Origin of the sequence: Pseudomonas fluorescens Q2-87, from assembly GCF_000281895.1 — a bacterium.
Classification (GTDB): Bacteria; Pseudomonadota; Gammaproteobacteria; order Pseudomonadales; family Pseudomonadaceae; genus Aquipseudomonas; species Aquipseudomonas fluorescens_S.
On record NZ_CM001558.1, the window covers coordinates 4625184 to 4851848 of the forward strand.

The 226665-nt window shown below is 60.9% G+C and carries 220 protein-coding genes and 2 tRNA genes (2 of these 222 running past the window's edge); 99 read left to right on the forward strand and 123 right to left on the reverse strand.

What is annotated here, in order from left to right; all coding sequences use genetic code 11:
- From PFLQ2_RS07540 to PFLQ2_RS07525, 4 genes are all read right to left on the reverse strand, one after another.
- Positions 1-1179, reverse strand: partial view of a class I SAM-dependent methyltransferase gene (locus PFLQ2_RS07540; RefSeq protein WP_003184435.1) — the 5' portion only. The gene continues 36 nt to the left of window position 1, outside the view; the window shows 1179 of its 1215 coding nt (coding positions 1-1179); the start codon lies at positions 1177-1179; its stop codon lies off the left edge, out of view.
- Positions 1180-1270: 91 nt separating this feature from the next.
- Entirely contained in the window at positions 1271-1888 is a 618-nt protein-coding gene (locus PFLQ2_RS07535; RefSeq protein WP_003184437.1) for a TPM domain-containing protein, read from the reverse strand.
- Positions 1889-1916: 28 nt separating this feature from the next.
- Positions 1917-2669: a TPM domain-containing protein gene (locus tag PFLQ2_RS07530; protein WP_003184440.1), complete on the reverse strand. Its 753-nt coding sequence runs from the start codon at positions 2667-2669 to the stop codon at positions 1917-1919.
- Positions 2670-2806: 137 nt separating this feature from the next.
- Complete coding sequence (locus tag PFLQ2_RS07525; RefSeq protein ID WP_050551606.1) at positions 2807-3367, reverse strand: LemA family protein; 561 nt, start codon at positions 3365-3367, stop codon at positions 2807-2809.
- 298 nt (positions 3368-3665) lie between these two features.
- Between PFLQ2_RS07525 and bglX the strand changes: the two genes are divergently transcribed.
- Positions 3666-5957 (forward strand): beta-glucosidase BglX, encoded by a 2292-nt coding sequence (gene bglX / locus PFLQ2_RS07520; protein ID WP_003184444.1) that lies wholly within the window; start codon positions 3666-3668, stop codon positions 5955-5957.
- Positions 5958-6099: 142 nt separating this feature from the next.
- Here bglX and PFLQ2_RS07515 read toward each other — a convergent pair whose 3' ends face one another.
- The 5 genes from PFLQ2_RS07515 to PFLQ2_RS07495 form a co-directional block, all read right to left on the reverse strand.
- Positions 6100-7257, reverse strand: a complete 1158-nt coding sequence (locus PFLQ2_RS07515; RefSeq protein ID WP_003184446.1) for a phospholipase D-like domain-containing protein — start codon at positions 7255-7257, stop codon at positions 6100-6102.
- 1 nt (position 7258) lies between these two features.
- Entirely contained in the window at positions 7259-7849 is a 591-nt protein-coding gene (locus PFLQ2_RS07510; protein ID WP_003184448.1) for a YceI family protein, read from the reverse strand.
- A 226-nt stretch (positions 7850-8075) separates the two neighbouring features.
- Positions 8076-8384, reverse strand: a complete 309-nt coding sequence (locus PFLQ2_RS07505) for a hypothetical protein (protein WP_003184450.1) — start codon at positions 8382-8384, stop codon at positions 8076-8078.
- On the reverse strand, positions 8381-9475 hold the full coding sequence (locus PFLQ2_RS07500; protein WP_003184454.1) for a serine hydrolase domain-containing protein: 1095 nt from the start codon (positions 9473-9475) through the stop codon (positions 8381-8383). The genes PFLQ2_RS07505 and PFLQ2_RS07500 overlap by 4 nt, the downstream gene beginning before the upstream one ends.
- Before the next feature lie 188 nt (positions 9476-9663).
- Entirely contained in the window at positions 9664-10536 is an 873-nt protein-coding gene (locus PFLQ2_RS07495) for a hypothetical protein (protein WP_003184456.1), read from the reverse strand.
- Positions 10537-10681: 145 nt separating this feature from the next.
- Between PFLQ2_RS07495 and olsB the strand changes: the two genes are divergently transcribed.
- Positions 10682-11437, forward strand: coding sequence for an L-ornithine N(alpha)-acyltransferase (gene olsB / locus PFLQ2_RS07490; protein WP_003184459.1), 756 nt, complete (start codon positions 10682-10684; stop codon positions 11435-11437).
- Positions 11437-12231 (forward strand): lysophospholipid acyltransferase family protein, encoded by a 795-nt coding sequence (locus PFLQ2_RS07485; protein WP_003184461.1) that lies wholly within the window; start codon positions 11437-11439, stop codon positions 12229-12231. Before olsB ends, PFLQ2_RS07485 begins: the two co-directional genes overlap by 1 nt.
- A gap of 115 nt (positions 12232-12346) precedes the next feature.
- Here PFLQ2_RS07485 and PFLQ2_RS07480 read toward each other — a convergent pair whose 3' ends face one another.
- On the reverse strand, positions 12347-12931 hold the full coding sequence (locus PFLQ2_RS07480; RefSeq protein WP_003184463.1) for an ACP phosphodiesterase: 585 nt from the start codon (positions 12929-12931) through the stop codon (positions 12347-12349).
- Between the two features lie 155 nt (positions 12932-13086).
- Between PFLQ2_RS07480 and PFLQ2_RS07475 the strand changes: the two genes are divergently transcribed.
- From PFLQ2_RS07475 to PFLQ2_RS07460, 4 genes are all read left to right on the forward strand, one after another.
- The gene (locus tag PFLQ2_RS07475) at positions 13087-13389 is read left to right on the forward strand and encodes an ArsR/SmtB family transcription factor (RefSeq protein WP_003184465.1); all 303 of its coding nucleotides are present in this window, start codon (positions 13087-13089) and stop codon (positions 13387-13389) included.
- A 17-nt stretch (positions 13390-13406) separates the two neighbouring features.
- Entirely contained in the window at positions 13407-14573 is a 1167-nt protein-coding gene (locus tag PFLQ2_RS07470) for an MFS transporter (protein ID WP_003184467.1), read from the forward strand.
- A gap of 34 nt (positions 14574-14607) precedes the next feature.
- Positions 14608-15657: an alkene reductase gene (locus tag PFLQ2_RS07465; RefSeq protein ID WP_003184469.1), complete on the forward strand. Its 1050-nt coding sequence runs from the start codon at positions 14608-14610 to the stop codon at positions 15655-15657.
- A gap of 305 nt (positions 15658-15962) precedes the next feature.
- Positions 15963-16475 carry a hypothetical protein gene (locus PFLQ2_RS07460; RefSeq protein WP_003184472.1) on the forward strand — a complete coding sequence of 171 codons (513 nt, stop codon included), beginning with the start codon at positions 15963-15965 and terminating at the stop codon, positions 16473-16475.
- A 195-nt stretch (positions 16476-16670) separates the two neighbouring features.
- Here the strand turns inward: PFLQ2_RS07460 and PFLQ2_RS07455 are convergent, their stop codons facing one another.
- Positions 16671-17303, reverse strand: coding sequence for a TetR family transcriptional regulator (locus PFLQ2_RS07455; protein WP_003184474.1), 633 nt, complete (start codon positions 17301-17303; stop codon positions 16671-16673).
- 264 nt (positions 17304-17567) lie between these two features.
- On the opposite strand from PFLQ2_RS07455, the gene PFLQ2_RS07450 reads away from it, so the two are divergent.
- Genes PFLQ2_RS07450 through adeC form a run of 3 tightly spaced genes read left to right on the forward strand, consistent with a single transcriptional unit; the run spans position 17568 to position 23347 of the window.
- Complete coding sequence (locus PFLQ2_RS07450; protein ID WP_003184476.1) at positions 17568-18725, forward strand: efflux RND transporter periplasmic adaptor subunit; 1158 nt, start codon at positions 17568-17570, stop codon at positions 18723-18725.
- A 3-nt stretch (positions 18726-18728) separates the two neighbouring features.
- On the forward strand, positions 18729-21893 hold the full coding sequence (gene emhB / locus PFLQ2_RS07445) for an efflux RND transporter permease subunit EmhB (protein WP_003184477.1): 3165 nt from the start codon (positions 18729-18731) through the stop codon (positions 21891-21893).
- Positions 21890-23347, forward strand: coding sequence for an AdeC/AdeK/OprM family multidrug efflux complex outer membrane factor (gene adeC / locus PFLQ2_RS07440; RefSeq protein ID WP_003184479.1), 1458 nt, complete (start codon positions 21890-21892; stop codon positions 23345-23347). The genes emhB and adeC overlap by 4 nt, the downstream gene beginning before the upstream one ends.
- Positions 23348-23411: 64 nt before the next feature.
- Here the strand turns inward: adeC and PFLQ2_RS07435 are convergent, their stop codons facing one another.
- On the reverse strand, positions 23412-23777 hold the full coding sequence (locus PFLQ2_RS07435; protein ID WP_003184482.1) for a DUF6124 family protein: 366 nt from the start codon (positions 23775-23777) through the stop codon (positions 23412-23414).
- Between the two features lie 1388 nt (positions 23778-25165).
- Here PFLQ2_RS07435 and PFLQ2_RS07430 point away from each other — a divergent pair.
- Positions 25166-26419 (forward strand): OprD family porin, encoded by a 1254-nt coding sequence (locus tag PFLQ2_RS07430; protein ID WP_003184485.1) that lies wholly within the window; start codon positions 25166-25168, stop codon positions 26417-26419.
- A gap of 137 nt (positions 26420-26556) precedes the next feature.
- Here PFLQ2_RS07430 and pcaC read toward each other — a convergent pair whose 3' ends face one another.
- From pcaC to pcaR, 11 genes are all read right to left on the reverse strand, one after another.
- Positions 26557-26949, reverse strand: coding sequence for a 4-carboxymuconolactone decarboxylase (pcaC, locus tag PFLQ2_RS07425; RefSeq protein WP_003184487.1), 393 nt, complete (start codon positions 26947-26949; stop codon positions 26557-26559).
- Between the two features lie 10 nt (positions 26950-26959).
- Positions 26960-27760: a 3-oxoadipate enol-lactonase gene (gene pcaD, locus PFLQ2_RS07420; protein ID WP_003184489.1), complete on the reverse strand. Its 801-nt coding sequence runs from the start codon at positions 27758-27760 to the stop codon at positions 26960-26962.
- 12 nt (positions 27761-27772) lie between these two features.
- Positions 27773-29137, reverse strand: coding sequence for a 3-carboxy-cis,cis-muconate cycloisomerase (locus PFLQ2_RS07415; RefSeq protein ID WP_003184491.1), 1365 nt, complete (start codon positions 29135-29137; stop codon positions 27773-27775).
- Positions 29138-29224: 87 nt separating this feature from the next.
- Entirely contained in the window at positions 29225-30520 is a 1296-nt protein-coding gene (locus tag PFLQ2_RS07410; protein ID WP_003184493.1) for an MFS family transporter, read from the reverse strand.
- 286 nt (positions 30521-30806) lie between these two features.
- Positions 30807-31373 (reverse strand): protocatechuate 3,4-dioxygenase subunit alpha, encoded by a 567-nt coding sequence (gene pcaG / locus PFLQ2_RS07405; protein WP_003184495.1) that lies wholly within the window; start codon positions 31371-31373, stop codon positions 30807-30809.
- 1 nt (position 31374) lies between these two features.
- The gene (gene pcaH / locus PFLQ2_RS07400) at positions 31375-32079 is read right to left on the reverse strand and encodes a protocatechuate 3,4-dioxygenase subunit beta (RefSeq protein ID WP_003184497.1); all 705 of its coding nucleotides are present in this window, start codon (positions 32077-32079) and stop codon (positions 31375-31377) included.
- A gap of 37 nt (positions 32080-32116) precedes the next feature.
- Positions 32117-33322: a 3-oxoadipyl-CoA thiolase gene (gene pcaF, locus PFLQ2_RS07395; protein WP_172680622.1), complete on the reverse strand. Its 1206-nt coding sequence runs from the start codon at positions 33320-33322 to the stop codon at positions 32117-32119.
- Entirely contained in the window at positions 33319-34098 is a 780-nt protein-coding gene (locus PFLQ2_RS07390; protein WP_003184501.1) for a CoA-transferase subunit beta, read from the reverse strand. Before PFLQ2_RS07390 ends, pcaF begins: the two co-directional genes overlap by 4 nt.
- On the reverse strand, positions 34095-34955 hold the full coding sequence (locus PFLQ2_RS07385; RefSeq protein WP_003184503.1) for a CoA transferase subunit A: 861 nt from the start codon (positions 34953-34955) through the stop codon (positions 34095-34097). The genes PFLQ2_RS07390 and PFLQ2_RS07385 overlap by 4 nt, the downstream gene beginning before the upstream one ends.
- A gap of 283 nt (positions 34956-35238) precedes the next feature.
- Positions 35239-36585, reverse strand: coding sequence for an MFS transporter (locus PFLQ2_RS07380; protein ID WP_003184505.1), 1347 nt, complete (start codon positions 36583-36585; stop codon positions 35239-35241).
- A gap of 139 nt (positions 36586-36724) precedes the next feature.
- Positions 36725-37567: a pca regulon transcriptional regulator PcaR gene (pcaR, locus tag PFLQ2_RS07375; RefSeq protein ID WP_003184507.1), complete on the reverse strand. Its 843-nt coding sequence runs from the start codon at positions 37565-37567 to the stop codon at positions 36725-36727.
- Between the two features lie 569 nt (positions 37568-38136).
- On the opposite strand from pcaR, the gene PFLQ2_RS07370 reads away from it, so the two are divergent.
- Both PFLQ2_RS07370 and PFLQ2_RS07365 read left to right on the forward strand, forming a co-directional pair.
- Positions 38137-38337 carry a hypothetical protein gene (locus PFLQ2_RS07370; RefSeq protein ID WP_003184509.1) on the forward strand — a complete coding sequence of 67 codons (201 nt, stop codon included), beginning with the start codon at positions 38137-38139 and terminating at the stop codon, positions 38335-38337.
- Between the two features lie 367 nt (positions 38338-38704).
- Positions 38705-40180 (forward strand): inorganic phosphate transporter, encoded by a 1476-nt coding sequence (locus PFLQ2_RS07365; RefSeq protein ID WP_003184511.1) that lies wholly within the window; start codon positions 38705-38707, stop codon positions 40178-40180.
- Positions 40181-40434: 254 nt separating this feature from the next.
- On the opposite strand, the gene ccoM is transcribed toward PFLQ2_RS07365, so the two are convergent.
- From ccoM to PFLQ2_RS07360, 3 genes are all read right to left on the reverse strand, one after another.
- Entirely contained in the window at positions 40435-40551 is a 117-nt protein-coding gene (gene ccoM / locus PFLQ2_RS30910; protein ID WP_025212288.1) for a cytochrome c oxidase subunit CcoM, read from the reverse strand.
- 144 nt (positions 40552-40695) lie between these two features.
- Complete coding sequence (locus tag PFLQ2_RS30495) at positions 40696-40857, reverse strand: hypothetical protein (protein WP_003184513.1); 162 nt, start codon at positions 40855-40857, stop codon at positions 40696-40698.
- Positions 40858-40951: 94 nt separating this feature from the next.
- Positions 40952-41293, reverse strand: a complete 342-nt coding sequence (locus tag PFLQ2_RS07360) for a hypothetical protein (protein ID WP_003184515.1) — start codon at positions 41291-41293, stop codon at positions 40952-40954.
- A 249-nt stretch (positions 41294-41542) separates the two neighbouring features.
- Here PFLQ2_RS07360 and rapA point away from each other — a divergent pair, with 249 nt between their 5' ends.
- Complete coding sequence (gene rapA / locus PFLQ2_RS07355; RefSeq protein WP_003184517.1) at positions 41543-44389, forward strand: RNA polymerase-associated protein RapA; 2847 nt, start codon at positions 41543-41545, stop codon at positions 44387-44389.
- A gap of 62 nt (positions 44390-44451) precedes the next feature.
- Here the strand turns inward: rapA and PFLQ2_RS07350 are convergent, their stop codons facing one another.
- The 4 genes from PFLQ2_RS07350 to PFLQ2_RS07335 form a co-directional block, all read right to left on the reverse strand.
- Positions 44452-45294, reverse strand: coding sequence for a cache domain-containing protein (locus tag PFLQ2_RS07350; protein ID WP_003184519.1), 843 nt, complete (start codon positions 45292-45294; stop codon positions 44452-44454).
- Positions 45295-45528: 234 nt separating this feature from the next.
- Positions 45529-46407, reverse strand: a complete 879-nt coding sequence (locus PFLQ2_RS07345) for an ATPase (RefSeq protein ID WP_033046222.1) — start codon at positions 46405-46407, stop codon at positions 45529-45531.
- A 107-nt stretch (positions 46408-46514) separates the two neighbouring features.
- A complete protein-coding gene (locus tag PFLQ2_RS07340) occupies positions 46515-47507 on the reverse strand; it encodes an NAD-dependent epimerase/dehydratase family protein (RefSeq protein WP_003184523.1) in 993 nt (330 codons plus the stop codon).
- Between the two features lie 57 nt (positions 47508-47564).
- The gene (locus PFLQ2_RS07335) at positions 47565-48458 is read right to left on the reverse strand and encodes a LysR family transcriptional regulator ArgP (protein WP_003184525.1); all 894 of its coding nucleotides are present in this window, start codon (positions 48456-48458) and stop codon (positions 47565-47567) included.
- Positions 48459-48553: 95 nt separating this feature from the next.
- Between PFLQ2_RS07335 and PFLQ2_RS07330 the strand changes: the two genes are divergently transcribed.
- The 5 genes from PFLQ2_RS07330 (at position 48554) to PFLQ2_RS07310 (ending at position 54230) form a co-directional block, all read left to right on the forward strand.
- Entirely contained in the window at positions 48554-48955 is a 402-nt protein-coding gene (locus PFLQ2_RS07330) for an ACT domain-containing protein (RefSeq protein ID WP_003184526.1), read from the forward strand.
- A 4-nt stretch (positions 48956-48959) separates the two neighbouring features.
- Positions 48960-49562 (forward strand): LysE/ArgO family amino acid transporter, encoded by a 603-nt coding sequence (locus tag PFLQ2_RS07325; RefSeq protein ID WP_003184528.1) that lies wholly within the window; start codon positions 48960-48962, stop codon positions 49560-49562.
- Between the two features lie 175 nt (positions 49563-49737).
- Positions 49738-50334, forward strand: coding sequence for a superoxide dismutase (locus PFLQ2_RS07320; protein ID WP_003184529.1), 597 nt, complete (start codon positions 49738-49740; stop codon positions 50332-50334).
- Positions 50335-50636: 302 nt separating this feature from the next.
- A complete protein-coding gene (locus PFLQ2_RS07315) occupies positions 50637-52688 on the forward strand; it encodes a putative bifunctional diguanylate cyclase/phosphodiesterase (protein WP_003184531.1) in 2052 nt (683 codons plus the stop codon).
- 198 nt (positions 52689-52886) lie between these two features.
- The gene (locus PFLQ2_RS07310; RefSeq protein ID WP_003184533.1) at positions 52887-54230 is read left to right on the forward strand and encodes an imelysin family protein; all 1344 of its coding nucleotides are present in this window, start codon (positions 52887-52889) and stop codon (positions 54228-54230) included.
- 212 nt (positions 54231-54442) lie between these two features.
- On the opposite strand, the gene PFLQ2_RS07305 is transcribed toward PFLQ2_RS07310, so the two are convergent.
- From PFLQ2_RS07305 to PFLQ2_RS07290, 4 genes are all read right to left on the reverse strand, one after another.
- Positions 54443-55675, reverse strand: a complete 1233-nt coding sequence (locus PFLQ2_RS07305; RefSeq protein WP_003184535.1) for an RNA polymerase sigma factor — start codon at positions 55673-55675, stop codon at positions 54443-54445.
- A complete protein-coding gene (locus PFLQ2_RS07300; RefSeq protein WP_003184537.1) occupies positions 55675-56151 on the reverse strand; it encodes an SRPBCC family protein in 477 nt (158 codons plus the stop codon). The genes PFLQ2_RS07305 and PFLQ2_RS07300 overlap by 1 nt, the downstream gene beginning before the upstream one ends.
- Before the next feature lie 27 nt (positions 56152-56178).
- Positions 56179-56523 carry a YciI family protein gene (locus PFLQ2_RS07295; RefSeq protein WP_003184539.1) on the reverse strand — a complete coding sequence of 115 codons (345 nt, stop codon included), beginning with the start codon at positions 56521-56523 and terminating at the stop codon, positions 56179-56181.
- A gap of 67 nt (positions 56524-56590) precedes the next feature.
- Complete coding sequence (locus tag PFLQ2_RS07290; protein ID WP_003184541.1) at positions 56591-57025, reverse strand: YybH family protein; 435 nt, start codon at positions 57023-57025, stop codon at positions 56591-56593.
- 143 nt (positions 57026-57168) lie between these two features.
- Between PFLQ2_RS07290 and PFLQ2_RS07285 the strand changes: the two genes are divergently transcribed.
- Positions 57169-57654 carry a GNAT family N-acetyltransferase gene (locus PFLQ2_RS07285; protein WP_003184543.1) on the forward strand — a complete coding sequence of 162 codons (486 nt, stop codon included), beginning with the start codon at positions 57169-57171 and terminating at the stop codon, positions 57652-57654.
- Between the two features lie 127 nt (positions 57655-57781).
- Here PFLQ2_RS07285 and PFLQ2_RS07280 read toward each other — a convergent pair whose 3' ends face one another.
- Both PFLQ2_RS07280 and PFLQ2_RS07275 read right to left on the reverse strand, forming a co-directional pair.
- Complete coding sequence (locus PFLQ2_RS07280) at positions 57782-58270, reverse strand: GyrI-like domain-containing protein (protein ID WP_003184545.1); 489 nt, start codon at positions 58268-58270, stop codon at positions 57782-57784.
- Between the two features lie 78 nt (positions 58271-58348).
- A complete protein-coding gene (locus PFLQ2_RS07275) occupies positions 58349-59011 on the reverse strand; it encodes a LysE family translocator (protein WP_003184548.1) in 663 nt (220 codons plus the stop codon).
- A gap of 210 nt (positions 59012-59221) precedes the next feature.
- Between PFLQ2_RS07275 and alaC the strand changes: the two genes are divergently transcribed.
- On the forward strand, positions 59222-60439 hold the full coding sequence (gene alaC / locus PFLQ2_RS07270) for an alanine transaminase (protein ID WP_003184550.1): 1218 nt from the start codon (positions 59222-59224) through the stop codon (positions 60437-60439).
- 160 nt (positions 60440-60599) lie between these two features.
- On the opposite strand, the gene PFLQ2_RS07265 is transcribed toward alaC, so the two are convergent.
- Positions 60600-61952, reverse strand: coding sequence for a GntP family permease (locus PFLQ2_RS07265; RefSeq protein WP_003184553.1), 1353 nt, complete (start codon positions 61950-61952; stop codon positions 60600-60602).
- 92 nt (positions 61953-62044) lie between these two features.
- Positions 62045-62578, reverse strand: coding sequence for a gluconokinase (locus PFLQ2_RS07260; protein WP_003184555.1), 534 nt, complete (start codon positions 62576-62578; stop codon positions 62045-62047).
- Positions 62579-62794: 216 nt separating this feature from the next.
- Between PFLQ2_RS07260 and PFLQ2_RS07255 the strand changes: the two genes are divergently transcribed.
- From PFLQ2_RS07255 to PFLQ2_RS07245, 3 genes are all read left to right on the forward strand, one after another.
- Positions 62795-63826 carry a LacI family DNA-binding transcriptional regulator gene (locus tag PFLQ2_RS07255; RefSeq protein ID WP_003184557.1) on the forward strand — a complete coding sequence of 344 codons (1032 nt, stop codon included), beginning with the start codon at positions 62795-62797 and terminating at the stop codon, positions 63824-63826.
- Positions 63827-63986: 160 nt separating this feature from the next.
- Complete coding sequence (locus tag PFLQ2_RS07250) at positions 63987-64538, forward strand: hypothetical protein (protein ID WP_003184559.1); 552 nt, start codon at positions 63987-63989, stop codon at positions 64536-64538.
- Positions 64539-64827: 289 nt separating this feature from the next.
- The gene (locus tag PFLQ2_RS07245) at positions 64828-65250 is read left to right on the forward strand and encodes a GNAT family N-acetyltransferase (protein WP_003184564.1); all 423 of its coding nucleotides are present in this window, start codon (positions 64828-64830) and stop codon (positions 65248-65250) included.
- A gap of 125 nt (positions 65251-65375) precedes the next feature.
- On the opposite strand, the gene def is transcribed toward PFLQ2_RS07245, so the two are convergent.
- The gene (gene def / locus PFLQ2_RS07240) at positions 65376-65915 is read right to left on the reverse strand and encodes a peptide deformylase (protein WP_003184566.1); all 540 of its coding nucleotides are present in this window, start codon (positions 65913-65915) and stop codon (positions 65376-65378) included.
- Positions 65912-66862 carry a YihY/virulence factor BrkB family protein gene (locus PFLQ2_RS07235; RefSeq protein WP_003184567.1) on the reverse strand — a complete coding sequence of 317 codons (951 nt, stop codon included), beginning with the start codon at positions 66860-66862 and terminating at the stop codon, positions 65912-65914. The genes def and PFLQ2_RS07235 overlap by 4 nt, the downstream gene beginning before the upstream one ends.
- Before the next feature lie 246 nt (positions 66863-67108).
- On the opposite strand from PFLQ2_RS07235, the gene PFLQ2_RS07230 reads away from it, so the two are divergent.
- Positions 67109-67486 (forward strand): hypothetical protein, encoded by a 378-nt coding sequence (locus tag PFLQ2_RS07230; RefSeq protein WP_003184570.1) that lies wholly within the window; start codon positions 67109-67111, stop codon positions 67484-67486.
- Positions 67487-67593: 107 nt separating this feature from the next.
- Here the strand turns inward: PFLQ2_RS07230 and fadD1 are convergent, their stop codons facing one another.
- Both fadD1 and fadD2 read right to left on the reverse strand, forming a co-directional pair.
- On the reverse strand, positions 67594-69285 hold the full coding sequence (gene fadD1, locus PFLQ2_RS07225) for a long-chain-fatty-acid--CoA ligase FadD1 (protein WP_003184572.1): 1692 nt from the start codon (positions 69283-69285) through the stop codon (positions 67594-67596).
- A 381-nt stretch (positions 69286-69666) separates the two neighbouring features.
- Positions 69667-71355, reverse strand: a complete 1689-nt coding sequence (fadD2, locus tag PFLQ2_RS07220; protein ID WP_003184574.1) for a long-chain-fatty-acid--CoA ligase FadD2 — start codon at positions 71353-71355, stop codon at positions 69667-69669.
- A 212-nt stretch (positions 71356-71567) separates the two neighbouring features.
- On the opposite strand from fadD2, the gene PFLQ2_RS07215 reads away from it, so the two are divergent.
- Both PFLQ2_RS07215 and PFLQ2_RS07210 read left to right on the forward strand, forming a co-directional pair.
- On the forward strand, positions 71568-72512 hold the full coding sequence (locus PFLQ2_RS07215) for an alpha/beta hydrolase (protein WP_003184576.1): 945 nt from the start codon (positions 71568-71570) through the stop codon (positions 72510-72512).
- 42 nt (positions 72513-72554) lie between these two features.
- On the forward strand, positions 72555-73025 hold the full coding sequence (locus PFLQ2_RS07210) for a MaoC family dehydratase (RefSeq protein ID WP_003184579.1): 471 nt from the start codon (positions 72555-72557) through the stop codon (positions 73023-73025).
- 171 nt (positions 73026-73196) lie between these two features.
- Here PFLQ2_RS07210 and PFLQ2_RS07205 read toward each other — a convergent pair whose 3' ends face one another.
- From PFLQ2_RS07205 to PFLQ2_RS07190, 4 genes are all read right to left on the reverse strand, one after another.
- Positions 73197-74060 carry an efflux RND transporter periplasmic adaptor subunit gene (locus PFLQ2_RS07205; RefSeq protein WP_003184581.1) on the reverse strand — a complete coding sequence of 288 codons (864 nt, stop codon included), beginning with the start codon at positions 74058-74060 and terminating at the stop codon, positions 73197-73199.
- Between the two features lie 9 nt (positions 74061-74069).
- The gene (locus PFLQ2_RS07200) at positions 74070-74276 is read right to left on the reverse strand and encodes a DUF1656 domain-containing protein (RefSeq protein ID WP_003184582.1); all 207 of its coding nucleotides are present in this window, start codon (positions 74274-74276) and stop codon (positions 74070-74072) included.
- Positions 74263-76263, reverse strand: a complete 2001-nt coding sequence (locus tag PFLQ2_RS07195; RefSeq protein ID WP_003184585.1) for an FUSC family protein — start codon at positions 76261-76263, stop codon at positions 74263-74265. The genes PFLQ2_RS07200 and PFLQ2_RS07195 overlap by 14 nt, the downstream gene beginning before the upstream one ends.
- A 216-nt stretch (positions 76264-76479) precedes the next feature.
- Entirely contained in the window at positions 76480-76944 is a 465-nt protein-coding gene (locus PFLQ2_RS07190; RefSeq protein WP_003184587.1) for a PA2169 family four-helix-bundle protein, read from the reverse strand.
- A gap of 203 nt (positions 76945-77147) precedes the next feature.
- On the opposite strand from PFLQ2_RS07190, the gene PFLQ2_RS07185 reads away from it, so the two are divergent.
- The gene (locus tag PFLQ2_RS07185; RefSeq protein ID WP_003184589.1) at positions 77148-77384 is read left to right on the forward strand and encodes a DUF3820 family protein; all 237 of its coding nucleotides are present in this window, start codon (positions 77148-77150) and stop codon (positions 77382-77384) included.
- Between the two features lie 16 nt (positions 77385-77400).
- Positions 77401-78588: an aminotransferase class V-fold PLP-dependent enzyme gene (locus PFLQ2_RS07180; RefSeq protein ID WP_003184591.1), complete on the forward strand. Its 1188-nt coding sequence runs from the start codon at positions 77401-77403 to the stop codon at positions 78586-78588.
- Positions 78589-78689: 101 nt separating this feature from the next.
- Here PFLQ2_RS07180 and PFLQ2_RS07175 read toward each other — a convergent pair whose 3' ends face one another.
- From PFLQ2_RS07175 to zwf, 3 genes are read right to left on the reverse strand one after another with little or no spacing between them, the layout of a single operon-like run.
- Complete coding sequence (locus PFLQ2_RS07175) at positions 78690-79355, reverse strand: bifunctional 4-hydroxy-2-oxoglutarate aldolase/2-dehydro-3-deoxy-phosphogluconate aldolase (protein ID WP_033046223.1); 666 nt, start codon at positions 79353-79355, stop codon at positions 78690-78692.
- Positions 79356-79372: 17 nt separating this feature from the next.
- Complete coding sequence (gene pgl, locus PFLQ2_RS07170) at positions 79373-80086, reverse strand: 6-phosphogluconolactonase (RefSeq protein ID WP_033046225.1); 714 nt, start codon at positions 80084-80086, stop codon at positions 79373-79375.
- Positions 80073-81542, reverse strand: a complete 1470-nt coding sequence (gene zwf, locus PFLQ2_RS07165; protein ID WP_003184597.1) for a glucose-6-phosphate dehydrogenase — start codon at positions 81540-81542, stop codon at positions 80073-80075. The genes pgl and zwf overlap by 14 nt, the downstream gene beginning before the upstream one ends.
- A gap of 196 nt (positions 81543-81738) precedes the next feature.
- Between zwf and PFLQ2_RS07160 the strand changes: the two genes are divergently transcribed.
- Positions 81739-82599, forward strand: a complete 861-nt coding sequence (locus PFLQ2_RS07160; RefSeq protein ID WP_172680625.1) for a MurR/RpiR family transcriptional regulator — start codon at positions 81739-81741, stop codon at positions 82597-82599.
- 139 nt (positions 82600-82738) lie between these two features.
- Here PFLQ2_RS07160 and PFLQ2_RS07155 read toward each other — a convergent pair whose 3' ends face one another.
- From PFLQ2_RS07155 to edd, 11 genes are all read right to left on the reverse strand, one after another.
- On the reverse strand, positions 82739-83593 hold the full coding sequence (locus PFLQ2_RS07155; protein ID WP_003184601.1) for a D-hexose-6-phosphate mutarotase: 855 nt from the start codon (positions 83591-83593) through the stop codon (positions 82739-82741).
- A gap of 226 nt (positions 83594-83819) precedes the next feature.
- Positions 83820-85166, reverse strand: a complete 1347-nt coding sequence (locus tag PFLQ2_RS07150; protein WP_003184603.1) for a carbohydrate porin — start codon at positions 85164-85166, stop codon at positions 83820-83822.
- 197 nt (positions 85167-85363) lie between these two features.
- Complete coding sequence (locus PFLQ2_RS07145) at positions 85364-86524, reverse strand: ABC transporter ATP-binding protein (RefSeq protein WP_003184605.1); 1161 nt, start codon at positions 86522-86524, stop codon at positions 85364-85366.
- A 2-nt stretch (positions 86525-86526) separates the two neighbouring features.
- Positions 86527-87372: a carbohydrate ABC transporter permease gene (locus PFLQ2_RS07140; RefSeq protein WP_003184606.1), complete on the reverse strand. Its 846-nt coding sequence runs from the start codon at positions 87370-87372 to the stop codon at positions 86527-86529.
- Positions 87365-88273: a carbohydrate ABC transporter permease gene (locus PFLQ2_RS07135; protein WP_003184608.1), complete on the reverse strand. Its 909-nt coding sequence runs from the start codon at positions 88271-88273 to the stop codon at positions 87365-87367. Before PFLQ2_RS07135 ends, PFLQ2_RS07140 begins: the two co-directional genes overlap by 8 nt.
- A 154-nt stretch (positions 88274-88427) precedes the next feature.
- Positions 88428-89729, reverse strand: a complete 1302-nt coding sequence (locus PFLQ2_RS07130) for an ABC transporter substrate-binding protein (protein ID WP_003184610.1) — start codon at positions 89727-89729, stop codon at positions 88428-88430.
- A 116-nt stretch (positions 89730-89845) separates the two neighbouring features.
- A complete protein-coding gene (locus tag PFLQ2_RS07125; RefSeq protein ID WP_003184612.1) occupies positions 89846-91105 on the reverse strand; it encodes an AGE family epimerase/isomerase in 1260 nt (419 codons plus the stop codon).
- Positions 91106-91343: 238 nt separating this feature from the next.
- Positions 91344-92813, reverse strand: a complete 1470-nt coding sequence (locus PFLQ2_RS07120; protein WP_033046227.1) for an ATP-binding protein — start codon at positions 92811-92813, stop codon at positions 91344-91346.
- Positions 92803-93534, reverse strand: a complete 732-nt coding sequence (locus tag PFLQ2_RS07115) for a response regulator (protein ID WP_003184616.1) — start codon at positions 93532-93534, stop codon at positions 92803-92805. Before PFLQ2_RS07115 ends, PFLQ2_RS07120 begins: the two co-directional genes overlap by 11 nt.
- Positions 93535-93715: 181 nt before the next feature.
- Positions 93716-94675 (reverse strand): glucokinase, encoded by a 960-nt coding sequence (locus PFLQ2_RS07110; RefSeq protein WP_003184619.1) that lies wholly within the window; start codon positions 94673-94675, stop codon positions 93716-93718.
- Complete coding sequence (edd, locus tag PFLQ2_RS07105) at positions 94672-96498, reverse strand: phosphogluconate dehydratase (protein WP_003184621.1); 1827 nt, start codon at positions 96496-96498, stop codon at positions 94672-94674. The genes PFLQ2_RS07110 and edd overlap by 4 nt, the downstream gene beginning before the upstream one ends.
- A 232-nt stretch (positions 96499-96730) precedes the next feature.
- Here edd and gap point away from each other — a divergent pair, with 232 nt between their 5' ends.
- From gap to PFLQ2_RS07075, 6 genes are all read left to right on the forward strand, one after another.
- Positions 96731-97732 carry a type I glyceraldehyde-3-phosphate dehydrogenase gene (gene gap / locus PFLQ2_RS07100; protein ID WP_003184623.1) on the forward strand — a complete coding sequence of 334 codons (1002 nt, stop codon included), beginning with the start codon at positions 96731-96733 and terminating at the stop codon, positions 97730-97732.
- A 200-nt stretch (positions 97733-97932) separates the two neighbouring features.
- Entirely contained in the window at positions 97933-98457 is a 525-nt protein-coding gene (locus PFLQ2_RS07095; RefSeq protein WP_003184625.1) for an RNA polymerase sigma factor, read from the forward strand.
- A gap of 96 nt (positions 98458-98553) precedes the next feature.
- Positions 98554-99459: a FecR family protein gene (locus tag PFLQ2_RS07090; RefSeq protein WP_088021819.1), complete on the forward strand. Its 906-nt coding sequence runs from the start codon at positions 98554-98556 to the stop codon at positions 99457-99459.
- 119 nt (positions 99460-99578) lie between these two features.
- Entirely contained in the window at positions 99579-102173 is a 2595-nt protein-coding gene (locus tag PFLQ2_RS07085) for a TonB-dependent receptor (protein WP_003184629.1), read from the forward strand.
- 46 nt (positions 102174-102219) lie between these two features.
- Entirely contained in the window at positions 102220-102810 is a 591-nt protein-coding gene (locus PFLQ2_RS07080; protein WP_003184631.1) for a biliverdin-producing heme oxygenase, read from the forward strand.
- Between the two features lie 95 nt (positions 102811-102905).
- Positions 102906-104252 (forward strand): CoA transferase, encoded by a 1347-nt coding sequence (locus PFLQ2_RS07075; RefSeq protein WP_003184635.1) that lies wholly within the window; start codon positions 102906-102908, stop codon positions 104250-104252.
- A gap of 32 nt (positions 104253-104284) precedes the next feature.
- Here the strand turns inward: PFLQ2_RS07075 and arcD (PFLQ2_RS07070) are convergent, their stop codons facing one another.
- Positions 104285-105712 (reverse strand): arginine-ornithine antiporter, encoded by a 1428-nt coding sequence (gene arcD, locus PFLQ2_RS07070; RefSeq protein WP_003184636.1) that lies wholly within the window; start codon positions 105710-105712, stop codon positions 104285-104287.
- 398 nt (positions 105713-106110) lie between these two features.
- Between arcD (PFLQ2_RS07070) and arcD (PFLQ2_RS07065) the strand changes: the two genes are divergently transcribed.
- From arcD (PFLQ2_RS07065) to PFLQ2_RS30500, 6 genes are all read left to right on the forward strand, one after another.
- On the forward strand, positions 106111-107538 hold the full coding sequence (gene arcD, locus PFLQ2_RS07065; RefSeq protein ID WP_003184638.1) for an arginine-ornithine antiporter: 1428 nt from the start codon (positions 106111-106113) through the stop codon (positions 107536-107538).
- A gap of 31 nt (positions 107539-107569) precedes the next feature.
- Positions 107570-108826, forward strand: coding sequence for an arginine deiminase (gene arcA, locus PFLQ2_RS07060; protein ID WP_003184640.1), 1257 nt, complete (start codon positions 107570-107572; stop codon positions 108824-108826).
- 68 nt (positions 108827-108894) lie between these two features.
- Positions 108895-109905 carry an ornithine carbamoyltransferase gene (locus PFLQ2_RS07055; RefSeq protein ID WP_003184642.1) on the forward strand — a complete coding sequence of 337 codons (1011 nt, stop codon included), beginning with the start codon at positions 108895-108897 and terminating at the stop codon, positions 109903-109905.
- Between the two features lie 162 nt (positions 109906-110067).
- Entirely contained in the window at positions 110068-110997 is a 930-nt protein-coding gene (gene arcC / locus PFLQ2_RS07050; protein WP_003184643.1) for a carbamate kinase, read from the forward strand.
- Between the two features lie 64 nt (positions 110998-111061).
- A complete protein-coding gene (locus PFLQ2_RS07045; RefSeq protein WP_003184645.1) occupies positions 111062-111421 on the forward strand; it encodes a DUF5064 family protein in 360 nt (119 codons plus the stop codon).
- A gap of 222 nt (positions 111422-111643) precedes the next feature.
- Positions 111644-111820 carry a hypothetical protein gene (locus PFLQ2_RS30500; RefSeq protein WP_003184646.1) on the forward strand — a complete coding sequence of 59 codons (177 nt, stop codon included), beginning with the start codon at positions 111644-111646 and terminating at the stop codon, positions 111818-111820.
- 7 nt (positions 111821-111827) lie between these two features.
- Here the strand turns inward: PFLQ2_RS30500 and PFLQ2_RS07040 are convergent, their stop codons facing one another.
- Positions 111828-112721, reverse strand: coding sequence for a helix-turn-helix domain-containing protein (locus PFLQ2_RS07040; protein ID WP_003184648.1), 894 nt, complete (start codon positions 112719-112721; stop codon positions 111828-111830).
- Between the two features lie 175 nt (positions 112722-112896).
- Between PFLQ2_RS07040 and pobA the strand changes: the two genes are divergently transcribed.
- From pobA to PFLQ2_RS07020, 4 genes are all read left to right on the forward strand, one after another.
- On the forward strand, positions 112897-114090 hold the full coding sequence (pobA, locus tag PFLQ2_RS07035) for a 4-hydroxybenzoate 3-monooxygenase (RefSeq protein WP_003184650.1): 1194 nt from the start codon (positions 112897-112899) through the stop codon (positions 114088-114090).
- Between the two features lie 57 nt (positions 114091-114147).
- A complete protein-coding gene (locus PFLQ2_RS07030) occupies positions 114148-115665 on the forward strand; it encodes an MDR family MFS transporter (protein WP_003184653.1) in 1518 nt (505 codons plus the stop codon).
- A gap of 118 nt (positions 115666-115783) precedes the next feature.
- The gene (locus tag PFLQ2_RS07025; RefSeq protein WP_003184655.1) at positions 115784-116224 is read left to right on the forward strand and encodes a hypothetical protein; all 441 of its coding nucleotides are present in this window, start codon (positions 115784-115786) and stop codon (positions 116222-116224) included.
- Between the two features lie 30 nt (positions 116225-116254).
- A complete protein-coding gene (locus PFLQ2_RS07020; protein ID WP_003184657.1) occupies positions 116255-119185 on the forward strand; it encodes a DUF4132 domain-containing protein in 2931 nt (976 codons plus the stop codon).
- Between the two features lie 13 nt (positions 119186-119198).
- Here PFLQ2_RS07020 and PFLQ2_RS07015 read toward each other — a convergent pair whose 3' ends face one another.
- Positions 119199-120548 (reverse strand): spinster family MFS transporter, encoded by a 1350-nt coding sequence (locus PFLQ2_RS07015; RefSeq protein WP_003184659.1) that lies wholly within the window; start codon positions 120546-120548, stop codon positions 119199-119201.
- A gap of 367 nt (positions 120549-120915) precedes the next feature.
- Here PFLQ2_RS07015 and PFLQ2_RS07010 point away from each other — a divergent pair, with 367 nt between their 5' ends.
- Positions 120916-123093, forward strand: a complete 2178-nt coding sequence (locus PFLQ2_RS07010; protein WP_003184661.1) for a hypothetical protein — start codon at positions 120916-120918, stop codon at positions 123091-123093.
- A gap of 300 nt (positions 123094-123393) precedes the next feature.
- Here PFLQ2_RS07010 and PFLQ2_RS07005 read toward each other — a convergent pair whose 3' ends face one another.
- Positions 123394-123699: a DUF2288 domain-containing protein gene (locus PFLQ2_RS07005; RefSeq protein WP_003184664.1), complete on the reverse strand. Its 306-nt coding sequence runs from the start codon at positions 123697-123699 to the stop codon at positions 123394-123396.
- Positions 123700-124038: 339 nt separating this feature from the next.
- Between PFLQ2_RS07005 and PFLQ2_RS07000 the strand changes: the two genes are divergently transcribed.
- The 9 genes from PFLQ2_RS07000 to PFLQ2_RS06960 all read left to right on the forward strand — a co-directional run bounded on the left by PFLQ2_RS07000 (position 124039) and on the right by PFLQ2_RS06960 (position 131758).
- On the forward strand, positions 124039-125166 hold the full coding sequence (locus PFLQ2_RS07000) for a branched-chain amino acid ABC transporter substrate-binding protein (protein ID WP_003184667.1): 1128 nt from the start codon (positions 124039-124041) through the stop codon (positions 125164-125166).
- Positions 125167-125396: 230 nt separating this feature from the next.
- Positions 125397-126320, forward strand: a complete 924-nt coding sequence (livH, locus tag PFLQ2_RS06995; RefSeq protein WP_003184668.1) for a high-affinity branched-chain amino acid ABC transporter permease LivH — start codon at positions 125397-125399, stop codon at positions 126318-126320.
- Entirely contained in the window at positions 126317-127573 is a 1257-nt protein-coding gene (locus tag PFLQ2_RS06990; RefSeq protein ID WP_003184670.1) for a high-affinity branched-chain amino acid ABC transporter permease LivM, read from the forward strand. Before livH ends, PFLQ2_RS06990 begins: the two co-directional genes overlap by 4 nt.
- Positions 127570-128337: a high-affinity branched-chain amino acid ABC transporter ATP-binding protein LivG gene (livG, locus tag PFLQ2_RS06985; protein WP_003184673.1), complete on the forward strand. Its 768-nt coding sequence runs from the start codon at positions 127570-127572 to the stop codon at positions 128335-128337. The genes PFLQ2_RS06990 and livG overlap by 4 nt, the downstream gene beginning before the upstream one ends.
- Positions 128338-129039, forward strand: coding sequence for an ABC transporter ATP-binding protein (locus PFLQ2_RS06980; RefSeq protein ID WP_003184675.1), 702 nt, complete (start codon positions 128338-128340; stop codon positions 129037-129039). It begins immediately after the preceding gene.
- Positions 129040-129314: 275 nt separating this feature from the next.
- Positions 129315-129620 carry a BufA1 family periplasmic bufferin-type metallophore gene (locus PFLQ2_RS06975; RefSeq protein ID WP_003184677.1) on the forward strand — a complete coding sequence of 102 codons (306 nt, stop codon included), beginning with the start codon at positions 129315-129317 and terminating at the stop codon, positions 129618-129620.
- A 25-nt stretch (positions 129621-129645) separates the two neighbouring features.
- Positions 129646-130515: an MNIO family bufferin maturase gene (bufB, locus tag PFLQ2_RS06970; protein ID WP_003184680.1), complete on the forward strand. Its 870-nt coding sequence runs from the start codon at positions 129646-129648 to the stop codon at positions 130513-130515.
- Positions 130512-131282, forward strand: coding sequence for a DNA-binding domain-containing protein (locus PFLQ2_RS06965; protein WP_003184682.1), 771 nt, complete (start codon positions 130512-130514; stop codon positions 131280-131282). Before bufB ends, PFLQ2_RS06965 begins: the two co-directional genes overlap by 4 nt.
- Entirely contained in the window at positions 131279-131758 is a 480-nt protein-coding gene (locus PFLQ2_RS06960; RefSeq protein WP_003184684.1) for a DoxX family protein, read from the forward strand. Before PFLQ2_RS06965 ends, PFLQ2_RS06960 begins: the two co-directional genes overlap by 4 nt.
- Positions 131759-131880: 122 nt before the next feature.
- On the opposite strand, the gene PFLQ2_RS06955 is transcribed toward PFLQ2_RS06960, so the two are convergent.
- Positions 131881-132795, reverse strand: a complete 915-nt coding sequence (locus PFLQ2_RS06955) for a LysR family transcriptional regulator (RefSeq protein WP_003184685.1) — start codon at positions 132793-132795, stop codon at positions 131881-131883.
- Positions 132796-132901: 106 nt separating this feature from the next.
- On the opposite strand from PFLQ2_RS06955, the gene PFLQ2_RS06950 reads away from it, so the two are divergent.
- The 3 genes from PFLQ2_RS06950 (at position 132902) to PFLQ2_RS06940 (ending at position 135973) form a co-directional block, all read left to right on the forward strand.
- Positions 132902-133501 carry a short chain dehydrogenase gene (locus PFLQ2_RS06950; protein WP_003184688.1) on the forward strand — a complete coding sequence of 200 codons (600 nt, stop codon included), beginning with the start codon at positions 132902-132904 and terminating at the stop codon, positions 133499-133501.
- A gap of 61 nt (positions 133502-133562) precedes the next feature.
- Positions 133563-134237, forward strand: coding sequence for a COG3650 family protein (locus PFLQ2_RS06945; protein ID WP_003184689.1), 675 nt, complete (start codon positions 133563-133565; stop codon positions 134235-134237).
- A 122-nt stretch (positions 134238-134359) separates the two neighbouring features.
- On the forward strand, positions 134360-135973 hold the full coding sequence (locus PFLQ2_RS06940; protein WP_003184691.1) for an NAD(P)/FAD-dependent oxidoreductase: 1614 nt from the start codon (positions 134360-134362) through the stop codon (positions 135971-135973).
- Positions 135974-136121: 148 nt separating this feature from the next.
- Here the strand turns inward: PFLQ2_RS06940 and PFLQ2_RS06935 are convergent, their stop codons facing one another.
- Positions 136122-137216: a PLP-dependent cysteine synthase family protein gene (locus tag PFLQ2_RS06935; RefSeq protein WP_003184693.1), complete on the reverse strand. Its 1095-nt coding sequence runs from the start codon at positions 137214-137216 to the stop codon at positions 136122-136124.
- A 268-nt stretch (positions 137217-137484) separates the two neighbouring features.
- On the opposite strand from PFLQ2_RS06935, the gene nhaA reads away from it, so the two are divergent.
- On the forward strand, positions 137485-138672 hold the full coding sequence (gene nhaA / locus PFLQ2_RS06930; protein ID WP_003184695.1) for a Na+/H+ antiporter NhaA: 1188 nt from the start codon (positions 137485-137487) through the stop codon (positions 138670-138672).
- Positions 138673-138950: 278 nt separating this feature from the next.
- On the opposite strand, the gene PFLQ2_RS06925 is transcribed toward nhaA, so the two are convergent.
- On the reverse strand, positions 138951-139415 hold the full coding sequence (locus PFLQ2_RS06925) for a glycine zipper 2TM domain-containing protein (RefSeq protein WP_003184697.1): 465 nt from the start codon (positions 139413-139415) through the stop codon (positions 138951-138953).
- A 170-nt stretch (positions 139416-139585) separates the two neighbouring features.
- On the opposite strand from PFLQ2_RS06925, the gene PFLQ2_RS28105 reads away from it, so the two are divergent.
- Positions 139586-139867, forward strand: a complete 282-nt coding sequence (locus tag PFLQ2_RS28105; RefSeq protein WP_050551583.1) for a hypothetical protein — start codon at positions 139586-139588, stop codon at positions 139865-139867.
- Here PFLQ2_RS28105 and pdxH read toward each other — a convergent pair.
- The 4 genes from pdxH to dinG form a co-directional block, all read right to left on the reverse strand.
- Positions 139815-140462: a pyridoxamine 5'-phosphate oxidase gene (gene pdxH / locus PFLQ2_RS06920; protein ID WP_003184699.1), complete on the reverse strand. Its 648-nt coding sequence runs from the start codon at positions 140460-140462 to the stop codon at positions 139815-139817. The two genes, PFLQ2_RS28105 and pdxH, sit on opposite strands and share 53 nt — an antisense overlap.
- 24 nt (positions 140463-140486) lie before the next feature.
- Positions 140487-141608 (reverse strand): OmpA family protein, encoded by a 1122-nt coding sequence (locus tag PFLQ2_RS06915; protein WP_003184700.1) that lies wholly within the window; start codon positions 141606-141608, stop codon positions 140487-140489.
- Between the two features lie 117 nt (positions 141609-141725).
- Positions 141726-142871, reverse strand: a complete 1146-nt coding sequence (locus PFLQ2_RS06910; protein WP_003184702.1) for an EstA family serine hydrolase — start codon at positions 142869-142871, stop codon at positions 141726-141728.
- Positions 142872-143136: 265 nt separating this feature from the next.
- On the reverse strand, positions 143137-145281 hold the full coding sequence (dinG, locus tag PFLQ2_RS06905) for an ATP-dependent DNA helicase DinG (protein WP_003184704.1): 2145 nt from the start codon (positions 145279-145281) through the stop codon (positions 143137-143139).
- 99 nt (positions 145282-145380) lie between these two features.
- Between dinG and PFLQ2_RS06900 the strand changes: the two genes are divergently transcribed.
- A complete protein-coding gene (locus PFLQ2_RS06900; RefSeq protein ID WP_003184706.1) occupies positions 145381-145845 on the forward strand; it encodes a CopD family protein in 465 nt (154 codons plus the stop codon).
- A gap of 123 nt (positions 145846-145968) precedes the next feature.
- On the opposite strand, the gene PFLQ2_RS06895 is transcribed toward PFLQ2_RS06900, so the two are convergent.
- The 4 genes from PFLQ2_RS06895 to PFLQ2_RS06880 form a co-directional block, all read right to left on the reverse strand.
- Positions 145969-146727 (reverse strand): hypothetical protein, encoded by a 759-nt coding sequence (locus tag PFLQ2_RS06895; RefSeq protein ID WP_033046229.1) that lies wholly within the window; start codon positions 146725-146727, stop codon positions 145969-145971.
- The gene (locus PFLQ2_RS06890; protein WP_003184710.1) at positions 146720-146992 is read right to left on the reverse strand and encodes a DUF1145 domain-containing protein; all 273 of its coding nucleotides are present in this window, start codon (positions 146990-146992) and stop codon (positions 146720-146722) included. The genes PFLQ2_RS06895 and PFLQ2_RS06890 overlap by 8 nt, the downstream gene beginning before the upstream one ends.
- Before the next feature lie 146 nt (positions 146993-147138).
- A complete protein-coding gene (locus PFLQ2_RS06885) occupies positions 147139-147864 on the reverse strand; it encodes an OmpA family protein (RefSeq protein ID WP_003184712.1) in 726 nt (241 codons plus the stop codon).
- A gap of 90 nt (positions 147865-147954) precedes the next feature.
- Positions 147955-148650 carry an OmpA family protein gene (locus PFLQ2_RS06880; RefSeq protein ID WP_003184714.1) on the reverse strand — a complete coding sequence of 232 codons (696 nt, stop codon included), beginning with the start codon at positions 148648-148650 and terminating at the stop codon, positions 147955-147957.
- 192 nt (positions 148651-148842) lie between these two features.
- Between PFLQ2_RS06880 and PFLQ2_RS06875 the strand changes: the two genes are divergently transcribed.
- From PFLQ2_RS06875 to PFLQ2_RS28110, 4 genes are all read left to right on the forward strand, one after another.
- Complete coding sequence (locus tag PFLQ2_RS06875; protein WP_003184716.1) at positions 148843-149340, forward strand: DUF6231 family protein; 498 nt, start codon at positions 148843-148845, stop codon at positions 149338-149340.
- A gap of 11 nt (positions 149341-149351) precedes the next feature.
- Positions 149352-149828: a YchJ family protein gene (locus tag PFLQ2_RS06870; RefSeq protein ID WP_033046234.1), complete on the forward strand. Its 477-nt coding sequence runs from the start codon at positions 149352-149354 to the stop codon at positions 149826-149828.
- Between the two features lie 67 nt (positions 149829-149895).
- Positions 149896-150381: an LEA type 2 family protein gene (locus PFLQ2_RS06865; protein WP_003184721.1), complete on the forward strand. Its 486-nt coding sequence runs from the start codon at positions 149896-149898 to the stop codon at positions 150379-150381.
- A gap of 5 nt (positions 150382-150386) precedes the next feature.
- Positions 150387-150590: an SEC-C metal-binding domain-containing protein gene (locus PFLQ2_RS28110; RefSeq protein ID WP_003198420.1), complete on the forward strand. Its 204-nt coding sequence runs from the start codon at positions 150387-150389 to the stop codon at positions 150588-150590.
- 158 nt (positions 150591-150748) lie between these two features.
- Here the strand turns inward: PFLQ2_RS28110 and PFLQ2_RS06860 are convergent, their stop codons facing one another.
- Positions 150749-151306 (reverse strand): cysteine hydrolase family protein, encoded by a 558-nt coding sequence (locus tag PFLQ2_RS06860; RefSeq protein WP_003184723.1) that lies wholly within the window; start codon positions 151304-151306, stop codon positions 150749-150751.
- Between the two features lie 142 nt (positions 151307-151448).
- On the opposite strand from PFLQ2_RS06860, the gene PFLQ2_RS06855 reads away from it, so the two are divergent.
- From PFLQ2_RS06855 to pdeM, 12 genes are all read left to right on the forward strand, one after another.
- The gene (locus tag PFLQ2_RS06855; protein ID WP_003184725.1) at positions 151449-152093 is read left to right on the forward strand and encodes a glutathione binding-like protein; all 645 of its coding nucleotides are present in this window, start codon (positions 151449-151451) and stop codon (positions 152091-152093) included.
- 167 nt (positions 152094-152260) lie between these two features.
- A complete protein-coding gene (locus PFLQ2_RS06850) occupies positions 152261-154711 on the forward strand; it encodes a penicillin acylase family protein (protein WP_003184727.1) in 2451 nt (816 codons plus the stop codon).
- Positions 154712-155016: 305 nt separating this feature from the next.
- Positions 155017-156066: a ligase-associated DNA damage response exonuclease gene (locus PFLQ2_RS06845; protein WP_003184729.1), complete on the forward strand. Its 1050-nt coding sequence runs from the start codon at positions 155017-155019 to the stop codon at positions 156064-156066.
- Positions 156063-157754, forward strand: coding sequence for an ATP-dependent DNA ligase (locus PFLQ2_RS06840; protein ID WP_003184732.1), 1692 nt, complete (start codon positions 156063-156065; stop codon positions 157752-157754). Before PFLQ2_RS06845 ends, PFLQ2_RS06840 begins: the two co-directional genes overlap by 4 nt.
- Positions 157755-158274: 520 nt before the next feature.
- Positions 158275-159423 (forward strand): acyltransferase family protein, encoded by a 1149-nt coding sequence (locus PFLQ2_RS06835; RefSeq protein WP_003184733.1) that lies wholly within the window; start codon positions 158275-158277, stop codon positions 159421-159423.
- A 329-nt stretch (positions 159424-159752) separates the two neighbouring features.
- Positions 159753-160535 carry a transporter substrate-binding domain-containing protein gene (locus PFLQ2_RS06830; protein WP_003184735.1) on the forward strand — a complete coding sequence of 261 codons (783 nt, stop codon included), beginning with the start codon at positions 159753-159755 and terminating at the stop codon, positions 160533-160535.
- Between the two features lie 57 nt (positions 160536-160592).
- Positions 160593-161321 carry an ABC transporter permease gene (locus tag PFLQ2_RS06825; protein ID WP_003184737.1) on the forward strand — a complete coding sequence of 243 codons (729 nt, stop codon included), beginning with the start codon at positions 160593-160595 and terminating at the stop codon, positions 161319-161321.
- Positions 161318-162028 (forward strand): ABC transporter permease, encoded by a 711-nt coding sequence (locus PFLQ2_RS06820; RefSeq protein WP_003184739.1) that lies wholly within the window; start codon positions 161318-161320, stop codon positions 162026-162028. Before PFLQ2_RS06825 ends, PFLQ2_RS06820 begins: the two co-directional genes overlap by 4 nt.
- Positions 162029-162055: 27 nt before the next feature.
- Entirely contained in the window at positions 162056-163174 is a 1119-nt protein-coding gene (locus PFLQ2_RS06815; RefSeq protein ID WP_003184740.1) for a succinylglutamate desuccinylase/aspartoacylase family protein, read from the forward strand.
- A 13-nt stretch (positions 163175-163187) separates the two neighbouring features.
- Positions 163188-163952: an ABC transporter ATP-binding protein gene (locus PFLQ2_RS06810; protein WP_003184742.1), complete on the forward strand. Its 765-nt coding sequence runs from the start codon at positions 163188-163190 to the stop codon at positions 163950-163952.
- A gap of 231 nt (positions 163953-164183) precedes the next feature.
- Positions 164184-166670, forward strand: coding sequence for a ligase-associated DNA damage response DEXH box helicase (locus tag PFLQ2_RS06805; RefSeq protein ID WP_003184744.1), 2487 nt, complete (start codon positions 164184-164186; stop codon positions 166668-166670).
- On the forward strand, positions 166670-167326 hold the full coding sequence (pdeM, locus tag PFLQ2_RS06800) for a ligase-associated DNA damage response endonuclease PdeM (RefSeq protein WP_003184746.1): 657 nt from the start codon (positions 166670-166672) through the stop codon (positions 167324-167326). The genes PFLQ2_RS06805 and pdeM overlap by 1 nt, the downstream gene beginning before the upstream one ends.
- Positions 167327-167361: 35 nt before the next feature.
- Here pdeM and PFLQ2_RS06795 read toward each other — a convergent pair whose 3' ends face one another.
- Both PFLQ2_RS06795 and dcd read right to left on the reverse strand, forming a co-directional pair.
- Complete coding sequence (locus PFLQ2_RS06795) at positions 167362-167568, reverse strand: hypothetical protein (protein ID WP_003184748.1); 207 nt, start codon at positions 167566-167568, stop codon at positions 167362-167364.
- Positions 167569-167669: 101 nt separating this feature from the next.
- Positions 167670-168236, reverse strand: a complete 567-nt coding sequence (gene dcd / locus PFLQ2_RS06790) for a dCTP deaminase (protein WP_003184751.1) — start codon at positions 168234-168236, stop codon at positions 167670-167672.
- Positions 168237-168590: 354 nt separating this feature from the next.
- On the opposite strand from dcd, the gene PFLQ2_RS06785 reads away from it, so the two are divergent.
- The gene (locus PFLQ2_RS06785) at positions 168591-168800 is read left to right on the forward strand and encodes a cold-shock protein (RefSeq protein WP_002554837.1); all 210 of its coding nucleotides are present in this window, start codon (positions 168591-168593) and stop codon (positions 168798-168800) included.
- A 195-nt stretch (positions 168801-168995) separates the two neighbouring features.
- Here PFLQ2_RS06785 and PFLQ2_RS06780 read toward each other — a convergent pair whose 3' ends face one another.
- Positions 168996-170003, reverse strand: coding sequence for a DUF481 domain-containing protein (locus PFLQ2_RS06780; RefSeq protein ID WP_003184754.1), 1008 nt, complete (start codon positions 170001-170003; stop codon positions 168996-168998).
- 154 nt (positions 170004-170157) lie between these two features.
- Between PFLQ2_RS06780 and PFLQ2_RS06775 the strand changes: the two genes are divergently transcribed.
- From PFLQ2_RS06775 to PFLQ2_RS06760, 4 genes are all read left to right on the forward strand, one after another.
- Positions 170158-170511: an MGMT family protein gene (locus PFLQ2_RS06775; RefSeq protein WP_003184755.1), complete on the forward strand. Its 354-nt coding sequence runs from the start codon at positions 170158-170160 to the stop codon at positions 170509-170511.
- A 44-nt stretch (positions 170512-170555) separates the two neighbouring features.
- Positions 170556-172115, forward strand: coding sequence for an AmpG family muropeptide MFS transporter (locus PFLQ2_RS06770; RefSeq protein WP_003184757.1), 1560 nt, complete (start codon positions 170556-170558; stop codon positions 172113-172115).
- Between the two features lie 129 nt (positions 172116-172244).
- A complete protein-coding gene (locus tag PFLQ2_RS06765; protein WP_003184760.1) occupies positions 172245-173960 on the forward strand; it encodes a proline--tRNA ligase in 1716 nt (571 codons plus the stop codon).
- A gap of 17 nt (positions 173961-173977) precedes the next feature.
- On the forward strand, positions 173978-174931 hold the full coding sequence (locus PFLQ2_RS06760) for a hypothetical protein (protein ID WP_003184762.1): 954 nt from the start codon (positions 173978-173980) through the stop codon (positions 174929-174931).
- A 158-nt stretch (positions 174932-175089) separates the two neighbouring features.
- Here PFLQ2_RS06760 and dinB read toward each other — a convergent pair whose 3' ends face one another.
- Positions 175090-176151, reverse strand: a complete 1062-nt coding sequence (gene dinB, locus PFLQ2_RS06755) for a DNA polymerase IV (RefSeq protein ID WP_003184765.1) — start codon at positions 176149-176151, stop codon at positions 175090-175092.
- A gap of 281 nt (positions 176152-176432) precedes the next feature.
- On the opposite strand from dinB, the gene PFLQ2_RS06750 reads away from it, so the two are divergent.
- From PFLQ2_RS06750 to PFLQ2_RS06735, 4 genes are all read left to right on the forward strand, one after another.
- Positions 176433-176509 (forward strand) — tRNA-Met (locus PFLQ2_RS06750).
- A 230-nt stretch (positions 176510-176739) separates the two neighbouring features.
- Positions 176740-176816 (forward strand) — tRNA-Met (locus PFLQ2_RS06745).
- A 150-nt stretch (positions 176817-176966) separates the two neighbouring features.
- Complete coding sequence (mprF, locus tag PFLQ2_RS06740; RefSeq protein ID WP_003184767.1) at positions 176967-179609, forward strand: bifunctional lysylphosphatidylglycerol flippase/synthetase MprF; 2643 nt, start codon at positions 176967-176969, stop codon at positions 179607-179609.
- Positions 179609-180898: a virulence factor family protein gene (locus tag PFLQ2_RS06735; RefSeq protein WP_003184769.1), complete on the forward strand. Its 1290-nt coding sequence runs from the start codon at positions 179609-179611 to the stop codon at positions 180896-180898. Before mprF ends, PFLQ2_RS06735 begins: the two co-directional genes overlap by 1 nt.
- Before the next feature lie 56 nt (positions 180899-180954).
- Here PFLQ2_RS06735 and PFLQ2_RS28115 read toward each other — a convergent pair whose 3' ends face one another.
- The 3 genes from PFLQ2_RS28115 to PFLQ2_RS06730 form a co-directional block, all read right to left on the reverse strand.
- Positions 180955-181242 carry a type II toxin-antitoxin system RelE family toxin gene (locus PFLQ2_RS28115; RefSeq protein ID WP_033046235.1) on the reverse strand — a complete coding sequence of 96 codons (288 nt, stop codon included), beginning with the start codon at positions 181240-181242 and terminating at the stop codon, positions 180955-180957.
- A gap of 11 nt (positions 181243-181253) precedes the next feature.
- Positions 181254-181544, reverse strand: a complete 291-nt coding sequence (locus tag PFLQ2_RS28120) for a Phd-YefM (RefSeq protein WP_033046236.1) — start codon at positions 181542-181544, stop codon at positions 181254-181256.
- A gap of 181 nt (positions 181545-181725) precedes the next feature.
- Positions 181726-183567, reverse strand: a complete 1842-nt coding sequence (locus tag PFLQ2_RS06730; RefSeq protein WP_371261223.1) for a potassium transporter Kup — start codon at positions 183565-183567, stop codon at positions 181726-181728.
- A 335-nt stretch (positions 183568-183902) separates the two neighbouring features.
- Between PFLQ2_RS06730 and rimO the strand changes: the two genes are divergently transcribed.
- From rimO to tsaA, 5 genes are all read left to right on the forward strand, one after another.
- Positions 183903-185243, forward strand: a complete 1341-nt coding sequence (gene rimO, locus PFLQ2_RS06725) for a 30S ribosomal protein S12 methylthiotransferase RimO (RefSeq protein WP_003184774.1) — start codon at positions 183903-183905, stop codon at positions 185241-185243.
- A 258-nt stretch (positions 185244-185501) separates the two neighbouring features.
- Positions 185502-185975, forward strand: coding sequence for an acetyltransferase (locus tag PFLQ2_RS06720; RefSeq protein ID WP_003184776.1), 474 nt, complete (start codon positions 185502-185504; stop codon positions 185973-185975).
- Positions 185976-186057: 82 nt separating this feature from the next.
- Positions 186058-186768: an rRNA pseudouridine synthase gene (locus PFLQ2_RS06715; protein ID WP_003184779.1), complete on the forward strand. Its 711-nt coding sequence runs from the start codon at positions 186058-186060 to the stop codon at positions 186766-186768.
- A gap of 57 nt (positions 186769-186825) precedes the next feature.
- Complete coding sequence (locus tag PFLQ2_RS06710; RefSeq protein WP_003184781.1) at positions 186826-187287, forward strand: DUF1456 family protein; 462 nt, start codon at positions 186826-186828, stop codon at positions 187285-187287.
- A 203-nt stretch (positions 187288-187490) separates the two neighbouring features.
- Positions 187491-188189, forward strand: coding sequence for a tRNA (N6-threonylcarbamoyladenosine(37)-N6)-methyltransferase TrmO (gene tsaA / locus PFLQ2_RS06705; protein WP_003184783.1), 699 nt, complete (start codon positions 187491-187493; stop codon positions 188187-188189).
- A gap of 103 nt (positions 188190-188292) precedes the next feature.
- Here tsaA and fpr read toward each other — a convergent pair whose 3' ends face one another.
- Positions 188293-189072 carry a ferredoxin-NADP reductase gene (fpr, locus tag PFLQ2_RS06700; protein ID WP_003184787.1) on the reverse strand — a complete coding sequence of 260 codons (780 nt, stop codon included), beginning with the start codon at positions 189070-189072 and terminating at the stop codon, positions 188293-188295.
- Positions 189073-189193: 121 nt separating this feature from the next.
- Here fpr and PFLQ2_RS06695 point away from each other — a divergent pair, with 121 nt between their 5' ends.
- Entirely contained in the window at positions 189194-190120 is a 927-nt protein-coding gene (locus PFLQ2_RS06695) for a LysR family transcriptional regulator (RefSeq protein WP_003184790.1), read from the forward strand.
- Positions 190121-190123: 3 nt separating this feature from the next.
- Here the strand turns inward: PFLQ2_RS06695 and PFLQ2_RS06690 are convergent, their stop codons facing one another.
- The 3 genes from PFLQ2_RS06690 to PFLQ2_RS06680 all read right to left on the reverse strand — a co-directional run bounded on the left by PFLQ2_RS06690 (position 190124) and on the right by PFLQ2_RS06680 (position 192172).
- Positions 190124-190486 carry a diacylglycerol kinase gene (locus PFLQ2_RS06690; RefSeq protein ID WP_003184792.1) on the reverse strand — a complete coding sequence of 121 codons (363 nt, stop codon included), beginning with the start codon at positions 190484-190486 and terminating at the stop codon, positions 190124-190126.
- 72 nt (positions 190487-190558) lie between these two features.
- Positions 190559-191212, reverse strand: coding sequence for a response regulator transcription factor ErdR (gene erdR / locus PFLQ2_RS06685; RefSeq protein WP_003184794.1), 654 nt, complete (start codon positions 191210-191212; stop codon positions 190559-190561).
- 213 nt (positions 191213-191425) lie between these two features.
- Entirely contained in the window at positions 191426-192172 is a 747-nt protein-coding gene (locus tag PFLQ2_RS06680) for a tRNA-uridine aminocarboxypropyltransferase (protein WP_003184795.1), read from the reverse strand.
- A gap of 184 nt (positions 192173-192356) precedes the next feature.
- Here PFLQ2_RS06680 and PFLQ2_RS06675 point away from each other — a divergent pair, with 184 nt between their 5' ends.
- On the forward strand, positions 192357-192779 hold the full coding sequence (locus PFLQ2_RS06675) for a quorum-sensing-regulated virulence factor family protein (RefSeq protein ID WP_003184797.1): 423 nt from the start codon (positions 192357-192359) through the stop codon (positions 192777-192779).
- On the opposite strand, the gene PFLQ2_RS06670 is transcribed toward PFLQ2_RS06675, so the two are convergent.
- Together PFLQ2_RS06670 and PFLQ2_RS30860 are read right to left on the reverse strand one after the other, a co-directional pair.
- Positions 192780-192974 (reverse strand): hypothetical protein, encoded by a 195-nt coding sequence (locus PFLQ2_RS06670; protein WP_003184799.1) that lies wholly within the window; start codon positions 192972-192974, stop codon positions 192780-192782.
- A 289-nt stretch (positions 192975-193263) separates the two neighbouring features.
- Entirely contained in the window at positions 193264-193386 is a 123-nt protein-coding gene (locus PFLQ2_RS30860; protein ID WP_256217234.1) for a hypothetical protein, read from the reverse strand.
- Between the two features lie 48 nt (positions 193387-193434).
- Here PFLQ2_RS30860 and PFLQ2_RS06665 point away from each other — a divergent pair, with 48 nt between their 5' ends.
- Entirely contained in the window at positions 193435-194553 is a 1119-nt protein-coding gene (locus PFLQ2_RS06665; protein ID WP_003184803.1) for a TIGR00730 family Rossman fold protein, read from the forward strand.
- 46 nt (positions 194554-194599) lie between these two features.
- On the opposite strand, the gene recX is transcribed toward PFLQ2_RS06665, so the two are convergent.
- The 23 genes from recX to PFLQ2_RS06550 form a co-directional block, all read right to left on the reverse strand.
- A complete protein-coding gene (gene recX / locus PFLQ2_RS06660) occupies positions 194600-195067 on the reverse strand; it encodes a recombination regulator RecX (protein ID WP_003184805.1) in 468 nt (155 codons plus the stop codon).
- A gap of 8 nt (positions 195068-195075) precedes the next feature.
- A complete protein-coding gene (recA, locus tag PFLQ2_RS06655) occupies positions 195076-196128 on the reverse strand; it encodes a recombinase RecA (protein ID WP_003184807.1) in 1053 nt (350 codons plus the stop codon).
- A gap of 83 nt (positions 196129-196211) precedes the next feature.
- On the reverse strand, positions 196212-196712 hold the full coding sequence (locus PFLQ2_RS06650) for a CinA family protein (RefSeq protein WP_003184809.1): 501 nt from the start codon (positions 196710-196712) through the stop codon (positions 196212-196214).
- Between the two features lie 71 nt (positions 196713-196783).
- Positions 196784-197320, reverse strand: a complete 537-nt coding sequence (locus tag PFLQ2_RS06645) for a lysis system i-spanin subunit Rz (RefSeq protein ID WP_003184811.1) — start codon at positions 197318-197320, stop codon at positions 196784-196786.
- A complete protein-coding gene (locus PFLQ2_RS06640) occupies positions 197302-197865 on the reverse strand; it encodes a glycoside hydrolase family 19 protein (protein ID WP_003184813.1) in 564 nt (187 codons plus the stop codon). Before PFLQ2_RS06640 ends, PFLQ2_RS06645 begins: the two co-directional genes overlap by 19 nt.
- Positions 197866-197936: 71 nt before the next feature.
- A complete protein-coding gene (locus PFLQ2_RS06635; RefSeq protein WP_003184815.1) occupies positions 197937-198953 on the reverse strand; it encodes a contractile injection system protein, VgrG/Pvc8 family in 1017 nt (338 codons plus the stop codon).
- Between the two features lie 9 nt (positions 198954-198962).
- Positions 198963-199175, reverse strand: a complete 213-nt coding sequence (locus PFLQ2_RS06630) for a tail protein X (RefSeq protein ID WP_003184817.1) — start codon at positions 199173-199175, stop codon at positions 198963-198965.
- Positions 199168-199551, reverse strand: a complete 384-nt coding sequence (locus PFLQ2_RS06625) for a phage tail protein (protein ID WP_003184818.1) — start codon at positions 199549-199551, stop codon at positions 199168-199170. Before PFLQ2_RS06625 ends, PFLQ2_RS06630 begins: the two co-directional genes overlap by 8 nt.
- Complete coding sequence (locus tag PFLQ2_RS06620) at positions 199551-201728, reverse strand: phage tail tape measure protein (protein ID WP_003184820.1); 2178 nt, start codon at positions 201726-201728, stop codon at positions 199551-199553. The genes PFLQ2_RS06625 and PFLQ2_RS06620 overlap by 1 nt, the downstream gene beginning before the upstream one ends.
- A gap of 128 nt (positions 201729-201856) precedes the next feature.
- The gene (locus tag PFLQ2_RS06610; protein WP_003184825.1) at positions 201857-202423 is read right to left on the reverse strand and encodes a phage tail assembly protein; all 567 of its coding nucleotides are present in this window, start codon (positions 202421-202423) and stop codon (positions 201857-201859) included.
- Between the two features lie 157 nt (positions 202424-202580).
- On the reverse strand, positions 202581-203087 hold the full coding sequence (locus PFLQ2_RS06605) for a phage major tail tube protein (RefSeq protein WP_003184827.1): 507 nt from the start codon (positions 203085-203087) through the stop codon (positions 202581-202583).
- Entirely contained in the window at positions 203087-204253 is a 1167-nt protein-coding gene (locus PFLQ2_RS06600) for a hypothetical protein (RefSeq protein ID WP_003184829.1), read from the reverse strand. The genes PFLQ2_RS06605 and PFLQ2_RS06600 overlap by 1 nt, the downstream gene beginning before the upstream one ends.
- 2 nt (positions 204254-204255) lie before the next feature.
- Entirely contained in the window at positions 204256-204465 is a 210-nt protein-coding gene (locus tag PFLQ2_RS06595; protein WP_003184831.1) for a hypothetical protein, read from the reverse strand.
- A 91-nt stretch (positions 204466-204556) separates the two neighbouring features.
- Positions 204557-204982, reverse strand: coding sequence for a tail fiber assembly protein (locus PFLQ2_RS28125; RefSeq protein ID WP_033046239.1), 426 nt, complete (start codon positions 204980-204982; stop codon positions 204557-204559).
- 10 nt (positions 204983-204992) lie between these two features.
- The gene (locus PFLQ2_RS29060) at positions 204993-206912 is read right to left on the reverse strand and encodes a phage tail protein (protein WP_003184833.1); all 1920 of its coding nucleotides are present in this window, start codon (positions 206910-206912) and stop codon (positions 204993-204995) included.
- Positions 206913-207548 carry a phage tail protein I gene (locus tag PFLQ2_RS06585; protein ID WP_003184835.1) on the reverse strand — a complete coding sequence of 212 codons (636 nt, stop codon included), beginning with the start codon at positions 207546-207548 and terminating at the stop codon, positions 206913-206915. It abuts the gene before it with no gap.
- Entirely contained in the window at positions 207545-208540 is a 996-nt protein-coding gene (locus PFLQ2_RS06580; protein ID WP_003184837.1) for a baseplate J/gp47 family protein, read from the reverse strand. Before PFLQ2_RS06580 ends, PFLQ2_RS06585 begins: the two co-directional genes overlap by 4 nt.
- Positions 208537-208869, reverse strand: coding sequence for a phage baseplate protein (locus PFLQ2_RS06575; RefSeq protein WP_003184839.1), 333 nt, complete (start codon positions 208867-208869; stop codon positions 208537-208539). The genes PFLQ2_RS06580 and PFLQ2_RS06575 overlap by 4 nt, the downstream gene beginning before the upstream one ends.
- A gap of 10 nt (positions 208870-208879) precedes the next feature.
- The gene (locus tag PFLQ2_RS06570) at positions 208880-209491 is read right to left on the reverse strand and encodes a phage baseplate assembly protein V (protein WP_003184841.1); all 612 of its coding nucleotides are present in this window, start codon (positions 209489-209491) and stop codon (positions 208880-208882) included.
- A 3-nt stretch (positions 209492-209494) separates the two neighbouring features.
- Positions 209495-210007 (reverse strand): hypothetical protein, encoded by a 513-nt coding sequence (locus tag PFLQ2_RS06565; RefSeq protein ID WP_003184843.1) that lies wholly within the window; start codon positions 210005-210007, stop codon positions 209495-209497.
- Positions 210008-210052: 45 nt separating this feature from the next.
- Positions 210053-210403, reverse strand: a complete 351-nt coding sequence (locus PFLQ2_RS06560) for a phage holin family protein (protein ID WP_003184845.1) — start codon at positions 210401-210403, stop codon at positions 210053-210055.
- 86 nt (positions 210404-210489) lie between these two features.
- Positions 210490-210936, reverse strand: coding sequence for a tail fiber assembly protein (locus PFLQ2_RS06555; protein WP_225970846.1), 447 nt, complete (start codon positions 210934-210936; stop codon positions 210490-210492).
- A gap of 485 nt (positions 210937-211421) precedes the next feature.
- Positions 211422-212156, reverse strand: coding sequence for a LexA family transcriptional regulator (locus PFLQ2_RS06550; RefSeq protein WP_003184848.1), 735 nt, complete (start codon positions 212154-212156; stop codon positions 211422-211424).
- Positions 212157-212781: 625 nt separating this feature from the next.
- Between PFLQ2_RS06550 and PFLQ2_RS06545 the strand changes: the two genes are divergently transcribed.
- The 3 genes from PFLQ2_RS06545 to fdxA all read left to right on the forward strand — a co-directional run bounded on the left by PFLQ2_RS06545 (position 212782) and on the right by fdxA (position 216737).
- A complete protein-coding gene (locus tag PFLQ2_RS06545) occupies positions 212782-213135 on the forward strand; it encodes a DUF6124 family protein (RefSeq protein ID WP_003184850.1) in 354 nt (117 codons plus the stop codon).
- 568 nt (positions 213136-213703) lie between these two features.
- Positions 213704-216271 carry a DNA mismatch repair protein MutS gene (mutS, locus tag PFLQ2_RS06540; RefSeq protein ID WP_172680623.1) on the forward strand — a complete coding sequence of 856 codons (2568 nt, stop codon included), beginning with the start codon at positions 213704-213706 and terminating at the stop codon, positions 216269-216271.
- Between the two features lie 142 nt (positions 216272-216413).
- On the forward strand, positions 216414-216737 hold the full coding sequence (gene fdxA, locus PFLQ2_RS06535; RefSeq protein ID WP_003184854.1) for a ferredoxin FdxA: 324 nt from the start codon (positions 216414-216416) through the stop codon (positions 216735-216737).
- 490 nt (positions 216738-217227) lie between these two features.
- Here fdxA and rpoS read toward each other — a convergent pair whose 3' ends face one another.
- From rpoS to PFLQ2_RS06495, 8 genes are all read right to left on the reverse strand, one after another.
- Positions 217228-218235: an RNA polymerase sigma factor RpoS gene (rpoS, locus tag PFLQ2_RS06530; protein WP_003184855.1), complete on the reverse strand. Its 1008-nt coding sequence runs from the start codon at positions 218233-218235 to the stop codon at positions 217228-217230.
- 106 nt (positions 218236-218341) lie between these two features.
- Complete coding sequence (locus PFLQ2_RS06525) at positions 218342-219190, reverse strand: peptidoglycan DD-metalloendopeptidase family protein (protein WP_003184857.1); 849 nt, start codon at positions 219188-219190, stop codon at positions 218342-218344.
- 211 nt (positions 219191-219401) lie between these two features.
- Positions 219402-220037 (reverse strand): protein-L-isoaspartate(D-aspartate) O-methyltransferase, encoded by a 636-nt coding sequence (locus tag PFLQ2_RS06520; RefSeq protein ID WP_161796107.1) that lies wholly within the window; start codon positions 220035-220037, stop codon positions 219402-219404.
- Between the two features lie 38 nt (positions 220038-220075).
- Positions 220076-220825 carry a 5'/3'-nucleotidase SurE gene (surE, locus tag PFLQ2_RS06515; RefSeq protein ID WP_003184859.1) on the reverse strand — a complete coding sequence of 250 codons (750 nt, stop codon included), beginning with the start codon at positions 220823-220825 and terminating at the stop codon, positions 220076-220078.
- Positions 220813-221871 carry a tRNA pseudouridine(13) synthase TruD gene (gene truD / locus PFLQ2_RS06510; RefSeq protein WP_003184861.1) on the reverse strand — a complete coding sequence of 353 codons (1059 nt, stop codon included), beginning with the start codon at positions 221869-221871 and terminating at the stop codon, positions 220813-220815. The genes surE and truD overlap by 13 nt, the downstream gene beginning before the upstream one ends.
- On the reverse strand, positions 221868-222341 hold the full coding sequence (gene ispF, locus PFLQ2_RS06505; protein WP_003184863.1) for a 2-C-methyl-D-erythritol 2,4-cyclodiphosphate synthase: 474 nt from the start codon (positions 222339-222341) through the stop codon (positions 221868-221870). Before ispF ends, truD begins: the two co-directional genes overlap by 4 nt.
- A 43-nt stretch (positions 222342-222384) precedes the next feature.
- The gene (gene fghA, locus PFLQ2_RS06500) at positions 222385-223230 is read right to left on the reverse strand and encodes an S-formylglutathione hydrolase (protein WP_003184865.1); all 846 of its coding nucleotides are present in this window, start codon (positions 223228-223230) and stop codon (positions 222385-222387) included.
- An 8-nt stretch (positions 223231-223238) separates the two neighbouring features.
- The gene (locus PFLQ2_RS06495) at positions 223239-224351 is read right to left on the reverse strand and encodes an S-(hydroxymethyl)glutathione dehydrogenase/class III alcohol dehydrogenase (protein ID WP_003184867.1); all 1113 of its coding nucleotides are present in this window, start codon (positions 224349-224351) and stop codon (positions 223239-223241) included.
- 107 nt (positions 224352-224458) lie between these two features.
- Here PFLQ2_RS06495 and PFLQ2_RS06490 point away from each other — a divergent pair, with 107 nt between their 5' ends.
- Positions 224459-225355 (forward strand): LysR substrate-binding domain-containing protein, encoded by an 897-nt coding sequence (locus PFLQ2_RS06490; protein WP_003184869.1) that lies wholly within the window; start codon positions 224459-224461, stop codon positions 225353-225355.
- 96 nt (positions 225356-225451) lie between these two features.
- On the opposite strand, the gene ispD is transcribed toward PFLQ2_RS06490, so the two are convergent.
- The 3 genes from ispD to eno all read right to left on the reverse strand — a co-directional run.
- The gene (gene ispD / locus PFLQ2_RS06485) at positions 225452-226159 is read right to left on the reverse strand and encodes a 2-C-methyl-D-erythritol 4-phosphate cytidylyltransferase (protein WP_003184871.1); all 708 of its coding nucleotides are present in this window, start codon (positions 226157-226159) and stop codon (positions 225452-225454) included.
- Complete coding sequence (gene ftsB / locus PFLQ2_RS06480) at positions 226156-226434, reverse strand: cell division protein FtsB (protein WP_003184873.1); 279 nt, start codon at positions 226432-226434, stop codon at positions 226156-226158. Before ftsB ends, ispD begins: the two co-directional genes overlap by 4 nt.
- A 171-nt stretch (positions 226435-226605) precedes the next feature.
- Positions 226606-226665, reverse strand: the 3' end of a protein-coding gene (gene eno, locus PFLQ2_RS06475; RefSeq protein ID WP_003184875.1) for a phosphopyruvate hydratase. It continues 1230 nt past the right edge of the window; 60 of the gene's 1290 nt are visible here — the last part of the coding sequence; the start codon falls outside the window, past its right edge — the gene reads right to left on this strand; its stop codon occupies positions 226606-226608.

Below are 226665 nucleotides of genomic sequence, written 5' to 3' on the forward strand. Positions count from 1 at the left end.
GCAATGCTCGGTGATGTGGTAGAAAGCCTTGAGCTCTTCGATCTTGGCCAGCAGCTCAGCGGGGTCAGCCGGTTCCGCACGCTTGACCGCCAAGATCATTTTGTTCTTGTTGGTGTGGTCCAGGGAGATGAACTCGAACACCTTGGTTTCGTAGCCACACGCTTCCAGGAACAGCGCCCGCAAGCTGTCAGTGACCATTTCAGCCTGCTGGCCCAGGTGCAAGCCGTATTGCAGCATCGGTTTGAGCAAGGCCGGGCTCTGGATCTGCAGGCGGATCTGCTTGTGACAACATGGCGAGCACATGATGATCGAGGCGCCCGAGCGAATGCCCATGTGGATTGCGTAGTCGGTGGCGATGTCGCAGGCGTGCAAGGCGATCATCACATCCACTGCGCTGGGTGCGACGCTGCGCACGTCACCGTGCTGGAAATTCAGGCCCGGGTGCTCCAGTCGCGCCGCAGCCTCGTTGCACAACTTGACCATGTCTTCACGCAGCTCGACGCCGGTTACCACGCCTTCGGCCTGCAAGGTGTTGCGCAAGTAGTCGTGGATGGCAAAGGTCAGATAGCCCTTGCCCGAACCGAAATCCGAGACCCGCACAGGTTTGTCCAGGGCCAGTGGCGAAGATGTCAGCGCATGGCTGAAGACTTCAATGAATTTGTTGATCTGCTTCCATTTGCGCGACATCGCTGGAATCAGCTCGTGCTTGTGGTTGGTCACGCCCAGGTCGGCGAGGAACGGCCGGCTCAGGTCAAGAAAGCGGTTTTTTTCGCGGTTGTGCTCGGCGGACGGCACTTCACGCAGTTGCTGGGGCTTGCTCTTGAACAGGGAGCTCTTGCCCTTCTTGCTGTATTCCAACTGCGCCTCGTCGGTGACCGCCAGCAGGTGTGCGTTCTTGAACGACGCGGGTAATAGCCCAGCAATGGTTTCCACGCCTTCGACCACCGGCAGGTTCTTGGTGATGTCGCGCGTCTTGTAGCGATAGACGAAGGACAGGCATGGTTGGTCCTTGACCGTCAGCTGCTTGATGATCAGCCGTTGCAGATCCGCTTCGTCACCGACGTACTTGGCCAGCACCAGCTTGATGAAAGCGTTTTGTTCGAGGCTGGCTCGCAGCAGCTCGATGAACTGGGCGTGGTGATCCGGCGCGGGACGGACGGGGGTTGCGGTGGCGGACATGAAAAAGCGGCCTCGGGCGGGGGCGAATCGGGAATGGCGTATTTTAAGCTGCAAGCTGCAAGCTGCAAGCTGCAAGCTTGAAGCTCGTAGCTTACCCCAACACCACCAACCGATTCGGCAGCTCATTGCGCTCGTGGGTCACCGGCACGTGTTCCTTGAGCAGTTCGCCGCAGGCTTCGATGCAAGTCACGAAGCCTTGCAGCGTCTGGCCCTGGCGGACCTGTTGGGTGAAGGCTGCGACGATGGCGTTCCAATGGGTGTTGTCCAGGCGCTTGGAAATGCCTTCGTCCACGAGGATTTCCACATAGCGCTCGGCCTCGCAAACGAAGATCAGCATCCCCGTACTGCCCACCGTGTGGTGCAGGTTCTGTTCGAGAAACTGCCGGCGCGCCAGGTTGGAGGCCCGCCAGTGGCGCACGGAACGGGGAATCAGGTGCGTGGTGATCCGGGGAATGCGCAACACCAGGCACAACACGATGAAACTGACCCACTGCACGATCAACAGGCTGTGCATGGCCAGCCAGCCAGTGAGGTAATGCACCACGCCGGGCACCACCAGGGCCAGCAGGCTGGCCCATAGCAGCGGGATATAGGCGTAGTCGTCGGCGCGGGCGGCCAGCACCGTGACCAGTTCGGCGTCGGTATGCCGCTCGACCCGGGCGATGGCCTCGGCGACCTTGCGTTGTTCGTGTTCAGTCAGTAATGCCATGGTTAAAAGTGCCTGCTCATTATTATTGTCACCAGCCGCCCGACGAACCGCCGCCCCCGAAACTTCCCCCGCCTCCGCTGAAGCCGCCGCCTCCACCGCCTCCGCCAAAGCCTCCACCGGAACTGCCCGAACCACTGGAACCACCGCTTCCGGACGGCAGGATACCGAGCATCTGGCACACCAATAGGGTCAAGATAAACAGTATCACCAGGAAGATGAACAGCCCCGGATGGCGCTCGACGAAATCGGGCGGTTCCTGCTGGCCGTCCGTGCTGTACGCCGGCGCAGGCTCATCCAGCGGGCTGCCGCCCAGCACCACGAGCATCGCCGACACGCCGTCGCTGATGCCTTTGTTGAAATTGCCAGTCTTGAATGCCGGAGTGATCACCTGATGGATGATCACGGAACTCTGGGCATCGGTCAGGCGATCTTCCAGCCCGTAGCCCACTTCGATGCGCAGTTTACGGTCATCCCGGGCGACGATCAGCAGCGCGCCGTTGTTCTTGTCCTTCTGCCCGATGCCCCAGTGCCGACCCAGTTGATAACCGAAGTCTTCGATGCTGGTGCCTTGCAGGTCCGCCAGGGTGACGACGACCACTTGTTCGCCGGTCGCCTGCTCATGAGCCTTGAGCTGCGCCTCCAGCTGCGTGCGCACCGAAGGTTCGAGCATCTGGGCGGTGTCCACGACCCGCCCGGTCAGCTCAGGGAATTTCAATTCGGCCTGGGCCGTGAGTGCAACCGCCCAGAGCAACAGCACCTGGACAACTTTCAACACGCGCATTGGAACCTCTGTGGGAGCGGCGGTTCGTCGCCACGACTTGCTCGCGAAAGCGGTGGGTCAGCTTGCATTGATGTTGGAGCGCCGTCGCCTTCGCGAGCAAGCCCGCTCCCACAACGTTTCAGATCGTCGAGCATTGATCAAAACTTCACTTCAGGCGCTTTTTCGGCGTTGGGGCTGGTGGCCTCGAAGGTCTCGCGGATCGGCAGGTCGCTGTACATCACGCTGTGCCACAAGCGGCCCGGGAAGGTACGGATTTCGGTGTTGTACTTCTGCACCGCCAGGATGAAGTCACGGCGGGCCACGGCGATGCGGTTCTCGGTGCCTTCGAGTTGTGATTGCAGCGCCAGGAAGTTCTGGTTGGCCTTGAGGTCGGGATAACGCTCGGACACCACCATCAACCGGCTCAATGCACCGGACAACTGATCCTGGGCCTGTTGGAACTGCTTGAGTTTTTCCGGGTTGTCCAGGGTGTTGGCATCGACCTGGATCGACGTGGCCTTGGCCCGCGCCTCGATCACCGCGGTCAGGGTGTCCTGCTCATGCTGGGCGTAGCCCTTGACGGTTTCCACCAGGTTGGGAATCAGGTCGGCGCGGCGCTGGTACTGGTTCTGCACCTGGCCCCAGGCGGCCTTGGCCTGCTCATCCAGGGTCGGGATGTTATTGATGCCACAACCGGCCAGCAGCGTCGTCAACAGCATCAACGCCAGCCATTGCAGGCCATGGCGGTGGTTCAGTCGTAGATTCGTCAAATGAAACGCTCCCTTGCGTGATATAGAAAAACACCGCCACCTATCTCACCGGCGTCTGGGGCATAATCTGCCGCCGCGCTGGATTGAATCGGGTCGATGGGCTAAAAGATGCGCGGGGCGAAACTAAGTTCAGCCCCCTGGGTTCGAAAGTGTGCTGTATTTGACCGAACAACAATAGCCGCTCCTCACATTTTGGCTGACCGGCGTGTCCTGATCACCGCCCTTTAGGCTTGCGAGAAAATTATTCATGAAGAAGCTGTGTTTGCTGGGCCTGTTTGTCACCTTGGCCAGTCAATCCGTATTTGCCGACAACCTGCCAGCCCCCATGGAGAACAAGGACGCGTTCATCAGCAACCTGATGAAGCAGATGACCCTCGAGGAAAAGATCGGCCAGTTGCGCCTGATCAGCATCGGCCCGGAAATGCCCCGGGAGCTGATCCGCAAGGAAATCGCCGCCGGTAACATCGGCGGCACCTTCAACTCCATCACTCGCGCGGAAAACCGTCCGATGCAGGACGCGGCGATGCGCAGCCGGTTGAAGATCCCGATGTTCTTCGCCTATGACGTGATCCACGGCCACCGCACGATTTTCCCGATTCCCCTGGCCCTGGCCTCGAGCTGGGACATGGACGCCATCTACCACTCCGGCCGTATCGCCGCCCAGGAAGCCGCGGCCGACAGCCTGGACATCACTTTCGCGCCGATGGTCGACATTTCCCGCGACCCACGCTGGGGGCGGACCTCCGAAGGCTTTGGCGAAGACACCTACCTGGTCTCGCGCATCGCCGGGGTGATGGTCAAGGCATTCCAGGGCAACGGCGCCAACGCGGCCGACAGCATCATGGCCAGCGTCAAGCACTTCGCCCTGTACGGCGCGGTTGAAGGCGGCCGGGACTACAACACCGTGGACATGAGTCCGCTGAAAATGTACCAGGACTACCTGCCGCCCTACCGTGCCGCCATCGACGCCGGAGCCGGCGGGGTGATGGTCGCGCTGAACTCCATCAACGGCGTGCCGGCCACTGCCAACACCTGGCTGATGAACGACCTGTTGCGCAAGGAATGGGGCTTCAAGGGCCTGGCGGTCAGCGATCATGGCGCCATCTTCGAACTGATCAAGCACGGCGTCGCCCGTGACGGTCGCGAAGCGGCGAAGCTGGCGATCAAGGCCGGCATCGACATGAGCATGAACGACTCGCTCTATGGCAAGGAGCTGCCAGGGCTGCTCAAGTCCGGCGAGATCGAGCAGAGCGACATCGACAACGCCGTGCGCGAAGTGCTTGCGGCCAAATATGACATGGGCCTGTTCAAGGATCCGTACCTGCGCATCGGCAAGGCCGAGGAGGACCCGGCCGACACCTACGCCGAAAGCCGCCTGCACCGCGCCGATGCCCGTGACGTGGCGCGCCGCAGCCTGGTCCTGCTGGAAAACCGCAACCAGACCTTGCCCCTGGATAAAAGCGCAAGAATTGCCCTGGTCGGCCCGCTGGCCAAGGCACCGATCGACATGATGGGCAGTTGGGCCGCCGCCGGACGTCCTGCGCAGTCGGTCACTTTGTTCGACGGCATGACCCGCGCCCTGGGCGCCGAATCGAAACTGATCTATGCCCGTGGCGCCAACATCACCGGCGACAAGAAGGTGCTCGACTACCTCAACTTCCTCAACTTCGACGCCCCGGAAGTGGTAGACGATCCACGTCCGGCCCAAGTGCTGATCGACGAAGCGGTGAAAGCGGCCAAGGACGCCGATGTGGTGGTGGCCGCCGTGGGCGAGTCCCGTGGCATGTCCCACGAATCCTCGAGCCGCACCGAGCTGAACATTCCCGCCAGCCAGCGTGAGCTGATCAAGGCCTTGAAGGCCACCGGCAAACCGCTGGTGCTGGTGCTGATGAACGGCCGCCCATTGTCGTTGCTCGACGAGCAGCAGCAAGCCGATGCGATCCTGGAAACCTGGTTCAGCGGCACCGAAGGTGGCAACGCCATCGCGGACGTGCTGTTCGGCGACTACAATCCGTCGGGCAAGCTGCCGATCACTTTCCCACGCTCGGTGGGTCAGATTCCGACCTACTACAACCACCTGAGCATCGGCCGGCCGTTCACGCCGGGCAAGCCGGGCAACTACACCTCGCAGTACTTCGATGACACCACCGGCCCCCTCTATCCGTTCGGCTACGGCCTGAGCTACACCGAGTTCAGCCTGTCGGACATGGCCCTGTCATCCACCACCCTGAACAGGACCGGCAAGCTCGACGCCAGCGTGACGGTGGAAAACACCGGCAAGCGCGACGGCGAAACCGTGGTGCAGTTGTACATCCAGGACGTGACCGGCTCGATCATCCGTCCGCTGAAGGAACTGAAAAACTTCCGCAAGGTGATGCTCAAGGCCGGCGAGAAGAAAGTCGTCCACTTCACCATCACCGAAGACGAGCTGAAGTTCTACAACGCCCAGCTCAAATACGCCGCGGAGCCCGGCAAGTTCAACGTGCAGATCGGCCTGGATTCCCAGGATGTGAAGCAGCAGAGTTTTGAGTTGCTCTGACCCTCGAACGCCACAAAAACCAGTGTGGGAGCGGGCTTGCTCGCGAAAGCGGTTTAACAATCAACAGAGATGTTGACTGCTATGGCCCCTTCGCGAGCAAGCCCGCTCCCACATAGGGTTCCAGTGTTTTCAAGGATTGTGCTTAGCCCCGCCGATCCAGCAGATTCACCACCAACCGATCCACCCACCCCCACAACCGCTGCTTGACCCGCTTCCACAGCGGCCGACGCTGCCAGGCGTCGAGGCTGACTTGTTGGCTCTGGGCGAAGTCCCGTTCAAAACTGGCCGCTACGGCATTGCTGAGCCCTGAATCCAGGGCTTCGAGATTGGCTTCCAGGTTGAAACGCAGGTTCCAGTGGTCGAAATTGCACGAGCCAATGCTGACCCAGTCGTCCACCAGCACCATTTTCAGGTGCAGGAAACATGGCTGGTATTCGAATATTTTCACCCCGGCCTTGAGCAGCCTTGGGTAATAACGGTGCCCGGCGTAGCGCACGGACGGGTGATCGGTGCGCGGGCCGGTCAGCAGCAGGCGCACGTCGATGCCCCGGGCGGCGGCCTTGCGCAAGGAACGACGGACGTTCCAGGTCGGCAGGAAATACGGCGTCGCCATCCAGATGCGTTTCTGCCCGCTGTTCAATGCCCGGGACAATGATTGCAGGATATCGCGATGCTGACGGGCGTCGGCATACGCCACCCGCCCCATGCCCTCGCCCATCGGCGGGACACGAGGCAGGCGTGGCAGGCCGAAGTTGGACGCCGGCTTCCAGGCTCGCCGATGACGGTTGGCCAGCCATTGGCGGTCGAACAGCAACTGCCAGTCGAGCACCAGCGGGCCGACGATTTCCACCATCACTTCGTGCCAATCGCTGCGGTCGTCGAGGGGGTTCCAGAATTCATCGGTCACCCCGGTGCCGCCGACCACGGCCAGGCGCTGGTCCACCAACAACAGCTTGCGGTGATCTCGGTAGAGGTTGCGCACCCAGCGGCGCCAGCTCAAGCGATTGTAGAACCGCAGCTCCACGCCGGCCGTCGTCAGGCGATTGCGCAGGCCAAGGGTAAACGCCAGGCTGCCATAGTCATCGAACAGGCAACGCACGCGCACGCCGCGCTCGGCGGCCTGGACCAGCGCCTGGACCATCGCCTCGGCGCAGGCCCCCGCTTCCACCAGGTACAGCTCCAGCTCCACCTGTTCCTGGGCGCGGGCAATTTCCACCAGCATGCGCGGGAAGAACTGCGGGCCGTCGATCAACAGCTCGAAGCGGTTGCCTTTACGCCACGGAAATACCGGCCCGTTCATGTCAGCGCGCCGTGAAAATCAGCACCGCATTCACCGGCACCGACAGACTGATGGCCGACAAACCGGCCATGTTTTGCAGTTTTTCCAAACCCGGCGCCAAGTCGAAATCCTCCGCGTTGAGTACCACCGGTTCCAGGGTCACCACCTGGAAGCGTCGTTCATCCAGGCGTGTCGCCAACAGTTCGACGTTGTACTCATGTTGCTTGCCGTGCAGGTTCACCGTCAGCGGCAGGCGCAATTCCAACTGCGCACCGTTGGCCAGATCCTGGATCGGCGCCAAGTCGATCTGCGCGGTGACGGTGGCTTCGGCAAATTGCTTGATCTCGAACAGCTCGGCCCGCATGCGCTCGTCCCGCAGGGGAATGCCGCTGTTGATGGAGTCCAGCTCCACTTCCAGGCGCGCCAGGCCATCGGGCTGGACCTGGCCATGCAGCACCAGGAAACGTTGGACTTCGGAGACATTGCCGTTTTTGCTGCTGATGAACGACAACCGCGACGACTCGCCGTCCAGGTACCAATCGGCCTGCGCCGGCAGCGCGGCGCAAGTCAGCAGCAAGGCCGCGACAGCGTGGGAAAACAACCGCTTGAACATACACACTCGGGGGGCAGATAAACCTGTGGCGAACCTTAACCGGGCCGAGGGCGCTTGCAAACTGTCTGTTGTCACAATGGCCCTGCTTACCACATACCCCCGTGGCGAGGGAGCTTGCTCCCGCTGGGCTGCAGCCCCAAGATCGCGGCGGATTAAAGAATCTGCGAGCGCTGCGCACTCGAGCGGGAGCAAGCTCCCTCGCCACAAGAGCTGCGCAGTTTGAAAATCATTCCAACCGACACCCCTGCCGCGCTCCCACCCACCGTGCACTGTGGCTGCGCCCCAACCCACTGACGGTGACGCGTTTGGCTTCAACCGTCTCGAGAAATTCACTGATCGGCACTGCCTGTTTCACGTAGCCACGACAGTAGTCCGCCGGTTGCTCCATTACATAGCGACACGAGCAATATTCCTTGGCGGTGTAGGCACTGATGATGTCGGGAAAGGCCCGTAGCGCCACCCGCTCAAGCCAGACCCACCCCAACAGGGCAACGAGCAGCACCGACACCAGCGCGAGCAGCCACTTGCGCCTCATCGCCGCACCTGCCCGGCGAAAGCCGCCATGACTCGCTTGAGCAGTTCGTTGTGGCGGTAGCGGCCGTCGCGGTCGTCGCCGTAACGCACGATCACCAGTTTGGCGCTGGGGATGATGTACAACGCCTGGCCCCAATGACCCAGCGCGGCGAAGGTATCCTCCGGCGCATCGGGCCATGGGTGGATGGCCGGGTCAGCTGCGCGATTGAGCCACCAATGGCCGCCCGGCACGGCTTCGTCCTGGCCGGCCTGGAAATGCACGAAAGGCTCGCGGTTGAACGCGACCCAGGCCTTGGGGATCAGCTGCCGCTCGCCCCAGCGGCCGTCCCGCTGCATCAACAGCCCTACACGCGCCAGGTCTCGCGCCGTGAGGTAGGCGTAGGAAGAACCGACGAACGTGCCGCGGGCATCGGTTTCCCACGTGGCGTGACGAATGGCCAGGGGTTCGAACAGCGCCGTCCAGGGGTAATCGGGATAGCGCACCGGGCCGACGATGGTCTTCAGAGCTGCCGCCAACAGGTTGCTGTCGCCACTGGAATAACGGAACACCTGTCCCGGCGGGCCGAAGCTTTCATGCTGCGCGGTAAACGCCGCCATGTCGCGCCGTCCCCGGGTATACAGCATCGCCACCACCGAGGAGTTGAGCGGCGCGTATTCGTAGTCTTCCTGCCAATCCAGGCCCGAGGCCCAGTGGAACAGATCGGCCAGGGTCATGTCCGGGTGCTTTTCCAACGCTGGGTAGTAACGCACGACCGGATCTTGCAGGCCGAACAGCTGTTCACCGTAGGCCGCACCGAACACCGTCGCCAGCAGGCTTTTGCTGATGGACCAGGTCAGGTGTGGGGTCTCGGCGCTGGTCGGTCCAGCGTAGCGCTCGTAGACCAGCCGACCGTCCTGGATCACCAGCAGCGCGTCGGTGCGGATGCCTTGGCGGGTGGCGTCGTCCCGGGGGGCGAAGGCGTAACTCTCCAAGGCCTCGATGGCCGCGCCGCTGGGGGTCGGGCCGGTTGGCCATTGCTCACCGGGCCAGTCTTCGGCATGGGTATTGAGGGTGAATATCAGGAGCGGGATCAGGAACCAGCCTTTGAGCATGTTCGCAGGGCTCGGTGGATTGAACCTGCTGAGCCTAGCCAAGCTTGATGACAGTTTTGCGTTGTATGAGGTTTGACTGTGGGAGCGAGCCTGCTCGCGATAGCGGTGTGTCAGTGCGCTGACGTGTGACTGGTCCGGCGCTATCGCGAGCAGGCTCGCTCCCACAAGGGTTTGTCGTCAGTAGGCCGTTATCCCAGCGCCTTGGCCAACCGCTTGGCCCGCGCCCCGGCCGCCATGTCCATCACCGTTCTATCCCGCGCCCACATCTCGCGCCACGACGCAGGCCCTACCGCCAGTGCGGCATTGAGTTCGTCATCAAGCCCTTGGAACTGAGCGAACAAGCCGCCCAACAGCACATGCCCGGCCGCGCTGGAGGGGTTGTGGCGGCTGACTTCTGCGCAACCGGCCAGCAGCGCCAGCAGGCGCAACTGCAAGGCCTGGGGCCAGTCGCATTCCTGCCCCACGCCGTACAACCAGGCGCTCATGGCACTGAGCACGTATAGGTCTTCCAGGGTGCGGAACGGTTTGACGTAGGCGTCCCAACCGTCGCCGGCCAACAACTCGCACAGTGCGCCGTCGAGCAGCACGCGGCCATGGCTGATGTCTGGCATCAGGGCGATGGTGGGAAGTTTTTCCAGGGTCACGCCGGGCTCGCCGGGAAAGACCACCGCCAGGCTCAGCCGTGGCGTTTCACCGGGTGCTTCGCTGCGAGCGGCGATCAGCAGCCATTCGGCGGCGTCGCCGGCAGTGACGAAATCCTTGCGCCCGCTCAGGCGCAAGTCGCTGAGGCGGGTCTGCATGTCTGCCGGGCGCAGGCTGCGCCGTTCGGTGGCACACAAGGCGCCCAGGCTCTGCGGCGCGCTTGGCCAAAGCACCCGCAACGCCGCTTGGTAGCCCACCAGGAAAGCCAGGCCCGGCGTCGCCATCAATCGCGCGCCGGCCACCGCCAGTTCAAACGGCATCACCGGCCCCAGGCGTTGCAACAACGCGGCATAACCTTCGGCCAGGTCCGGATGGGCGGGCAGGCGCTCGCCGCGTTCGATCAGGGTTTGCCAAGGCATGAAGGGGCCTCCTGAGGGCTGTCATATAAGCATCACCAAAGCTTCATGGCGATGACACCGGGGCTACATAGCCTGACTTTGCACAACATGGCTGCATAAAGAAAGTCGATTGGCTGCAACTGAACAGCCCGCACGGAGATTCGCTATGACCCAGATCGCCCGCATCAGCGACACCGGCAATGACCGCCGCCTGCAAGCCGAACGCCTGATCGGCGCCCAAGCCTTGCAAGAAGCCCAGGCCCTGCGCTTCAACGTCTTCAGTGGCGAATTCAACGCCAAGCTCAAGGGCGCGGAAATGGGTCTGGACATGGATGACTACGATGTTCACTGCGCCCACATCGGCGTTCGCGACCTGAACACCGGCCGCCTCGTGGCGACCACCCGCCTGCTCGACCACCAGGCCGCCAGCAGCCTGGGCCGGTTCTACAGCGAAGAAGAATTCAGCCTCAACGGCCTGGTTCACCTCAAAGGGCCCATCCTGGAAATCGGCCGCACCTGCGTCGACCCGGCCTACCGCAATGGCGGCACCATCGCCGTGCTCTGGGGCGAATTGGCCGAAGTGCTGAACGAAGGCGGCTACAGCTACCTGATGGGCTGCGCGAGCATCCCGATGCAGGACGGCGGCATCCAGGCCCAGGCAATCATGCAGCGCCTGCGCGAACGCTACCTGTGCACCGAATACCTGCAAGCCGTACCGAAAAAACCGTTGCCGAGCCTGGACGTGCCGTCCAACGTCATCGCCGAAATGCCACCCCTGCTCAAGGCCTACATGCGCCTGGGCGCGAAGATTTGCGGCGAACCGTGCTGGGATGAGGACTTCCAAGTGGCCGATGTCTTCATCCTGCTCAAGCGCGACGAACTCTGCCCGCGCTACGCCCGCCACTTCAAGGCGGCCGTGTGATGAGCCGGTTGCGGGTGTACGCGCGCATCGCGCGGGTATTGCTGGTGGTGACGCTGGGCCTGAGCATGGCCAGTGTGTTCGGGCTGTTCGAGCGCCTGGGAGTGGCCAATTCCATGGTCCGCCGCCAGCGTTGGTCACGGTTCTTCATGGCACGCTTGAGTCGCGCCCTGCCCTTCTCCGTGACGGTCCACGGCCAGTTGCCGCAACGGCCGATGCTGTGGGTCAGCAATCATGTGTCCTGGACCGATATCCCACTGTTGGGCATGCTCACGCCGTTGTCGTTCCTGTCCAAGGCCGAAGTGCGCACCTGGCCGGTGGCCGGATGGCTGGCGGCCAAGGCAGGCAGCCTGTTCATCCGCCGTGGCTCGGGCGACAGCCAGTTGATCCGCAAACAGATGAGCCGCCATTTGGAACAGGCCCATCCATTGCTGATGTTCCCCGAAGGCACCACCACCGATGGGCGTTCCTTGCGTACGTTTCATGGGCGCTTGTTGTCGGCGGCCATTGACGCCGATGTCGCCTTGCAACCCGTGGCGATCCGTTACCTGCGCAACGGCGAACCTGACTCGCTGGCGCCGTTCATTGGCGATGATGACTTGCTGTCACACCTGATGCGCTTGTTTGCCAATGACCGGGGCGACGTGCACATCCACCTGCTGCAACCCATCGCCTGCCACGGCCAGGAACGCGCGGCCCTGGCGTTCCAGGCACAACAGGCGGTGCACAAGGCGTTGTTCGGCGTGACTCCGGAGAAACAGCAGGCGCCGGTGCGGCCTGCAGCGATTGCAGCTTGATCTGCAAATTTTACGAAGATCCTGTGTGGGAGCGGGCTTGCTCGCGAAAGCGGTTTAGCATTCAACGGAAATGTTGACTGTCCCACCGCTTTCGCGAGCAAGCCCGCTCCCACAGTTAGATCGGTGATGTGGTTTGGTTTTGCGCAAAGTCCTGCAATTGCGGATAGAACAACCGAAAGTCTTCGCTCAACGGTTCATAAAGCCTGACCAGTTCCTCCATCGCCCCAGCCAATTCCTCCGGCCGGGACAGGCGTCGGGAAATGCCGCGCAGTACCTGCCCCAGCACCTCGAATTTCTGATAAGACCCCAGCCAGTCATTCGCCGCCATATAAGGTGCGATTTGCGCCAGCCGCCCGGGCAACTGCGCTTCGGTGCCGAGTACCTGATAGACCCGAGCGGTGAAATCCGCCAGCGGCCCTTCGTCGTATAGCGTCCAGTCCCGAGCCAGGCAATGGTCGAAAAACACGTCGAGCACGATCCCGGCATAACGCCTGCGCACCGTGGAAAAGCGCGACAGGGCGATGTCCACCAAGGGATGGCGGTCGGTGTACATGTCGATGCGTCGGTGCAAGGCAATCGCCGCCTCGATCTGCGGATCGTACAGTCCTTGCAGCGGTCCCTTGACGAAGTCGCCGTAGAGACTGCCGAGCAATTGTTCCCGGCCAGGGCCGCCGAGGTGCAGGTGCGCGAGATAGTTCATGGGGCGCAGCTTAGCATCGACTTGCCCATATCGTTATAACCCGATATAGCGATTCGTTTGGCATTCAGATCAAATCCATATTGGAATATCGCGAAGTAACGATTTAAGGTTCGCCTCATCGCGATATAGCGTTTTACTCATTACGAGCTGCCTTCATGACCCTCGACCTCGACGACATTATCAAAGCCCTGGCGCACCCGGTCAGGCGAGACATTCTCAACTGGCTCAAAGACCCCAAGGTCCAGTTCCCGGAACAGTTGCACAACCACGAATTCGGCATCTGCGCCGGGCAGATCGACCAGCGCTGCGGCCTGTCGCAGTCCACCGTGTCGGCGCACTTGGCGGTATTGCAACGGGCGGGGCTGATCACCAGCCAGAAAGTCGGTCAATGGCATTTCTTCAAGCGCAACGAGGAAGTGATCCAGCAATTTCTCAAGCAAATGAGCCAAGAGCTCTGACCTGACAAGGACTCGACATGCCTCTCTCACTCTTCATCCTGGCCCTGAGCGCCTTCGCCATCGGTACCACCGAGTTCGTCATCATGGGCTTGTTGCCCGATGTGGCGGCCGACCTGGGCGTCTCGATACCCGGCGCCGGCTGGCTGGTGACCGGCTATGCCCTGGGCGTGGCCATTGGCGCACCGTTCATGGCGCTGGCCACCGCACGCTTGCCACGCAAGGCTGCCCTGGTGACCCTGATGGGAATTTTCATCGTCGGCAACCTGCTCTGCGCCATCGCCAGCGATTACAACGTGCTGATGTTCGCCCGGGTCGTCACCGCCCTGTGCCACGGTGCGTTCTTCGGCATCGGCTCGGTGGTGGCCGCCGGCCTGGTCGCCCCCAACAAGCGCGCTTCGGCCGTGGCCCTGATGTTCACCGGCCTGACCCTGGCCAACGTGCTCGGCGTCCCGCTGGGCACCGCGTTGGGCCAACAAGCCGGCTGGCGTTCGACCTTCTGGGCGGTGACGGTCATTGGCGTGGTGGCGCTGATCGGTCTGATCCGCTTCTTGCCGGCCAAGCGCGATGAAGAAAAACTCGACATGCGCTCGGAATTGGTCGCGCTCAAGGGAGCCGGCCTGTGGCTGTCCCTGAGCATGACCGCGCTGTTCTCCGCCTCGGTCTTCACCCTGTTCACCTACGTCGCCCCGCTGCTGGGCGAGGTGACCGGCGTATCGCCCCGTGGCGTGACCTGGACCCTGGTGTTGATCGGCCTGGGCCTGACCTTGGGCAACATCATCGGCGGCAAGCTGGCGGACAAGAGCCTGGCGAACACGCTAATGGGTGTCTTCCTCACCATGGCCGTGGTCTCCACCGTCCTGAGCTGGACCAGCGTGGCGCTGATCCCCACGGAAATCACCCTGTTCCTCTGGGCCACCGCCTGCTTCGCCGCCGTGCCGGCCTTGCAAGTCAACGTGGTGACCTTCGGCAAAGATGCGCCGAACCTGGTTTCGACGCTGAACATCGGCGCCTTCAACATCGGCAATGCCTTGGGCGCCTGGGTCGGCGGCAGCGTCATCGACCACGGCCTCGGCCTCACCTCCGTGCCCCTGGCCGCCGGTGCGCTGGCCGTGCTGGCACTGCTGGTGACGCTGATCACTTTCCGCCAGGGCGGCAATGCCGAACTGGCTACGGCAACTCGTTGACTATTAATCCCTTCCACTTTTGAGGTTGTATTTCATGGCGACTATTTTCGACCCGATCAAACTCGGCGATATCGAGCTGAAAAACCGTATCATCATGGCTCCGCTCACCCGCTGCCGCGCCGATGAAGGCCGTGTGCCCAACGCCCTGATGGCCGAGTACTACGTACAACGTGCCTCCGCCGGCCTGATCCTCAGCGAAGCGACTTCCGTCACGCCGATGGGCGTGGGCTACCCGGATACCCCGGGCATCTGGTCCAACGACCAGGTGCGCGGCTGGAGCAACGTGACCAAGGCGATCCATGGCGCCGGCGGCAAGATATTTCTGCAACTGTGGCACGTCGGCCGGATCTCGCATCCGTCCTACCTGAACGGCGAAGCGCCGGTGGCGCCGAGCGCCATCCAGCCCAAGGGCCATGTCAGCCTGGTGCGCCCACTGGCCGATTACCCAACCCCACGCGCACTGGAAACCGCTGAGATCGCCGATATCGTCGATGCCTACCGTGTGGGCGCCGAGAACGCCAAGGCCGCCGGTTTCGACGGCGTGGAAATCCACGGTGCCAACGGCTACCTGCTCGACCAGTTCCTGCAAAGCAGCACCAACCAGCGCACCGACAACTATGGCGGCTCCCTGGAAAACCGTGCCCGCCTGTTGTTGGAAGTGACCGACGCGGTCATCGAGGTCTGGGGTGCCGGCCGGGTTGGCATGCACCTGGCGCCACGCGCCGACTCCCATGACATGGGCGATGAGAACCGTCTGGAGACGTTCAGCTACGTAGCCCGCGAGCTGGGCAAGCGCGGCATCGCCTTTATCTGCTCCCGCGAGAAGGAAGGCGACGACAGCATCGGCCCGCAACTCAAGCAGGCATTCGGCGGCGTGTACATCGCCAACGAACGTTTCACCAAGGACAGCGCCAACGCCTGGCTGGCCGAGGGCAAGGCCGATGCCGTCGCCTTCGGTGTGCCCTTCATTGCCAACCCGGACCTGCCGGCACGCTTGAAGGCCGATGCACCATTGAACGAGCCGCATCCGGAAACCTTCTACGGTAAAGGGCCGGTAGGTTATATCGATTACCCGGTACTGTAAGTTCGTAAACCGGCCTTGTGAAAAAGCCCCGCCTCGAAAGAGCCGGGGCTTTTTTCATATTCGCAGGCTGCATGTGCATTCGGACTTTTCAGCCATCGAAACACCAGATAACAACATGACACTTATTCAGCATGGATTCATTTGCACAACAGGACTAATAATAAACCCACACAACAACCCACTCACGCAATGGATTCAATCGACACTGACCAAACAATAATTTCACGCCTACAAAAGCGACACCCAAAGTTCTATTAATCAATTATCAGGCAGGCTTCAGCAAGCCTCGCTGTCAAGGAAGACGCATGACAATCAATATGAAAAAAAGCTTCACGCTCGCCCTGCTACTCGGCCCCATGGCAGTTGCCACCAGCCAGGCGAACACGGCCATAACCGTGGAGGTCGTGAACAATACTTCCCACGCTTTGGAAATGACAAACTTTCTAAGTGAGTTACCAACGTCCCCGGACTTCTCCTTGAGCAATTTCGATATCGCTGCCAAAACAAGCGACGAACTTTATTTCCTTCATAACAGGCGATATACCTACCCCGCCGCCGGCTGGCAACCAACGCTTAGAAAGATCAAACCGATCGAACTGGTTCTGTCCTACCAAATGAGCGACTTCAACTTTGGCTGTCAAATGCAAACTCGGTTTGAAGCGCCCATCGGTTTTGGCGTGTTGGAGTCCAGTTACCGACCAAACTGGAAAAGCAGAACCGCGTATACCGGCAATGGCGAATACACCTGCCGATCACTGATTTCGCAAAAGATGCTCGAACCGCCGTTCAATTACACCGTGAGCCTGATCATCGAATAGCCCAGGGCGCAAGCAATCTTCGGTGCCTGCGCAGCCCCGTGCATGAACAGGCCATGATTGCCCTGCACGATGGCGACGCGCGCTGTCAAAGTGCCCACGGTTCATCTATAAGTATTCTGCCGGGTCCAGAGGCCCGGCGGAGTCGTTGCCGAGCAGCTGCTATTGACACAAACCGACGCAATTAAGCATTTTGTTTCATTTGCGCAGGCTAGGGCTCTGACGCAGCATATCCAGCCCGATCTCCACCCAGCGCTCAGCCTCACCGGCCAACGCGAAGCTGTCGGGGGCCAGCAACCACTGGTAGAGGATGCCATCGATGTAGGCATGCACGGCAATCGCCGCCCTTTCGGGATCCAGGTCTTCCGGCAACTGGCCGCGATTCACCGCATTGCGCAACGACAAGGCAATACGCACATTACAGTCGAGGCTGACCTGGCGCCGCTGCTGGCGCAGATCGCACATTTCATCGGTGAATTCGCACTTATGGAACAGAATTTCATTAATGCGCCGGGTCTTCGGGTCCAGGGCCACCTGTTGAAACAACCGCACCAACAGCTTGCGGACACAGCCCAGCGGGTCCAGCTCTTCCTCATTTTCACTGGCACGTGCCAGGTCATCGAGCGGCTCATGCAAGGTATCGAGCATGGCCTGGAGCAAGTCGGCCTTGTTGCTGAAGTGCCAGTAGATGGCTCCTCGCGTCACGCCGGCCAGCGTCGCGATATCTGCCAGGGTCGTGCGCGCCACGCCTCGCTCGAAAAAGGCTTTTTCAGCCGCTTCGAGGATCTGGCTGCGAGTCTCCAGGGCTTCCTCTTTGGTACGACGGACCATGGCAGTAACACCTCAATCAGGATGCATCAGCAATGCGTAAGGATCAGCTGAATAAAAATGAGGCAACGTTTTCCGGAACGCGTCCCCGACCTGCACAGGCCTTTGTCAGGCTTTTGTAAATACGGATGGTACGCAATTTGGCTGTTTACAAACAACCATGTACGTAAGTATATTTCTTAGCATCCTACTAATTGTGTATCTCGCTCTTTTTTCACCTTCCACTTTTCGAGTGCGCCTGTTGCGCGCCTGGACCCGAGGATTTCCATGCAATTCAAGCCAGCTGTTACCGCTCTGGTCACTGCCATCGCCCTGGCATCGCTGCTCAGCGGATGCAAAAAGGAAGAGGCGGCGCCTCCCGCACCCACCCCTCAGGTCGGCGTCGTAACCCTCAAGACCCAGCCTTTCACCCTGACGTCCGAGCTGCCAGGGCGCACCAGTGCGTTCCGCGTCGCCGAAGTTCGCCCGCAGGTCAACGGCATCATCCTCAAGCGCCTGTTCAAGGAAGGTGCTGACGTCAAGGCCGGTCAACAGCTGTACCAGATCGACCCGGCCGTGTACGAAGCGACCCTGAAAAGCGCCGAGGCCAACCTGCGGTCCACCAAGTCAATTGCCGATCGTTACCAGCAACTGGTCAACGAACAAGCAGTGAGCCGCCAGGAATACGACACCGCCGTGGCCAATCGCCTGGAATCGGAAGCCAACCTGCAGACCGCCCAGATCAACGTGCGCTACACCAAGGTCTATGCACCGATCTCCGGTCGCATCGGCCGCTCTTCGGTCACCGAGGGCGCATTGGTCAGCAATGGCCAGGCAGACGCCCTGGCAACCATCCAGCAACTGGACCCGATCTACGTCGATGTCACGCAAAGCTCGGTGGAGCTGCTGCAACTGCGCCGCGAGCTGGAAAGCGGTCGTTTGCAGAAGGCGGGTGACAATGCCGCCATGGTCAAGCTCACCCTGGAAGATGGCAGCCAGTATCCACACGAAGGCAAGCTGGAATTTTCCGAAGTGTCGGTCGACCAGACTACCGGTTCGGTGACCTTGCGCGCCGTGTTCCCCAACCCAGACCACACCCTGCTGCCGGGCATGTTCGTCCACGCGCAGTTGCAGGCCGGTGTGAACAGCGCGGCGATCCTGGCACCGCAGCAAGGCGTGACCCGCGACCTCAAAGGTATGCCGACCGCCCTGGTGGTGGGCCCGGACAACAAGGTGGAACTGCGCCAGCTCAAGGCCAGCCGTACTGTCGGCAGCCAATGGCTGATCGAAGACGGGCTCAAGGCCGGCGATCGCCTGATCACCGAAGGGTTGCAATACGTACGGCCAGGGGTGGAAGTCAAGGCCACCGAGGCCACCAACGTCAATGCCAAGAACCCGGCCCCCGCTCAGGCAGCTGATAAAGCAGCCGGCGGCAAAGGGGAGTAAACCATGTCGAAATTTTTTATCGACCGTCCGATCTTCGCCTGGGTGATCGCCCTGGTGATCATGCTGGTCGGGGCCTTATCGATCCTCAAGTTGCCGATCAACCAGTATCCGAGCATTGCGCCGCCCGCCATTGCGATCCAGGTGACCTACCCGGGTGCGTCCGCGCAAACCGTGCAGGACACCGTGGTGCAGGTCATCGAGCAGCAGCTCAACGGGATCGACAACCTGCGTTATGTATCGTCGGAAAGTAACTCCGACGGCAGCATGACCATCACCGCGACCTTCGAGCAGGGCACCAGCTCCGATACCGCGCAGGTCCAGGTCCAGAACAAGCTGAACCTGGCCACTCCACTGTTGCCGCAGGAAGTGCAGCAACAGGGTATCCGTGTGACCAAGTCAGTGAAGAACTTCCTGATGGTGATCGGCGTGGTATCGCGCGACGGCAGCATGACCAAGGACGACCTGTCCAACTACATTGTGTCCAACATGCAGGACCCGATCTCGCGCACCGCCGGTGTTGGTGACTTCCAGGTCTTCGGCGCCCAGTATGCGATGCGGATCTGGCTCGACCCGGCCAAGCTGAACAATTTCAACCTGACCCCGGTGGACGTTAAAACTGCGATTGCCGCGCAGAACGTCCAGGTATCGTCCGGCCAGCTCGGCGGCCTGCCTGCCCTGCCCGGCCAGCAACTCAACGCCACGATCATCGGCAAGACTCGCCTGCAGACCGCCGAGCAGTTCAAGGCGATCCTGCTCAAGGTCAACCCGGACGGCTCGCAAGTGCGCGTCGGTGATGTCGCCGATGTCGGCCTGGGCGGTGAAAACTACAGCGTCAGCGCCCAGTTCAACGGTGCCCCGGCGTCGGGCCTGGCGGTAAAACTGGCCAACGGCGCCAACGCCCTCGACACGGCCAAGGCGCTGCGCAAGACCATTGACGATCTCAAGCCGTTCTTCCCGCAAGGCATGGAAGTGGTGTTTCCGTATGACACCACGCCGGTGGTGAGCGAATCGATCAAGGGTGTGGTTGAAACCCTGGTCGAAGCAATCGTGCTGGTGTTCCTGGTGATGTTCCTGTTCCTGCAGAACTTCCGCGCCACCATCATCACCACGATGACGGTTCCGGTGGTGCTGCTGGGTACCTTCGGGATCCTTGCGGCATTCGGTTTCAGCATCAACACACTGACGATGTTTGGCATGGTGCTGGCCATCGGCTTGCTGGTGGACGACGCCATCGTCGTGGTGGAAAACGTCGAACGGGTGATGAGCGAAGAAGGCCTGTCGCCCAAGGAAGCCACCAAGAAATCCATGGGTCAGATCCAGGGTGCCCTGGTGGGTATCGCCCTGGTGCTCTCGGCGGTACTGTTGCCGATGGCGTTTTTCAGCGGCTCCACCGGCGTGATCTACAAGCAGTTCTCCATCACCATCGTCTCGGCCATGGCCCTGTCGGTGATGGTGGCGTTGATCTTCACCCCGGCGCTGTGCGCCACTATGCTCAAGCCGATTCCGAAGGGTGAGCACGGCACGCCGAAACGCGGTTTCTTCGGCTGGTTCAACCGTACCTTCGACCGGGGCGTCAGGAGTTACGAGCGCGGCGTGGGCAACATGCTCAAGCACAAGGCGCCGTACCTGCTGGCCTACGTGATCATCGTGGTCGGCATGGTCTGGCTGTTCACCCGCATCCCAACTGCGTTCCTGCCGGAAGAAGACCAGGGCGTACTGTTTGCCCAGGTGCAGACGCCGGCCGGCTCCAGTGCCGAGCGTACCCAAGTGGTGGTGGACAAGATGCGCGAGTTCCTGCTGCGTCCGAGCAAGGACGGCGGTGAAGGCGATGCCGTGGCGTCGGTGTTTACCGTGACCGGTTTCAACTTCGCCGGTCGTGGCCAAAGCTCCGGCATGGCGTTCATCATGCTCCGGCCATGGGACGAGCGTAACGCCGACAACAGCGTGTTCAAGCTCGCAGCGCGTGCCCAGCAGCACTTCTTCACCTTCCGTGACGCGATGGTGTTTGCCTTCGCTCCGCCAGCGGTTCTGGAACTGGGTAACGCCACCGGCTTCGACGTGTTCCTTCAGGACCGCGCTGGCATCGGGCACGACAAATTGATGGAGGCTCGCAATCAGTTCCTGGGCATGGCATCCCAGAGCAAGATCCTCTCCCAGGTGCGTCCGAACGGTCTGAACGACGAGCCGCAATACCAGCTCGAAATCGATGACGAGAAGGCCAGTGCGCTGGGCATCACCTTGTCGGACATCAACAACACCCTGTCGATTGCCCTGGGCAGTAGCTACGTCAACGACTTCATCGACCGCGGTCGGGTGAAGAAGGTGTACGTGCAAGGCCAGCCGGGTGCTCGCATGAGCCCCGAAGACCTGAAGAAATGGTACGTGCGCAACAGCAGCGGGACCATGGTGCCGTTCACCGCGTTCGCCAAGGGCGAGTGGGTCTACGGTTCGCCGAAACTGGCCCGCTATAACGGCGTTGAAGCGATGGAAATCCTCGGTGCCCCGGCTCCGGGTTACTCCACCGGTGAAGCCATGGCCGAAGTCGAAGCCATCGCCAAGAAGCTGCCGGCCGGTGTCGGTATCTCCTGGACGGGCCTGTCCTACGAGGAGCGCTTGTCGGGCTCCCAGGCACCCGCGCTGTACGCTTTGTCGCTGCTGATGGTTTTCCTGTGCCTGGCGGCGCTGTATGAAAGCTGGTCGATTCCGATCGCGGTGATGCTCGTGGTGCCGTTGGGTATCATCGGTGCGCTGATGGCAACCAGCCTGCGCGGCCTGTCCAATGACGTGTACTTCCAGGTGGGCCTGTTGACCACCATCGGCCTGGCGGCGAAAAACGCCATTCTGATCGTGGAATTCGCCAAGGAACTCCATGAAGAGGGCCGGACACTGATGGAAGCTGCCATCGAAGCCTGTAGGATGCGTCTGCGACCGATTATCATGACCTCCCTGGCGTTCGTCCTCGGCGTGGTGCCGCTGGCGATTTCCACCGGCGCCGGCTCGGGCAGCCAGCACGCCATCGGTACCGGCGTGATCGGCGGTATGTTGACCGCTACGATTCTGGCAATCTTCTGGGTGCCCCTGTTCTTTGTGACTGTGTCATCGATCGGTCGCCGCAAAAATGCCGACCAGGACGACACTCCTGAAACTTCTAAAGAGGCTGGCCAATGAGCAAGTCGCTCCTCTCCCTGACTATCGCCGCCATCGTGCTCAGCGGTTGCTCGCTGATTCCCGACTATCAGCGGCCCGAAGCACCGGTCGCGGCGCAGTACCCGCAAGGGCCGGCCTACGAGTCGGCCAAGGCGCCCGGCCAAGCCGCCGCCGAGCAGGGCTGGAAACAGTTTTTCCATGACCCGGCGTTGCAGCAACTGATCCAGGTCGCCCTGGAAAACAACCGCGACCTACGTGTCGCGGCGCTGAACATCGATGCTTATGCGGCGCAGTACCGCATCCAGCGGGCAGACCTGTTCCCGGCGGTCTCGGCCACCGGCTCCGGCAGCCGCCAGCGCGTACCGGCACGGGCTTCGCAGACCGGCGAAGCGGGGATCAGCAGTTCGTATTCGGCGACCTTGGGCATCAGCGCCTATGAACTGGACCTATTCGGCCGGGTTCGCAGCCTGAGCGAGCAAGCGCTGCAAAGCTACTTCGCCACTGAAGAAGCCCGGCGCAGCACCCAGATCAGCCTGGTGGCCAACGTCGCCAATGCCTACCTGACCTGGCAGGCCGACAAGGAACTGCTCAAGCTGACCCAGGAAACCCTCGGGGCCTACGAGCAAAGCTTCAAGCTGACCTCGCGCAGCGCCGAAGTCGGCGTTGCCTCGGCCCTGGACCTGAGCCAGGCCCGCACGGCAGTGGAAAACGCCCGTGTGCAACTGGCCCGCTACACCCGCCAGGTCGCCCAGGACGAGAACAGCCTGACCCTGCTGCTGGGCACCGGCCTACCGGCCAACCTGCACTCGCAACCGCTCAGTGATGACCTGCTGAGCGAAGTGCCGGCCGGCCTGCCATCGGACCTGCTGCAACGTCGCCCGGACATCCTCCAGGCCGAACGCAACCTGCTGGCCGCCAACGCCAACATCGGCGCCGCACGGGCCGCGTTCTTCCCGAGCATCAGCCTGACGGCCAACGCCGGCACCCTGAGCCCGGACCTGTCCGGCCTGTTCAAGGGCGGTTCGGGTACCTGGACCTTCGCCCCGCAAATCAACCTGCCGATCTTCAATGCCGGCAGCCTGCGGGCGAGCCTGGACTACGCGAAGGTCCAGAAAGACATCAACGTCGCCAATTACGAGAAGTCGATTCAGACCGCGTTCCAGGAAGTCTCCGACGGCCTGGCAGCACGCCAGACCTACAACGAACAGTTGCAGGCCCAGACCGACTTCGTCGCCGCCAACCAGGACTACTACCGCCTGGCCGAACGTCGCTATCGCATCGGCGTCGACAGCAACCTGACCTTCCTCGACGCCCAACGCCAGTTGTTCAGTGCGCAACAATCGCTGATCACCGACCGTCTTGCGCAACTGACCAGCGAGGTCAATTTGTACAAGGCACTGGGCGGCGGCTGGAATGCCGAGACGGGCAAGAACGAGCCGGTGAAAGAAGAAGCGCCAGAGACGAAGCTGTTCTGATTGACGCTTGAAATGCTGAAACACGAAGCCCACCGAAAGGTGGGCTTTTTTGTTTGTGTCTGCTTCAACTCCGACTTGGCGAACGCGGGTCGACGATATCCAGCGCACGATTAGCCAACAATTCACTCAGCTCGATCATCTGCGCCACGCCGAGCGCGACATGCCGCCGCGAGCCCTCCAACTCGAACGCCAGGTCACTGACCATGGCATTGGCCGAGGCCAGGGTTTCGCTGAGATTGGCCAGTAGACATTCGGTGTCGATGGTATCGATGACGGTGAAAACTTGGGTTGAGGTTTTGGGTTTAGGATCAGTGGGGGTGCCCAGATGGTAATCGAGTGCTCGGTCTGCGGCCTCTTGGAGCTTTTCCGGATCGGGGGCGTTGTAGGGGAAGGTGCTCTCTGATGGCGAAGAAGAATGATGTTTTTTCATAACGGCGCTCCTGCATCAACTGGAGCCCGAGACGTGGGTCCGGGCGCTGGCGCCTAACGAATTCGGCGGGCTTGCAGTCCCGATCGCTGAATTGGCAGCGACCCAAACAAGCTAGAGATTCCGCTTCCGAGCAGCAACCTTAAAACCTCGTCGGAAAATTCGCCGCGTCTGTCAGACCGGCCACAAACTCTGTGGGAGCAAGGCTTGCCCGCGATGGCGGCCTGACAGCTGGCCTTGCTCTTGTTGACGGGGTACATATCCATTCCTGCGGTAACGGCTGCTTAGGGTTCCGCCCTGAAGGCGGCTCACTTTTGAGAAGCGCAAAAGTAAGCAAAACGCTTTTGCCCCACCACTCGGTGCCTCGCTAGGGCTCGGCATGCCCGCCCTCCGGCATTGCTCCGTGGGCCGCCGCGAAGGGCCATCCATGGCCCAGCGCGGCTACCTCGGCATCCATGCCGAGGTGCCCACTGCGCAATGCCTGCGTGCGGCCATCGTGGTTAACGGGGCGCCCGAGATCAACGTCCACCACGAGGCGGCCTAGTAGCCGACCTGGTTCTTGATGGGGACCGTGTTCCTCCTGTAGGAGCGAGCCTGCTCGCGAAGAGGCCGGCAAATTCAACATCTTCACCGACTGTCATACCGCCTTCGCGAGCAAGCCCGCTCCCACAAATTTGGATCGGAGTACGACCGGGAGAGCCAGGTCGGCTCTAAGGCCGCCTCGTGAGCAAGCTTTGCTCCCACAGATCTGACAGGTGTACGACCAGGAGAGCCAGGTCGGCTACTAGGCCGCCTCGCGGTGGACGTTGATCTCGGCGCCCCGTTAACCACGCTGGCCGAACGCAGGCATTGTGGAGTGGGCATCCCGGCATGGATGCCGGGATAGCCGCGCTGGGCCATGGATGGCCCTTCGCGGCGGGCCCACGGAGCAATGCCGGAGTGAGGGCACACCGAGCCTAAGCGAGGTGCCGAGTGGTGGGGCAAAAGCGTTTTGCTTACTTTTGCGCTTCTCAAAAGTGAGCCGCCGTCAGGGCGGAACCCTAAGCAGCCGTTACCGCAGAAATGGATATGTACCCGATCAAAAAATCTTGATCAGCCGTAAGGCCGCCTTCGCGAGCAAGCTCGCACACAGGCTCTTCATCCAGCCAATCGATCTTTTTGCTGTTCGATAATCGCCCAAAACCCGCAAACCGCAATTGAATCGATCAAGGCCGGCCCGTCACCATCGCTCGCACAAAACCAATAACAACAGGTCCGACGCCATGCCCCCGCGCCCCGCCTCACCAGGCTGATCCCCGGTCGCCCTAACGCCCCTGGCTCCACCCTTACCGCCAGCACCTCAACAGTGCGGCAACGACTCGCTTCGTCCACAAAAAATAGAGACAACACCCATGAAGCCCACACAGCACTTATTCCCCAGCCTCATCGCCGTCGCCCTGACCAGTACCGTCCTGCCCGCCCTGGCCGCGGAATCAGGGTTTGTCGAAGACGCCAAGGCCACGCTGAACCTGCGCAACTTCTACTTCAACCGCAACTTCACCAACCCGAACAACGCCCAAGGCAAAGCCGAGGAGTGGACCCAGAACTTCATCCTCGACGCCAAGTCCGGTTTCACTCAGGGCACCGTCGGTTTCGGTGTGGACGTGCTGGGCCTGTACTCGGTCAAGCTCGACGGCGGTCGTGGCACGGCGGGTACGCAGTTGCTGCCGGTGCACGACGACGGGCGCCCGGCCGATGATTTCGGTCGCCTGGGTGTAGCCCTGAAGGCCAAGGTCTCGAAAACTGAGCTGAAGGTCGGCGAATGGATGCCAGTCCTGCCGATCCTGCGCTCCGACGATGGCCGTTCCCTGCCACAAACCTTCCGTGGCGGCCAGGTGACCTCCACCGAAATCAACGGCCTGAGCCTCTACGGCGGCCAGTTCCGTGGCAACAGCCCGCGCAACGACGCGAGCATGGAAGACATGTCGATGAATGGCCGCGCCGCCATCACCTCCGACCGTTTCAACTTCGGCGGCGGCGAATATGCCTTCAACGAAAAACGCACCCAGGTCGGCGTCTGGTACTCGGAACTGTCCGACATCTACCAGCAGCAGTATTTCAACCTGACCCACAGTCAGCCCATCGGCGACTGGACCCTGGGTGCCAACCTCGGCTACTTCATCGGCAAGGAAAACGGCAGCGCCCTGGCCGGCGACCTGGACAACAAAACCGCGTTCGCCATGCTCTCGGCCAAATACGGCGGCAACACCTTCTACGTCGGCCTGCAAAAAGTCAGTGGCGACAACGCCTGGATGCGCGTCAACGGCACCAGCGGCGGCACGTTGGCGAACGACAGCTACAACTCCAGCTACGACAACGCCAAGGAAAAATCCTGGCAATTGCGCCACGACTTCAACTTCGCCGCCGTCGGCGTACCGGGCCTGACCCTGATGAACCGCTACATCAGCGGTGACAACGTGCACACCGGCGCTATCACCGACGGCAAGGAATGGGGCCGTGAAAGCGAACTGGCTTACACCGTGCAGAGCGGCGCATTGAAAAGCCTGAATGTGAAATGGCGTAACTCGACCATGCGTCGGGACTACAGCACCAATGAGTTCGATGAGAACCGGTTGATCATCAGCTATCCAATCAGCTTGCTGTAAAAACCAACAGCGCGTGGCGCTGCTAATCGCTGTGGGAGCGGGCTTGCTCGCGAAGGCGCAGGTACATTCAACATCATCGCCACCTGACCCACCGCTTTCGCGAGCAAGCCCGCTCCCACAGGGGATTGGTGGCGGTCTTAGGTTCGGGATTCTATCCCGAGCTCATCCCACACCGACTCAGCCAAATGAAACGTAGCATTGGCCGCCGGGATGCCGCAGTAGATGGCGCTCTGCATGATCACTTCCTTGATCTCGCTGCGGCTCACCCCATTATTGGCCGCAGCGCGCAGGTGCAGCTTGAGTTCTTCGTTGCGGTTCATGCCGATCAGCATGGCGATGGTGATCAGGCTGCGGGTGTGCCGCGGCAGGCCCGGGCGGGTCCAGATGTCGCCCCAGGCGTGGCGGGTGATCATTTCCTGGAATTCGCTGTTGAACTCGGTCAGGGCATTGAGGCTGCGATCGACGTGGGCATCGCCCAGCACCGCGCGGCGCACTTGCATGCCTTCGTCGTAACGTTGTTTCTCGTCCACAAAAAACTCCTCAGGCGCGGCTGGAATCGAGCAGGAAATCCAGCACCCGCGTGCTGAACGCAACGCCGGCCTGGACGTTGGACAGGTGCGCGGCACGGAATTCGGCGTACTCGGCCCCGCTGACCCGCGCCTGGATGAAGTGCCCACCCGACGGCGGCGTCACCGCATCTTCAGTGCCGGCCACGACAAGAAGCGGCACGCGGATCGATGACAATTGCTCCTGGAAATCAGCATCACGCACGGCCGCACAGTTGGCCGCGTAGCCTTGGGGCGAGGTGGCAGCAAGCATATCGGTGATCTGCTTCACCTTCGCAGGTTGGGCCTCGGCAAAGTCCGGGGTAAACCAGCGGCCAATCGAAGCATCCCGCAACGCCACCATCGCCGCCGGGCCGTCACGCAGCACCGTTTCGATGCGCGGGTTCCACACTGATGGGTCGCCGATCTTGGCAGCGGTGTTGCACACCACCAATTTATGCAGACGCTCACCTGCGTTGATCCCCAGCCACTGGCCGATCAACCCGCCCATGGACAATCCACAGAAATGCACCTTGTCGATGTTCAACTGATCGAGCATTGCCAGCACGTCGTGGCCCAGTTGCTCGATGCTGTACGGCCCGTCAGTGACCAGCGATTGACCATGCCCGCGGGTGTCGAAGCGCAACACACGAAAGTGTTCGCTGAACGCTGCGACCTGTTCGTCCCACATGTGCAGGTTGGTGCCCAGGGAATTGGAGAGCAGCAGCACCGGGGCATCTTGCGGCCCGTCGAAACAATAATTCAGTTCGCCCTCGGCGAGTTTGACGAATCCCACAACAATCTCCTTTCAGGCAGTGAAGGCAAGGTGTTCGGCCACTGCTCGGGCGACCCAGGTCTGGGCTTGGCCGAGGTAATGGGCAGGGTCGAGCAAATGATCGAGTTCGGCAGCAGACAGTTGTGCGGTGACTTCGGGTTCATCCCCCAGTACCTGCCGCAAATGGCGTTGTTCGGCCACGGCGCGTTTGCAGCATTGCTCCAGCAGATGGTGCGCGGTGTCGCGACCTACACGCTGGGCCAGGACGATGCTCACGGCTTCGGCCAGCACCAACCCTTGAGTCAGTTCCAGATTGCGGGCCATGCGCGCCGCGTCGACTTCCAGCCCCTCGGCCAACAGCCGTGACTGCTGCAAGGCGCCGGACACCAGGCAGCAGATTTCCGGCAGGGTTTCCCATTCGGCGTGCCACAGGCCCAGGCTGCGCTCGTGCTCCTGGGGCATGGCGCTGAACAGCGTCGATAACAGGCCAGGCACCCGCGTCGCCGCGCCGATCAGCACCGCCGCGCCCACGGGATTGCGCTTATGGGGCATGGTCGACGACCCGCCCTTGCCCGGCGCCGACGGCTCGAACGCTTCGCCGGCCTCGGTCTGCATCAACAGGCTGATGTCGCGGCCCAGCTTGCCCAGGCTGCCGGCGATCAACCCCAGCACCGCGCCGAACTCCACCAGGCGGTCGCGCTGGGTGTGCCACGGCTGCTCAGGCAGGTCCAATTGCAGCTCGGCGGCCAAGGCTTCGGCAACGGGCAGCGCCTGTTCGCCCAATGCCGCGAGGGTTCCGGAGGCGCCGCCAAATTGCAGCACCAGCAAGCGCGGCTTGAGTTCTTTCAAACGCTGGCGACTGCGGGTGATTGCCCCCAACCAACCGGCGATCTTCATGCCCAGGGTCACCGGCGTAGCGTGTTGCAGCCAGGTTCGCCCGGCCAGCGGCGTGGCGGCGTAGCGTTCCGCTTGTTGGGCCAGGGTGGCGGCCAACTGCGCCAACTCGCCTTCGATCAAGCCCAGGGCCTGGCGTAATTGCAACACCAGCCCGCTGTCCATCACGTCCTGGCTGGTGGCGCCCAGGTGCATGTAGCGCTCGGCTTCAGCGTCCTCGGCGGCAATGCGTTTGCCCAGCGCCTTGACCAACGGAATCGCCGAATTGCCGGCGCTGGCGATCGCTTCGCTCAATGCCGAAAAGTCGTAGAGCTGGGCACGACAGGCCCCTTCGATCGACGCCACCGCGCTTTGGGGAATCAACCCGACCCGCGCCTCGGCCCGGGCCAATGCCGCCTCGACATCGAGCATGGCCTGGACCCGACCCGCGTCGCAGAACACTTCGCGCATGTCGCGGGCGGTGAAGTAGGCATCGAACAGCTGATTGCCCGGTCGTTCGCTCATAAAACTGTCCTTGGAAAGTAGATGTCCTGTGGCCAGAGATTGCGGTGGCCACAATGACTCAAACGAGCCCTAAGTGATCAAGTGGATTCAAAGGTCATGGTGCAGATACGCCGGTTGCTTGGGCAGGCGCAGGCTGAACAGGAACGCCACCACCATCATCACCGTGACATACCAATAAAAGGCGTTCTCCATGCCCTGGGCCTTCAGGCTCAAGGCAACGTACTCTGCCGAGCCGCCAAAAATCGCATTCGCCACCGCGTAAGCCAACCCTACCCCCAGCGCGCGCACTTCGGGTGGAAACATTTCCGCTTTCACCAGGCCGCTGATGGAGGTGTAGAAACTGACGATCGCCAGCGCCAACGTGATCAGGACAAACGCCAGGAACGGGCTGCTGATGCTTTTCAAGGTCAGCAGGATCGGGACGGTGCACAACGCGCCCAGGCCCCCGAACCAGAGCATGGAGTTACGCCGGCCGATCTTGTCCGCCAGCATGCCGAACAGCGGCTGCATGCACATGTACAGGAACAGCGCGCCAGTCATGACGTAACTGGCGGTCTTGGCGTGCAGGCCGGCAGTGTTCACCAGGTATTTCTGCATGTAAGTGGTGAAGGTGTAGAAAATCAACGAACCGCCGGCGGTGTAGCCCAGCACGGTGATGAACGCCGCCTTATGGTCGCGAAACAGCGCCGCGATGCTGCCGGCGTCCTTGTTCTCACGCATTTCCTTACTGCTGGTTTCCTTCAGGGAACGCCGCAGGAACAGGGAAATCAGCGCCGCCACGGCGCCGACCACGAACGGGATTCGCCAGCCGTAGGCGCGCAGTTCGTCTTCGTTGAGAAACTGCTGCAAGATCACCACCAGCGACACCGCCAACAGCTGCCCGCCGATCAGCGTCACGTACTGGAACGAGGCAAAAAAACCGCGCTGGCCCTTGAGGGCCACTTCGCTCATGTAGGTGGCGGTGGTGCCGTATTCGCCACCGACCGACAAACCTTGCAGCAGGCGCGCGAGCAGCAACAGCACCGGCGCCCAGACGCCGATGTCTTTGTAAGTGGGCAGGCAGGCGATGAGCAACGAGCCGAAGCACATCATCAGCACCGAAATCATCATGGAATTCTTGCGTCCGTGACGGTCCGCCACCCGGCCGAAAATCCAGCCGCCGATGGGTCGCATCAGGAAGCCGGCGGCAAATACACCGGCCGTGTTGACCAGTTGCACGGTGGGGTTGTCCGACGGGAAAAACGCCGGTGCGAAATAGATCGCGCAGAACGCATAGACGTAGAAGTCGAACCATTCGACGAGGTTGCCGGAGGAGGCACCGACGATAGCGAAGATGCGCTTGCTGCGTTCTTCGCCGGTGTAGTGGCTGGTTGGGGTGGTCATGGATTATTCACTCGTTGGGGAATGCACAAAGTCTAGACATACTTTGAAACAGACCCGTTCCACAAACAGGCGTTGCCTGTACTGACGCCATCGCGAGCAAGCTCGCTCCCACAGGGTTCATGCCACTTTCGAGGCCCTGTGGACTCCTGTGGCGAGGGAGCTTGCTCCCGCTCGGCTGCGAAGCAGTCGTAACCCGGCCATGAGGTCATCCTGACACACCGAGTCGCCGGTCTTGGGCTTGCTGCGCAAGCCAGCGGGAGCAGGCTCCCTCGCCACAGGGGGCCAATCAATAGTCGAAGAACACCGTCTCGGCATCCGTGCCCTGCAGGACCACGTTCCACTGGTACACACCCGAAGCATCAGGCTTGGCCACGATGGTGTCGCGGCGCTCCTCGGGCACGCAGGCCAGCAGCGGGTCGGTTTCGTTGGCCTGTTCGCCATCGAAATAGATCCGCGTCAGCAGATGTTTGACCAACCCACGAGCGAACACCAGCACCACCAAATGCGGCGCCTGGGTTGTTCCCCCCAGGCCCGGTACGGTGCCCGGCTTGATGGTGGTGAAGCGAAAGCGCCCTTCGGCGTCCACCGGCACCCGACCGAAGCCTTCGAAATGCGGGTCCAGGGGTTTGTCCTGGTCATCTTCCGGATGGGCATATTTGCCGGCGGCATTGGCCTGCCAGACTTCCAGCATCGCGTCGTTGACAAATTGGCCGTTGCCGTCGATCACTTGCCCGGTGATTGCCACACGCTGGCCGAGGGTTTGCGCGACGGTCAGATCTTCACGGTTCAGCCAGGTCAGGCCGATGTGATAGTAAGGGCCTACGGTGTGGGATGTGGTGGCGGTGAGCGTCATCTTATTTCTCCATCGGCGTGGCGTCGCGGCCGCGCAAGACGATGTCCCAGCGATAACCGAGGGCGTAGTGAGGGACGGTTTTTTCCAGGTCGAAACTGGCGATCAGGCGTTCCTTGGCGCGGGTGTCCGGTACGCAGTTGTAGATCGGGTCGTAGGCCAGCAGCGGATCGCCCGGGAAATACATCTGCGTGACCAGGCGCGTCAGGACGCTCGGCCCGAACAGCGAGAAATGGATATGCGCCGGGCGCCAGGCGTTGTGATGGTTGCCCCAAGGGTAGGCGCCGGGCTTGATGGTCTGGAACTGATACCAGCCGTCAGCATCGGTGACGGTACGACCGGTGCCGGTGAAGTTCGGGTCCAACGGCGCATCATGGTTGTCGCGGTCGTGGTTGTAGCGACCGGCGGCGTTGGCCTGCCAGATTTCCACCAGGATGCCCGGCACCGCCTGGCCGTGCTCATCCAGCACGCGCCCGTGAATGATGATCCGCTCCCCCAGTGGCTCGCTGGCATGCTGGGCGGTGAGGTCGTTGTCCTTTTCCTGCAAGCGATCAGCGCCTACAACCGGACCGGTAATTTCCGACAGCGAATGGGGCAGGAACACCAACGGCTTGGACGGCGAGCGCAGGTTGGTGGACTGATACGGCGGGTGCAAATACTCCGGCTGGGTGCCCGCTTGGGGGCGACGATAACCAGGCTTGTCAGTCATGAAGCATTCCTCGGTTTCTTATTAGTAGAGCGACATGTCAGACGCGCTCGATTGCCAATGCCAGACCCTGGCCAACGCCGACACACATGGTCGCCAGGCCTTTCTTGCCGCCGGTCTTTTCCAAATGATGCAGCGCCGTCAACACCAACCGCGCCCCGCTCATGCCCAGGGGATGGCCCAGGGCGATGGCGCCGCCGTTCGGGTTGACCTGCGGCGCATCGTCCGCAAGCCCCAGCTCGCGCAGCACCGCCAACCCCTGGCTGGCGAAGGCTTCGTTGAGCTCGATTACGTCAAAGTCGGCAACCGCCAGGCCCAGGCGCTCAGTGAGCTTGCGCACCGCCGGCACCGGGCCGATGCCCATCACCCGTGGTGCCACGCCGGCACTGGCCATGCCCAGAACTTTGCCCCGCGGCGTCAGGCCATGTTTCTTCACCGCCTCGGCCGACGCCAGGATCAACGCCGCCGCACCGTCGTTCACGCCCGAGGCGTTGCCGGCGGTGACCGTCTTGTCCGGGCCGTTGACCGGTTTGAGTTTGCCCAAGGTTTCCAGGGTGGTGTCGGCGCGAGGATGCTCGTCCTGATCGACCACTGTCTCGCCTTTTTTGTGGGCAATGCGCACCGCAACAATTTCTTCGGCGAAAAAACCGGCGGCCTGAGCCGCAGCCGTGCGTTGTTGACTGCGCACGGCGAAAGCATCCTGGTCGGCGCGGGACACTGCGTAATCGTCGGCCACGTTATCGGCGGTCTGGGGCATCGCATCCACGCCGTACTGGGCTTTCATCAATGGGTTGATGAAGCGCCAGCCGATGGTGGTGTCTTCCAGTTTCATGTTGCGCGAGAACGCCGCGTCGGCCTTGCCCATCACGAACGGTGCGCGGGACATCGACTCCACGCCGCCGGCGATGGCCAACTCCATTTCGCCGCTGGCGATGGCCCGGAACGCCGTGCCGATGGCGTCCATGCCCGAGGCGCAGAGGCGGTTGAGGGTCACGCCGGGAATGCTTTCCGGCAGCCCGGCCAGCAGCAGCGCCATGCGCGCTACGTTGCGGTTGTCTTCACCGGCCTGGTTGGCGCAGCCAAGGAACACCTCGTCCACCGCGTTCCAGTCCACCGACGGGTTGCGCTCCATCAGTGCCTTGATCGGTATTGCTGCCAAGTCATCAGCGCGCACGGCGGACAAGCCGCCGCCAAAGCGACCGATGGGGGTTCGAATCGCATCACAGATATAAACGTCGCGCATCAAGCTTCTCCCGGTGCCTGGCCGTGGGCGGCCGCGGTGCGAGCTTCAAGATCGCGCAATGCACGCAGCTCTACCTCGGTCGGCGCAGCGGTGGTCTGCACCTGATCGGCGAAACGGATCGCCCACCCGGTGGCGGCAATGACTTGCTCGCGGGTGACGCCGGGATGCAGCGCGGTGACCACGAACTCATGGCTGCCGGCTTCCGGCTCCATGATGCACAGGTCAGTGATGATGCCCACGGGACCGGCGCCCGGCAGGCCGAGGCGCTTGCGCGAATCGCCGCCTTCGCCATGGCCGACCGAGGTGATGAAATCCAGCTTGTCGACAAATGAACGCGCCGACTGCTTGAGGATGATCAGCACGCTCTTGGCCGAACCGGCGATCTCCGGCGCGCCGCCGGCGCCCGGCAGGCGGACTTTCGGCTGATGATAGTCGCCCACCACCGTGGTGTTGATGTTGCCGAAACGGTCAACCTGGGCCGCGCCGAGGAAACCGACGTCGATGCGTCCGCCCTGCAGCCAGTAGCGAAAAATCTCACCAGTCGGTACGACAGTATCGGCAGTTTCCGCCAGCTCCCCGTCACCGATGGACAGCGGCAACACGCTGGGCTTGGCGCCGATCGGACCGGACTCGTAGATCAAAACCACGTCTGGCGACGAGGTCAGCCGCGCCAGGTTGGCCGCTTTCGACGGCAGGCCGATGCCAACGAAGCACACGGCGTTGTTCTTCAGGCGACGCGCTGCGGCGACGGTCATCATTTCGTTGGTGGAGTAGGTCATTTGTTCACCTGCGAAGCGGCAGCCAGTCGGGCCTGGAATTCACTGAAATCCCGGGTGCCGTGAATGTATTCATTGATCCAGGCGGTAAAAGTCTCACGGTCGCGGGCAATGGGGTCCCACGCCTGGTAGAAACGGTTGTCACGCTCGGTGTAGCCGTGGGCGTAGGACGGATGGGCACCGCCCGGTACGTGGCACACCGCGCTCAATGCCCAGGTCGGCAGGACGCAGGCGTTCATCGGCGCATTCAGGTCGTCGACGATTTCTTCCACGGTGACGATGCAGCACTTGGCGGCCAGGGCGGCTTCCTTCTGCACGCCAAGAATGCCCCACAGCAGAACGTTGCCCTTGCGATCGGCTTTCTGGGCGTGGATCACGGTAATGTCCGGGCGCACCGAAGGCACGGCAGCCAGGACTTCACCGGTAAAAGGACAGGTCACGCTCTTGATCAGCGGGTTGACCTTGGGCAGGTCGGAACCGGCGTAAGCCCGCAGCACCGCGAACGGCAGTCCGGAGGCCCCGGCAACGTAGGCATTGGCCAGGTCGGCATGGCTGTGTTCCTCGATCTCCAGCGGGTGCGGCCATTGCTTTTCAACGGCGTCCCGCAGGCGATGCAACGAGCCCACACCCGGGTTACCGCCCCAGGAGAAAATCAATTTGCGCGCACAACCGGCACCGATCAACTGGTCGTAGATCAGGTCTGGGGTCATCCGCACCAGCGTCAGGTCTTTCTTGCCCTGGCGAATGATTTCATGACCCGCGGCTGTCGGAATCAAATGAGTGAAACCTTCGAGCGCGACGGTATCGCCGTCGTTGACGAATTGCTTCACCGCGTCGTGCAGCGAAAGGATTTCAGCCATGGGGCAGGCTCCCGTTTTCCAGTAGACCGACATGAAGAAAAAGGCGCGAGGTTAAGCGCCGGAGTGACTGAAGATTAAGCTGCGGGAAAACGCCAAACAATCCGATAATCGACTGAGTGTTCGTTTATCGAACGGATTGTTGCTTGGCTATCGATTCATCCAAATACACAAAACCCTTGTGGGAGCGGGCTTGCTCGCGAATGCGGTGGGTCAGATAAAGTAATGCTGCCTGACAAACCGCATTCGCGAGCAAGCCCGCTCCCACAGGAATCATGCCCGTGGCTCAGGTCGCATCCGCATGGCTGACCATGCCCTTGATCACGACTGCGGTGGTCGCAAGGGCGGCAGGTATCACCAGCGCGGTCAGGACTTGCTCGAAGTTCCAGCCCAGGCCCAACAGGGTCGCGCCCATCCAGGCGCCGAGGATCGCGCCGAAACGACCGATGCCGAGCATCCATGACACCCCGGTGGCCCGGCCTTGGGTCGGATAGAAGCGCGCGGCGAGCGAGGGCATCGCCGATTGCGCGCCGTTGACGCACATGCCGGCCACCAGCACCAGCGTGGCGAGTAAGGTGATATTGCCTAGGCTCTGGCCTACGGCGTAGGCAAAGATCCCGGCCATCAGGTAGAAAATACCGATCACCTTGTGCGGATTGAACCGATCCATCGCCCAGCCCACGCCGACGGCGCTCAACACACCGCCAAACTGAAACAACGCGCCGATGAACGCCGCCTGCTCCATGCTCGCCCCGCTGTCGCGCATCAACGTCGGCAACCAGCTGGTCAGCAGATAGACGATCACCAGGCCCATGAAATAAGTCAGCCACAGCAGCAGCGTGCCGGCGCTGTAGGTGCCAGAGAAGATCACCGCCAGCACGTTGCGGGCTTTTACGGTCTTCTGCTCCGGCACACTGAAACTCGCCGCTTGGGCAATCGTGGTCGGATCGATCGGCGCCAGGGCCTTGCGTACTTTGTCGGTGCCGCGATTACGCACCACCAGGTAACGCGCCGACTCCGGCAACCAGACCAGCAGCACCACGGCCAAAATCAACGGCAGAATCCCACCGAGCAACAACAGGCTGTGCCAGCCGAACGCCGGTATCAGCTTGGCGGATATGAACCCGCCGCCGGCCATGCCCAGGTTGAAGCCGCAGAACATGCTGGTCACCAACAGGGATTTCTTGCGCTCCGGCGTGTATTCCGACAGCAAGGTCGTGGCGTTCGGCATCCCCGCACCGAGGCCCAGCCCGGTCAGGAAACGCAGCACCAGCAGTTGATCGACATTGGAGCTGTAGGCCGACGCCAGGCTGAACGCGCCGAACAGCAGGACCGCGCCCACCAGTACGACTTTTCGCCCGAAGCGGTCAGCCAATGGGCCGGAACCGAGGGCGCCAAACACCATGCCGATCAGCGCGGCGCTCATCACCGGGCCGAGGCTGGCACGATCAATCCCCCAATCCTGGGACAGCGCCGGCGCAATGAAACCCATGGCTGCCGTGTCGAGGCCATCGAGAAAGACAATCAGAAAGCAGAGGATCACCACTCGCCATTGATAGCGGGAGATGGGCTGGGCATTGATGAAGGACTGCACATCGAGGCAGTTGCCAACGGAGGTCTGGGGCTGATTCATATTATTTTTATTCCACGCAAGAAACGCAGGCGAACGATTGGAGACCGGCAAACACGCCGGATAACGCTGCGCGACATTAATGAGGCCAGCCGAATACCGTCAATTCATCGCAGCCGAGTGTGTGCGTTTATCGAACAGCTTACGTGAACAGCTGCGCGCTCAGATCGCGACTGGCTCCCAGCAGGCCTGGCAGGAAACGCTGTTCCAGTTCATTGCGGCTCACGCGCCCGGCGTGGGTGCTGACGTTCAGCGCCGCCACTACCTGGCCGGAAGCGTCGTACACCGGCACGGCAATCGATCGCAGGCCCTGTTCCAGTTCCTGGTCGACGATGCACCAGCCCTGCTGCCGAACTTGCTGCAGGCATTCCAGCAACGCCTCGGGGGTGTGCAAGGTCCGGCTGGTCTTGGCTTGCAGGTCGGCATGGTCGAGGTAATCACGCAGCGAAGCGTCATCCAGGGCTGCCAGCAGGATTCTGCCCATCGAGGTGCAATAGGCCGGCAGGCGCCCACCCACCGACAGGTCCACCGAAATCAGCCGCTGGGTAGTGGCCGACCGCGCGATGTAGAGGATGTCGTCGCCTTCAAGCGTCGCCATGTTGCAGGCTTCGTGCAGTTGCTCGCTCATGCGGTCCAGGTACGGCTGGGCTGAAACGGCCAGGGGCGTCGACGACAGGTAGGCGTGCCCGAGGGTCAAGACTTTGGGCAGCAATGAATAGGTGCGCCCGTCGGTGGTGGCGTAGCCTAGCTTGATCAACGTATGCAGGCAGCGCCTGACGGCGGCGCGGGGGATTTCCGTGCGGTGGCTGATCTGGGCAATGGTCAAATGCCGCTTGCGCTCTTGAAAAGCCTGGACCACCGCCAGGCCGCGGGCCAGGGACGTCATGAAATCCGGATCGCCGGTCAGCGCCTGGATTCGCTTGGCCGGTGAGGCGACAATCGGTGGCGCGACTGAGGTGAAGGCGTTTCGCAATTGATCGTTCATGTCGGGTCCTTCGCGGGGAATGACGGCTATTACAAGCGGCTGCCAGAGGACAGACAAGACCTGCCCGCCAAGACTGTTCGATTATCGAACCGGCGACCGATAATCGCAATCAAGAAGTTCATGGCGCTCGCCGCCCGCCCCAGGATCCAATGACAGGCCAAGGTGGCAAGCGGTCTGAATTGTCCCCTGCGAGTGATATTGAACTTGTCGCGGTAAATGGCCTCTTGATAACAGTACTCGCCAGACCGGCTGCAACGGAGTTGCCGGACTTGCAAGATACAAATATCGATTCACACAACAACGGGCACCTTTAATATTTCCCCGTAGTGTTATTCGGCTGGACCGCTATAATGCGATTCAGTGACGGTACGGGCATTCGACCGCTCCCGTCCCCAGGCACAGTGGTTCCATACTGCAGTGCCCGGAGCACTTTCAGGGTCGCATCCCTGTATTGGCGATAACACGAAGTCCTGATGCTACGTCAGCTGTCAGCTCTGGTGCCGTGGCCGTCTGCATGCCTGCATGCAGTGCGTATCACCAGATTAAATCTTTATTAATTAGGTACAACTGTGACGAAAGACGAACTGCGCGCGGAACTTGAGCGCCAGGAACAACGTTACAAGGAAGTTTACGGCGGGGAAGTCACCACCTATGCCGCTCAACCTGAACCGGAACGCAAACCCTGGCGCAAACGCGCCACCGTTCAGGACCAGGCCTTCACCCAGGAACTTCAGAAAATGGAAAAAGAACTAAAAGCCGAAGAGCAGTGATGCGCCGGCCGGATGTTCTTGTGAAGCAGTCTGCGGCCGACACCCGGGCCGCAGACCGATAACGGGCGCCTGCCATGAGCGGGCCGTCACCTCCCCAAGCCCAACGCTCGGGAGGAACCCAGGACTCACAGTTCTTTCAGATATTTCAGACAACCGTCTGGCACGCCTTTCAGTGTCGAGACGAGGCATGCCTGCCGCCCTTTCCGCCCCTGAATCAAAGGGTTGCGCACCCCGCTGGACACCTTGTACCAGAGGGTTTCCTACAAATTATTTCGTTGAAGAATGTTACCGATGAGCAGGCAGTGCATCGATTACCCAGGTTTTCTGGCATAATCGCGCCCCCTTATGACCGGGTCAGAAAACCTTCATGATCGATTTATTCAGCGGACTGGATGCTTGGGTGCTTGTGAGCCTCTTGCTCGCCCTGGCTTTTGTCCTCGCCTTCGAGTTCATCAACGGCTTTCATGACACCGCTAACGCGGTTGCCACTGTTATCTACACCAAAGCCATGCCGCCTCACCTGGCGGTGTTCTTTTCCGGTGTGTTCAACTTCCTCGGTGTGCTGTTGGGCGGCGTGGGGGTGGCGTATGCCATCGTCCACCTGTTGCCCGTGGAGCTGCTGATCAATGTGAACACCGGACACGGGCTGGCCATGGTGTTTTCGCTGCTCGCAGCGGCCATCACCTGGAACCTGGGCACCTGGTATTTCGGTATCCCGGCTTCCAGTTCCCACACCTTGATCGGTTCGATCCTCGGCGTGGGCCTGGCCAACGCATTGATCAACGATATCCCGTTGGCCGACGGCGTGAACTGGCAGAAGGCGATCGATATCGGTGCCTCCCTGGTGTTCTCGCCGATGGCGGGTTTCCTGGTCGCCGCCCTGGTATTGATTGGCCTCAAGGCATGGCGCCCGTTGTCGAAGATGCACAAGACACCGGAACAGCGCCGCAAGATCGACGACAAGAAACATCCGCCGTTCTGGAATCGCTTGGTATTGGTGATTTCGGCCATGGCCGTCAGCTTTGTCCATGGCTCAAACGATGGCCAGAAAGGCATCGGCCTGATCATGCTGGTGCTGATCGGCATCGTGCCCTCGCAGTTCGTACTCGACCTGAGCAGCACCACCTATCAGATCGAGCGAACCCGTGACGCGACCCTGCACTTGAGCCAGTTCTACAAGCGCAACAACGAATCACTGGGCGAATTCCTGGCGCTGGGCAAAAGCGTGGAAGGCGATCTGCCGGAGAAATTCCGTTGCAACCCGCAGCAGACCGAGCCGACCATCAATGCCCTGCTCGACACGCTCAAAGGCGTGGCCGACTATCATTCGTTGCCGTCGGAAAGCCGTATCGAAGTGCGTCGCTACCTGCTCTGCCTGGATGACACGGCGAAGAAGGTCGGTAAATTGCCAGGCCTGGCGGCCCGTGAGAAAGACGACCTGAACAAGCTGCGCAAAGACCTGACCGGCACCACCGAATACGCGCCGTTCTGGGTGATCCTGGCGGTTGCACTGGCGCTGGGCCTGGGCACCATGGTCGGCTGGAAGCGCGTGGTACTGACCATTGGCGAGAAGATCGGCAAGCAAGGCATGACTTACGCCCAGGGCATGTCGGCGCAGATCACCACCGCGTGCATGATCGGCTTGGCGAACATCTTCAGCCTGCCGGTTTCCACCACCCATGTATTGTCCTCGGGCGTGGCCGGCACCATGGTCGCCAACAAGAGCGGCCTGCAAGGCGGCACCGTGCGCAATATCCTGCTGGCCTGGGTATTGACCCTGCCGGCGACGGTGGCGCTGTCGGCCGGGCTGTTCTGGCTGGCGTCCATCGCCCTCGGCAGCTGATTCCAGCGGCCCATAAAAAAGGTGCGACCCTCATAGGTCGCACCTTTTTTTACGCTAAAATATTGATCAGAACACTGTGGGAGCGGGCTTGCTCGCGAAAGCGGTGTGCCAGTCACTCTATAAATAACCGACACGACGTCTTCGCGAGCAAGCCCGCTCCCACAGGGTTCCGTGTGGAACAGAAAATTTGGCAAAAAAAAAGGGCGACCGAAGTCGCCCAAAATGCCTTGCGTGCTCGTTGTAGCCGGAAAGACCTACGGTTTTTTGCGTTTGTGTGCATCTTTCCAGATGAATAATCCAAAGCCTGCGAAAAACACGAACATGAGGCCGACCGTCAACACCCCGGCAAACACCACATTATCGAAAAACATGACTGGCCTCCTGGTCTTGCCCCTGTTGCGATGGGTTCAAGTTAACCAATCAGGCCTGGATAAGAATTGACCGGGGTCAATAACGCCCGCAACGGGGCGCAAAGGTGGGGGAATAACTGATCTGCATCAATGGATCGAGGGGGTTCAGCGCTTTTTCGGTTTGTTTTTCGGTTTTTTCTTCGGCTTGCCCAGCGGCATGGCCTGCTCGAAAGCCTGGCGAACTTCATTGAGGCGCTTTTCGTTGAGGTCGTGAACGCGCTTGGCGCGCTCAGCACTGAGGTCAATCAGTTTGTCGTCTTGGCTCATGGTGTGTCGGCATCGTGCAGTAAATGGCGGATACGCCCATGATGCGGGCTGTTGGCGGCGTTGACCAGCCTGCTCGCCTTGACCAATACCTGAATCAGATCTGGATATCGACCCACAGGCCTTGGCGCGACTCATCATCGATCAACGGCACCACGGGCACGGTATTATCGGCGTTCAGTTCGGTGCCCGGCACGGCCAAATGTTCTCCGGGGTCTTCATCGGCTTCACGGCGTCGCTTGTCGCGTTCCTGTTGACGACGTTGTTCCTCACGCAGCAGCAGCGCGCCCTCTTCCGGATCACGGTTTTGCAGGTCGATAGTGCTTTCGTTGGAGCTTTGCTGTACCGGCACCACGGGCGGTATATCCGGTCGTTGGCGAACCGGATCCTGCTGAGCGGTGATGGGTACGACGCTCAATGGGAGCATGGGTGGCAACATAAAGGTCTCCTTGTCTTCAGGTTGTCGGCTATGAATGGGGCAGCTTGAACCGCCGGTCTGAAACTTGTGACCCGGTTGGCATTGCAGCAATCCCCGGGGCCGAGCTAGTTGGATCGCTCCGCTCGCTTAAGTTCCATGCCGCCGAGCGAAGAATCCGCACCACAGCAGCGTGGCGCGTACGTAATTTCTTTGGTCTGAAGGATCATTCCGTTAAGATAACCGGCTTTTTCAGGGCGGGAGTCAGGCAGCATGGCGCAGCAGTATCAACCGGGGCAACGCTGGATCAGTGACAGCGAAGCCGAGCTGGGTTTAGGCACCGTTCTGGCACAGGACGGCCGCTTGTTGACCGTGCTCTATCCGGCCACTGGCGACACTCGCCAGTACGCGCTACGGAATGCGCCCCTCACCCGTGTACGGTTTTCCCCGGGCGATGTGATCACTCACTTCGAAGGTTGGAAAATGACCGTGCGCGAAGTCGACGATGTCGATGGACTGCTGGTCTATCACGGCCTCAACGGGCAGAACGAAGTCGTTACGCTGCCGGAAACCCAGCTGTCGAACTTCATCCAGTTCCGCCTGGCCAGCGACCGTCTGTTCGCCGGCCAGATCGACCCGCTGGCCTGGTTCTCCCTGCGCTACCACACCCTGGAACACACCAGTCGCCAACTGCAGTCTTCGCTTTGGGGCCTGGGCGGCGTGCGCGCCCAACCCATCGCCCACCAACTGCATATTGCCCGTGAAGTGGCCGACCGCATCGCACCGCGGGTATTGCTGGCGGACGAAGTGGGCCTGGGCAAGACCATCGAGGCCGGCCTGGTCATCCACCGTCAACTGCTCTCCGGCCGCGCCAACCGCGTGTTGATCCTGGTGCCGGAAAACCTCCAGCACCAGTGGCTGGTGGAAATGCGTCGACGCTTCAACCTGCAGGTTGCGCTGTTCGACGAAGAACGCTTCATCGAAAGCGATGCCAGCAACCCGTTCGAAGACACTCAGTTGGCCCTGGTGGCGCTGGAGTGGCTGGTGGACGACGAGAAGGCCCAGGACGCGCTGTTCGCCGCCGGCTGGGACCTGATGGTGGTCGACGAAGCCCACCACCTGGTGTGGCACGAAGATCAGGCCAGCCCGCAATACGCGCTGGTCGAGCAACTGGCCGAAACCATCCCCGGCGTGCTGCTGTTGACCGCCACCCCGGAACAACTGGGCCAGGACAGCCACTTCGCCCGCCTGCGCCTGCTGGACCCGAACCGCTTTCATGACCTCAAGGCCTTCCGCGCCGAGAGCGAGAACTATCGCCCGGTGGCCGAAGCCGTGCAGGAGCTACTGGACAAGGGTCGCCTTTCGCCTGCGGCCCACAAGACTATCCAGGGTTTCCTGGGCAACGAAGGCGAGGCCTTGCTGACCGCTGTCAATGATGGCGATGTCGAAGCCAGCGCCCGCCTGGTGCGCGAACTGCTGGACCGCCACGGCACCGGCCGCGTGCTGTTTCGCAACACCCGCGCCGCCGTGCAGGGCTTCCCTGAGCGCAAGCTGCACGCTTATCCGTTGCCGTGCCCGGATGAATACCTCGAGCTGCCCCTGGGCGATCATCCCGAGCTGTATCCGGAAGTCAGCTTCCAGGCACAGCCGGACGCCAGCGAAGAAGAACGCTGGTGGCGCTTCGACCCGCGCGTCGAATGGCTCATCGACACCCTGAAGATGCTCAAGCGAACCAAAGTGCTGGTGATCTGTGCCCACGCGGAAACCGCCATGGACCTGGAAGACGCCCTGCGCGTGCGTTCCGGCATCCCGGCCACGGTTTTCCATGAAGGCATGAATATCCTTGAGCGTGACCGCGCGGCGGCCTATTTCGCTGATGAAGAGTTTGGCGCCCAGGTGTTGATCTGCTCGGAAATCGGCAGTGAGGGTCGTAACTTCCAATTCGCCCATCACCTGGTGCTGTTCGATCTGCCGTCGCACCCGGACCTGCTGGAACAACGAATCGGTCGCCTGGACCGGATCGGCCAGAAGCACACCATCGAGCTGCATGTGCCGTATCTGGAAACCAGCCCGCAAGCGCGCCTGTTCCAGTGGTATCACGAAGCCCTGAACGCTTTCCTCAACACGTGCCCGACCGGCAACGCCTTGCAGCATCAGTTCGGCCCGCGCCTGCTGCCATTGCTGGAAGAAGCCGACGACGGCCAATGGCAAGCCCTGATCGACGAGGCCCGCACCGAACGCGAGCGCCTGGAAGCCGAGCTGCATACCGGTCGCGACCGTTTGCTGGAGCTCAACTCCGGCGGCGCGGGTGAAGGCGATGCGCTGGTGGAAGCCATTCTTGAGCAGGACGACCAGTTTGCCCTGCCGATCTACATGGAAACCCTGTTCGACGCGTTCGGCATCGACAGCGAGGACCATTCGGAAAACGCGCTGATTCTCAAGCCGAGCGAAAAAATGCTCGACGCCAGCTTCCCGCTGGGCGACGACGAAGGCGTGACCATTACTTACGACCGCAACCAGGCGCTGTCTCGCGAAGACATGCAGTTCATCACGTGGGAGCACCCGATGGTGCAAGGTGGCATGGACCTGGTGCTGTCCGGCTCCATGGGCAACACCGCCGTGGCGCTGATCAAGAACAAGGCCCTCAAGCCTGGCACCGTGTTGCTGGAGCTGCTCTACGTCAGCGAAGTGGTTGCCCCGCGCTCACTGCAACTGGGGCGCTACCTGCCACCGGCCGCCCTGCGCTGCCTGCTGGACACCAACGGCAACGACCTGGCCGCCCGGGTCACGTTCGAAACCCTCAATGACCAGCTCGAAAGCGTGCCCCGCGCCAGCGCCAACAAGTTCATCCAGGCCCAACGCGACCAGCTCACGCCACGGATCAACGCCGGCGAAGAGAAGATCGCCCCGCGCCACGCCGAACGCGTAGCCGAGGCCCAGCGGCGCCTGGCCGCCGATACCGATGAGGAACTGGCGCGCCTGACCGCCCTGCAAGCAGTCAACCCGACCGTGCGCGACAGCGAGCTGGTGGCCCTGCGCCAACAGCGCGAACAAGGCCTGGCGATGCTTGAGAAGGCGGCTTTGCGCCTGGAGGCGATTCGGGTGTTGGTGGCGGGTTGATTAACCCGATTCACCTGTAACACAGAGCTTACGTGGTGAGGGAGCTTGCTCCCTCACCACGTTCAGGGGCTGTAATACCCCACCGCCACGAGGAAATGCCCGACCTTCTTCAGGTACGCGTGCTTGTCCTCGACCTTGCCGGTCACTGGGTTTTTCCAGCGATACTCATACTCCCCCGCGTCCTGCTTGCCGATCATGGCCAGGATCGGCTCGCCCACCGGCTTGCCATCCGGGTCCTTGATCTTCGAGAAGTCGGTATTGATCAAACGCAGATTGGTGCCGTGGCCCACGTACCGCCGAGTGTCGAGGTCAACGACAAAGACATACAGGTCATCCTGCAAGTAACCGCCCTTGAGGGAATTGATCGCCGTCAACGTCGCTTTCTCATTCTTCAGCAAATCGCTCGAAGCCTTGTCCAGCAGCGCCTTGGCCTGTTCGGCAGAAGCCCGTGGCAGATAGTAGCCGACGGCCAGGATTCGCTCACCGACCCGTTGGAAGTACACATGCTTGCGCTCGACCTTGCCGTCCGCCCAGTTCTGCCAGCGGTATTCGGCCTGCTGGATGCCGCTGGCCTCGGGGGTTTTAAGGGCGTCCTTGAACGCTTTGCGCAGGTCCGGTCCGAGGATCTCGGACACGTCGCGCCCAATCAGCGCCGACGACGGCCCACCGCTGGCGAGCATCACGCCTTGGGTATCCACCACGAAGACGTAGCGGTCCTTGTCGACGAACTCCCCTTGGCGACTGAAGGCGGCAAACGCCTTGTCGCCATTGTCGTGGTAATAGGCCAAGGCCTTTTCCAGCAGCGCCCGGGCTGCCTGGCCGTCGTCGGGTGTCGCGGCATGAACCGCTGGCAGCCCCAGCACCAGCATTACGCCCAACCAGGCCATCCTACGAAAAAACCCCATACGCGCGCCCCTCGTTCTTGTTGGTGTCTCAAGAGCGTAGACGGCGCGGGGTGATGTGGGAGTATTCAGGAAACTGTGTTGGGGCAATGCAGTTTTGACCGGGACAAAGCCATCGCGAGCAAGCTCGCTTTCACTAGGGGCTAGCCGGCCTCTGCATAACCTGGGGGAGCGAGCTTGCTCGCGATGGGGTACTGACTGCCCCCATCAACTCTCGGGCAAGTTCTCACAGGTTTGTCATTGAGCCCGGGCACTGAGCTGCTGCTGCAGATGCTGGATCTGCGCTTGCAGGGTATTGATATTGCGGGTGACCTGGCCGCGGAAGGCGTCGAACTCGGCCGTGTTGCCGTTATCCTGCTGACTCTTGAGCACGACTATCTCCTGCTCGAGACGCTCGATAGCTGAGTTGGAGGTGGCTCTTTTCAGCGCAGTGATGTCAGCGCCGATGCTCTTGAGCTGGGCATCCAGGGCACCGCCCTCGCCTTGGTTCTTCAGGGCGGTGACTTCAGCCGACAACGCCTTGACCTGTGCCTGGAGCTCCTTGTTGGAAGCTTGCAGCTGAGTGTTGGCGTTCTGCTGTTCATTGGCTTGGGCAATGATCTGGGCCAGTTCCTTGTCCAGGTCGGCGGACGGACCGAACGTGGCTTGCTGTGCTTTGTATTGTTCCTGCAGCTTGCTGTCGAACTGCCGGCTCTGCTCTTGCAGCTTGGTGTCCAACTGCTTGATCTGCAATTTCAAGGCTTCACTGTCGCTCATGACGTTGGACTGCCCAGCGACCACTTTGCCGGAAATGTCCTGCAAACGCCCCGCTGCATCCTCACTGATCCGGGCGAAGCTTTCCTGGGTGGCCACCAGTTGCTGTTCCATCAGGGAAATCTGCTGGAAGCTCCACCAGGCGAGAAAGCCAAAGGCACACAGCAACGCGCCGACCAATGCCCACAGCGGCCCGGTGCTGGGCCCCTTGACCTTGGCCTTGGCCGCAGCAGCGGGCGCCGGGCGCGCCTGCACGTGAGGCGGGCGGTTGGGCAGGAAATCATCGTCATCGGGAATGTCGGCCCGCATCCGCAGGCTCGGTACATCATCGAAGTCGTCGTTGGCATCGTTACGCATGGGCATGAGCTGAACCTTTGGGAAACCGGCAATGGCTTGATGCGGCGAGTATAACCCCCTCGCCCGCCGCACCGATTGACCCCGAACCTGGCACTCGGTTCACGGCGGGCCGATCAATGGGCGTGTTGGACCCTCCACCAGGCGCAAAATTCATCCAGGGCGGTCCACAGGCTGACCTGCGGATCGTAATCGAGATGATGCCGCGCCCGGCCGATGTCCAGGGTGAAATTTTTGTTCATGACCTGCATACCCAGGCGCGACAGCGTCGGCTCGGGCCGCCCCGGCCACAACTTGCACACGCCTTCGTTCAGGGCTGCGACACTGTAGGCCAAGCCGTAGGAGCGATAACGCCGGACCTGTGGGACGTCCATCTGTCGCATCACATAATTGACCACATCCCACAACGGAACCGGTGCCCCGTTGCTGATGTTGTAGGCCTTGCCCAACGCTGAATCGGCCGCCAGCAGGCTGCTGAGCAAGGCTTCGTTGAGGTTCTGCATGCTGGTGAAGTCGACTTTGTTCAGCCCGTTGCCGACAATCGCCAGGCGCCCCTTGCGCTGCATTTTCAACAGGCGCGGGAAAATGCTCATGTCGCCAGCGCCGGTCACGAAACGCGGGCGCAGGGCCAGGACTTCGAGGCCGAACTCCTGGGCACCGAAGACTTTTTGCTCGGCCAGGTATTTGGTGGCGGCGTAAGGGTGCTTGAAGCGCTTGGGCACTTGTTCTTCGGTCAAGCCGAGGTGGTCGCGACCGTCAAAATAAATCGACGGTGACGACAGGTGGACCAGGCGGCGGACCTTCTGCTTCAGGCACGCCTCGACGATGTTTTCCGTGACCTGGACATTGCCCTGGTGAAAATCCTGATAGCGTCCCCAGAGTCCCACCGATCCGGCGCAATGCACCACGGCCTCGACATCCAGGCACAGATCGCGGGCCAGCAACGGGTCGTTCAGGTCCCCCTGCACAAACTGCGCACCGCGACGCACCAGGTGCTCCACGCTCTCGGCCCGGCGGCCATTGACCCGAACATCCAGGCCCTGCTCCAGGGCGAAACGCGCAAAGCGCCCGCCGATGAAGCCGCTCGCGCCGGTGACCAGAATTTTCATGCATGCTCCTAAAAATCAGATTCGAGCGGCAAGCCGCACGCTTCAAGCCAAGGACTTTCAACTTACTGCTTGCAGCGTACTGCTTGCCGCTGCGATCAGTTGCTCGGTCAGTAAACCGAGCAACTGCCCGCCATTGCGCCAATGATGCCAGTACAGCGGCACATCGATCGGTTTATCTGCCAACAATTCCACCAACACACCCCGCTCCAACTGATCCCGTACTTGCAGTTCCGGCACGAGGCCCCAGCCCAGTCCGGCCTCGGTGAAGCGAATGAAGCCTTCGGAAGATGGGCACAAATGGTGTTCGAATCCGCCCTCGACGCCCACGGAGGCCAGGTAGCGGTGTTGCAGGAAGTCATCGGGGCCGAACACCAATGCCGGTGTGCGGGCCAAAAGATCGGCCCGCACACCCTCGGGGAAATGCCGGGCAATGAACGCGGGGCTGGCCAGCGCTCGATAACGCATGGCCCCCAGCAACACACTGCGGGCGCCGGCCACCGGGCGCTCACTGGCGCAGACACAGGCTGCCACTTCGCCAGCGCGCATGCGCTTGAGGCCAACGTTCTGGTCTTCCACCACCAGGTCGAGCAACAAGTGGTGCGCTGCGCAGAAATCGCTTACCGCCGCCGCCCACCAGGTTGCCAGGCTGTCGGCGTTCAGGGCGATGCGCAGGCGCTCCGGCAGGCCCTCCTCATCCAGCGCCGGCACCAGGCTTTGCAAGTCGCGCTCCAGCAGGCGCACCTGTTGCACATGGTTGAGTAGCCGGCGACCGATCTCCGTGGGCACCGGCGGCGCGGCGCGCACCAGCACTGGCTGGCCGATGCGCGCTTCCAGCAGCTTGATTCGCTGGGAAATAGCCGATTGCGACAAGCCCAGCACTTGGGCCGCACGCTCGAACCCGGCTTGTTCGACCACCGCAGCCAGGGCAGAAAGCAATTTGTAGTCGAACATCAGTTTTCCTAATGAGCGATGAGCAATATTGGTTTTTCTTATACAGAGTCTCGCAGGAGAATGGCCAGCATTCGAACCCGCAAGGAACAAACATCATGGCTGGCGAAACCTCACTGTCCGTCCTGCTGCGCAGCATGAGCCCGCAGCTCAACCATGGCCAATATGTGTTCTGCAGCCTGCCCAACGGTCCATTGCCCACAGGCCTGGAACCGCTCGGCAGCTTCAAGGAACAGGAAGGACTGACGGTGATTCTGGAAAAAACCCAGGCCGAAGACGCCGGGTTGAGCTTCGACTATGTCGCCGCCTGGATCACCCTGAACGTGCATTCGGCCCTGCAAGCCGTTGGCCTGACCGCCGCGTTCGCTACCGCACTGGGCACCGCCGGTATCAGTTGCAACGTCGTTGCCGGCTACTACCACGACCATTTGTTCGTCGGCCAGGACGATGCCGAGCGGGCCATGGACGTTCTCAAGCAACTGGCCATCAGCGGAGCATGAACCTATGTGGCAAAGTTATGTGAATGGGCTGCTGGTGGCCCTCGGGCTGATCATGGCCATTGGTGCCCAGAACGCGTTTGTCCTGGCCCAGAGCCTGCGCCGCGAACATCACCTGCCTGTGGCGGCGCTGTGCGTCACTTTCGACGCGTTGCTGGTGGCCGCCGGCGTTTTCGGCCTGGCGACGTTGTTGGCCCAGAGTCCCTTGCTGCTGTCGATTGCCCGCTGGGGCGGCGCGGCGTTCCTGCTCTGGTACGGCTGCCTGGCGTTGCGTCGGGCCTGTTCGAAGCAGAGCCTGCAACAGGGCCAGAACCAGGCCGTGCGCTCACTGCGAGCAGTGCTGCTCAGTGCGTTGGCGGTGACGCTGCTCAATCCCCACGTTTATCTCGACACCGTGCTGCTGATCGGTTCCCTCGGTGCACAGCAGAGCGTGCCCGGCGCCTATGTCATGGGCGCAGCCAGTGCCTCGCTGCTGTGGTTCTTCACCCTGGCCTTCGGCGCCGCATGGCTGGCCCCTTGGCTGGCCCGCCCAAGCACCTGGCGGATCATGGACCTGCTGGTGGCCGGGATGATGTTGACCGTGGCTGCGCAATTGATCGTCAACGGCTGATTATTCCAAACCGCTCTGGAACCTCTATCCCACACAGTTGTTGCGTGGTTATGCCGCACCCCCGGTGCTATGATCCGACTCCTGCGCCGCAAAGAGTACAAACTCCCCGGCGCTAGTCTGGCCGCCCGTGATCGGCCTTGCGCTCACCGCAACTGACCTGATTAGGAGAATCACCATGGCTTTCGAATTGCCGCCGCTGCCCTATCCACACGACGCCCTGCAGCCGCACATCTCCAAAGAGACTCTGGAATACCACCACGACAAGCACCACAACACCTATGTCGTGAACCTGAACAACCTGGTACCTGGCACCGAGTTCGAAGGCAAGACCCTGGAAGAAATCGTCAAGACTTCCTCCGGCGGCATCTTCAACAACGCCGCTCAGGTCTGGAACCACACCTTCTACTGGAACTGCCTGGCGCCAAACGCTGGCGGTGAACCTACCGGCGCGCTGGCCGAAGCTATCAACAAAGCCTTCGGTTCGTTCGACAAGTTCAAGGAAGAGTTCAGCAAAACCTCCATCGGCACCTTCGGTTCCGGTTGGGGCTGGCTGGTGAAAAAGGCTGACGGTTCCCTGGCCCTGGCCAGCACCATCGGTGCCGGCAACCCGCTGACCAGCGGTGACACCCCGCTGCTGACCTGCGATGTATGGGAACACGCCTACTACATCGACTACCGCAACGTTCGCCCGAAATATGTCGAAGCGTTCTGGAACCTGGTCAACTGGAAGTTCGTGGCCGAGCAGTTCGAAGGCAAGGCCTTCACCGCTTAACCACTGCTGCCGTTAAAAACCCGGCGTCTGGCCGGGTTTTTTTTGCCTGGCGCAATCACCGGGACGTTCGCCGCCCATGAATGACCTCACGTCAGCAAACCAATAAAAAATCCCTCCAGGCCTCAAGTTGCAGCCCCTTCCAACCGACACATTAGTCGTAGAGCAATCACTCTGAAAAAACCGTATATCTGCCATGTTTCAGGCGAAAACCCTTGTGTTTGATTGTCCCTTTGACTGACATCACAGGATTGCCAATACTCATGGCAACTTGACGCTACCCGCACGGAACAAGGAACCCCTCTTTGAAGCTGGAACTCAAGAACAGCTTGTCGGTGAAGTTGCTCCGGGTGGTGCTCCTCTCGGCATTGTTCGTTGGCATGATCTTGAGCTGCGCCCAGATCGTGTTCGACGCGTACAAGACCAACCGCGCCGTCGCCAGCGACGCCCAGCGGATTCTCGATATGTTCCGGGATCCTTCGACTCAGGCCGTCTACAGCCTGGACCGGGAAATGGGCATGCAAGTGATCGAAGGGCTGTTCCAGGACGAAGCCGTGCGCATGGCTTCCATCGGCCACCCCCGCGAAACCATGCTCGCCGAAAAAAGCCGCCCCTTGCAGCGCTCCGAAAGCCGTTGGCTGACCGACCTGATCCTGGGCAAGGAACGCACATTCACCACGCAACTGGTCGGGCGCGGGCCCTACAGCGAGTATTACGGCGACCTGAGCATCACCCTCGACACCGCTACTTACGGCCAGGGTTTCATTGTCAGCTCCGTCATCATTTTCATTTCCGGCATGCTGCGAGCCCTGGCCATGGGCCTGGTGTTGTACCTGGTCTATCACTGGCTGCTGACCAAGCCGTTGTCGCGGATTATCCAGCACCTGACCGAAATCAACCCCGATCGTCCCAGCGAGCACAAAATCCCGCAACTCAAGGGCCACGAGAGGAACGAGCTGGGCTTGTGGATCAATACCGCCAACCAGTTGCTTGAATCCATCGAGCGCAACACGCATCTGCGCCACGAGGCGGAAAACAGCCTGTTGCGCATGGCCCAGTACGATTTTCTCACCGGCCTGCCCAATCGCCAGCAGCTTCAACAACAACTGGACAAGATCCTGGTGGATGCCGGGCGCCTGCAACGCCGGGTAGCCGTGCTGTGCGTGGGACTGGATGATTTCAAGGGGATCAACGAGCAGTTCAGCTATCAGACGGGTGACCAATTGCTGCTGGCCCTGGCCGACCGGCTGCGGGCCCACAGCGGCCGCCTCGGCGCCCTGGCGCGGCTGGGGGGCGATCAGTTCGCCCTGGTCCAAGCCGACATCGAACAGCCTTACGAAGCCGCCGAGCTGGCCCAGAGCATCCTCGATGACCTGGAAGCGCCGTTCGCCATCGAAGACCAACAAATCCGCCTGCGGGCCACCATCGGCATCACCCTTTTTCCAGAGGATGGCGACAGCACCGAGAAGCTGTTGCAGAAAGCCGAGCAGACCATGACCTTGGCCAAGAGTCGCTCACGCAATCGCTACCAGTTCTACATCGCCAGCGTCGACAGCGAAATGCGCCGCCGTCGCGAACTGGAGAAAGACCTGCGCGAGGCGCTGGCCCGCGAGCAGTTCAGCCTGGTGTACCAACCGCAGATCAGCTATCGCGACCTGCGTGTAGTGGGGACCGAAGCCCTGATCCGCTGGCATCACCCTGAACACGGCCTTGTGCCGCCGGACCTGTTCATTCCCCTGGCCGAGCAGAATGGCACCATCATCGCCATCGGCGAATGGGTACTCGACCAAGCCTGCAAACAGCTGCGTGAATGGCATGACCAGGGCTTCATCGACCTGCGCATGGCGGTCAATCTGTCGACGGTGCAACTGCACCATGCCGAGCTGCCGCGGGTGGTGAATAATTTCCTGCAAATGTACCGGCTGCCACCGCGCAGCCTGGAGCTGGAAGTCACCGAAACCGGGCTGATGGAAGACATCACCACCGCAGCCCAGCATCTGCTGAGCCTGCGCCGCTCCGGAGCGCTGATCGCCATCGATGACTTCGGGACCGGCTATTCGTCCCTGAGTTATCTCAAGAGCCTGCCGCTGGACAAGATCAAGATCGACAAGAGCTTCGTCCAGGACCTGCTCGACGATGAAGACGATGCCACCATCGTCCGGGCCATTATCCAGCTGGGTAAAAGCCTGGGTATGCAGGTCATCGCCGAGGGTGTCGAGACCCTCGAGCAAGAAGCCTACATCATTGCCGAGGGCTGCCACGAAGGTCAGGGGTATTACTACAGCAAACCCCTGCCGGCACGGGAACTGGGCATTTACCTGAAGCAGGCACAGCGCAGCCAGGTTTCCATCATCTGACTCTTCCCCCTGGGTCGCCCTGTCGTTGAGGCGCCTGCGATTTTTTGCGGCTGCGCCGGATGGCGGCGGCCCGCATTATTAAATAAGAAATATTTACAGCTGCAACCCTTTACACATAATGCAAATCTTTCGCATTATGTCGCAGCTTTTGCGCACCCTCGCGCCTGTCCCATCCATCACCGAAGCAGGATGTTCGCCATGATTCGTATGCCTCTGGCTACCGCCAGTCTGTTGGCCATCGCTATTTCCCTCGCCGGCTGCGGCGAAGGCAAAGACAAGGCCGCGGCGCCCCAAGCGCCAACGCCTGCCGCCAGCACTGCGGCACCGGTCGCCCCTGCTGCCGCCGGCAAGATCGACGAAGCCGCCGCCAAGGCCGTTGTCGCGCACTATGCCGACATCGTCTATGCGGTCTACAGCGATGCCGAATCCACCGCGAAAACCCTGCAGACCGCCGTCGACGCGTTCCTCGCCAAACCGAACGCCGAAACCCTGAAAGCCGCCAGGGCCGCCTGGGTCGCCGCACGCGTGCCTTACCTGCAGAGCGAAGTATTCCGCTTCGGCAACACCATCATCGACGACTGGGAAGGCCAGGTGAACGCCTGGCCCCTGGACGAGGGCCTGATCGACTACGTCGACAAATCCTACGAGCACGCCTTGGGCAACCCCGGCGCCACCGCCAATATCATCGCCAATACCGAAGTCCAGGTGGGCGAAGACAAGGTCGACGTCAAGGACATCACCCCGGAAAAACTCGCCAGCCTGAACGAGCTGGGCGGTTCCGAGGCCAACGTCGCCACCGGCTACCACGCCATCGAATTCCTGCTGTGGGGCCAAGACCTCAACGGCACCGGCCCAGGTGCCGGCAACCGCCCAGCGTCCGACTACCTGCAAGGCGCCGGCGCCACGGGCGGCCACAATGATCGCCGTCGTGCCTACCTCAAGTCCGTGACCCAACTGCTGGTCAGCGACCTGGAAGAAATGGTCGGCAACTGGAAGCCGGACGTGGCCGACAACTACCGTGCCACCCTGGAAGCCGAGCCGGCCGAAAGCGGCCTGCGCAAGATGCTGTTCGGCATGGGCAGCCTGTCCCTGGGCGAACTGGCCGGGGAGCGCATGAAGGTTTCCCTGGAAGCCAACTCGCCAGAAGACGAGCAGGATTGCTTCAGCGACAACACCCACAACTCGCATTTCTACGATGCCAAAGGCGTGCGTAACGTCTACCTGGGCGAATACACCCGTGCCGACGGCACCAAGATGACCGGTGCCAGCCTGTCGTCCCTGGTGGCCAAGGCCGACCCGGCTGCGGATACCGCGCTCAAGAACGACCTGGCCGACACCGAGGCCAAGATCCAGGTCATGGTCGATCACGCCAACAAGGGTGAGCACTACGACCAACTGATTGCCGCCGGCAACACGGCGGGCAACCAGATCGTACGTGATGCCATCGCCGCACTGGTCAAGCAGACCGGTTCGATCGAACAGGCAGCAGGCAAACTGGGTATCAGCGACCTGAACCCGGACAACGCCGATCACGAGTTCTGATCGACATTGGCTGGCTGAAAAAGCGACCTTCGGGTCGCTTTTTTTTGCCTGATGCAGGTCAGTTGAAAGAAATAAACTTCAAACAACAACCCCCTGGCGAGGGAGCTTGCTCCCGTTGGGTCGCAAAGCGGCCCTGTTTTTGGGGCTGCTGCGCAGCCCAGCGGGAGCAAGCTCCCTCGCCACAGGGTTCGGCGTTCGTCGGACTCATGTCACTACAACCCCGCAAGCCGTCCCTCGATAAACCGCCGTTCCGGCAGTTGCTGGGTCAACTCCAGCGCTCGTCGATACGCCGTCCTCGCCTCTTCCACTCGCCCCAACTGCCGGCAGAACTCCGCCCGCGCCGAGTGCGCGAGATAGTAGTCCAGCAGCTCACCGCGCTCCAGGATCCCGTCGACCAGGCGCAACCCTTCCAGTGGTCCGTCGCGTTTTGCCAACGCCGCAGCGCGATTAAGCTCGATCACCGGTGACGGCACGGCACGCAGCAATACGTCATAAAGCCCGACGATCTGCGGCCAGTCGGTTTCCTGCGCCGTTGGGGCTTCGGCATGCACCGCGGCAATGGCCGCTTGCAGGCAATAGGGCCCGAAGCGCCGGGTGTTCAACGCCGCTTCCACCAAAGCGCAGCCCTCGGCGATCAGCTCGGTGTCCCACAAGGAGCGGTCCTGCTCGTCCAGCAAGATCAGCTCACCCAGCGATGACGTTCGCGCCCGTCGCCGGGAGTCGTGCAGCAGCATCAGCGCGAGCAATCCCATGACCTCGGCTTCGGGCAGCAACTCCATCAGCAGTCGGCCCAGGCGGATGGCTTCGCGGGTGAGTTCCTCGCGAGTCAACTCAGCGCCCATCGAGGCCGAGTAACCTTCGTTGAACACCAGGTAGATCACCCGCAGCACGCTGTCCAGGCGCTCCGGCAGTTCCGCGCGCGAGGGCACTTGATAAGGAATCTTCGCGTCGCGGATCTTTGCCTTGGCCCGCACGATGCGCTGGGCAATGGCTGCCGGAGCGGCCAGGAACGCGCGGGCGATCTGCTCAGTGGTCAGGTCGCAGACCTCCCGCAGCGTCAGCGGCACCTGGGCATCAGCGGCCAGGGCCGGGTGACAACAGGTGAAGATCAGCCGCAAACGATCGTCTTCCACGTCTTCGTCACTCCAATCGACCTGCTCCAACGCTTCGAGCTGGGCGATCAACATCGGCTTTGACGCGGCGAAACGCGCGCGCCTGCGCAGACCGTCGATCGCCTTGAAGCGCCCGGCCGACACCAGCCAGGTTCGCGGGTTATCCGGCACGCCATCGCGCTGCCAGCGCTCGACTGCGATGAAAAAGGCCTCGTGCAAGGCTTCTTCGGCGAGGTCGAAATCCCCCAGCAGGCGAATCAGTGTCGCCAGGATGCGTCGTGAGTCTTGCCAATAAACCTGCTCGACCCGCGCCTTGACCGTTTCGGCCGGCATCAGTCGGGCATGCCCTGGGTGACCAATGCTTCAAGCCGGTCCAGGCTTTGGCCCCAACCTTCATGAAAGCCCATGGCTTCGTGGGCCTGGCGGTCCTCCTCGCTCCAGTGCAGCGCACGGGCGGTGTAGCGGGTCTTGCCCTCCACCTCTTCAAGCAACACCTCGGCGGTCATGAAGGCTTTACCCGAAGGAATCCAGCCAGGCACGAACGCATCGGTGAAGACCAGGCGCTGCGGGGCCATGATTTCCAGGAACACGCCCATGGTCGGGTATTCACTGCCGTCAGGCGCACGCATCAGGGTGCGAAACTGGCCACCCACCCACAAATCCATTTCACATTCCGGCGTGGTCATGCCATGGGGTCCCCACCATTGGACCAGCAAGGCCGGCTCAGTCCAGGCGCGGAAGATTTTCTGGCGCGGCGCATCGATCAATCGGCTGATGGACAGCGCAAAAGGGGCAGGTTTGAGGTTCATCGATGAAATCCTGTTTGTGATTGTTGTTCAGGGGTTCAGTTGGCGCACCGGCCGTACTTCGACGCAGCCGACCCGGGCCGCCGGGATATGGCCGGCGACCTGGATGGCTTCGTTCAGGTCCTTGGCATCGATCAGGTAGAAGCCTGCCAGTTGCTCCTTGGTTTCGGCGAACGGACCGTCGGTGATCGACAGCTTGCCAGCGCGCATGCGCACCGTTGTGGCGGTCTGCACCGACTCCAGGGCCTCGGCAGCGAGCATCCGCCCGCTGCCCTGGATCGACTCGGCATAGGCCATGCACTCTGCGTCCTCCGGACTGTCGGGCGAGTTATGCAGCGTTTGTTCGTTGCTATACACCAGGCATAAGTACTTCATGGAAAGCTCCGTGATCGAACTGATCAACTATGGACGGCAGACGGGCATTTGGCGAAAAACCCGACGATCAGGGCTGCAGGTCGAACAGCGTCGTGCCCGCCATCGGGTCGAACGGAGCGGACCAGTGTTCATGGACAATCCGCCACTGCCCACCGGTACGCTGGTAACAGGCGGTCACGCGCATCCAGCAGGCCTGTTCCTCACCCTTGTCGTTGGTGCCGCCACAGTAGGCCAGCCAATGGGCGAAGGCGATGGTGTCGGCCGGGGTGATGCGCACTTCATGGAAGTCGAACTTGTGCGGGCCGGGGCACATCTCCATGCAGGCCTGCCAATGGGCCCGGTAGGCGGCCTTACCCTTGAATTGCAAGGCCTGGATGGCATCGAACGAGACGATGTCGTCGTCATAGAGGGCCATGACTTTTTCGACGTCCTTGGCCATGACGGCCTGGCGATAAGTGTCGATCAGGTCCTTGATTTCGGTTTCAGTGGCTTGGGTATTCATGGTGAATTCTCCGCAGGTTTTTGTTGAGGACACCCTTAGTCGTTTGGAGAAACGGCGAATCGACAGCCCAAACAAAAATAATCCAAGGACAAAAACTCGCTAGAATCGGCCGCTCATTCTGTCGACAAACAACGGACGTTTTTGTGACCGCCCAACTCGTACCTTACGAAGATCTCACCGCGCTTCAACGCGATCAGGTCGAAGCCATCGAAATCCATGCCGAACAGATCAAGTTCGCAGGCGATATCCATGGTGCCTTGCATACACTACTGTCCAGGCCAAGCCCCGGGGTCAAGGGTTTCGCGCTGCTGGCGGACGGCGTGCCGGTGGCCTTCCTGCTGCTCAAGCGCCCACCGGTCCTGCCCGCCTGGGCCAGCGAGCACAGCGCCACCCTCCATGCGTTGCAAGTGGATCATCGGGCCCAGGGCAAGGGTTATGGCAAGGCCTGCCTGCAAGCGCTGCCCGCCGTCGCGCGAGCGACCTGGCCGGAAATCAGAGGACTTGAGCTATCGGTCGACGCCGACAACGATCCGGCCATCGGCCTGTATACCCGGCTGGGCTGGGTCGACAGCGGCGAGGCGTACAAGGGCCGTATCGGTTATGAGCGGCGGATGGGGTTGGTGTTTTAAGAATCCCTGAGGCGCCCACCGTCCCTGTAGGAGCGGGCTTACCCGCGAAGGCGTCAGCACATCCGACATTTATGCAAGCTGACCCGCAGCTTTCGCGAGCAAGCTCGCTCCCACAGGGCCTTGTTGATCAGCGCGGTTTGAGCGGTATCCAGATCTCCAGGGTGCCTTCGCCGGTCCTGGGGTTGAAGTCATCGCTGTAGCGCTCGAACTCCGGTTCATCCGCGGGTTCGTGGCCGGACTGTGGCAGCCATTCTTTCCAGATGTACTGGAACGTTTGCGGCAGCGTCTTCAAGGGGCCCTTATGTTCGAACACCGCGTACTGATTGGGCTGGAGTTCGATCCAGCGGTACTGCTCCGGCAAATCGTCCAACCGGCTGATTTCCACGCCGGCGATGTATTCGAAACCACCCTTCCCGTCCGGATTGCAACACACGCCATAGGTCACGTCGCTTTTCTGCCCGGGTACGTTACCCAGCCAGGGCAGGAACTTCTCCCAGAGCAAAGGAATATCCTGGGCGGTGTCCTGGGTAAAACGCGCACCAAAGCCGGCGATGAGCTGAAAACGTCCCTGTTCGAAGCGTGGTTCGGCGGTGTAATCGCGTTCGTGCTTTTCCATGCGTCAACACTCCGGGAAACGTGAAGTCGGGCTTTGCAGTATAGAAGCCAAACGGTATTTGCCAGTTTGGTTCGCTCGTCACAACCCGGGCAGGATCGTGGCCGAGGCGCTGGCTACAAACTCGTTGTAACCGGAAACGATCACGTAAACAGCGAAATAACAGAAGATCGCGGCGGATGCCCAATAGGAATACCGCAACAATTTATCCCCCAATAGTTTGCCGCCCTGGGTCGCCGCCAGGCACAGGCCTGCGCTCCACAACAGCCCGGCACAGAGAAAACCACTGAGAAACAGCGCCGAGCTGAGCAGGGTTCCGCCTCCCGAGCGAGCGATCAAGGTACCGCCCACAGCGGCGAACCAGAGAATGGCGCTGGGCGATGACATCGCCAGGAAAATTCCCCGAAAGAACTCCTGGCGCGAAGAGTTGCCCTGCACCTCGCCCGCCTCGGCCAGCACGGCGCTGTGATAGATCGCCGAATGAATCATTTTCGCCGCGAAGTACAGCAGCAGCCCGGAGCCACCGATCCACAGTACCCAGCGCACCGCTTCGTATTGCAGCAGCACGGTCATGCCGGCCAGGGCCAGGATCGCGTAGATCAGATCACCCACGCAGGTGCCCAGGCCCAGGGCGAACCCTTGGAAATACCCGCGCTGCATCGCCAAGGTGATCATGGCGATATTGGCCACGCCAATGTCCAGGCACAGGGAGAGGCTCAGCAGGAAACCGCTGGAAAATTCCATCATTCATTCCGTTCGATTGGGGGTGCGGCGAATTCAACTGTCCGCAGCGATCATTGATACGGCCGCGCGGCAGGTCGACAGTGTCGTCGAAAATAGTTCTGCGCCGCTACTGGACAATGAGCCATCCGCCCCCTTATCTTGCGCCGCAGGCCACCGCAGTGGCCGACGTCGCTCGGACGGTTCCGGGCGCTCACGTATCTCGAGGCAACAATGGCCGAACAAGGTTCGCCGCGCCGCTTTGCGCGCATCGATCGACTCCCCCCTTATGTATTCAATATCACTGCCGAGCTGAAGATGGCTGCGCGTCGGCGCGGCGAAGACATCATCGACTTGAGCATGGGTAACCCCGACGGCGCCACGCCCCCGCACATCGTCGAGAAACTGGTCACCGTCGCCCAGCGCGAAGACACCCACGGCTACTCCACCTCCAAGGGCATCCCGCGTCTGCGCCGCGCGATTTCGCGCTGGTACAAGGACCGCTACGAGGTGGACATCGACCCGGAAACCGAGGCCATCGTCACCATCGGCTCCAAGGAAGGCCTGGCGCATCTGATGCTGGCGACCCTGGACCAGGGCGACACGGTGCTGGTGCCCAACCCCAGTTATCCGATTCACATCTACGGCGCGGTGATCGCCGGCGCCCAGGTGCGCTCGGTACCGCTGGTGCCAGGGGTGGATTTCTTCGACGAGCTGGAGCGGGCCATTCGCGGCTCGATTCCCAAGCCGAAGATGATGATCCTGGGCTTCCCGTCCAACCCGACCGCGCAATGCGTGGAGCTGGACTTCTTCGAACGGGTCATCGCCCTGGCCAAGCAGTACGACGTGCTGGTGATTCATGACCTGGCCTACGCCGACATCGTCTACGACGGTTGGAAAGCCCCGTCGATCATGCAGGTGCCCGGCGCGAAAGACATCGCGGTGGAGTTTTTCACCCTGTCCAAGAGCTACAACATGGCCGGCTGGCGCATCGGCTTCATGGTCGGCAACCCGGAACTGGTCAGTGCCCTGGCGCGGATCAAGAGCTACCACGACTACGGCACCTTCACCCCGTTGCAGGTAGCGGCCATCGCGGCATTGGAAGGCGACCAGCAATGCGTGCGCGACATCGCCGAGCAGTACCGCCAGCGCCGCAACGTGCTGGTCAAGGGCCTGCATGAACTGGGCTGGATGGTGGAAAACCCCAAGGCGTCGATGTACGTCTGGGCCAAGATTCCCGAGGCCTATGCGCACCTGGGTTCACTGGAATTTGCCAAGAAGCTGCTGGCCGAAGCCAAGGTCTGCGTCTCGCCGGGGGTGGGCTTCGGTGAATATGGGGACGATCACGTGCGCTTTGCGCTGATCGAGAACCAGGACCGGATTCGCCAGGCTGTGCGTGGGATTCGCGCGATGTTCCGGGCCGATGGGTTGGTACACAAACCTGGCGCCTGATGCAAAACCCAGTGTGGGTAATTGGATTTATTGATCACCAGAAACCACTGTGGGAGCGGGTTTGCTCGCGAAAGCGATATGACAGTCAACCCATTTGTTGACTGTCAGTCTGCCTTCGCGAGCAAGCCCGCTCCCACCACATTGGCGACGATGTGATGGGTCAGACCACCAGCGACAACAGCAGGATGAAGATCAGCCCTACCACGGACAGGATGGTTTCCATTGCTGTCCAGGTCTTGAAGGTTTCGGCCACGGTCATGTTGAAGTACTGCTTGACCAGCCAGAAGCCTGCATCGTTAACGTGGGACAGGATCAACGAACCGGCACCGGTCGCCAGGACCAGCAGCTCACGGTTCACGCCCGGGATCATCCCGACCACTGGCACCACGATCCCGGCACCGGTGATGGTTGCCACGGTCGCCGAACCTGTGGCAATGCGGATCACCGCCGCCACCAGCCAGGCCAACAGGATCGGGGAGATCTGCGCACTCACCGCCATATGGCCGATCACGTCGCCGACGCCACTGGTCACCAGCATCTGCTTGAAGCCACCACCGGCACCGATGATCAGGATGATCGCGGCGGTTGGCGCCAGGCTCGCGTCCAGCCATTTGAGCATCTGGCTGGAGCCAATGCCCTGCTTGTAGCCGAAGGTGTACAGCGACAGCAGCAACGCCAGCAGCAGTGCGGAAATCGGGTGACCGATCAGGTCCATGAACGTGCGGAAGAAGTTGCCGTCCGGCAGCGCTACGTCAGCGAAGGTCTTGAGTAGCATCAAGAACACGGGCGAGAGCACGGTGACCAGGGTGATGCCGAAGCTCGGCAGGTCGGCGGCATTCGTTTCGCGGGCCAGTTGATCCACCAGTTCCTGATTCGGATGGCCGGGGATGTGCTTGGCGATGAACGTACCGTAGATCGGCCCGGCAATGATGGCCGTGGGCAGCGCCACGATCAGGCCGTAGAGAATGGTTTTACCGATATCGGCGCCAAACACGCCAATCGCCAGCAGCGGACCCGGGTGCGGCGGCACCAGGCCGTGCACCGCCGACAGGCCAGCCAGCAGCGGGATACCGATCTTGATGATCGAGACGCCGGTGCGGCGCGCCACGATGAACACCAGAGGGATCAGCAACACAAAGCCAATCTCAAAGAACAGCGGGATGCCCACCAGGAATGCGGCGAACATCATCGCCCACTGCACTTTGTCTTTGCCGAAGGCGCGGATCAGGGTCTGGGCGATCTGATCGGCCCCGCCCGACTCGGCCATCATTTTGCCGAGCATCGTGCCCAGCGCCAGGATGATGCCGACAAAGCCCAGCACGCCACCGAAGCCGTCCTGGAACGCCTTGATGATAGTGCCGATCGGCATGCCCGACGTCAGGCCGAGAAAAGCCGCGGCGATGATCAGGGCGAGGAACGGATGAAGCTTGAACTTGGTGATGAGGACGATGAGTCCGATCACCGTGACCACTGCATCCAGCAGTAGAAACGACTCGTGGGACATGCCAAACATGGGGGTGTCTCCTGATTTGTTGTTGTTATTGAAGCAGTTATTTTTAAGTCACCGGGACAGCGCTATCTTTCTAACGCAAATTTTTCCAGCGTTCAGCTGGCAAGCTTCAGCCCATGAGCCAGCCACCAGACATACGCCTGCTGGGCCAATTCCTCGATGCTGTGGTTGGATGCGTCCAGAGCCAGGGTCAGGGGCTCGCCGACAGGGGATTCGAGGGTGGCAAACTGGCTGTCGATCAGTGTGGATGGCATGAAATGGCCGGGCCGATGGGAAACCCGGTCAGCGGCCACTTCGGGGGTGAGTTCGAGGAAGACAAAGCCCAGGCCGGGCAAGGCGCTGCGCAGACGTTCGCGATAACTGTGCTTGAGGGCCGAGCAGGTCAGCACCGGGCGCTCGCCCGTGGCGTCGACACGGCGCAACTCGTCGCACAGGCTGTCGAGCCAGCCGGCGCGGTCGTCGTCGTTCAGGGGAATACCGGCGCTCATCTTCTGGATGTTGGCCGCAGGGTGGAACGTGTCGCCTTCGATGGCAGTGGCGCCGCTCAAATGGCACAGGGCCTGGCTGACGCAAGTTTTGCCGCAACCGGCAACGCCCATGATGACCAGGGCGGTGATGGGATTGTTCATGTAACACCTCAGCGCGCAGACAGCGCTACCTTTGCCAGTTATGACACCGCAACAAAAGCAGAAGTTGCCGACGCCTTCTTGTCATTATTTGTGGTTGCAGCATGTTCGTACACGACACTCACGGATGGGGCTCAGGCAAACCCCGCTCACGCATTTGCAGCCGCGTCGAGACAGCGCTACCTTAGTGCCTTGATTTTTGTTTGGCAAGCCACCCTGATGACCGTCCCTAAAAACGATAAGAATACTCGCACCACCGGTCGCCCCACGCTCAACGAAGTCGCACGCCTGGCCGGTGTCAGCCCCATCACCGCCTCCCGCGCCCTGCGCGGCGTCAGTACTGTCGCCGCAGAGCTGGTAGAAAAAGTCCGCCAGGCGGCCCGGGAACTCAACTACGTCGTCAACCCCGCCGCCCGCGCACTGGCTTCGGCCCAGAGCCATTCGGTGGTGGTGCTGGTGCCGTCGTTGTCCAACCTGTTGTTCATCGACACCCTGGAAGCCATCCATCGGGTGCTGCGGCCCAAGGGTTTTGAAGTGGTGATCGGCAACTATCACTACTCCCGGGACGAGGAAGAAGACCTGCTGCGCCATTACATGGCCTATCAACCCCGGGGTTTGCTGCTGACCGGCTTCGACCGCACTGAAAGCGCCCGGCGCATGATCGAGGCCAGCAACATTCCCTGCGTGTATATGATGGAACTGGACCCTGGCGCCGGGCTCAATTGCGTGGGTTTCTCCCAACTCAAGGCCGGCGAGACGGCGGCCGAGCACCTGATTTCCAAGGGCCGCAAGCGCTTGGCCTACATCGGCGCGCAACTGGACCAGCGCACCCTGCTGCGCGGCGAAGGTTTCCGTCGCGCGTTGCAAAAAGCCGGGTTGTATGACCCTGACCTCGAATTGCTGACGCCTCGCCCATCATCGGTGGGCCTGGGCGGCGAGTTGTTCCTGCAACTGCTCGACAGCCACCCGGATGTCGATGCGATCTTCTTCGGCAACGATGACTTGGCCCACGGCGCCCTGTTCGAAGCACTGCGCTGCGGCATCAAGATTCCCGAGCAAGTCTCGGTCCTCGGCTTCAACGACCTGCCCGCCTCGGCGCACATGGTGCCGCGCCTGAGCAGTATCAGCACGCCCCGTGAAGCCATCGGCCGCCGCGCCGCCGAGCAGATGTTGACGCTGATGGCGGGCAATCGCATTGCCCAACCGGTGGTGGACATGGGCTTTGAACTCAAGGTTCGCGAAAGCACCTGAGCCTCCAGTGCGAAAGCGGTCGATCCATGCCGTCCCGCGGCAACGGTTGGCCGCCCCGTCCTCGTCTCTCGTAGCCGCAACCGCTCAAACCCGTGGCCCGCAGCGACGGCACGGGAATTGCTCCTGTTCATCGCTCAGTCATTACCTACAGGTAGTCATCATGTTGGTCAGTGCAAAACAGCAAGCCATGATCTTGCCCCTCAAACGCCCGGGCGAAGATCCCACCGCCGAAGCCGCCAGCGGCCTGCAAAGCGCCGCATTGCAGGCGTTGCGCGATAATGTCCAGGCCCAAGCCAGCCAGGCCAGCACCCAGGTACAGGATTCTTTCACCCAACGGGCCACGCAACAGGTCAACGCGGCAACGGCCATCAGCGATAACGTGGACGAGGCGTTCGCCAAGACTCGCGTGCAATTGCAGGCCGGTGCTTCGCCAGCGTCCGAAACCGTGGCGTCTGCGGGTTCTGCAACAGCAGAGTTCAAGGAATACATGAGCAAGACGCCTGAACAGCGCCTGCGCGACAGCATTCTTGAAGAGATGGGCATTTCGCAGGAAGAATTCGAGGCGATGCCGCCAGAGAAGCAGATGGCGGTCAGTCAGGAAATTGCCCAGCGCATGCAGGACAAATCGGCGGTGGCCCAGGTCGAGAAAACCCAGGCCAGTCACGCCAATGACAAAGAACCCGCCGTGGACATGTTCCTGGCGTCACTCTGAGCCTTGGCGCCAAGGCGACCGGCGTGAACTGAGTTGGGGCCGCAGCCCCAGCTCAGGCCTGTGGAGGCGATGCGGCTCAATGACCGAACAGGTTCACCTTCTTGGCCTTTTTGTCAGCGCGTTTTTCGTCGGCGCTTTTCGCTGGCTTTTTCTTAGCCGCTTTTTTCGAATCCATGCCTTTGGCCATGATCAGTGCTCCACTCATACGGGGTGTGTAAATCAGGTATACACCTATCGCCGCTCGCACGTTCTTTTATAATCGCCCTCCCCTTATCGTCCCGACCCAGCCATGTCCGAAATCCAGTACACACAACTTCAGGAATCATTGTGGCCGCTGATGAACAAGTTCTATCGCGCGCACCAGTCTTCGATGAAAGCGGTGCGTGACGCCCAGCTGTGGGCGGCGCGGCGCGATGAAATCGTCGCCGCCCTGTGCCTGCGGCCGGTGGCGGGCGGACATTGGTTGACGGGACTGTTTGTCGATCCGGCGTACCGTGCGCAGGGCATCGCCGCGCAATTGATGGCCGAAGCGGTGAAAGGTGTGAATGAGCCGGTGTGGCTCTTTTGCCACCCCGACTTGCGCGGGTTTTATGAGCGGCGTGGTTTCAGCTTCGACCCCGAACTGCCCTATGCGATGGCCGAACGCCTGAGCCGGTATGCGCGCAGCAAGCCGATGATTGCAATGGGGCTTGCGCCACATACACAATCCTAAAGTTCAATACAGATCCAATGTGGGAGCGGGCTTGCTCGCGAAAACGGCGGCACATTCAACATCCATGCAAGCTGACCTACCGCTTTCGCGAGCAAGCCCGCTCCCACAAGTTCTGTGGTGGATGATCAATCGTCTACAGCGGGGTCCAGGTCCGGGAACATCACCTCGGTGAACCCGAACTTGCTGAAGTCGCTGATACGCGACGGGTACAAGCGCCCGATCAGGTGGTCGCATTCATGCTGCACCACCCGAGCATGAAACCCTGAGGCCGTGCGCACGATCGGTTCGCCCTTGGGGTCGAACCCTTCGTAGCGGATGTGCTGGTAGCGTTCCACCGCACCGCGCAGGCCCGGCACCGACAGGCACCCTTCGAAGCCCTCCTCCATCAAGGGGCTTAGCGGTGTAATCAGTGGGTTGATCAGGATCGTCTGGGGCACCGCCTCCGCGTCGGGGTAGCGCTCGCTGTGCTCGAAGCCGAAGATCACCAGTTGCAGGTCCACGCCGATCTGCGGCGCCGCCAGACCGACGCCGCCAACGCTTTCCATGGTCTGGAACATGTCATCGATCAGTTGCCACAACTGCGGGCTGTCGAACATTTCGACGGGCACCGGCGGGGCAATGCGCAGCAGGCGTTCATCGCCCATCTTCAGGATTTCACGAATCATGGTCGGGCTTCGTCAGGGTGAGTGTGAGGGATGGAATGGTCGCGCCCCAGGCCCGAAACATGTTGTTTTTCATGCTCGCCGGGGTGTTTTTCGCCAGGGTCCTTGCCCTCGGCGGACATGTGCTCGATGACCGCGTTCATCTCCGCGCCGAGCAACAGCACCGCCGAGGAAATGTAGAAGTACAGCAGCAGCACGATGATCGCGCCGATGCTGCCATACATGGCGTTGTAGTTGGCGAATGTCTTGACGTAGAACGCAAAGCCCAGGGAGGCGATGATCCAGACGACCACCGCCAGCACCGACCCCGGCGTGATGAAGCGAAACTCCTGTTTTACGTCGGGCATCACGTAATAGATCAGCGCCACGGCGACCATCAGCAAGAACACGATCACCGGCCAGCGCACGATCGTCCAGAGCGTGACGATGAATTCCTCCAGACCGACCTGGGCCGCAATCCAACCCATCACCTGCGGTCCGAGGACCATCAAGGCAGCGGCGGCCAGGAGCATCCCGGCGATACCGACCGTATAAAAAATCGACAACGGAAAGCGTTTCCAGGCCGGACGACCCTCTACCACATCGTAGGCGGCATTCATCGCGCTCATCATCAACCGCACGCCCGCCGAGGCGGTCCACAGCGCGATGACGATACCCACCGACAACAAGCCGCCCTTGGATTGCTGGAGTTGGTCGATTACCGGATTGACCTGCTCCAAGGCCTGGGGCGGCAGTACCAGTTCCGATTGCAGGCGCAGCCAGGAGAAGAAGTCCGGTAAGTGCAGGAAGCCGATCAAGGCGATCAGGAAGAGAATAAAGGGGAACAGTGAAAACAACATCTGGTAGGCCAATGCCGAGGCGTACGTCGACATCTCGTCATCGAGAAACTCGGTCACGGTGCGCATCATCACACGATGCAGGGGTAAGCCTTTCAAGGCCGAAAACATCATGTGCGTCTCCTTTCGCCGCAAAAAGGGTGGTCGCAAGGCGACTCAAGGGCCGTTATTTACAACAAAGTAGCCTGTTTGGCGACTTTGGAGCAATTTCGTCGTTTTGCCGCAGACGCTGAATTGACCGACGATTGACGGGGCAAGTTTCATTGTTAGTAAGGGCGGGGCTTTATGTTTGGCTGGTAACCGTCGAGAATGCCCCACGTGTCAGGCTCTGGCCTGAAGCTCCAATCCCGTAGGAACGTTATGAAACTCGATAAAAAGCAGGCCATTGCCCGCAGAAACCAGGAACTGGGCGGCGCCGTACTGGGCGTCAACAATTGCCATTTCAGCGAATTGAACCGCAACCGCAACATTTTCTGGTTCGATATCCCGGTGGCCCGCCTGGCCATCGGTCAGTACGAATGGATCCACCTGCTGCTGCATACGCCAGCGACCGATGAATTGCTGCATTTGAAAGTGCCAACAGTGTTCCTGCGGGAAAAAATGGAAGGCCTGGAAGTGCGCAACCAGGGCAAGCGCAAGGCGGCCCTGAGCCTGGAATTGAGTGCCGATAAGGATTCCTATCTGCAGGATATGCGTCCGGGTGGTACTAACGTGGATTTCGCGCAGTTTCGGTTGTAACCAGGTCCGAGAGGCACCGATTCCCTCGCCACACAAGCATCCTTGTCCCAGGAAATCGAAGCCAACGAAAAGCCCCGCATTCGCGGGGCTTTTGCTTCATATCGGGCTTACTTCTTCAGACCCAACTTCCTGAGCTCTTCATCGCGCAACTCACGCCGCAGGATCTTGCCCACGTTGGTGGTTGGCAGCGCATCACGGAACTCCACCGACTTCGGCACCTTGTAGCCGGTGAGGTTGGCACGCATGTGCTCCATGACCTGCTCCTTGGTCAACGTGACGCCCGGCCGCGCAACGATGAAAATCTTGATCGCCTCACCAGACTTCTCGTCCGGCACGCCGATAGCCGCACATTGCAGCACGCCCGGCAAGGTCGCCAACACGTCTTCCAGCTCGTTGGGGTACACGTTGAAGCCAGAGATCAGGATCATGTCCTTCTTGCGGTCGACGATGCGCATGTAGCCGTCCGGCTGGATTACGGCGATGTCGCCGGTCTTGAGCCAGCCTTCGCTGTCGAGGATCTCGTCGGTGGCGTCCTGGCGCTGCCAGTACCCCTTCATGACCTGCGGACCTTTTACGCACAATTCGCCGACTTCGCCCAATGGCTGCTCGACACCCGCATCGTTGATGATTTTGCACAGCGTCGACGGCACCGGGATACCGATGGTGCCGACCTGGATGTTCTGGATCGGGTTGACGGTGGCCACCGGGCTGGTTTCGGTCATGCCGTAGCCTTCGCAGATCGGGCAACCGGTGACCGCTTTCCAGCGCTCGGCCGCCGCCAGTTGCAGGGCCATGCCGCCGGACAAGGTGACTTTCAGCGCCGAGAAATCCAGTTTGCGGAAGGCTTCGTTGTTGCACAGGGCCACGAACAGCGTGTTGAGGCCGACGAAACCGCTGAATTTCCACTTCGACAGTTCCTTGACCATCGCCGAGAGGTCCCGCGGGTTGCTGATCAGGATGTTGTGGTTGCCGATCAACATCATCGCCATGCAATGGAAGGTGAACGCGTAGATGTGATACAGCGGCAGCGGCGTGATCAGTACCTCACAACCTTCGTTGAGGTTGGAGCCCATCAATGCCTTGCACTGCAGCATGTTCGCCACCAGGTTGCGGTGGGAGAGCATCGCGCCCTTGGCCACGCCGGTGGTGCCACCGGTGTATTGCAATACGGCCACGTCGTCGCTGGTGGGGTTGGCTTCGCTCACCGGTTGGCCGTGGCCTTTGCGCAGCACGTCGTTGAACTTGATGGCCTTGGGCAGGTGATAGGCCGGCACCATCTTCTTCACGTACTTGATCACGCTGTTGATCAGCAGGCGCTTGAGCGGTGGCAGCAGATCGGCGACTTCCGTGACGATGACGTGCTTGACGCTCGTCTTGGGCACCACGGCCTCGGCCAGGTGCGCCATGTTTGCCAGGCAGACCAACGCCTTGGCGCCAGAGTCGTTGAACTGGTGTTCCATTTCCCGCGCGGTATACAGCGGGTTGGTATTGACCACGATAAGCCCGGCGCGGATCGCACCGAACACAGCCACCGGGTACTGGAGAACGTTAGGCAGTTGCACGGCGATTCGATCGCCCGGCTGCAAATCGGTATGCTGTTGCAGATAGGCAGCAAAAGCACCGGACAACTCGTAGAGCTCACCGTAGGTGATCGTCTTGCCGAGGTTGCTGAATGCCGGCTTGTTGGCAAAGCGTTGGCAGGACTGCTTCAACACCGCCTGAATATTCGGATACTCGTCTGGATTGATGTCGGCAGCAATCCCAGCTGGGTACTTATCCTTCCAAAAGTCTTCGATCATGGAAGCCCACTCCTCAGCAACGCGAATTCTCACCGCATTTGATGCGATTATTATTGGTGTGTGTTTATTGGTGATCTGGCTTGAATCAAGGCCGAGAAGTCCCAAAAGCGCGCCGAGAGTAGCAGCTTTGCCAAGGGTCGCCTAGAGCCAAAAACGGCCCCTACAGTCATGAACATGACTTAAGACTATCTTATGGTCACTTTTAGAGTAAAAAATCTAGAGCTTCTAGAAGCGCTCTAAATGACCTCAGTTGAAATACAAAAATGTGAGAGCGAGCTTGCTCGCGATAACGGTCTGTCAGCCCATCTCATTCAGGCTGACCACCGCTATCGCGAGCAAGCTCGCTCCCACAGATTTTCAGTGAAACGAACACCTTCTACATCAGGCGATGTCCCGCAGTTCCCGTCGCAGGATCTTGCCCACCGGCGTCATCGGCAACGACTCCCGCAGCACGATGTGCTTGGGAATCTTGTAGCCCGTGAAGTTCTCCTTGCAGTAGGCCTTGAGCTCCTCAAGGCTGACTCCCGTCTCGCGCGCCACCACGAACAGTTTCACCGCTTCGCCCGAGCGCTCGTCCGGCACACCGATCACCGCGCAACTGGCGACTTTCGGGTGGGCCATGACCACGTCTTCAATTTCGTTGGGGTACACGTTGAAACCGGACACGATGATCATGTCCTTCTTGCGGTCGACAATACGCACAAACCCGTCCGGGTCGATGACCGCGATGTCGCCGGACTTGAACCAGCCCTCGCTGTCCAGCACTTCGGCCGTGGCTTCGGGCTTGTTCCAGTAGCCCTTCATGATCTGCGGCCCCTTGATGCACAGCTCGCCACGCTCGCCCAGTGGCTGCTCGACACCGTCGTCGTTGATCACTTTCATAAGTGTGCCCGGCACCGGCAGCCCCACCGTGCCCAACCGGGACTTACCGCCATAGGGGTTGGCACAGGCCACCGGCGAGGTTTCGGTCAAGCCATAGCCTTCGGTGATACCGCAACCGGTTATCTGCTCCCAGCGCTCGGCGGTGGCCTTGACCAGGGCGGTCCCACCGGAATTGGTGACCTTGAGGTGGGAAAAATCCAGGGTCTTGAAATCTGGATGGTCCATCAGCGCCACGAACAGCGTGTTGAGCCCCAGCAGCAACGAAAAACGCCAGTTCTTCAGTTCCTTGATGAAGCCGCCGATGTCCCGCGGGTTGGTGATCAGCACGTTGTGGTTGCCGGTGACCATCATGCACATGCAATTGGCTGTGAAAGCATAGATATGGTACAGCGGCAGCGGCGCGATCATGACTTCCTGGCCCTCGCGCAGCAGTGCTTGGCCGTCGTCGCCGATCTGCCCGAGGCACGCCCGGGCCTGCTGCATGTTGGCCACCAGGTTACCGTGGGTCAGCATCGCCCCCTTTGCCAGCCCGGTGGTGCCGCCGGTGTATTGCAGCACCGCGATATCTTCGAGGCTGACCTTCAGCGGCTTGATGCCCTGGCCACGCCCCAGGCGCAAGGCACTCTTGAAGGAAATGGCCTGGGGCAGCGAATAGTCCGGGACCATCTTCTTGACCTTGCTCACCATCGTGTTCACCAGCCAACCCTTGGCGGTGGGCATCAGGTCGCCCATTTTCGCTTCGATCAGGTATTGCAGGTCGGTGTCGGGCAGGACCTCTTGGACTTTCTGCCCGAACAGGTTCAGGTACACCAGCGCCCGGGCCCCGGAATCCTTGAATTGGTGGCGCATTTCCCGCGGGGTATACAGCGGGTTGGTGTTGACTACGATCAGCCCCGCACGCAAGGCACCGAATACCGCGATCGGGTATTGCAGCACGTTGGGCATCTGCACCGCGATACGGTCACCCGGGGCCAAGTCGGTGTGAGCCTGCAGATAGCCGGCGAAAGCCGCGCTGTAGCGTTCGAGCTCGGCATACGTGAGGGTCACCCCCATGTTGCTGAACGCTGGACGATCGGCGAATCTCTTGCAGGAACGCTCGAACACCTCGACAACCGACTTGTAGGCCCCATGGTCGATATCCAGGGGCACGCCGGCCGGGCGTTTGTCATTCCAGAAATCAGGCTGCATTGTTTTTATCCTCTTACCTGAGCGAATCCGGGCCGCGTCTGTATCGCTTGCAGAGGCGGAACTCCCTGGGACACTAGCAGTTATGGCGTATCAGGCAAATATGGCGGCCTGCGTCATAGATTGTGTGAATCTTCCTGCCTTGGCGTGGGCTGATCAGGCGAGACGCAGCGGATGAGCTATACAATGCAGCGACACTGCGCAAAGGAACCGCCATGATCCACCAAACGTTCTGGCTGACCGCGACCGACCACAGCCGCCTGTTCGTCAACCAATGGCTGCCTGACACCGCGCCCGAGGCGCTGGTCATGCTGGCACACGGGATGGCCGAACACAGCGGCCGCTACGCACGCCTGGCCCAGGCCCTGTGCGACGAAGGCTACGGCGTCTACGCTGCGGACTTGCGCGGCCATGGCAAGACCGGCCAGGCAATGATTCTCGGCCATTTTGCAGATGCGGGCGGTTGGGCCAAGGTGGTGGGTGACCTGGCCAGCCTCAATCATCACATCGGCCAGCAACATCCCGATACGCCCGTGGTGCTGCTGGGTCACAGCATGGGCAGCTACATCGCCCAGGGCTACTTGCTGCATCACAGCGCCAGCCTGCACGGGGCGATTCTCAGTGGTTCCAATTTCCAGCCTGTGGCGCTTTATCGGGCGGCTCGGCTGATCGCCCGCTTCGAACGTCGACGCCAGGGTGCCACGGGGCGCAGCGCCTTGATCGAGTGGCTGTCGTTCGGCAGCTTCAACAAGAAATTCAAACCGGCGCGCACCCCCTTCGACTGGCTCAGCCGCGACCCGACCGAAGTCGACAAATACGTCCACGACCCGCTGTGCGGCTTTCGCTGCACCAATCAACTGTGGGTCGATCTGCTCGGCGGGTTGCAGCAAATCAGCAAAGCGTCCAATCTCGCCCAGATCGATCCGGGCCTGCCCGTGTTGGTGATCGGCGGTGAATGTGATCCGGTGAGCGAAGGCAAGCGTCTGAAGGATCTGGCCGACGCCCTGCGCGACGCCGGCAGCCGGAACCTGCAACTGACGATTTACCCACAGGCCCGACACGAATTGTTCAACGAAACCAACCGCGACGAAGTGACGGCCGACGTGCTGGCCTGGATTGCCCAGGCACTGAGCCACAAGCGTCCGCCACGAAGCGAGTAGGTTTTGCAGCGTTTTCCTTTACCGTCACAGGATTTGAGACAGATGACCCAGGTTACCAATATCCCTTACGAAGCCCTCGAAGTCGGCCAGACCGCGAGCTACAGCAAGACCGTCGAAGAGCGCGACATTCAGTTGTTCGCCGCGATGTCCGGCGATCACAACCCGGTGCACCTGGACGCCGAATTCGCGGCGGCAAGCATGTTCAAGGAGCGCATCGCCCATGGCATGTTCAGCGGGGCGCTGATCAGCGCGGCGGTGGCTTGCGAGTTGCCTGGCCCGGGCACCATCTACATCGGCCAGCAGATGAGCTTCCAGAAACCGGTCAAGATCGGTGACACCCTGACTGTGCGCCTGGAAATCCTGGAGAAACTGCCAAAATTCCGTGTGCGCATCGCCACGCGTGTATTCAATCAGCGCGATGAGCTGGTAGTGGATGGCGAAGCCGAAATCCTCGCGCCACGCAAGCAACAGACCGTGACGCTGCCGACGTTGCCGGCGATCACTGTCGGTTGAATCGATGAAGCGAAGCGTTTTTCCGTGGCGAGGGAGCTTGCTCCCGCTCGGCGGCGAAGCCGTCGTAAAAAATCGACCGCGTTTGATCAGATCAAATAAGGTCGATTTTTTGGGGGGCTTCGCCCCCAGCGGGAGCAAGCTCCCTCGCCACGGGTGATCGCGGCGCGACAACTATTGATGGCCCTCCTGCACCTGCACGCTCGCCGTCATCCCGGCACTCAGGCTTACCCCTTCGGGCACCTTGTCCAGTTTGATCCGCACCGGTATGCGTTGGGCCAGGCGTACCCAACTGAAGGTCGGCTCGACCTCGGCCAGTAGCTGCGCATCGGGGTTGGTGTTGCGGTCGGTAATCCCCCGGCTGATGCTTTCGACATGACCTTCCAGCGCATGGTCGGCGCTCATCAGCCAGACCTTGACCGCATCACCCACGCGGATCCTTGGCAGTTTGGTTTCTTCAAAATAAGCCTGCACGTAGAACGTCGAGTCATCGATCAGCGCCATGACCGGTTGCCCGGCGTTTACATAGTTGCCTTCGGCCAGGCGCAGGTTGGTGATGTGGCCGCTGCGTGGAGCCAGTACCTGGCTGCGGGCCAGATTGAGTTCGGCCACCTTGGCCTCGGCCTGGGCTTCGCGCAGTTCGCCCCGGGCAATGCCGGCGTTGATCTGGGCGTTCTCGCGCAGTTCAGCACTGATGGCCTGGGGCCCCAGGGCGGCGCGACGGCTGGCTTCGTGCTCGCGCAGGCTCAGTTGCTGCTGGCGTGTCTGAACCACCGCCCGAGCCTTCTCCACCGCCGCCTCGAAGCGCTCGCGATCGATGTCCAGCAACAGGTCGCCAGCCTTCACCTGCTGGTTATCCACAGCCTTGAGCTCACGCACCCAACCCGACACGTCCGGCGCAATCACCACCACATCGGCACGAATTCGCGCATCGCGCGTCCAGGGCGTCAGCATGTAGTACTGCCACAGGTGAAACCCGGCGAAGATCGCCACAGCCACCACGCACAGCGTGACGGCAACACGTACGGAGGTACGCATGTTCAACTCCTAGAGTGGCCCGAGGACCACGGTAATGACAGTCAGGACACAAACATACAGGGCGCAGTCGAACAAGGCTTCGTGCCAGATCCAGCGCCCGGCCGGCACAAGGCTGAGCAACAGGCGCAGCGCACCGGTCACCAGCAACGCCAGCACCACATAAACCAGGAAGGGGCTGAGCAGCACCCCGCCGATCGACCACTCACGCAAGCCCATGGTTGTGCTCCCGTCCTTCAGGTTCATGCTGGCGGCACCAGGCGCGCCAGCTGCTTTGCAATTGCACCACGGCGCCCTGGGCCAACTTCAGCGCATCATTGGGTGGCTGGGCCGCCAGGACTTCCAGGAACTCGGTGCTCGCCGGTGCCAGGGCATCGGCCTGGTCACCGGCCGGACCGTGTTCGAGCGCTTCTTCCAGCGCTTCGAAATAACGGCGCTGCGCCACGCTATCGGGTATCTGGGCCACGGCCAGACTCAGCCGCAAGTGCAACAGTTCGTCGCCGATGTCCAGGCCCAGCAAGCCATCATCCCAACGGCTGCGTGCCTGCACCGGCAGCTCGGGATAATGCCGCGCCAGCTGTAGCAAGCGGTCGGCCATGCGTCCGCCGAACCAGCTCTCGGCGCCGCGCAGGCTGCGATGGGTCAGGCGCACCAGATCGTCGAGGGTCGCAGCCAACAAACGCCGACTGTGCCAGGCCGGGTTACGCAAAATCAGCAGGTTGAACGCCAGTACGGCCGCGCCTACACCGATCACCATCGCCTGGGCGTTGTTGAAGAACGCCGCCACGTCATATTTCATGGCGTTGAGCGGCGACACCAGCACCACGAAATGCAGGCAGAACGAGGTCGCGGTGGCGAAAATCTGCGGCTTGGCCATGCCCAGTGCGCCAAAAAACAATGGCACGCCCATGGCCATGCACAGCATCGCGAAACTGCTCCATTGCGGCAGGACGATCTCACCGATGACAAACGCCGTCGGCACCGCCAACAGAATGCCGCGCAAGAAACTCAGGCCGATCTGCGCACCGTTTTCACGACTGGCAAACAGGCTGCACACCACGCAAGTGAGCACCAGGGCACCCGAAGCGGCAGGCCATGCCGTTGCCAGCCAGAAACTGGCCACCGCCAGGAATGCCAGGGCGCTGCGGGCACCAAAGACCATGGCCAGGGACAGGTCACGGTGCGGAGCCAGGGTCCGTGGAGGATCCGCCGCCGCCCTGCCCTCCTGTACCGCTGCCAGCGCGGCGCAGGCCGCCAGGGCGGTGTCGAGCAACAGGGCGAGCCGGGCCAGGCAATAACTCTGCGCCGAGCTGAAACCGGCGTCGTGAGATGCGTCCAGCAACTGCGGCCGCAAGGCTTGCAGGGTCGCGCTGTCGGCGTCGAGGGCTTGCTGCACCTCGCTCATCCACGGCTGCAAGGCCTCGGCCTCTTCGGGCTCGAGTTGCTTCCACTGGCGCCGCACGGAGCGGGCGATACGCAGCAGCATCAATAATTTCTGGCTCAGACCACTGATGGCCCGGGCCCGTTGCCGGCCAAGGCTGCCTTCAAACCAGGCGTGTTCGCGCTGGGCGTCCACCGCGACAATCTTGCCAAGGATTTCCAGCAAGCCTTTACGGGCCTGCGCGTCGCCGGCCAGGGTGGCCCGTGCCGCTTGCATGCCGCTCTGCCAGGCCGCACGGGCCTGACCCGCCAATTGCCGCTCGACCCGCAACGGCCAGAGCAAGGCACTGGCCGCCGTGGCGCAAACGATGCCCAGGCTGATTTCAGTGCAACGCGCCACCGCCTGATCGAACACACTCAACGGATGGGAAATGGCCGGCAAGGCAATGATCGCCACCGTGTAGCCGGCCAGCACGAATGAATAGGACCAGGCGCTGCGCAACAGCGTGGAACACGCCGTGCACAGGCCCAGCCACAGCGCCAGGGCGAGGAGGAACAACCACGGCGCCTGGGCGAACAGCCCCATGAACACCACCGACATGACGGTGCCCACCAACGTGCCGAGCAATCGCGCCAAACCCTTTTGCACCACCATCCCGGAGAGCGGCTGGGCCACGATGAACGCGGTCATCAAGGCCCAGGATGGCTGTTCCAAGCCCCAGCGCAAGGCCAGCCACAGCGCCAACCCGCCACCCAATACGGTTTTGATGGCGAACTGCACGGCGAGGCGGTCGGGGGCGAACAAGGCCTGGAAGGTAATGGGCACGCGAAAAACTCTGATGGGGACGCAATAACGATAGATGCAATATGGGGTGATTGGCCGGTGCAATTATTAGCTAGCTAACTATGTAGCGTCCATAGGTGATTACCAACGGATTTAACAACACACTTTTCTGGCGGACGCTTCATTTGCCCTAAGCTGGAATAACGACCCACAAAAAAACGCCAGGCTGGCTGGCGTTTTTTTCACATCAAGGCGCGTTTAGCTGGCGCGTGCCTGGTTACGCAGTGCCTTGACCTGGTCATGGTTGCGTTGCACGCCGTGGTACTGGCGCTCGACCAGATCACGAATACCCACCAGGTTGTGCTTGGTGATTTTTTCCAGCGCTTCCTTATAGGCCTTGAGCGCATGGTCTTCGCCGCGCTCGGCTTCGTTGAGCACTGCTTCTTCGTCCTTGCCGGTGAACATGGATTTCACGTCTACCCAGCGACGGTGCAAGTCACCGCTGACACTGGTGGAAGTTTCCGGATCACCGCCCAGCGAACGCACGGCCGCTTGCAGTTCGGCCGCGGCAGTCGCGCAATCGGCAGAACGCTTGACGAACAGAGCCTTGAGTTCTGGGTGCTTGATGTCTTCAGCGCAGGTCTTGAACCCTTCCTGACCATCCTTGCTGGTCTCGATCAGGTCGTTCAGGACGGAGATGGATTCTTTATTGATGTCGGTCATTTTTCAGTTCCTTTGCTGGTGAATAAAACCTGCAAGGGATATTGCATCGGCCGTGCCAGCCGCGTAACGAATTAAAAGCCTTTAAAGTCAATAAGATAACAACACACCAAAAAACTGTATCCGCGCTATTTGCATGATCTGTCATTTGGCCTGCATGCAGAATGCCTGTATTTTCTAGGCAGTTTCGAATCAAGACGATTGCCATGAACCCGCAGAAGCTCGAATTGCTCATCACACGCCAAATGCCCTTCGGCAAATACAAGGGCCGAATCCTCGCGGACCTGCCCGGCCAGTACCTGAACTGGTTTGCCCGCGAAGGTTTTCCCCATGGAGAACTCGGCGGCTTGCTGGCATTGATGCAGGAAATCGATCACAACGGATTGTCGGACTTGCTCGATCCCTTGCGCGTCAAACACGGCAAGCCCAAGCCCCGCCCCTGAACAGTTGAGCCCCGACATGCCCGAGAACACACTGCGCGCCCACGATGAAGCTTTCTGGCAAACCTTCGTGGGTCGCTACGATGTCGATCCCAATGGACCGCTCAATCTGGAAAACGGGTACTTCGGGCGCATGTCCCAGACCGTGGTCGAGGAGTACCAGCGCAATATCGAGTTCATCAACCGCGGCAATTCGTTGTACGTCCGCCAGCAGTTCGACCAGGAACAGGGCGAAGCCATTCGCCGCCAGGTGGCGAACCTGATCCATGCCTCCCCCAAGAGCGTGGCGCTGGCCAGCAGCGCGGTGGATGCCCTGCAGACGCTGATCCGCAACTACAACAAGCTCAAGCCCGGCGACCAGGTACTGGTCTGTGACCTGGAATACACTTCGGTCAAGAGCGCAATGCACTGGTTGGCCCGCCAGCGCGGGGCGCAGGTGATCGAAATCGTCCACCAGCACCCCGCCAGTTTCGAAAGCCTGGTGGGCACCTATCGCGAAGCGTTCATTCGTTATCCGCGCCTCAAGCTGATGGCGCTGACCTATGTCAACCACCTCACCGGATTGGTAATGCCGGTCCGGGCGATTGCCGAGAGCGCCAAGGAGTTCGGCGTCGATATCATCCTCGACGGTGCCCATGCCCTGGGCCAGATCGATTTCGACTTGAAGAAACTCGGGATCGAATTTGCCGGGTTCAACCTGCAGAAGTGGATCGGCGGTCCCCTTTCCCAGGGTTTCCTGTATATCGCCCCCCACCGGTTGGTGGATATCGACCCGGACATGGACGAAGGCAGCTATCCCGCTACCGACATCCGCTCGCGCACACCCCATAGCACGCCCAACATCCCCGCCTTGTTGACCCTGCCCCTGGTGTTCGAAGAGCACCGCGCCCTCGGTGGCGCTTCGGCCAAAGGCGCGCGCCTGAGCTACCTGCGCGATTTGTGGGTAAAGGCCGTGCGCGATCTTCCCGGCATCGAAGTCATGACGCCGGACGACCCCGGCCTTTATTGCGGCATTACCGCGATGCGCTTCACTGCCCAGGCCGATCAACAAGCGATGGCCGATCGATTGCTCAACGACTATGGGATCTTCACCGTGGTGCGCAACACCAGCGTCGGGCCGTGCATACGCATTACGCCAGGCTTGATTACCTTGGCGCGTGATATCGACCGTTTGATCAAGGCATTGACCGAACTGAGCCGCCTGTGACGGCCACGGGACAGAGCACTAAATCCCAGGCATAAAAAAACGGCGCGCCGACCAAGCGCACCGTAAAACCGTAGAACACCCAACGAGGTTCGGTAAATCAATCAGTCCAGCAGCGCCAGTGCCTCGGCGGTGCACTCCTGAATGCGGGCCCAGTCGCCGTTCTTGATCCACTCCGGATCAAGCATCCAGCTACCGCCCACGCACATCACGTTTTTCAACGCCATGTAGCTCTTGATGTTGGCCGGGCTCACGCCGCCGGTCGGGCAGAACTTCACTTCGCCGAACGGGCCGCCCAAGGCCTTGATGGCTACGACGCCACCGCTGACTTCGGCCGGGAACAGTTTGAAGCGGCGATAACCCAGGCCATAGCCTTCCATGATGCCGGAGGCGTTGCTGATGCCCGGCAGCAAAGGAATCGAGCTGTAGACGCTGGCTTCGAGCAGATCACGGGTGATACCCGGCGTCACAATGAACTGCGAACCCGCAGCCTCGGCGGCGGCCAGCATGTGACGATCGAGCACGGTACCGGCGCCGGTTACCAGCTCCGGACGCTGTTCACGCAACACCTGGATGGCCTTGAGGCCGTACTGGGAACGCAAGGTCACTTCCAACGCCGTCAGGCCGCCGGCAGCCAGGGCATCGGCCAACGGCAGGATGTCCTGTTCACGGGCAATGGTGATCACCGGCAGGATCCGCGCCTTGGCGCAGAGGCTGTCGATCAGGGTAACTTTGTCCGCCATGGAAACGGTCGGGGATGGGTTTGTCATAGCGGTTGATCCTTGGTTCATGGGCACCAGTAAATCTCTAGCGTGGGTTGCAGAAACGCGCGGATCGGCATTTCGGCGACGTCGTCACCGGCCACGGCGGCGTTCAGGGTGGTCAATTTCGACTGACCGGAAATCGACAGCACTTTGTATTTCGCCGAAGCCAGCAGTGCGCGACTCATGGTCAGGCGCTGGTGTGGCACGGTTGGCGCAAGCATCGGCCAGCAACGACGGGCGCCGCTGGCATCCAGGGCCTGGGCCAGGTTCGGGCTGCCGGGAAACAGCGAGGCGGTGTGCCCGTCATCGCCCATGCCCAGGACCAGCACGTCGATCGGCGGCAGCTCGGCCAGCAGGCGATCCGCCTGTTCGGCAGCGGCTTCCAGGTTCGCGCTCGCACTGTAGAGGCTGAGAAATTGGGCCTTGGCCGCCGCCCCTTGCAGCAGATAACGCTTGAGCAGGCCGGCATTGCTGTCGGCGTGTTCAACCGGCACCCAGCGCTCATCGGCCAGGCTCACCACCACCTTGGACCAGTCCAGCGCCTGCTTGCCCAGGCTTTGGAAAAACGCCACCGGGCTGCGTCCACCGGACACCACCAGGGTCGCCGCGCCGCGCGCGTCGATCGCTTCGCGCAATTGCCCGGCCACCTTCAATGCCAAACCTTCGGCCAACAGTACCGGGGTCTTGAATGCCTGGGCGCTGACGCCCTGGGGCAGTTTCAGTTCAGATATCGCCATACCACGACCTCCCATCCCGCGTGATCAGTGCGATGGAGCTCATCGGCCCCCAGGACCCCGCCGCATACGGCTTGGGCGCATCACCGGACTTCTTCCATCCGGCGATCAACTGGTCACACCACGTCCACGCGGCTTCAATTTCATCTTTACGGACAAACAGGTTCTGATTGCCGTTCATGACTTCCAGCAACAACCGCTCGTAGGCATCGGGTATCCGTGCGCTGCGATAGGTGTCGGAGAAGTTGAGTTGCAGCGGACCGCTGCGCAATTGCATGCCCTTGTCCAGGCCTTGCTCCTTGGTCATCACCCGCAAGGAGATCCCTTCGTCCGGTTGCAGGCGGATGATCAGTTTGTTGCTGATCTGCAGGCGCTGCTCGGGGGCGAAGATGTAGTGGGACGGTTCCTTGAAGTGGATGACGATCTGCGACAGCTTCTGCGGCATGCGCTTGCCGGTACGCAGGTAGAACGGCACGCCGGCCCAACGCCAGTTACGGATGTCGGCACGCAGGGCGACGAAGGTCTCGGTGTCGCTCTGGGTGTTGGAGTTGGGTTCTTCCAGGTAGCCTGGAACGGCCTTGCCTTCGCTGTGACCGGCAATGTACTGGCCGCGCACAACCTGGGTGGTCAGGCCCTCGGGGCTGATCGGCGCCAGGGCCTTGAGTACCTTGACCTTCTCGTCGCGGATGCTGTCGGCGGACAGGTCGGCCGGCGGGTCCATGGCGATCAGGCACAGCAGCTGCAGCAGGTGGTTCTGGATCATGTCCCGCAGTTGACCGGCCTTGTCGAAATAGCCCCAGCGACCTTCGATACCGACCTTCTCGGCCACGGTGATTTCCACGTGGGAAATATAGTTCTGGTTCCACTGGGTTTCGAACAGGCTGTTGGCAAAGCGCAGCGCGATCAGGTTCTGGACGGTCTCTTTGCCCAGGTAATGGTCGATGCGATAGGTACGGTTTTCCGGAAAGAACTGCGCCACGGCGTCATTGACCTTGCGCGACGATTCCAGGTCCGAGCCGATGGGTTTTTCCAGCACGACACGGGTGTTCTCGCTCAAGCCGACCTTCGCCAGGTTCTCGCAGATCGCCCCGTACACCGCCGCTGGGGTGGCGAAATAGGCGATCATTTGCTGAGCCGTGCCCACCTGCTCGGCCAGGGCGACGTAATCGTCGGTCTTGAGAAAATCCACATGCAGGTAGGTCAGTCGCGCCAGAAAGCGCTCGACCACGGCTTCGTCCAGGTCCTTGTCGCCCACGTAGCGGCGCAGCTCCGCGGCGATGAATGCCAGGTGCTGCTGCTCGCTGCCGGGTTCACGGGCCAGCGCGATGATGCGCGTGTCCTCGTGCAGCAACTGGGCGCCATCGAGTTGATAAAGGGCAGGAAACAGCTTGCGCAAGGCCAGATCGCCCAACGCGCCGAACAAGGCAAAGGTGCACGGTTCAACCGTAATCGAAGGCATGATGTTTGTTCTTTTATCAAGTTAAGCTACAAATACCTTTTTTCAAGGCATCACTCAAGGAAAAATGTAGTAATAACTACAACATTTCTCGAAAAATCTGATTCCGAGTGGTGGTCTGTCGGAGCCATCAGTAGGATAGGCCACCGCAAAGGGTCGTATCAAAGGCCCGTCTTTCTAGGAATCTTGTATGGACCGCGTGCGAAATTTACTCGAACAGATCCAGAGTCGCCTTGAAGACCTGAACAAGGCAGAACGCAAGGTGGCCGAAATCATCCTGCACAACCCACAGCAGGCCACCCGCTTCAGCATCGCCGCCCTCGCCCAGGCCGCCTCGGTCAGCGAGCCTACGGTCAACCGTTTCTGCCGTTCATTCGGCGTCAGCGGTTACCCGGAGCTCAAGCTGCAACTGGCCCAGAGCCTGGCCAGCGGCGCCGCTTACGTCAGCCGCGCAGTGGAGGCCGACGACAACCCCGAAGCCTATACCCGTAAAATCTTTGGCAGTGCCATCGCCTCATTGGACAGCGCCTGTCAGGCCCTTGATCCAAATTTGATCAGTCGCGCCGTGGATTTGTTGATCCAGGCCCGGCAGATCCACTTCTTCGGCCTCGGCGCCTCCGCCCCGGTGGCGCTGGATGCCCAACACAAGTTTTTCCGCTTCAACCTGGCGGTGACCGCCCACGCCGATGTGCTGATGCAGCGCATGATCGCGTCGGTGGCACACACCGGTGAGCTGTTCGTGATCATTTCCTACACCGGACGGACCCGCGAGTTGGTGGAAGTGGCGCGCATCGCCCGGGAAAACGGCGCCTCGGTGCTGGGCTTGACCGCCGAAGGCTCGCCGCTCGCCAAGGCCAGCACCCTGAGCCTGAACATTCCGCTGCCCGAAGACACTGACATCTATATGCCGATGACCTCGCGGATCATCCAGCTCACCGTGCTCGATGTGCTCGCCACTGGCATGACGTTGCGCCGGGGCGTGGACTTCCAGCCGCATCTGCGCAAGATCAAGGAAAGCCTGAATGCCAGCCGATATCCGGTGGGAGATGAGTTCAACTGATCGGGCCTGAGTGCTTTGTTGCCTGACAGGCCGTCATCGCGAGCAAGCTCGCTCCCACATTGGATCTTCGGCGTTCACAAAAACCCCGTGGGAGCGAGCCTGCTCGCGATGAGGCCAATAGCCTCACCCAAACCCCGGATCAAGCCCCCGCCCGCGCCTGCAAGCTCAAATGCGCCCGCTCCCCCGGCGCCAGGCACAGGCTGTCGGTGCCGCCACTGGCCGCTTCGACGCAGACGAACTCCGACACCTCATCCCAACTCACTCCCAACAATGGCCGGGCACCGGGATGCCACACCACGGTGTCGGCGCTGTCGCCGGTGTCGATGCACAATTCGCGCTGCCAGGCATGATCCTTGAGCTGCAATTCTCCCTCATGTTGAAACACCCGCTGGCAACCACCCTCGACCCGCAACTCGCCTTCCTGCTGGCAAACCGCACGGCTCAATTGATCGTAACCTCGCGCACCTTCGAGCCCAGACAGCGCTATCTCACCAACATCACCGATACGCCAGTAGGCATGCAAAGCCTGGCTCAACTGGCAAGGCAAGCGGTCTTGATGCTCGGTGCTCAAGCGTAATTCCATGCGCTCGCCCAGGTCTGCATGCAGGTCCACCTGCCAGTCACACAGTTGCAAGCGCCAGTGCAAATGCACGCCGTCATCATCGCTTTGGCTGTCGAGCAGTTTCCAGTCGATCAAGCGCGCCCATCCGTGGGATGGCCAGGCATTTTCACTGGGGTGACGGCCATACCACGGCCAGCACACCGGCACACCGCCGCGTATTGCGCCGACTTGCGGCCATTTGGCCGCGCACCACAACCAGGGTTTCTGGTCGCGCGGTTGGAAGTGCAGCAATTGCGCCCCCTGGCGACTGAACACCGCCTGGCACAGGGGATGATCGATCACCAACACGTCACGCTGCTGATAGCGCTCCCAGGCAAACACCGGGCGCTCGCGCAAGGATCTGAAGAAGCGTTGCAGTGGGTGCTCATGCATGGGCCGCGGTCCTGGAAATCATTGAATTGCGCTGTCGTAAACGGGGCAAATACAGTCTGGCTGACGCACCGCAGTGAATGGCTTTGGGGTCGCTTCGCAACCCAGCGGGAGCAAGCTCCCTCGCCACGAGTCCAGCATCCAACCAAACCTGCTCCCCAAAAAAAAGCGGACAGCCTTGGCCGTCCGCAAATATGCGCACATAGAGAGGAGCTTATCGCAACAACGTTTAGAACACCGACTGAATTTTCAGGCCGGCCACCAGTGCGTTGTCGACTTCATCCACACCGCCTGGGTGAGTGATGTACTGCAGGTTCGGACGCACGGTCAGCCAGTTGGTGACGTGGATCCCATAGTTGAGTTCGTAGTTGTACTCAGTGCTACGCAGCGGCGCGAACAGTGGATCGTTGTAGTCGGTGACGCCATTGGCCAAATTGGTCAGCTCGGCGTTTTTCTTGACGTCGTCGTTGACATGGATGCGGGAGGCGCCGATGCCGATGTCATCTTTTGGACGCGCATCGAATGGGCCTTTGTACACCAGCATCAGCGACTGGTAGTTGTCGACAATGTTGGTGTCCTTGTCGTGGAAGGTCGCGTTGGCTGCGATGTTCAGGCCGCGCGAAGCATCGCCGTTGTGCGTGGTGAGTTGTTGTTGCGCAACGAACCAGTAGCCGTGCTTGCTGTTGTGGCTGCGGTAGGCGTTTTGGGTGGTTGCCGCATCGTCACCGTTGTCATCTTCACGCACGTCATTGGCATCGGCCGTGCTTTTGTAGTAACCGACACGGTATTCGCCCGGCAGGTTGTTGACCTTCGGCGACCAGACCAGTTCGACTGGAATGACGGTGCCCTTGGTGCCGCTGCCGCTGAGCTTGAAGCCGTTGCCGTGCTCCAGCTGCGATGGGTTCTGGTTGTACGCACCGATCTGCGCGTAAAACTCAGGCGTGATGTTGTACTTCACGCGGATCGCGGCCTGCATGACTGGCCAGTTGTACCAGATACCGGTGGCCCAGTTACCCACTTGGGAGCCGCAGAACGCCAGGTTCTGGAACTCGCAAGGGAAGGTGTTGAAGTCTTCGCCTTCGCCGAAGTAACCGGCCTTGACGTCCAGCTTGCCGTCGAGGAACTGGTGCTTGATCCACAACTGGGTCAGACGGACCATGTGGCCACGGCCATAGACTTCCTGGGAAGAACTCAAGGTACCTGCACGCGGATCGCCGACCCGGTCGTTGGAGATGTTTTCACCGTTACGATTGGTGAGCTGGATCTTGGCCTGGGTGTTATCCCAACCCCACAATTTTTGCAGGTCCAGCGCCACGCCCAGACCAAATTGGTCGGAGTAACGTGCCGTCTTGTCGTTGTTGTAGCCACCGTGCAGGTTGCCGCCGACTTCACCGACGTAGTCGGCCTTGATGTCGATACCCTGCTCGATCAGCTTGGTCCGCTCGCCACCCCAGTCACCCGTCATCCACTGCGAATCGGCGCTGAAAGCGTCGGCAGCGTGTGCGCTACCGGCCAGCATCATCGCCGCAACGGCTGATAACTGGCAGATTAGCTGGGCGTTGTTTTTCTTCTTCATCCCTACATCCTCGTCTTTAATTTATTGTTATTAACTGTTTTTATCTAACGCGGTTTACAACGATTGCGGCGGGTGGTCCCCCACCCACCGCATACTCCCTGTGGGAGCGGGCTTGCTCGCGAAAGCGGTGTGTCAGTCGCCGCAAACGTTAAATGACACACCGTCTTCGCGAGCAAGCTCGCTCCCACATTTGTTCCTCACCGACCTTTGAACTGCGCGACATTCGCCGCCCGGCCTTCGGCTTGCGGCTGACCCGCCACGCCCAGGCGCTCGCCGGACTGGGCGTCGAACAGCAGCACTTTCGATGGATCGAATTGCAGCGTCAGGGTTTCGCCGGCTTGCGGCGCGACGTCCGGCGCCAAGCGACAGCAGACCTTGGTGTCGTTGAGGTTGACGAACACCAGGGTGTCCGGCCCGGTAGGCTCGGTGACCTGGACTTCGGCGCGAATGGTCGGCAGGCCATTGGGCTCGCTGCCCGCCAGCACGATCTGCTCGGGGCGCATGCCAAGGATCACTTCGCGGTCCTCAAGGCCGGCGTCCTGCATGCCCAGCGGCAACTCGCAACGGGCCTGACCGCTGTCGAGCAACGCCAATAGGCGACCGTCCTTGCGTTGCAGGCGCAGCGGGATGAAGTTCATCGGTGGAGAGCCGATGAAACTCGCCACGAACAGGTTGGCCGGGTTGGTGTAGATGTCCTTTGGCGTGCCGAACTGCTGGATGATCCCATCCTTCATCACCGCCACTTTATCGCCCAGGGTCATCGCTTCAATCTGGTCGTGGGTCACGTAGACCGTGGTGGTCTTCAGGCGCTGGTGCATCAGTTTCATTTCGGTGCGCATCTCGACCCGCAGCTTGGCGTCGAGGTTGGACAGCGGTTCGTCGAACAGGTAGATCTTCGGCCGCCGCGCCAGCGCCCGGCCCATGGCCACGCGCTGTTGCTGGCCACCAGAAAGCTGGCCAGGCTTGCGGTTGAGCAGGTGCTCGATCTGCAACAGCTTGGCCACGCGAGTGACTTCTTCGTCGATGGCGGCCTGGCTCATCTTGCGGATCTTCAGGCCGAACTCGATGTTCTCGCGCACGCTCATGGTCGGGTACAGCGCGTAGGACTGGAACACCATGGCGATGTCGCGATCCTTGGGGCTCATGCCGCTGACATCCTGGTCACCGATCATGATCGCGCCGCCGGTGATGGTCTCTAGCCCGGCGATGCAGTTCATCAGCGTCGACTTGCCGCAGCCCGAAGGTCCGACGAGGATCAGGAACTCACCGTCCTTGATCGATAACTCGATGTTCTTCAGGGTGTCCGGCAGGCCGGCACCGTAGGTCTTGTTTACATTGCGAAGTTCGAGCGTTGCCATGATTACCCCTTGACTGCGCCGGCCGTCAGGCCGCGCACGAAATACTTGCCTGCTACCACATAGACCAGCAGGGTCGGCAGCCCGGCGATCATCGCCGCCGCCATATCAACGTTGTATTCCTTGGCCCCGGTACTGGTATTGACCAAGTTGTTCAGCGCCACCGTGATGGGCTGCGAATCACCGCTGGAAAACACCACGCCGAACAGGAAGTCGTTCCAGATCTGCGTGAACTGCCAGATCAGGCAAACCATGATGATCGGCGTCGACATCGGCAGGATGATCCGCCGGAAAATGGTGAAGAAACCCGCGCCATCCAGCCGCGCCGCCTTCACCAGCGCATCGGGAATGCTGACGTAGTAGTTACGGAAGAACAGCGTGGTGAACGCCAGGCCGTAGACCACGTGCACGAACACCAGGCCGGTGGTGGTACTGGCCAGGCCCATCTTGCCGAGGGTGAACGAGGCCGGCAGCAGCACGGTCTGGAACGGCAGGAAGCAACCGAACAGCAACAGACCGAAGAACAGCTGCGAACCGCGAAAACGCCACATCGACAACACGTAGCCGTTCAATGCGCCAATGGCGGTGGAGATGAGCACCGCCGGGACGGTGATCTTGATCGAGTTCCAGAAGTAGCCGTCGACCGTGGCCCAGGCCTTGACCCAGCCGATGCCGGTGACCACGGTCGGCCAGCTCAGCAGGTTACCGGTGTTGATGTCTTCCGGGGTCTTGAAGCTGGTCAACAGCATGACCACCAGCGGCACCAGGTAAAGCAATACGGCGAGGATCAGCACCGCGTAGATCGCGATGCGACTCAGGCTGATGGGAGGTTTGGCAGCGAGACTAGTCATTACGCTTGGTCCTCAGCTCGGAGTACAGGTAAGGCACGATGATTGCGAGAATCGCACCGAGCATCAGGATTGCGCTGGCCGAGCCCATGCCCATCTGGCCGCGACTGAAGGTGAAGGAATACATGAACATGGCGGGCAGGTCGGAGGAGTAACCCGGGCCGCCGGCTGTCATCGCCGCCACCAGGTCGAAACTCTTGATGGCGATGTGCGCCAGGATCATCACTGCGCTGAAGAACACTGGACGCAGGCTTGGCAGCACCACTTTCCAGTAGATACGCGGCATGCTTGCGCCATCAATCTGCGCGGCACGAATGATCGATTGATCGACACCCCGCAGGCCAGCGAGAAACATCGCCATGATGAAACCCGAGGCTTGCCATACCGCCGCAATCACCAAGCAATAAACCACACGGTCCGGGTCGATCAGCCAATCCAGGCGGAAGCCTTCCCAGCCCCAGTCACGCAACAATTTGTCCAGGCCCATGCCTGGGTTGAGCAGCCATTTCCAGGCGGTACCGGTGACGATCATCGAGAGCGCCATCGGATACAGGTAAATGGTGCGGATGAAACCTTCGCGACGAATACGCTGGTCAAGAAACACCGCCAGCAGTACGCCGATCACCAGGGTGATGCCGATGAACATGCCGCCGAACAGCGCCAGGTTCTTGCTCGCCACCCACCAGCGGTCGTTGTCCATCAGCCGTGCGTATTGCGCCAGCCCCGCCCATTTGTAGGTCGGCAAGAACGTCGAAGTGGTGAACGACAGAACGAACGTCCACAAGATATAGCCGTAGAAGCCCACCAGGACGATGAACATGCTCGGCGCCAGCACCAGTTTTGGCAGCCAGCGTTGCAGTGCATCGAACGGCGAGGCCTTGCTGAACACAGCAACAGAACTCATGGGGAAATCCAGTACAAAGGGTAATGATTACAAGGGCATTCCCTGTGGGAGCGGGCTTGCTCGCGAAAGCGATGTGTCAGGCAATAGATGTATCAACTGACACGACGCCTTCGCGAGCAAGCCCGCTCCCCCAGGGGGCCTGCGTTGCTAACGATTATTTGGCCGACTGCACCGCAGCGCCGAGTTTCTTGGCGGCATCAGCCGGGTCGGCTTTCGGGTCGTTGATGTAGTTGGTCACTACGTCGAAGAACGCACCCTGGACCGCCAGCGTGGTTGCCATGTTGTGCGCCATGCTCGGCTGCAGGCCGCCGGACTTGGCGTCCGTCAGGAAGTCCTTGGCCGCGGTCTGGGCACAGGAATCGAAACCGTACTTGCCCATGTCGGCCAGCATGTCGTTGCGAACCGGGATCGAGCCTTTGTTGATGCTGAAGACTTTCTGGAAGTTCTCACCCAGCACGACCTTGGCGATGTCCTGCTGGCCGGCCGCAGTACCTTTATCCTTCTGCTTGAACACCGCCAGGGAGTCGATGTTGTAGGTGAAGGCCTTGTCGGTGCCCGGGAAGGCTACGCATTCGTAGTCCTTGCCAGCGACTTTCTTGGCGGCGGTCCATTCGCTCTTGGCCCAGTCACCCATGATCTGCATGCCGGCCTTGCCGTTGATAACCTTGGCCGCTTCCAGGTTCCAGTCCTGGCCCTTGCCGTCGGCGTCCATGTAGGTCGCGACTTTTTTCAGCTCGGTCAGCGCCTTGACCATTTCCGGACCGGTCAGCGCCTTGCTGTCCAGGTCGACCAGGGCTTTCTTGTAGCCATCAGCCCCCATGACCGAGAGCACCACGGCTTCGAACACGGTGCTGTCCTGCCAAGGCTGGCCACCGTGGGCGAGCGGAATGAAGCCCGCCGCCTTGAGCTTGTCGCCAGCAGCGTAGAATTCTTCCAGGGTGGTTGGGTTCTTGGTGATGCCGGCTTTCTTGAAGACTTCCGGGTTGATCCACAGCCAGTTGACGCGGTGAATGTTCACCGGCACGGCGACGTAGTCACCGTCGTACTTCACGGTATCGGAGACTTTCTTGTCGAGCAGGCTGTCCCACTTTTCGGCCTTGGCGACGTCTTTCAGGATGTCGGTATCGAGCAGGCCGGTAGACGCCCATTCCTGGATGTCGGGGCCTTTGATCTGGGCGACACCCGGTGGGTTGCCGGCCACGGCGCGGCTCTTGAGCACGGTCATCGCGGTAGAACCGCCACCGCCGGCGACAGCGCCGTCTTTCCAGGTAAAGCCGTCTTTCTCCACTTGGGCCTTGAGCACATCGACCGCGGCTTTTTCGCCACCCGACGTCCACCAGTGAACGACTTCCACGGAACCTTTGGATTCGGCGGCAAGGGTGGTGACAGGGAACGCAGCGACGGGAAGCAGGGAAGCAAGAGAAATGACAGTAGCGAGGCGAGAAATCGCATTCATCTAGAATTACCTTTCTTGTTGTTATGCATGCAAGTCTGGTGCTTGCGCTGCATGGATTCTAATCAGAGGGAATCCCTTCACAGGTAACGAAGGGACGTGCAAATGTCACGACATGGTTACACAGGCGAAGGCCTGGACAACCGCGCCAGGGCTGACGCCATGCTCGGTGCCAGGGGCAGGCGCGGAATCAAGACCGCCTGCCAGGCGTGGTACAGGTCCGGCTTGCCCGCCCAGATATCGGCGCTCGGGCGATTTTGCGGATCGAGTTCGTGATGCCAGCTGCCATCGCAACGGTCGATGAAATGCTTGTCGCAGAACTCCCAGAATTGTCGGTACCAGGCTTCGTACTTCGCCTCATCGGTGCGCTTGAGCAAGGCACTGGCAGCAGCGGCCGCTTCGCAATGGACCCAATGCAGGCGATGGCGAACCACCGCGCGATTGTCCCAGTCCAGCGTGTAGACAATGCCGGGCGCGCCATCGACGTTCCAGCCGTGACGGCAGTTCTGGTCGAAGAGTTTTTGCGCATCCTGGGCCAACCAGCCGGGGGTCAGCATGCCAATCTGGACTCGCGCGGCTTCGAGGTGCAGCAACAGCCGTGCCCACTCGAAACCATGGCCGGGGGTGGTGCCGTACGGGCGGAAACCATCGGCGGGATTATCGTGGTTGTACTCGCGCAGCGGCTGCCAGTGGCGGTCGAAATGCTCAACAACCAGGTAATCGTTGGCGGCGGCGTGATCGTGGATCACCCGCTCGACAATGCGCAGCGCACGGACCAGCCAACGCGTGTCGTCCGTGGCATCGGCCAGGGCCAGGAAGGCTTCGGTGGCGTGCATGTTGCTGTTGGCGCCGCGATAGGCCTCTTCCTCGCTCCAGTCGCGGTTGAAGGATTCACGCAGGGCGCCCTCTTCCTCGCTCCAGAAATGCGTGTCGATGATCCGCACCGCCTCGTCCAGCAATGCCTGGGCGCCAGGACGCTGGGCCACCACTGCGGAACTGGCGGCCAGGGCGACAAATGCGTGCAGGTAGGCGGCTTTGCCGGTGGCGTCTTCATCGGGTTGCGCCGTGGCAAACCAGCCGCCGAATTCAGCGTCCCGCAGCGAACCGCCGAGGGCCTGGACGCCGTGATCCACCAACTCGGCGAAACCGGGCAGGCCCTGGATGTGCGCCATGGCGAAGCTGTGGGTCATGCGCGCGGTGTTCATGGTCTCGGCCCGGGCATCGGCCGGCAGACGACCCAGCTCATCCAGGTTGCCAAAGCCGTCCGGCAGCTTCGACGCCTTGGCGAACACCAGCAACCGCAAGCCTTCGGTGGCAAGCCATTGCTGGTGGGCAGGCGCATTCAGCCAACTGCTGAAGGCCGGTTGGAAGGTGTCCATCGTTGGGTACCTTTTTTGTTGTTTTGACGCAGGGAGTCTAAACAAGGGATGACGGGAGGCAGGTAACGAAAGGGGCGAGTTATGTCACAGGCTTGTGACATTCCCCTCAGACATGTGTTGAGGCTGATGGCGTCTTCGCGAGCAAGCCCGCTCCCACAGGGGCCGAACACATTGTCCGCATCCAATGAGGGCCAATGTGGGAGCGGGCTTGCTCGCGAAGAACGATAACGCGGTTGCGCTATTCCACACTGCGAGGCAATTGCAGCGTCACCCGCAACCCACCCTCGCGCAGGTTTTGCAGGCTCACTTCGCCGCCATGGCTGTGGGCGATGTTGCGGGCGATACCCAGGCCCAAGCCGTAGCCCTGCTGCTGCCCGGCCAGGCGAAAGTGCGGTTCGAACACCTGCTCCAAGCGCTGTTCCGGCACGCCCGGGCCTTCGTCGTCGACGTGCAGGATGAACGCGGCTTCGTCGTCATCGATGTGCAGGTGGGCGTTCTGCCCATACTTCAACGCGTTGTCGATCAGGTTGCCGATGCACCGCTTGAGCGCCAGCGGCTTGCCGGGATACGGCGCCAATGCCCGGCCATCCTGGGTCACGCGACCGTTGCCGTGGGGCGCCAGATACGGTTCGACCAGGCAATCGAGCACATGGTTGAGGTCCACAGGTTCGATGTTTTCGTGGATGTCGGTGTCCTTCACGCATTGCAGCGCGCCCTTGACCAGCAACTCCAGCTCGTCCAGGTCACGGCCGAACTTGGCTTGCAGGTTTTCGTCTTCCAACAACTCGACCCGCAAGCGCAACCGGGTGATCGGCGTGCGCAAGTCATGGGAGATCGCGCTGAACAATTGGCTGCGCTCGGTCAGGTAGCGGCTGATGCGTTCGCGCATGGCGTTGAACGCCCGCCCCACCTCCACCACTTCGCTGCCGCCGCCCTCGGCCACGGGCTCCACTTCGGCGCCCAGGGACATATCCCTTGCCGCCCGGGCCAGCCGCTTGAGGGGCCGGCTCTGCCAGTGGACCAGCAAACCGATGAACAGCAGCAACAAGCTGCTGGTGAGCACGATGAAGCCGACCTGCTGCTTGGGCAGGTCCTGCTCTTCGAGACTGGTATAGGGCTCCGGCAACAACGAGGCGATGTACAGCCATTCGCCGGGGGCCATTTGGATTTGCGTGACCAGCACCGGCGGGTTCACCGGTTCAAGGGTCAAGGCATAGTGCGCCCATGAGCGCGGCAGTTCGTCGAGCTTGAGCCCGGCGTTGAAAATACGCAGATCGTCGGGGCTGACGAATGTCACCGAAATGTCGGCATTGTGGCCCAAGGACCGGCGCAGCACTTCGTCCACCGCCTGGAGCACCGCCAGTTTGCGTGGCGTCACCGGCAGCACGTCCATGCCCAGGGGCTTGTCATTGAGCGTGACGACAAACCGCGTACCGCCCATGCTGCGCAATTGGTCGAGTACCAACGGCCGGTAAGCCACCGGCAACGACCGCAAGTAGCTGACGCTGGCGGTCATCGAATGAGCCAGGCTGCGGGCGCTGGTGACCAGGCCCTCAAGCTGGGTGGCGCGCAGTTGCGACACCCAGATCAGGCTGGAAAGGGTCTGGGCGAACAGCACCACCAGTAAAGTCAGCAGCAGCATGCGACCCAGCAACGAACGCGGCACTGGCACCCGCCGGGCGACTTTCCTGACCCAATCAGTGACCATTGCTGGCAACCACACTGGCCGCCAGTTGATAACCGCTGCCGCGCACCGTACGGATCAACCGCGGCGGCTTGTCGGTGTCGCGCAAGCGCTGGCGCAGGCGACTGACCGCCATGTCGACGATCCGGTCCAGGGGCATCAGTTCACGACCACGGGTGGCATTGCCGATGGTGTCGCGGTCGAGGATTTCCTGGGGATGATCGAGGAACAGCTTGAGCAGGGCAAAGTCGGCGCCAGAGAGAATCACCTCTTCGCCGTCGGTGTGGAACAACCGGTGACTGACCATGTCCAGTCGCCATTCATCGAAGGCCAGCACTTCGCCGCCGGAGCGCTCCTGGCCGAATTGCGCCCGGCGCAGCAAAGCCTTGATGCGCGCCTGCAATTCACGCGGGCTGAACGGCTTGCCCAGGTAGTCGTCGGCACCCAGTTCCAAGCCGATGACCCGGTCGGCCTCGTCGGAGCTGGCGGTGAGCATGATGATCGGCACATGGGCCTGGCGCGGGTGCTGGCGAACCCAGCGGCAAAGGCTGAAGCCGTCTTCATCCGGCAGCATCACATCGAGAATCACCAGGTCGCTCGGAGCGTCGTTCAACGCCTGGCGGAACCCGGCGCCATCGGGGGTGGTACGCACCTGGAAACCCGCGCGACTGAGGTAGGTGTCCAGCAGCTCGCGAATTTCCTGATCATCGTCGACCAACAAAATCGATTTGTTCACTGAACTCACGGGCCTCGTCCTTGTTGTTTGGGTTGGGGCGGATTATGCCTGATGGTTGGACCGTACAAACACCACAGAACCTTTGTGGGAGCGGGCTTGCTCGCGAAGGCGGAGTGTCAGGCAACGACAATGTTGAATGACACACCGCCTTCGCGAGCAAGCCCGCTCCCACAGGGTCCGTATTTCAATTTCAAGATTGAGCAGACTGCTCCAACGCCACACCCGCGCCCATCAGGCCCGAATAGGGCGCCGTTACCAGCCAGACCGGAATGCCCTTGAAGTAATCGCTCATGCAGCCCTTGTCGGCGAAGCAACGAGCGAAACCGCTTTCAAGGAAGAATTCGGCAAACCGTGGGATCACCCCTCCGACGATGTACACACCGCCGCGCCCTCCCACCGTCAGCACATTGTTGCCGGCCACGCGCCCCAGCCAACGGCAGAACTGTTCGAGTACTTCCAAGGCGATAGGGTCGCCGGCCAGGCCCGCGGCGGTGATGGATTCGGGGGTATCGAGCACTGGAGCATGGCCATCGACCGCGCAAATGGCGCGGTACACCCGAGGCAAGCCGCTGCCGCTCAAGGCGGTTTCGGCGCTGACATGGCCGATCTCGTTGTAGATGTGCTGCCACAGCTGGGTTTCCCGTGGGCTGCTCATCGGCAGGTCGACATGGCCGCCCTCCCCCGGCAACGCCGCGAAACGACCTTCGCCCAGGTCCAGCAGCGTACCGACGCCCAACCCGGTGCCCGGCCCGATCACCACCGCCGGACGCATGGGCTCGGGGGTGCCTTCGCACACGACCCGGTATTCATCGGGACGCAGACGGGTCATGCCCAGGGCCATGGCCGAGAAATCGTTGACCAGCAACAGCTTCTCCACCTGCAATATTTCACAGAACGCCAGGTTGCTCAGGCGCCAGTGATTGTTGGTGAAGCGAAACTCATCACCGCTCACGGGGCCTGCCACCGACAGGCACACCGAGCCGATGGCCCCCGGCGCCATGCCCATGCCGCTCAGGTAAACCTTGATGGCATCTTCCGGGCAGGCGTAATCCGCCGTCGCCAGCACCTGGATATTTTCCAGGTTGTGGTTCTTCCACAGCGCGAAACGCGCGTTGGTCCCACCGATGTCACCGACCAAAGCCAATTTCAATTAAGCGTCTCCAGGGCCGAAGTAAAGGCGCTGGCGCCCTGCTCCGCCGAGCTGAAGGCCATGCGCATGAAACCGAACAGCTCGCGACCGGTGCCGATGTTGTTGCCCAACAGGCCCTTGGCCGGCGTGCGCGCGGCGAATTGCGCGGCGTCCACCTTCAGTTCCAAAGTGCCTTTGACGCCGTCGACGCGAATGATATCGCCCTCCTGCACCCGGGCCAACGCGCCGCCGACATAAGCTTCGGGGCTGACATGAATGGCCGCCGGGATTTTCCCCGACGCACCCGACATGCGCCCGTCGGTCACCAATGCCACTTTGAAGCCACGGTCCTGCAACACACCGAGGAACGGCGTCATCTTGTGCAGCTCCGGCATGCCGTTGGAACGCGGGCCTTGGAAGCGCATCACCGCGACAAAATCCTTCTCCAACAGGCCGGCCTTGAACGCATCGGCCAGGTCCTGCTGATCCTGGAAAACCATCGCCGGGGCTTCGACAACCTGATTCTCCAGCGCCACCGCGGAAACCTTCATCACGCCACGGCCCAGGTTACCTTCCATCACTCGCAACCCACCCTCTGGCGAGAACGCGCGGGCCACCGGACGCAGGATGTTTTCATCGAGGCTTTCGATCGGGCCATCGCGCCACACCAGCTTGCCCTCCTCCAGGAACGGCTCCTGGGTGTAGCGGCTCAGGCCGTGACCGAGCACGGTGTTGACGTTTTCATGAAGCAACCCGGCTTCGAGCAGTTCACGGATCAGGAACGACATGCCACCCGCCGCCTGGAAGTGGTTGATGTCGGCCTTGCCATTCGGATAGACGTGGCTCAGGGTCGGCACCACTTCGGAGAGGTCGGCCATGTCCTGCCAGGTCAACTGGATGCCCGCCGCCATCGCGATGGCCGGCATGTGCAGGGTGTGGTTGGTCGAACCGCCCGTGGCATGCAGCGCGACGATGGAATTGACCAGCGACCGCTCATCGACGATTTCGCCGATAGGCATGAAGTTGCCGCTCTGTTTGGTCAGGCGCGTGACCTGGAACGCCGCTTCGCGGGTCAGGGCGTCGCGCAACGGGGTGTTCGGGTTGACGAACGAAGCGCCCGGCAAGTGCAAGCCCATCACTTCCATCAGCAATTGGTTGGTGTTGGCGGTGCCGTAGAAGGTGCAGGTGCCAGGGCTGTGGTAGGACTTCATCTCCGATTCCAGCAGCTCTTCGCGGGTGGCCTTGCCTTCGGCGTAGCGCTGGCGAACGTCGGCTTTCTCCTTGTTGGAAATACCCGAGACCATCGGCCCGCCGGGTACGAAGATCGTCGGCAAGTGACCGAAGCGCAGCGCGCCCATCATCAGGCCCGGGACAATCTTGTCGCAGATGCCGAGCATCAGCGCACCGTCGAACATGTTGTGGGACAACGCCACCGCCGTGGACAACGCGATCACTTCGCGACTCGGCAAGCTCAGTTCCATGCCCGCCTCGCCCTGGGTCACGCCGTCGCACATCGCGGGCGTGCCGCCGGCGAACTGGCCGACCGAGCCGATCTCGCGCAAGGCGCTCTTGATCTGCTCGGGAAAGGTTTCGTAGGGCTGGTGGGCCGAGAGCATGTCGTTATAGGAGGACACGATGGCGATGTTGGCGGCGTTCATCATCCGCAGGTGCTGCTTGTCGTCGCTGCTACAGCCGGCCACACCGTGGGCGAAGTTGGCGCACTGCAGCTTGCCGCGCATCGGGCCGTCGCTGGCAGCACCGCGAATCAATGCAAGGTAAGCCTCGCGCGTGGCGCGGCTGCGGGCGATAAGCCGTTCGGTGACCTCAAGAACGCGGGGATGCATGTGTAGAACTCCAGGCTAGCGGGTGTGGCGACCTGATTGTCTATGCTGGTCAAGAAGCCCGTCGCGAACACCTGCCAAGGGCAGGCGACAGACGGTTTCTTGACCACTCGGACCAGTTGATTCAGGTCACTCGTTGTAGATAAAACAAAATATTGCCACTAAAAAGGCTTGTTTTCTATTTTTATGCGAATAATCTTGTAATTCCAACAACAAATCGACGGCGGCGCAGTTAATGACTCTTCGAATCGCAATCAATGGTTTTGGCCGCATCGGCCGCAACGTCCTCCGTGCACTGTATACCCAAGGCTACCGTCGCGACTTGCAGATCGTCGCCATCAACGACCTGGGCGACAGTGCCATTAATGCCCATCTGCTCAAGTTCGATACCGTTCACGGCACGTTCGATGCCGACGTTCAGCACGATCACGAAAGCCTGACGGTCAACGGCGATCGCATCTCGGTCAGCGCCATCCGCAACCCAGCCGAACTGCCCTGGGCCGCCGAGAAGATCGACGTCGTGTTCGAATGCACCGGCCTGTTCACCGATCGCGCCAAAGCCGCCGCGCATATCAGCGCCGGTGCCCGCAAGGTGATCATTTCGGCCCCGGCCAAGGGTGCCGATGCCACCGTGGTGTATGGCGTGAACCACGACATCCTGCGCCAGTCCCACCAGATCATTTCCAATGCTTCGTGCACCACCAACTGCCTGGCCCCGGTGGCCCAGGTGCTGCATCGCGAGCTGGGCATCGAGAGTGGCCTGATGACCACCATCCACGCCTACACCAACGACCAGAACCTGACCGACGTCTACCACAGCGACCCGTACCGCGCGCGTTCGGCCACCCAGAACATGATCCCGAGCAAGACCGGCGCCGCCGAAGCGGTGGGCCTGGTGTTGCCGGAACTGGCGGGCAAGCTGACCGGCATGGCCGTGCGCGTGCCGGTGATCAACGTGTCCCTGGTCGACCTCACCGTACAGCTCAAGCGCGAAGCCTCGGCCGAAGAAGTCAACGAACTGCTGCGCCATGCCAGCCAGCATTCGAAGATCCTCGGCTATAACACCCTGCCGCTGGTTTCCAGCGACTTCAACCACAACCCGCTGTCGTCGATCTTCGACGCCAACCACACCAAGGCCAGCGGCAAGCTGCTCAAGGTACTGGCCTGGTATGACAACGAATGGGGCTTCTCCAACCGCATGCTCGATAACTGCCTGGCGTTGTGTAACGCGGAATAACCGACACGGCAGCCTTGAGCTTTCTGTGGGAGCGGGCTTGCTCGCGAAAGCGGAGTGCCAGTCGACGGAGAGTTAGCTGACCCACCGTCTTCGCGGGCAAGCCCGCTCCCACAGGGTTACAGGATGCAATGAAATCAAGGCTTGACCCATCGTGTAGGTGATAAGCATTATCATCTACACGAACCGGATCGGGCCCTACCGTGAGTCAATCGCGCTTTCATCATGTCTTCCTCGCCCAGCGCACGCCGCTGCTGCGCACCCTCGAGCGAATGGTCAGCAACCCCAGCATCGCCGAAGACCTGCTTCAGGAAACCTACCTGCGCGTCACCCGCGCACTGGGTGAGCGTACGATCGAGCATCTCGAACCCTTCGTCTTCCAGACTGCTCGCAACCTGGCGCTGGACCATTTGCGCGCGCGCCGTATCCAGTCCCGAACCCTGCTCGACGACGTACCCCAGGAGATCGTCCACAATATCGCGGCTCCCCACAGCAGCGCCGAGGATGCGGCCCATGCCCAACAATTGCTCGAACGCCTGAACGTCAGCTTGCAAGCCTTGAGCCCACGCCAGCGGCAGATTTTCATCCTCAGCCGCCTGCATGGCCACAGCTATCAGCACATCGCCCAGCGATTGGGCGTGTCCCTGAGTACGGTGCAAAAGGAACTGAAACTGATTATGGCGATCTGTGTGGGCGTGGCTGGCCGCAGCGGCGACGGTCATCTTTAGACGTCATGCTGCACTCGCGTTTATCGCCAACTCCGAGGAACTCCCGTGACGGACAACCAGCATCGACCAGACACAGCGCCGGAAACCGCCCACGCCATGGAACAGGCGCTGGATTGGTTGATCGTCCTGGACAGCCCCAGCGCGGAGCAGACGCAGCAGTTCCAGGCCTGGCTGGCGGCCGATCCGCGCCACGGCGAGGCGTTCGCCCGGGCCCAGGCGATCTGGAACGGACCGCAAGTGATGGAAAGTGCCCGTCAACTGGAGGCCGCGCCCAAGGTCACCGCGCTGTCACGCCTGCGTGCCCACTGGAAACCCCTGGCCACCGCCGCCGTGCTGTTTCTCGGCCTGTTCAACTTCAGCGACCTGCCCCTGCGCTTTCGGGCCGATCACCTGACGGTGGTCGGTGAACGCCAGCGGGTGCAATTGGAGGACGGCTCCCAGGTCTTGCTTAACACCGACTCGGCATTCTCCAGCACGTTCAACGCCCAGCGGCAGGTGGCCCGCCTGTATAAAGGCGAGGCGCTTTTCGAGGTGCCGGGCAATCGCAACCTGCCGCTGGAAATCGATGCCGGCCCGGTCACGGCCAGCGTCAGCGACACGACGTTCGCGGTGCGTTACCTCAATGGCGTGGCTCAGGTCCAAGTGCAGCGTGGCGACGTGGACCTGCGGGCCAACCGTAACGCTGCCCATGTCCGACTGTCAGCCGGGGAGAGCATCCGCATCGGCCCCAACGGTTTCGACCGCCCCGCCCGACTCGATGCCGCTGCCGACCTGGCCTGGGTCCAGGGTCGATTGGTGTTCGAAAACCGGCCGCTTGGCGAAGTGCTGGCCGAGCTACGACGTTATTACCCCGGCTGGATCATCAACAACAACGAACAGTTGGCCAGTGTCGCGGTGACTGGAAACTACCGCCTCGACCAGCCCTTGGACGTGGTCCGCTCCCTGGCCCAGATCACCTCGGCACGTCTCCAGGAATTCCCGGCGCTGGTGATTCTCAACTAAATGAGCATTATTTTTACTCGATAGGCTCCGCTGGTTCGTCTCGTTATAGCCAATGCAATTGATTCGCATCTACCGACGCGAATCTGCACCTATAACAGATGCGACACGGAGCGCTATCGATGTCCTCTCGCCTTTCTTGCCGGTTCCTTGCCCCTGCTTGCACGCTGTCGTTATTGACCGCCGCGATCCTCATTGCCGGCACCGCGCCGGCCGCCCTGGCCGCCACCGCCGCACAACCACCTGCACGCAGCATGGGCGATTACACCTTCGCCATCGCCGAGCAACCCTTGGTTTCGGCCCTGAACGCCTTCACCACCGTCACTGGCTGGCAAGTCGGCCTGCCGGCGCAATTGGCAGAAGGCGTCGCCTCGCCGGGGGTCAATGGCTCGCTGTCGCCCGAAAAGGCCCTGGAACGCCTGTTACTGGGGACCCACCTGAGCTACCGCAAGCTGAGCGACAACAGCGTCGTCCTGGAAAAACGCAGCGCCGGCAACGTGTTGAACCTGCCGCAGGTAACCATCAGCGCCACCCGCCAGGAACAGGACATCACCGGCGTACCCAGTACGGTCACCGTCCATGATCGCCAGGAACTGGACCGCAACAACGTCAATACCCTCAAGGACCTGGTGCGCTACGAGCCCGGCGTTTCGGTGGGCGGTGCGGGCCAGCGCGGCGGCATCAGCGGCTACAATATTCGTGGCATCGATGGTAACCGCATCCTGACCCAGGTCGACGGCGTAGCCATACCCGATGGCTTCTTCAACGGCCCCTACGCCAAGACCCAGCGCAACTACGTCGACCCGGAAATCATCAAGCGCGTCGAAATCCTGCGCGGCCCGGCCTCGGTGCTGTACGGCAGCAATGCCATTGGCGGTGTCGTCAGCTACTTCACCCTCGATCCGGACGACATCATCAAGCCAGGCGAGGACGTAGGCGCCCGCTTGAAGACAGGCTACAGCTCCGCCGATGAGAGCTGGCTCAAGTCCGCCACCGTTGCCGGCCGCAGCGGGCAGATCGACGGCCTGTTGCACTACAGCCAGCGCGACGGCCACGAAACCGAATCCAATGGCAGCCATAACGGCACCGGCCTGGACCGCACCGCCGCCAACCCGGAAGACGTGCGCGCCAGTAATGTGCTGGCCAAGCTCGGCTGGGACTATAACGATGACGCGCGCCTGAGCCTGGTCTATGAGAAGTACAAGGACGACCGCGATACCGACTTGAAAAGCGCCTATGGCGGGCCCTACTCCAACGGCCGACCGGCCATTCCCGTTTCGGTGCTGCCCGGCGGCATGTACCAATGGCGCACCGGCAACGACACCATCACCCGTGAGCGTTTTGGCCTGGAGCACAGCTTCGCCCTGAACAGCCTGCTGGCCGATCACCTCAAGTGGAGCCTGAACCACCAAGTCGCCAAGACCGACCAGAGCACCGCCGAGTTCTACTTCCCGATCACCCGCCAGGTCCTGCGCACCCGGGACACCCTCTATGAAGAAAAGCAGTGGGTCTTCGACACGCAGTTGGACAAAGCCTTCCGCATCGCCGATACCGATCACGTGCTGACCTACGGCACGACGCTCAAGCAACAAAAAGTCACCGGCTCACGCAGCGGCAATGGCGTGTGCCTGGCCGTTGGCCGGGGTTGCACCGCCGTGGGTGCCACCAGCACAGCGGATGTACTGGCCAAGGCCAGCGACTTCCCCGACCCGACCATCAATACCTACAGCCTGTTCGCCCAGGACCAGATCAATTGGGACAAGTGGACGTTCACCCCCGCGTTGCGCTACGACTACACCCAGCTCAAGCCGCATCTGACCGAGGCATTCCTCAAGACCGTGGACCCGACCGCCGGCGGTGACGTCAGCGATGAAAACAAAACCTGGCATCGCGTCTCGCCCAAGTTCGGCCTGACATACGCCCTGACGGAGGAATACACCTGGTACGGCCAGTACGCCGAAGGTTTCCGCACCCCAACCGCCAAGGCCTTGTATGGCCGTTTCGACAATGCCGGTGTGGGGTATAGCGTCAGACCCAACCCGGACCTGGAACCGGAAAAAAGCAAAAGCTATGAGACCGGCTTGCGTGGGCGTTTCGACGCTGGCTCGTTCGATGTCGCGGTGTTCTACAACAAGTACCGCGATTTCATCAACGAAGACGCCATTACGCCCGGCGCCGACCAGTTGACCTTCCAGAGCAATAACATCAAGCACGCCACCATCCAGGGCGCCGAGGTTCGCGGACGGCTGGACCTGGACGTGCTGGGCGCGCCGAAGGGCTTGTATACCCAAGGCACCGTGGCCTACGCCTACGGTCGCAACAACGATACCGGCGAACCGCTCAACAGCATTAACCCGCTGACCGGTGTGTTTGGCCTCGGGTACGACCAAGACCACTACGGCACGTTGCTCAGCTGGACCCTGGTCAAGCAAAAGGATCGCGTCGACGACAGCAACTTCAAGTCTCCGGACGGCGTCAGCAGCCAGTTCAAGACTCCAGGCTTCGGCATTCTCGACCTGACCGGTTTCTACAAAGTGACTTCCGACATCACCGTCAGCGGCGGCCTCTACAACCTCACCGATAAAAAATATTGGCTATGGGACGACGTGCGCGGCTACGACAGCGTCGGCGAAGCTGCCGTGCTGAGCCCCGCCAACCTTGACCGCCTGACTGCGCCAGGGCGCAACTTCGCCGTCAATCTGATCTGGGATATCTGATCCAGCCGCCGGGTTTCCCCACGTTCTGAACTCAAAGGAATTTTTCATGACCCCACACCATCCCGCTTTACGGTCCCAACGCCTGAACCAGATCACCCACGAGCCCCACAGCAGGCTCGACGCGCTGGTCAAGGCCCACGCCCCGTTCGAAACCCCGGCCAGCTTCGCCCGTTTCGTCGTTGCCCAGTACCTGTTCCAGTCGGAACTGGTGGCTTTATACAACGACCCAGGGCTATGCGCCTTGATCCCTGACCTGCCGGCCCGCTGCCGGGCCGAAGCAGCCAAGGCCGACCTCGCGGACCTGGACACCGAAGTCCCCGCGCCGGTGGCTGGCGCGGTGAACAATCCGACCCAAGCCGAAGCCCTCGGCTGGCTATTCGTCGGCGAAGGCTCCAAGCTCGGCGCCGCGTTTTTGATCAAGCGAGCCGCGGCCCTGGGGCTGAGCGAAACCTTCGGCGCCCGGCACCTGGCGGAACCCGCGGGCGGGCGCGCCGAAGGCTGGAAAACCTTCACCCGCACGCTCGACGGCTTGGCCTTTACCGAACAGCAAGAAGCCGAGGCAGACAAAGGCGCGCTGGCAGCGTTCAACCGCTTTACGGTGCTGTTGGAACACGCTTACACAGCAGAGCTTGCCTGAAACGCCACCATTCCCTGCGGGAGCGAGCTTGCTTGCGATGACGGCAGCCACGTTTTTTTGGTCTATGCTCGCTCTCTGGTTTTGGAGGGCTTTCGATGACCGATCTGCTGACGTCCGTGCAAGCCGCGCTCGGCTTGCCCATGACGCCGATCCTCTTCACCGGCGAAGGCGCGTTGTCCTCCGCCTTCGCCGTCACGGAGCTGGCCTGCGCCAGCATCGCTGCAGCCGGGCAGGCAACCGCCGGGCTCATCCACCAACAGACCGGCCGCCTGCCACCTGTCGAAGTCGACCGGCGCCTGGCCTCGTTGTGGTTTTCCACGTCCCTGCGTCCGATTGGCTGGAGCGTGCCGCCGATGTGGGACCCAGTGGCCGGTGACTATGCCACCGCCGACGGCTGGATTCGCCTGCACACCAACGCCCCTCATCATCGACTGGCGGCGGAAAAAGTCCTCGGCCCCTGCGTTGACCGCGCCGACATGGCGACCCGAGTGGCCCGCTGGAACAAGGCCGAGCTGGAGCAGGCCGTGGTCGACGCCGGCGGTTGCGCCGCCGAGATGCGCTCATGGCAGGCATGGCAGGCGCATCCCCAAGGCATGGCGGTGAACGCCGAGCCGCTGGTGCAGTTGAGCAAGTCCATCATCGAGCGGCCTGAACCCTGGCTCGGCTCCGTAGCGCGACCGCTGGCGGGCGTGCGGGTACTGGATCTGACCCGCGTCCTGGCCGGCCCTGTCGCCAGCCGCTTCCTCGCGGGCCTGGGTGCCGATGTCCTGCGCATAGACCCACCGACCTGGAACGAACCCGGCGTGGTGCCAGAAGTCACCCTGGGCAAACGCTGCGCCCGCCTCGATCTTCATCGCGCCGACGATCGAGCCACATTCGAGGCACTGCTCCAGGACACCGACATCCTCCTGCACGGCTACCGTGCCGACGCCCTTGAGCACCTGGGCTATGGCGCCGAGCAACGCCAGCAGATCGCCCCGGGCCTGATTGATGTCAGCCTCAACGCCTACGGCTGGAGCGGCCCGTGGCAGAACCGGCGCGGCTTCGACAGCCTGGTGCAGATGAGCAGCGGCGTTGCCGAAGCGGGCATGAATTGGAAACACACCGACAAACCGACACCACTGCCGGTGCAGGCACTGGATCACGGCACCGGCTATCTGCTGGCGGCCAGCGCACTGGTGCTGCTATCCCGGCGCTTGCACAATGGTCACGGCGGCTCGGCACGCTTGTCACTGGCGCGCACGGCAAAGCTGTTGATCGAGCGTGGCGCAGGGGACCCGACCCCATTGCGACCCGAGGCCAGCGACGACCGAGGACTCTTGATCGAACAAACGCCGTGGGGCCCGGCCCAGCGGCTGCACGTGCCGCTGAAAATCACCGGGACGCCGGTGCAATGGGCGCTCCCGGCGGCTGAACTGGGGGCCCATCGCCCACAGTGGTGAGGTGCCCATGTGGTGAGGGAGCCGCAGTAGTTCTACAGCACCAGCACGCCGCGGTACAAACCATAAGCCGCCATGCCCGCCCCCGCCATCACGCAGGCAAAGATTCCCTTTTCCATATGGGTGAACAAGGGCTGCCGCTGCTCGCGCTTGGCCTGGGCGAACAGGATGATCCCGGGCGCATACAACAGCGCCGACAGCAGCAGGTATTTCACACCACCGGCGTACAGCAGCCACACCGCGTAGCACAGCGCGACGCCACCGACGAACAGGTCCTTCACGCGCCGGGCCGAGCCCTGCTCATAAGTTTCACCCCGGGCGCAAAGCAATACCGCGTAGGCCGCTGACCACAGGTACGGCGCCAGAATCATCGACGACGACAGGTAGATCAGGCTGGTGTACGTACCTTCGGAGAATAGGGTAATCAGCAAAAACAGTTGAATCATGCCGTTGGTCAACCACAGGGCATTGACCGGGGCATGGTTGGCATTCTCTTTGGTCAGGAACGCCGGCATGGTCTTGTCCCGGGCAGTGGCATAGAGGATTTCAGCGCACAGCAGCGCCCAGGACAACAGCGCCCCCAGCAACGATACCGCCAAACCCAGGCTGACCAGCAACGCGCCCCAGGGCCCGACGATGTGTTCCAAGACACCGGCCAGAGACGGGTTTTGCAGTCTTGCCAGTTCCGGTTGGGTCATGATGCCCAACGACAACACGTTCACCAGTACCAGCAACGCCAACACCCCGACGAATCCAATGACCGTCGCCCGCCCTACGTCCGCACGCCGTTGCGCCCGCGCTGAATAGACGCTGGCGCCCTCGATGCCGATGAACACGAACACGGTGATCAGCATCATGTGGCGCACCTGGTCCATTACGCTGCCCAGGTCCGGGTTCATCGCGCCCCAGATGTCCCGGGTGAATATCTCGGCCTTGAACGCTATGGCGGCGATGACGATGAACATCACCAGCGGCACCACTTTGGCGATGGTGGTCACCAGGTTGATGAACGCGGCTTCCTTGATACCCCGCAGCACCAGCCCATGCACCGCCCACAGCAGCGCCGACGCGCAAGCGATGGCCACCGGCGTGTTGCCCTGGCCGAACACCGGAAAGAAATAGCCCAGGGTACTGAACAGCAACACGAAGTAGCCGACATTGCCCATCCAGGCGCTGATCCAATAGCCCCAGGCGGTCGAGAAGCCCATGTAATCGCCAAACCCGGCCTTGGCGTAGGCGTAGACACCCGAGTCCAGCCCGGGCTTGCGGTTGGCCAGGGTCTGGAACACAAAAGCCAGGGACAGCATGCCGACGGCGGTAATGAGCCAGCCGATCAGTACCGCACCGGCATCGGCCCGAGCCGCCATGTTTTGCGGCAAGGAAAAAATCCCACCGCCAATCATCGATCCCACCACCAGCGCAACCAGCGCCCCGAGTCGCAATTTCTCAATCGGCTGCGGCATCTTTTCTCACTATCAAATATGTAAATAAAACGACATGACTATTTTAAATAGCGTCATTCAGGGCTAAGTCCCAAGGGCTTATGCCGGGCATTCTCCAAGACGCTTATAAAAAAGGCCATGACGGCAACTCTTTTCTTGTCCAGACACTCGCCCAGGCATTCGTTGCGCAGCAGGTTTTCATCAACTAGCGGAAATATTACTGCCGGAGGTCAAACCTCCCCATCGCACCACACCAGCCGCTCTGGAACGGTCCTCCAGGAAAATTCATGAAGACCGAGAGACGGTAATAACTCTTTCATTAACAATGGAATGTTGTCATGCACTGATCCAGATCAGCTATTGAAGTTTCAATTCGTTTTAGCCTACTGACTCTCTTCTCCTGCATTGGAGTCTCGCAAATGTCTGATACCCCCGGAAAACTTCGATTGGGTGCGCTGGTGGCACTGGTCGTCGGCTCCATGATCGGCGGGGGAATCTTTTCCCTGCCGCAAAACATGGCCGCCAGCGCCGACGTCGGAGCCGTGTTGATCGGCTGGGCGATCACCGCCGTCGGCATGCTGACCCTGGCCTTCGTGTTCCAGACCCTGGCCAACCGCAAGCCCGACCTGGACGGCGGCGTGTATGCCTACGCCAAGGCCGGCTTTGGCGACTACATGGGCTTCTCCTCGGCCTGGGGTTACTGGATCAGCGCCTGGCTGGGCAACGTCGGTTACTTCGTGTTGCTGTTCAGCACCCTGGGTTACTTCTTCCCGATCTTCGGTGAGGGCAATACCGTTGCAGCCGTGATCGGCGCGTCGGTGTTGTTGTGGGCGGTGCACTTCCTGGTCCTGCGGGGGATCAAGGAAGCGGCGTTCATCAACCTGGTCACCACCGTCGCCAAGGTCGTGCCGCTGGTGTTGTTCGTATTGATCGCGGTGTTCGCGTTCAAGCTCGACATCTTCACCGCCGACATCTGGGGCCTGAAGAATCCGGGCCTGGGCAGCGTGATGACCCAGGTACGCCACATGATGCTGGTCACCGTGTGGGTGTTCATCGGCATCGAGGGCGCGAGTATCTTTTCCGCCCGTGCCGAAAAACGCTCGGACGTGGGCAAGGCCACTGTGATCGGCTTCATCACCGTGCTGTTGTTCCTGGTGTTGGTGAACGTGTTGTCGTTGGGCATCATGACCCAACCGGAACTGGCAAAACTGCAGAACCCGTCCATGGCCGCCGTGCTGGAGCACGTGGTGGGGCATTGGGGCGCGGTGCTGATCAGCGTTGGCCTGGTCATCTCGCTGCTCGGCGCGCTGCTGTCATGGGTGTTGTTGTGCGCCGAGATCATGTTCGCCGCCGCCAAGGACCACACCATGCCGGCGTTCCTGCGTCGCGAGAACGCCAATCATGTCCCGGCCAACGCCCTGTGGCTGACCAACGCGATGGTCCAGCTGTTCCTGATCATCACGCTGTTTTCGGCCAGCACCTACCTGTCACTGATCTACCTCGCCACCTCGATGATCCTGGTGCCTTACCTCTGGTCGGCGGCCTACGCGCTGTTGCTCGCGGTGCGCGGCGAAACCTATGAAAACGCCCTGGCCGAACGCCGCAAGGACCTGGCCATCGGTGCCATCGCCCTGGTCTATGCGGTGTGGCTGCTGTACGCCGGCGGCATCAAGTATTTGCTGCTCTCTGCCCTGCTCTATGCCCCCGGCGCGATCCTGTTCGCCAAGGCCAAGCATGAGCTGGGCAAACCGATTTTCACCTCTGTCGAGAAGCTGATTTTTGCCGCGGTGATCGCAGGTGCCCTGGTGGCTGCCTACGGGCTCTACGACGGCTTCCTGACCTTGTAGCTGACTGATTGTTTTCACTGGAGGATTTGTAATGACCACGGAAAAAGTGAAATACGGCGTTCATTCCGAAGCCGGTAAATTACGTAAAGTCATGGTGTGCTCCCCAGGCCTCGCCCATCAGCGCTTGACTCCCAACAATTGCGACGAGCTGCTGTTCGATGATGTGATCTGGGTCAACCAGGCCAAGCGCGACCATTTCGATTTCGTCACCAAGATGCGCGAGCGAGGCATCGACGTGCTGGAAATGCACAACCTGCTGACCGACATCGTCGCCATCCCCGAAGCCCTGGACTGGATCCTGCAACGCAAGATCACTGCCAACTCGGTGGGCCTGGGCCTGGTGAATGAAGTCGGCTCGTGGCTGCGCAGCCTGGAGCCGCGCCATATCGCTGAATTCCTGATCGGCGGCGTCTCGGCAGACGATCTGCCGGACAGCTTCGGTGGCAAGACCATCCAGATGTTCCGCGACTTCCTCGGGCACTCCAGCTTCATCCTGCCGCCGCTGCCCAACACCCAGTTCACCCGCGATACCACTTGCTGGATCTACGGTGGCGTGACGCTGAACCCGATGTACTGGCCGGCGCGGCGCCAGGAAACCTTGCTGGCCAGCGCCATCTACAGATTCCATCCCGAGTTCACGAACGCCGATTTCCAGATCTGGTACGGCGACCCCGACCAAGAGCACGGCAACGCGACCCTTGAAGGCGGCGACGTGATGCCTATCGGCAACGGCGTGGTGCTGATCGGCATGGGCGAACGCTCGTCCCGCCAAGCCATCGGCCAGTTGGCACTGAACCTGTTCAAGCACAAAGCGGTGGAACGGGTCATCGTTGCCGGCTTGCCAAAATCCCGCGCCGCGATGCACCTGGACACCGTCTTCAGTTTCTGTGACCGCGACCTGGTAACGATTTTCCCGGAAGTGGTGAGCCAGATCGTCGCCTTCTCCCTGCGCCCTGACGAGAGCAAACCCGGCGGCATCGACGTGCGCCGCGAGGAAGGCAGTTTCCTCGACACCGTGGCCGCCGCCCTCAAGCTGCCGGCGCTGCGAATAGTGGAAACCGGCGGCAACAGCTTCGCCGCCGAGCGCGAACAATGGGACGACGGCAACAACGTGGTGGCCCTGGAACCGGGCGTGGTGATCGGCTACGACCGCAACACCTACACCAACACCCTGCTGCGCAAGGCCGGGGTGGAAGTCATCACCATCAGCGCCAGCGAACTGGGCCGGGGTCGCGGCGGCGGCCATTGCATGACCTGCCCGATCATCCGCGACCCTATCGACTACTGATTTTTGGCCTTGGCCGCTGCTTATCCGGCAGCGCCCAAGGGGATAACCGAAACCCAAGGAGATCCATCATGGCTTTCAACATGCGTAACCGTAGCCTGCTGAGTTTGATGCACCACACCAACCGCGAGCTGCACTTTCTGCTGGACCTGTCCCGTGACCTCAAGCGCGCCAAATACACCGGCACCGAACAGCCACACCTCAAGGGCAAGAACATCGCGCTGATTTTCGAAAAGACCTCGACCCGTACCCGCTGCGCCTTTGAGGTCGCGGCCCACGACCAGGGCGCCCACGTCACCTACATCGATCCGGTGTCGTCGCAGATCGGCCACAAGGAGAGCATGAAAGATACCGCCCGGGTGCTGGGCCGGATGTTCGACGCGATCGAGTACCGTGGCTTCGAACAGGAAATCGTCGAGGAACTGGCCAAGTTCGCCGGAGTACCGGTGTTCAACGGCCTGACCGCCGAATTCCACCCCACCCAGATGATCGCCGACACCCTGACCATGCGTGAACACAGCGACAAGCCGCTGCATGACATCAGCTATGCCTACCTGGGCGATGCCCGCTACAACATGGGCAATTCGCTGCTGATGATCGGCGCCAAGCTGGGCATGGACGTGCGCATCGGCGCGCCGAAAGCCTTGTGGCCGCATCAAGACTTCATCGATCAGTGCCAGGCCTTCGCCGTCGAAAGCGGCGCGCGCATCACCATCACCGAAGACCCCAAGGAAGCCGTCAAGGGCGTGGACTTCATCCACACCGACATTTGGGTGTCCATGGGCGAGCCGGTGGAGGCCTGGGATGAGCGTATCGAGCAACTGCTGCCCTACCAAGTCAACGCGCAGATGATGAAAGCCTCGGGCAACCCACGGGTGAAATTCATGCACTGCCTGCCGGCGTTTCATAACAGCGAAACCAAGGTCGGCAAAGACATCGCCGCCCGCTATCCGAACCTGGCCAACGGCGTGGAAGTCACCGAGGACGTCTTCGAATCCCCGGCCAACATCGCCTTCGAACAAGCGGAAAACCGCATGCACACCATCAAGGCGATCCTGGTGTCGGCGCTGGCGGATATCTGAAGGCGCCCTCCCCGCTGGAATGCAATCCAGTGTGGGAGCGGGCTTGCTCGCGAAAGCGGTGTGTCAGTCAAAGGAACTGTGCCTGTTATTCCGCCTTCGCGGGCAAGCCCGCTCCCACAAGGGACCGAGTCGTCCGTTATGTATCTGTCAGAGGACAACACCATGCGCATCGTCATTGCCCTGGGCGGTAACGCCCTTCTGCGTCGGGGCGAGCCCATGACCGCAGAGAACCAACGCAGCAACATCCGCACCGCCACCGAGCAGATCGCGAAAGTCCACGCCGGCAACCAACTGGTCATCGCCCACGGCAACGGCCCGCAGGTGGGCCTGCTGTCGTTGCAGGCCGCGGCCTACACCTCGGTCACGCCATATCCACTGGACGTCCTCGGCGCCGAAACCGAAGGCATGATCGGCTACATCATCGAACAGGAACTCGGCAATCTGCTGGATTTCGAGGTGCCGTTCGCCACGCTGCTGACCCAGGTCGAGGTGGATGGCAACGATCCGGCTTTTCAGAACCCCACCAAGCCCATCGGCCCGGTCTACAGCCAGGCAGAGGCGCAAAAACTGGCCGCTGAAAAAGGCTGGGCCATCGCCCCGGACGGCGACAAGTTCCGCCGGGTGGTCGCCAGCCCACGACCCAAGCGCATCTTTGAAATCCGCCCGATCAAATGGCTGCTGGAAAAAGGCAGCATCGTGATCTGCGCCGGCGGTGGCGGCATTCCGACGATGTACGACGCGAACGGCAAGCTGCAAGGCGTGGAAGCGGTGATCGACAAAGACCTGTGCTCGGCGCTGCTGGCCGAACAGCTGGAAAGCGATCTGCTGGTCATCGCCACTGACGTCAATGCGGCATACATCGACTTTGGCAAACCGACCCAGCAAGCCATCGTCCAGGCTCACCCCGACGATATGGAAAAACTCGGTTTCGCTGCGGGTTCCATGGGGCCGAAGGTGCAAGCGGCCTGCGAATTTGCGCGCAACACTGGCAAGGTTGCGGTGATCGGGTCGTTGGCAGACATCGATGCTATTGTCCAAGGCACTGCCGGCACGCGCATCAGCACGGCCACGCCGGGAATTGTTTATCGATAAAGGGAAAACTTATGCGGCAGGCGCGGTGTCTGCCGTTCTCCATGCCTTCAAAGGAGAAACGCTTATGGCCATGTTCGAACCCGGTCACCTGCACATGGAGCGCCATGCGCTGAACAAGGAGGATTTCAGCTACAACCTGTGCATCGACTACACGCTCGAGCAGGATCCCAAGGAGGGCGCGGGTATGTCGTTTCGGGTGCATGGCACCGTCGAGGACAAGACCTTGGACGAGACGTTCTTCCTGGCCAAGGACCAAGCCTTCGACTTTGCCCGCCATGCCACCCGCATCGCGCAGAAATATGGCTTGCCCAAGACCGCCAGCATCGGTTCGATGCACAAGTACTACGACGAAATGTTCGAAGACGTTCGCCACCAACTGGACGTCAAGCCGGGCGATCCGATGAAGCCTGAACACTTGAGTTAAGAACACCGCTAAACCTTGTGGGAGCGGGCTTGCTCGCGAAGACGGAACAACCTCCAACATTAAAGTGACTGACCCACCGCTTTCGCGAGCAAGCCCGCTCCCACAGGGATCATCAGTGGCCTGAATACCGATCTACAAACAGCCCCCGCCTCGCTGGCAACTCACCCGCGCTGACCTATGCTTTAAACAGTACCCCAGGGTATTCGTTCAGAGGTCACCGCCATGAACATCAAAACAAAAAGACGCCTCGCCATCTTCGTCACCTGCGCCGCTACGCTGGCGCTGTACGGCACGGCGGCCTACCGGGTCGAGCAGGCCAGGCAGCAGCCCCGTGAATACGCCAGCTGCAATATGGAACGTTGCATCCCCCACAACGCGACCCTGAACGCCCTTCGCTGAGGCGCGTTCAGTCGTCCTGCTGATCGGTCTTGAGCCGGTCCCGGAACGCTTTGGGCGAGATGCCGACGCGCCGGCGAAAAAGCCGGGTGAAGTTGGTCGGGTCGGAGAACCCGAGCATCTCGGAAATCTCGTAGATGGTCATGCCGGTATAGGTCAGCAACCGCTTGGCTTCCAGCAACTGGCGCTCGTGCATGATCTGCAATGCCGGTTGCCCCGCAAGTTCCCGGCAGGTGCCGTTGAGGTGCGACACGGAAATGCCCAGGCGATGGGCCAGATCCTCGACCTTGACGTGCTGGCGATAGGTTTCTTCCACCAGTTGAATGAACCCGTTGAGGTATTCCCGGGCGCGTTGCGGGCGCTGGGTCTGGGTACGTCGTTGCATCACCTGGCGGCTGACCCAGACCATGATCACGCTGACCAGGGCATGCATCAGCATTTCCCGGGCCGGTTGATGCCCCACATATTCATTCTGCAAGGCGCTGAACAGGCTGTTGAGGTACTCGGCGTTGTCCAGGGCCGGGTAGCTTTCAGCCTGGGCCAGGACGTTCACCGAATGCCCCAACTGCGCTTGCAAGTGCGTCACCAGTGGCGCCGCCAGGGTCACCACGTAACCTTCCACATCTTCGGAAAAACGAAAGCCATGCACTGACAGCGGCGGCAGGATCTGCACCGCCGGCTCGTCGAGTTGCGTGCGCAGGCCTTCGATTTCCAGTTCCGCCTGGCCCCTGAAGACGAACAGCAACTGGCACAGGTCAGCATGCCGATGGGGTTTGATCTCCCATTGATGCTCGCTGCTGCGCTTGGAAATGGTTTCGCAGTGAAGCAAGTCCGGCGTCGGCCAATCCTGGCTCTCGCCGTAGAGCTTGAACACCGGGATCGAAGGCAAGTCAGGTTTTTTCATAACGTGGATCCGGGCCAGGGGTTGCGGGCGATAATCGCACCAATTGGCAGAAAGAACAGGTATCGGCTCAGTTTTCCCCTTCAACTGACAGCTCCGCAAGCGAAAAATGCAGGCACTCGATCTATAACAATCAACACCGACCCTGGTCGCGTGCTTCGTGCGAGTCATAAGAACAATGAAAACCCTCAAGACCCAAGTCGCGATTATCGGCGCCGGCCCCTCTGGCCTGCTACTCGGCCAGTTGCTGCACAACGCCGGGATCGACACCGTCATCCTCGAACGCCAGGCCCCCGACTATGTACTGGGCCGTATCCGCGCCGGCGTGCTGGAACAAGGCATGGTCGACCTGCTGCGCCAGGCCGGCGTCGGCCAACGCATGGACGCCGAAGGCCTGCCCCACGACGGGTTTGAGCTGGTACTCAACGATCGGCGCGTGCACATCGACCTCAAGGGCCTGACCGGCGGCAAGAACGTCATGGTCTACGGCCAGACCGAAGTCACCCGTGACTTGATGGCCGCTCGCGAAGCCGCCGGCGCCCGCACGTTGTATCAGGTCGAAAACACCCAGCCCCACGCCATGCAAACCGACCAACCCTTCGTGACCTTCGAGCACCAGGGCGACACCTGGCGCCTGGACTGCGACTATATCGCCGGTTGCGACGGTTTCCATGGCGTGGCGCGACAGTCCATCCCGGCGGAAAAACTCAAGGTCTTCGAGCGAGTCTATCCGTTTGGCTGGCTCGGCGTCCTGGCCGATACCCCGCCGGTCCACGAGGAACTGGTCTACGCGCGGCACGAGCGCGGTTTTGCCCTGTGCAGCATGCGTTCCAAGACGCGTACCCGTTACTACCTGCAAGTACCCGCCGAGGAACTGGTCGCCGATTGGCCGGACGAGCGCTTCTGGACCGAACTCAAAGCCCGCCTGCCCGCCGACCTGGCCGAAACGCTGGTAACCGGCCCGTCCATCGAGAAGAGCATCGCGCCGCTGCGCAGTTTCGTGGTCGAGCCCATGCAGTACGGGCGTATGTTCCTGGTGGGCGACGCGGCCCACATCGTCCCGCCCACCGGCGCCAAGGGCCTCAACCTGGCGGCCAGTGATGTCAGCACGCTGTTCAACATTCTGCTCAAGGTCTATCGCGATGGCCGTGTGGATCTGCTGCAACAGTACTCAGCCATCTGCCTGCGGCGGGTCTGGAAAGCCGAGCGTTTTTCCTGGTGGATGACCTCGATGCTGCACCGCTTCGACAACGACGACGCTTTCAACCAGCGCATCAGCGAAGCGGAGCTGGAGTATTTCGTCGACTCCGAGGCCGGCCGAAAAACCATCGCAGAAAATTACGTCGGACTTCCTTATGAGGCTATCGAATAGCCGGCTATCGACTTAAACTGCGGGCTCCGACCCGGCGCGATGCCCGCAGGTTCTACCGTGACTCAGCTCAATATTCCCCAAGCCCCGAAGCCAGCCATACGCAGCGTACTGGCAGCCCTGATGCTGGCGATTTTCCTCGGAGCGCTCGACCAGACCATCGTCGCCGTCTCGATGCCGGCCATTTCCTCACAGTTCAAGGACGTCGGCCTGCTGGCCTGGGTGATTTCCGGCTACATGGTCGCCATGACCGTGGCAGTGCCGATCTACGGCAAGCTCGGGGACCTTTATGGCCGGCGACCGCTGATGCTGTTTGGCATGGGCCTGTTCACCCTGGCCTCGCTATTGTGTGGCTTGGCGCAAGACATGGAACAACTGGTGCTGGCGCGGATACTCCAAGGCATTGGTGCCGGCGGGATGATCTCGGTGAGCCAGGCGATCATCGGCGACATCGTGCCCCCTCGCGAGCGTGGCCGCTACCAGGGCTATTTCAGCAGCATGTACGCGGTGGCCAGCGTCGCCGGGCCGGTGCTCGGCGGCTACATGACGCAATACCTGTCGTGGCGCTGGGTGTTCTGGATCAACCTGCCGCTGGGCATGGCGGCCTGGTGGGTAGCCAGGCGCACCCTGGTCGGGCTGCCAGTACCGCAACGCACGCCGATCATCGACTACCTGGGCACAATGCTGCTGATCATCGGCCTGACGGCGCTGTTGCTGGGGATCACACAGGTGGGACATGGCCACGCCTGGTACAGCCGTGAAGTGCTGGGGCTGTTGATTGGCGCGATAGCGGTGCTGGGGCTGTTCGCCTGGCATGAGCGCAGGGCCCGGGAACCGCTGTTGCCGATGCACCTGTTCGTCAATCGCAGCGCGGTGTTGTGCTGGTGCACGGTATTTTTCACCAGCTTCCAGGCGATTTCCCTGACAGTGCTGGTGCCGCTGCGCTTTCAGAGCGTAACCGGCGCCGGTGCGGACAGCGCCGCGTTGCATTTGCTGCCCCTGGCCATGGGGCTGCCCATCGGCGCGTACTTCGCCGGGCGCCGTACGTCGATCACGGGCCGCTACAAACCGATGATCCTGGGCGGCGCCGTGCTCCTGCCGCTGTCCATCCTTGGCATGGCCCTCACCCCACCCGCTGCGTTCTGGCTCAGCAGCGTATTCATGCTGCTCAGCGGCATTGCCTCGGGCATGCAATTTCCGACCTCCTTGGTGGGCTCGCAGAATTCTGTGCAACAAGCGGACATCGGCGTTGCCACCAGCACCACCAACCTGTTCCGCTCCCTGGGCGGCGCGGTGGGCGTGGCCTTAATGTCGGCGTTGTTGCTGGCCTTGCTGCAGGATTCGAACTTCGCCCGGCTTGCCGGCTCGTCGTTGATTGGCGAAGGGCATTCGGGGAATGTCTTGCTGGACAGCCTGAACGCTGCGCCGGGCGCGGCGCAGGATGCCTTGCGCGGGGAATTGCTTGGGACGTTTCGGCATTTGCTGTTGATCAGTGCGGCAGTGTCGTTGTTGGGGTTGATGGCGGCTGTTGTGATGCCTGATCGGGTGTTGCGGGGGCGGGAGGAGAAGGGTCAGTAGGTCCGTGTGGATACACACCACCCAAAAAGCCCGACCACGGCCCCATTCCGACTTTAGCCACATTGACCGCAAGATGCTAAGCTGCCGCCCGGCTGGCTTGGCTTGCGAGAGGTACGTTATGGAATTGGTGGTTCATAGCTATTGCCTGAAAGGCGCACGCCAGGAGCCTTTGCTTCCCCCCGTCACCCTGACACCGATCTCGTCGATCCTGACGGTCGCCGAGCTCATTCGCCTCACCGTTGCCGAACAGATCGCCGCGCTGTCGGTCCAGCACTGGCTGGAACAGGCGGCCATGCGCGAGGTGCTCGATCGCCAGTACCTGAGCGAGCGGGACATCCTTCAGCAAGCCGGTGAAGGCGCAGTCGTCATGCCGCAAGCCAAGGCATCCCCCAAACTGGATCTCGACGTCGAAATCGAGCGAGCCTTGAAGGGCTTTGAAACCCGCGCATTCCGCGTTCTGCACAACGGCGTCATACTACAGAACCTCAATGACCTCGTTGATGTAAGCCCCCCTTCCACGCTTGCGTTTATCCGTCTGATGCCGCTGCTTGGCGGTTGATTCCTGTTGCTCTCTTCTTCGGAGCCCCTCATGCAATCACGTCGTCCAATGCCGGACCAATCCACACGCCTCGCTGCGCTGGGAGCCTTCTGTGACAGCGCGTTGGATACCTATCCCGAGCTCAGACGATATGACGAATTCGAAATCGATATCTGGGATGGCATCGACTTCCTGGGCATTGCCAACGACTGGGTCAGGCAGCAGCCACAGGAAGGCGCCAGGGCACTGGCGGACGGTTTTGTGTTCCCGATCGTCTGGGACGACTTGAAAGACCGCCGCGACCAACAGCGCTACGGCCTGCAATATCGCATTTGCGATGCGTGGGTGACTGCCCACCCCGATGCCTATGCGCTGGAGCAGATCTGTGCGCGACTGCAGCACATGCTGCAATTTGCTTTCGAGGACAGCGACTATCCACTGCCCACTGATGACGACGATCCAGCCTATTACCGCAGACGTCCGGAACACGCCTGGGCCTTTCCCGATGTGTCGGATTGCATCAACCGCCTGAGCGATTACCCGTCCACCCCGGCCTGGCAAACGTTCGCCGAATGGTTGCTGGACGGCAGTTGGAACCGTGTGCAGCCACCGTCCTCGCCTGATGAAGAGCAAAGGCGACTCGCCGACGCGTACATCTACGTGCACAACGAGATCCGGCGCATTGCTCTGGGCCTGATGGAAGCAGGCCGGCTCGATTACCCTCGCTTCGCCCGGGCGGCCAACACCTGGGGTCGCGCCATGATGTTCTATACAGACGCCGCCGGGCTCGGCAGTGATGACGTGGACTCGAATCGGTACGCCGGTGAAGCGTTAGACGAGGACGCCCCAGATGACGAAGCCCCTGACGACGAAGCGTGCGAGACGGAGCAACCTCAGCGCGAAGATTCACTGATCGAGGAGCCGGCCGACGTGCCACCTGAACTGGCGAACTTTACCGTTCGTTATGTCGAGGACGCCCTGGCCGGATTACCCGATAATGCCGAGAAGCTGGCGGACACCTTCCGTTCGGTGCAGGCCTATCAGACCCGCTGGCTGCTGTTGGCCCTGGCGGCCATCGAACGTCTGGGTATGACACCCGACACCTTTCACGACAGCTTCGGCAGTACGGCCGCGGTGCTCGAACGTTTCCTGTCGCTCCAGCAATTGCCCAAGGAGCAATCGGCGGAGCTGCTCGCGCCACTGACCCGTTTTTCAAGAGATACCCTGCTGACCGCCCTGCCCTACGCCGGGCACGCCAGCCGAGTGGTACTCGACGCGCTCGGCTGGGGTGATCTGCAAGGCTTCCAGCGTGAATACCTGAACATCGCCCTCGCCCCCCAGTCCGGCTGGGGCAGCGACCTGCCCAATACGCTGGATGCAACCGTGGGTGTGGTGGACCGCTATCTTCTGGACAAGGCGCTGGCCGAAGCTGACCCGCAGCACTTGCGCGAATACCTCGCCGCACTCGCTCCCTCGCACTGGGCGTTTCCCGAAACCCGCGTGCTGCTCGATGCCTATCAGGGTATCGGTCGTCCCGCACTGGAAAAGAAGCTGACCCGCCACGCCCAGCCGGCAATGCGCATCTATGGGGTATTGCCCGTCACGCATTCGGACGACGTACGCCAGCGCTACCTGAAGCTCAAGAAATTGCACCAGGAGGTGCGTAAATACGGCGCTCAACGACAGGCCAACTCCCACGCGGCGATTCAGGCGGGGCTGGAAAACCTGGCGCGTGTTGCCGGTTATCCATCGGCGATTCGCCTGGAATGGGCCATGGAATCGGAGATCTCCGAATCCGCCATGACGGCCGCCACCATCGATGGCTATGACGTCACGCTGGTGAGCGACGGCTTGTCGCCCACGTTGCGCATCTGCAAAGCCGGAAAGACGCTCAAGACCGCACCGCCAGCGATTCGCAAAAACGCGGACTTCCTTGCTCTCAAAGCACAGCAGGCCCAGATCCAGGAACAGACTTCACGCTTCTGCCGCACTCTGGAAACGATGATGAGCAGCGGCGAAACCCTGGCTCTGGATGTCCTGAAAACCCTACTGAAAATGCCTACGGTCCGCCTGCTACTGGAGCAACTCATCGTTCAAGCCGACGACGCTGTGCTGGGCTGGCTCGACAGCACGACGCTGTCAGTGACCGACATTGAAGGGCGCCAGTACACCGTTAAACAGAACCTGCGCATTGCACACCCTTTTCATCTGTTCACGGCAGGACAACTGTCGGCCTGGCAGAAAGCGGTCGTCAGCCACCGCCGTGTACAGCCCTTCAAACAAGCCTTTCGCGAGCTGTACCTGCTGACCCCCGCCGAGCGAGATACACACGTGTGGTCCAATCGATTTGCCGGCCACCGCCTGAAAGGCAAAGTGGCCGCACGGTTGCTGCAGGTTCGCAACTGGTCGACCTCAAGCGTCGAAGACATCTATTACGAGAGCAAGGAGCACGGCATCTACGCCACGTTCAATTTTCTGGATACCGGTCATTACCTGTCCCAAACAGAACACTTCACCTTCGACACGATTGCGTTCTACCGCGACCAGAAAGCCTTGCCTCTTGAACAGGTACCGCCACTGCTGTTTTCAGAAGTCATGCGTGATGCCGACCTACTGGTCTCCGTGGCCCACGCCGCGGACGGCTATAGCACCAGTCAGGAAACCCTGCAGCGACGCGCCGAACTGGTCGCGGAGCTGACTCGGGGGCTGGGACTGCAAAACGTCAGATGTGAAGGGCATTTCCTGCACATTACCGGCCAGCGTGCGAACTACCGCATTCACCTGGGCAGCGCGGCCATCCATATCGAACCCGGCAACTACCTGTGCATCGTGCCTGTTAGCGGCAGCGCCACCGAGTTCTACCTGCCGTTCGCCGACACCGACAGAAAAATGGCTGAGGTGCTGAGCAAGATGTTCCTACTGCTGGACGACATGAACATCACCGACAGCCAGATACTCGAACAGATACAGCTGGCGAGCTGATGTCAGGCTTTGCTCAGGCCGCCGCCACAGCAACGCCCGGCACCACCACCGCACTCATTCCCTCCTTCATCCGCTTGGCATCCCTCACAAAGCACCGCGAAGACATAAACAAAAACACCATCGTCAAAAACAACGCCACCGGAATCAGATACATCGCGTCGTGCAACCCGATGGCCTTGAACGCCTCGGTCATCTGATCGACGCCAGCCGCCGCCATCGCCGTGCGGGCGAAGTAATCGGACAGCCCGCCCACCACCACCGGTCCCAGCCCCCCGCCTAGCAAATAAAGCCCGGCAAAGTACAACGCCATCGCCGTGGCGCGCAGGCGCGGTTCAACCACGTCCTGGATCGCCGTGTAGACGCAGGTGTAGAAGTTATAGGCAAACAACCAACCGACGCTGAACACCGCCACGAACACGCCAATTTCAATACGCCCCGCGCGCAGGGCCCAGGCCGTGGTGACCGTCGAGATCGCCAGGCTGAACGCCGCGAACAGCAGGCGGCCGTTAGGTACGCGCTGGTGAATCTTGTCAGCGACCCAGCCGCCCAGGGTAAGGCCGAACAACCCGGTCACGCCCACCATGATCCCGGTGGCGACGGCCGCCTCATGCAGCGGCATCAGGAAATAGCGCTGCAGCATCGGCACCAGGAACGAGTTGCAGGCATACGTCGCAAAGTTGAAGCACAGCCCCGCCAGCACCAACCAAAGAAATGTCGGTATCGCCAATACCCGACGAACAGGCCGGTCGACCTTCTCCTGGGACACTTGCACGGTTTCCGCCGCGCCGCGCTTGGGTTCCTTGATGAAAAACATGAACACCGCCAGCATCAGCCCCGGTACCGCCGCGATGAAGAACGGTGCACGCCAGCTGTCGAACGCCTTGACCATCGCGCCAATGGTAAAGAACGCCAACAGCAGGCCAAGGGGCAGGCCGAGCATGAAGATGCCCATCGCCCGCGCCCGACGATGGGCCGGGAACAGATCACCGATCAACGAGTTGGCGGCCGGTGCATAACTGGCTTCACCAATACCCACGCCCATGCGCACCAAGAGAAAAGCCCAGAAGCTGCCCACCAGGCCGTTGACCGCCGTCAGTCCGCTCCAGGCTGCCAGGCCCCAGCCCATCAACTTGCTGCGCGAACCGGTATCGGCCATGCGCCCCAGCGGCAGCCCGGCAATGGCGTAGACAATGGTAAACGCGGTGCCGATGATCCCGATCTGGAAGTCGCTGAGACTCCACTCCATACGGATCGGCTCGATAATGATCGCCGGAATGGTGCGATCGAAGAAGTTGAACAGGTTGGCCAGGAACAGCAGGAACAGAATGCGCCAGGCATTCGCCGCTTGGGTCGAGTTCTGCATGGGTCCGTCTCTTTTATTGTTATGGGGCAGCGGCGAGGCATCCGAGCCCGGAACCTGCAATCTAGACAGCAGTGCGAGGACTGTCTCCAATCATTCGCAAGGTTGATACCCGACCATGGCGCGTCAGGTATTTCTTGATGCCGCTCAAGTCTTTGTAACAATTGCCATCACTTTGCCTTTTTTCGGTTAAAGATCATCGCTCCGTGGCCGATTCAACGTGATCAGGAAAAGTTTCTCCCCAGCGCTGCTCAGGCTGTAGCCCTGACCGCTTGGGCCGACCTTCGCGCCATTCAGGACGCGAGCTTCCATCCGCGATGGTTCGATGACAGAGATTGTCGAACCGACCAGTTCAGGCATACGGCGCACAATGACTTCCAAAAAAACAGCCACTGCGGTTTCCGATCTGACCCTGAGCCCGGCCGCCAACGGCCCTGAAGCCCCGACGCTTTCGAGCAGCTCGCGATCCCTGGCGACCCAGCAATATCTGTATTTCACCGAAACCAACACCGACCGCATCCTCGACAACCTCGATGGCCTGCGCGATGCCGTGTTCCCACGCCCTCCTCATCTGGTGGATGACGAGAGCGAACGTGGGCAGCAGGAGTTCCCCTCGGTGTGCCTGATCGGCCTGGGGCGCTGCGGTTCCAACATCGCCCTCGACGTGGCAGAGCTGGTGTACAACGCCCGCAAGTTCTACCTCAACGAATTCAACGCCGAAGACAAAAGCTACAGCGACAAGGGCTACCGCCCTACGCAGTGGATCCGCAATAACCTGCGCCTGGGCAGCAACAAGGCCAGCAAACCGGTGTTCTTGGTCGAGCCTCTGGTGATGCTCGGCGACTTGGACAAAGACATCGCCGGACGCATCCGCTTCTCGCGCAAAGGCGAGAAAAGCGGTTTCCTGCGTGACTACAGCAAGATGAAAATCATGGACTTGTCGGAAGTCCACGCCGGTGGTGCCGGTAACGCGCCGATCCTGGGCCAGTACCTGGCCAAGATCATCCTGAACAAGGACACCCAGCGCTTCTCCAGCCCCGATTGGAAAATGATCCACTCGTACCTGATCGACAGCTGCGGCATCAAGGCCAACCAGTCGCGCCTGTACTTCTCGATCTTCAGTGCCGGTGGCGGTACCGGTTCGGGCATGGCCTCGGAATTCGGCCTGGCCCAGCAGTATTCGTACATGAACAAAACGTTCGACACCAAGCCGATGGACGAACACGACAGCAAGAGCGGCCACTCCTTCGTCTTCGAGCCGATCTTCACCAGTGGCATTTGCGTGCTGCCGAACATTTCCGACCACCGCAGCGAAATGTCCGAGGCGCTGCACATCAACGCCGGACGCCTGCTGTGCAAATACCTGTCGGAAGAATGGGATTTCTCGTACAACTTCGCCAACGAAGACAGCAGCGAAGCCAGCGTGATGGGCCGTATCCGTCCGTGGAACGCAATGATGCTGATCTCCAACGACATCATGCGTTATGCCGAAGAAAGCGATGACGGCAACATCCAGAACATTGATGTCAATGCCATGGAGAAGCACGCCAACCAATACATCTCCCAGCAGATTTTCAACATCCTGACCGCCCAGGCCGTCACGACCGACTACGACCAGAACTACTTCCGCCGTGCCGGCATCGACATCGGCGAAACCATTCGCCTGGACGCCAACGACCTGTTCATGAGCCTGGCCGGCCCGGTGGCGATTGCCTACGCCGAATCCGTCGTCCCGGAAACCCCGGCGCCGAGCGGCGACAAGTTCAAGGTGTTCGAAAAAGAGCCGCCGCGCCTGAACATCGATGATCTGTTCTTCCGCTCCATCGACCTGCCGCACTTCAACAAAGTGACCCAGGCCATCGAAGGCATCAGCCTGTTGCCGATCGAATCCAAGCGCTACCGGGCTTCGCTGGAGCAATACAAGAATTCCGGCTACGACGCCGCGGCCCTGCACGACCTGCATTTCTTCAAGAATTGCTCGTCGGTGGTGTCCATCGTCTCGCTGCCCAAGGACTACAAGCTGTCCTACATGGACCTGAACCGGCTCAAGACCCACCTCAACAGCCTGTTCCCCAACACCACGCTCAAGCGTTACGCACTGGTGATCGGCGCTTCGGCCAACCTGTCGCTGACCACCCTGATCGCCAAGAGCCCGTGCCTGTCGGATGACTTCCTGACGTTGATCGTGGCCTTTATCAAGCGCTGCTTTGCGCGCACGCCATATCGCTTCGACGACACCCTGGACAACTCGATCCTGGACTTCATCATCAACGAGGACTTCGACGAGGCACGGATCGACGAGCTGCTCAACGAATTCGAGAACCCGGCGAAGATCCTCGACACCAACTGGTATGCGATCAAGCCGATGTACGAGAAGAAGTACCGCGAGCTGATCAACGACAAGGAAAAATTCGTCTCGATCAACGACATCCGCCTGTCCCGCGACTGCGTGAAGAAGTCGATCAAGTACCTGCGCGAGATCTACCGTCACCGTATTGGCAAGACCAAGGTTATTTCCTTGAATAACCATACGGGCAAGAGTTATTGAGGCGGGTTTGATACCGCGTCGCGCCTTTCGCGAGCAAGCCCGCTCCCACATGGAACCGCGTTTCTTCAGAAGGAATGCGGTCCACTGTGGGAGAGCGGGCTTGCTCGCGAATGCGGCCTTGAATACACCATCGCGACAACATCCAGAAACAATTGAGCAGCCCAAAGGCTGCCCCCCAAACTGTTCCCGTTACGTATACGTCACCCTCCCCTGTGGCGTTTCACCACGGCAGGTGGCCATCACGCTACGCACCTACACACTTTTGAAGGGTCGAAATCGCGAACCAAATTGGTGCACTGATCAGTTTGATGCTCTTTCCTGGATCATTATCCAAGGTGAAACCACCACCGCCCAAAGCTGCGGATTACGTTCCAGAAAATCCAGCGCCCGCGTTTCAGACAGCTTGGCGAGCTGGTCCGCGGCCAGCCAGGCGGCGACTTTGGTACCTTCGTCCTGGGCGACGGCTTCGGCGGCGGCGATCAGATCCAGTGCCGGGTCGACCCACAATAGGGCACCCTTGGCAAAGAACGGCTCCAGCTCCTTCCAGGTGATGGATGCGGTTTCACCAAGCAGCTTGGCATAGAGGGTGCTAGGTTCTTGATTCATGGGACCTGTCCGGAAAAGAAATCGGCGCGAATGATAACGTCGGTGGTCTGGCAGAAAAACCCGGTAGCAAATGGAGTACCGATTGAAGAACACAGGAACGCCAGGGATTGCCGAGATGTCATGACAGCCCCCGCCGCTATTCTGTCTTTTTCTTTCAATAAAGCGACACCCTCAGGTTTTGCCCCCAAGCGCCAGCTTCCCTTGCCAACAATCGGCGCTCTACACTGTACCGGTACAGTTGCCGGGGGCATTTTCCGCGAGGATATCCAAGATATCTGACCCGGTTCTGCTGCTACGGCGCCAGGACTATAAAAACTACAACAGCATGAGTGGAGCACTATGACTAAGGCTACTAAGCAGATTTCCAAACTGTTTGCCGCTATGGTTCTGGCAGGGGTTGCCAGCCATTCGTTCGCCGCCGACACCATCAAGATCGGCATCGCCGGCCCAAAGACCGGCCCTGTAGCCCAATACGGCGACATGCAGTTCAGTGGCGCCAAGATGGCCATCGAACAGATCAACGCCAAGGGCGGCGTCGACGGCAAGCAGCTCGTCGCCGTTGAATACGATGACGCCTGCGATCCAAAACAAGCGGTCGCGGTCGCGAACAAAGTCGTCAACGACGGCGTCAAGTTCGTGGTCGGCCACCTGTGCTCCAGCTCCACCCAGCCAGCTTCGGACATCTACGAAGACGAAGGCGTCGTGATGATCACCCCGGCCGCTACCAGCCCGGACATCACCGCTCGTGGCTACAAGATGATCTTCCGCACCATCGGCCTGGACAGCGCCCAAGGCCCTGCGGCCGGCAACTACATCGCCGACCACGTCAAGCCGAAGATCGTTGCGGTCCTGCACGACAAGCAGCAGTACGGTGAAGGCATCGCCAGCGCCGTGAAGAAAACCCTCGAAGGCAAAGGCGTGAAAGTGGCGGTCTTCGAAGGCGTCAACGCCGGCGACAAAGACTTCTCCTCGATGATCGCCAAGCTCAAGCAAGCCAACGTCGACTTCGTCTACTACGGCGGCTACCACCCGGAGCTGGGCCTGATCCTGCGTCAATCCCAGGAAAAAGGCTTGAAAGCCAAGTTCATGGGTCCGGAAGGCGTGGGTAACGACTCGATTTCGCAGATTGCCAAGGATGCTTCCGAAGGCCTGTTGGTGACCCTGCCGAAATCCTTCGACCAGGATCCTGCCAACGTTGCCCTGGCTGATGCATTCAAGGCCAAGAAAGAAGACCCGAGCGGTCCGTTCGTGTTCCCGTCCTACTCCGCTGTCCAGGTGATTGCCGGTGGTATCGAAGCGGCCAAGAGCGAAGACGCGGCCAAAGTGGCTGAAGCCATCCACAAAGGCACTTTCAAGACCCCAACCGGTGACCTGAGCTTTGACGCGAAGGGCGACCTGAAGGACTTCAAGTTCGTGGTCTACGAGTGGCATTTCGGCAAACCTAAAACCGAAGCTTCGCCTCAGTAAGGCCTTGCCTGACTGACTGCCAATAAAGCCCACGGCGTGCCGTGGGCTTTGTTTTAAATGTATTGGGCCGCGCTGGCGTGATCCGCCAGTCTCCCCACCTGAAAATCTCAAAACCGTCATCAGCGGTTCGCTGGCAAACCTCGTGTTCGAAGTGGATGCAGATCCACGGGACCCGGGCGGGAAAATGACTCCACCAGTGAAATGCGTATCAGGTTTTTAGGAGCGCTGTAATGCCTGACATCTATCACTTCTTCCAGCAGCTGGTTAACGGCCTGACCGTTGGCAGCACGTATGCCCTGATCGCCATCGGCTATACGATGGTCTACGGCATCATTGGAATGATCAACTTCGCCCACGGCGAGGTGTACATGATCGGCTCCTACGTGGCGTTCATCGCCATTGCCGGGCTGAGCATGATGGGACTCGACAGTGTCCCGCTGTTGATGACCGCGGCGTTTCTCGCGAGCATCGTCGTCACCAGTTCCTATGGCTACAGCATCGAACGAATCGCCTACCGCCCCCTGCGCGGCAGCAACCGTCTGATCCCGCTGATTTCCGCCATCGGCATGTCGATATTCCTGCAGAACACGGTACTGCTTTCGCAAGACTCCAAGGACAAATCCATTCCCAACCTGATCCCGGGCAATTTTTCCATCGGGCCAGGTGGCGCACATGAAGTGCTGATTTCCTACATGCAAATCGTGGTGTTCGTGGTGACCTTGGTCGCCATGCTCGGCCTCACGCTGTTCATCTCCCGCTCTCGCCTGGGTCGCGCCTGCCGCGCCTGCGCCGAAGACATCAAGATGGCCAACCTGCTGGGCATCAACACCAACAACATCATCGCCCTGACCTTCGTCATCGGTGCGGCCCTGGCGGCCATCGCCGCGGTGCTGTTGAGCATGCAATACGGCGTGATCAACCCCAACGCCGGGTTCCTCGTAGGCCTCAAAGCCTTCACCGCCGCAGTACTGGGCGGTATCGGCAGTATCCCCGGCGCCATGCTCGGCGGGCTGGTACTGGGCGTCGCGGAAGCCTTTGGCGCCGACATCTTCGGTGACCAGTACAAGGACGTCGTGGCGTTCGGCTTGTTGGTTCTGGTTCTGTTATTCCGGCCGACCGGCATCCTGGGCCGCCCGGAGGTTGAAAAAGTATGACTAGGCATCTCAAATCGGCGCTCTTCAGCGCCCTGCTGGTCTGGGCCGTGGCCTATCCGGTACTCGGTCTCAAACTGACCATCGTCGGCATCAACCTGGAAGTGCATGGCACCAGTCCGGCTATCCTGATGACCATCGCCGTGTGTTCGCTGTTGATGTTCCTGCGCGTGCTGTTCAGCACGCAGATCAGCGCGGCGTGGAAGTCTTCGCCCGGCTTGCCGGTGATCCCGGCCAAGGCCAGCAACTTCCTGACCCTGCCGACCACCCAGCGCTGGATCGTATTGGCGCTGATCGTCGTGGCCCTGGTGTGGCCGTTCTTCGGTTCCCGCGGTGCGGTGGACATTGCCACGCTGATCCTGATCTACGTGATGCTGGGCCTGGGCCTGAACATCGTCGTAGGCCTGGCCGGCCTGCTGGACCTGGGTTACGTCGGCTTCTACGCCGTCGGTGCCTACAGCTATGCGCTGCTGTCCCACTACTTCGGCCTGAGTTTCTGGATCTGCCTGCCGATTGCCGGGATGATGGCCGCCACCTTCGGTTTCCTGCTGGGCTTCCCGGTGCTGCGCTTGCGCGGTGACTACCTGGCGATCGTGACCCTGGGTTTTGGCGAGATCATCCGTCTGTTCCTGCGCAACCTGACCGACATCACCGGTGGCCCGAACGGTATCAGCAACATCCCCAAGCCAACGTTCTTCGGACTGACTTTCGAGAGAACCGCCGCCGAAGGCCTGCAGACCTTCCACGAGTACTTCGGCCTGGAATACAGCTCGATCAACAAGGTGATCTTCCTTTACCTGGTTGCCCTGTTGCTGGCCCTGGCCGCGCTGTTCGTCATCAACCGCCTGCTGCGCATGCCGATCGGCCGTGCGTGGGAAGCATTGCGTGAAGATGAGATCGCCTGCCGTGCCCTGGGTCTCAACCCGACCGTGATCAAGCTGTCGGCCTTCACCCTCGGTGCCGCGTTCGCCGGTTTTGCCGGTAGCTTCTTCGCCGCCCGCCAGGGCCTGGTGACGCCCGAATCCTTCACCTTCATCGAGTCGGCGATCATCCTCGCCATCGTGGTGCTGGGTGGGATGGGCTCGCAGTTGGGCGTGATCCTGGCGGCCATCGTGATGATCCTGTTGCCGGAAATGATGCGTGAATTCAGCGAATACCGCATGTTGATGTTCGGCGCCTTGATGGTGCTGATGATGATCTGGCGTCCTCAAGGTCTGCTGCCTATGCAACGCCCCCACATGGAGCTGCGCAAATGAGCCGCGAGATTCTGAAAGTCGAAAACTTGAGCATGCGCTTCGGCGGTTTGCTGGCGGTCAACGGCGTGGCCCTGACCGTGAAAGAGAAACAAGTGGTTGCGTTGATCGGGCCGAACGGCGCGGGCAAGACCACGGTGTTCAACTGCCTGACCGGCTTCTACCAGCCCACCGGCGGCACCATCCTGCTGGACGGCGAGCCGATCCAGGGCCTGCCCGGCCACCACATCGCTCGCAAGGGCGTGGTGCGTACCTTCCAGAACGTGCGGCTGTTCAAGGACATGACGGCGGTCGAGAACCTGTTGATCGCCCAGCACCGTCACTTGAACACCAACTTCTTTGCCGGTTTGTTCAAGACTCCGGCGTTCCGCAAGAGCGAACGCGAGGCCATGGAGTACGCCGAATACTGGCTGGACAAGGTCAACCTCACCGAGTTCGCCAACCGTACCGCCGGCACCCTGGCCTACGGTCAGCAACGGCGCCTGGAAATCGCCCGCTGCATGATGACCCGTCCGCGGATCCTCATGCTCGACGAACCGGCCGCCGGCCTGAACCCGAAGGAAACCGAAGACCTGAAGGCGCTGATCGGCGTGCTGCGTGAGGAGCACAACGTCACCGTGCTGCTGATCGAACATGACATGAAGCTGGTCATGAGCATTTCCGACCACATCGTCGTGATCAACCAGGGCACCCCCCTGGCCGACGGTTCACCGGAACAGATCCGCGACAATCCTGAAGTGATCAAAGCCTACCTGGGGGAAGCGTAAATGCTGCAGTTCGAAAACGTTTCCACCTTCTATGGCAAGATCCAGGCCCTGCACAGCGTCAACGTCGAAGTCCGCCAAGGCGAAATCGTGACGCTGATCGGAGCCAACGGCGCCGGCAAGTCTACCCTGTTGATGACGCTCTGCGGTTCGCCCCAAGCCCACAGCGGCAGCATCCGCTACATGGGTGAGGAACTGGTGGGCCAGGACTCTGCGCGAATCATGCGCAAGAGCATCGCTGTGGTGCCGGAAGGTCGTCGGGTATTTGCCCGGCTGACCGTGGAAGAAAACCTCGCCATGGGCGGATTTTTCACCGATAAGGGCGATTATCAGGAACAAATGGACAAGGTGCTGCACCTTTTCCCACGCCTGAAAGAACGCTTTACCCAGCGCGGCGGCACCATGTCCGGCGGCGAACAGCAGATGCTCGCCATCGGCCGTGCGCTGATGAGCAAGCCCAAGCTGCTGCTGCTCGACGAGCCTTCCCTGGGCCTGGCACCGATCATCATCCAGCAGATCTTCGACATCATCGAACAACTGCGCAAGGATGGCGTGACGGTGTTCCTGGTGGAGCAGAACGCCAACCAGGCGCTGAAAATCGCCGACCGGGCGTATGTGTTGGAGAACGGTCGCGTGGTAATGCAAGGCACCGGTGAAGCCTTGCTGACCGATCCGAAAGTGCGCGAGGCGTATCTGGGCGGTTGAGTGACATGTAAAAAAAACGGCCTTCGGGCCGTTTTTTTATCTGGATCTCAAGTGAATGACTTTGTGGCGAGGGAGCTTGCTCCCGCTGGGCTGCGAAGCGGCCCCAAGATTTTGCGGTTGCTGCGCAACCGAGCGGGAGCAAGCTCCCTCGCCACGGGTTTTGCAGTAAATAAAAAAAATCCGAAATCCGCTGTAACACTCCTCCACCTCCCCTCTCTAGTTCAGCAGACCGGCGCTAACGCCGGTTCATTTCCCTGAATGACTGGAGAATCATCATGACTGCTTCGACCCGCACCCTGTCCGCCACCGCCCTGGTCCTCGCCCTGGGTTCTGCCCTGAGCATGACAGCTGTCTCGACCGTCCACGCAGCTGACGACACCATGGAAAAATGCTTCGGTGTTGCCCTCAAAGGCATGAACAACTGCGCCGCCGGCGCCGGTACCACCTGCGCCGGTACCGCGAAAATGGACTATCAGGGCAACGCCTGGAAATCGGTACCCAAAGGCACTTGCACCACCCTGGAAAGCAAAACCTCCCCGACTGGTTTCGGCCAGCTCGAAGCGTTCAAAGCCAAGTCCTGATCGCGTCTGCCTGAGGCCCGTCACCATGTTGAATACCCCATCCCTCGCCACTGATAACCGGCTGCCGCCAAGGGCAGGGTTGGGGCTCAAGAGTGAGCATTTTCGTGAGGTGCTCCAGACCCTACCGGATCTGGGTTTTTTCGAAGTGCACGCAGAAAATTACATGGTGGCTGGCGGGCCACTTCATCACTACCTGGGGCGGATACGCGAACAGTACCCGTTGTCGTTGCACGGCGTCGGTCTGTCAATCGGCGGGGAGGAGCCGCTGGATGTCGCACATTTGCAGCGCCTGGCCGCACTGATCGAACGCTATCAGCCCCAGTCCTTTTCCGAACACCTGGCCTGGTCCAGCCACGGCCCGGTGTTTCTCAATGACCTGCTGCCCCTGGCCTACGATGAGCCGACCCTTGAGCGCGTCTGCGAACACATCGACCAGGTGCAGTCCTGCCTCAAACGCAAGCTGCTGTTGGAAAACCCGGCCACCTACCTGGCGTTCGAAGCCTCGACCCTCGACGAGCCACACTTCATTAGCGAAGTCATTCGTCGCACCGGCTGCGGTCTGCTGCTGGATGTGAACAACCTCTACGTTTCGTGCGTCAACCACTGCCGCGATCCACTGGCCTACCTCGACGCCCTGCCCCTGCAAGCGACCGGGGAAATTCACCTGGCCGGCTTTGCCGAAGACACCGACAGCCTCGGCGAGCGTCTGCTGATAGATAACCACGGCGCCCTCATCGATAACGAAGTCTGGCGGCTGTATCGCAAGGTCCTGGAACAGACCGGGCCGGTAGCCACCCTGATCGAGCGGGACAACCACATCCCCGCATTGGAGGTGCTACTGACCGAAGCACGCCAGGCCGAGCGACTGTTAAGCACCGCTGGAGCCCGGCCATGAAACGCCAGAGCGAATTTGCCGCGGCCCTGCTCGACCCGCGCCTGGCCTGTCCGCCGGGACTGATCAGCGCCAATGGCGCCGATCCTGAGAGCCGCTTCGCGGTGTACCGCAACAACGTGCTCAGCTCATTGATCAACGCCTTGGCCGACAATTACCCCGTGGTGGCGCAACTGGTGGGCAAGGCATTTTTCCAAGGCATGGCCGATGTATACATTCAACTAGCAGCACCGCGCAGCCCGATCATGAGCGACTACGGCGCCGAGTTTGCCAACTTTATCGAACATTTCGAACCCGCCGCCTGCGTGCCCTATTTGGCGGACGTAGCCCGCCTGGAGCGGCTGCAAGTCGAGGCTGGGCATGCAGCCGACGCCCAGCCCATGAGCCAGGCGCGAATCGTGGAAGTGCTGTCGTCCCCTGCGCTTGCAGCGGATTTGAAGTTTGTTTTTCACCCATCACTGCGCCTGCTGCAATCACCTTTCGCGGTGGTCGCGATCTGGGCCGCCCATCAGCAAGAGCCTCCGGTACCGTTCGAACCGCGTTCTGCGCAAAACGCACTGTTACTGCGCAACGGCCTCGACGTGGAGGTGCTCGCAATCAGTCACGGCGCCCTTGCCTTGATCACTTCCTTGCAGCAGGGCCTGCCCCTTACGACGGCCATGGAGGCCGCAATCGAGCACCACACCGATCTCAACCTGAAGCACATCCTGGCGGGGCTCATCCGCCATCAAGCCATTATTGATCTCCTACCTGCACAGGTAACCCAATGAACGCTCTGATTGCTGGTTTCATTCAATGGCTGGAGAAAATCCCTCATAGCCTGATCGCCTTTATTGCCCGTTTTTCCATCGCCGCGGTGTTCTGGAAATCCGGCCAAACCAAAATCGAAGGCCTGGCCATCGACCTGTTCGACGGCACCTTCCAGATCAGCCTGCCGCATCTGGCGGACTCCACCATTCCCTTGTTCAAAAGCGAATACGCCTTGCCGTTGCTGTCGCCGGAACTGGCCGCGCACCTGGCGGCCTCCGCCGAGCATGTGTTCCCGGTGCTGATTCTGCTGGGTCTGGCGACACGCTTATCCGCGCTGGCCTTGCTGGGGATGACCTTGACCATTCAACTGTTCGTCTACCCGGATGCCTACCCGACCCATGGCACCTGGGCGGCGGTCTTGCTCTACCTGATAGCCCATGGGCCGGGGGTGCTGTCGATCGATCATCTGATTGCCAAGCGTTACGCCCACAACTGAACACAGCCCCCCTGTGGGAGCGAGCTTGCTCGCGAAGGCGGTGGATCAGCTTGCATAAATGCCTAATGTGCCGCCGCCTTCGCGAGCAAGCCCACTCCCACAAAGGGTATCCAACGAATGGACTATCGCTGCAGCCGATCCAGTGCCTCGCCGCTGCGCTTGAACCAGTCGATCAAATAGTCGGCCAGCACCTGGGTGCGCTTGGGCAAGCCCCCCTGATACGGATGCACCAGGTACATCGGCATGCGCCGGGTCTGGTAATCGCGCAACAACCAGCGCAGGCGTCCATCGGCCAGTTCCTCATGCAGCAAGTAAGACGGCAACCGAGCGATACCTGCACCAGCCAGGGCAGCTTTCTTCAACAGGCTGTAGTGATTGCTGGCGAACGGCCCCGACACCCGGACCCGCAGTAATTCGTGTTGCTGGTGATAAAGCCATTCTTCCCGACCACTGTAATGGCTGTTCAGCAAGCAGCGATGGTCAGCCAGGGCTTGGGGTGTCTCGGGTTCGCCATAGTGCTCGAGGTAAGCCGGGCTGGCGCAGGTCATTTCGTGCCACGCCAACAGCGGCCGGGCCACCAGGCGATCGTCGATGGCGGCGTCGGAGCGGATCGCCAGGTCGAAACCATCGCGGGTCAAGTCACGGTAACCGTTGTTCAGTTCCAACTCGATCTGTACGTTGGGATAGGTGCGCGCGAACTCCAGCAGCAAACCTTCAAAAAAGGTTTCGCCCAGCGAAACAGGAACGGTCATGCGCACCGGCCCGGAAACATCGTCCTTCAACCGCGCCAACGCCTGACGCGCCCTTTCCACCTGCACCAGCAATGCCTGGGCCTGGGGCAACAACGCCGCCCCAGCCGCCGTAAGGCTCAGGCGTCGCGTGGTGCGTTGCAGCAACACCACGGAAAACCGGCTTTCCAATCCGCTGATCCGCTTGGACAACTGGCCTTTGCTACATCCCAATTGTTGGGCAGCCAGGGTGAAGCTGCCGGCCTCCATCAATACGGCAAATGCCGCCAAATCATCCATCTCGCTCATCGGGATTGTTTCCAAATGAAAACCAAAGGTTGCCTATTAGCAGGATTATCGCTGGAAAAATCCGCTCTAGACTACAAGCTCATTCACACCCTTTGAGGACCCACTCATGAAAATCCTGTTGATCGGCGCCAATGGCACCATCGGTTCGGCCATTGATAATGAACTGTCGCCGCGCCACGAAATCGTTCGGATCGGTCGCCAAAGCGGTGAACTGCACGTGGACATCAGCGACAGCGCCTCGATCCGCGCCCTGTTCGAAAAGACCGGTCGCTTCGATGCCCTGGTCTGCGCGGCTGGCAATGTCACGTTTGCACCCTTGGGCGATATGACGGAAGAAAGTTTCGCCCTGGGCCTGAAGGATAAACTGATGGGCCAGGTCAACCTGGTGCTGATCGGTCGCGAATACGCCAACGACGGTGCGTCGTTCACCTTGACCACCGGCGTGCTCAGCCACGACCCGATCAAGAGCGGCGCGTCGGCGGCCCTGGTCAACGGTGCTCTGGACAGTTTCGTGCGGGCGGCGGCAATCGAATTGCCACGGGGCTTGCGGGTCAACTCGGTGAGCCCGAACGTCTTGCTCGAAGCCATGGACAAATATGCCCCCTACTTCCGCGGCTTCAAGCCGGTGCCGGCGGCTGATGTCGCCTTGGCTTACGCCAAGAGCGTCGAAGGCCTACAGACCGGTCAGACGTTTCACGTGGGCTAACTCCCCTTGTGATGCAGGATCAGTCTGAGTAACGTGGCGGCACTTGTCTGGAGACCCAATGATGCGTGCCGCCCGCTCCCTGCTGTTTGTCGCCCTCCTGCCGCTCTTCGCCGGCTGTCAATTGCTCGACGCACCGCGTCAGAGCGCCTCCCATGCCGGCCAGACGCGCACGCAGGGCGAACTCACCGCAGCCGATGGCAAGCTGGTGTTCCAGCCCTGCCAGGAACAGCGCCGATACATCGTCAACGACAGCGGTGGCACCAGTGTGCTGCAGCAGGCCGCCAGCCTGGCGGATGACCGGGGCAAGCTGTTTGCCGATGTCCGGGGCTATGTCGTCTCCAGCGCGACGGCCGGAACCGATAGCCAATTGAACCTGGAACAGCTGTATCGCCTGGAGCGCTCGGGGACTGCTTGCGACGACGTGAACTTCAAATTGTTGATCCTGCGCGCCGCTGGCCACGGGCCTGAGTGGAACCTCAAGGCCAACGGCAAGGGCCTGGTGCTCGAGCGCGAGGGCCAAGCGCCACTGGCGGTGCCTTTCATGGAGGAGCAACTGGGCGACGGCCGGTTCAACCTCAGCACCGAAGCCAATGGCCAGAAGGTCGAACTCTGGGTTGCGCCCCAGCGCTGCGTCGACAGCGTGACCGGCAGCGTGCAACACATGAGCGCCGAACTGCGGGTCAATGGCCAGGTCCAGCGCGGCTGCGCCTATTTCGGTGGCGCACGTAACGACTGATTCCGTTGTGTCACGGCTGCTTTAAGTGAACAGCATTGTAGGGGAACCGGGGATTGCAGCTTATAATCGCCGGCTTCAAACGCCTTGGCGCAGTTGTGCGCCCCGCGAACCGGATCCCCGTCATGTTACGAATCACCGAACTCAAGCTGCCGATCGATCATCCCGAAGAAGACCTGCGCCCTGCCATCCTGCAGCGCCTGGGCATCGCCAGCGATGATCTGCTCGACTTCACCTTGTTCAAGCGCAGCTACGATGCGCGCAAGAAATCTTCCGAACTGTGCTTCATCTACACCATCGACCTGGCGGTACGCGATGAAGCCGCCCTGCTGCGCAAGTTCGCCGATGACCGTAACGTCAACGAAGCGCCGGATATCAGCTACAAAGTGGTTGGCCAGGCGCCGGCTGACCTGAGCGAGCGCCCGATCGTGGTCGGCTTCGGACCCTGCGGGATCTTCGCCGCGATGTTGCTGGCACAGATGGGCTTCAAGCCGATCGTCCTGGAGCGCGGCCCGGAAGTCCGCCAGCGCACCAAGGACACCTGGGGCCTGTGGCGTAAAAGCGTGCTCAACCCCGAGTCCAATGTGCAATTCGGTGAAGGGGGCGCCGGGACATTCTCCGACGGCAAGCTCTACAGCCAGATCAAGGACCCGAAATTCCTCGGCCGCAAAGTCCTGCACGAATTCGTCAAGGCCGGGGCACCGGAAGAAATCCTCTACGTCAGCAAGCCGCACATCGGCACGTTCCGCCTGACCGGCGTGGTGGAAAACATGCGTGAGCAGATTCGCGCCCTGGGGGGCGAGGTGCGCTTCCAGCAGCGGGTCACCGATGTGCTGATCGAGGACGGCCAACTGGTCGGCGTCGAACTGGCCGGTGGTGAACGCATTCATTCGAAACATGTGATCCTGGCCTTGGGCCACAGCGCCCGGGACACTTTCCGCATGCTTCACAGCCGCGGCGTCTACATGGAGGCCAAGCCGTTCTCGGTGGGTTTCCGTATCGAACATCCGCAATCGCTGATCGACAGCGCGCGCCTGGGCAAATACGCCGGGCACCCGAAACTCGGCGCCGCCGATTACAAACTGGTGCACCACGCCAAGAATGGCCGTTCGGTGTACAGCTTCTGCATGTGCCCGGGCGGCACCGTGGTGGCGGCGACCTCCGAGCCGAACCGCGTCGTGACCAACGGCATGAGCCAATATTCGCGCAATGAGCGCAACGCCAACTCCGGCATCGTCGTGGGTATCACCCCGGAAGTGGATTATCCGGGCGGTCCGCTGGCAGGGATCGAGTTGCAGGAACGCCTCGAATCCCACGCCTTCGTGCTTGGCGGCAGCAACTACGAAGCGCCGGCGCAACTGGTGGGTGATTTCATCGCCGGTAAGCCATCGACGGCCCTGGGCAGCGTCGAACCTTCCTACAAGCCGGGCGTCTCGCTGGGCGACTTGGCCCTGGCCCTGCCGGACTTTGCTATCGAGGCCATCCGCGAAGCCTTGCCGGCGTTCGAGAAACAGATCCGCGGCTACTCGCTGCATGATGCCGTGCTGACTGGTATCGAAACCCGCACTTCATCGCCCCTGCGCATTACCCGCGATGAGTCGCTGCAGAGCCTGAACGTGAAGGGCCTGTTCCCCGCCGGCGAAGGTGCTGGTTACGCGGGGGGGATCCTGTCGGCAGGCGTGGACGGAATCCGCATTGCCGAAGCGGTGGCACGGGATATCCTCGGTCTCGAAGCCTGAGGGGCCAATGACTCAGGCTAAGTAGATAGCATGACCCTGTGGGAGCGGGCTTGCTCGCGAATGCTGTACATCATTCACCGATAAGTTGACTGACCCACCGCCTTCGCGAGCAAGCCCGCTCCCACAAAAGACCTAAGTGTCTTCAAGGTCAGATATTGGCCCGCAACACACTCTCCGGCAGCGCCTCGCCCCGCTCCACACTTGCCGCCACGACATCCATCAGTTCACTCAATTCATACCCCTGGGCCTTGAGCCACACCGGGTCGTAATAGGTGGTCGCATAGCGCTCGCCACCATCGCACAAGATCGCCACGATCGACCCCGACTCGCCGGCTTCCACCATCTGCCGCGCGGCAATCAATGCGCCGATCAGGTTGGTGCCGCTGGAACCACCGACCCGCCGTTCCAGGCGCTGGGCCAGATAGTGCATGGCTGCCAGCGACAAGGCGTCAGGCACCTTGACCATCGCATCGATGACTTTCGGCAAAAACGACGCTTCGACTCGCGGCCGGCCAATGCCTTCGATGCGCGAGCCACAATCCAGGCGCAGGCTGGCATCGCCGCTGCGGTAGTAGTCGAAGAACACCGAACGCTCGGCGTCGGCACACAACACGCGAGTGCCATGTTGACGATAGCGAACGTAGCGCCCCAGGGTGGCCGTAGTGCCGCCGGTACCAGGACTGGAAATCAGCCAGCTCGGCTCCGGGTGCCGCTCGAAGCGCATCTGCTGGAAAATCGACTCGGCAATATTATTGTTGGCCCGCCAGTCCGTGGCCCGTTCGGCATAGGTGAACTGGTCAATGAAGTGGCCGTCGTGCTCGCGGGCCAGGCGTTCGGATTCGGTGTAGATCTGCGTAGGATCATCCACCAGATGACTCTGGCCGCCGTAGAAGGCGATTTGTGCGATTTTTTCCCGAGAGGTGGTGGCGGGCATCACCGCAATGAATGGCAACCCCAACAACCTGGCGAAGTACGCTTCGGAGATCGCCGTCGAGCCGCTGGAGGCTTCGATCACCGGAGCACCCGGCTTGAGCCAGCCGTTACACAATGCGTAGAGAAACAACGACCGTGCCAATCGATGCTTGAGGCTACCGGTGGGATGGCTGGATTCATCCTTGAAGTACAGCTCGATGCCTGGCAAGCCGGGCAGCGGCAGCGGGATCAGGTGAGTATCGGCGCTGCGCTGGAAGTCAGCTTCAATGATACGGATCGCTTCACGCGCCCATTGGCGGTGCTCATTCATGGTGTTGTCTCACAGGATCGGTTCGACGCAGGGAAACCGCGCGGTCAGCCAGGTACGGCCTGGTTTCGGAAAAACCAGTCACAAGTTTAGGAAAAAACCGACATCGCGCACAGGTACAGCTAAGGTCCAATATGACCGGTAACTGCCCGACCGCCTGGCAAAGGCGTTGTAACGACATATAACAAAAAAGAATATAACTTTTGTTTTAACAACTAACAGTACGGGTTAGGGTGTGCCATCTTTTTGATTCGATGAATGGAGAGCAATCTTGGCTCTACGCAATTCTCTGACACGTTTCTTCCAACTCGAAGCGGCCAGCGGCCTGTTGCTGATCGCCGCCGCCGTGCTGGCGCTGGTCATCAATAATTCGCCCCTCTCTTGGCTCTATAACGGCCTGTTGGATACGCCGGTGGTCGCCCAGGTGGGCGCCCTGAAGATCGCCAAGCCTCTGCTGCTGTGGATCAACGACGGCCTGATGGCGATGTTTTTCCTGCTCATCGGCCTCGAAGTCAAACGTGAGGTGCTCGATGGGCAACTGTCGAAACCTTCGCAAATCGTCTTGCCTGGCGCGGCGGCGATCGGCGGCATGCTGGTGCCTGCGCTGATCTATTGGTTCCTCAACCGCGACAATCCCGCCGCCCTCGCAGGCTGGGCGATCCCGACCGCCACCGACATCGCTTTCGCCCTCGGTGTACTGGCCTTGCTGGGTAAGCGGGTGCCGGTGTCACTCAAGTTGTTCCTGATGACCCTGGCGATCATCGACGACCTGGGCGCGATTATCATCATCGCCATTTTCTACTCCGGTGCCCTGTCCACGTTGTCACTGATGCTGGCCGCGGCCTGCATCGCCGCGCTGGTGGCAATGAACCGAATGGGCGTGGTCAAGCTCGGGCCCTACATGGTCGTTGGCCTGATTCTCTGGGTCTGTGTGCTCAAGAGCGGTGTCCATGCCACCCTGGCCGGAGTGACCCTGGCGTTCTGCATTCCGCTGCGCACGAAAAACGCCGAAACCTCACCGCTGCTGACCTTGGAACATGCCCTGCATGCCTGGGTGGCCTACGGCATCCTGCCGCTGTTCGCCTTCGCCAATGCCGGCCTGTCGCTGAGCGGCGTCACCGTCGAAAGCTTCACCCACCACGTGCCGATGGGCATTGCCGTCGGGCTGCTGCTGGGCAAGACCGTTGGAGTCTTCGGCCTGACCTGGCTGGCCGTGAAAATCGGCATCGCCAGCCTGCCGGCCGGGGCCAACTGGGGCCAGATATTGGGCGTGGCGATCTTGTGCGGTATTGGTTTCACCATGAGCCTGTTCGTCGGCTCCCTGGCGTTCGAGCCTGGTGTGAGCGACTACGCGGGCATGGACCGGATGGGAATCCTCACCGGTTCGATCCTGGCGGCGTTGTTGGGTTACGCGGTGGTGGCAGCAGCCAGCAGAAAGCAGGCGGTGCTGGGGTCCTGATTAGGACATCTGATATACGCCCGCCGTCCCTGTGGGAGCGGGCTTGCTCGCGAAGAGGCCGGCACATCCAACAATTTCATTGGCTATGACGCTGCCTTCGCGAGCAAGCTCGCTCCCACAATTGGATCGGGTTACAGCCGAAGAGACAGGCCGGTTATAAGGCCGCCTCGCGCTAGCTTTTGATCTGGGCCCCCCGTTAACCATGAGGGCATGCCGAGCCCAGGCGAGGAACCACGTGGTAGGACAAGGGCGTTTTGGTCATGAGTCTCGCCCGTCAATCAGTGCGATACGCGACTCGTACCATCCACAGTAGAAATACGAACCCGCTCACCCACCCGGAACACCTCGTTCTCCTGCACCTGCTGCACATAGGCACGCATGCTGCCATCGTCTTCGCGAACGGTGATTTCCACACCCTGCGTCCGAGTCAGGCCTTCTTCAGTAGCGGAGCCGATCAGCCCACCCGCCACGGCGCCGATCACTGCGGCGACGATGCTGCCACGGCCACCACCGATGGCGCTACCGCCGACACCACCAACCACCGCACCAGCCGCACCGCCGATCGGGGTCTTGGTGCCTTCGATCTTCACTGGACGCAGGGACTCGATAGTCCCCATACGAATCGTCTGCACGCGACGCGCTTCGTCACGGGAGTAAGAGTCACCGGTCAGGCTCGACTGACAACCAGTGAGCAACATCGCCATCGTGGAAAAAGAAGCAACCAGCAAAACAGACTTACGCATAGGATCCACTCCAAAAGACAGTGATTCATTAAACTCCGCAGCTTGACGCCTGTCACGGCCTGGCCGGGATAAAATTGCTTTCATTCAGGTGGGATACAGGCGCACCCGAAAAATTCACCAAACAGTAGCGCCAATTTCCGAAACCTGCGTCATCCACCCAGGATTTTTTCATGGATTACTTCATCATCATCGCCACCACCGTTGCCGGTCTGTATTTCCATTGGTGGCTCTACGTGCGGATCAAACGCTGGATGGACCGCGACCTGGCGCTGTCATTGGCGGGCAAGGATGAGCTGAAGAAGGCCTACATGCTGGAACAACTGGCCCACGCCCGGGAGCAGGGAATCAAGCGCCGGGATCTGCCGCAGTGGCTGCACACCGCTGCGGCAGGTTATGGGGCTAAGGCGCCAGGCGCTCGCGAATCCAACTTGCCCCTTGCAGGCGGTAGTTGAGGCGATCGTGCAGGCGGCTCGGGCGGCCCTGCCAGAACTCGATGCGCTCGGGCAGCAAGCGGTAACCGCCCCAATGCTCCGGACAATGAGGCTGACTGTCGCTGAAACGTTGTTCGGTGGCCTTGAGCAGGTCTTCCAGCTCACCGCGTCCGGCAATTACCCGGCTCTGGGGTGAAGCCCACGCCCCAAGACGACTGCCCAATGGGCGTACTTGGTAATAGGCGTCGGACTCCTGCGCCGTCACCTTCACCACCTCGCCTTCGATTCGCACCTGGCGCTCCAGGGAAGGCCAGAAAAACGTCATCGCCGCGAATGGGTTCGCAGCCAGTTGCTGCCCCTTCGCGCTGTCGTAGTTGGTGAAAAATGTGAAGCCCTGGGCATCCAGCCCCTTGAGCAGCAGGATCCGGCAATGCGGACGCCCATCTGCATCCACCGTCGCCAGGGTCATGGCGTTGGCCTCCACCGGGGCCTGCTCGGTTTTTACTGCGTCGGCGAACCACTGATGGAACAATGCAAACGGCTCGGCCGGGGCTTGCGCCTCGGTCAGGCCATCGCGGGTGTAGTCGCGGCGCATATCAGCCAGCGCTTGGGTCATGACGCATTCCTTGTGGTTAGCCCATCACTGCTTGGAGGTATCGGCGGCCGCGACTTTCTTGGTATCGGTGGCGGCTTTGGCCGGTTGGGGTTTCTTCGCCGGGGTCGTGGTCTTGGCCGGCGCTTTTTTCGCTGGAGCCTTGGCGGCGGCCTTTTTGGCCGGGGCTTTCTTGGTGGCCGGGGTCGTTGCTTTTTTCGCCGCTGGCGTCGGGGCCGGGGCGGCAGGCTTGACGTCCTGGGCCGCCACCATCGTTACAGGGGCCGGCGCCGGCATGTTGTATTTGCTCAACAGCGCAACCATGGTGTTCTGCGGGGTCACCAGCAACTCCACACGGCGGTTCAAGGCGCGGCCTTCCACGCTGTCATTGGCCGCACGGGGTGCCACTGCGCCCATGCCGCGCAGCATCAAGCGGTCACGCTGCAAGCCGCTGAGACGGAAAATCGCCGCCACGGACTGGGCACGTTCCTGGCTGAGCTTCAGGTTGGCCGGTGCAGCGCCCGACGTGTCGGCGTGACCCAGAATCAGCACGGCGGTCTTCGGATCTGCCTCGAGGATTTTCGCAACGCGGGTGAAGGGGCCGAGGGTCACTGGCAGCAACATGGCCGGACGGTCCGGGTTGAACGAGCTGTCCACCGGAGCGGTGACCACCAACACGTTGTCGCGACGTTCAAGTTCCAGCTTGCTGTCCTGGATGGCCGTGCGCAGCTTCGGCTCGTAGTCGTCGAGCCAGGCCTGGGTGACTTTTGGGTCCGGCATCGGCACCGCCTTGGCGGTTTCCTGGTCCTTGCCACCGAACGGCCACCACCATTTGCCGTTGCTTTCGGCTTCGGCCTTGGCAATGGCCGGCGCCTTGGCTTCAGGCTTGGCTTCGGGTTTCACTGCATCTTTTTTGGCGACGTCGGCACCGTCGTCGGAAGAAAACGGCCACCACCCATGAGTGGCACCCTCGGCCTTGGCTTGGGGTGCAACGGCGGCCGGCTTCAGAGGAGCCGTTGGTGCCGTTGGCGGCGTTTCCTTGGCCGCCACTTTGTCGGAGGAACCGAACGGCCACCAGCCACTGCCGCCCTCGGCATCATTTTGTGGGGTTTGTGCGCAACCGGTAATAGCGAAGCACAGCGCCAGAGCGAGCGTTTTATTCGATGACATTGGATATCCACAAAATGATTTGAATGAAAAATAAAAGGCCAGGTTCGGCCGCATAAACAGACGCTTGGAAACTGAAAAGGACACGAGGTTCCTGTGTCCACTGCCTTCAATGGCTTTTTACAGACAAGTGGCAAGTACCCTCGCCAGGTTCTGAGCGCGCGGGTCCATCAACACATAAGGCCCGAGAGTGTTCGTCACGAAGCCGAACGCCACATCATGCTCTGGATCGGCAAAACCGATGGAGCCCCCTGCCCCCGGATGTCCAAATGCTCGCGGGCCGAGGCCGTAGGTCGCGTTCGGTACGTCCGGCTGGTCGAGCATGCATCCCAGGCCAAAACGGGTCTGGGTCAGCAGTGTCTTGTCTTCGCCGAAGCTGTGCTGGCGAGTCAGCTCGTCAAGCATTTCGCCTTCCAGCAAGCTTCCGTCCAACAGCCCGGCGTAGAACCCTGCCAGGCTGCGCGCATTGCCGTGGCCGTTGGCCGCCGGCTGCTGCATGCGCCGCCATTGCGGTTTGTTGGTGCTGGTCATGATCGACGGCGGGTTGGTGAATGCGCGGGTAGTCATGGCCGTGGGTTCGCGCATCGTCACTTGCAACAGACGCTGGGCCGCCGCATCGCCGGCATTGCCTTTGCCGCGGGCGATATGGGCCACGCGGTGAAACTCTTCGTCGGCCAGGCCTACATGAAAATCCAGCCCCAACGGTTTGGCGACCCGGGCCACGATGGATTCGCCCGGACCACGACCGTCAGCCCTGCGCAACAACTCGCCAACCAGCCAACCGTAAGTGATCGCGGCGTAACCGTGGCCTTCGCCCGGCGTCCACCACGGTGTTTCAGCGGCCAGCGCATCGACCATGGTTTGCCAGTCATACAGCGCTTCGGGCGGCAGCAGTTCGCGCAACGCCGGGAGCCCGGCCTGATGGCAGAGCAACTGGCGCAGGGTAATGGAGGCCTTGCCGGCCGCAGCGAATTCTGGCCAATAGCGGGCAACCGGGGCGTCCAGTTGCAACTTGCCTTCGGCCACCAGTTGCAGGGCAGTGACGGCCGTGAAGGTCTTGGTGCAGGAAAACAGATTGGCGATGGTGTCGCTGTGCCACGCTTCACTGCCATCCTTGTCAGCCGTGCCGGCCCACAGATCGATCACCGTGCGGCCACCGACCTGGATACACAGCGCCGCACCGCGCTCTTGAGGATCGTCGAACAGTGCCGCGAAGGCTTCACGCACCGCTTCGAACTGAAGCTCATAATGACCTTGAATCTGCACCCGCAACTCCTTTGAAACAAAGACTTTTCAGAGTGGCTGGCATTGTTTCAGGCATTAGGGTTTTTGGGAACCGCCACAGGACGGCTGGCGGGACACTGATCCGTGTGGCGAGGGAGCTTGCTCCCGCTGGGTTGCGAAGCAGCCCCCTCGGAAATCTGGTCGTGATCAGCCTGGCGCACCGCGATGCCGGGATTCGGGTCTGCTGCGCAGCCCAGCGGGAGCAAGCTCCCTCGCCACAACAGCGTCCATCGCCAGAGCGGCTCCGTCAGGAAATTTCCCGCCGAAACGGCGGCAACGCATTGAGGATCGCCTTGCCGTAGCGCTGGGTCACCAACCTGCGGTCGAGCAACGTGATGGTGCCGCGGTCTTCTTCGGTACGCAGCAAGCGACCACAGGCCTGGACCAGCTTCAGCGAGGCGTCCGGCACGGAGATTTCCATGAACGGGTTGCCGCCACGGGCTTCGATCCATTCGGCCAGCGCCGCTTCCACCGGATCGTCCGGGACCGAGAACGGGATCTTGGCGATCACCACGTGCTCGCAGTAGGCACCGGGCAAGTCCACGCCTTCGGCAAAACTCGCCAGGCCGAACAGCACGCTGGAATCCCCGCCATCGACCCGCGCCTTGTGCTTGTTGAGGGTTTCCTGCTTCGACAGGTTGCCCTGGATGAAAACCTGTTTGCGCCAGTCACGGTCAAGGCCATCGAACACGTCCTGCATCTGTTTGCGCGAGGAAAACAGCACCAGGGTGCCCCGTGAGCCTTCCACCAGTTCCGGCAGGTCGCGGATGATCGCGGCGGTATGGGCGGCGGCGTCCCGAGGATCGGCCTTGAGGTCCGGCACCCGCAGCACGCCAGCATCGGCATGGTGGAAGGGGCTCGGGACCACGGCGGTCACGGCTTTTTTCGGCAGGCCGGCACGCATGCGGAAGCGGTCGAAGGTGCCCAGGGCGGTCAGGGTGGCGGATGTCACCAGCGCGCCATAGGCCACGTTCCACAAATTGCGCCGCAGCATGTCCGCTGCCAGGATCGGGCTGGCATTGACCTCGATGTCGAACAGCGAACCGCTTTCGGCCAGGGTCAGCCACCGTGCCATCGGCGGGTTGTCTTCCGGGTCTTCAACCGTGAATGCGGTCCACAGTTCCCAGTTGCCTTGCGAACGAGACAACAGGCTGCCGAACAGCGGATACCATTCCTCGGCCTGGTTGCTGGCGATGCCGATATTGACCTCGCCATCCATGCCTTCCTTGAGCAGGTCGGTCAGGCGGGTGAACAAGTCGGTCAAGCGCGCGAAGCCTTTCTTGAGCTCGATGCCCATCTCGCGCATGTGCTCGGGAATCACCCCGCCGACAAAACGATGGCGTGGTCGCTCACGGCCCTCGACGTCTTCGCCGGGCTTGAAATCGGCCACCTGCTCACAAGCTGTGAACATGAACTGCTGGTTGGTCTTGATCTCCCGGGCAAGCTCCGGCACTTGTTCGATGAACTTGCCCAGGTCTCCTGGCAGCGGGTGTTGGGCCAACAACTTGGTGAGGTTCTTGGCGGTGGTCTCCAGCCAGTCGGCGGTGGAACGCAGCCGCGTGTAGTGGGCAAAATGGCCGATGGCCTTGTCCGGCAGGTGATGGCCTTCGTCGAACACATAGATCGTGTCCCGCGGGTCCGGCAGCACTGCGCCACCGCCCAGGGCCAGGTCGGCCAGCACCATGTCGTGGTTGGTGACGATCACGTCGACCTTGCCCATGCCTTCGCGGGCCTTATAGAAGGCGCACTGGCCGAAATTCGGGCAATGACGGTTGGTGCATTGGCTATGGTCGGTCGTCAGGCGGGACCAGTCGGCATCTTCCAGGGCCGTGGACCAGCTGTCGCGGTCGCCGTCCCACTTATTGCCGGCCAGTTTCTCGATCATGCTGGTGAACAGCTTCTGGCTCGCCTCGTCGACTTCGATCTTGAAGCCTTCTTCTTCGAACAGCTGGGCCGTGGCGGTCTGCGCCTGGCCTTCCTGCAGCAACATGTCGAGCTTGGACAGGCACATGTAGCGTCCGCGCCCCTTGGCCAGGGCGAACGTGAAGTTCAAGCCGCTGTTGCGCATCAGGTCGGGCAAGTCCTTGTAGACGATCTGCTCTTGCAGGGCGACGGTGGCCGTGGCGATCACCAGGCGTTTGCCGGCGGCCTTGGCGGTGGGGATGGCCGCCAGGCTGTAGGCCACGGTCTTGCCGGTACCGGTGCCGGCCTCGACCGCCACGACGGCGGGCTCGCCACTGCGCCGGCCTTCGTCGTCGGTGTCGATGTCACCCAGGACTTTTGCCACTTCGGCAATCATCAGGCGCTGGCCATATCGCGGCTTGAGGCTCTTGGCTTCGAGAAAACGCGAATAGGCGCCCTGGATCGTGGTTTTGAGTTCGGTGCTGATCATGAATGGTCGGGCGCTAAAAACGCTGGATAAATTTTCAGTGGTTCGGATCGGCGGCTATCATACCCCGCTAATGAATCCTGCGCAGAACGGAGTAACCCAATGACACCCTTTGCCCTTATCTACACCCTGCATTTACTGGCCGCCCTGATCTGGGTCGGCGGCATGTTCTTCGCCTGGATGATCCTGCGACCCGCCGCAATGACGGCGCTTGAGGGCCCTGCTCGACTCAAGTTATGGGTAGAAGTGTTTCAACGTTTTTTCGTCTGGGTCTGGGTGGCAGTGGTGCTTTTGCCGATCAGCGGCGTAGGCCTGGTTCACGTGCGCTTCGCCGGCTTCGAAACCGCGCCGCGCTATGTGCAGGTCATGATGGGGCTGTATGTGGTGATGACGGCGCTGTTTATCCGGATCCAAGCCTTGCAGTTACCATCGTTGCGCAACGCCGTGACGGCCCAGGACTGGCCGGGGGGTGCGGCAGTATTAGGGAAGATTCGCCAACTGGTGGGGATCAATCTGTTGGTCGGGTTGCTGGTGGTAGCCATTGGCGCGGCGCGGCCGATGTTCTGAAAAAAACTCCAATGCCCCTGTGGGAGCGGGCTTGCTCGCGAAGAAGGAGTATCTGGTAGATGAATACTCACTGACCCACCGCCTTCGCGAGCAAGCCCGCTCCCACAGGGTTTGCTACTGATCTTAGAACCGTTGCACCGTCACCGCCCCCGCCGCGCCGGCAGGCCCTGGCTGGCCCTCTGCTCCGGGGCGGCCGCTTTTGCCACCATCGGCGGTATAGACGAGGCAGCCCTTGGCCTTGCCTCCTTTGCCCGGTTTGCCCCCCGGCCCTGGCGCGCCACCGACGCCACCGTCCACGGTCACCTTGATCTGTTCGGCAGGGTAGGCGCGAGGCAGCTCCAGGCGCACCAGTGCACCGGCGGCACCCGGCTGGCCATCGCTGCCATTGCTGCCGTCGGCACCGCGTCCAGCCGAACCCCAGGTGCAACCCGGCGCCTGGCCGTTGGCGCCGTCGAGACCGACGTAGCCCGGCGCACCGGCACCACCGCGAGCATCCACCGACAATAAAGGTGCATTCAGCGCTTCAAAACGCAGATTGAGATCGCGCCCCGGCCGTGCCGCCTTCGTAAAAGTGCCGGGTGCGCCGCGAGCAGTGATCTGGCTGCCATCGGCCATTTCAGCCTGGGCCACTTTCATTGCCAACACCTGTTGAGCCGGCACAATGGCGATTCGCGCTTCACGCCCCAGGTGCAATTGGGCGATGGTCAGCTCAGTGACATTGGACGGCACCAGCAGCGTGCCGTAGTCAGCCACGTCGAGCCGTTCCAGGGCCAAGGTGCTGGTGGTGTTGGGCAGGCGCATCAATGAATGGCTTTCTACCTGGAGCACTTGGGCCGAAGCCCATGGGCACACGAGTGCGACGAGCAGACACAATTTACGCATGGGAAGCCTCTGGCGCGGTCGGAAGGGTTTGCAGATGGAAGATGCCGAACAGCAGCACTCTGAGGCGATCACGACCCGGCGCAGGGCGACCACGGAAACTGGCCCTGAACAGCAGTAATTCCAGCAGATGGAGCGCCAGCAAAAACGCGCCGGCGAGATTGACCAGCAGATGCAGCGGCTGGACGAACGGCACGATCAAGTTGACCAGCACCACCAGCCAGAACAGCAGGGTCAGCAAGCGACCCAGCCCCCAAAACACCTTCATACGGCCCCCCGGTCGAGCATTATTCTTTGCACGCACAGTAACGGCTTGCGCGCTGGATAAGCCAGAGGGCCAGGCAAATTTAATCTAGCCCGAGCATCCGCCCGCCGGATCGTCTCGTCGACGACCCGGCAGCCCTGGCCCGCGCCTCAACGCTTGATATGCAATTCAACCCGACGGTTCTGCGCCCGCCCTTCGTCGGTCTCGTTGTCAGCTACCGGCTCGCTTTCGCCCTTGCCTTCGCTGGTGAGTTTGCCGGGCGCCAGCCCCTGGGTCAGCAGGTACTCCACGACACTACTGGCCCGGCGCTCGGAAAGCCCCTGGTTGTAGGTGTCGGTCCCGACACTGTCGGTGTGGCCCACCACACGGATACTGGCGACATCGGCATTGCTCAACTTGCCGACGAGCCCATCGAGCTGACTGCGAGCGTCTGCGGTGAGGTTGGACTTGTCGAAATCAAACAGCACTTTGCCGGCGTCGTTGAGGGTGATGACTTCGCTGGTCGGTGCCTGGGGCTCGACCGGCGGAGCGCTGGCCGGGTATTGCGGCAATGGGCACCCGTGATGTTCGACGGGCGTATTGGCAGGCGTATCAGGGCAACGGTCGCGGCGGTCGAACACGCCGTCACCGTCTTCATCGCCGTCCTGGGCATAGCAGATCAAACCACCGCCCAACAGCCCCAACGCGGCGCCGCCGGCAGCCCATCCGCTGCTTTCGATCGCACCCAAGCCACCGCCAACCAGGCCGCCGATCAAGCTGCAGATTGGCCAAGTGCGTTGATTGAGGGGCGCGCTGCCATCGCTGTGCGTGGCGCAACCGGACAATAGGCTGCTCGCCAGCAGCACCGGCAAGGCGGCCTTGATTAGAACATTCATGGTGAAAGCTCCTGTGTCACCGGCCCATACCGGTCACACAGGAGTAAAGACCCGCATCCGCAACTCAACAAGCCGCGCGGGCAAAGGGGTTCAGCGGTTTATCTTGATTTCGGTGCGGCGGTTCAAGGCACGTCCGTCGGCGGTTTTGTTGTCTGCCACCGGCTGGCTTTCGCCGGCACCGGCCACCGAGACAAAACTGGCACGAGGCACGCCCTGTTCGACCAGGTATTGCACGACCGAATTGGCCCGTTTCTCCGACAACCGCTGGTTATAGGCATTGCTGCCGACGCTGTCGGTGTGACCCGTGACCCGCAGCTGCGCGGTGGACGTTTCCTGTTTCAGCCGGGTCGCGACGGTGCTCAGCACTTCCTTGTCGGTTGGGGTCAGCGTGGCTTTGTTGAATTCAAAGTGCACGTCGCGGATCACGATGGTCTCCTCCTTGACCACGACAGGCGCTTCGACCACTGGCGCCGGCGCCGGTGGCGGGCAACCGTCGGCATCGACCTGCACACCCTTCGGCGTGCCCGGGCACTTGTCGCGGCTGTCCGGCACACCATCGCCATCTTCGTCGCCGTCGCCATGAGCCCAGCACCAGCCCGCTGCCACAGTGCCGGCCACCAACGCACCAGGACCGATCCAGGAGCTGCTTTCAATGGCGCCCAATCCCGCGCCAACGACGCCGCCAGTGGCCGCACAGATCGGCCAGTCGGTTTTCTGCAAACCTGCGCAACCAGTCAACACACTGGTGAGCAGAACCAGGGGTAACGCTGTCCGAACGATGCTCATCGGTTTTTCTCCTTGAGGGATCGGCTTTGCGCCGATTCAGGGGAGTAAAGACCCGAGTTCGACTCTGCGCCAGCCTTGGGCATTCGTCGGTTTCGCCGCGTGTTTACGGCCGTTCGACCCGCTCGCGCGCAAACCGCTCTAGGCCATGATGTCCGGGCAGGCTATCGTGAGGGTTCTGACTGAGGAACTTCGATGACCGTTGCCATCTCTTCGCGTACGCCCCAACAAGCCCTGGCGGCCGTGCTTGACCGTTATGCCCCGCAAACGCTGCTGTTGATCGGCGCCGACAGCTTCCCCGCGCTCGAAGCCTTCCAACAGGCGCATCCAGCCACCGAAGTCGTGCATACCGGCCCCGGCGCGCTGCCGGCGGACGTAGCGGCACGGCGTTTTGACCTGGCCCTGGCGCTCGATTGCCTGGAGCATTTGCCCAAGCGCGACGGTCTGAACCTGTTGGGTGGCATCCGCAACCTGAACGCCAGCCGTATCGCCGTGCTGGCGGACCTGAACGCCTGCGGCTGGCAGGAAACGGACTTCTTTTCCCTGGCGTTGCAGGCCAGCGAACGGTTCCAGCGCCAGGATCAGGTCTTGACCCTGTTCACCTACGATCTGCTTGAATACAAACAAGTCCCCGACTGGCTCAACTCCCGTTTTTGGGCCAACCCGGAAAATTTCGGAAAATACTGGTGGTAGCCTTGAACACAATGCACGCACCCATTTGCCCTTGCGGCAGTGGCAACCCACTGCCAGCCTGCTGCGGCCATTACCACGACGGCCATCCGGCGCCCTGCGCCGAAGCCCTGATGCGCTCGCGCTATAGCGCCTATGTGTTGGGTCTGGTGGACTACTTGGTGCACACCACGCTCCCGGCCCAGCAGGACGATCTCGACCGCCAGTCCATCAGCGAGTGGAGCGCCAACAGCACCTGGCTGGGGCTGGAAGTGGAAAGCAGCGAGGTCTTCGGTGGCCAGCCGGAACACGCCTTCGTCACTTTCACGGCCCGCTGGCATGACGGCCAGGGCGAACACAGCCACCGCGAACAGTCTTCATTCGTACAAAACGGCGGGCACTGGTATTTCATCGACCCCACCGTATCGGTCAAGGCCGGACGCAACGACAGCTGCCCGTGCGGCAGCGGACAAAAATTCAAGAAGTGCTGCGCAGGCTACTTCGCGCGCTAATTTCGGAAACGTCCGACGCCCGTCCGCTCTCCAGCGGGCTAGACTGGGGGAAACCAGAGGCACGGATATGAACCATTCACCCTTGCTATTGCGCATCGCTTGCCTGCTGCTGTTCGTCGGGCTCGGCGGCTGCGCGTCATGGCAAGGCGAAGAGGCCCCGGAGCCGCAGGTGCATCTGGTCAAGGTCGAGGTGGTGCGGGCTCGGCTCCTTGAGCAGAAGTTCATGCTGCACTTTCGCGTCGACAACCCTGCCGACAGCGACCTGACCGTACGCGGCCTGACCTACCGCATTCATCTGGGAGACCTGCTGTTGACCGAAGGTGAGCATGAGCATTGGTTCACCGTGGGCCCCAGGCACAGCGCCTTCTTCAAAGTACCGATCCGTACCAACCTGTGGCCGCAAGTGCGGGAGGTAGTGAAACTCCTGGGCAAACCCCGACAGGAGATCCCCTATCGTCTGGAAGGTGAGCTGGAAACCGGATTATTCATCGCCCACTACGTGCACCTGGAGCGCAATGGCGTGATAATCGCCGCCGATTTAATTGCGGAGTAACCCCGATGACCCAGCAGCCTCACGTCCACGGTCCTGATTGCAATCATGATCATGACCATCATCACGACCATGACCACGGCCATGTCCATGGCCCGAACTGCGGCCACGCCCACCAGGAACCGGTGCGCAACGCCCTGAAGGATGTCGGTCGCAATGACCCTTGCCCATGCGGCAACGGCAAGAAGTTCAAGAAGTGCCACGGGGCTTGAGGGTCCGGGCGAAGAACTTCTTCGCCTGCTAGGCCGTTATCGCGAGCAAGCTCGCTCCCACAGGGGATTTGAGGTGAGGCGATATTTAATGATCGCCGAAGAATCAATGTGGGAGCGAGCTTGCTCGCGATGAGGCCGGCACATTCAGTGCCGACCTGTCAGCCCGCCTCCAGAATCCGCCGCACACTGCTCACCGTCGCATACTCGCCGTGCAAGTTGCCCAGGGACATGGCATGCACCTCGCTGGCCGAGCGGGCATTGCCGAAATAGTCGGCCTTATCAAAAGTGAAGCAGGCGTCTTCGGCCACCCAGGTGTCGAATCCCAGGTTGCCGGCCGTGCGCGCTGTGGACTCTACCGAGTTGTTCGTCGCCACGCCGACGATCACCAATTGCCCGATCCCGGCCTTACGCAGGTTTTCTTCCAGACGGGTACCGCTGAACGCATCCGGCACCTGCTTCTGAATCAGCTCTTCACCGGCCATCGGCTCGAATCGTGGTTGAACCTCTACGCCCGCCTGTCCTGGCCAGAACACCGAGTCCGGTGAGCGGGACAGATGGTGGACGTGAATCACTGGCCGCGCCGAATGTCTCCAGAACGCCAGTAATTCCAGCATGCGCAACTCCGCCTCGGGATTGTTGCGGGAGCCGAGCGTGGGATGAAGGATGCCTTTTTGTTGATCGATGAGGATCAACGCTGCGTTTTTCTGTAGCTCCATGCCGGTTTTCTCTTGCTCGGTCATTGATTTTTCCACACTTGAGCATCACCTCTTCCTACAGGCAAGCCTTCGAGCAAAAGAGGACAACCTCCTGCCGTCGATTGTTGTCCCTTCATCACGATGTCTTATCTGGAGCCCTCCCATGATCGACCTGTATTACTGGACCACCCCTAACGGCCATAAAATTTCGCTGTTCCTGGAAGAAGCCGGCCTGCCTTACAAGGTGCACCCGATCAATATCGGCCAAGGCGAGCAATTCAAACCTGAATTCCTCAAGATCGCGCCAAACAACCGCATTCCCGCCATCGTCGACCATGAACCGGCCGACGGCGGCGAACCGATCTCACTGTTTGAATCCGGCGCCATCCTGCTGTACCTGGCGGAAAAAACCGGCCAGTTCCTTCCCAAGGATCTACGCGGGCGGCAAGAAGTCCTGCAATGGCTGTTCTGGCAAATGGGCGGCCTGGGACCGATGGCCGGGCAGAATCATCATTTCAGCCAGTTCGCACCGGAAAAGATCCCCTACGCAATCAAGCGCTATGTCGACGAGACCGCTCGCTTGTACGGCGTTCTGGACCGACGCCTGGCCGACCGTGACTTCGTGGCTGGCAGTGAATACAGCATCGCCGACATGGCGATCTACCCTTGGACGGTGTCCCACAAATGGCAGAGCCAGCGGCTGGAAGACTTCCCTAACGTGCAACGCTGGTTCAACCGCATCAAGGAACGTCCGGCGACCGTGAAGGCCTACGCCCTGGTGGACAAGATCAACCCACCCAAATCCTGAGATGACGCGACGGCGAGGATTCGGTGTCATCCCGAAGGTCAGGATGTCACCGAGCCCGGGCTTTCATCGCCAAATCAACAAATAACCCTCGCCCCCGCTTGCGCGGCCCCCTCCTGCTCACTAACGTAGCGCCTTTATTGGTGCTACCCCCCCGCAGGAGCTTTGCCATGGCCTCGCCAGCCTCTATTTCCTTTTTCCCCCGGCTCGGCGCTGCCGCCGCAGTGGCCAGTGTGCTCGGCTTGAGCGGTTGCCAGACCTGGAATACCCAGGACTCGGTCCCGCCCACTTCCGGCGTACAGCCGCTCAAGGGGCTGGCACAGAACGTCTCGATTCGACGCAATGCCATGGGCATGCCGCTGATCGAAAGCAACAGCTTCCACGACGCCCTGTTCACCCTCGGCTACGTCCATGCCAGCGACCGCATCACCCAAATGGTGACCCTGCGCCTGCTGGCCCAGGGGCGGTTGGCGGAAATGTCCGGCGCCGAACGGCTGGACGTCGACCGCTACATGCGCGCCGTCAATCTGAAGAAAAACGCCGATGAGCTGTACAAGGCTTCTTCGCCACGGCTCAAGCGTTTCTTCGAGGTCTATGCCCGCGGCGTCAACGCCTACCTGTTCCGCTACCGCGACAAGTTGCCGTCGGACCTGGCCGCCACCGGTTACAAACCCGAATACTGGAAACCGGAAGATTCGGCGCTGATGTTCTGCCTGTTGAACTTCAGCCAGTCGGCCAACCTGCCGGAAGAAATCGCCAGCCTGGTACTGGCCCAGACGGTCACCAACGATAAGCTCGCCTGGCTGAGCCCGTCCTATCCGGACGAGCAACTGCCCTTGGCCGAGGCCGAAAAGCTCCAGGGAATCCGTCTCAACGGCCAGGTTCCGGGGCTGCAGGAGATCAGCAAGGCCACCGGCCAACTGGCTGGGATGAACCTGCTGGGCGCTGCCTCTTCGAGCAACTGGGCCATCGCGCCACAACGCAGTCGCAGCGGCAAGAGCCTGCTGGCCAGCGACAGCCACGGGCCGTTGGGGGTGCCGGCGCTGTGGAGCCCGGTGCAGATCCGGGCACCGAAGTATCAGGCAGCCGGGATTTCCGTGGCGGGTATCCCGATGATCCTGGCGGGCTTCAACGGCAAGGTAGCCTGGAGCATGACCAGTGTCCTGGGAGACAACCAGGACCTGTTTCTGGAAAAAATCCGACGCCAAGGCAATGGCCTTTCCTACGAGGTCAACGGCAAATGGCAGCCGGTAATGGTGCGTAACGAAACCTATTTCATCAAAGGCCAGCGATCGATTCGCGAAGCGGTGTTCGAGACTCGCCATGGCCCATTGCTCAATAGCGCCCAAGGCCTGGCCATGGCCAGCGGCTTTGGCCTGGCGTTGCAGACGCCGAGCTTTACCGACGACAAGACCCTGGACGCGTTTTTCGACCTGTCCCGTGCGCAAAGTGCCGAGAAAGCCTCCGACGCCAGCCGGGAAATCCGTGCGATGGCGGTGAATCTGGTCTTCGCCGATGCCAGTCATATCGGCTGGCAAGTCACCGGCCGCTACCCAAACCGCCGCGAAGGCGAAGGCCTGTTGCCGTCGCCAGGCTGGGACGGCCGCTACGATTGGGATGGCTATGCCGATCCGATGCTGCACCCTTACGACCAGGACCCGGCCCAGGGCTGGCTCGGCACGGCCAACCAGCGCGTCATCCCCCACGGCTACGGCATGCAATTGTCCAACTCCTGGGCCGCACCGGAGCGTGGCGAACGCATGGCCGAACTGGCCGGCGCAGGCAAGCACGACACCCGCAGCCTGACCGCCATGCAATATGACCAGACCACGACCTTCGCGGCCAAGCTCAAGAAAGTCTTCGAAGCGCCGGGCATGGCCCAACCGCTCAGGCAGGCGATCGAAGCGCTGCCGATCACTGAACGGGCCAAGGCCCGCGAGGCCTACACCCGCCTGATGGCGTTCGATGGGCGGCTCAGCCCGACCTCCGCCGACGCGGCGGTTTATGAGCTGTTCCTGCAGGAAAGCATGAAGCAGATTTTCCTCGACGAACTGGGCCCGGACAGCAGTCCGGCGTGGAAAGCATTGATCGCCAATGGTCAGTCGTCCTACTCGGCCCAGGCCGACCATCTGCTGGGACGCGAAGACAGCCCGTTCTGGGACGATGTGCGCACGCCGCAAAAAGAAGACAAGGCCGTTGTCCTGGCCCGCAGCCTGGCCGCCGCTATCAACGCCGGTGACAGCCAACTGGGCGCGGATCACAAGGCCTGGCAATGGGGCAACCTGCATCGCTACGAGTGGAAAAACAGCAGTGGCCAGGTCGTACGCGGCCCGGTTGCGGCCGGTGGCGATGCCAGCACGCTCAACGTGGCGGCGTTTGCCTGGGGCCAGGATTTCTACACCACGCTGGCGCCGGCCATGCGTTTTATCGTCGACTTCGGCCAGCCTGAACCGTTGATGGTGCAGGACGGCGCGGGCCAATCCGGTAACCCGGCGAGCCCGAACTATGTCAATGGCATCGATCCGTGGATCAAGGGGCAGTACCAGAATTTGCCGCTGCAACCACAGAACTTCGATCGGGCCTATGGCAAGACGCGGTTGACCCTGGTGCCTGGCAAGTAACTGCCGACCGGGGCTGAAGACAAGACGCCTGTGGAGGGAGCTTGCTTTCGCTGGACTGCGAAGCAGGCCCCGGCACGTCTACAGGCAGACCGCGTCAGTCGGTGTTACGACTGCTGCGCAGCCGAGCGGGAGCAAGCTCCCTCGCCACGGTGATTGGGTGTTGAATTCGGTATCGCGGTTCGACACAAAGCCAGTGTGGGAGCGAGCTTGCTCGTGATGAAGTCAATCCATTCCAGCGAAAACCCAATAGAACTTCTCCCCCCGCCAGCGCCTCTACCTGACAAGCCCATCGCCCCGGTGACTGCATGGATCTTGTCATTGCCCGCCCCGAAGGCCTGTATTGCCCGCCCGGGGATTTCTACATCGACCCGTGGCGTCCGGTAGAACGTTCAGTCATCACCCACGCCCATGGCGACCATGCCCGCAACGGCAACCAACATTACCTGGCAGCGGCGCCCGGCGAAGGCATTCTGCGTTCCCGCCTCGGCCAGGACATCGACCTGCAAACCCTGCCCTACGGCGAACGCCTGCTGCATCACGGCGTGACCTTGAGTTTTCACCCCGCCGGCCATGTGCTGGGCTCGGCCCAGGTGCGGCTGGAATATCAAGGTGAGGTCTGGGTGGCGTCGGGGGATTACAAAGTCGAGCCCGACGGCACCTGTGCGCCCTTCGAACCGGTGAAATGTCATACCTTCATCACGGAATCCACCTTTGGCCTGCCGATTTATCGCTGGCAGCCCCAGACGCAGGTTTTCGACGAGATCAACCAATGGTGGCGCGGGAACATTGCCGCCGGCCGGGCCAGCGTGCTGTTCTGCTATTCCTTTGGCAAGGCCCAGCGGATTCTTCACGGTATCGATGAAAGCCTCGGGCCGATCCTGGCCCACGGGGCCGTGGAGCCGCTGAACCGTGTGTATCGCGAGGCCGGGGTTTATCTGCCGCCAACGATCTACGCCGGCGAGGTGAAAAAGAACGACCCGATCATGGGCCAGGCGTTGGTCATCGCCCCGCCCTCCGCCGGCGGCAATACCTGGATGCGCCGCTTCGGCGACTACAGCGATGCCTTTGCCAGCGGCTGGATGCGCCTGCGCGGCACGCGGCGGCGGCGTGGCGTCGACCGGGGTTTTGTACTGTCCGATCACGCCGACTGGCCCGGCCTGCTCTGGGCCATCGAACAGACTGGCGCCGAGCGGGTCATGGTCACTCACGGTTCGGTCGGCGTGCTGGTGCGCCATTTATGCGAGCAAGGCCTCGACGCCCAAGGGTTCACCACCGAATACGGCGACGACGAAGAAGACCGCGCCGCCACGATCGATGCCGGCGCCGACACCGATTCCGGCGAGGAGGCACCATGAAAGCCTTCGCCGAGCTGTACGCCGAGTTGGATGCCACTACGTCGAGCAATGCCAAGCTCGCCGCTATGCAGAACTACTTCACCCAAGCCCCGCCCGAGGACGCGGCGTGGGCGGTGTATTTCCTTTCCGGCGGGCGCCCACGGCAGCTGGTTCCGGTAAAGATCCTGCGGGAGTTGGCAGTGCAAGTATCCGGGCTCTCGGGGTGGCTGTTCGAAGAAAGCTACCAGGCGGTCGGCGACCTGGCCGAGACCATTTCATTGGTGTTGCCGGAATCGCCCCACAGTTCCGACGAAGGCCTGGCACTGTGGATCGAGGATAAATTGTTGCCGTTGCGGGGTGAGTCGCCGGAAGTCCTGGCACACCGGCTACCGGCATTGTGGGCGCAACTGGACCGGCCAAGCCTGATGTTGTGCATCAAGCTCATTACCGGCAGTTTCCGGGTCGGCGTGTCCAAACTGCTGGTGACCCGCGCCCTGGCCGGCTTGGCCAATCTGGACAGCAAACGGGTGGCCCAACGTATGGTGGGCTATACCGACCTGTCCCATCGTCCAACCGCCGCAGGTTATCTCAAGCTGATCGCAGCTGAATCCTCCGATGAACATGCCCAGCGCGGCGGCCAGCCGTACCCGTTTTTCCTGGCCCATGGGTTGTCCGCGCCAGTGGAGCAGTTCGATACGCTGCTGGGCCCGGCCAGTGATTGGCAAGTGGAATGGAAGTGGGACGGCATCCGCTCCCAGGTGATCAAGCGCGACGGCCACCTGTGGGTCTGGTCCCGGGGTGAGGATCTGGTAACCGACCGTTTCCCCGAACTGCATGCCCTCGCGCAGGCGCTGCCCGACGGTACGGTGATCGACGGCGAAATCGTGGTGTGGAAAACTTCCCGGCCGAAAACCGAGGACGCCTTCGATCCGGACACGCTGCTGCAACCGGCCGTGCAGCCCTTCGCCCTGTTGCAACAGCGCATCGGGCGCAAGACCCTGGGCAAGAAAATCCTCGAAGATGCCCCCGTGGTGGTGATGGCCTACGACCTGCTGGAATGGCAGGGCGAGGACTGGCGCAGCCGCCCCCAAGTCGAACGCCGCGAACAATTGGAAGCACTGCTTGCCCGCGTCCATAGCCCGGTGCTGTTGCCATCACCGATTGTCACCGGTCCGGACTGGCTCGACCTGGCCCGGCAGCGCGAAGCCTCTCGCAGCCTCGGCGTCGAAGGCATGATGCTCAAGGCTCGCAACGCGCTGTACGGCGTCGGTCGCACCAAAGACATGGGCGTGTGGTGGAAGTGGAAAATCGACCCGTTCAGCGTCGACGCGGTGCTCATCTATGCCCAGCGCGGCCATGGCCGGCGTGCCAGTCTGTACAGCGATTACACCTTCGCCGTATGGGATAACCCGCCGGGCAGCCGCGAACGGACCCTGGTGCCCTTTGCCAAGGCCTATTCGGGGCTGACCGATGAAGAAATGCGCCAGGTCGACAGCATCGTGCGCAAGACCACCGTGGAAAAATTCGGGCCCGTGAGCAGTGTCACGCCCACCCTGGTGTTCGAACTGGGCTTCGAGGGCATCGCCCTGTCCAAGCGCCACAAGAGCGGGATCGCCGTGCGGTTTCCGCGAATGTTGCGCTGGCGCCGGGACAAAGGCGTCGACGAGGCCGACACGCTGGTGACACTTCAGGATCTGTTGAAAAGCTGACCCCCCTCCCGGGCCAGGCTGCTGAACGCCGGCGTGACTATCAAGGCGATGCATTTCATAGTGTACTTCTCCACAGTCTAGCTGAGGCGCGTTGGTGCTCTGCCCCTTCGCTCTAGACAATAGTCACTATGTAACACGGATGAAAAAAAGTGTGAGTCGTCAATGACGGCATCTAAGTATATGCATGTGTTAAATAGGCGATTTAGCGCATCTAAAAAACTATTGATACTCCGCGCACTAGCAGTTTTTCTGACGCCGTAATTGCGTCACCTGCGCCTTCATCATGATAATAAAAAACCGCCTTGCTCTTTCAAAGCGCACTGCTAACGTGACATCAGACCCGTCATTTATTTTAGTGTCTCCATCGTCCAGATCCTGCGCCAAGCCGATTATGCAACCATGAAAGGGATGCAATCATTCGGGGAGTGCCAGCCCCTTCCCAGGGTGAAGCCGAGCGGGACCGCCCCCCAATGGCATGTTGAATCCAGAACGTGCCACCCATACGAGTAGGGAGCCTGCCATGCGCGCAGAGAAGCGGTTCCAGTCGCTGGACAGTTTCAGGGGATTGATGGCCATTTCAGTGATGCTTTATCACTTACGTGTCAGCGGCAGCTTTACCGAATGGTTGTTATTTCGCCATGCCGAAGTATTTGTATCTTTCTTTTTTGTATTGAGTGGCTTTGTCTTGACGCATGCTTATGGCCGTTCCGTACAGTTTAACTTTCGAAAGTTCTTCATCACACGAACCTTCCGCTTGCTACCCCTGCACCTCTTTATGCTGAGTATTTTTGTACTGTTAGAGTGCGGCAGATACATGGCTGCTCAAAAAGGCATGGACTTCAACAACTCACCCTTTTCAGGGAAGTTTGCCCCTTCCGAAATCCTGCCGAATGCACTGCTGTTGCAATCCTGGACGCATTTGACTGAGCCACTGTCGTTCAACTTTCCATCGTGGAGCATCAGTATCGAGTATTACACCTATATGATCTTCGCCCTGATCCTGAGCATCGCTTTCGGCGCCAAGACGTGGGTATGGGTGACGGTGGTGTTCGTGGCCTTGGCGCTGATGTATGCAAGCAATACCTTCTTTACCGTCGAGTCGCTGCGGGGCCTCGCCTACTTTTTCACCGGCTGCCTGGCTTACGCCGTGTACCTGAGGCTCCCCCACCCCACACAGGCCCAAACCTGGTTGCTGACAACGTTTGAAGTGGTGGCGGTGATCGTGGTGCTGGTTTTCGTGATCAATGATTTTGCAGGCAAGCAGTTGTGGGCCAGCCCGTTGTTCGGTGCCATCGTGGTGATATTCGCCTTTGATCGCGGCGCTGTGTCACGGTTGTTGGCGGGCCGTGGCTTCGGTTTCCTCGGCAAATTGTCTTATTCCATCTACCTGACCCACGCGGCCGTTCTGTTTTGCGTAGTGTCGGCGTTCATGGTGGCGAAAAAAATCTCAGGCGTTGACATTGCACCGGTGATCGACGGGACTCGTTATCTGGACCTCGGTAATGTGCTGCTTAATAACCTCATCGCTTTGCTGGTAGCGGGATCAGTCGTCCTGGTGTCGATGTTCACCTACCGATATGTCGAAATGACCGGGCAATCCCTTGGTCGAGCGCTTAGTAACACCCCCGCCCACAGCCGTCCGGTATTAAGGCCTGATACCGAGGTTTGAAAAAACCGCGATTAAAACCTTCAGGCCGCTGCGGCTTCGCTGTGAAGGGCCTGCTCCAGCACGATCAGCACACGATGTTTTGAACAGCGGCCACTTCCTTGCCACTTGAGCGATAGAACACAGAGTCGGCACCATCCTGGTGCGCCTTTTAAGGTACGCTCGTACCCGCGCACCATCGCGCTCCGTGACCGGCCGCCGTGGCTTTTAAAACACTTGTTCGGCACTGTGGTTCGGAAATTGCTACCTTTATGCCGTCATACCGTTCTCGCCTTCACCGGTAACAATACTTACGCGCCACAAGCGCTCATATTGGTTTTAGGGATTGAATAATGAAAAAAGCACTGCTGACCCTTTCTGCACTGGCGTTGTGCATGGCCGCTGGCGTGGCCACGGCCAAGGAATACAAGGAACTGCGTTTTGGTGTCGACCCGTCCTACGCCCCGTTTGAGTCCAAGGCCGCCGACGGCAGCCTGGTCGGTTTCGACATCGACCTGGGCAATGCGATCTGCGCGGAGCTGAAGGTCAAATGCAAATGGGTCGAAAGTGATTTCGACGGCATGATTCCGGGCCTCAAGGCCAATAAATTCGACGGTGTGATCTCTTCCATGACCGTGACCCCGGCCCGCGAGAAAGTCATCGACTTCTCCGCCGAGCTGTTCTCCGGCCCAACCTCCCTCGTGTTCAAGAAAGGCTCGGGCCTGTCTGAAGACATCGCGTCGCTCAAAGGCAAGACCGTCGGCTACGAGCAAGGCACCATCCAGGAAGCCTATGCCAAAGCCGTGCTGGACAAGGCGGGCGTCAAGACCCAGGCCTATCAGAACCAGGACCAGGTCTACGCCGACCTGACTTCCGGCCGTCTCGACGCCTCCATCCAGGACATGCTGCAAGCCGAGCTGGGCTTCCTGAAATCGCCACAAGGCGCCGACTACGAAGTCAGCAAGCCTGTGGACAGCGAGCTGTTGCCTGCCAAGACTGCGATCGGTATCAAGAAAGGTAACAACGAGCTGAAGGCACTTTTGGATAAAGGTATCAAAGCGTTACACGATGACGGCAAGTACGCCGAGATCCAGAAAAAACACTTTGGCGATCTGAATCTGTACAGCGGCAAATAATGCGCTGCGCCCATCCGGTCTCGGATGGGCGCTTTTTTCCTGCCAAAGGCCTCTTTCATGTTCGAACAACTCCTACAAAATCTGGGGCTCTCCGCCTTCAGCCTGAAGGGCTTTGGCCCGCTGCTGATGCAGGGCACCTGGATGACCATCAAGCTGTCGGCCCTGTCCTTGCTGTTGAGCGTCTTGCTCGGCCTGCTGGGCGCCAGTGCCAAGCTGTCCAGCGTCAAACTCCTGCGAATTCCTGCCCAGCTCTACACCACGCTGATTCGCGGCGTGCCGGACCTGGTGCTGATGCTGCTGATTTTCTACAGCCTGCAAACCTGGCTGACCTCGTTTACCGACTTCATGGAATGGGAATACATCGAGATCGACCCATTCGGCGCTGGGGTCATCACCCTGGGCTTCATTTATGGCGCGTACTTCACCGAGACCTTTCGCGGCGCGATCCTCGCAGTGCCCCGGGGCCAGGTCGAAGCCGCCACGGCGTATGGCCTCAAACGTGGCCAGCGCTTTCGCTTCGTGGTATTCCCACAAATGATGCGCTTCGCCCTGCCGGGGATCGGCAACAACTGGATGGTGATGCTCAAGGCCACCGCGCTGGTGTCGATCATTGGCCTGGCCGACCTGGTCAAGGCGGCCCAAGACGCGGGCAAGAGCACCTATCAACTGTTTTACTTCCTGGTCCTGGCGGCCCTGATCTACCTGCTGATCACCAGCGCCTCCAACTTCATCCTGCGCTGGCTTGAACGCCGCTACGCCGCAGGCGCGCGGGAGGCCGTGCGATGATCGAGCTCCTGCAAGAATACTGGCGGCCATTTCTCTACAGCGACGGTGTCAATGTCACCGGCCTGGCCATGACCCTCTGGCTGCTCAGCGCCTCGCTGCTGATCGGCTTCCTGGTGTCGATCCCGCTGTCCATCGCCCGGGTTTCGTCCAAGGTCTACGTGCGCTGGCCGGTGCAGTTCTACACGTACCTGTTCCGTGGCACGCCGCTTTATATCCAATTGCTGATCTGCTACACCGGCATCTACAGCATCGCTGCGGTGCGCGCCCAGCCGTTGCTCGACAGTTTCTTTCGCGATGCGATGAACTGCACGATCCTGGCGTTCGCCTTGAACACCTGCGCCTACACCACGGAAATTTTCGCCGGGGCGATTCGCAGCATGAACCATGGCGAAGTCGAAGCGGCCAAGGCCTATGGCCTGACCGGCTGGAAGCTGTACGCCTATGTGATCATGCCTTCGGCCCTGCGACGCTCGCTGCCGTATTACAGCAACGAAGTGATCTTGATGTTGCACTCGACGACCGTGGCGTTCACCGCTACCGTTCCAGACGTGCTGAAAGTCGCGCGGGACGCCAACTCGGCCACGTTCCTGACGTTCCAATCGTTCGGGATCGCCGCGTTGATCTACCTGACCGTCACCTTCGCACTGGTGGGCCTATTCCGTCTCGCCGAACGCCGCTGGCTGGCCTTTCTCGGGCCGACCCACTAGGGCTTTTGTTCCAGGACACACATTCAAATGCGCCACCAGATTCATGACCTGCAGGCCCCGGTGCCAGGAACTGCACGCAAGGTCCACAGCTTCCACTTCGGCCCGGAAAAAGCCGTTGGCAAGATCTACATCCAGTCATCCCTGCACGCCGATGAGCTGCCCGGCATGCTGGTCGCCTGGCACCTCAAGCAACGCCTGGCGGAGCTGGAGGCGTCAGGTCACTTGCGGCACGAGATCGTGCTGGTGCCGGTCGCCAACCCCATCGGCCTCGAACAAGTGCTGATGGACGTGCCCCTGGGCCGCTATGAAATGGAGAGCGGGCAGAACTTCAATCGCCGGTTCGTCGACCTGAGCGAGGAGATCGGCAACGAAATCCAGGACCTGCTCAGCGACGACCCGCAGCACAACCTGATGCTGATCCGCACCAGCCTGCGCGATGCCCTGGCGCGGCAGACGGCCGGCACGCAATTGCAATCCCTGCGCCTGGTGCTGCAGCGACTGGCTTGCGACGCCGACATGGTGCTGGACCTGCATTGCGACTTCGAAGCCGTGACCCACCTCTACACCACGCCCGAGGCCTGGCCACAGGTGGAACCGCTGGCCCGCTACATCGGTGCCGAAGCCAGCCTGCTGGCCACCGATTCGGGCGGCCAGTCCTTCGACGAATGCTTCACGTTGCTGTGGTGGCAGCTCAAGGAACGCTTCGGCGACCGCTTCGAAATTCCCTTGGGCAGCTTTTCGGTCACCGTGGAATTGCGCGGCCAGGGCGACGTCAACCACGGTCTGGCGAGCCTCGACTGCCAGGCATTGATCGAATACCTGATCCGCTTCGGCGCCATCGACGGCGAACCGATGCCCATGCCCGAGCTGCCCTACCCCGCCACGCCGCTGGCCGGTGTCGAGCCGGTGGCGACGCCCGTGGGCGGGTTGCTGGTCTACAACGTCCTGCCCGGCGAATACCTGGAGGCGGGGCAACTGATCGCGGAAATCATCGACCCGGTCAGCGACACCGTCATTCCCGTTCATTGCCGTAACGCCGGGCTGCTATATGCCCGTTCGCTGCGCCGCATGGCCACCGCCGGCATGGTGATCGCCCATGTCGCCGGCACCGAAGCCTACCGCAGCGGCTACCTACTTTCGCCTTGAGGATGCATGCTCCATGTACAAACTGACCATCGAAGGCCTGCATAAAAGCTATGGCGAACATGAGGTGCTCAAAGGCGTTTCGCTCAAGGCCAAGACCGGCGACGTCATCAGCCTGATTGGCGCCAGCGGCTCGGGCAAAAGCACCTTCTTGCGCTGCATCAACTTCCTGGAACAACCCAACGACGGCGCCATGAGCCTGGACGGCCAGCCGATCCAGATGATCAAGGACCGCCACGGCATGCACGTGGCCGACGCCGATGAACTGCAACGCATCCGCACGCGCCTGGCCATGGTATTCCAGCACTTCAACCTGTGGAGCCACATGACGGTGCTGGAAAACATCACCATGGCGCCACGCAGGGTGCTGGGGATCAGCAAGCAGGAAGCGGACGACCGCGCCCACCGTTACCTCGACAAGGTCGGCCTGCCGGCGCGGGTCGCCGGGCAATACCCGGCGTTCCTTTCCGGCGGCCAGCAACAACGCGTGGCCATCGCCCGCGCGCTGGCGATGGAGCCGGAAGTGATGCTGTTCGACGAACCCACCTCGGCGCTGGACCCGGAGCTGGTCGGCGAGGTACTGAAGGTGATCCAAGGCTTGGCTGAAGAAGGCCGGACCATGATCATGGTGACCCACGAAATGAGCTTCGCCCGCAAAGTTTCCAACCAGGTGCTGTTCCTGCACCAAGGCTTGGTGGAAGAAGAAGGCGCGCCGGAAGACGTGCTGGGCAACCCCACCAGTGAACGGCTCAAGCAGTTCCTCAGTGGCAACCTGAAGTAAACCTCGGCACACCTGGCAGCCCGCTTTTGGGACAGGCCGTTTTTGTGGCGAGGGCGCTTGCTCCCGCTGGGGGGCGAAGCGGCCCCCTGTCCTTCATTGACACACTGCCGGGGGGAGGCTGCGCCTCCAGCGGGAGCACGCTCCCTCGCCACAAAAGCACGCTCCGCCATAAAACCTTTCCTGTCCCGTCGCGGTCACTGAAGAAGGACCTTCAGGGCACGCGCGGCAGGCATGGCGACAACCAACAACTTCGCAAACCAGTGGTTCAGCGCCCGCGGCTGGAAACCGTTCGCCTTTCAAAAACAGGTGTGGAGCGCGGTCAAGCGTGGCGAGTCCGGGCTGCTGCACGCCAGCACCGGCGCTGGCAAGACCTACGCCGTATGGTTCGCCGCCCTCAACCGTTTCGCCCGCCCCGCCCCACCACTGGATAAACCCCGCAAGCGCAAACCGCCGGCCGAGCCGTTGACCGTCCTGTGGATAACACCGATGCGCGCATTGGCCGCCGACACCGGCAAAGCCCTCGAAGCGCCGCTGGCAGAGCTGGACCTGCCTTGGAGCGTCGGCCTGCGCACCGGCGACACCAGCGCCAACGAGCGCGCCCGCCAGGGTCGTCGCCTGCCCACCGCCCTGATTACCACGCCCGAAAGCCTGACGCTGATGCTTGCCCGGGCCGATGCACACAGCGCCACGTCAACGCTGCGCATGGTCGTGGTGGACGAATGGCATGAGCTGATCGGCAACAAACGGGGGGTGCAGTTGCAACTGGCCTTGGCCCGCTTGAGGCACTGGCATCCCGAGCTGATCGTTTGGGGTGTGTCCGCCACGTTGGGCAACCAGACCCACGCCGAGCAGGTGTTGATCCCGCAAGGCGACGGCGTCAGCGTGCAAGGAGCCAACGGCAAGGCGCTGCTGGTCGACACGCTGCTGCCCCCGGCACAGGAACGCTTTCCGTGGGCGGGACACATCGGGTTAAAGATGCTGCCCCAGGTCGTCGTCGAGATCGATGCCAGTAACAGTTGCCTGGTCTTCACCAACACCCGAGCCCAAGCCGAAATCTGGTATCAGGCGATCCTTGAAGCGCGCCCCGACTGGGCGGGGTTGATCGCGTTGCACCACAGCTCGTTGTCCCGCGACACCCGGGATTGGGTCGAGGGGGCGTTGAAGGATGGTCAACTGAAGGCCGTGGTATGCACCTCGAGCCTGGACCTGGGGGTGGATTTCTTGCCGGTGGAGCGAGTGCTGCAAATCGGCTCGGCCAAAGGCGTGGCGCGGCTGATGCAGCGTGCCGGACGCTCCGGGCATGCGCCAGGGCGAACCTCGCGGGTGACCCTGGTGCCAACCCACAGCCTGGAGCTGATCGAGGCCGCCGCCGCCCAGGATGCCGTGGCCCAACGGCGCATCGAACCTCGCGAATCGCCCCACAAGCCCTTGGATGTGCTGGTACAGCACTTGGTCAGCATGGCCTTGGGGGGCGGCTTCGTTCCCGAAGAATTGTTCGAGGAAGTACGCGGCGCCTGGGCCTATCGCGACCTGAACCAGGCCGAATGGGCCTGGGCCCTGGCGTTCGTGCGTCACGGTGGCCTCTCGCTGACCGCTTATCCCGATTACCGGCGGGTCGAGCCGGACGAACATGGCATCTGGCGTGTCCCGGATGCGCGCCTGGCCCGCCGCCATCGCATGAGCATCGGCACCATCGTCAGCGATGCGAGCCTGCAGTTGAAATTCTGGAGCAAGGGTGGAGGCGGCAAGACGCTGGGCAGCGTGGAAGAAGGTTTCATTGCCCGCCTGCGACCCGGCGACGGGTTTCTCTTCGCCGGCCGATTGCTGGAGCTGGTCCGGGTGGAGGACATGACCGCTTATGTACGCCGCAGCCAGGCCAAGAAAGCTGCCGTGCCGCGCTGGAACGGCGGGCGCATGCCACTTTCCAGCGAACTGGCGGCGGCCGTCGTGGCCCGTTTGAGCGAGGCCGCCGCGGGGCGCTTCGAAGGCCCGGAAATGCGCGCCGTACAACCGCTGTTATTGACTCAGCAACGCTGGTCCGGCTTGCCCACCCAAACCACATTGCTGGCCGAAGCGCTCAAGTCCAGGGAAGGCTGGCATCTGTTCCTGTACCCGTTCGCCGGACGCCAGGTTCACCTGGGACTGGCCAGCCTGCTGGCCTGGCGGGTCAGTCGGCAACAGCCGGTGACGTTTTCCATCGCCGTCAACGATTACGGGCTGGAACTGCTCAGCGCCACGGCGGTGGATTGGGCGCGATACCTCACCCCCGGATTGCTCGGCGCCGATCACTTGCTGACCGACGTGCTCGCGAGCCTGAACGCCGGGGAGCTGGCCCTGCGGCGCTTTCGAGAAATTGCCCGGATTGCCGGGCTGGTCTTCGCCGGTTACCCCGGCGCGCCGAAAAGCACCCGTCAAGTCCAGGCGTCCAGTGGCCTGTTTTTCCAGGTATTCAAGCAATACGACGCCGACAACCTGCTGCTCGCCCAAGCCGGGGAGGAAGTCTTGCGTGAAGAATTGGATATCCATCGATTGGAGCAAACCTTGGAACGACTCAGTACCTTGAAGCTGGACCTGCATCTCATCAAACGCCCCACCCCGCTGGGTTTCCCGTTGCTGGTGGAGCGGTTCCGGGAAAGCATGAGCTCGGAAAAACTCGCCGATCGCATCCGGCGAATGGTGAGCCAGCTGGAAAAAACCGCCGACCGTGGTGACGCCTGATGCCGGCGCCCTATCCCATCAACCTGGCCGGCGAGGAGCTCTGGTTGCTGCCGGAAAAAGCCCTGTACTGGCCCGCCCAGGAAACCCTGATGGTGGCCGATGTGCATTTCGGCAAGGCTGCTGCCTACCGCAGCCTGGGCCAGCCGGTCCCCCACGGCACGACCGCCAGCAACATCGCAGCGCTGGACGCCTTGCTGGAGAACCTGCCGTGTCGACAGTTGATTTTTCTCGGAGACTTTCTCCACGGCCCCGGTTCTCACGCGCCCGGCACCCTGAAGGCGCTTTCCGATTGGCGTGAGCGACATCCGCACCTGGCGATAACGCTGATTCGGGGCAACCATGACAAACGCGCCGGCGACCCACCGCCAGCGCTGAACATTCGCGTCGTTCCGGAGCCTTTGCTGCTCGGCCCCTTCGCCGTGCAACACGAGCCCACCCCACACCCCAGCCGCCACGTGCTGGCCGGCCATGTGCACCCGGTCTACCACCTGAGCGGCAAGGGTCGGCAGCGCCTGCGCCTGGCGTGCTTCCGGCTGGGCCACGAAATCAGCCTGCTGCCAGCCTTCGGCGCGTTCACGGGCGGCTATCGGGTCGAGCAGGACAACGACTGCAGGATTTTTGTCATCGGCGATAACGAAATATGGCCCATCAGCTAAGCATCGCGTGCTTTCGCTGACAGGCCATCCGTTAATCAGGCAACAGGCGCAGGAGGCGGCTCATCCGGCAACGTCGGTTCGCCGGGCTCGGTGGGCTGTTCGTTGGGCGTATCGGGATCAGGCTGGCCGGGGATGCCGCCCGCCGCTTCGACAGGGTGGGCCAGCAATGACCAGGCCATGACGCCAATTTGATTGGGCTCAAGCCTTGCCAGTTCGGCACTGATTCGCGGATCGATCTTCATAGAGCAACTCCTGAGCGAAGGGCCCGTTGCGCTGACGCAAAAACGGGCAGTACACCCAATAGAGTGCCTGCCCGCCCAGGAATTCCAACAGCTCGTCCGAATCAGGTGCGCGGCAACGTCACACCGCGCTGGCCCTGGTATTTGCCGCCACGGTCCTTGTAGGACACTTCGCATTCCTCGTCGGATTCAAGGAAGAGCATCTGCGCCACGCCTTCGTTGGCATAGATTTTCGCCGGCAAGGTCGTCGTGTTGGAAAACTCCAGCGTCACGTGGCCCTCCCACTCCGGCTCCAGCGGCGTGACGTTGACGATGATGCCGCAACGGGCATATGTGCTCTTGCCCAGGCAGATGGTCAGTACGTTGCGCGGGATGCGGAAATACTCGACGGTGCGAGCCAGGGCGAACGAGTTCGGTGGAATGATGCACACGTCGCTCTTGACGTCGACGAAGCTTTTCTCGTCGAAGTTCTTCGGGTCGACGGTCGCCGAATTGATATTGGTGAATACCTTGAATTCATCGGCGCAACGCACATCGTAGCCGTAGCTGGAGACGCCGAAGGAGATCAGCCGGTCGGCGCCTTCGCCACGCATCTGACGCTCGACGAAGGGCTCGATCATGCCGTGCTCTTGCGCCATGCGGCGAATCCACTTGTCCGATTTGATGCTCATGGCGGTTTCCTGAAATAGCGAGGTGGAAAAAATACGTCCGGCATCTTACCGGGCCGCGGGGCCGGGTTCAAAGCGCCACAGACAAATCTCGCCGATCCCCCTTGATTTCCTGCTCCTGACGGCCATCATCCGCGCCGTCAGTCACCAAATCGGAGAAACCTTCGCAAAGACCATTGGCACGTTCCGGAAAAAGGGTTAAGGTGGCGTCACTGTGTTGCTTGTGTCACTGAGAATCTCTACACGATATGTTGAATTTCGATCCAACCATCTACAAGAATTTTTCCTGCTCTTTGCACTCAGTCTCGGCCAGGGTTCTTCCTGAGTCGCAGTTATCTTTGTTCAAGGAGTTACACCATGTCTAATCGCCAAACTGGTACCGTTAAGTGGTTCAACGATGAAAAAGGCTTCGGCTTCATCACCCCACAATCCGGTGACGACCTGTTTGTTCACTTCAAAGCTATCCAATCCGACGGCTTCAAAAGCCTGAAAGAAGGCCAACAGGTTTCTTTCATCGCTACCCGCGGTCAGAAAGGCATGCAAGCTGAAGAAGTTCAAGTTATCTAACTTGTCCTTGCTTTAGTAAAAAGCCCCGCCCTCAAAAGCGGGGCTTTTTTGTGTCTGCCAGTTTTTACTGACGCACAAAAAACTGTGGGAGCGAGCTTGCTCGCGAAGGCGTCGTATCAGTCACCTATACAGCGACTGGCACCCCGCTTTCGCGAGCAAGCCCGCTCCCACATTAAGGTCTGTGTTGGCCTGGGATTACCAGGTGACGCCAAATCCAGCCGTGTACCGCGTCTTGCTCAGGTCACTGTCTTCAGTGCCCTCGATGACATCCTTCTCTGCCTTGAGGTTGAGCGACGCCCAATCGGTGACCTTGTAGCGCAAGCCGACCTCGGCGTCATAGGCATAGTCCGCCACGCCGGACAGAGGCTTGCCCACTTCACCATTGGTGAAGAGCTCGACGCGCTTGCCGATCAGGTAGCGGTTGTAGTCCCATTTCATCGCCACGGAGTAGAAGTCGTCCTTGCCACCGTCACGGTATTCATAATCGGTGCGGTTGAGCAGCGAACCCAGCGAGAACGCACCCAGCTCGTCGTCCCAGAATTGATAGCCGGGACCGGTACCCACGACGCGCTGACGGGCCAGGTCTTCGACTTTGTCGCGTTTGTAGTTCAAGCGACCCTGCCAGAACCATTTGTCCGTCAGGAACCGGTCGAGGGAATACTCCAACCGCCAGTTGTCCGCAGACACCACGTCGTCCTGGAATTCACGGTTGTATTCGCCTTCGGCGGTATGCCGCCATCTGCCGTGGCGTGCGGAGGTCTTGAAGTCGATGTCGTAATCGTCGGTATCGTTTTCCGCACGCTGATAATCCAGCGCGGCGTCGATATTGCCTTTCCACACCAGATCTTCGACCACCGGCTTGGGCTTGAGGATTTGCTGGATACTTGCCAAGTCGACGGTCTTGGGCGCGTCACCATTGGCCAAGGTCACCTTGCCATCCTCGGCAGCATGCAGTGCCTTGGCTTTTTCGCCGCTATAGGCATCCTGCTTGACCAGCAATTGCTGGTCGCTCTCCAGGGTCTTGACCTGCTTCCAATCGATGGGAATCGCACCGGCGTATTCGGTCTGGATCAGCAATTTGCCGCCATCGAAAACGGTAATCTTGCCGCTGAGCTTGTCGCCGTTCTTCAACCAGACGGTATCGGCAAGCAAAGGCATGGAGGCGCTGGTAACAGCTAGGCACAGCAAGGTTCTGCACAACATAAGCGATAATGGGCTCAAGTTTTCGGTGAAAAGGCGGCATTATCCCCCAGGACGACACCTTAGCAACGACTGACCCGCTTATATGTAATGAGTTCATTTCTCAACCAGCCCTGTAGGAATTAATCTACAGACGGAGCCCTCAGGAAGCCTTTACGTGACTGACACCCCAGCGGCGGCCGAGAACGCTGCCCAGATCCGCCGCACCACCCTTTACCTGACCCTGGCACAGGTGCCGGCGGGCAAAGTCGTCACTTATGGCCAGCTCGCCGAAATGGCTGGCCTGGGCCGGGCCGCGCGCTGGGTCGGGCGCACCCTCAGCCAATTACCGAGCGACACGAAACTGCCCTGGCATCGGGTGCTCGCCGCCGGCGGTCGGATCAGCCTGCCCGCAGGCAGCGCCTCGGGAGACGAACAACGCGCGCGCCTGCGCACGGAGGGGATCAGTGTCCTGAATAATCGTGTTGATATTCAGCGCCATGGCTGGCGCCCGGTAGAGCACAGCGGTTAGAGTGCGCGCTTTGTTTTCGCAATTTTTGAGGCAGACTCCAGCCCATGCCCCGTAAAACCTGGCGCGCCGCCCTCGCCGCCTATGCCAGTCCCTCGACGCTCGTGCTGTTGCTGCTTGGCTTCGCCGCCGGCTTGCCATACATGCTGGTGTTTTCCACGCTTTCGGTCTGGCTGCGCGAAGCCGGTGTCGCCCGTGAAACCATTGGCTATGCGAGCCTGATCGGCCTGGCGTACGCCTTTAAATGGGTCTGGTCACCCTTGCTCGACCAGTGGCGCCTGCCACTGCTCGGTAAATTGGGGCGTCGCCGGTCCTGGCTGGTGCTTTCCCAGGCCCTGGTCATCCTCGGCCTGATCGGCATGGGCTTCTGCGACCCGCAAAAACACCTGTCCTGGCTGATCGCCATTGCCGTCATCGTGGCTTTCGCCTCAGCCACCCAAGACATCGCCGTCGATGCCTATCGCCTGGAAATCGCCGACGACACGCGCCAGGCCGCCCTCGCCGCCAGCTACATGTCCGGCTATCGCGTCGCCGCGCTGCTAGCCACTGCCGGCGCCCTGTTCTTCGCCGAAGGTTTTGGCTCTACCGGCTTCAACTATAAGCACTCGGCCTGGGCCGGCACCTACCTGCTGTTCGGCGTCTTGATGGTCCCGGCGCTGCTCACCTCGCTGCTCATGCGCGAACCGCCGGTGCCGCTGCGCACGCAATTGCAGGCCGGGCGCTACACGTTCGTTCACCAATTGGCGTCGGTGTTCGTGCTGATCGTGCTGCTGGTGTCCGTCCCGGCGATGTTTACCCAGCTCTACAACACCGATTTCGCCAGCGTACTGTTCGAAGGGGTCAGCCTGCTGGACCTGCTGCTGCAGGACCGTGCCTTTCTGCGGGCCATCCTCTACATCATCCTGACCGCGCTTTGCCTGTCGGGCATGGGCCGTCGCGGGCTGGCGCCGGTGCTGACGCCGGTCAACGACTTTATCCTGCGGTACCGCTGGCAAGCCCTTTTGCTGCTTGGGCTGATCGCGACTTACCGGATGTCCGATACGGTCATGGGCGTCATGGCCAACGTGTTCTACATCGACCAGGGCTTCACCAAGGACCAGATCGCCAGTGTCAGCAAGATCTTCGGGCTGATCATGACCCTCGTCGGTGCCGGCATGGGCGGCCTGCTGATCGTACGCTTCGGCATCCTGCCGATCCTGTTCATCGGTGGGGTCGCCTCGGCTGGCACCAACATCCTCTTCCTGATGCTCACCGACATGGGCGCCAACCTGAAGATGCTGATCCTCACCATCTCCCTGGATAACTTCAGCTCCGGCCTGGCCACTTCGGCGTTCGTCGCCTACCTGTCGAGCCTGACCAACCTGAAGTTCTCCGCCACCCAATACGCCCTGCTCAGCTCGATCATGCTGTTGCTGCCGCGGCTGATTGGTGGTTATTCCGGGGTAATGGTGGAGAAATTCGGCTATCACAATTTCTTCCTGATCACCGCGCTGCTGGGCGTTCCGACCCTGCTGCTGATCGCCCTGCACTGGTATCAGGAGAACCGGCGCCAGGGCTCGGCCGCCACTGCCGAACCGACGCCTACTCGACCGGCGGAAGAATCGTAGGAAACTTCAGCAAACGCCGGCGAAACCGGCGTTCGCGCCTGGCGACCGGCCACGCGCCTGTACGCCAAGGCATCTCGCCCGTACAATGCTCCGTCACTTCTCGTCATCAGCAACCGACAACGGCCAACCATGCGCACCAGTCAATTTTTGCTCGCCACACAGAAAGAAACGCCTTCCGACGCCGTCGTGATCAGCCATCAGTTGATGCTGCGTGCCGGCATGATCCGCAAACTCGCCTCCGGCCTGTATACCTGGCTGCCGATGGGCCTGCGGGTCATGCGCAAAGTGGAAGCCATCGTCCGCGAGGAAATGGACGCCGCCGGCTCTCTGGAAGTGTTGATGCCGAGCACCCAACCGGCCGAGCTGTGGCAGGAATCGGGGCGCTGGGAAGAGTACGGCCCTGAGCTGCTGCGCATCAAGGATCGCCACGGTCGCGACTTCTGTGCAGGCCCGACTCACGAAGAAGTCATCACCGACCTGATGCGCAACGAGTTGAGCAGCTACAAGCAGCTGCCAATCAACCTGTACCAGATCCAGACCAAATTCCGTGACGAGATCCGTCCACGCTTCGGCCTGATGCGCGGTCGCGAATTCATCATGAAGGACGCCTACTCGTTCCATGCCGACCTGGCATCGCTGCAAGTCACCTATGACCGCATGCACCAGGCCTACTGCAACGTGTTCACCCGCCTGGGCTTGAAATTCCGCTCGGTTGAAGCCGACAACGGCTCCATCGGCGGCGCCGGCTCCCATGAATTCCACGTGCTGGCCGAGTCCGGCGAAGACGACATCGTCTTCAGCAATGGCTCCGACTACGCCGCCAACATCGAGAAAGCCGAAGCCGTGCCACGGGAAACCTCCCGCGCCGCGCCGACAGAAGAACTGCGCCTGGTGGACACACCGAACGCCAAGACCATTGCCCAACTGGTGGAAGGCTACAACCTGCCCATCGAGCGCACCATCAAGACCCTGATCGTGCGGGCGGAAGAAGAAGGCAAGTTGATTGCCCTGATCATCCGTGGCGACCATGAGCTGAACGAAATCAAGGCCGCCAACCAGCCCGGCGTTGCCAGCCCACTGGTCATGGCCACCGAAGCGGAACTGCGCGACGCCATCGGCGCCGGTGCTGGCTCCCTCGGCCCACTGAACCTGCCGTTGCCAATCATCATCGACCGCTCGGTGGAACTGATGAGCGACTTCGCCATCGGCGCCAACGTCGACGACAAGCACTATTTCGGCGTGAACTGGGAGCGTGACCTGCCCGTTCCAACCGTGGCGGACCTGCGCAACGTCGTGGCCGGCGATCCGAGCCCGGACGGCAAGGGCACCCTGGAAATCAAGCGGGGCATCGAAGTCGGGCACATCTTCCAGCTGGGCAACAAGTACAGCAAGGCGATGAAGTGCGAAGTGCTGGGCGAGAACGGCAAGCCGGTCACCCTGGAAATGGGTTGCTACGGCATCGGCGTTTCCCGCGTGGTAGCAGCGGCCATCGAACAGAACAACGACGAGAAAGGGATTATCTGGAGCGACACACTGGCGCCCTTCCAGATCGCCCTGGTGCCGCTGCGCTACGAGACCGACCTGGTGCGCGAAGCCACCGACAAGCTCTACGGCGAACTGACTGCGGCCGGCTTCGAAGTGCTGCTGGATGATCGCGACAAAAAAACCAGCCCCGGCATCAAGTTCGCAGACATGGAACTGATCGGCATCCCACACCGGATCGTCGTCAGTGATCGTGGCCTGGCCGAAGGCAACCTGGAATACAAGAGCCGTACCGAGGCCGAGCCGCAAGCGCTGCCGGTCGCTGACGTGCTGTCCTTCCTCCAGGCCCGTATCCGCCGCTGACACCAGATAGAGACGTCATGTTCAAGCGAAACACCTTAGGCCTCGGTGGCGCCGCCTTGTGCGGCGCCCTGCTGGTCAGCGGCTGTGCCAACCATATGTCACAGCGCAGCGAGCACGAAGAGCGGGTCGAGCGCAAACTGCTTGACCACAGCTTGCAGATCGACGTGGGCGAACCCAAGGTGCTCGACCTGCCGCAACGTCGAGTGCGAATCAATGAGCAAAAAACCTTCGAAGTCACCGAGTTCGAAGTGACTCGCCATTATGATCGCTACACACCTTACCAACCGTGGCGGGAAGTCTACGAGATCCCCCTGGGTGCGGTGGCCGTGGTGGCCGGTGTCGGCGCGAATGTGGTCAACGTGTTCGCCTTGGGCAACCTGCCGGAAACGGTGACCCATGATTGGATCAGCTACGGTGTTGCCGGGCTCAACCCGTTCATGAACGTGCCGTCCCATGGCCGTGCCCAGCAGAACCTGGCGGGCATCGACGAAGTCCAGCGCGACAAGCGCACGGAACATTCGAGCCTGCCCTGGAGCGAACGCCCTGTGGAGGTCAAGGCCGCCCGGCAGACCTTCGAGCTGAGCACCGACCGTAACGGCGTGCTGCGCTTGAACCTGCTGGAAAGCCCGTTCGCCGAACAGGACCTGAGCCAGTTCGGCAAATTGCAGATCAGCGTGACGGACGCCCAGGACGAGGTGCACACCGACTCATCCCTGAGCATCAGCAGCACCTTGCGCAGCAAGCTGGTGGAAGCCCATGCGCTGATCTACGACGACCTGGAAGACGACGAGGTGAGCCAATGGGTGCATCGGGTCAAACGTTTGTCCGAGCTGGGGCTCGAGGAAGAGGCCAGCGAACTGGAACAGAGCCTGATCGAGCTGACGCGCAACGATCCGGAGCTGCAGGCCGAGTTCATCAAGGCGCTGACCAAGGATGGCGGCCGATTGGTCGCGGACCCGGGCGTTAACTGAAGGGCAGAACACCTCGGTGGCGAGGGAGCTTGCTCCCGCTGGGCTGCGCAGCAGCCCCAATAGCGGCTGACCGAATTTATCTGACATACCGAGGCGGCAGATTTCAGGGCCGCTTCGCAGGCCAGCGGGAGCAAGCTCCCTCGCCACCAGGCCAGGCCTTACCGCTCAAACAACTCCAACTGCTCGAACCCACCCCGCAAATCCTCCAGCCGCACCCCTATGCCCAACAATCGCACCGGTTTGCCGCCACGGTTGAACGCCTGGGTCAATAACAGCTGGTAGCTACCCAGGTCCCGCCCCGCCCCGGCTTGTTCCAGCGTGGTCTGGGTGAAGTCGTGAAACTTCACTTTGACGAACGGTTTGCCCGGCCGATAACTGCTGTCGATCCGCGCCATGCGCCCGCTGAGGGTTTGCATCAGTTCCGGCAGCTTGTCGAGGCAGCTCGCCAGGTCCGGCAGGTCGACATCGTAGGTATTTTCCACGCTGATGGACTGCCTTCGGCTGTCGTTATGTACCAGGCGCTCATCGATCCCACGGGCCAGACTCCAGAGCCGCTCGCCAAAACTGCCGAATTCGCGCACCAGCGCCAGCTTGTCCCACTGACGCAACTGCAAACAATCGACGATGCCGAGCCTGTTCAATTTGTCAGCGGTGACCTTGCCCACGCCATGGAGCTTGTTGACGGGCAGGGCCGAGACGAAATCCTCGACCTGGTCCGGGGTGATGACGAACAGGCCGTTGGGCTTTTTCCAGTCACTGGCAATCTTGGCCAGGAATTTGTTCGGTGCGACGCCGGCCGACACGGTGATGTGCAACTGATTGGAAACACGCCGACGAATGTCCTGGGCGACACGCGTGGCGCTGCCACCGAAATGGGCACTGGCGGAAACGTCCAGGTATGCCTCATCCAGGGACAGCGGCTCGATCAGGTCAGTGTAATCGCTGAAGATCGTATGAATTTCCTTGGATGCCTCCCGATAAGCCTCCATCCGGGGCTTGACGATGGTTAGGTCCGGACAGAGCTTCAAGGCATGACCGGATGACATGGCCGAACGCACACCGTAGGCCCGCGCTTCGTAGTTACAGGTGGCAATCACCCCTCGCCGATCCGCCGAGCCTCCCACGGCCAGTGGTTTTCCGGCCAGCCGAGGGTCATCCCGCATCTCAATGGCGGCATAGAAACAGTCACAGTCGACGTGGATGATTTTACGTTGCGTCATAAAGAAGCGGAGCGTGCGACGAGTCGGGCCGACAGTATCGCATCGGCACCTGTATATAGCACCAGTAGTTTGAAGGATCCTTCGTTTAGAGCCGAAAGATCCTACATAAATTTATTTCTTCAATCGCCGCGAACCGTTCGATAGAGCGCCAACCCTTGCCAGGCCTGCGTCACAGCGTTGTCACAAGCCTTTCCCCGTGGCTAAGCGCTTGAAGCGGAACAGTTTTTTATAACACGAGGGTTGACAGCAGCAAGATCCTCTGTAGAATGCCGACACACAGACGCGGGATGGAGCAGTCTGGTAGCTCGTCGGGCTCATAACCCGAAGGTCGTCGGTTCAAATCCGGCTCCCGCAACCAAACATCAAAAAAGGCTACTCGAAAGAGTGGCCTTTTTTGTGCGCGGGGGTTTTGTACTCGTGGCGCTGAAAGGGTCGGCCGCGGCCACCCTCACCGCACCAGACTGTAGGACAATTTCTTTTGATTCCGAGCATTTACGCCGATAAGAGGCGGATCGGTCGTTTATTTGACCCCGCGATCTTTTAACGGTTGACACTGAGGCGTTCGCCTGTAGAATGCCGCCACACAGACGCGGGATGGAGCAGTCTGGTAGCTCGTCGGGCTCATAACCCGAAGGTCGTCGGTTCAAATCCGGCTCCCGCAACCAAATATCAAGAAAGGCTGCTCGAAAGAGTGGCCTTTTTTGTGTCTGGCGAAAAAGCTTCATTACAAATTTTTTGTAATTATTTTCTGCCGCAGGGATTGGTAACTTGGCTGGATACCCCCATCCTGTCGCGCATAGCTCAAGAGGTGATTGATGCGCGCCCACTCGTCTGACCCGCAAGACTCCGTTACTGCGACACAACCGATCAAGGCCGAGCAATTGCGCTGGCTGGATCGGATCAGCCAGTATCGCCAGCCTATCGGCCTTGCCGTCACGCTGCTGTTGTTTGCGATTGCATTGATAGCCTGCCGCCATCTGCTGAGCGAGCTCGATCTATACGCGCTGCACGACTCCATCCTGGAGGTGCCTCGGCCAGCGCTGCTCGGCGCGATTGCCGCTACGGTGGTGGGCTTCATCATTCTTCTGGGCTATGAATGGTCCGCCACCCGCTATGCCGGGGTGACACTGCCGCCCCCGACCATGATCCTCGGCGGCTTCACTGCCTTTGCCATTGGTAACGCCATCGGCCTGTCCTTATTGTCCGGCGGTTCGGTTCGCTACCGCCTGTATGCGCGCCATGGCCTGGGAGCCTCTGACGTCGCCCACATGACTTTGTTCGCCAGCCTGTCCCTGGGCTGCGCGCTGCCACCGCTGGCGGCACTGGCAACGCTCAGCAATTTGCCTGCCGCGTCTGCCGCACTGCATCTTCCAGCCGCCCTGCTGGGCGCGATTTCGGTGGCGGTGCTGTTGCTCATGAGCGTGCTGGCCATCGGCATCTATCGTCGGCGATTGCCGGAACAGCCCCATCGGCACAGCCTCCTGGTCAAGGCCGGCCGCCGTACGTTGCGCCTGCCAGGCCGGCGCCTGACCTTCCTGCAACTGGTCATTACCGCCCTGGACGTCGCGGCCGCCGCCACCGTGTTGTACCTGTTGCTGCCCGAAGCGCCACCGTTCGGCGCCTTCCTGCTGGTTTACCTGTTGGCGCTGGCCGCCGGTGTGCTCAGTCATGTACCGGGCGGGGTCGGCGTGTTCGAAGCGATTCTGCTGGCCGCGTTCGCCGACAAACTCGGGGCCGCGCCGCTGGCCGCCGCCCTGCTGCTGTATCGCTTGATCTACGTGCTGCTACCGATGTTGGTGGCCTGCGTGTTGCTGTTGATCAATGAGGCTCAGCGGCTGTTCCAGACGCGCCAGACCCTGCGGGTAGCGTCGGGTTTCGCCGCGCCGATCCTGGCGGTGCTGGTGTTCCTGTCAGGCGTGGTGCTGCTGTTTTCCGGCGTGACGCCGGAAATCGATACCCGTCTGGAGCACATCGGTTTTCTGATCCCGCATCGGCTGGTGGATGCCTCCCACTTCGGCGCCAGCCTGGTGGGCGTGCTGTGCCTGCTGCTCGCCCAGGGCCTGCGTCGCCGCTTGTCGGCGGCCTGGATGCTGACCACCATCCTGCTGCTGGTAGGCGCCCTGCTCTCGCTGCTCAAGGGCTTCGACTGGGAAGAAGCCACGCTGCTGACACTCACCGCCGCCCTGCTGGCGATATTCCGACGCTCGTTTTATCGCCCGAGTCGCCTGACTGAACTGCCGTTTTCCCCACTTTTCCTGATCGCCAGTCTCTGCGTGCTCGGCGCGTCGATCTGGCTGCTGCTGTTCGCGTACCAGGACGTACCCTACAGCCATCAACTGTGGTGGCAGTTCACCCTCGATGCCGATGCCCCTCGCGGCCTGCGCTCGTTGCTGGGCGCTGCGGTGCTGTTGGTGGTGGTGTCGCTGACCTGGCTGCTGCGCACGGCGCGGCCGATCATCCACTTGCCCACTGCAGAGGAGCTGGAGCGAGCCAAGACGATCCTCATGGCCTCCTCGCAACCCGACGGTGGCCTGGCGCTGACCGGCGACAAGGCGTTGCTGTTTCACCCCAACGACGCGGCGTTCCTGATGTATGCCCGCCGTGGACGCAGCCTGGTGGCGCTGTACGACCCGATCGGCCCCACCCAGCAACGGGCCGAAATGATCTGGCAGTTCCGCGACCTGTGTGACATCTACCATGCCCGCCCGGTGTTTTATCAGGTGCGCGCCGAGAACCTGCCGTACTACATGGACATCGGCTTGACCGCAATCAAGCTGGGTGAAGAGGCACGGGTCGATCTCAAGCGTTTCGATCTGGAAGCCAAGGGCAAGGAGATGAAGGATCTGCGCTACACCTGGAATCGGGGCACCCGCGACGGCTTGTCGCTGGAGATCCACGAGCCGGGCCAGGCGCCAATGGATGAGCTCAAGGTCATTTCCGATGCCTGGCTGACCGGCAAGAATGTCCGCGAGAAAGGCTTCTCGCTGGGCCGCTTCAGCGATGACTACCTCAAGCACTTCCGCATCGCGGTGATCCGCTTCGAAGGCCGCCCGGTGGCGTTCGCCAATCTGCTTGAAACCCACAGCCATGACCTGGCGAGCCTCGACCTGATGCGTGCTCACCCGGACGCTCCCAAGCTGACCATGGAATTCATGATGGTCGGCCTGATCCAGCATTATAAAAACCATGACTTCGCCCGCTTCAGCCTCGGCATGGTCCCACTGTCGGGCCTGCAACCACGTCGCGGTGCACCGCTGACCCAGCGCCTGGGTTCGATGGTGTTTCGCCGTGGCGAGCAGCTCTACAACTTCCAGGGGCTGCGCCGCTTCAAAGACAAATTCCAGCCTGACTGGGAACCTCGTTACATGGCCGTGCCCGCCGGACTCGATCCGCTGGTGGCGCTGGCCGATACTGCCGCCCTGATTGCAGGCGGCCTGACTGGACTGGTGAAACGCTGATGATGCAACGCTCCTGGCGATACGTAGTGGCCGCCCTGCTGGTGCTGGCAGTGATTCTCGGCGGCGGTTATTGGTACTGGAGCCGCCCGGCCCCACAACCCACCCTGGAACAACTGGAACCCTCCGACGGCGTACCGATGACCCGGGTCATCCCCGGCACCAAGCCCCGCGCCCAAGTGTTGGTAGCCGTCAATGAAGACCAGAAACTCAGCGACACGCAACTGACGACCCTCAGCCGCAGCGGCTCGGCGCAGATCGTCCAGGTGATCCTGCCCAAGGACTGCATGCTGCAAGGTCGCGCCCTGCAGGCGGGGCTGCGGCAGCTCCAGGGGCCGGCCACGCTGGTCAGCGGTATCGGCCCGGGCGCTGTGCTGGCCTGGCGCTGGCTGGCGGAACAGAAGGATGACAAGGCCAAGGCTGTTTCGGTGGACCTGGCCCTGGAAAAACCCGGCTGCACGCACCTGCTGCCAAAAAGCGCCGCCCACGGCCACTGGCTGGTGGCCTGGAACGATAACCCCGACGACACCAGCGCCGGTTTCGTGCGGGATCAGCCAAATGCCGAAACCAGCATCAGCGACTACGACATCAACCTGCCGCAGGTGCTGAACAACGAACTGCGCAAGATCCTCGTGGGTGCCGACAAGGGCAAGGGTGGCCTGAGCATTCCGGTGGTCGAAGTGCCCACCAGCCAGGCGCGGGATACCGTGACCCTGTTTCTTTCCGGAGACGGCGGCTGGCGTGACCTGGACCGCGATGTGGCTGACGAGATGGCGAAGATCGGCTACCCGGTCGTCGGCATCGATACCCTGCGTTACTACTGGCAACACAAGAGCCCCGAGCAGAGCGCCGTGGACCTTGCTGAGCTGATGCAGCACTACCGCCAGATCTGGGGCGCCAAGCGCTTCATCCTGACCGGCTACTCCTTCGGCGCCGACGTCTTGCCAGCCATCTACAACCGCTTGCCGGCCACCGAGCAACAGCGGGTCGATGCGATTATCCTGCTGGCCTTCGCCCGTACCGGCAGCTTCGAGATCGAAGTCGAAGGCTGGCTGGGCAACGCCGGCACCGAAGCCGCCACCGGCCCGGAGATGGCCAAGCTGCCTGCCGAGAAAGTGGTGTGCATCTACGGCGGCGAAGAGGCAGACGAAAGCGGCTGCACCGACAAGACCGCCGTCGGCGAAGCGATCAAACTGCCGGGCGGCCATCACTTCGACGAAAACTACCCGGCCCTGGCCAAGCGGCTGGTCGATGAGATCAACAAGCGGCAGAACAAGCCTGCCGACCAATGATTTGATGCAAGCCTGAAAAAAAGCCCCCGCTACCACAAGGTAACGGGGGCTTTTGTCTAAAGACGACGCTCTGCCGCATCGTACACTTCCTTATCCCGCCGAGCGCCAACGGCCACGATCAGCACCTGAATCGCCTTCCCATCGACTCTATAAACAATACGCGTGTCGCCTGTTCTAATTCTCCGACATCCCGCGAGGCTAGCTCTGAGCGGTTTACCGGTTTTGTCCGGCTCTCCTTTGATAATCCGCTCCTCGATGACATCAAGGATACGGTTCGCCGAAGCCGCCCCCAGCTGATCCAGATCGTTTTGAACCTCCGGATGGTAGATCACGCCCCAAACCATTCACCGCTCCTTCAGTCGTTTTTGGCGTATCGCGCCCGCATAGCCTCATGGCTGATGGCCTTGGCCTGATCAAAACCGATCAATCGCTCGCGAGCTGTCGCCTCAACGCGAAGATTTTCCAGCTCATCAAGCATCTCCTGATAAGCCTCAACGTTGATAATGACTGCAGCGGGCTCATTATCTTTGAAGATCACCAGCCTTTCGGTTGTACGACTCGATATTTCCTTGAGCTTCGCACTGAAGCCCCGAACCATCGCTGTTACGGATACCGCTTGATCAGCTCGTTCTAATAGCGCTGCCATCGCTCTTCTCCAACACAGTATTTTGCGTATTTTTATACACACCTTTATGCGCAAAGTGTTGCGCCTCGGCACGTATAAATCAAGTTGTAAAAACTGCTTCCGACCGATTGCACACCATGGAAAACCTGTGCTTACAAAAAAGCCCCCGCTGCCGCAAGGCAACGGGGGCTTTTTTCCAGGCCTACATCTCGACCTGCGTCCCCAGCTCGATCACCCGGTTAAGCGGTAGATTGAAGAAACGCAAATTGCCGTTGGCGTTTTTCAGCATGAAGGCAAACAACATCTCGCGCCAACGGGCCATGCCCTCGAGCTTGGAGGCGATAATGGTTTCGCGGCTGAGGAAGTAGGTCGTGCGCATCGGGCTGAAGTCCAGGTCATCCAGATGGCAGAGCTTGAGCGCCTGCGGTACGTCCGGCTCGTCGGTGAAACCGAAGTGCAGGATCACCCGGAAGAACCCTTCGCCATAGGCATCGACCTCGAAGCGTCGCTGCGGTGGCACCCGCGGGATGTCTTCGTAGACAACGGTGAGCAACACCACTTGTTCGTGCAGCACCTGGTTATGCAGCAGGTTGTGCAACAGCGCATGGGGCACGGCATCCGAGCGCGCAGTCAGGAACACAGCGGTGCCTTGCACGCGGTGAGGAGGTTGCACGCGGATACTGCTGATGAAGATCGGCAGCGGCAACGCGCCTTCGTCCAGGCGTTCCACAAGCAATTGCTTGCCGCGCTTCCAGGTGGTCATCAGCACAAACAGCGCAATGCCGGCGATTACCGGAAATGCGCCGCCCTGGATGATCTTCGGCACGTTGGCGGCGAAGTACAGGCCATCCACCAATAGGAAACCGAGCAATACCGGGACCGCCAACAGCGGTGGCCATTTCCACAACAGCAACATCACGGCCGAGACCAGGATCGTGGTCATCAGCATGGTGCCGGTTACCGCTACCCCGTAGGCCGATGCCAGCGCGCCGGAAGACTCGAAACCCAGCACCAGCAGCACTACCCCGACCATCAGCGACCAGTTCACGGCGCCGATGTAGATCTGGCCCTGCTCGGCGCTGGAGGTGTGCTGGATATACATGCGCGGGATATAACCGAGCTGGATCGCTTGGCGAGTCAGGGAGAAAGCGCCGGAAATCACCGCTTGCGAAGCGATCACCGTAGCCATCGTCGACAGGCCCACCAACGGAATCAGCGCCCAGCTTGGTGCCAACAGATAAAACGGGTTGCGCGCCGCTTCCGGGTCACCGAGCAACAACGCGCCCTGGCCGAAATAGTTGAGTACCAAAGCCGGCAACACCAGGATGAACCAGGCGCGTGCGATCGGCTTGCGGCCGAAGTGGCCCATGTCGGCGTACAGCGCCTCGGCGCCGGTCAGCGCCAGCACCACGGCGCCGAGAATTGCCACGCCCATGCCCGGATGGACGACGAAGAAACGCACAGCCCAGGCTGGGTTTACCGCCTGTAGCACTTCCGGGTGTTGAATGATGCCGTACACACCCAGGGCGCCGAGCACCAGGAACCAGGTGACCATGATCGGGCCGAACAGGATGCCGATCCGCGCGGTGCCGTGGCTCTGGATCAGGAACAGCCCAACCAGCACCACCAGCGACAGCGGCACCACCCAGTGATCGATGCCGTCAAACGCCAGGCCAAGGCCCTCGATGGCCGAAAGCACCGAGATCGCTGGGGTGATCATACTGTCGCCGTAGAACAGCGCCGCGCCGATCAAGCCGCAGACCACCAGGAACGTGCGCAGCCGTGCCCGCCCCGCAGCCGCTCGCCGCGCCAGGGCGGTAAGTGCCATGATGCCGCCCTCACCCTGGTTGTCGGCCCGCAAGACAAACATCATGTACTTGATCGACACGACCCAGATCAACGACCAGAAAATCAGCGAGAGAATCCCCAACACGCCGTCGTGGTTGACCGGTACGCCGTAGCCGCCGGAGAACACTTCCTTGAGGGTGTACAACGGGCTCGTGCCGATGTCGCCATAAACCACTCCGACCGCCGCGACCAGCATGCTCAGCGGCTTAGTTGCCGAATGCTCGGCGCCCGCCACCTGACTACTTGCATGACCCATCCAACACTCCTGATTCCCAGACCTGCCAGCTTGAACGAAGCACGCTGCTTGATGCGTGCAGCATGCGCCGTTTCACTTATTGTTACAGACGTTTTATTGACTGTAGAAACAGCCGATACGCAAAGGCGCGAAGCATAGCGCAGCACTCGTCGCATTTCCCGGTATAAAGCTGGTCAACTGCGTCGACCCTGGATAGAATTGCGCACTTTTTGATCAGAGGCGCGTTCAGGCGTCCTGTCTCGGCAAGAGACGATCCCCCTACACCGAGGTTAGACATGTCCACCACTATCGCGCCAGCCAATCCCAAGGTTGGCTTCGTATCCCTGGGTTGCCCGAAGGCTCTGGTCGACTCCGAGCGCATCCTCACCCAGCTGCGCATGGAAGGCTATGACGTTGTGTCCACCTACCAGGACGCCGACGTGGTAGTGGTCAATACCTGTGGTTTCATCGATTCGGCCAAGGCCGAGTCCCTGGAAGTCATCGGCGAAGCCATCAAGGAAAACGGCAAAGTCATCGTCACCGGCTGCATGGGCGTGGAAGAAGGCAACATCCGCAACGTGCACCCGAGCGTGCTGGCCGTGACCGGTCCGCAGCAGTACGAGCAAGTGGTCAATGCCGTGCACGACGTCGTGCCGCCGCGCCAGGATCACAACCCGTTGATCGACCTGGTGCCGCCACAAGGCATCAAGCTGACCCCGCGCCACTACGCCTACCTGAAGATCTCCGAAGGCTGCAACCACAGCTGCAGTTTCTGCATCATCCCGTCGATGCGCGGCAAGCTGGTGAGCCGCCCGGTGGGCGATGTGCTCGACGAGGCCCAGCGCCTGGTCAAGGCCGGTGTCAAAGAGCTGCTGGTGATCTCCCAAGACACCAGCGCCTACGGCGTCGATGTGAAATACCGCACCGGCTTCTGGAACGGCGCACCGGTGAAAACCCGCATGACCGAACTGTGCGAAGCCCTCAGCACCCTCGGCGTCTGGGTCCGTCTGCATTACGTCTATCCGTACCCGCACGTCGACGAACTGATCCCGCTGATGGCCGCCGGCAAGATCCTGCCGTACCTGGACATCCCGTTCCAGCACGCCAGCCCGAAAGTCCTCAAGGCCATGAAACGTCCGGCGTTCGAAGACAAGACCTTGGCCCGCATCAAAAACTGGCGTGAAATCTGCCCGGACCTGATCATCCGTTCGACCTTCATTGTCGGCTTCCCCGGTGAGACCGAAGAAGACTTCCAGTACCTGCTGGATTGGCTGACCGAAGCCCAGCTCGACCGCGTCGGCTGCTTCCAGTACTCGCCCGTGGAAGGCGCACCGGCCAACGACCTGGACCTGGACGTGGTGCCGGACGACGTCAAGCAGGACCGTTGGGAGCGCTTCATGGCGCACCAACAGGCCATCAGCTCGGCCCGCCTGCAGATGCGCATCGGCCGTGAGATCGAAGTGCTGGTGGATGAAGTGGACGAGCAAGGCGCCGTAGGCCGATGCTTCTTCGACGCCCCGGAAATCGACGGCAACGTTTTCATCGACAACGGCAGCAACCTCAAGCCGGGTGACAAGGTCTGGTGCAAGGTGACCGATGCCGATGAGTATGACTTGTGGGCTGAACAGATCGGTTGATCCAGGCTCGGGCTTAAGCCGAGCTGGCTTTTGTGGCGAGGGAGCTTGCTCCCGCTCGATTGCGCAGCAATCGCTAAAAAAGGGGGCCACTACGCTGCCCAGCGGGAGCAAGCTCCCTCGCCACAGATTCTGTACTCACAGCTCGTTGACTCGCCACATCGAAAAAATTTAAAAGCCCTGCTCTTGCGACAAGATGCAGGGCTTTTTTACGGCTATCGTATGAAGAATCAAGGTTTCCAGCACAAGGAACAGGCGGGCATGCGTCAGCATTCGGTCATCCACACACCGAAACCAAGCGATTACCAGGAACTGACCCAGGTGTGGGAGGCGTCAGTGCGAGCCACCCACGACTTCTTGCCAGACAGCTACATCGAACTGCTGAAAAACCTGGTGCTCACCCGTTACCTGGACGCAGTGATGCTCATTTGCACCCGCGACGCTCGCCAGCGGATCACCGGGTTCGCCGGTGTTGCGGCCGGCAAGATCGAGATGCTCTTCATCGACCCGCAGCACCGTGGCCAAGGCCTGGGCAAGCAACTGCTGCACTACGCCATGGAACAGCTGAACGCCGATCAACTGGACGTCAACGAACAGAACCCGCAAGCCCTGGGTTTTTATCTCAAGCAAGGCTTCGAAGTGGTCGGCCGCTCGGAACGGGACGGCATGGGCCAGCCCTACCCTCTGCTGCACATGCGCTACAAACAACCCGACCTGAAGGCTCGGCGCGGCTAAAAGCCACACGACGCAAATGGACCCGCGATTAACCGGCGCCAGGCAGGTACAATGCTCACCCTCTTTTTGTTACGGCCTTGTCATGACTGACCCGATTCGTCTCTCCAAACGCCTCATCGAACTCGTCGGCTGTTCCCGTCGGGAGGCTGAGCTGTTCATTGAGGGCGGCTGGGTCACCGTAGACGGCGAAGTGATCGACGAGCCGCAGTTCAAGGTCGGCACCCAGAAAGTCGAACTCGACCCTGAGGCCAAGGCTACCGCGCCGGAGCCGGTGACCATCCTGCTGAACGTCCCGGCGGGCACCGATGTGGATACCGCGATGGCCTCCCTGGGGCCAGAGACCCTGAGCGAAGAACACCGCTTCAGCAAGCGACCGCTCAAGGGACACTTCCTGCGCCTGACCGCCAGCGCCGACCTGCAGGCCAACGCCAGCGGGCTGCTGGTGTTCACCCAGGACTGGAAGATCCTGCGCAAACTCACCGCCGACGCCGCGAAGATCGAGCAGGAATACGTGGTGGAAGTCGAAGGCGAGATGGTCGCCCACGGTCTCAATCGCCTGAACCACGGCCTGACCTACAAGGGCAAGGAGCTGCCGGCGGTCAAGGCCAGCTGGCAGAACGAGAACCGCCTGCGCTTTGCCATGAAAAACCCGCAGCCAGGCGTGATCGCGCTGTTTTGCCAGGCGGTCGGCCTCAAAGTGGTCGCTATCCGCCGCATCCGCATCGGCGGCGTATCCATCGGCAAGGTGCCGCTGGGCCAATGGCGCTACCTCTCTGCCAAAGAGAAATTCTAATTTTCCGGCGCCGCACCGAACTGGGGCGCCCACTGCCGATTGATCAGGACTGCACACATGATTCACAACGACGTACTGCGCAGCGTGCGCTACATGCTCGACATCAGCGACAAGAAAGTCATCGAGATCATCAAGCTGGGCGGCCTGGACGTGACCCTGGCGGATCTGGCGGGCTACCTCAAGAAAGACGAGGAAGAAGGCTTCGTCTTCTGCCCTGATGATGTCATGGCGCACTTTCTCGATGGCCTGGTGATCTTCAAGCGCGGCAAGGACGAAAGCCGTCCGCCGCAGCCGATCGAAGTGCCGGTGACCAACAACATCATCCTCAAGAAACTGCGGGTGGCCTTCGAGCTGAAGGAAGACGACATGCACGCCATCCTCAAGGCCGCCGAGTTCCCGGTTTCCAAGCCGGAGCTGAGCGCGCTGTTCCGCAAGTTCGGCCATACCAACTACCGCCCGTGTGGCGACCAGTTGCTGCGCAACTTCCTCAAGGGCCTGACGCTGCGCATTCGCGGCTGATTTCCAAAAGCTGACGTGCATAGGGCTTCTGTGGCGAGGGAGCTTGCTCCCGCTGGACGCGCAGCGTCCCCTTGCGGTGTGTCAGACAAAACCAGGGGGCCGCTTCGCAGCCCAGCGGGAGCAAGCTCCCTCGCCACCGGGACCGTGGTCGATCGCACCGCTCGCGCTATCATGCCCTCTCCATCTCGCCTCGATTTCAACCCATGACTTACAGCGTCTCCCCCATCGGCTTCGTCCGCTCCTGCTTCAAGGAGAAGTTCGCCATCCCCCGCCAACCGCAACTGGCCCCGGCCGCTCGCGGTGTGCTGGAGCTGGTGGCGCCGTTTGACCAGGGCGATGCGGTGCAGGGCCTGGAACAGGTCAGTCATGTCTGGCTGCTGTTCCTGTTCCACCAGGCCTTGGAAGACAAGCCACGCTTGAAGGTCCGTCCGCCGCGCCTGGGCGGCAACAAGTCCATGGGGGTGTTCGCCACCCGAGCCACCCATCGCCCCAACGGCATCGGCCAATCGGTGGTCAAGCTGGAGCGGGTTGAAGCGGGGCGCCTGTGGATCTCGGGCATCGATTTGCTGGACGGCACGCCGGTGCTGGACATCAAGCCCTACGTACCCTACGCCGACATCATCGGTGCGGCGTCGAACAGCATCGCCAGTGCAGCGCCTGAGCTGATCCCAGTGCAATGGACGGACTCTGCCCTGCTCCAGGCCCGCGATCATGCCACGCGTCTGCATGAGCCCTTGGTGGACCTGATTGAACAGTGCCTGGCCCAGGACCCACGTCCGGCGTATCAGGTTCCTACAGCGGAACGGGAATATGGCGCACAGTTCTGGGACCTGGACGTCCGCTGGCATTATCCGCAGCCGGGGTTGATCCGGGTGTTGGAAGTGATCCCAACGAAAGAATAATCGCTGGAAACGAAAAAGCCCGCGCGGCCTTCATCAGGCGGCACGGGCTTTTTCTTGTGGTCTGTCAGTGTGACCAAGTCGCTGCCATCGCAGGTGCCGAAGTTTACTTCTCTACGAACGCCCGCTCGATCAGGTAATCACCCGGCTCGCGCATGCGCGGCGAAACGGTCAGGCCGAAGCTGTTGAGCACTTCGCTGGTCTCATCGAGCATGCTTGGGCTGCCGCACAGCATGGCGCGGTCGTCCTGCGGATTGATCGGCGGCAGGCCGATGTCGCGAAACAGCTTGCCGCTGCGCATCAGGTCGGTCAGGCGGCCTTCGTTCTCGAACGGCTCACGGGTCACGGTCGGGTAGTAAATCAGTTTGTCGCGCAGTGCTTCGCCGAAAAACTCGTTCTGCGGCAGATGCTCGGTGATGAACTCGCGGTAGGCGACTTCATTGACGTAGCGCACGCCGTGGCACAGGATCACTTTTTCGAAACGCTCGTAGGTTTCCGGATCCTGGATGACGCTCATGAACGGCGCCAGGCCGGTGCCGGTGCTGAGCAAATACAAATGCTTGCCAGGCTTGAGGTCATCCAGCACCAGCGTGCCGGTAGGCTTCTTGCTGATGATGATCTCGTCGCCTTCCTTCAGGTGCTGCAACTGGGAAGTCAGCGGGCCATCAGGCACCTTGATGCTAAAGAATTCGAGATGCTCTTCCCAGTTCGGGCTGGCGATCGAGTAAGCGCGCATAAGCGGGCGGCCATTGGGCTGCTGCAGGCCGATCATCACGAACTGACCGTTCTCGAAGCGCAGGCCCGGATCGCGGGTGCACTTGAAGCTGAACAGAGTGTCGTTCCAGTGATGAACACTGAGGACACGCTCGTGGTTCATGTTGCTCATGTACGGGGACTCCTGGGAATGATGCCTGCGTCGTCAATTTGCGCAATTGCATCGCATTCTAATGGCGGCGACAATATCTGTTAAATGGATTATTAAGATAAGGGTTATCGGTTATATCGATATGCGATTTACTCTACGTCAACTTCAAGTCTTCGTCGCCGTCGCCCAGCAGGAAAGCGTGTCCCGTGCCGCGGGCCTGCTCAATCTGTCGCAATCGGCGGCCAGCACCTCCATCACCGAACTGGAGCGGCAATCGAGCTGCCAACTGTTCGACCGTGCCGGCAAGCGCCTGAGCCTAAATGCCCTGGGCAAACAGCTGCTGCCCCAGGCAGTGGCACTGCTGGACCAGGCCAAGGAGATCGAAGACCTGCTCAACGGCAAGTCCGGCTTCGGCTCACTGGCGGTCGGCGCCACGCTGACCATCGGCAATTACCTGGCGACGCTGTTGATCGGCGGCTTCATGCAGCGTCATCCGGAAAGCCAGGTGAAGCTGCACGTGCAAAACACTGCCAATATCGTGCACCAGGTGGCCCATTATGAAATTGACCTGGGTCTAATCGAAGGCGATTGCAGCCATCCGGACATTGAAGTGCAAAGCTGGGTCAAGGATGAACTGGTGGTGTTCTGCGCTCCCCAGCATCCGCTGGCCAAGCGCGGCCAGGCGACCATGGAAGAGCTCACCCATGAAGCCTGGATCCTGCGCGAACAAGGCTCCGGTACGCGGCTGACCTTTGACCAGGCCATGCGTCATCACCGCAGCGCGCTGAATATCCGCCTGGAGCTGGAACACACAGAAGCGATCAAGCGAGCCGTGGAGTCCGGCCTGGGCATCGGCTGCATTTCACGCCTGGCCCTGCGCGATGCCTTCCGCCGCGGCAGCCTCGTCGCGGTGGAAACCCCGGACATGGACCTGGCCCGGCAGTTCTATTTCATCTGGCATAAACAAAAATACCAGACCTCGGCCATGCGCGAATTCCTCGAACTGTGCCGAGCGTTCACCGCAGGGGTCCAGCGCAGCGACGAAATCGTGCTCCCGGCCATCGCCTGAGGATTAGAGCAGAACCACACCCCAGACCAACGCAATCATGGTCAAGGCGACGAACTGGGCGGCGCTGCCCATGTCCTTCGCGTTTTTCGACAACGGGTGCAGCTCCAGGGAGATGCGGTCGATGGCCGCCTCCACCGCCGAATTCAGCAACTCCACGATCAGCGCCAACAGGCAGACCGCGATCAGCAATGCCTGCTCGACACGGCTGACATTCAGAAAGAACGACAACGGAATCAGCACGACGTTGAGCAATACCAACTGGCGGAAAGCCGCTTCGCCGACAAACGCGGCGCGCAGACCATCGAGGGAGTAACCAGAGGCGTTGAGGATACGTTTCAGGCCGGTTTGGCCTTTAAAAGGTGACATAGAGTGGGCAACTGATCAAAAAGGAGTGGAGAAGCTAATTCAAGCTCGGTCAAAAAAGCGTGAACCCGGCCATCAAGGCTGCGGTGAAATTGACTCAAGTTGTTGCAACAACAGGGCCGCCTGGGTCCGGGTGCGCACGTTCAGTTTACGGAAGATCGCCGTGACGTGGGCCTTGATGGTGGCCTCCGACACGTTCAGTTCATAGGCAATCTGCTTGTTCAGCAGGCCTTCGCAAACCATGGTCAGCACACGAAACTGCTGCGGCGTGAGGCTGGCCAGGCCCTCGCTGGCCGCCTTGGCTTCCGCGGAGACGCTGACCGCTTCGAACGCCTGGGGCGGCCAGGAAACATCACCGTCCAGGACGGCTTTCACCGCCTGCTGGATCATTTCCAGGGAGCTGGACTTGGGGATGAAGCCGCTGGCGCCGAACTCACGGGCCTTGACCATCACCGAGGCTTCTTCCTGGGCCGAGACCATCACGACCGGAATCTGCGGGTATTGGCCGCGCAACAACACCAGCCCTGAAAAACCGTAGGCCCCGGGCATGTTCAGGTCCAGCAGCACGAGGTCCCAATCGGCCTTTTCAGTCAACCGGACTTCCAGCTCCGCGATACTGGCCACCTCCGTCAACCGGACATCCGGGCCCAGGCCCAGGGTCACTGCCTGATGCAACGCGCTGCGAAAGAGCGGGTGGTCATCGGCAATCAGGATTTCGTATGTGGCCATTGTTCAAATGATCCTGTTTTTTAATGGCAGGCCCGATGCATTCGCGCCTCGCCAAAACAACTCAAGACACCGCCAGGCAGCGGCATCCGCAGGGGCACGTTCAACGCCAAACACGGCGTTTCAAACTTCGGCCGCACCCTGGTCGGCGCCAAGCATGCCCAGCGAAGCGGGGGTGGTCAAGCAGCACGGCCGCCACTGGTCCAGTATGAGCCACTATTGGGCCAATACTGCTGGCGCCGCATGAATAAAGGGCCGTAGCTCGGCGTGGGCCGGCGTCGATATGTCCACCGCTTGCTGGCGCTTGGCCCCCAGGTAATGCTGACTGAACACATCAAAATAAGCGTCCAGGGCCGACGCGGCGTCGCTGTCCCCTGCCAGTTCCAGACACAGCGCGGCCACTTCGGCGGTGCACAGATGCTCGCTGCGGGTCGAACGGCGCAGACGATAGCGCGACAGCTTGTCAGGCAGCAGGCTCAGGATCGGCAGCCGATCGAAATAGGGGCTCTTACGAAAAATCTTCCGTGCCTCGGTCCAAGTAGCGTCCAGCAGAATGAACAGCGGGCGCTTGGCGCGATCAAGGTCGACGGTATGGGTGACCCGCGATGGCTCCACGTACTCGCCGGGAAACACCAGATAGGGTTGCCATTGCGGGTCGTTCAGCAACGCCAGCAGTTGCTCGTCGACGTCGGTGCGAGACCAGATGAAGGCGTGGTTATCGCGCACCACGTCGGCAATCAGCCAACCCGTGTTGCTCGGCTTGAAGACTTCCTTGTTGGTCATGATCAGGCAGATCCCGGAGCGGGTCTCGACGCTTGGACGCCAGGCGCACAGGCAATGGCTCTCGATGACCCGACAGGCACTGCAACGGGGGGCACGCCAGCCACGGGCCTGAATCGGTTTGATGCCTTCATCGATGCGCTGGTCACGCAGCAGCGCGACGGCATTAGGGGCATGATTCATCGTGGGCGACGCCGACAAACAGGAAAACTCGACACGAACGACACTCGGCAGGGCAATAAAGGCCGGCATTCTACCAGAGCGCGCAAGCCTGTACCGTGCACCCGGGCTCCCCTATAATTCCCGGCCACTGAACGCACAGTCATGTGATCGGTCGAACCACCAGTCACTGAACCAGGAGAGTTTCATGCTGCGCCTTATCGTCCCTACCGTTGCCGTTCTGCTGGTGACGTCTTTCAGCGTCCAGGCTGCCTCGCTGAAAGAACTCGAACTGAACAAGATGCTGCAGAACGTCGCCAGAGAAAGTAGCGTCGGTACGCCGCGGGCGATCAATGAAGACATTCTGGACCAGGGCTACACCGTCGAAGGCACCGAGCTGATCAACCACCTCAGCGTGCAAAGCAGCCATGCCCAGAAAATGCGCGCAGATCCCAAGGCCGTGTATTTCCAGCTGGGCTCCACCGTGTGCACCAACCCGGGTTTCCGCAAGCTGATGGCCAAGGGCGCAACGATGCGCTACGAATTCACCGAAGTTAAGACCAACCGCCCAGTCGCGACCGAACGCTTCCAGGAATCGGATTGCCCGAAAGCGGCCAAGGCCAAGAAATAATCAACCTGAGCGTGCGCGCCGCTGTTCGTCATCGGCGCGCAATTCCGCCACCAGCGCCTGTAGATAACGCGAGCGCCATGTCCGCCCTTCCAATCGGCGGCAACATTCCTCTTCAAGGCTCAACCGATTGGCCTGAGCTGATTCCAACAGCGCCAGGTACAGCTGCCTGTCGAGTTCCAGGGTCACCCTGCTCATCTCTCCCGCCTCCATGCCCGATCCGCTTGAATCCTTCGCGTGGCGCCCAGCCCTGGGCGTAAATTTTCATTGGCACGCTTGTTAATCAGTAAATCAGAGCGGCACGCAACCGGTCGGTAATCTGACGAGCGGCACGGTAGCCTTCGTTGCATCCAGCGGTTGCCAAGGGCCACTTTTGAGCGCCATGATCAGGGCAGCGCAGATTGGCGCAAAGGTCTAGATTCATAAATGTATCGACTACTTGGGCAGAACGAGGCTGCCCTGTCAGCGCCTTGCCGTGTGATGGTCTTTATCCAAGGAAAAAGCAGAACCCGCTGGGTGGCTTGGTCGCCTTGCTGCGAACCGCGCCGAGCCAGGTCGGCATCCGGGCAAGGGCCTGGGCTGACAGCGACACATGGAGTGTCAGGGCCATGACGAATCTCTCGTTCAGGCCGGGGTCCTGTCAAGAAGGAGAAGCTGAATGCCTTATAAACCCAATGATGTGCTCAGTCGTCATTTTGAGAACCACGGCCACGACCTCACCCGCAAGGTCGAAGAGCAACTCAGCCTGGTGTCACCCAATAGCCCGAACCTCCCCATCTACCGAGACATGATCCTGACCGTACTGCGTATGGCCCAGGAAGATCACAACCGCTGGAATGCCAAGATTACCCTCCAAGCACTGCGGGAGCTGGAGAACGCCTTTCGCACGCTCGAACAGTTCAAAGGACGCCGCAAGGTCACCGTCTTCGGCTCGGCCCGAACGCCCATCGAACATCCACTGTATGGCATGGCCCGCGAGCTGGGGGCAGCGCTGGCCCGCTCCGACATGATGGTCATCACCGGTGCCGGCGGGGGCATCATGGCCGCCGCCCATGAAGGCGCGGGGCGCGATCACAGCCTGGGGTTCAACATCACCCTCCCCTTCGAACAGCATGCCAACCCGACCGTCGAAGGCACGCCGAACCTGTTGCCGTTCCATTTTTTCTTCACCCGCAAATTGTTCTTCGTCAAGGAAGCCGATGCGCTGGTGCTCTGCCCGGGCGGGTTCGGCACCCTCGATGAAGCGCTGGAAGTCCTGACGCTGGTACAGACGGGTAAAAGCCCGCTGGTGCCGGTGGTCTTGCTGGATGTTCCAGGCGGCAAGTTCTGGCAAGGCGCCCTGAATTTCATCCGTGAGCAACTGGAGGAGAACCGTTACATCCTGCCTACCGATTTGAAGTTGATGCGTCTGGTGCACAACGTCGAAGACGCCGTGGAAGAGATCAACCAGTTCTATCGCAACTTCCATTCCAGTCGCTGGCTCAAGCATCAGTTCATCATCCGCATGAATCGCAAGCTGAGCGAACAGGCCATGCAGCAGATGCAGGCTCAATTTGCCGATTTGTGCCTGAACGATTGTTTCCATCAGCATGATTACGGCGGTGAAGAACATGACGAGGCCAGGTTCAGTCATCTGACGCGACTGGCCTTCACCTTCAACGCCCGCGATCACGGCCGCTTGAGAGAACTGGTGGATTACATCAACCTGCCGGAAAACTGGGCCCAACCCGCCCAAAAAGTCCAACCCCTGACATGGGAGCCGCTGAAGGTAACCTGAGCCCATAAAAAAACGGCCCGCTATCGAAATAGCGGGCCGTTTTCATTTAATCATCCATACCGCGACCGCTGAACAAGCGGTTGATCATTTCCATGGAATACCCTCGGTACGCCAGGAAACGCCCTTGCTTGGCGCGTTCTCGTGCATCGATGGGCAGATGCCCTGAGAACTTGCGGCGCCAGGTATCGATCAATTGCTCTTGCCAATCGATACCACTTTCACGCAGGGCGAGTTCGATATCAGGCCGCTGCAAACCGCGCTGGCCCAGCTCTTCACGAATTCGCAAAGGACCATAACCGGATCGGGCGCGATAAGAGACAAAGCTTTCCAAATAGCGGGATTCCGACAACAGGCCTTCTTCCGTCAAACGGTCGAGGGCCGAGTCGATCAGCTCATCGGGAGCGCCGCGCTGACGCAGCTTGCGCGTCAGCTCGACTCGACCATGCTCGCGTCTTGCGAGCAGGTCCATCGCGGTTCGCCGCACCGCGACGAGGGTATCGAGTACGACGGTCATCGAATCTATCAGAGGTCAGCGTCAGCCAGGTCATCAACGGTTTCACGATTGGCCACTGCCTTGACATCCGCTACGGGGCTCAGCAATTTGTCACGCAGTTGCTTCTCAAGGGCAGCTGCAACTTCCGGGTTGTCCGCCAGGAACTTGGCCGAGTTGGCCTTGCCCTGACCGATCTTGGTGCCGTTGTAGGCATACCAGGCGCCCGACTTCTCGACAAAACCGTGCAGTACACCCAGGTCGATCATTTCGCCGTTGAGGTAGATGCCCTTGCCGTAGAGAATCTGGAACTCAGCCTGACGGAACGGCGAAGCGACTTTGTTCTTCACGACCTTGACGCGGGTTTCGCTGCCGACAACCTCATCACCTTCCTTCACCGCGCCAGTGCGGCGGATGTCCAGGCGAACCGAGGCGTAAAATTTCAGCGCGTTACCGCCGGTGGTGGTTTCCGGGCTGCCGAACATCACGCCGATCTTCATGCGGATCTGGTTGATGAAGATCACCAGGCAGTTGGCGTTCTTGATGTTACCGGTGATCTTGCGCAGGGCCTGGGACATCAGGCGAGCCTGAAGGCCCACGTGCATGTCGCCCATTTCACCTTCGATTTCCGCTTTTGGCACCAGTGCCGCCACGGAGTCGACGATGATCACGTCAACCGCGTTGGAACGCACCAGCATGTCGGTGATTTCCAGGGCCTGCTCACCGGTGTCCGGCTGGGAAACCAGCAGGTCGTCGACGTTGACACCCAGTTTGCCGGCGTATTCCGGATCCAGGGCGTGCTCGGCATCGACGAAGGCGCAAGTTGCGCCGGCTTTTTGGGCCTGGGCGATCACGGACAGGGTCAGCGTGGTTTTACCGGAAGATTCAGGACCGTAGATTTCAACGATTCGGCCTTTTGGCAGGCCGCCGATGCCCAGCGCAATGTCCAGGCCCAGGGAGCCGGTGGAGATGGAAGGAATAGCCTGACGGTCCTGATCGCCCATACGCATTACGGCACCCTTGCCGAATTGACGTTCGATCTGACCCAAGGCCGCAGCCAAGGCTTTCTTCTTGTTGTCGTCCATTAAAGTCCTCACGTAATCAATAAGGCCTGACGGCCAACACCTGTATAAGTAGCCAGTATTATTCCACAGCGATTGAGGATCGCCTACCCCTGATTTGAGATTTCTACAGCGGCATGTTGCAGCAGCCCCTCTAGCGCGGCCTTAACCGTTTGTCGGCGGACCTCGTCGCGGTTGCCTGCAAAGAACCGCTGCTCGCTGACCACCGCCTCGCCAATCCCCCAGGCCAACCATACGGTGCCCACCGGCTTGTTCGGCGTGCCCCCGTCCGGCCCGGCGACCCCGCTGACCGCCACGGCATAACGCGCCAGGCTTTTATGCTGGGCACCGCGCACCATAGCCTCGACCACCTCGCGACTGACCGCCCCCACCGTCGCGAATAACTCGGCAGGGACGTTCAACTGCTGGGTCTTCTGGCGATTGGAATAGGTGACGTAACCGGCCTCGAACCAGGCCGAACTCCCGGGAATACGGGTGATTGCCTCGGCAATCCCACCGCCGGTACAGGACTCGGCCGTGGTCACATGGGCATTGAGCAACTGCAAGCGCCTGCCGAGTTCAGCGGCCAGCCCGGTAATGTCGTCCATGATGCTCTCCCGATTCGACACAATGGAGGCCTACCGTACACGAGCATTCGCAGCTTGCAAGGCTCGCCGGATCATTGACCTAGGGCCCTGACATAGGCCTGGCAAGCCTGTAAGGCAATCAGTCCTCGATCGCCTTCGTGGGTGATGGCGATAATTCGTTGAGCATGCGCTGGGTCAAGTCGGGCGCGTGGGGCGCCATGATCCAGGCTGCCGGCGCCGGCGGCGGCAGGCATTGTGCAACCGGCGGCCACATCGTCGGCGTCGAGGAGGACTGACAGCCGCACATCGGCAGTAGCAAGGCGATCGCGCAGGCGATCCTGGTCACGTTGGGCATCGCTCAAGGCTCGGTAATGGGTTTGTTCGCTGGCGGACAGTTGGCGTCCAAGGGCTTCGCGTTTGTCTTGCTCGACCTTTTGCTGCATTGCGGCCGACTGGCTTATCCGGTTCAACGTGTCGGCCTGGGATTGCTCCAGTTGCGCCAATTGTCGGCCATAACGCCAATCTTGAACTCGCCATGCGAGCATCGCCGGGCCACCCGCCAATAATGCCAATAGAACGACGATGCCAAGGGTGCGAGCGGAAAAAGGCATCAGGCTGAAGACTGGCATAACGCCGCCCTCGCCCGCGCCCAGAGTTGCAGGCGATCTTCCAAACCGTTCAAACCACCGTTGATGCGTCGGGTAATGCTGTTGAACTGATCGCGATCGGCCAGTTCGTTCAAGCCGTTTTGCTCCCAGAACCACGCAGCGGACTCAGCTGCCCATTGCGGTTGCTCCAGCAGTTCAGGCAAGGCCAGCAGGCGTGCGTCGCCAAACAGTCCCTGACTGCAACGAAGGTAATTGTCGCGGCCGGTAATCTGGATCAGACCGCGGCCCCGATACTTCTGGCCATCACCGTCGGCCTGGGACGAATTGCCCAGGCGCACGGCCAACGGCCCCGTGTCGTACTTGCCCAGGTATTGATCACCGCCGAGCTCGCGCACGTAACGCAATTGCCCCGACTCATGGCCGACCTGGGCCAGGAACATAGCGATGCGTTTAGGCGTGTCGATGCGATAGCGGGACATGGCTGCGTTAAGCGCAGAAATGAAAACGCCCGCTTGGGTGCGGGCGTTGGGCATGATGTTGATGAGTTGCTGTTGGGTAACGTCCATAGTCGGGTCATCGAAATTCGTTGTTGGGGTTGCCTTCTTCGCGAGCAAGCTCGCTTCCACAGGGCCTGGTATCACCCCCTGGCATCCAGGCAAGTCGCATCAATCGTACAGCGATAGCTCTTTTCCCGGTCACCGGCAGCCGTGACCTTGTCGATCGACCAGCGACCGCGCATGAAATCCGGCCAAGTGGTGTCCAACAGCACGATGCCTTCCGCCGATAATCCGGGGTTGCCAGGGCATTCAATTTTCACCTTGAGAGCCTCGCGCATCATCCGGCGCACCTCACCTTCAGCAGCGGCACGGGCGTCGTTGGCGCTCTGGAAGCGCTGGCGCAGGTTCTTGAACGGCGCGATGCCGATCTCCTCCACGCGCAGTTTACCGGCCACCGGGTCCCACCAACTGGTCTTGCAGCCCTGGTATTTCGCCCGGGCGTTTGCATCAAGAATGGCGGAAATAAAGGCATGGTCGCCCGGACGATTATCGGTCGTCACTGACAACCTGATGGGTGGCAGGACCTTGCCCGACAATGATTTCGCCTGACCACGCCGAGCCAGCACATACAACTCGTTGATCGGTTTGGCGACGGCATCGTAACGGTGGGCAAGTCGCGTCAGGAAGCCCATGTCGGTTTCGTTGGACTGGTCGATATGCTCGATTTTAATCAGCGACAGGTCCGGCGCCACACGGGGAGAAAAACCGTGTCGGGAGGTCAATTGGCGAAACAACGCCCCAAGGGTTGTCGGGCCATGACTGGCAGATCGGCGCTGTTTGAATCCACTCTGGTCGGCCGCGCTGAACGGCGCCGCCATCGCCACCAGCGTCAGCTTGAGGGGAAACAGCATAGGCGTAAGCCGGGTGATAACGAACTCGCCCTTGTCCACCAGGCCCGACTCGAGGTAACCGACCCGCAAGCCGATTTTCCCGCCCAGGCTGGGCAGGCCTTCAAGCCCCTCCAGGCTGATCGTGAGCGTCAGTTGGTCGGACTCGATCCCCGCCGCGTCGACATGAGTCCAATTGAGCAAGCGTTCGTTGAGCAACGCAGCGTTCGCGCCGTAGATTTCTATTGCGGGGGTGAAACCCAGTGACATGTCGCCTCCTTAATCCCAGGCTGAAACCGGTGGGGTCGCGACGGGTTTGACGTCCACTTCCGGCAGTACCACCCATACACCCGCAGGCAGCACCGCCCCCCATTCGGCCAGCGTTGGATTGAGTCGCCAAAGCGCTTCTTCAGTGGCATCGTCACAATGCGCGAGCTCGCGATACAGCAACAGATTCACCGAATCACCGGCGATGCTTCGAACCCTACGCATTGGCGAACTCCGTCAATTCAATGACCCAGCCGACCACCATCGCGGTACCGTCATCGATGATCTCGGTCTGGGATTCAGTCACTGTGTTGATTCGCCAGAGGCCCCAATTGCGACCGATGCCATCCACCAACGGCAAGGGGATGCGCTGCGCCTGCAATGCCCGCAGTTCATCGAGACGGTCCATGGCGGTCGCGTACATCGACTTGCCTGTGATCGTCAGCCCTTGCAGGCCTTGGCCGGTCTGGCTGGACTTGGGTTTGCTGGTGAGAATGTCGATGTTTTTCCAGCCGCCATCCGATGTATGTACCAGTTGGTGGTACGCAAAGTTTCTCGACAGGCCGAAAATGAAGCTGCCGAGGGCCATTTGTTGACGCATCACGTACCTCCGTCGGTCAGGGCCGCATCACTGCGCATGGCGAGTGAGTTGGGCATGGTCGTTAAGCCGAATTGGCCAGAAAGCTGCTGCACGACCAGGTTGGCCAACTGACTGGCGCTGGCCTGGTCCTGACCATTGATATAGATGTTCGCAGTCAGGGTGTTCTGCTGTGTGGTTGTCTGGGTGCTGATCAGGTCTTTGCTGACCTGGTCTGGCGCGGCGAGTCTGTCGGCGGGGGCAACGAGTTTTTCGCCCAGAGACGCGCCGACGTCGCTCCCCAACCAACCGCCCAGCAGTCCGCCAACCAGCCCACCAATGGCAGTGCCAATCACCGGAACGACACTACCCAAAGCGGCACCGGCAGCAGACCCCGCAGCAGCGCCTGCCCACCCGCCCCCTGCGGCTCCCAGGCCTGCGCCCATCATTCGTTTGTCGCCGGTAAGGACACCCTCGGCCACATCGGCGACGGCGCCGACTACCTTTAATGGGCCGGGCGCCCTGCGAGTCATCGAGCGTAACGAGGCCGTTGGCCCGAATGAAAAACGCCCTGCGCCTCCCCGTGAGCCTCGTGTACTGACGCGTATTTTCGACCCGCTCGTGGATTCGGGACCCTGGCTGGCATTGCGTGTATCGAGCTTGTCCCCACGAGATTTTCTGAAATCTTCGGAGATCACCTCACCCAAGCCGCCGGGAAGGTGCGGGGCAGCCCTACCCAACACCCGTTTGGCCACCTGGTTGGACATCTCATCCCCTACAGCCTTGAGCAGCGCGCCCACCAGCGGTTTGATCGCTGCAACAACCAGCACAATGGCAGCGGTGGCCTTGGGCGAAGATTCAGCCAGCTCACTCATGCCATCAGCCAGCGAACCCAGCCATTGAAACGAGCTATCCGCCAACGGTACCAGCGCATTTCCCGTGGCCACTGACAAACGCTCGTTATGTGCGTTGAGGACGTTTAGCTGGCCTTGCTGGGTGTTCGACAGCGCCAACGCGTCCTGCCGCACCGAGCCGTTGTTGCCCAATTGTGAAGTGGCGTATTGGCCCGGGTCTTTCACCTGCAAGAAGGCTGCGTTCACGTCGGGCAGTTTCTGCGCCATGCGCAGCACTGCCTCATCGCCCTTGCCGAATAGCGTGGTTGCAAGGGCCGAGCGTTTTTCAGTCGGTTGCGCGTTCAAGGCCGCAAGCACGGTCATCATTGTGCCGGGCGCCGTGTCCTTGTCGCGCAAGCCGCTCGACACCGCCGCGGGCGCCAGGCCCAGCTGTTTCCAGGCCGCTTGCTCGGCTGTGGAGGCTTGCTCACCCTTGTCCAGGGCCGTCGTGAAGTCATCCAGCGCTGCGCCGGCTTCAGCTTGTTTCGTACCGGTATTGAGCAACGCCGCCGTCAACGCCGCGGCTTGCACAGGGGCCAGGCCGGCGGTCGTCGCAGCCGCACCGTCACGCTGCAAGACGGCGCCGATGTCACCCGGTTTCGCTCCACCGGGTAGTTTGCCCAGGTGGTTGGTGGCATCCGCCAGATCAAAGGCTTGGGCGCCGCTGAGCTTCATGGAAGTACGCCAGCCAGCCATCATTTCGGCCATCTCCATGGCCGGCTTCCTGAACGCCGCCGCGGCCACGCCAACATCCGAGGCGAAACGCAACAGTTCCCGCTGTCGGTCCGAGGCATCGAGCAACTCGCTACCAATGCCTTCCTTGGCCGCCAGGGTTTCTATCCTCACCAGATCAACCGCTGTGGTGCCCCCGGCCGCCACCAACGGGGCGGTGGCGATCTGCTGGGTTGGCGCAGCCATCTGTTCGATCTGGCGAGGGCTGAATTGGGTGGCCTGCTTCAGATCGGCCATCGCCGTATCCATGGCTATCGCGGGTTTCAGCAGCTCCGGCGGTTCGATACCGCCACGCGACTTACCTTTTGACTCATTGGCCGACTCCCCCTTGGCGCCGCCCCCAATTGTCTGGGAGAACAATCGTTGCGCCGACAGCTTCACGGTCAGTGACTCGATCGCCGAGGTGAGCAGACCGAGCTTGAGCCCCAACTTTTCCAGCGCCAGATCGAGGCTCAACAGTTGATCCCGGGGGAAGGCACTTTGTGCTGATATACCACTCGTCAGACTGGTATTTCCCAACGCCAACCCACTCCCATCGAAAGCTGCGTATCTGAGCGAATATCTATCGTCCGCCATCCCGCTCTACTCCTGTTTCACGCCAAGGCGAGTGATCGCAATGTCGTAGCGGCGCAAGGCCTTGCCGGCGTCCCACTCCAGGATTTCCGCCTCACTTACCGAGTAAATGAGCGGCACCACATCGAGGATCACTTCGATGTCGCGCTCCGAAAGAAGTCCGCCGGTTTGTTTAAAAAATCGTCGATGCGTACCTGCAGCTGGGTCCAGTCGGGCACGGTCAACAGGTCGAGGTCGGGAATCATCAGGCCGGTGCAATGGGCGGTGATGAATTCGGCGCGTTCCTTGGCTGTCTTCAGCTTCTTCATCGCCTTGGTGGCACGCAGCGCCGGCATTTCCAGGGTCAGCGAGGTCATGCTGCGGCCCGCTACGTCGAGCGGTTGCAGTAGCGGCACCTGGTCGGGGTCGGCCTGTGTGTCATCTAGAAAGTACGACGCCGGACGGGTCGACATTTCATGTACGTATTGCGCAATGCTGACGTAGTCCGGGCGCTTGAGCTGGTCGAGCTCCTTGACCGACAGGCCAGTGGCCAATTTCGCCAGCTCGAAGAACTGGTCGTCTTCGTCATCGCCTGCACGGGCCAGGGCGTCTTTTTGCGCGGCGTAGAACAGCGGCTTGAGCGAGAGTTGCTCGATCTGCGAACCGTCGTCACCGGTGATCGGCGACAACAGCTCATGTGTAGGAGGCATCCAGGACATGAAATCAATTCCTTGGTGAATCATGGCGGGCGAGCCCCCTGTGGGAGCGGGCTTGCTCGCGAAAGCGGTATGTCAATCAACATTGATTTGAAGTTGATGGACTCTTCGCGAGCAAGCCCGCTCCCACAGGGACTGCATCTAAACAGCTGGCAAAGGGTTAAGGCAGCAACACCGCACGCCGCGCATCACCGAGGATGTCCACGCCGTTGAGCACGAACTTCTGGGTGCGCACATCGATGTCGATCACGGGGATACCGTTTTCGAGACGGTTGTAAGTGCGGCAAGAGAGTTCCAGCGTGGTGAGCGGTTTCTCACCCATCTTCAGCGCTGTTTCGGTCAGGGATTTCAACTTCCCGCCGACGGTGTGGTAGGTGAACCAGGTATTGCCATCCTGATCCTGACCGGCCTCGCGCACGTTCAGCAGGATGTCGTCACCCAGCCGCACACCCAGGGCCAGCATGACTTCCGGCCCTGCGCCTTGTAGTACCAACGTGGCGCCGAGCACAGCGCCGTTCTTGGCCATTTCCTCGCCGATAAAGCGCCCGCCCGTCATCGACTCCATGGCGAACTCGATCTTCGGCGGGGTGAAGCTGTCCACGGTCGCCGACAACGGCAGGCCTTGCAGGGTGGCCGCGATGGCCTGTCTTACGCGGTTGGTAAACATTAGAGAACGTCCTCCAGGAACTGCTCGATGATTTCATCGCGTGCATTGAGTTGATAAATCATGTGTTCGTTCGGCGCGTAGCGGCCGTAGTCGATGACCACGTACCAGGTGCCGTTCTTGTACTTCTCGACGCTGTTCAATTCCGGGTGCAGGTACACGCTGCCGCCAGGGATGGTTTCGTCGGCGACCAGGGTTTGCAGCCAGTCGTTGATGCGCTTGACCTCCTGGTCCATAAACGACTTGGTCAGGTTCTTGGCCATGGCTTTCTGGCCGGCCTTCACCAACTTGCGACTGATCGCATCTTCAAGGCCGACGTAGCTGATGAACTTGCCGGTGATGGAGCGGTTGCCCAGCAGCGAGAAGCCGCCGAGGATGGTCCGGGCGTAGTAGCTGACGCCGTAGCGGTTGAGCAGGTCGCCTTCGGTGGAGGTGTCGAGGATGTTGTATTCCACGGTGCGCGAGACGTCTTCGGCGTAGGTCACCTGGTTGCCCGGGCTCTCCCATTGCTTGACCTTGGCGAGCGCGGCGATGGCCAGGCTCGACGGCGCCAGGAAGACGTTTTTCTTCGCCGCCTTGGAGTACACGGCCGGCATGTTGTGCACCACCAGGCAACGGTCGAAACCGAGGTCCGCGCCGCCCAGTTCCTGGCTGTAGGTCACCTGGTCGGCAACCGCGGCATCCTTGCCGTCGAGCACCACGCGCGCCTTGATACGCTTGCCGAACGAGGCGAATTCGCTGGCCACGGCCTTGGTGCCGGTGAAGCCCGGCGCGCCGATGATGGTCAGGTCTTCAGCGACCCCACTCAACGCCGCCAGACCGAGCTTGCGACCGGTCTGCGCTTCGATGCCGCCAATGACGTTGTTCTGCGTGTCGGCCGGTGTGGCGCCCTCTTCGACGATGACGACATAGACCGGCACCTTGACCACTTTGAGGATCTGGAACACCGCCTGGAACAAGGTCCCCGCCTCGGCACCGGTCGGGTCCAACTGGGCCTGGGTGGTGAAGCTGTTGATGCGGAACGGGGTGTTTTTCGGAATCAACGGATTGGCATTCGGCGCGGTGCCGACCAGGCCGATAACGTTGTCACCCAGGCCACCCATGGCCTCGGGAGATTCGGTGGCATTGACGGTAATGCCGTTGTGCTCGAAGTTCAAAACCTCAGCCATGGTTATTCAGCCTTTTTGGTTGCGGCCTTTTTGGCCGGGGTGGATGCAGAGGCCGATTCGCCGGCCTCGGTTTTTTTCAGCTCCAGACGACCGGCGCTGCGCAAGGCATTGGCCTCGACGTCGAGCAGGTCGAGCTCCTGGCCCTTGGTCGACCAGTGACCACCTCCGGTGGGAAATGGGAGGAGCACGGTGTAGGTTTGGCGTGGTGCCATTTTTGGGTTCTCCAGATACGAAAAAGCCCCTTTCAAAAAGGGGCCGTTGGGTGTTGGACGGATAAGAAAACGCCCCGTCGGTGCGGGGCGTTTATTTGGGTTGCTCAGGTAGCCAGGAGGGGGCTATCGGACGGTGATCCAGCTGAGGAAACGCTTGCGCTTCAGGCCAATTGCGAAGCGCACGCCGGTATTGCTGAAGATCGAGATACTGTGCAGGAGATAACGTGGTTTCAACACTCTCCTCCAGTTCGTCGCGATGGCGAGCCACTACGCCGTCCGTTTCGGACAAGCACTGATCCCGCCAAGCCCGCTCGACAACTGCCAGCTCGTCATCGCTGGACGGCTGCGGATCAACAAGCACAGGAAGACCATCATCATCCCAGGCAATAACCTTACCCTCCGATTGTCCCGCCAGCAGCTCAGCGTGGCGTTCAGCAGAAATTTCGACCACGTCGTCTGGCATCGAAACATTGATAGCTGCGTCGTAGAAACCACGGGCTATTTTTGAAGCGAACATACTTTTCTCCTTAGTAACCGATGGCTAGGAACTGAACGTTTTCAGACTTTCCGGCGCCTGTACTCCCGTTGAAGCAGTTAATTCCGATCGAGTTGTTAGCAACCACACCGACCGTGGGGACAGAGTTAGTTCCAGATGCAGAAACCAGAACCTTCAATACCGCGGTCGGAAACGTGATCGGAAGGGCGATGGTAGCGGCCCCCCCCGTAGAAGTTATCCCTACCCCCCATTGTAAAACCAAACCATCCGGTAATTTTTGATAGCCCGCGGAACCGAATAAGGCAGCAAAGGAAGCAGCGTACTTAAGGGCTATGGACCCGCCACGCAAGCGCCAAGTCGTCGACACTTTTACGAATTCTGCGTTATCCCCCATACCTAGGATGACAGTGATCCCTGTCGCAACCGGAGACGCCAATACGTCTCCCCCAGACGCAAGAACAGTTACAGCACCACTTCCAGTAGCCACCACCTCGATAGTCGCACCCTCTGCGACTCCGGCGGTCGACGGCAATGTGATACTGATCGGTGTAGGGGATATCGCCGATATAATGCCGCCGATGCTCGAAGCGCCGAGTGCGGAACTGGCAGTAAGCGGTACGAACACCGAATACTCGACGCCCATCCGCTTGGCAAAGGCAGCGTTGACCAATCTGAGAGAGCTGTCGAACTGGGCCGCAGTCGAGCCAAATACTCTTGAATATTGCAACTGTGCCGTCCCACCCGCCCACCAAGCGCTCGCACCATTACCGGTCAACTCCAGGGTCGCACCTACCTGCAAGTCGATGCTTTTAATCTGACCTGCCCCCGAGTTGATGTTGTCAGCATCAACACAAACAATAGTGACAATGCCGCTACCGATATTTCGAAAATGGATCGCACCACCTGCCGACAGGGAATTGACTGGAGGTAAGGTGATCGAGAAGGATCCGATGGTAGTAACCAGCGTGCCAACAGCTGATGTCGTCAACGTGGTGGTCGCAGTCAAACTGGTAAAGCCACGATAGTTGCCACTAGCGCGCATGACGTACTCGGTCGTCGCGATCGACTTCGTGTTGTCAAATAGAGGTGGCGTGTTCGCCGTAGGATTGACGAGTACCGGCGAGTTAAGGGGCGCGAGTCCTTGAGTGATGTTCTGAAAAGTCAGCGCCGTGATACCCAGTACAATGCCACCGTCGGTAGTCAGCTGCCAGATCGTATTGGCAAGAGTCGTCCCCTCCTCCACCGAAACCATCAATCCCGAGGTGACTTCGACACTCGCGTCGGCATCTTTTGCCCGTACCCATGCGCCGTTCGCGGCTACATAAATGCCGTTGTCTTTCGCCAGGGTCTGCGACTTAACCAGAACCCGATCCCCGGCTACTACGGCAACACCGTCGATTGCTTGTGCACCACTTAGGGCAATGCTGGCCGTTGTCGCCACCCGCACAGATTGCTTCCTGTCCAGCTTGGCAAGTTCATCAGCGACATAGCTCGCCACCCACGCCTGCGTCGCCTTGACGACCGTGTCGTCGATCAGCAACGTCACCGACTCAGCATTACTGGTCTCGAAAATCGACCGAATGTAAAACTCTTTCCCCGACCCCGAAGTCGCCAACACCGGTTTGAACGACTCCGGATATTTGACAATCGCGTACAGGATTCCGCTATCGGTCCAGATCCCTGCCTCTCGCACATACCAGCCGCCCACTTCAGGCGGGATGGTCACTTCAGCCAGCAACCAGCTCGGGTTTTTCTCATCTTGGAACAGCGCATTGAGCGGCCCTCGCCACACTTCGCGTTTAAGCGCCGTGGCGGTGGCAGCCGGGTTGTAGATCGCGCCGCCGCCGTCTCCGACGGAAATCTGCGACAGCTTGATGGGTGTGCCCGCCGCCTTGCAGGCAGTTTCGTAGGCGATCCCCGCATCGGTGAGCAGGGTGTAGTAATCGGCCATTTAGGACCCCTGTGGATAAATAGTGGAGGTTTCGACGGTGTAGAGCGCGGCGGCCATGAAGGCCTGGCCCGAGGCTTCCAGCCCTTCGATGACGATCGGATAAACCGTGGTCAGCTCGCCGCACAGCGTGGCGGCGGCGATGACGTGACGGCCGAAGGCACTCAAACCGACCGAAACCGTCAAGGTGTCGCGCTCGCTTTTCGCATCGGCCAGGCGGCGGTCGAGACGCGCGTCGATGGCTTCGCTGTAGGGCTGTTGGGTGAATGCTCGGACCGAAAAACTGTAGGGCGCGCCAGGTGGCGTTTGCTCATACCAAGCGCGCACTTCAGGCATCAGCTGCAAACCCTTAGCGGCATTTTCCAGCGCCTTTCGCGTCCCGGCTTGCCGGGCGGTGGGCCAGGCGAGTTCAACGGTCAGGCGTTTTTCAGTCTCGGGCGCCGCGGTGCTCCACTCACCAACGCCGCGGTCTGCTGCGAGATACGGAAGGAATGCGAGGGGCGTCGCCGCCGGATTCATCAGCTCAGGAAATGGCGGATCGATGCGCTCAAGCAATCGGCCGAAACCGAGGTCAAGGGCCCTTTCCAACGGAGAACTGTTGACGGGCAACAGACTAGGGCGAGGTGTTTCGTCACTCATAACGTATCCACCTCGACCTCGACGCCCGTGCAGTACGGAGCCTGGAAAGCCGTCGTCACAATCGGCACCAACGGTTCGAGAATTTCCAGCTGAACCGCGCCAGCGCTGTGCAACGTGTAGTCGATCCAGCTCGGGTCTACCCGTCCTTCCAGGCGATGGCACGCCTCGGCATAAGCCTGCAATTGCTGCTCGGCGGCAACCTGGGTCAACCCCGAATCCGGGCCGGCATTGATCTTCGCCACGACGCGGATTTTGTAGGGTTTGATTTGCGCGGCCTGAACGATGACCAGGTCGGTTTCCGGTCGAACGTCGGGCCGGGCGAAATGCTGGCGAACACTGTCGAGCAGCGCTTCGGACGGTGTGCCGTTGCCCTCGCGAGAAAGCACCGTGACCGTGACTTCACCCGGTGCGGTCCGGCGTCCGTTGCCGTCCTTGACCTGCGCTGCCTGCCCATCCGGGTCGAAGGCATACGTGACCGTCACTACACCCGCCGCGGCGTTTTCCACCTTCACCGCCGGCCGTTCGCCAAGGGTAAAGATCTCCCGCCGATACTGCATGCGCGAGCCCGCCGCCGGGGCATGGGGCGCCAGGTAGTAGCGCAACCGCGCATCGTCATCGCTCTCGTAGACCGGAGGGATGGGCGGGAAAGCCGCCGGGTCGCCCGAGTCGAGCAACTGGCGTTCGAGCCCCATGTCCGCGAGGCGAGCGTCAAGGTTGGTCCCAGTGGCCCACCACGCCAACATCTGCTGGATCCGGGCGTTGTATTTGCGTTCGTGGGTTTGCAGTCGGACACAGAACGCCTCCAACGCGAGAGTCAGCAGTTCGCTTTCGTTTTCGAGGCTGTCCACCAGCTTCGCGGCGCTTGCCGGAGAGCGCGCGCCGACGTACTCGACCACGAAGGTCTTGAACTCAGCGAGAAGGTCCTCGAACGCTTCGACGGTGACGATAGCCGGTTCGGCCAGTTGGTTCTGGCCGGGTATCAACATACTCATGTCACCACCTCGAAAGTCTGTTTGCGGTTTTTCCAGGTGCCGGCGAAGCGCAACAGCAAGCCGGCGCCCTGTCGGCTGGCGACAACGACTTGAGGCTCAAAATCACTGATGCCGTTTTGCGGGTTGTAGAACGCTTGGGCCGCATAGCTCTGGGCGAGGATCAGCAAGTCGTCGCCGAGGTTCTGCCCGAGCAATTGGGTGAGTGCGCAGCCATATAAAGGACGTTTCTGACGAGTGCCCAAAGGCGTGGTCAACGCCCGGGTGGCGCGCTGCACGAACTGCAGCCAGTCGTCGACCGTCGCGCCGGTATTTCTATCGATTCCGATCATGGGAAATCTCTTATGCGGTACTGATGACGCGCCCCTGGTGATCCACCACCGGACCGCTCAGGTGCACGCCGGAAGCGTCGAGCCGCAGGCCGACGGCGCCCAGTTGCAGTTCGATGGTCTGTGCTGTCATCGCCAGTCGCGCCGGGCCGATGTTCAATTCGAGGGACTCACGGGAACCGGTGAACGCCGCCGGACCGTTCTTCCAATGCAGGACATGGCTGGCATGGTCGTAGCCGTTTTCCGAACCGTCCTGATAGAGGCGACGCGTCAGCGAAGCCTGTGTCGAGACCGGAGGAAACTGCCCGCCATTGAGACCGAACAGCGCTACCGACTGCCCTCCTCCATCACCGCCGCCATGGTTGAGCAACACGCACTGTTCGCCCACGGTGGGAATGCGCGACTCGCTTTGAGCACCGGCACTCGGGTTGAAAAAGCGGATCGCCGGAGTCAGCAGCCCTCCATGGCTGACCTTGCAGGTGTTGCTGGCCGCATCGACCTCCTGGCAAACGCCGATGCGACAGAAGCTGTCGGCGCGACGATGCAGGTCTTCCAGCTCGGTTTCCATCTGCGCCAGACGCTCGATGACCGGCCCCAGGTGCATGCGTAGAAGCGCATCGAACATGGGTTAATCCTCGAGTGTGGTGTATTGATCCGGGTCGTCGATGTTCGACACTTCCCAGGTACGAGCGAATTTGGGGAGGCCCAACGGGTCATCCAGAAGCGTTGGGCCCAGGTACAGGGTTTGGGTGAATGAAAGAGTCCAGGCGGCGAACGCCTGGGTCCCGCGGCTGAATGTCGACGCGACGCCACTGATGTCAGCGGGCAGGTCACATTGATCGCCCGGCAGATCCCAGCGGTTGTCCACCACCAGGCGTTTCAACTCGCAGCCCAGGTCGCATGCAGCCGACGCTGTTCCAGACGTCACGGCTTGCAAGGAAACCGTCAGGACATGGGCAATGCGTCCCTCGCTGGATCGTATGCCCGCTGCATCCTGCTCGATGGCAATCAACACCCAGGGCGGATCGCCGGAGCCGTTGAAGTCCTGGGGGCTTTCGACATTCAAGCCAGGAATGGCGGCACGCAACGTTTCGGCAATGGCCGTTAACAGCTGCGAAGGTTTTTCGAGGACGACAGGCATCAAGGCCTCCTGTTTTATGGCGGCACGAAGATCAGTAGCGAAGGATCAGCGGGGGTCGGAACGAGAGTCGCGCGACGGTGGTTCATCAATGCCCATGCGCTTGGCGGCCCAACGTTCATAAAGCCCGATGGCCACGTCCGCCCCGGCCATCGCCGTCAGGCAACCAAAGGCACCCGCGGCCCAGATCGACAGGCCCATGGCGTACAACAGCATGATCGCCGAGACGCCGCAGACCATGCAGGCGCCGGAGCGCAGGGCCAGGCGGCGCAACAGCGACCAGCCGCGGGCGCCTTCCTTGTCGGCACGCCACATCTCGCCAGTCACCCCGCCCACCAGGGCGAGCACGATGACCAGCCAGATCGGCATGTCCAGCAACGCTTGTTGCTCGGTTGTCATGTCACGCCTCCTGGGGGATTGAGGAATGTTCGGAAGGCCGTGCAAAAAAAGCCTGGGATTGAACCGGGCTTTTTAATGACGCCCGTTTAGAGCACCTCCGGCCAAACAATGCTCAGCGGAAAACCGGGTTGTTTGTTGACCTGAGTGAAGGCGATGCAGTACTCCTTGAAGGCAAGCAAGTAAGCCTGCTCGGCAGCCGTAGCCACGCCCAGGTCAACTTTGAATTGCAATCCCGAAGACGCCACGCCGGTCATGACATTGTCGAGCCGCCTGGCTTTTTCAATGCGCATCTGCTCGCCAAGTGCAGTCTGCGGCCAAGGGAACCCAGAGTTAAATGACCAGACCCCACCAGTGTTGACTGCTACATAGTCGTAATCGATCTCAGCGCTAGACTTGCCAGTGACGTCAATCCAAAGTTGGTCGACTGGAAATTCTTCAGAGATCGGATTGACCGTTTCATAGATATTGTCGACTTTGCCGTCCACAACACGTGCATATTTTTTCATATTCATATCCTTATCTATTGCCGGCATCCCGGCACTCTTTGATCTGCCTGGTTCAGGTAGGCATTCCAAAAAGCCCGGCAACGAACCGGGCTTTTCAGTAATGCGGTCCTTCGCCTTCCTTGGCCAAAGGCCAGAAGGAAGCTGATCTTTCGGCGCAACTGGCGCGGTACGGATCCATTCAAATTGTTTTTCCGACCGCGGTCCCTGCCCGCCGGATAACTGCTTCTGGTGCTTTACGCTGCACACCCGGGTCAGTTGCCAACCCTCTGAACCGTTAAGGCCGGTTCATCGCTGCCTGTTGATGGAACTAAAGAGCTTTGTTGCCAGCCGCTTTGTCGAGCGGCTTGGACAGAGAATATGCATGGATGCATATACAGTCAATGCGTAAATGCATTTATTTATGCGCAACTCATGCATAGATGCATCGTCGTTCAATGAATACGGGAGGTCCGGCCATTTTCAGGACGAAAAAAAACCCGCACGGCGGCGGGTTTTGTCTGACAGCGAGTGGGTTATCGGGCGTACATGCCCCACCAGAAGACGTGACCTAAGATGACGATTTGCTCATCCTGCATTTCCTGGAACGTGTAGTCCTCGTCCGGATGTTCGTCGCGGTTGAAGCTGCGCAGGCGGATGCCGGTAGGCAGGCGATAAAGCTGTTTCACCCGCAGTTGGCCGTTGTGATTGATGGCGTAGAGGTCACCGTCGACGATGTCGCCGATGCCGCATTTGCCCGCATTCACCCCGACCGTGGCGCCGTCGCGCAGCACCGGCAACATGCTGTTGCCGCGTACCGTCACGCATTTGGCCTGGTCGAATTGCACACCGTTATGCCGCAGGCTGCGCTTGCCGAAGCGCAGGCTGGAGCGCTCGCTTTCCTCGATGACGAATCTTCCTGATCCAGCAGCCAATTCAACCTCACGCAGAAAAGGGACCGATACCTCGTCTTCCTCGACGGGTGTCTCGTCATCCCACAGGCTTATGTCCTTGAGTTCGGAATGCGACTCGCCGCGGCGGCTGTTGCCCGCGGGCACAACGTCCGCGCGCCCGCGCAACTGGTCGGTGCTCACGGCGAAGTACTCGGCGATCTTCGAGATGTGTTTATCCGAAGGGTCGACGATCTTGCCGCTGAGAATCCGCGAGAGGGTGGACTGAGGCACGCCGGTGCGCCGGTGAAGCTCCGTGGGGGAGATCCCGTGCTGATCGAGCAATGCTCTTAATACGGTAGAAACGTTGCGTTTTTGCATAACGCGCATAGTGCTTGTTCTTTTCGCAGAAGACAAATGCTGTTTTGCATAATCATGCATATCGATGAAGAAACCATTCACCCAAGGTCGGCCCGATCCAACGTGGCGAGGGAGCTTGCTCCCGCTGGGCTGCGCAGCAGCCCCAAAACCTCCAATCACTGAGCATTCGGCGAATTGAGCTCAGTCCTGTTGGGCGCGCTACGCGCGCCAGCGGGAGCAAGCTCCCTCGCCACGGGTCCAATCCAATCCTTGAATTGGGAATTCCCCCTACAATTTCTTGGGAAAATTCTCGATTCGCATCCTTCAAATGTGCGACACCAGGCTACATCGCCTTGCGCCTCTGCCTACGACTACGCCAGAATCCGCCGGCTTGTCCACCTTGGATCCCATCGGTACTTTGGTTCTCGTCACTGCCCATCAGTGATCGGGTTTAGTCGCTCGGTATTCCAAGGTGTTCATTGCTCCATTCAGTCAGGTACCTCTATTCCTGCACTTGATGGTAGCTGTGCGCAGGGCGCCCTCGGGCGCGCCGGTTCCTTGGATCCCCGGTCGACTAACCTGCGTACAGCTGCCACCCCTCGTTTAGTCGCGAGTGAGTGGTAGCTCAACTTCAAGGATCCATAGAATGCCGAAGAACACTCCAAATCCCCCAGACGATCACGTCTCCCGCAGCCAATCGGCCAACGCCAAGAAACTCGATGACGCGGCCACCCGCGCCTTGGACTATTACCTCAAGCCGAAAGACGACAAAGAAACATCCGACACCCTCGACACCCTTTTCATCATCGCCCCTAACATCGACGCCGAATGCCTGCTCGCCAACCTCAGCGAAACCCTGGCCTCGGCCAATGCCATGGTCAGCGACCTGGCATTCGACCTGGAGGGCTCGCGACGACATATCGCGCTGGGGGTCCAGCAGATGATTGAGCTGGGGCAGTTGTTGGCGAATCGGGCGCTGGATGTGGTTGAGGTGAGGTAGGCATTCATGATGCAAGCCGAGACCTAAGAGAAGCTCCTACAGTTGGATCGGGGTACAGCCGGAGAAACAGGCCGGCTGTCAGGCCGCCTTCGCGAGCAAGCCCGCTCCCACAGGGAAACGCGGCCCCCCCCAAGAACCAGGTCGGCTATCAGGCCGCCTCGCGGTGGACGTTGATCTCGGCGCCCCGTTAACCACGCTGGCTGAACGAAGGTATTGCGCAGTGGGCAACCCGGCATGGACGCCGGGTTAGCCGCGCTGGGCCATGGTTGGCCCTTCGCGGCGGCCCACGGAGCAATGCCTTCGTTCAGGCATGCCGAGCCCTAGCGAGGCACCGAGTGGTGGGGCAAAAGCGTTTTGCTTACTTTTGCGCTTCTCAAAAGTGAGCCGCTGTAAGAGCGGAACCGTCAGCAGCCGTTACCGCAGCAACGGATACACACACAACCCCAAACTCTGGGTAGCACCAGACAGCCCATGTTAACCTTGCGCCCATCGCGGAAAAGCCGGGCCAATGCCCCTCCTTTTGCCCCACACCTTTCAACGAGCTTTCCTGACACCCATGAATACAGCCGTGAACGACCTGTCCTCCCACACGCCCATGATGCAGCAATACTGGCGCCTGAAGAACCAGCACCCCGACCAGCTGATGTTCTACCGCATGGGCGATTTCTACGAGATCTTCTACGAGGATGCGAAGAAAGCCGCCAAGTTGTTGGACATCACCCTGACGGCGCGTGGGCAATCGGCAGGCATGGCCATTCCAATGTGTGGGATTCCTTACCACGCGGCGGAAGGGTACCTGGCGAAGCTGGTCAAGCTTGGCGAGTCGGTGGTGATTTGCGAGCAGGTCGGCGACCCAGCCACCAGCAAAGGGCCGGTGGAACGCCAAGTCGTGCGCATCATCACCCCGGGTACGGTCAGTGACGAAGCCTTGCTGGATGAACGCCGCGACAACCTGATCGCCGCGGTCTTGGGCGATGAGCGCCTGTTCGGCCTGGCGGTGCTGGACATCACCAGCGGCAACTTCTCGGTACTGGAAATCAAGGGCTGGGAGAACCTGCTGGCTGAGCTGGAGCGGGTCAACCCGGTGGAACTGTTGATTCCGGATGACTGGCCCAAAGACCTGCCGGCGGAAAAACGCCGTGGCGTGCGGCGTCGGGCGCCGTGGGATTTTGAGCGTGACTCGGCGTTGAAAAGTCTCTGCCAGCAGTTTTCCACTCAGGACCTCAAGGGTTTTGGTTGCGAGAACCTGACCCTGGCCATCGGCGCTGCCGGTTGCTTGCTGGCCTACGCCAAGGAAACCCAGCGCACCGCCCTGCCCCATTTGCGCAGCCTGCGTCACGAACGCCTGGATGACACCGTGGTGCTGGACGGCGCGAGCCGGCGCAACCTGGAGCTGGACACCAACCTGGCCGGCGGGCGCGACAATACCCTGCAATCGGTGGTCGATCGCTGTCAGACCGCCATGGGCAGCCGCCTGCTGACCCGCTGGTTGAACCGTCCACTGCGGGACCTGACGGTCTTAACAGCGCGCCAGTCCTCCATTACTTGTCTGCTGGACCGTTATCGCTTCGAGCAGCTGCAACCGCAGCTCAAGGAAATCGGCGACATCGAGCGGATCCTGGCGCGTATCGGCTTGCGCAATGCCCGTCCTCGAGATTTGGCGCGCCTGCGCGATGCCCTTGGCGCCTTGCCCGAGCTGCAAGTGGCGATGACCGACCTCGAGGCGCCGCACCTGCAGCAACTGGCGCGCACCACCAGCACCTACCCGGAGCTGGCCGCGCTGCTGGCAAAAGCCATCATCGACAACCCGCCAGCGGTGATCCGCGACGGTGGCGTGTTGAAAACCGGCTACGACGCCGAACTCGACGAATTGCAGTCCCTGAGCGAAAACGCCGGTCAGTTCCTGATCGACCTCGAAGCCCGGGAGAAAGCCCGTACCGGCCTGGCCAACCTCAAGGTTGGCTACAACCGCATCCATGGCTACTTCATCGAACTGCCGAGCAAGCAGGCCGAACAGGCCCCGGCCGACTACATTCGCCGCCAGACCCTCAAGGGCGCCGAGCGTTTCATTACCCCGGAACTCAAGGCCTTCGAAGACAAGGCCTTGTCGGCCAAGAGCCGCGCCCTGGCTCGGGAAAAAATGCTCTACGAAGCGCTGCTCGAAGACCTGATCAGCCAACTGCCGCCGTTGCAAGACACCGCTGGTGCCTTGGCAGAACTGGACGTGCTGAGCAACCTGGCCGAGCGCGCACTGAACCTGGATCTCAACTGCCCGCGCTTCGTCAGCGAGCCGTGCATGCGCATCAGCCAAGGTCGCCACCCGGTGGTCGAGCAGGTACTGACCACGCCGTTCGTGGCCAACGACCTGAGCCTGGACGATAACACCCGCATGCTGGTGATCACCGGTCCGAACATGGGCGGTAAATCCACCTACATGCGCCAGACCGCTTTGATCGTGCTGCTGGCCCACATCGGCAGCTTCGTGCCAGCGGCAAGCTGCGAATTGTCCCTGGTGGATCGGATCTTCACCCGGATCGGCTCCAGCGATGACCTGGCCGGCGGGCGCTCGACCTTCATGGTGGAAATGAGCGAAACCGCGAACATCCTGCACAACGCCACCGAACGCAGCCTGGTGCTGATGGACGAAGTCGGCCGCGGCACCAGCACCTTCGACGGCCTGTCCCTGGCCTGGGCGGCGGCCGAGCGGCTGGCGCACCTGCGAGCCTACACGCTGTTCGCCACGCATTATTTCGAACTCACCGTGCTGCCGGAAAGCCAGCCGCTGGTGGCCAACGTTCACCTCAACGCCACCGAGCACAACGAGCGCATCGTGTTCCTGCACCATGTGCTGCCCGGCCCGGCCAGCCAGAGCTACGGCTTGGCGGTGGCACAGCTGGCAGGGGTTCCAAGCGAAGTGATCAGCCGCGCCCGCGAGCACCTGAGCCGACTGGAAACCACCAGCCTGCCCCACGAAGCGCCGCGTCCGACCAAGGGCAAACCGGCCGTACCGCAGCAAAGCGACCTGTTCGCCAGCCTGCCGCACCCGGTGCTCGACGAACTGGCCAAGCTTGATCTGGATGACCTGTCCCCACGTCAGGCACTGGATTTACTCTATACATTGAAGACACGGATCTAACGCACAGGCTTTCAAGCTGTTAGAATCTCGCGCGGTTTGGGATGCTGCGGGCTATTAGCCTGGTTCGCAGACTATCGCTCCCAAACCTGGCGAGCCCACCGTGAAGGGGTTCCGCTGCCGCCGCCTGAGGAGAGAATTAGAAATGACCTTCGTCGTCACCGACAACTGCATCAAGTGCAAGTACACCGACTGCGTAGAAGTCTGTCCGGTGGACTGCTTTTACGAAGGGCCGAACTTCCTGGTCATTCACCCGGACGAGTGCATCGACTGCGCCCTGTGTGAACCGGAATGCCCGGCAAATGCCATTTTCTCGGAAGACGAAGTGCCGGCCGGCATGGAAAACTTCATCGAGCTGAACGCTGAACTGGCGGACATCTGGCCGAACATCACTGAGAAGAAAGATGCCCTGCCGGACGCCGAAGAGTGGGATGGCAAGCCAGGCAAGATCGCAGACCTCGAACGCTGATTATTCCTGCGCTCGTCTAAAAGGCCCCTTGCGGGCCTTTTTGCTTTTTCGGATCGAATAAATCGCAGGCAAAAAAAGGGGCGGTTTGACCCGCCCACATTTTTTCCCTAATCCCTTTAATCCTTTTCATCGTCCTGATGAATCGCGTCCTGCGATGTCCTTCCTTTCCCATCGTCCGTGACGGGTGTGTCTGTCCGTCGACACAGGATTGATATTAGTGCTTTCCCAGCCGAGCGCAATTCGCCGGATATCGTCGACTGTCTCTGTCATGGTACAGACATAAATAAAAATGCCTTACAAATCATATAATTAACGGAATACGACAACCTTTATAGTCGTCTATCCCGTGCGCGAGAATCCGAACACTTACGCAACACTAGGCAAAGGCTTACACGGCGGATCCATAAATAGAGAGCGCGCGGAAAATACTCACTGCAGAAACGCAAAAGCCCCGAACCAATCGGGGCTTTTGCTGTTGCACTTGCGTTCGTTACTGGAACAGCGACTCACTCGAGAGACCATTCTTTTCCAGGATCTCCCGCAGACGCTTGAGGCCTTCTACCTGGATCTGCCTGACGCGCTCACGAGTCAAACCAATCTCCAGGCCCACATCTTCAAGGGTGCTGCTTTCATGACCGCGCAGGCCGAAGCGACGAATCACCACTTCCCGTTGCTTGTCGGTCAGCTCCGACAGCCACTGGTCGATGCTCTGGGACAAATCATCGTCCTGGAGCAACTCGCACGGGTCGGTGGGTCGATCGTCGGTCAGGGTGTCCAGCAAGGTCTTGTCCGAGTCCGGCCCCAGTGAAACGTCCACCGAGGAAACCCGCTCGTTGAGCCCAAGCATGCGCTTGACCTCGCCTACTGGTTTTTCCAACAGGTTGGCGATTTCTTCCGGCGAAGGTTCATGGTCGAGTTTCTGGGTCAACTCGCGGGCGGCCCGCAGGTAGACGTTCAGCTCCTTGACCACGTGAATCGGCAAGCGAATCGTCCGGGTCTGGTTCATGATCGCCCGTTCGATGGTCTGGCGGATCCACCAGGTGGCGTAGGTCGAGAAACGGAAGCCCCGTTCGGGGTCGAATTTCTCGACGGCGCGAATCAGGCCCAGGTTGCCCTCTTCGATCAGGTCCAGCAACGAAAGCCCGCGATTGACGTAGCGTCGGGCGATTTTCACCACCAGGCGCAGGTTGCTTTCAATCATGCGTTTTCGACCGGCTGGGTCGCCACTTTGCGACAGCCGCGCAAAATGAACTTCTTCCTCGGGGGAGAGCAGTGGCGAGAAACCGATTTCGTTGAGGTACAGCTGAGTGGCGTCCAGCGCCCGGGTGTAATCGATGTACTTATGTTGTTTAAGCGAAGCGGAGTGTTTGGATTTGGCACGAACGGAAGGTGGAGTCGCCCCTTCATCATTCGACATCGAATCCATAGCGATGCCGGCCTCCATCAGGAGAACCTCATCGTCGATGTCAAACTCCGGCACTTCTTTACTGAGAGCCATTGTTATAGTCCTTTGGTGAGTTCGACCTCAAGCTCAAGCGACGCCTTTATCCTTGGCAACGCTGGAGCCTGTTCCCTCTACGTGACGGAACAGGCTGACAATCAAATCAACGACGTGGCAGGAATTGCAGTGGATCTACAGGCTTACCTTGTCGGCGAATCTCAAAATGCAGTTTCACCCGGTCTGTTCCCGTCGATCCCATCTCGGCAATTGTCTGTCCGACCTTGACCTGCTGCCCCTCCCGAACCAACAGCCTGCGGTTGTGACCGTAGGCACTGACGTAGGTATCGCTGTGCTTGATGATGACGAGTTCGCCGTAGCCCCTCAAACCACTCCCGGCGTACACAACCGTGCCATCAGACGCAGCTAAAACAGGCTGTCCCAAATCCCCGGCGATATCAATTCCTTTATTCAAACTACCGTTTGAAGAGAATTTTCCAATGAGAACGCCATTAGAAGGCCATCCCCAGCCGGTCGGGGCGGGGCCCGCTGGAGGCATCGGAGCGGGTGCCGGTTTGCCCGCGACGGACGGTACAGTCGCCGCTTCAGCCCCCGCCGGCCGGCGAATGACCGTGGTCTTGCTCGATGACGAAGCGGTCGAACCGGACTGCGTGACCACAGCGGTTGGCGTTGAACCAGTACGGCCATCGAAGCGAATTGTCTGACCTGGATGAATCGTATAAGGCGCGGGAATGTTGTTGCGCGCCGCGAGGGCTTTGTAGTCCCAACCGTAGCGAAAAGCGATGGAAAACAGCGTATCGCCGCGACGGACTACGTACTGACCGGTGGTGACTGTAGGACGCTGGGGCGCCGCATTCGTGTTGCGATCGACCACCCGGACATTGCTCGACGGTGTACTGGAACAACCGACCAGCAAAGTACTCAAGACAAGGCCAGTCACCAGGCGCTGAAAGCTTGTGATACCCATACGCTGCGCAATGACTGTGAGACTCACCCGCCGCTCCCTTTGTGGTGGCTGGAAATTGGGACACTGCCTGTCCAGGCAGTCGTCATATTTGTATAGCGGGCCGCAACCGCGCTTCTATTAATAGAGCAGACAGCGCTTGCGCACACGTTTGCTCGACGCCGTTGAATGCTGTTCAACGAATCGCTGCCGCTGTAAGACACAGCCTTCGCCAAGCAATTCCGCGTCTGTTTATAAATGCTCAGGCCAACGGCCCATTGAGTAACGGCACGAACCGCACCGCCCCCAGAACGTGGCGTGAGAAGCCGTGCTCTTCGCGCACGATCAGCATCAATTGCTGAACTTCTCCGGCGCCCACGGGAATGACCAGTCGCCCGCCCGGAGCAAGTTGATCCAGCAACGCCTGGGGCACATCGGTGGCCACGGCGGTCACGATGATGCCGTTGTAAGGCGCGAGGGCCGGCCAACCTTCCCAGCCGTCCCCCCAACGAAACACCACGTTGCGCAGGTTCAACTCGACCAGGCGCTCCTTGGCGCGATCTTGCAGGACCTTGATCCGCTCTACCGAAAACACCCGTTCCACCAGCTGCGACAACACGGCAGTCTGGTAACCCGAGCCGGTACCGATCTCCAGTACTTTGTCCAGCGGCCCCGCCTCCAACAGCAACTCGCTCATGCGGGCCACCATGTAAGGCTGGGAGATGGTCTGGTTGTGGCCGATGGGCAACGCCGTGTCTTCATAGGCACGATGGGCCAGGGCCTCATCGACGAACAAATGCCGCGGCGTGCGCCGGATGACTTCCAGCACCTGGGCGTTGGACAGGCCTTCTTCGTACAGACGCTGGATCAGTCGTTCACGGGTACGCTGGGAGGTCATGCCAATGCCGCGGCGCAGCATATCGTCTTGCTCACGCATCAACGCAACCCCTCCAGCCAGCCATCGAGATGTCGAAAGGCATCGTTGAAGGTACGGTCGAGCTGCAACGGCGTGACTGAGACATAACCTTGCATCACCGCATGAAAGTCCGTGCCCGGCCCACCGTCCTCGGCATCACCGGCAGCGGCAATCCAGTAACCGGCCTTGCCCCGCGGATCGACCACGTGCATGGGCTTGGCGGCGCGGGCGCGGTGGCCCAGGCGTGTCAGTTGGATACCACGGATATGATCGAGCGGCAGGTTCGGGATATTCACGTTCAGCACCGTGCGCGGTGGCAGGTCCAACTCGCCATGGGCTTGCACCAATTTACGGGCGTAGTAGGCGGCGGCGGCCAAATTATCGACCTGGCGTGAAACAAACGAAAAGGCAAATGACGTCTTCCCCAGGAAACGACCCTCCAGTGCGGCAGCGACCGTGCCGGAATAAAGCACGTCATCCCCCAGGTTCGCACCCAGGTTGATGCCCGACACCACCATGTCCGGCTCACGTTCCAGCAAGCCATTGAGGCCCAGGTGCACGCAATCGGTCGGGGTGCCGTTGAGGCTGATGAAACCGTTGTCCAGATAGCACGGGTGCAAAGGACGGTCGAGCGTCAGCGAGCTGCTGGCGCCGCTTTTGTCCTGGTCCGGCGCGATAACCACGCACTCGGCAAAATCCGCCAGCGCAGCATAAAGCGCGGCAAGACCGGGTGCTGTCACCCCGTCGTCGTTAGAAATCAGAATACGCATGGGCTGTCCGTCTGCCCCACCGGCACCAGATCGACGAGTTCGCGCACCAAGGCGGTGGCGAAACATCCGGCCGGCAGGACGAATTCCAGTTGCAGAATGTCAGGCTGGGGATAATGCCACGACAGCCCGCCAATGGGCAGTCGCAGGATGCGACGTTCGTGACTCATTCCGGCGTTTATCAACCAGTCCCGCAGATCAGCCTCGCCCTCGGCGATGGCCTGTTCCAATTCAAAGGTCGCGCCGGCGGCAGGCGAAGGTCCCTCGCCCCACTGCGGCCCGGTCGGGTGCAAATCGAGGATGCCCAGGCGTGGATCGCTGCATTCAGCCTCGCCGGCCGGAAAAAAACTGCGGCTGTCGGTGAAGGCCAGCAAGTCGCCCACTTGGGCTTGCTGCCAGGTACCGTCGGCCACCCGCGCCGCCAACACTTTGTTGAACAGGAAACTGCGGGCCGTGGACAACAACCGCGAGCGCACGTTGCGCTGCTCGGGCAAGGCCTTGCGCGCCGCCCAGGCCCGGGCATCGACGACATTGCCACCGTCGTGGCCGAATCGCTGGGCGCCGAAATAGTTGGGAATGCCCTGGCGAATTATCTGTTGCAGGCGTGCATCGATGGCCGCCGCGTCGCCCTTGAGCTGGGTCAGGCGCAACGTGAAGCCGTTGGCCGAATGCGCGCCGCGTTGCAGCTTGCGTTTATGCCGACCGGTCTTGAGGATCTTCAGCGTGTCGTTTTCCGCCGCCGACAGGTCGGGATCGGCCTTGCCCGGCAACTGCACGCTGAACCACTGGCGGGTCAGGGCTTGGCGGTCCTTCAGGCCGGCATAGCTGACGGTGCGCAACGGCACACCGGCCGCCTTGGCGATTCGCCGGGCGGCTTCCTCGGTGTTCAAGCCGCGTTTTTCGACCCAGATCCATAAATGCTCGCCATCACCGGTCAACGGAATGTCGAGCACTTCATCGACCTGGAAATCTTCAGCGGTGGCCTTGAGTACCGCGCTGCCCAATGGTTCGCCATAGGCACGAGGGCCCAACAATTCCAGTTCGGTCATGGGCGCAGCAACAAGGCAACGGAGTGCACCGCAATGCCTTCTTCGCGACCGACGAAACCGAGTTTTTCGGTAGTGGTGGCTTTCACGTTCACTTGGTCCAGCTCAACTTGGAGATCCTCGGCGATCAATTGGCGCATCGCTTCGATGTGCGGCGCCATCTTGGGCGCCTGGGCGACGATGGTGTTATCGACATTGCCCACCTTCCAGCCCTTGGCGTGGATCAGCGAGACCACATGGCGCAGCAACACCCGGCTGTCGGCGCCCTTGAATTGCGGGTCGGTGTCGGGGAAGTGCTTGCCGATGTCACCCAGCGCCGCCGCGCCGAGCAATGCATCGCTCAAGGCATGCAGCAGGACGTCACCATCAGAATGTGCGAGCAGCCCGAAGCCGTGCGCGATACGCACACCGCCCAGGGTAATGAAGTCGCCTTCAGCGAAACGGTGAACATCGTAGCCGTGGCCAATACGCATAAAAAAACGCCCCGATTTTTGTCAGGGCGTGATTCTACCTGCATTAGGCGTTCAGAGCGCGCGCATGATGCTGCAAGTGGTCGTCGATGAAGCTCGATATGAAGAAGTAGCTGTGGTCATAGCCGGGTTGAAGGCGCAATTGAAGCGGATGACCGGCGGCCTTGGCTGCCTGTTGCAGCGTTTCGGGCTTGAGTTGATTGCTGAGGAAATCGTCGCGATCGCCCTGGTCCACCAGCAGTGGCAGCTTTTCAGCAGCCTCGGCTATCAGTGCGCAAGCATCCCACTCGCGCCATTTCGCACGGTCTTCGCCCAGGTAACGAGAGAACGCTTTCTGCCCCCAGGGGCAGTCCATCGGGTTATTGATCGGCGAAAAGGCCGACACCGAACGGTAACGCCCCGGGTTGCGCAACGCACAGACCAGCGCGCCATGACCGCCCATGGAATGCCCGCTGATGCTGCGTTTATCCGAAGCAGGGAAATGCGCCTCGACGAGCGCCGGCAATTCCTGCACCACGTAGTCATGCATCCGATAGTGCCGCGCCCACGGGTCCTGCGTGGCGTTCAGATAAAAACCGGCGCCTAGGCCGAAGTCCCAGGCACCGTCCGGATCGCCGGGTACGTCAGCGCCGCGGGGGCTGGTGTCCGGCGCGACGATGATCAAGCCCAATTCGGCGGCCATGCGCTGGGCACCGGCCTTTTGCATGAAGTTCTCGTCGGTGCAGGTCAGTCCCGACAGCCAATACAGGACCGGCAACTTGCCACCCTGCTCGGCTTGCGGCGGCAGGTATACGGCAAACACCATGTCACAACCGAGCACGTCGGAACGGTGCCGGTAACGCTTGTGCCAGCCGCCGAAGCTTTTCTGGCAGGAAATGTTTTCCAGACTCATGACCGACCTCAGAAATGAATGACGGTACGGATGCTTTTGCCTTCATGCATCAGGTCAAACGCCTTGTTGATATCTTCCAGGCCCATGGTGTGGGTGATGAAAGTATCCAGCGGAATTTCGCCCTTCTCGGCCATTTCCACATAGCTAGGCAACTCACTGCGACCGCGCACGCCGCCGAATGCCGAACCGCGCCAGACGCGCCCCGTCACCAACTGGAATGGACGGGTGGAGATTTCCTGGCCGGCCCCCGCCACGCCGATGATCACCGACTCGCCCCAGCCCTTGTGGCAGCACTCCAGCGCCGCACGCATCAACTGGACGTTGCCGATGCACTCGAAGGAAAAGTCTACGCCGCCGTCAGTCATGTCCACGATGACTTCCTGGATTGGACGATCGAAGTCTTTAGGATTGACGCAATCGGTGGCCCCCAATTGCTTGGCGATTTCGAATTTGGCCGGGTTGATGTCGATGGCGATGATCCGCGCGGCCTTGGCCTTCACGGCGCCAATCACGGCCGACAGGCCGATGCCGCCCAGGCCGAAGATGGCTACGGTGTCGCCCGGCTTGACCTTGGCGGTGTTGATCACGGCGCCGATACCGGTGGTGACGCCACAACCCAGCAGGCAAACTTTTTCCAGCGGGGCTTCCTTGGGGATTTTCGCGACGGAGATCTCGGGCAACACGGTGTATTCAGAGAACGTCGAGGTGCCCATGTAGTGGAAAATCGTCTCGCCTTTGTAGGAAAAGCGCGAAGTACCATCCGGCATCAGGCCCTTGCCTTGAGTCGCGCGAATCGCCTGACACAGGTTGGTCTTGCCCGACTTACAGAATTTGCACTGACCGCATTCCGGCGTGTACAGCGGGATCACATGGTCGCCCACTGCAACCGACGTCACGCCTTCGCCGATGGCTTCGACAATCGCGCCACCTTCATGACCGAGGATCGACGGGAAGATCCCTTCCGGATCAGCGCCCGACAAGGTGTAGGCATCGGTATGACAGACACCGGAAGCCACCACGCGCAACAGCACTTCGCCCGCCTTGGGCATGGCGACGTCGACTTCGACGATTTCCAGGGGTTTCTTGGCCTCGAAGGCAACGGCGGCGCGTGACTTGATCATCCGGACTCTCCAGCAAATAAAAACAAGGCTGGGAGTGTAATCCTTCGCCGGACAATGAATAATCCAACCAAAAGCAAAACATTATTGCCGTACAGGGATAATCATCGATGTCGGACAACCGCTGGGACGGGATCGACGAGTTCGTCGCCGTGGCCGAATGCAGCCAATTCACCGCCGCGGCCGAACGTCTTGGGGTTTCGTCCTCCCACGTCAGCCGACAAATCGTACGGCTTGAAGAGCGCCTTCAGACGCGACTGCTCTATCGCAGTACGCGACGGGTCACCCTGACCGAGGCCGGCCAGACCTTTTTGCAGCATTGTCAACGCCTGCAAGATGGACGCGAGGAAGCCCTGCGGGCGGTGGGCGATCTCACCAGCGAACCCAAGGGCATGCTGCGCATGACCTGCGCCGTGGCCTATGGCGAGCGCTTCATCGTGCCGCTGGTGACGCGGTTCATGGGCCTCTACCCACAGTTGCGGGTGGACATCGAATTGAGCAACCGGCCCCTGGATCTCGTGCACGAAGGGCTCGACTTGGCGATTCGCCTGGGGCGCTTGCAGGACTCACGCCTGGTCGCCACGCGACTGGCACCGCGGCGCATGTACCTTTGTGCCTCGCCGTCCTACCTTGAGCGCTACGGCCGGCCCCACAGTTTGTCGGAACTGAGCCGCCACAACTGCCTGATCGGCAGTTCAGACATGTGGCAACTGGAGCAAAACGGGCGGGAATTTTCCCAGCGCGTGCAGGGAAACTGGCGTTGCAACAGTGGGCAGGCGGTGCTGGATGCGGCGTTGCAAGGTGTGGGGTTGTGCCAGTTGCCCGATTATTACGTGCTGGAACATTTGCACAGTGGTTCGTTGATCTCGCTGCTGGAGGCTCATCAGCCGCCGAATACCGCCGTCTGGGCGCTGTATCCGCAGCAGCGGCATCTGTCGCCGAAGGTGCGCAAGTTGGTGGATTACTTGAAGGAAGGGTTGGCGCAGCGGCCAGAGTATCGGGGGTGACCAGGATTATTTGTTGCCTGGGGTGATGCCATCGCGAGCTTGCTCGCGATGGCGCCGGCCCAGACGATGATGATCTAACGAGGAAACAGCTCCGGCTTAGTGCCGATTCGCCCAACGCTGGCGCAACCACTCCAGGTCTTCCGGCCGGGTGACCTTGATGTTATCCGCCCGGCCTTCGATCAACCGTGGCGCCTGCCCCGCCCACTCCATGGCAGACGCTTCATCGGTAATCAGCGCATCCGCCACCAGGCTGTCGGCGAGGGCTCGATGCAAGGCACCGAGGCGGAACATCTGCGGCGTGTAGGCTTGCCAGATCACGCTACGATCGACGGTCTCCAGCACGCGCCCATGCTTGTCGACGCGCTTGAGGGTATCGCGGGCCGGGACTGCCAGCAGGCCGCCAACCGGATCGTTTGCCAACTCGCTGAGCAGTGTGTCCAGATCGTCCCGAGCCAGGTTCGGTCGGGCAGCGTCGTGCACCAGCACCCAATCGAAATCGTCGGCGCCTTGCTCGTGCAGATGAAGTAACGCGTTGAGCACCGAGTCCGAACGCTGTTCGCCACCTTCCACGCGCTGGATGCGCGGGTCGCTGGCACAGGCCAGGGTCGGCCAGTAAGGATCATCGTGGGCAAGACTGACCACCACACCCTTGACGGTGGGATGGTCGAGGAAACAGCCAAGGCTGTGTTCAAGAATTGTGCGCCCGCCCAGTTGCAAGTATTGCTTGGGACGGTCCGCGGCCATTCGGGCACCGATGCCCGCGGCAGGAATCACGGCCCAGAAGGCCGGCAAACGGATGCTCATTGGGCCAACTGGTAGAGGGTTTCGCCCTCCTTGACCATGCCCAGTTCATGGCGAGCCCGCTCTTCGACGGTCTCCATGCCTTTTTTCAGTTCTGTCACTTCAGCGTCCATCACCCGATTACGCTCCAGCAGCGCCTCGTTCTCGGCATGCTGGTCGGCTATCTGTTGAGTCAGGTCAGCCACTTGCGCCAGGCTGCCATTACCCACCCATAGGCGGTATTGCAGGCCGGCCAGCAACAGGAGCAAGACAAGAAACAACCAATTGGGACTGCGCATCGAATATCAGGTATCCAGTGAAAAAAGACCGCCATGCCAAACTTTGAAGCGTCTGATAGCACGAAGCCTGGAAAACCCAGGCTTGTGCTTGATAAGGCATCAGATTAGAGGGAAAACCGCCACTATGGCGACTTTTCCGACCTAAGCCGCTGTCTTTTTACCATTTACCGCTTAACCGCGAAACTCGGCGCGACCGTTGTACTTGGCCTTGCCATTCAATTGCTCTTCGAT

Coding starts and splice junctions, on each gene's coding strand:
- PFLQ2_RS07535 (WP_003184437.1), bottom strand. CDS start 1,888: ATGGCATTACTGACTGAACACGAACAACGCAAGGTCGCCGAGGCCATC.
- PFLQ2_RS07530 (WP_003184440.1), bottom strand. CDS start 2,669: ATGCGCGTGTTGAAAGTTGTCCAGGTGCTGTTGCTCTGGGCGGTTGCA.
- PFLQ2_RS07525 (WP_050551606.1), bottom strand. CDS start 3,367: ATGCTGTTGACGACGCTGCTGGCCGGTTGTGGCATCAATAACATCCCG.
- bglX (WP_003184444.1), top strand. CDS start 3,666: ATGAAGAAGCTGTGTTTGCTGGGCCTGTTTGTCACCTTGGCCAGTCAA.
- PFLQ2_RS07515 (WP_003184446.1), bottom strand. CDS start 7,257: ATGAACGGGCCGGTATTTCCGTGGCGTAAAGGCAACCGCTTCGAGCTG.
- PFLQ2_RS07510 (WP_003184448.1), bottom strand. CDS start 7,849: ATGTTCAAGCGGTTGTTTTCCCACGCTGTCGCGGCCTTGCTGCTGACT.
- PFLQ2_RS07505 (WP_003184450.1), bottom strand. CDS start 8,384: ATGAGGCGCAAGTGGCTGCTCGCGCTGGTGTCGGTGCTGCTCGTTGCC.
- PFLQ2_RS07500 (WP_003184454.1), bottom strand. CDS start 9,475: ATGCTCAAAGGCTGGTTCCTGATCCCGCTCCTGATATTCACCCTCAAT.
- PFLQ2_RS07495 (WP_003184456.1), bottom strand. CDS start 10,536: ATGCCTTGGCAAACCCTGATCGAACGCGGCGAGCGCCTGCCCGCCCAT.
- olsB (WP_003184459.1), top strand. CDS start 10,682: ATGACCCAGATCGCCCGCATCAGCGACACCGGCAATGACCGCCGCCTG.
- PFLQ2_RS07485 (WP_003184461.1), top strand. CDS start 11,437: ATGAGCCGGTTGCGGGTGTACGCGCGCATCGCGCGGGTATTGCTGGTG.
- PFLQ2_RS07480 (WP_003184463.1), bottom strand. CDS start 12,931: ATGAACTATCTCGCGCACCTGCACCTCGGCGGCCCTGGCCGGGAACAA.
- PFLQ2_RS07475 (WP_003184465.1), top strand. CDS start 13,087: ATGACCCTCGACCTCGACGACATTATCAAAGCCCTGGCGCACCCGGTC.
- PFLQ2_RS07470 (WP_003184467.1), top strand. CDS start 13,407: ATGCCTCTCTCACTCTTCATCCTGGCCCTGAGCGCCTTCGCCATCGGT.
- PFLQ2_RS07465 (WP_003184469.1), top strand. CDS start 14,608: ATGGCGACTATTTTCGACCCGATCAAACTCGGCGATATCGAGCTGAAA.
- PFLQ2_RS07460 (WP_003184472.1), top strand. CDS start 15,963: ATGACAATCAATATGAAAAAAAGCTTCACGCTCGCCCTGCTACTCGGC.
- PFLQ2_RS07455 (WP_003184474.1), bottom strand. CDS start 17,303: ATGGTCCGTCGTACCAAAGAGGAAGCCCTGGAGACTCGCAGCCAGATC.
- PFLQ2_RS07450 (WP_003184476.1), top strand. CDS start 17,568: ATGCAATTCAAGCCAGCTGTTACCGCTCTGGTCACTGCCATCGCCCTG.
- emhB (WP_003184477.1), top strand. CDS start 18,729: ATGTCGAAATTTTTTATCGACCGTCCGATCTTCGCCTGGGTGATCGCC.
- adeC (WP_003184479.1), top strand. CDS start 21,890: ATGAGCAAGTCGCTCCTCTCCCTGACTATCGCCGCCATCGTGCTCAGC.
- PFLQ2_RS07435 (WP_003184482.1), bottom strand. CDS start 23,777: ATGAAAAAACATCATTCTTCTTCGCCATCAGAGAGCACCTTCCCCTAC.
- PFLQ2_RS07430 (WP_003184485.1), top strand. CDS start 25,166: ATGAAGCCCACACAGCACTTATTCCCCAGCCTCATCGCCGTCGCCCTG.
- PFLQ2_RS07415 (WP_003184491.1), bottom strand. CDS start 29,137: ATGAGCGAACGACCGGGCAATCAGCTGTTCGATGCCTACTTCACCGCC.
- PFLQ2_RS07410 (WP_003184493.1), bottom strand. CDS start 30,520: ATGACCACCCCAACCAGCCACTACACCGGCGAAGAACGCAGCAAGCGC.
- pcaG (WP_003184495.1), bottom strand. CDS start 31,373: ATGACGCTCACCGCCACCACATCCCACACCGTAGGCCCTTACTATCAC.
- pcaH (WP_003184497.1), bottom strand. CDS start 32,079: ATGACTGACAAGCCTGGTTATCGTCGCCCCCAAGCGGGCACCCAGCCG.
- PFLQ2_RS07390 (WP_003184501.1), bottom strand. CDS start 34,098: ATGACCTACTCCACCAACGAAATGATGACCGTCGCCGCAGCGCGTCGC.
- PFLQ2_RS07385 (WP_003184503.1), bottom strand. CDS start 34,955: ATGGCTGAAATCCTTTCGCTGCACGACGCGGTGAAGCAATTCGTCAAC.
- PFLQ2_RS07380 (WP_003184505.1), bottom strand. CDS start 36,585: ATGAATCAGCCCCAGACCTCCGTTGGCAACTGCCTCGATGTGCAGTCC.
- pcaR (WP_003184507.1), bottom strand. CDS start 37,567: ATGAACGATCAATTGCGAAACGCCTTCACCTCAGTCGCGCCACCGATT.
- PFLQ2_RS07365 (WP_003184511.1), top strand. CDS start 38,705: ATGATCGATTTATTCAGCGGACTGGATGCTTGGGTGCTTGTGAGCCTC.
- ccoM (WP_025212288.1), bottom strand. CDS start 40,551: ATGTTTTTCGATAATGTGGTGTTTGCCGGGGTGTTGACGGTCGGCCTC.
- PFLQ2_RS30495 (WP_003184513.1), bottom strand. CDS start 40,857: ATGAGCCAAGACGACAAACTGATTGACCTCAGTGCTGAGCGCGCCAAG.
- PFLQ2_RS07360 (WP_003184515.1), bottom strand. CDS start 41,293: ATGTTGCCACCCATGCTCCCATTGAGCGTCGTACCCATCACCGCTCAG.
- rapA (WP_003184517.1), top strand. CDS start 41,543: ATGGCGCAGCAGTATCAACCGGGGCAACGCTGGATCAGTGACAGCGAA.
- PFLQ2_RS07350 (WP_003184519.1), bottom strand. CDS start 45,294: ATGGGGTTTTTTCGTAGGATGGCCTGGTTGGGCGTAATGCTGGTGCTG.
- PFLQ2_RS07345 (WP_033046222.1), bottom strand. CDS start 46,407: ATGCCCATGCGTAACGATGCCAACGACGACTTCGATGATGTACCGAGC.
- PFLQ2_RS07340 (WP_003184523.1), bottom strand. CDS start 47,507: ATGAAAATTCTGGTCACCGGCGCGAGCGGCTTCATCGGCGGGCGCTTT.
- PFLQ2_RS07335 (WP_003184525.1), bottom strand. CDS start 48,458: ATGTTCGACTACAAATTGCTTTCTGCCCTGGCTGCGGTGGTCGAACAA.
- PFLQ2_RS07330 (WP_003184526.1), top strand. CDS start 48,554: ATGGCTGGCGAAACCTCACTGTCCGTCCTGCTGCGCAGCATGAGCCCG.
- PFLQ2_RS07325 (WP_003184528.1), top strand. CDS start 48,960: ATGTGGCAAAGTTATGTGAATGGGCTGCTGGTGGCCCTCGGGCTGATC.
- PFLQ2_RS07320 (WP_003184529.1), top strand. CDS start 49,738: ATGGCTTTCGAATTGCCGCCGCTGCCCTATCCACACGACGCCCTGCAG.
- PFLQ2_RS07310 (WP_003184533.1), top strand. CDS start 52,887: ATGATTCGTATGCCTCTGGCTACCGCCAGTCTGTTGGCCATCGCTATT.
- PFLQ2_RS07305 (WP_003184535.1), bottom strand. CDS start 55,675: ATGCCGGCCGAAACGGTCAAGGCGCGGGTCGAGCAGGTTTATTGGCAA.
- PFLQ2_RS07300 (WP_003184537.1), bottom strand. CDS start 56,151: ATGAACCTCAAACCTGCCCCTTTTGCGCTGTCCATCAGCCGATTGATC.
- PFLQ2_RS07295 (WP_003184539.1), bottom strand. CDS start 56,523: ATGAAGTACTTATGCCTGGTGTATAGCAACGAACAAACGCTGCATAAC.
- PFLQ2_RS07290 (WP_003184541.1), bottom strand. CDS start 57,025: ATGAATACCCAAGCCACTGAAACCGAAATCAAGGACCTGATCGACACT.
- PFLQ2_RS07280 (WP_003184545.1), bottom strand. CDS start 58,270: ATGGAAAAGCACGAACGCGATTACACCGCCGAACCACGCTTCGAACAG.
- PFLQ2_RS07275 (WP_003184548.1), bottom strand. CDS start 59,011: ATGGAATTTTCCAGCGGTTTCCTGCTGAGCCTCTCCCTGTGCCTGGAC.
- alaC (WP_003184550.1), top strand. CDS start 59,222: ATGGCCGAACAAGGTTCGCCGCGCCGCTTTGCGCGCATCGATCGACTC.
- PFLQ2_RS07265 (WP_003184553.1), bottom strand. CDS start 61,952: ATGTTTGGCATGTCCCACGAGTCGTTTCTACTGCTGGATGCAGTGGTC.
- PFLQ2_RS07260 (WP_003184555.1), bottom strand. CDS start 62,578: ATGAACAATCCCATCACCGCCCTGGTCATCATGGGCGTTGCCGGTTGC.
- PFLQ2_RS07255 (WP_003184557.1), top strand. CDS start 62,795: ATGACCGTCCCTAAAAACGATAAGAATACTCGCACCACCGGTCGCCCC.
- PFLQ2_RS07250 (WP_003184559.1), top strand. CDS start 63,987: ATGTTGGTCAGTGCAAAACAGCAAGCCATGATCTTGCCCCTCAAACGC.
- PFLQ2_RS07245 (WP_003184564.1), top strand. CDS start 64,828: ATGTCCGAAATCCAGTACACACAACTTCAGGAATCATTGTGGCCGCTG.
- def (WP_003184566.1), bottom strand. CDS start 65,915: ATGATTCGTGAAATCCTGAAGATGGGCGATGAACGCCTGCTGCGCATT.
- PFLQ2_RS07235 (WP_003184567.1), bottom strand. CDS start 66,862: ATGATGTTTTCGGCCTTGAAAGGCTTACCCCTGCATCGTGTGATGATG.
- PFLQ2_RS07230 (WP_003184570.1), top strand. CDS start 67,109: ATGAAACTCGATAAAAAGCAGGCCATTGCCCGCAGAAACCAGGAACTG.
- fadD1 (WP_003184572.1), bottom strand. CDS start 69,285: ATGATCGAAGACTTTTGGAAGGATAAGTACCCAGCTGGGATTGCTGCC.
- fadD2 (WP_003184574.1), bottom strand. CDS start 71,355: ATGCAGCCTGATTTCTGGAATGACAAACGCCCGGCCGGCGTGCCCCTG.
- PFLQ2_RS07215 (WP_003184576.1), top strand. CDS start 71,568: ATGATCCACCAAACGTTCTGGCTGACCGCGACCGACCACAGCCGCCTG.
- PFLQ2_RS07210 (WP_003184579.1), top strand. CDS start 72,555: ATGACCCAGGTTACCAATATCCCTTACGAAGCCCTCGAAGTCGGCCAG.
- PFLQ2_RS07205 (WP_003184581.1), bottom strand. CDS start 74,060: ATGCGTACCTCCGTACGTGTTGCCGTCACGCTGTGCGTGGTGGCTGTG.
- PFLQ2_RS07200 (WP_003184582.1), bottom strand. CDS start 74,276: ATGGGCTTGCGTGAGTGGTCGATCGGCGGGGTGCTGCTCAGCCCCTTC.
- PFLQ2_RS07190 (WP_003184587.1), bottom strand. CDS start 76,944: ATGACCGACATCAATAAAGAATCCATCTCCGTCCTGAACGACCTGATC.
- PFLQ2_RS07185 (WP_003184589.1), top strand. CDS start 77,148: ATGAACCCGCAGAAGCTCGAATTGCTCATCACACGCCAAATGCCCTTC.
- PFLQ2_RS07180 (WP_003184591.1), top strand. CDS start 77,401: ATGCCCGAGAACACACTGCGCGCCCACGATGAAGCTTTCTGGCAAACC.
- PFLQ2_RS07175 (WP_033046223.1), bottom strand. CDS start 79,355: ATGACAAACCCATCCCCGACCGTTTCCATGGCGGACAAAGTTACCCTG.
- pgl (WP_033046225.1), bottom strand. CDS start 80,086: ATGGCGATATCTGAACTGAAACTGCCCCAGGGCGTCAGCGCCCAGGCA.
- zwf (WP_003184597.1), bottom strand. CDS start 81,542: ATGCCTTCGATTACGGTTGAACCGTGCACCTTTGCCTTGTTCGGCGCG.
- PFLQ2_RS07155 (WP_003184601.1), bottom strand. CDS start 83,593: ATGCATGAGCACCCACTGCAACGCTTCTTCAGATCCTTGCGCGAGCGC.
- PFLQ2_RS07150 (WP_003184603.1), bottom strand. CDS start 85,166: ATGAAGAAGAAAAACAACGCCCAGCTAATCTGCCAGTTATCAGCCGTT.
- PFLQ2_RS07145 (WP_003184605.1), bottom strand. CDS start 86,524: ATGGCAACGCTCGAACTTCGCAATGTAAACAAGACCTACGGTGCCGGC.
- PFLQ2_RS07140 (WP_003184606.1), bottom strand. CDS start 87,372: ATGACTAGTCTCGCTGCCAAACCTCCCATCAGCCTGAGTCGCATCGCG.
- PFLQ2_RS07135 (WP_003184608.1), bottom strand. CDS start 88,273: ATGAGTTCTGTTGCTGTGTTCAGCAAGGCCTCGCCGTTCGATGCACTG.
- PFLQ2_RS07130 (WP_003184610.1), bottom strand. CDS start 89,729: ATGAATGCGATTTCTCGCCTCGCTACTGTCATTTCTCTTGCTTCCCTG.
- PFLQ2_RS07125 (WP_003184612.1), bottom strand. CDS start 91,105: ATGGACACCTTCCAACCGGCCTTCAGCAGTTGGCTGAATGCGCCTGCC.
- PFLQ2_RS07120 (WP_033046227.1), bottom strand. CDS start 92,813: ATGGTCACTGATTGGGTCAGGAAAGTCGCCCGGCGGGTGCCAGTGCCG.
- edd (WP_003184621.1), bottom strand. CDS start 96,498: ATGCATCCCCGCGTTCTTGAGGTCACCGAACGGCTTATCGCCCGCAGC.
- gap (WP_003184623.1), top strand. CDS start 96,731: ATGACTCTTCGAATCGCAATCAATGGTTTTGGCCGCATCGGCCGCAAC.
- PFLQ2_RS07090 (WP_088021819.1), top strand. CDS start 98,554: ATGGAACAGGCGCTGGATTGGTTGATCGTCCTGGACAGCCCCAGCGCG.
- PFLQ2_RS07085 (WP_003184629.1), top strand. CDS start 99,579: ATGTCCTCTCGCCTTTCTTGCCGGTTCCTTGCCCCTGCTTGCACGCTG.
- PFLQ2_RS07080 (WP_003184631.1), top strand. CDS start 102,220: ATGACCCCACACCATCCCGCTTTACGGTCCCAACGCCTGAACCAGATC.
- PFLQ2_RS07075 (WP_003184635.1), top strand. CDS start 102,906: ATGACCGATCTGCTGACGTCCGTGCAAGCCGCGCTCGGCTTGCCCATG.
- arcD (WP_003184636.1), bottom strand. CDS start 105,712: ATGCCGCAGCCGATTGAGAAATTGCGACTCGGGGCGCTGGTTGCGCTG.
- arcD (WP_003184638.1), top strand. CDS start 106,111: ATGTCTGATACCCCCGGAAAACTTCGATTGGGTGCGCTGGTGGCACTG.
- arcA (WP_003184640.1), top strand. CDS start 107,570: ATGACCACGGAAAAAGTGAAATACGGCGTTCATTCCGAAGCCGGTAAA.
- PFLQ2_RS07055 (WP_003184642.1), top strand. CDS start 108,895: ATGGCTTTCAACATGCGTAACCGTAGCCTGCTGAGTTTGATGCACCAC.
- arcC (WP_003184643.1), top strand. CDS start 110,068: ATGCGCATCGTCATTGCCCTGGGCGGTAACGCCCTTCTGCGTCGGGGC.
- PFLQ2_RS07045 (WP_003184645.1), top strand. CDS start 111,062: ATGGCCATGTTCGAACCCGGTCACCTGCACATGGAGCGCCATGCGCTG.
- PFLQ2_RS30500 (WP_003184646.1), top strand. CDS start 111,644: ATGAACATCAAAACAAAAAGACGCCTCGCCATCTTCGTCACCTGCGCC.
- PFLQ2_RS07040 (WP_003184648.1), bottom strand. CDS start 112,721: ATGAAAAAACCTGACTTGCCTTCGATCCCGGTGTTCAAGCTCTACGGC.
- pobA (WP_003184650.1), top strand. CDS start 112,897: ATGAAAACCCTCAAGACCCAAGTCGCGATTATCGGCGCCGGCCCCTCT.
- PFLQ2_RS07025 (WP_003184655.1), top strand. CDS start 115,784: ATGGAATTGGTGGTTCATAGCTATTGCCTGAAAGGCGCACGCCAGGAG.
- PFLQ2_RS07020 (WP_003184657.1), top strand. CDS start 116,255: ATGCAATCACGTCGTCCAATGCCGGACCAATCCACACGCCTCGCTGCG.
- PFLQ2_RS07015 (WP_003184659.1), bottom strand. CDS start 120,548: ATGCAGAACTCGACCCAAGCGGCGAATGCCTGGCGCATTCTGTTCCTG.
- PFLQ2_RS07010 (WP_003184661.1), top strand. CDS start 120,916: ATGACTTCCAAAAAAACAGCCACTGCGGTTTCCGATCTGACCCTGAGC.
- PFLQ2_RS07005 (WP_003184664.1), bottom strand. CDS start 123,699: ATGAATCAAGAACCTAGCACCCTCTATGCCAAGCTGCTTGGTGAAACC.
- PFLQ2_RS07000 (WP_003184667.1), top strand. CDS start 124,039: ATGACTAAGGCTACTAAGCAGATTTCCAAACTGTTTGCCGCTATGGTT.
- livH (WP_003184668.1), top strand. CDS start 125,397: ATGCCTGACATCTATCACTTCTTCCAGCAGCTGGTTAACGGCCTGACC.
- PFLQ2_RS06990 (WP_003184670.1), top strand. CDS start 126,317: ATGACTAGGCATCTCAAATCGGCGCTCTTCAGCGCCCTGCTGGTCTGG.
- livG (WP_003184673.1), top strand. CDS start 127,570: ATGAGCCGCGAGATTCTGAAAGTCGAAAACTTGAGCATGCGCTTCGGC.
- PFLQ2_RS06980 (WP_003184675.1), top strand. CDS start 128,338: ATGCTGCAGTTCGAAAACGTTTCCACCTTCTATGGCAAGATCCAGGCC.
- PFLQ2_RS06975 (WP_003184677.1), top strand. CDS start 129,315: ATGACTGCTTCGACCCGCACCCTGTCCGCCACCGCCCTGGTCCTCGCC.
- bufB (WP_003184680.1), top strand. CDS start 129,646: ATGTTGAATACCCCATCCCTCGCCACTGATAACCGGCTGCCGCCAAGG.
- PFLQ2_RS06965 (WP_003184682.1), top strand. CDS start 130,512: ATGAAACGCCAGAGCGAATTTGCCGCGGCCCTGCTCGACCCGCGCCTG.
- PFLQ2_RS06960 (WP_003184684.1), top strand. CDS start 131,279: ATGAACGCTCTGATTGCTGGTTTCATTCAATGGCTGGAGAAAATCCCT.
- PFLQ2_RS06955 (WP_003184685.1), bottom strand. CDS start 132,795: ATGAGCGAGATGGATGATTTGGCGGCATTTGCCGTATTGATGGAGGCC.
- PFLQ2_RS06950 (WP_003184688.1), top strand. CDS start 132,902: ATGAAAATCCTGTTGATCGGCGCCAATGGCACCATCGGTTCGGCCATT.
- PFLQ2_RS06945 (WP_003184689.1), top strand. CDS start 133,563: ATGCGTGCCGCCCGCTCCCTGCTGTTTGTCGCCCTCCTGCCGCTCTTC.
- PFLQ2_RS06940 (WP_003184691.1), top strand. CDS start 134,360: ATGTTACGAATCACCGAACTCAAGCTGCCGATCGATCATCCCGAAGAA.
- PFLQ2_RS06935 (WP_003184693.1), bottom strand. CDS start 137,216: ATGAATGAGCACCGCCAATGGGCGCGTGAAGCGATCCGTATCATTGAA.
- PFLQ2_RS06925 (WP_003184697.1), bottom strand. CDS start 139,415: ATGCGTAAGTCTGTTTTGCTGGTTGCTTCTTTTTCCACGATGGCGATG.
- PFLQ2_RS28105 (WP_050551583.1), top strand. CDS start 139,586: ATGGATTACTTCATCATCATCGCCACCACCGTTGCCGGTCTGTATTTC.
- pdxH (WP_003184699.1), bottom strand. CDS start 140,462: ATGACCCAAGCGCTGGCTGATATGCGCCGCGACTACACCCGCGATGGC.
- PFLQ2_RS06915 (WP_003184700.1), bottom strand. CDS start 141,608: ATGTCATCGAATAAAACGCTCGCTCTGGCGCTGTGCTTCGCTATTACC.
- dinG (WP_003184704.1), bottom strand. CDS start 145,281: ATGATCAGCACCGAACTCAAAACCACGATCCAGGGCGCCTATTCGCGT.
- PFLQ2_RS06900 (WP_003184706.1), top strand. CDS start 145,381: ATGACACCCTTTGCCCTTATCTACACCCTGCATTTACTGGCCGCCCTG.
- PFLQ2_RS06895 (WP_033046229.1), bottom strand. CDS start 146,727: ATGCGTAAATTGTGTCTGCTCGTCGCACTCGTGTGCCCATGGGCTTCG.
- PFLQ2_RS06890 (WP_003184710.1), bottom strand. CDS start 146,992: ATGAAGGTGTTTTGGGGGCTGGGTCGCTTGCTGACCCTGCTGTTCTGG.
- PFLQ2_RS06885 (WP_003184712.1), bottom strand. CDS start 147,864: ATGAATGTTCTAATCAAGGCCGCCTTGCCGGTGCTGCTGGCGAGCAGC.
- PFLQ2_RS06880 (WP_003184714.1), bottom strand. CDS start 148,650: ATGAGCATCGTTCGGACAGCGTTACCCCTGGTTCTGCTCACCAGTGTG.
- PFLQ2_RS06875 (WP_003184716.1), top strand. CDS start 148,843: ATGACCGTTGCCATCTCTTCGCGTACGCCCCAACAAGCCCTGGCGGCC.
- PFLQ2_RS06870 (WP_033046234.1), top strand. CDS start 149,352: ATGCACGCACCCATTTGCCCTTGCGGCAGTGGCAACCCACTGCCAGCC.
- PFLQ2_RS06865 (WP_003184721.1), top strand. CDS start 149,896: ATGAACCATTCACCCTTGCTATTGCGCATCGCTTGCCTGCTGCTGTTC.
- PFLQ2_RS28110 (WP_003198420.1), top strand. CDS start 150,387: ATGACCCAGCAGCCTCACGTCCACGGTCCTGATTGCAATCATGATCAT.
- PFLQ2_RS06860 (WP_003184723.1), bottom strand. CDS start 151,306: ATGGAGCTACAGAAAAACGCAGCGTTGATCCTCATCGATCAACAAAAA.
- PFLQ2_RS06855 (WP_003184725.1), top strand. CDS start 151,449: ATGATCGACCTGTATTACTGGACCACCCCTAACGGCCATAAAATTTCG.
- PFLQ2_RS06850 (WP_003184727.1), top strand. CDS start 152,261: ATGGCCTCGCCAGCCTCTATTTCCTTTTTCCCCCGGCTCGGCGCTGCC.
- PFLQ2_RS06845 (WP_003184729.1), top strand. CDS start 155,017: ATGGATCTTGTCATTGCCCGCCCCGAAGGCCTGTATTGCCCGCCCGGG.
- PFLQ2_RS06840 (WP_003184732.1), top strand. CDS start 156,063: ATGAAAGCCTTCGCCGAGCTGTACGCCGAGTTGGATGCCACTACGTCG.
- PFLQ2_RS06835 (WP_003184733.1), top strand. CDS start 158,275: ATGCGCGCAGAGAAGCGGTTCCAGTCGCTGGACAGTTTCAGGGGATTG.
- PFLQ2_RS06830 (WP_003184735.1), top strand. CDS start 159,753: ATGAAAAAAGCACTGCTGACCCTTTCTGCACTGGCGTTGTGCATGGCC.
- PFLQ2_RS06825 (WP_003184737.1), top strand. CDS start 160,593: ATGTTCGAACAACTCCTACAAAATCTGGGGCTCTCCGCCTTCAGCCTG.
- PFLQ2_RS06820 (WP_003184739.1), top strand. CDS start 161,318: ATGATCGAGCTCCTGCAAGAATACTGGCGGCCATTTCTCTACAGCGAC.
- PFLQ2_RS06815 (WP_003184740.1), top strand. CDS start 162,056: ATGCGCCACCAGATTCATGACCTGCAGGCCCCGGTGCCAGGAACTGCA.
- PFLQ2_RS06810 (WP_003184742.1), top strand. CDS start 163,188: ATGTACAAACTGACCATCGAAGGCCTGCATAAAAGCTATGGCGAACAT.
- PFLQ2_RS06805 (WP_003184744.1), top strand. CDS start 164,184: ATGGCGACAACCAACAACTTCGCAAACCAGTGGTTCAGCGCCCGCGGC.
- pdeM (WP_003184746.1), top strand. CDS start 166,670: ATGCCGGCGCCCTATCCCATCAACCTGGCCGGCGAGGAGCTCTGGTTG.
- PFLQ2_RS06795 (WP_003184748.1), bottom strand. CDS start 167,568: ATGAAGATCGATCCGCGAATCAGTGCCGAACTGGCAAGGCTTGAGCCC.
- dcd (WP_003184751.1), bottom strand. CDS start 168,236: ATGAGCATCAAATCGGACAAGTGGATTCGCCGCATGGCGCAAGAGCAC.
- PFLQ2_RS06785 (WP_002554837.1), top strand. CDS start 168,591: ATGTCTAATCGCCAAACTGGTACCGTTAAGTGGTTCAACGATGAAAAA.
- PFLQ2_RS06780 (WP_003184754.1), bottom strand. CDS start 170,003: ATGTTGTGCAGAACCTTGCTGTGCCTAGCTGTTACCAGCGCCTCCATG.
- PFLQ2_RS06770 (WP_003184757.1), top strand. CDS start 170,556: ATGCCCCGTAAAACCTGGCGCGCCGCCCTCGCCGCCTATGCCAGTCCC.
- PFLQ2_RS06765 (WP_003184760.1), top strand. CDS start 172,245: ATGCGCACCAGTCAATTTTTGCTCGCCACACAGAAAGAAACGCCTTCC.
- PFLQ2_RS06760 (WP_003184762.1), top strand. CDS start 173,978: ATGTTCAAGCGAAACACCTTAGGCCTCGGTGGCGCCGCCTTGTGCGGC.
- dinB (WP_003184765.1), bottom strand. CDS start 176,151: ATGACGCAACGTAAAATCATCCACGTCGACTGTGACTGTTTCTATGCC.
- mprF (WP_003184767.1), top strand. CDS start 176,967: ATGCGCGCCCACTCGTCTGACCCGCAAGACTCCGTTACTGCGACACAA.
- PFLQ2_RS06735 (WP_003184769.1), top strand. CDS start 179,609: ATGATGCAACGCTCCTGGCGATACGTAGTGGCCGCCCTGCTGGTGCTG.
- PFLQ2_RS28115 (WP_033046235.1), bottom strand. CDS start 181,242: ATGGTTTGGGGCGTGATCTACCATCCGGAGGTTCAAAACGATCTGGAT.
- PFLQ2_RS28120 (WP_033046236.1), bottom strand. CDS start 181,544: ATGGCAGCGCTATTAGAACGAGCTGATCAAGCGGTATCCGTAACAGCG.
- PFLQ2_RS06730 (WP_371261223.1), bottom strand. CDS start 183,567: ATGCTGGTCGCGGCGGTCGGAGTGGTTTATGGCGACATCGGCACGAGC.
- rimO (WP_003184774.1), top strand. CDS start 183,903: ATGTCCACCACTATCGCGCCAGCCAATCCCAAGGTTGGCTTCGTATCC.
- PFLQ2_RS06720 (WP_003184776.1), top strand. CDS start 185,502: ATGCGTCAGCATTCGGTCATCCACACACCGAAACCAAGCGATTACCAG.
- PFLQ2_RS06715 (WP_003184779.1), top strand. CDS start 186,058: ATGACTGACCCGATTCGTCTCTCCAAACGCCTCATCGAACTCGTCGGC.
- PFLQ2_RS06710 (WP_003184781.1), top strand. CDS start 186,826: ATGATTCACAACGACGTACTGCGCAGCGTGCGCTACATGCTCGACATC.
- tsaA (WP_003184783.1), top strand. CDS start 187,491: ATGACTTACAGCGTCTCCCCCATCGGCTTCGTCCGCTCCTGCTTCAAG.
- fpr (WP_003184787.1), bottom strand. CDS start 189,072: ATGAGCAACATGAACCACGAGCGTGTCCTCAGTGTTCATCACTGGAAC.
- PFLQ2_RS06695 (WP_003184790.1), top strand. CDS start 189,194: ATGCGATTTACTCTACGTCAACTTCAAGTCTTCGTCGCCGTCGCCCAG.
- PFLQ2_RS06690 (WP_003184792.1), bottom strand. CDS start 190,486: ATGTCACCTTTTAAAGGCCAAACCGGCCTGAAACGTATCCTCAACGCC.
- erdR (WP_003184794.1), bottom strand. CDS start 191,212: ATGGCCACATACGAAATCCTGATTGCCGATGACCACCCGCTCTTTCGC.
- PFLQ2_RS06680 (WP_003184795.1), bottom strand. CDS start 192,172: ATGAATCATGCCCCTAATGCCGTCGCGCTGCTGCGTGACCAGCGCATC.
- PFLQ2_RS06675 (WP_003184797.1), top strand. CDS start 192,357: ATGCTGCGCCTTATCGTCCCTACCGTTGCCGTTCTGCTGGTGACGTCT.
- PFLQ2_RS06670 (WP_003184799.1), bottom strand. CDS start 192,974: ATGAGCAGGGTGACCCTGGAACTCGACAGGCAGCTGTACCTGGCGCTG.
- PFLQ2_RS30860 (WP_256217234.1), bottom strand. CDS start 193,386: ATGGCCCTGACACTCCATGTGTCGCTGTCAGCCCAGGCCCTTGCCCGG.
- PFLQ2_RS06665 (WP_003184803.1), top strand. CDS start 193,435: ATGCCTTATAAACCCAATGATGTGCTCAGTCGTCATTTTGAGAACCAC.
- recX (WP_003184805.1), bottom strand. CDS start 195,067: ATGACCGTCGTACTCGATACCCTCGTCGCGGTGCGGCGAACCGCGATG.
- recA (WP_003184807.1), bottom strand. CDS start 196,128: ATGGACGACAACAAGAAGAAAGCCTTGGCTGCGGCCTTGGGTCAGATC.
- PFLQ2_RS06650 (WP_003184809.1), bottom strand. CDS start 196,712: ATGGACGACATTACCGGGCTGGCCGCTGAACTCGGCAGGCGCTTGCAG.
- PFLQ2_RS06645 (WP_003184811.1), bottom strand. CDS start 197,320: ATGCCAGTCTTCAGCCTGATGCCTTTTTCCGCTCGCACCCTTGGCATC.
- PFLQ2_RS06640 (WP_003184813.1), bottom strand. CDS start 197,865: ATGGACGTTACCCAACAGCAACTCATCAACATCATGCCCAACGCCCGC.
- PFLQ2_RS06635 (WP_003184815.1), bottom strand. CDS start 198,953: ATGTCACTGGGTTTCACCCCCGCAATAGAAATCTACGGCGCGAACGCT.
- PFLQ2_RS06630 (WP_003184817.1), bottom strand. CDS start 199,175: ATGCGTAGGGTTCGAAGCATCGCCGGTGATTCGGTGAATCTGTTGCTG.
- PFLQ2_RS06625 (WP_003184818.1), bottom strand. CDS start 199,551: ATGCGTCAACAAATGGCCCTCGGCAGCTTCATTTTCGGCCTGTCGAGA.
- PFLQ2_RS06620 (WP_003184820.1), bottom strand. CDS start 201,728: ATGGCGGACGATAGATATTCGCTCAGATACGCAGCTTTCGATGGGAGT.
- PFLQ2_RS06610 (WP_003184825.1), bottom strand. CDS start 202,423: ATGTCCTGGATGCCTCCTACACATGAGCTGTTGTCGCCGATCACCGGT.
- PFLQ2_RS06605 (WP_003184827.1), bottom strand. CDS start 203,087: ATGTTTACCAACCGCGTAAGACAGGCCATCGCGGCCACCCTGCAAGGC.
- PFLQ2_RS06600 (WP_003184829.1), bottom strand. CDS start 204,253: ATGGCTGAGGTTTTGAACTTCGAGCACAACGGCATTACCGTCAATGCC.
- PFLQ2_RS06595 (WP_003184831.1), bottom strand. CDS start 204,465: ATGGCACCACGCCAAACCTACACCGTGCTCCTCCCATTTCCCACCGGA.
- PFLQ2_RS28125 (WP_033046239.1), bottom strand. CDS start 204,982: ATGTTCGCTTCAAAAATAGCCCGTGGTTTCTACGACGCAGCTATCAAT.
- PFLQ2_RS29060 (WP_003184833.1), bottom strand. CDS start 206,912: ATGGCCGATTACTACACCCTGCTCACCGATGCGGGGATCGCCTACGAA.
- PFLQ2_RS06585 (WP_003184835.1), bottom strand. CDS start 207,548: ATGAGTGACGAAACACCTCGCCCTAGTCTGTTGCCCGTCAACAGTTCT.
- PFLQ2_RS06580 (WP_003184837.1), bottom strand. CDS start 208,540: ATGAGTATGTTGATACCCGGCCAGAACCAACTGGCCGAACCGGCTATC.
- PFLQ2_RS06575 (WP_003184839.1), bottom strand. CDS start 208,869: ATGATCGGAATCGATAGAAATACCGGCGCGACGGTCGACGACTGGCTG.
- PFLQ2_RS06570 (WP_003184841.1), bottom strand. CDS start 209,491: ATGTTCGATGCGCTTCTACGCATGCACCTGGGGCCGGTCATCGAGCGT.
- PFLQ2_RS06565 (WP_003184843.1), bottom strand. CDS start 210,007: ATGCCTGTCGTCCTCGAAAAACCTTCGCAGCTGTTAACGGCCATTGCC.
- PFLQ2_RS06560 (WP_003184845.1), bottom strand. CDS start 210,403: ATGACAACCGAGCAACAAGCGTTGCTGGACATGCCGATCTGGCTGGTC.
- PFLQ2_RS06555 (WP_225970846.1), bottom strand. CDS start 210,936: ATGCCGGCAATAGATAAGGATATGAATATGAAAAAATATGCACGTGTT.
- PFLQ2_RS06550 (WP_003184848.1), bottom strand. CDS start 212,156: ATGCAAAAACGCAACGTTTCTACCGTATTAAGAGCATTGCTCGATCAG.
- PFLQ2_RS06545 (WP_003184850.1), top strand. CDS start 212,782: ATGCCGAAGAACACTCCAAATCCCCCAGACGATCACGTCTCCCGCAGC.
- fdxA (WP_003184854.1), top strand. CDS start 216,414: ATGACCTTCGTCGTCACCGACAACTGCATCAAGTGCAAGTACACCGAC.
- rpoS (WP_003184855.1), bottom strand. CDS start 218,235: ATGGCTCTCAGTAAAGAAGTGCCGGAGTTTGACATCGACGATGAGGTT.
- PFLQ2_RS06520 (WP_161796107.1), bottom strand. CDS start 220,037: ATGACCTCCCAGCGTACCCGTGAACGACTGATCCAGCGTCTGTACGAA.
- surE (WP_003184859.1), bottom strand. CDS start 220,825: ATGCGTATTCTGATTTCTAACGACGACGGGGTGACAGCACCCGGTCTT.
- truD (WP_003184861.1), bottom strand. CDS start 221,871: ATGACCGAACTGGAATTGTTGGGCCCTCGTGCCTATGGCGAACCATTG.
- ispF (WP_003184863.1), bottom strand. CDS start 222,341: ATGCGTATTGGCCACGGCTACGATGTTCACCGTTTCGCTGAAGGCGAC.
- fghA (WP_003184865.1), bottom strand. CDS start 223,230: ATGAGTCTGGAAAACATTTCCTGCCAGAAAAGCTTCGGCGGCTGGCAC.
- PFLQ2_RS06495 (WP_003184867.1), bottom strand. CDS start 224,351: ATGATCAAGTCACGCGCCGCCGTTGCCTTCGAGGCCAAGAAACCCCTG.
- PFLQ2_RS06490 (WP_003184869.1), top strand. CDS start 224,459: ATGTCGGACAACCGCTGGGACGGGATCGACGAGTTCGTCGCCGTGGCC.
- ispD (WP_003184871.1), bottom strand. CDS start 226,159: ATGAGCATCCGTTTGCCGGCCTTCTGGGCCGTGATTCCTGCCGCGGGC.
- ftsB (WP_003184873.1), bottom strand. CDS start 226,434: ATGCGCAGTCCCAATTGGTTGTTTCTTGTCTTGCTCCTGTTGCTGGCC.